Genomic DNA, 169,469 nt, shown 5'->3' with positions numbered 1-169,469 from the left:
CACCTACCCCAACTGGTGGGGGGCCCCGTCTTGGCCCCCACTCCTGCGTGTGTGTGGTTGACGAGTCTCTGGACTCGACAACCACTCACAGGGGAACCCTAATTTCCGCCGGTTCCGGGCAGCGAGGTGTTGATGATCATGTCCGCCGTCATCACACCGTTCTCGAGTTCACTGCCCTGCACCATGACCCGGTCACCCGGCTGCACGTCCGCGACAGTGCCCCCGGTCAGACCGACCACCCGAGTGTCCGGCGTGGTGCGAACAGTGACCGTCGACCCACCGATCCCGTCGAGGGTCAATGTGCCACCGTCGTTGGCGGTGACGGTGCCCATCGTCGCGCCGACCCCACCGAGGGCCTCACCGATGCCACCCGGAACCTGGTCGAGCCCCGGATCGTTCGAATCCGTCGGCTCGTCGGCCTCCGACGACGGCGGCGTCGTCTCCGTCGGTTCATCCTGCTGCGTCGTGGTGGCCGGGCCGGCGGTATTCGTCGAACCGTCACCTCCGGACCCGAACAACATGACACCGAAAAGAATCACAGCGATCAGGAGTAGCCCACCGGCACCGAGCGCCACCCACTTGCCGATTCCGCCCTTGTTGTTCTCGTCATCGGGCGGGGGAACCCCCTCCGGAGCCTGCGGGGGCGCATCGTACGGCGGGGGCCCGTAGGGCGGACCCCCGTAGGTGGGGAAAGCCTGCGTGGCGTTCGGCTGCTGAGGCTGCTGATATTGCTGCCCCTCATACGGCTGGCCCTGATACTGCTCGGTCGGGTACTCGTTCCCGTACGGCTGATTCGGGTACGGCGCGGGTGCATACCCCTGGCCGTACGCCTGAGCCGGATCGGACGTCGAGAATTGCTGAGTCGGCTGATCGGTCTCACGCGGGTCGTATGCGCGTTCTTGCGGTGTGCGCGGATCATCGGGGTTCGTCATGGCTCCCCTCCCTTACTGTCGGTACGCGCGAACAGGCTGTCAGCGTAGACGCACTTCTCGAGAAACCTCTGTGAAGGCGCCCACTCCGGCGGTAGCTCATCCGCCGAGTACGAGGCGATCCCCGTCTTCGGACACGGTCACCTGCACGGTGTCTCCGTCCTTGACTTCACCGGCGAGCAACAGCTTCGCGAGTTGGTCCCCGATCGCCTGCTGAACGAGCCGCCGCAACGGTCGGGCGCCGTACAGTGGGTCGTATCCACGCGCCGCCAGCCACGCCCGCGCCGAATCGGTCACGTCCAACGTCAGTCGCCGCGCCGACAGCCGCTTCGACAGTTGTTGCAGCTGGATATCGACGATCGACTCGAGTTGCTTCTCCGACAGCGGCTCGAACACCACCACGTCGTCGAGGCGGTTGATGAACTCCGGCTTGAACGCGTGCCGCACCGCTTCCATCACCTGCTCACGAGTTCCACCTGCACCGAGGTTCGATGTGAGAATCAAGATGGTGTTCCGGAAGTCGACGGTGCGCCCCTGCCCATCGGTCAGACGGCCCTCGTCCAGCACGGCCAGCAAGATGTCGAACACATCGGGATGCGCCTTCTCCACCTCGTCGAACAGCACCACGGTGTACGGACGACGGCGCACCGCTTCGGTGAGCTGTCCGCCCGCCTCGTACCCGACGTAACCGGGAGGTGCACCGACGAGCCGGGCAACCGAGTGCTTTTCGCTGTACTCGGACATGTCGATGCGGACCATGGCACGTTCGTCGTCGAACATGAAGTCGGCGAGAGATTTCGCCAGCTCCGTCTTACCGACACCGGTCGGCCCGAGGAACAGGAACGATCCCGTCGGACGGTTCGGGTCGGCCACACCGGCGCGGGCACGGCGCACCGCGTCCGACACCGCCTGCACGGCCTCCGACTGCCCGACGACGCGCCTGCCGAGTTCCGATTCCATGCGCAGCAGCTTCGCGGTCTCCCCTTCCATCATCCGGCCGGCGGGGATACCGGTCCACGCAGCGACCACGTCGGCCACGTCGTCCGGGCCCACCTCTTCCTTGAGCATGACGTCGCCGTCCGCCGCGGCGCCGGAATCGTGTGCCGCCTGCTCGAGTTCCTTCTCCAATTGCGGGATGCGCCCGTATCGCAGTTCGGCTGCCTTGCCGAGGTCACCGTCGCGTTCGGCCCGGTCGGACTCGCCGCGCAGGGTCTCGAGCTGCTCCTTGACCTCACGAACCGAGTCGATGGCCTGCTTCTCGTTCTGCCATCGCGTCGTCAGCTGATTGAGCTTCTCGCGCTCGTCCGCCAATTCCTGCCGTAGCTTTTCGAGCCGCTCCTGCGATGCAGCGTCCTGCTCCTTCTGCAGTGCCACTTCCTCGATCTCGAGCCGACGGACGATCCGCTCGACCGAGTCGATCTCCTCTGGCCGCGAATCGATTTCCATGCGCAGGCGTGACGCCGCCTCGTCGACCAGGTCGATGGCTTTGTCGGGAAGGAATCGGGAGGTGATGTAGCGGTCACTGAGCGTGGCGGCGGACACCAACGCCGAGTCGGTGATACGCACACCGTGGTGCACCTCGTACCGGTCCTTGAGGCCACGCAGAATGCCGACGGTATCTTCGACGGACGGTTCGCCGACGAGAACCTGCTGGAATCGTCGCTCGAGCGCGGCGTCCTTCTCGATGTACTTCCGGTACTCCTCGAGGGTGGTGGCGCCGACGAGCCGCAGTTCGCCACGGGCGAGCATCGGTTTGATCATGTTGCCGGCATCCATCGCCGACTCGCCGGTGGCACCGGCGCCGACGATGGTGTGCAACTCGTCGATGAAGGTGATGACCTGACCGGCCGAGTTCTTGATGTCGTCGAGGACGGCCTTGAGCCGCTCCTCGAACTCCCCACGGTATTTCGCACCCGCGACCATCGAGCCCAGGTCGAGTGCGACCACGGTTTTGCCGCGCAACGATTCGGGGACGTCGCCTCCGACGATGCGCTGGGCGAGACCCTCCACGATGGCGGTCTTACCGACGCCGGGCTCACCGATGAGCACCGGGTTGTTCTTGGTTCTGCGGCTGAGCACTTGGACCACTCGACGAATCTCGTTGTCACGGCCGATCACCGGATCCAGTTTCCCGTTGCGCGCCGCCTCCGTGAGGTCGGTGGAGTACTTCTCCAACGCCTGATAAGTACCTTCCGGGTCCGGGCTCGTGACCCGGGCACTGCCACGGACGGCGGTGAAGGCTTCGCGCAGCGTTTCCGGCGTCGCACCGTGCCGGGCGAGCAACGCGGACACATCGGAGTCACCGGATGCCAATCCGACCATCAGGTGTTCGGTGGAGACGTACTCGTCGTCGAGTTCGGTCGCCAGATGCTGCGCGGCGGTGAGCGCCGCAAGCGCCTCACGCCCGAGTTGTGGCGTCGTGGTGGAGCCGGTCGTCTTGGGAAGTTTGTCCACGAGAGTTTGTGCCTCGCGGTGCACCGAAGCCGGATCGACACCGACCGCCTTCAGGAGCGGGGTTGCGATGCCGTCGGTTTGATCGAGCAGGGCCGCCAGCAGATGAGCTGGTCGAATGTCGGGGTTGCCGGTCGACGACGCCGCCTGAAGGGCAGCGGTCATCGCGGCCTGCGTCTTGGTGGTCGGGTTGAACGAATCCACTGGTCACCTCTTCTGGTCGTCGAAAGACGCTGTCGTCGTGCCGCTCTGTCCTCGAATCGCACTGTGGTCGATCAGCGCGGCACGATCGCGCAGTATGAAGTCCGGGCTGTACGGGCCCGGACGATTCTCATACCGGTTCAACGCTCAAAAGGTTGAGTCTGTTCCGCTCAACTTCGATCAGTTCTCGAGGTCGAGCGATTCTGCGAGCACCGGCCAGGAATCGTGCAGGTCCTCTTCCCAGTATGGCCAGGTGTGTGTGCCCGTCGGCCGGATATTCACCGTTGCCGGAATTCCCAGGGTGTCCAGCTTTTCGGCCATGCGAGTGGTGCACTGGTACGTGATCGCCTCGATCAGTCCCCCCACCACCACTCGGGTGGCGAGCATCTTGTGGTCGCCGGCGACGGCCGGCGCATCGATCCGATCGTGCGGTCCCGGCTTGCCTGTCCCGCTCGAGATGTAGAGGGCGGTTCCCCGCAGCTTCTCGGCGTTCACGTAGGGATCGTTCTCCACCCACATGGGGTCGTTGGGTCCGCCCCACATGTTGACGGGGTTGCCGCCGTAATCGGAGACCGTGATCTCCACGAACCGGCGCGCGATCGGGTCGCTGGTCATCGCACATCCGCTGTATGCGCCCACCCCCTCGTACAGGCCGGGTGCGGCGATCGCGAGGTTCAGCACGGACGTGGTCGACATCGACAAACCGATCAGGGCGTTCTTCCCACTCGTGTCGAACGCAGAATCGATGATCGGCGGCAGTTCCTTCGTCATGAAGGTTTCCCACTGGTTGCGTCCCAATTCGGGGTCTTCACGCTGCCAGTCGGTGTAGTAGCTGGATTCGCCACCGAAGGGGATGATGAGATTGACGTTCTTGTCGGCGAAGAACTCGACGACGTCAGTGGTTTGTTCCCAGCCGCGGTCCGCCGAATTTCCTTCCACACCGCCGAGCATGTACACCGATGCCGACGCGCCTTCGGACGCGGTTTCGGCGTTCGGCCGCACCACCCGGACCGTGATGTCCTTGTCCATCGCAGCCGAATGCACTGTCAGGTCCATCTGACGGTCGGTGAGCTTCTCGGCCCCGCGCAGTGAGGAGCCGTTCGGCGCATCTTCGGCCGCCCGCTCCACCTTTGCGACGTTCACTACACCCCCACCCGAAGGGTCGGCACTCGCCACCGGACCGGCGAACGTCATGCACCCCGCCGCGGCCACGGCGATACACACTGCGGACCTCGACGCTTCACGCGCGCTGAACACCATCGATTCCCCTGTCGATTCTTCCCGGCACTCTCGAGCCGTTCACTTGCCGAGACCGCTCCATGTGCGACTTGCCGGGACATCATGGCATGCCTGGCAACCCCCGGTGGATCGAACCTGCCTTCTGGGGACCGAACCATCCTCGGTTCGCACCAGCGGATGCGGGATAGAATGCGGGCGCTCCACACGAAACGCGCACGAGAGCTCCCAGTGGGCTCGCACGGCAGGGGGAACCGATTGACCCAGGTCTTGGACGAGGCAACGATCTCACGACTTCGCGCCACTTTTTCGTCGATTCGGTCGACCGCGCACGGGCCGGGCTTGCTGTCCACGCACTTCTACACCGCACTGTTCTCGGAACAACCGCAGTATCGGTCGCTGTTCCCGGCCTCCATGGATTCGCAGAACGACAAATTCTTCCGCGCACTCGAGTTCGTCGTCGCCAATCTGGACGATCCGGAGCGGATGGAGGGATTCCTCGCCCAGTTGGGTCGAGATCACCGCAAGTTCGGCGTCGAGGGGCATCATTACCGATCTGCCGCCCATCCGCTCCTGATCGCCGTGCAGCGCGCGATGACCGAAGCGATCTGGACGCCCTCCCTCACCACGGCGTGGCAGAAACTGATCGACGTGATCACCGGGACGATGGCAACCGCCGCGGACAACGACGATGCCCCCGCCGCCTGGAGTGCCACGGTCGTCAGTCACGAACGCATCCTCGACGACCTCGCCGTCGTGCGGCTCGAGTGCGAGGCCCCCATCCCCTACGAGGCCGGTCAGTACCTGAGTGTTCAGATTCCGCAGCGACCGCGATTCTGGCGGTATCTGTCCCCTGCGATCCCGAGCAACCCGCACGGGCAACTCGAGTTTCACGTTCGGCGCGTGTCCGGTGGCTGGGTGAGTCCGGGGATGGTCTCGGAAACGCAGGTCGGCGACCGATGGCTACTGAGTTCGCCGCTCGGCGGACTCGAAGTCGACCGAACATCCGGTGAGGACGTGCTGATGATCGGTTCCGGAACAGGCATCGCACCACTGCGGGCACAGGTCATGGACATGGCGATGCGCGCGGAGAACCCGCGAGTCCACTTCTTCGTCGGCGGCAGATACCCGTGCGACCTGTACGACCTCGAGACGTTGTGGCAACTGTCGCTGAGCAACCCGTGGCTGACCATCGTTCCGGTATCCGAAGAGGACGAGAATCCGTGGTGGCACGCAGGGCAGATGCCACCGTGGCCATCAGGCCTGCATCAGCGGCTGCACGGACCGATCGGGCGCGTGGTCGCACAGTTCGGAAGCTGGGCCGATCGTCAGATTCAGGTTTCCGGCTCACCTGCGATGATCAAGACCACCCTCTACGCCTTGCAGAGTGTCGGCACCCCCTCGAGTCGGATCAGCCATGACCCCCTGCTTTGATGTCACGGATTTGATGTCACGGATTTGATGTCACGGATTTGATGTGACCGATTCGATGTCCAGTTCGACCGTCGGGAGACACAGCATGGAGTCCACATGGTCCGCCACCGTCGTGGAGCACCACCGCTTGCGACACGACCTCGCGGTGGTTCGCCTCGTCGGTGACGCTGTGCCGTTCGAGGCGGGTCAATACGTGGACGTGAGCATTCCCCAGAACCCTCGGTTGCTGCGCAGGTTGTCGCCGGCGCTGCCGCCGTCCAAGGACGGCAAGCTCGAATTCCACGTCCGAACCGTGCCCGGAGGATGGGTCAGCGGGGCGATCGTCGCCGACACCCGCCCCGGTGACAGATGGGAAATCCTCGACCCCCGCGGAACCATGGCGGTCGACGACACCGGCCGCGACGTGGTCATGGTGGCAGGAGGGTCCGGATTGGCCCCGTTTCGTTCGATCCTGCTCGACCTCGCCCAGCGCGAGAATCCACCCAAGGTCTTCCTCTTCGTAGGTGACCGCACGCCACGTGACCTGTACGCGTCGGACATGCTGCTGCTTCTCGTGCAGCAGCTACCCTGGCTCACAGTTGTTCCCGTGGTCGAGTCCGTGTACGACCCGGAGTGGCAGGACGACTGGTACGAGCAGATCCGCCAGAATCTCGGGTCCGATAGCATCGGGTTCAGGGAAGAAGACCTCATCGAAGGGAACCTGGCCGAGGTGGTGTCGTCCTACGGCGCCTTTGTCGACAACCAAGTCCTCGTCTGCGGCTCGGCTGCAATGGTCCGGGCGACCATCGATAGTCTGAGAGCTACCGGAACTCCTTCCGGGAACATCACGTTCGACCCCTACTGAAACTGAAACTTGCGTACCGGTCGTGTTACCGATTAACTCTCGGGGCGGCATCGATGGTGCCGCGAGAGCGAAAGGTACAAACGATGTCGCGAGGCCCTCGATGAACACCGCAGCGCTGCAGGCGAGTTGGGGTCAAGTCGTCGAGGTCGGCGACCCCGCCATCCAGTACTTCTACTCGCATCTGTTCCTGTCGCACCCCGAGGTCCGCGACATGTTCCCGGTGTCGATGACGGTTCAGCGAGATCGATTCTTCTCGGCCCTCGGACATATCATCACCAATGTCGAGTCGCTGCCCACCGATCGTGAGTACCTCGAACAGTTGGGGCGCGAACATCGCCGCTTCGGCGTCGTCAAAGCCCATTACCCCGCTGCCGGCGCCTCCCTGCTGGCCACACTCGCCCGTTTCCTCGGTCCCGCATGGACACCCGAACTGCGCCACGAGTGGGAGGCTGCATACGGTGCGGTCGCCGACATCATGGTCTCAGCGGCCGAAGCGTCGAAATCGAGTACTCCAGCCTGGTGGGATGCAGAAATCACCGGGGTGAAGCGCCACAGCCTCGACATCACGCTGATCGAGATTCGCACGTTCGAGCCCTACCCGTACGTCGCCGGCCAATCGATGGCGGTCGAGGTCCCGAATCGTCCCCGCGCGTGGCGCTATTTCAGTCCCGCCAGCGCGCAGCGCGACGACCATACGATGGAACTCCAGGTCGAGATCGTTCCTGGTGGGCAGGTAAGTCCCGAGCTGGCGCGCAACGTGCGCCCGGGTGACATCATCAAACTCGGCGCACCTGTGGGCAACAAGCTCACACTCGATCCCGACCACAGTGGAAACCTGCTCATGGTGGCAGGGGGAACCGGGCTTGCGCCGCTGCGCGCGGTTGTCGAAGAGCTCGACAACCGCTGGGGTACGTCTTCGGCCGCCCCCAACGTGCTGCTGTTTCACGGTGTGCGTTACACCCCGAACCTGTACGACCATGCTTATCTCGAGCACATGAGCAGTCGACCGTGGTTCACCTACATCCCGGTCGTGTCTCACGATCCCACGTTTCCCGGACAGCGCGGCTTGGTCGGCACGGTTGCCGCCGAAATGTACTGGTGGGAGGGCTATACCGCATTGGTGTGCGGCTCCGAGGGCATGGTTCGCCACACGGTGGACGAACTCGTTCGCACGGGCTTGGACCCCAAGGCGATACGCCACGAAGACTTCACTCCCCACGCTCCCACAGCACGTCCGAAACCAGCCGAGGTCCCCGCATGACGATAAGCGCAAAAGAAGTCCGCAACGTCCTGTTCGAACAAACCCCCATGCTCAAGCCGGGGTATGCGATGGACGAGGTCGACGACTTCCTCGACAAGGTCGCGATGACACTCGATTCCATGCAGGCCGCTCATGTGCGCCGTCCACCTCAGACCGACAACCGGGAACTCGTCGAGTTGCGGCGTCGCGTGAGCGAACTCGAGGGACGCAACAGTGCTGCCACCGAGCTGAAGCGCGAGCGGGACGAAGCACTGCGCGAGCGCGACAACGCGTTGCGCGAGCTCGCAGACCAGCAAGGAGCGCAACGGGAAAACGACGAAATCTCGTCCCGCGCCGTGGATTTGTTGAGTCAGGCTCAGGCGTCTGCCGACCGAACGGTCGCCGAAGCGGACCGCTACGCGCAAGAACTCGTCGCGGACGCGCGCAGCCAGTTCGAGGAGATCCTCACGAACGCCCGTGAAGTCGCCGCACGTGCAGGACTCATGGATGCCCGACCCGCCAGCGCGCCAGGACCGGACATCGACCACCTGCGTCGTTGCGCCGAACAAGCGCAGCAGCAATTGCACATCATGCTCACCAAGTTGTCGCCGGAAGCAGTTCCCACAGCCCGGAATTCCGGTGCGCCCGTCCACTGACCAGCCACGACAGAAGCGGAGACACATCATGTTGTCGACCGAATCCAAAGAAGTGATCAGAGCGACGCTGCCTGCAGTCGGCGGCGCCATCGGGGACATCACCCCGCTGTTCTACCGCAAGTTGTTCGCAGCTCACCCCGACCTCGAGCGTGACCTGTTCAACCGTGGCAACCAGAACCAAGGTGAGCAGCAGAAAGCGCTCGCAGGTTCGATTGCTGCCTTCGCGACATTGCAACTCGAACCGGACCAGGCGAAGGTCGACGCCATTCTGTCGCGCATCGCTCACAAGCACGCTTCGCTGGGCGTGGAACCGGACGCTTACTGGATCGTCCACAAGTACCTGTTCGAGGCCATCGTCGAGATCCTCGGTGAGGCAGTCACGCCCGAGGTCGCGTCTGCCTGGGACGAGGTGTACTGGCTGATGGCGAACACCCTGATCGGTATGGAAGCCGGCCTGTACGAGTCGGCAGGCGTGAAGCCGGGCGACGTGTGGCGCACGGTGAGGGTGCGTGATCGCATCTACCAGTCCGCGGACTCCGTATCGTTCGTTCTCACGTCCGTCGACGGTCAGGCTCTACCACAGTTCTCGCCCGGCCAGTACATCTCGGTCGGTGTGACACTCCCGGACGGGGCTCGCCAGATCCGTCAGTACAGCCTGTCGTCGGCGCCGTCGCGCGGTGACTGGCGTATCACCGTCAAGCGCATCCTGGAGAAGACCGAGGCAGACGGTTCCATCTCCCCTGCCGGCGAAGTGTCGAACCACCTGTACAACAACGTGTTCGAAGGCGACGAGCTGACGGTGAGCCTGCCGTTCGGGGACCTCGTGATCGTCGACGACGGCAGCCCCGTGTTGCTCGCGTCGGCAGGCATCGGCTGCACTCCGATGATCGGCATCCTCGATCACCTGGCGCAGACCTCCGACGAGCGGAAGGTGTCGGTGCTGCACGCCGACCGCTCGGCCGCGCACCACGCACACCGACTCGAGTTGGCGCAGCTGGTCGGCCGTCTTCCGAGCGCCGAGGTGCACCAGTGGTACGAGGACCTCGGTGCGCGCGATCACCGCGGGGTGGTCCGCGAAGGTCACGCCGACCTGTCCGAGATCGCTCTCGATCCTGCAACCCGCGCCTACCTGTGCGGACCGCTGCCGTTCATGCTGTCGCTCAAGCAGGCGTTGATCGCACGGAACGTGCCCGAGGAGAACATCCACTACGAGGTGTTCGGCCCGGACACCTGGGCGGGCGCCACTTCCTGAACCTCACCCGACCAGACGACCCTGTGCGCCCTGCCAGTAGCGGGCGCGCAGGGTCTTCTTGTCGAGTTTGCCCAGCGGAGTGAGCGGGAGTTCGTCGACGAAGTCCACCGACTTCGGTGCGTGAACCGAACCTTTCGCGGCCCTCACGTTGTCTACGAGTTCGTCGGCGCCCACCGTCTGCCCCGACCTGAGCACGACGCAGGCCTTGACCGCCTCACCCCACTTCTCGTCCGGGACACCGACAACCGCAACGGACCCGACCGCAGGGTGCGCGGAGATGACGTCCTCTATCTCGCGGGGGAACACGTTGAATCCGCCGGTGACGATCATGTCCTTCTTGCGGTCGACGATGGTCATGAAACCGTCACGGTCCCGGCGTGCGACGTCCCCGGTGTGTAGCCAACCGCCCCGGAACGCCTCGGCCGTCTCCTCCGGTTTGTTCCAGTACCCCTTCATCACGAGCGGTCCGCGCACACAGATTTCGCCGAGCTCACCCTGCGGAACCTCGTTCAGGTCGTCGTCGAGGAGTTTCACGTCGAGCCAGGGGACGGGGCGACCGCACGTGGCGAGGCGGTCCGGGTCGTCGGCGACGTGTTCTTCCTTGCGGAGGACCGCGATGGTCATCCCGCATTCGGTCTGCCCGTAGAACTGGAAGAAGATCTGACCGAACTTGTCGATGCCTTCCTTCAATCGCGCAGGCGACATTGCCGAAGCACCGTAGAAGAGGGTTTCGAGGCTCGATACGTCACGCTTCGCGAGGTCCGGATGATCCATCAGCAGGTAGATCATGGTCGGTACCAGCATCGTGGCGGAGATCTTGTACTTCTCGATCGCTTCGAGGACCGCCGCGGGCTCGAAGGCGGGCAACACGACCAGGGCGCCGCCGCGCAGCAGTGTCGGGATGAAGAATGCGGCGCCGGCATGTGAGAGCGGTGTGCAGATGAGGAATCGGGGCTCATCCGGCCATTGCCATTCGGCCATCTGAATCTGGTTGAGCGCGGCCCCGGACCGATAGGTACCGATCACCCCTTTGGGCTTGCCCGTCGTGCCCCCGGTGTAGACCATGCTGCTCGGATCCTCCGGCCCGACATCTGCCGTCCGGAGGGGCTGCGGCTCGAACTTTGCGGCGAGCGCCAGGATATCGATACCGACCTCGGACGGGCCCAGTGACAACACGTTTTCGATGGTGGGAGATGCGGCCTTCAGTTGCGCTGCCCGCTCCTCGAAGAATCTCGGGTCGAAGATCAGGGTTTCGATCTCGGCGTCGTCGACGATGTAGGTGTGGTCGTCGAAGGATCCCATCGGGTTCAGTGCGCTGGCACGGCAGCCGGAAATCATGGTGGCGCCCATACTGATGAGCACCTCCGGGCGATTTTTCGACAGCATGGCCGTACTCGAACCCTTGCCGATACCCAGCGAGGCCAGTGCCTGCGCAAATCTGCTGATCTGGTCGCGCATCTGCGCACCGGTCAACACCACGTCACCGAGGTAGAGGGCGGGCTTGTCCAGATTTCGGTCCAGTGCGGCGACGAGAAGATCCGCGGTATACGCGGGGCGGTGCAGGTTTGCGTACTCGTCCGTCATCGGTGTCCTCACTCTGCACGAAGGCTGTGTCCTCGGTCACCGACACGATAACGTCGATCCGGAAAAACTGAAACCTGTTACACCTGATTTTTCTCAGGTCTCAGTTGTCGCGCTGGTGCTTCGGCTTCCACACGACGAGCGCCGTGCTCCGCGGCACGGGGACGAGGTCGCCGCGGTATCCCGAGTGCAGTTTGGCGATTTCCTCGGCCATCTCACGCACTCGATGTTGCAGTGCCTCCACCTGATTGGTGAGTTCGATGATGCGTTTGATGCCGGCGAGGTTGACGCCCTCGTCCTGAGAAAGTCGCTGCACTTCGCGGAGCATCGCAACGTCGCGCGGCGAATATCGGCGGCCACCACCGGTGGTGCGGTGCGGAATGACGAGGCCGAGTCGGTCGTAGTTGCGCAGGGTCTGCGCGTGCATACCCGCCAAGTCGGCCGCCACCGAGATCACGAAGATTTGCGCATCGGGGTCAACCGTTGATTCACGGGAGTCGCGTCGGCGGTCGGTCATCAGACACCTGCCCACCCGGCCCTGGGATCGAAGCCGCTGGCCTTCTCGGCGTCCAGATACGCTTCCAGTGCTTCGGTTGCATGGTCGTCGAGCTTCTGCGGGACCGCAACCTTCACGGTCACCAGGAGGTCACCACTGCCGCCGCCACGCTTGGGTACGCCGCGACCGCGGACGCGCAGGATTCGGCCGTCGGCCGTGCCCGCAGGCACTTTGACGCCGACGCGGCCCTCGAGAGTGGGAACCGACACCGTGGTGCCCAGTACGAGTTCGCCGTAGCTGACGGGAACCACGAGCGTCAGGTCGTCTCCGTTGCGGCCGAACACCTTGTCCGCACGCACACGGACGGTGACGAACAGGTCGCCTGACGGTGCGCCGCGCAGTCCGGCTTCGCCCTGCCCGGCAAGACGGATCTTCTGCCCGTCGCTGACGCCTGCCGGGACGCGGACGGTGATGGTGCGGGTCCGGTTGGTGACACCGCTGCCTCTGCAGTCGGCGCACGGCGAATCGATGATCGATCCGGTGCCGCGACAGTCGTCGCACGGCTCGCTGAAGCCGAACGCCCCCTGGTTGCGGCTGATGACACCACTGCCGTTGCAATGCGGGCACACACGTGGGCTGGTGCCGGGTTTGGCGCCGCTTCCGTGACACGTGGTGCACGGAGACGGGCTGGTCAGACGCAGCGGAACGGTGACTCCGAGTGCCGCTTCACGGAATTCGAGTGTCGTCTCGGTTTCGACGTCGCCACCACGGCGCGGCCTGGAGGCGCGGGGACCTCGAGCTGCGCCACCACGGTTGAACAGACCACCGAAGACGTCGCCGAGTCCACCGTCGGCTCCACCTGCACCGCCACCGAACAGGTCGTTGATGTCGAAGCCACCCTGAAATCCGCCGCCGCCGGCACCGCCGCCGGGGCTGAAGCCACCGCCGGATCGTCCGAAGCCGCCACTGGCGAAGAGCCGACGAGCTTCGTCGTATTCCTTGCGTTTGGCCGGATCACCCAGCACGGCTTTTGCTTCGCTGACCGCTTTGAACCGGTCTTCGGCTTTGGTGTCGCCAGGGTTCTTGTCGGGGTGCAGGCTGGACGCGAGCTTTCGGTATGCCCGCGTGATTTCGTCCTGCGAGGCGTCGGAGGAGACGCCCAGCTCCTTGTAGAAGTCCTTCTCGATCCACTCCCGTTGGCTCACCGGGCGTCTCCTCCTCTCGCTTCTTACTGTTGTTCCGGCTCGGCGGCGTCCGCCAGGTCGGTGTCGTTCGTGTCGGCAGGCGCAGCACCTTCGGCACGATCTGTCACGCCTACCATCGCATGCCGCAGAACGCGTTCACCGAATTTGTAGCCTTTTCGCATGACCATGCCGAGGACCGGGTCGTTGCCCTCACCCTCGTGCTGGACTGCTTCGTGCAGTTCCGGGTCGAACGGATCGCCCTCGGCACCGAACTCACTCAATCCGAGCGAGGTGAGAGTACCGGTCAGCTTGTCCGCCACACCCTTCAGCGGTCCCGAGTCGAGATCGCCGTGTGCGCGAGCACGGTCCAGATCGTCGAGTACGCCGAGCAACTCGCTGACCACCGACGCCTTGGCACCGGCGATGTCGGCCTGCTTGTCCCGCTGCACACGTCGACGGTAGTTGGCGTACTCCGCCTGCAAACGCTGCAGATCCGCGGTGCGCTCTGCGAGTTCGTCGGTCTCCGGTGCCGCAGCCTCGACTGTGGGCTCTTCGACCTCCGCAGCGGCACCGTCGGTGGCACTGCCGTCCTGCACGTCCCCTGTCACATCCGAGCCGGCAAGCGGCTGAGCTTCTTCAGCCGCTTCCCGTACTTCACCGGTATCGGGGTCGATCTTTCGCTTGTCGACGAAAGTTACCGGCTCCTGCTCGGAGTTCTCGGACGTCACTTCTTCTCCGAGTCGGACGGTTCGTCGACAACCTCTGCGTCGACGACGTCGTCGTTGCTGCTTGCAGAGTCGCCGTCGGTGTTGGCGGCTTCCTCGGCGGCAGATGCCTCGTAGATGGCCTGACCCAGAGCCTGCGACTCCGCACCCAACTTCTCGACGGCAGCCTTCACAGCCGCGAGGTCGGTGCCGGCAAGTGCGTCCTGCGCCTCCTTGATCGCTGCCTCGACCTTTTCCTTGGTCTCGGCGGGCACCTTTTCCTCGTTGTCCTTGATGAACTTCTCGGTCTGGTGCACGAGCGACTCGGCCTGGTTGCGAGTCTCGGCCTCTTCGCGACGGGCCTTGTCCTCCTCGGCGTGTGCCTCGGCGTCCTTGACCATGCGGTCGATCTCTTCCTTGGACAGACCGGAGCCGTCCTGGATCTTGATCGTGTTTTCCTTGCCCGTGCCCTTGTCCTTGGCGGTCACGTGCACGATGCCGTTGGCGTCGATGTCGAAGGTGACCTCGATCTGCGGTACACCACGCGGGGCGGGCGGCAGATCAGCCAGTTCGAAGGAGCCGAGCAGCTTGTTGTGCGAGGCGATTTCGCGCTCACCCTGGAACACCTGGATCTGCACCGAAGGCTGGTTGTCGTCGGCCGTGGTGAAGGTCTCGGACCGCTTGGTGGGGATGGTGGTGTTGCGCTCGATGAGCTTGGTCATCACACCACCCTTGGTTTCGATACCGAGGGACAGCGGGGTGACGTCGAGGAGCAGAACGTCCTTGACCTCGCCCTTGAGGACACCGGCCTGCAGCGCGGCGCCGACGGCGACGACCTCGTCCGGGTTGACGCCCTTGTTGGGCTCACGTCCGCCGGTGAGCTCCTTCACCAGGTCGGACACTGCGGGCATACGGGTGGAACCACCGACGAGAACGACGTGGTCGATGTCCTTGACGGCGATGCCGCTGTCCTTGACGACAGCCTGGAACGGTGCGCGGGTGCGATCGAGCAGATCTGAGGTGATCTTCTGGAATTCGCTGCGGGTCAGCTGCTCGTCGAGGAACAGCGGGTTCTTGTCCGCGTCCACCGTGATGTACGGCAGGTTGATCGAGGTGCTCTGACCGGAGGACAGTTCGATCTTGGCCTTCTCGGCTGCCTCACGCAGACGCTGGAGCGCCATCTTGTCCTTGGTGAGGTCGATGCCGTTCTGCGACTTGAACTTCTCGACGAGCCAGTCGACGATGCGCTGATCCCAGTCGTCGCCACCGAGGTGGTTGTCACCGGAGGTGGCGCGAACCTCGACGACGCCGTCGCCGATTTCGAGCAGCGAGACGTCGAAGGTGCCGCCACCGAGGTCGAAGACCAGGATGGTCTGCTCGGAATCGCCCTTGTCCAGCCCGTACGCGAGCGCGGCTGCGGTGGGCTCGTTGACGATGCGCAGCACGTTGAGGCCGGCGATCTGACCGGCTTCCTTCGTGGCCTGGCGCTGTGCGTCCTCGAAGTATGCGGGAACCGTGATGACGGCATCCGTGATGTCCTCGCCGAGGTAGGCCTCCGCGTCGCGCTTGAGCTTCATGAGCGTGCGGGCGCTGATCTCCTGCGACGTGTACTTCTTGTCGTCGATTTCGACGTTCCAGTCGGTGCCGATGTGGCGCTTGACGGAACGGATGGTGCGGTCGACGTTGGTGACGGCCTGGTTCTTGGCGGGCTGACCGACCAGAACTTCACCGTTCTTCGCGAATGCGACGACGGAAGGCGTGGTGCGTGAGCCTTCGGCGTTGGCGACCACTACGGGCTCGCCGCCTTCCAGCACAGACACGACAGAGTTTGTAGTACCGAGGTCGATACCGACGGCACGAGCCATAGTGTTTCCTCACTTTCGTAATGCAGCTGGTCAGTTCGTTTGGGCTGCGGGGAGTGGCGCTGCTTGTCAAACACCGCTGAGCGCCTTCCGCTCAAGTTTGCCTCCGGAGCATGTCCGACGTCAACTCGAAGCTGAGCCTGGTGCGCTCAAGTTTGTCGTAATGCTCAACGGAGGGACTTTCGGAATTGTTCCCGCCTCGCAAAAAAGGTCCTCGGACGAATGGAACATCCGTCCGATCTGACGGGACGGATGTTCCATTCGTGCCGGTGCGCACTCGCAGAAGCCAGCCGGTTACCGCTTACGCACTAGAGTCACTGAGTTCGGTCACGGAACCGAGATCGCGATAACCCCTGGGATTAGGTTGATCGGGACTGGTGGCGCCTGGTATGGCGTGCGCATCTCCGTGACCGTGGCCACTACGGGACCCGAGCCGGTGACCGCGGTCGCCGAAGTGGGGAGCTTCTCGCTCGGAGAGTCGTACTCGAAGTCGGGGCGATCCCAGTGCCGAAGCGGCACCTCACCTGTCGCGCCGGTGGCAAGGTTGCGCCACGACACCAGAAGGTGCCGATACGAATACTGATAGTACTGCGGCGCTTCGAGATTCGAGGCCGGATCTTGAACCGAGAAGGTCACCCCCGCCGGCGGTGGCGGATTCTGCAGCGTGGCGGGCGCCAGGTCTGCCGTGACCGTGATCGGCCGGAACGATCCGCCGGGAACTCCACCGGGCCCGATTTCGAGACCACTGATCGCAGGAAGGCTGAAGGTCAGCGCGTCGGCCGCCACTGGATGCGGGGCGGGCGAAGGTGATGCCGCGGCAGTTGCGGCAGGTGCTGCCCCCACGGCAAGCGCAGTGGCGGCGACGATGATCGTCCGGCGTACTCGTGACATCTGCTACTCCTCCTCTGTCGGTGCTACAGGTGCACAACCTTTGATGTCCACACCGACAGTGTCGCAGGCAAACACCAGATCGTTAACGATGCGAGCGAGATGAGGAACAACCCTCCGCCTCCGCCGGTCGCAGCGTTACGCTCCGATCGTGACGAGCCCCTCCGAACATTCACCGCGCTCCAGCACTCCTGGACCGCCTCCACCCCGGCCGGAGGTCGCGATCACACCTCTGCGTACGACGCCGAGCGACCGGATACCGAAAGCGGTGAGTGTCTCGTTGGCAGCGTGGGCCGCGTCCGTCGCGCTGCTGGCCGGGATCGCCGGCGCGACCCTACTCGACCTCGCGGACGTCCGGGATTCGCTCGAGCGCGCCGTATCCGCAAACAACTCCGGAGACGACCCGGCAGACATCGCCGACACGATCGGACTCACCCTGATCGGCAGTGCGGGGATGGCACTGGTTCTCGCGCTGGTGACGTCGCTGGGCGCCCTGTTGTTGCGGCGCCGCAAAGCGTCGGGACGGGTGGTTCTGGCCGTAACAGGCGTGGCCGCCGTGGCGGGCGGTATCGGTTTCTGGATGTTGATGTCCGACGCCGGTGAGGCAACTGCAGGCGTTCTGCAGTGGGCACCCCTCGTTTATTGCGCGATGGTCGCGGCGGCGGTATGCGCGTCGTTCACGCCCGCCGCAAGGTCCTGGTTGCACTGACCTCTCCGCCCGCACCGGGTTTTAGAGCGTTTGCTCTGTTACGCTCACTGGTGTTCCGTCACCACTCGGTCCGGAACATCTGTCGACGGAAGGAATGACCCTCATGCCATCGATCGAGCAGGACGGCGCCATCTGGACACTCGACCTCGGAGACGACGAGAATCGTTTCAGCCTGGAATGGCTCGCGTCCGTCAACGGATTCCTGGACGAACTCGAGGCCGGCACGGATGCAGCGGCTCTCGTGACCATCGGAACCGGAAAGTTCTTCTCCAACGGGCTGGACATCGAATGGGTGGCCCAGCACCTGGACGAGCACGCCGAGTACGTCGAGCGAGTGCACACCCTGTTCGCCCGGTTCCTCACTCTTCCCGTCCCGACCGTCGCCGCGGTGAACGGTCATGCTTTCGGTGCGGGCGCCATGCTGGCTCTCGCACACGACTACCGGATCATGCGGGAAGACCGTGGCTTCTTCTGCTTCCCCGAGGCCGACATCAAGGTGCCGTTCGCACCGGGAATGTCTGCTCTCATCACCAGCAAGCTGACGCCCAGCGCTGCGGTCAAGGCGATGACCACCGGACATCGTTATGCCGGCCCGCAGGCATGCGAAGACGGTCTCGTCGACGCCACCGCCCAACTCGGCGTACTCCAGTCCGAAGCCGCCGACTACGTTCGTCCCTTCATCGGCAAAGACCGCAACACCGTCGGCACGATCAAGAAGATGATGTTCGCTTCGACCGTCGACACGTTGAGTCAGGATGTCAGCTGACTCGTACCCCACCGATTGTCGACTGTTAGGAACACCCTTGGGACGGCCTCGCCGACACGATCTCGACGACCTGCTCGACCACACGCGCGAGCTGTGGGTGCGGCGGGGCACTTCCGGTGTCACGATACGAGCACTCAGCGACGCATCCGGAGCCTCGAACGGCGCCATTTACAACGCATTCGGTTCACGGGACGGACTACTGGCGGCGGCGTGGGCACGTGAGGCGACCAAGTTCGTCGAATTCCAGCGCGCCGCCGTCGACGACGCACTCGCCACGAACGGATCCGGCTCGGATGCGGTCGTTGCGGCGGCGCTCGCCCCCGCGGCCTATGCGGCGCAGGCCGATCTGGGCGCACAGTTGCTGCTCTTCGTGAAAGCTGACGACCTCGCCACCCCGGATCTGACGGAGGCGCAGCGCCGCGAGTTGACGGGGCTGCGACGCTCGCTGAGTACCTTGATCGCGCTGCTTGCGGACGAAGTGTGGCACCGCCGGGACGCAGCCGCACTGACTTTCATCAAGTACTGCGTCGTCGACCTGCCGTCCGCGTTGCTTCTCGAGGCCGCGAACGTGACCGATCCGCTCGCCGCGCGTGCGCTCGAACAGGCCGTGCGTGGGGTGGTCTCGGTGCCTCCACCGGCACCGGCCGCATGACGAGTACCTATCGGTGGACGACGCCCCGGGACACCAGTTCGATCGTCACGGCGACCGAGCAGGTCTGAGCGAGCAGCAGCCCCACGAGAACCAGAATCTGCACCGCCCCGGCCTGGACGGCGGAACCGGTGGCCAGCAGCACGCCGACGAACGCTCCGGGCAGGGTGACCAGCCCGACGGTCCTGGTTTGATCGAGCCCGGGCAGCAGTGCATCGGCCGCGGCCGGCCGGGCGACCTCGATCCGGGCATCGCGGTCTTCCAGCCCCAGGCTCAGGGCGGCCTCCACCTCGCCCCAACGCTCCGTGATCGAGTCGAGCGCCTTGCGGGCGGCAAGGGAGGTGGCGACCATCGCGTTCCCGAGCACAATTCCGCCGATCGGCACGAGTGCCACACCCTCGAGCGGAACTACCCCGCTGATCAGCATCGGGGGAAGCACCATGCCGATGCCGGTAACGAGTGCGAGCGCCAGCCACCAGCCGGAACGTCCGGCCTCGGACCTGTGCACCGACGTCCATACGGCGGCGGCGAGCATCACGACCAACACGAGAATCGACGACCAGAGGTGTGTGAGCGCCGCTGCGAGAACGAGTGACACCAGCGCCAATTGCGCTGCGCCGCGAACTGCGGCTGCGGGAGCGACGAACACGCTGCCGAGCCCGGTGAAGCGATACACCAGGGCGGTGCACAGGGCCATCACCACGCACAACGTGGTGAGTGCGAGACCCGGATCCGAAAGCGATGCACCCACCCGCTCAGTCTTTCCAAAATGTCCGTGGCGGATACCGGGAACGCGCACACTCGGTTCGATGATCTCGGCCCGCCTGCGATCATTCAGGACCGTTTCTGTCCGCGATACGAAATAGCGTTGTCATCACCACCGAACGAATGGGAGCAACGACATGACCACGAACAACTCCGCACTCACCGGCGAGCGTGCCGACCTCCTCGCGATCCTCGAGGATCAGCGCCACAACTTCCAGATCACCCTGCGCGGACTGACCGAGGAACAGGCTCTCGAGCGGTCCACCGTCAGCGAATTGACGCTCGGTGGTCTCGTGAAGCACCTGGCCCAGGTCGAAGACCACTGGATCACCACCATTCTGGAGCCGGACGAGACCGCCGAGTTCGACATGGACAACGCAACGGACACCTACCGGCTCGCAGAGGGAGAACTGTTCGCCGACCAGGTCGAGAAGTACGAGACGACGGCGCAGCGGACACGAGACGTGATTGCCGGCCTCGAGGATCTCGACGTACTCGTGCCACTGCCGATTGCTCCGTGGACACCCGAGCGTGAATGGTGGACCGCTCGAAAGATCCTGCTGCACATCATTCGCGAGACTGCCCACCACTCAGGTCACGCCGACATCATTCGAGAATCCCTCGACGGCGCGAACACCACGATGCAGATGGGCGCGGACGCCGGAATGGAATTCTGATCCCTGTTCACCGATGCCCGCCGTGCGACGCGTGACCGGCGTGATCTGCGGCGGGCATCTCGCCCGGCTCCTGCCCCGGCGCCACGACGACGAACTGACCCATCATCCCGTTGTCCTCGTGTTTCAGCATGTGACAGTGGTACATGTACGGAAACGACGGGTCCGCGTAGTCGGTGAAGCGTACGAGTAGCCGAACGGTCTCACCACGCGGTACGTACACGGTGTCCTTCGGGCCGGACAGTGCCGGGTCGTCGGTGCCCAGCACCTGAAACTGCACGTCGTGGACGTGGAAATTATGGATCTGCCCGCTGGCATTGCGGACTTCCCACACCTCGGTGGTTCCCAGGGTCACCACCTCGTCGATCCGGGACATGTCCATTTCTTTCCCGTTGATCTCCCGGGACCCATTGAGCTCGAACGTCCTCGTTCGTTCCGGTTCGCCGAGGTCCTTCTGCTCCGCCAATCGATCCGGAACTTCGGTGTTCGGTTCGAGGGTCTCGGCCGCGCGAAGTTCGAGGATGTCCAGGGTGTCGTCGCCACCTCCGAATCGTTCGGCCCAGAAGTCGGCGCCCAAATCCGGTGGTGTGCTTCGTAACACGGCGTCGGTGCCGGGTGGAATCTCCACGACGATCTCCGCCCGCTCCCCCGGCGACAACATGATCGACTCGAGTTGCTGCGGCGCTTCGAGCAGGCCACCGTCGGTCCCGACGAGCCGGAACGGCAGGCCGGTATCGAAGCCGAAGTCGTAGACGCGGGCATTGGAGGCGTTGAGGAGTCGAAGGCGCACCCGCTCGGTCGTGACGTCCAGGTAGGGCGCAGACGTGCCGTTGACCAGGATCTCGTCGCCCAGGATTCCGGTGTCGGCGAACATGGACGGATTCACGTCCAGCTGATCCCCGTCGAACTTCTTGTCCTGGACTATCACCGGGATGTCGTCCACACCGTACCGACCGGGAAGGTCGGCCCCTGCCGGATCGTCGACGATCATCATTCCCGCCAGACCCCGGTACACGTGTTCGGCGGTGGATCCGTGCAGGTGGGGGTGGTACCAGAGAGTTGCCGCTGGCTGATCGACCACCCAGTTGGGCGACCAGGTCGTATCCGGTTCGACCATCTGGTGCGGTCCGCCGTCCATCACCGCAGGCAGATGCATGCCGTGCCAATGCAGAGTGCTTGCCACTCCCAGCTCGTTGGATACGTTCATCCGTACCGACTCGCCACGAGTCATGCGGATGGTCGGACCGAGATGGTCACCGTTCACGCCCCAGGTGCGGGTCTCGGGGCCGTGCCCCAGGTCGGTCGATCCTTGTCGCATCTCGAGGTCGAAGACGCGTGTGCCGTCCGGCTCCACGGTGGACTCCGCGACGGGAGGAATGTGAAGTGCCCGGGAGAACTCGACTTTGCCGACGGTATCCACGTCGGCGGTCGAATACGCATACGTAACGACGCCGGCGAACAAGGAGATCACGAGCAGAACGGCGGCCACGAGGCCACCGAGGATCCTTGGCCACACACGGCGCCGGCTTCGCGGCGGGTCACTTTTCGGCATGCGCCGCATGTTTCCGAAAATCGAATCGGTGGACATCCAGGAAGTCCCGGAGATGCGCCCGGACTCCGACCCTGATTCGGCGTCGATCTTCTCGCCGAAACCGTCCGAACCACAGCAGCTCTGAGTAGCATCGAGGTCATCTGCTGAACATCATTTTCCCAGGCCCTTGGAGGTCACGGTGGGTGGACTCGGTATCGATTTCGGAACTGCCAACACTGTCGTCGGCACCCCCGAAGAAGGCATAGTCCTGAACGAGCCTTCGTTCATGTTGGTGCGAACGACAGAGCCGAGTCGCGCCTTGGCGATCGGTAAGGACGCGCGTGATCTCGTCGGCCGTACTCCGGTCGGAGTCACGTCGGTGCGCCCGATGAAGGACGGGGTCGTCGTGGATCTCGAGTCTGCGAGGGCGTACCTGTCTGCGGTGGTCAAACGGGTGGGCCCGCACCGCCGCTTCGGGATCCGGCCGAAAGGTGTCATCTCGGTCCCGGCAGGCGCCACTCCGCTCGAGCGGCGGGCCTTGCTCGAGGTCGGCCACGAGGCGGGCATGCGGAAAGTCGGATTGATTCCGGAGCCGGTTGCCGGGGCGTTCGGTTGCGGAATCAATCCGCTCGAGGCCCGTGCTCATCTCATCGTCGACATCGGGGGCGGCACTTCGGAAATCACCGCGTTCTGTTTCGGTGGAATGCTCTCGCACCGCAGTTGTCGGCAGGCAGGCGACGAACTCACCCACGCGCTCTATCAGTACCTGAGATCGGAGCACAAGATCATCGTCGGCCAACTCACTGCCGAGCGAGCAAAGGTCGGTTCACCGGACGTCTCGGAAGGACAATCACTGGTCCTGGAAGGTCGCGATGCCGTGACCGGCCGTGCACGCCTGGTCACGCTCGAGACCGACGAGATCGTGGAGGCGCTGAAGCCGACCACTGCGGGAATCGTGCAGGCCCTCACCGCGTGCCTGGAGGACCTGCCCGCCCAGGCGGTCGGCGACGTGATGTCCGAGGGGCTGCTCGTCATCGGTGGCGGGTCGATGCTGCGTGGTCTGGCACCGCTGCTCGAATCGTCCTTCGGGTTCCCGGTGAAGACGGCCGAGCGCCCCCTCACCTGTGTGGCCGAAGGGGCTACTGCATGTTTGGAGCACCCAGAGGTCATCGCCGCCTACAGCAACTGATCGCCTGCTCTGCGTGGACTGATCACCTGGTCGGCGTGACGGGAGGCCGCTCCGCGAGGTAACGCTCGAGGATCGGCTTGACCACCGGTCCTGCCGTCGCCGACCCGAAGCCACCACCTCTTACCAACACCGACACCACGATTTCGGGACGGTCGAAGGGCGCCACCGCAGAGAACCACGCGTTGAGCCCCTCCCCTGGCGCCGACGGATCCTCGGCGGTGCCGGTCTTGGTACCGACTGGGACCGGCAACGACGCCAATTGTGCGCCGGTACCGGCGGTACCCGACGCCAGCATTCCCGCTCGCACGGGACCGAGCCGATCCGCGAACGGCAACGGAATCGGTACGTCCGTCGGAATCGGCGTGGCCTCGGCCCCGTAACCGGCCGCGAGCTGGGGGGTGACCATGGCTCCGGTGGCGATGCCCGATGTCCAGCGCGCCAATTGGATCGGGGTCGCGGTCACAGGGCCTTGGCCGATCCCCATCAGCAGGGTCGACCCCGGGTACCAGGTTCCTCCGATCTCGGTGACCGTTTCCGGTGTCCCCAGAAAGCCGTCGGCCTCGCCCGGCAGGTCGATCCCCGACGGCTGACCCACGCCGAGTTGTGTGGCGGTAGCGGCGATCCGCTCGGGCCCGATGCGTTCGGCAAGCTGGTAGAAGTACACGTTGTCCGACCACTGGAGCGCACCCACCAGATTGTTCGGCCCCATCGGCTTCCAGTTCCCGAACGTATGCCCACCGTAGGTGTACGAGGCTCCACCCGCGAGCTTCACGTCCGGTGACAGCACGTCGAATTCCGCGTTCGCCGCAGCGGTGACGATCTTGAAGGTCGAGCCCGGTGGTGCCGCCGTCTGGGTGACGTGATTGAGCAGCGGGCCCGGTCCCGGTGCATCGAGCTCTGCCGCAAGCGCGACCACGTCGACGGGTGGACCGTAGATGTTGTTGTCGAACCCCGGCACGCTGGCCATCGTCAGTACAGCGCCCGTCCGGACGTCCATCACGATTGCGGCGCCCACGTCGCCGCCGCTGGTGCGGACCGCATCGGTCAGTGCGTTGTTCGCCAATTCCTGCAGTCCGAAGTCGAGGTGCAGCCGAAGATCGTGTCCGGGTATCGGGTCCACGCGCTCACCGGGCGCGACGGGGCGTCCGCCCGAATCGACGTATACGCATTGCTTTCCGTCGCTGCCCCGCAACAGCGCGTCGTACTGCTTCTCGAGGCCCGACTTACCCACCCTGGACCCGAGCGCGAGGTGCGGCCAGCGTTGCATGTCGTCCGGGTCGGCGACACCGACATGTCCGAGCACGGTGCCGACCACTGCACGGTGCGGGTAGTGCCTTTTACCGGACGGATAGATCAGTACCCCGGGGATGTCGGCAGCCATGATGTGGCGAACCTGGTCGGGCGTTGCCTTGCCGACGACGACTTGCAGCTCCTCGCCGGAGTCGTGCAGAAGGTTTGCCATCTCGTCCGGGGAGATGCCGAGCAGTCCGGCGAGTTCGTTGCGATTGCCGGCACTGTCACCGTCGAACAGCAGAGACACCACGGCAACGGTGTACTCGGCCACGTTGACCGCGAGCGGCACACCGTGACGGTCGAGGATTTTTCCCCGCTCGGCGGGCAGGCGAATGCAGCGCGTCATCTGCTGGTCACTCAACGCGCGCAACTCGTCGCCACGATCCTTCTGAAGTTGCCACGTGAACACCGACATCGCGACGAGTGACGCGGTGACGATGAGTGCCCCGGCCGATATGCCTCGTGGTTGGCGACGGCGTCTGCCCGGCGGCGCCCAGAGCGGCCGGGCGACACCGTCTCTGCGGATTGCAAGCACCAATCCGATCTCGACGAAGCCGATGAGGGCGGCCGTGCCCCCGTAACTGAACAGTGGGATCGGCATCCCCCCGTGTGGCAGCACGGAAAGGCTCGCACCCACCGCGACCACGCCATGAACTCCGAACAGGGCGGCTATCCCGACGGCGACCAGGGCGGCTTCCTTGGTTCGCGCGGTCCGGGCGGCGATGGCCGCCCTCCACACGATCACCAATACCGCCAGCACGACTGCCAAGCCGGCGAACAAACCCCAGCCGTAGACGATGCTCGCGAAGGCCAGGTCGTGCTCGGATTCGGGCAGGTACTCGGCTCTGATGTCGTACAGGGGGTCGCCCGCCATACCCCACAACCCACCGCTGCCGATCGCGATGTCGGCTTGCAGTTCCGCCCAGCCCGACCCTTGCTCGTCGGTGTCGCTGGACAGGAATACGTGTATCCGTTCGAGCTGATAGGGCTGAAGGAACAGAACTGCCAGGGGAAGCGAGGCGAGTCCTGCCGCGAACAAGGGCAGCAGCGGCAACAAGGGCACCCTGGCGAGGATCAGCATGAGCACTGCGATCGCGGCGAGCACGGCGGCGGTCGACAAGTCGGGTTGCATGGCAACGAGCACAACGGGCACGGTCGTGACCGTCAGCACCGCCACCAACCGGCCGATGGTGTACCCGGCGGCCAGCAGACTCGCCGGGACCAAGACGAGGCCGAGCTTGGCGAGTTCGGATGGCTGAACGGTGAACAGGCCCAAGTCCAGCCAGCGCTGAGCACCCTTGACTGCGACACCGGTGACCAGCACGGCCGCCAACATGACCGTCGACACCACGAGCACCCCCCACCCGAACCTCCGCAGGTCGCCGAGCCGAATACGAGACACTGCGTACATGACGCCGAGACCGGCAACACCGAACAGGGCGTGACGGACCGCGTTCGACGTCATCCCTGTGGACATCAGGTTGAGCAGTCCGAGGAGGACGAGGACTATCGCGGCCCCGACGAGCCAGGGGTCGGATTCTCGCTTTCGCGCCTGCATGGTCGCCGGCGTCTCAGCACGTTGCGTTCTGGTCGGGTACGAGCACCGGCTGCGAGGCGGCGACCGCCGGGGCGCTGGTGATCGCGGCAAGCGCGAGCGCCGAACCGGGCGGCAACACGGTCCTGCTGATGCCGTACACCTGCTGCCGGCCTGGCTCCGGGCTCATCGTCACCTGCCCGGCCGGGTCGACTTGCCCCGAGCAACGGTCGTAGATGCGCAGTTCCCACGTCACCTCGCCGACGTCCGCTGCGGGATCGAGGTGAACGTCGACCCGCATCGCGCACGGCCCACCCGGGGCGCACGTTCCGTCGGCGAGTGTTGCGGTGACCTCGGTTATCGGACCTGCCTTGGGTGGGGCCCCGGTATCGACCGGCATCGGCATGGCCGTTACCTGCTCGGCGCCCGGATTCCCGTCACCTTCCGGCGGTAGCGGCGGAGGCGGCGACACCGGACGAATCTGATTCACCTCCGACGAATCGACCGGATCGAGAACGGCTTGCCACCCCCGGCGCAACTCCGACCACACGTCCGGGGCGAACCACACTGCACCGACGAGAACAGGAAGGACCGACAGCAACACCAGGAGCGTGCGCCGCGACGGCCGTCTCTTCCGGCGATGCCACACCTTCCGGACCGGCAGATACCGGCCCTCCGGTGCAAGGGATTGCCCCTCCGCTGGAGTCTGTCCGTGTACGTGATCCGCCGGGACGTGATAGTCCGCCGACGTGCGCTCGGTTGTCGCCGACACGAGTGAGGCAACCTGGCGCCGTATCCTCGGTTCGTCGGCGGGTTCGGATGCGGTCTCGGCTTCGCGGCGAACCAGTTGCGTCAGGCTCGCCGGATCCGACGCTTCGGCGATCGAGCGGTCCATTCGGTCTGCGAACTCGTAATCGCTGCAGTTCGCCGTGATGCTTCGCAGCACACTCACCGCCGCGTCGTGCACATCGGACCAGGAAGGGGTGCTTTCGGTGCGGTCGATGCCGAGACGCCCGGTATCGGACACCGTCACCGCATGCTCTGCGAGGCAGAGCGGATAACAGCGCTCCTGGTGCGCCCGTTCGAGCTGATCGATCACATCGGTGAGCAGCAGCGAGGCTTGAGCGGGTGTCAGTGCCGCGACGAGTAGCAGTTTGTGCAACTCGACGCCGTGACGCTCGGCGGTATCGGTGTGCCCCACCGGGTCGGTGCGTTCGCCGGGAGCGGTGCGTTCGTCGAGATCGGCGCGTTCAGGCGTCGCGGATCGGCTCTGCACCGGCGCGAGGTGCCCCGTATGTCGCCTCAGCACTGTTTCGATCATTGCGCCATCCCGGAACTCCGTTGCCCCGCGCGGGCGTGCGACTGTGCCGGAGCGGATGCCCGCCCCGAACCTGGATTGAGACTTGCTGGTTGCCGAAATCCGTTACGCCTATTTATATTCCATTCGCCGATACCGCCGCTTCGGGTGGACCATCCCGTAACGCAACCGAGACCCGAAACCCGCCGACTTCCATTGTGTACCCGTCCGGTCATGCGTGAATCGGTTATGCGCGAGGGAGACGAGATCCGATGTCGCCGCCCGGAGCACCGACCTCGGGGAGGTCGAGAACTGCGCCTCTACCGGCTGTGATCTACCAAGAGTGGTACCATATCTTGTACCACTAACAAGGAGGAGTGTATGGCGATCACGGCTTCCGAAGCACGCAAAACCTTGTTCCCGCTCATCCGGCAGGTCAACGAGGATCACAACCCCATCGAGATTGTTTCCAATGGTGGAAGCGCGGTCCTCATGTCCAAGGAGGATTACGACTCCCTCGAAGAGACGGCCTACCTGCTCAGGTCGCCGGCCAACGCACGGCACCTCATGAAGAGCCTCGATGAAGCGCGAACCGGTCACACCGCCGAACGCGAACTGATCGAGTGAAGCGAATATTCACATTCACCCCCACCGCATGGGATTCCTACGTGCAGTGGCAAACCGACAACAGGGCCGTTATCAGGTCGATCAACAAACTGATCACAGCAATCCTGCGTGACCCCTTCGATGGACCAGGCAAACCGGAGCCTCTCAAACATCAACTCGCCGGTGCCTGGTCTCGGCGCATCACCGACGAGCACAGACTCGTCTATCTCGTCGACGACCAACAGATCACCGTCATCTCGGTGAGGTACCACTACTGAGGGCAGGGTCAGCGATGCGGGCCGGGGCGGCCGGGGGCGTGAACCGACTCGACGCCGATGCGGTCGATCCGTCGCCCGTCCAAACGGGTGACGGTGAGCCGGTGGTTGCCGACGACAAGACTGTCTCCGACGCGCGGCATTCTGCGCAGTTGGTACATCACGTATCCGGCAATGGTTTCGTACGGACCCTCGGGGACGACGATTCCGGTGCGTTCGGCGAAGTCCTCGATGATCAGCATCCCGTCTACATGGTTTCCGTCGACGTGCTTGCCGTAACTGTCGCCGACGTCACCGATCTCGCCGATCAGTTCTTCCACGATGTCCTCGAAGGTGACGATGCCCGCCGTACCGCCGTACTCGTCGACCACGACCGCCATGCGCAGGTTGTCCTTCCGCATCACCGACAGCGCGGGCAGTGCGGGCTTCGTGCCCGGTAGATGCAGGATCTCCGTCATCACGTCGCGTGCCGTCCGTACGGCGGGTCCGGCTAGGAGGAGTTCGCGGACGTGGACGACGCCGATCACGTCGTCGAGCGAATCCCCGGTCACCGGGTAACGGGTGTGTCCACCGTGAACGGCCTGATTACGTGCGTCCTCGATGCGAGTGGAAGCGTCGACGAACTCGACGTCGGTACGTGGGCTCATCACTTCGGCGAGTGATCGTTGTTCGGTGTCGAAGACATCCGCGAGTATGCGGCGTTCGTCGTCGCCGAGCGCCGTGTGTCCTGCGACCAGCTCTCGCAGTTCGGCGTGAGTAATGTTCTCGCTCTTCTGATGTGGGTCTCCACCCAACAGACGCACGATGACATTGGTCGACGCGGACAGCAGTGCGATCACCGGACGCATCACGGTGGCAAAGCGGTCGATGAACGGCCCGGCGAACAAGGCGACCGAGGTAGCACGTTGCAGCCCTATGCGTTTGGGTACGAGTTCGCCGAAAATGAGGGAGAGGTAGGAGATGACGAGAGTGATCCCGACCAGTGCCAGCACGTCCGCAAGGCCCGTCGACAGACCCCAGGACTCGAGCACGGGCACAAGATTCGGGGCCAGTGCGGACGCGCCGTAGGCTGCGGAGAAGAACCCGGCGACGGTCACACCCACCTGCACGGCGGACAGAAACCGATTGGGATCGCGGGCCAGTGCGGCGGCACGTGCACCGCGTGCACCGCGGCTCTCGAGGCGGTCGACCTGACTGTCACGCAGCGTGACCAGAGCCATCTCGGTGCCGGCGAAAAGCCCGCCTATCAGGATGAACACCAGAACCAACGCGAGATTGCCTGCAAAATCTCCAGTCATCGCCATCCGTCCTCGGGTAAGTGGTCCCAGTGTATTGAAAAGACCAGGTTCCGCACCTCGCATCGGCTCGAGCATGGAAGTAATGGGCGGTGCAGGATCGACCCAACGATCGCTCGGCGAGTCCGCACCCCCGGCGAATGTCACACACGTTCAGCTCACGAGAACCGCTGTGACATTCGCCGGGGAGCGCTTGAAGGCCGCACCCGATGCAAGCATAATGTAAGCATGAAGAACGTCCTGGTACGCGACCTCCCGGATGACGTCCATGCCGCGCTTGCGCGCAAGGCAGAGCAGCGCCATCAGTCCCTGCAGCAGTTCTTGACTTCGGAATTGCGTCAGCTGGCAGAGCGACGCCAGGTGAGCGAGGTGCTGGACGACATCGAGGGGCGTGAAGGCGGGCAAGTCGGCCTGCAGCAAGCCGTCGAGGATCTCGGCACAGAGCGCGCCCGCGAATGATCGTGGTGGACGCGTCGGTCCTCGCCAACGCACTCGGCGATGACGAGGAGGCCGGACGCATCTCCCGCAGCGCACTGCGGGAGGCCGGCGAGTTCGCTGCACCCGACCTCATCGACGTCGAGACGGTAGCGGTCCTACGTAAGCGCTGGCTGACTCGAACTATGTCCGAACACCGTTTCGAGGTTGCCGTCGGCGACCTCGAGCAATTGCACTTCGAACGAGTTCCCACGTTGCGTCTGATGCGTCGCGCGTACGAGCTCCGTGCCAACGTGACCGCATACGACGCAACCTACGTGGCCCTGGCCGAAGCCCTCGGCTGCGAGTTGCTCACCGCAGACCGTCGCCTTGCCGCCGCGGCTGGACCTGAATGCGCCATCCGCGTCTTGTCGTGACCGCCCCGACGAACGTCGCACCGGTTCGCCCGAGCTGAACCGCTGTGACATTCGTCGGGGCAGGGAAGGGGGAATGCGGGAGAAAGCAGCAACCGTCAGCCGAGTTCCAGCAGGATGCCTTCGGCGCTGCGGGCGGCGGTGACGCAGGCACGGGAGGCGAACTGGTCCAGTAGTGGGTGTTCGGCGCGGGCCCGCCACTTCCGGACAGCGGCGAGCGCTCTCATCCGTTGCAGATCTCGTGTGTCTGTGTCGTCGGTGCCGAGCCGTTGGCTGATGTCGGTGCCGAATCCGCCTACCAGCCGTTGCAGTTCCAGCACATCCTCGGCGGACAGGCCGGTGTCGACGGACCGGAGTCGGCCGAGCAGCCGCAGTTCCCGGAATCCGTGCGAGTCCGCCAGCAGTCGCTCGGCGTCGGCCAGGATCTCGTCCGACCGGGCTACCGGGTACCTCACCAGCACCCGTTTGAGGGCCACCAGCGCCGAATGTGTCTTCAGCTGCTCGGCGCGTTGCCCGAACTGAACGTCGATCACCCGGCGCAACTCGTCGAGGCCGCTGCGCTGCAGCAATTCGGCTGCCAGCGTCGGGGAATCGCTCGTCCCCATACGGATGAGCGTCACAGCCAACCGGATTCCGAACAGGCCGAACCGGTCGACGAGGCCGGCGCGCATCGCCGGGTCGACCGGCAGCACTACATCGGCCCTCGCGAACCTGTCGGCCGACAGCATGGCGAGTTGGAGCTCCTCGGCCGGTACGTCGGCGAGTTGCCGCAGCGCCGTGAACTCCGTCTGACGCATGGTGCGGGCAGCGAGCGCGAGCAGACCGGCCACCGGAACGACCGACTGGCACAACCCTGTTCGCTCCAGCTCTCCCGCGAATCGCGTCGCCACCTCCTGGGCCGATATCATCGCGTCCAACCGCCCGGCGCCCACCTCGTCGGCACGTGCGACCACACCTACCACCCCGAGCGGACCGGATTCGGCGCCCACGTGATCGCCTATTCGGCTCAGAAGTCGGACATCGGTCGCGTCGAGAGTCCGCAGGAGGTAGACGACAGCATCCGCACCGGACGCGCCGTCTTCCGGAACCAGCATGTCGAACGTACGTGCCGAGACGTCGCGCGACAGCGAGGAAGTGCCCGGGGTGTCGACGATGGTCGTCCGAGTCAACGCCGAGGAGGGCCATTCCACGTCCAGTCGGTCGACCTGCGCCGCAGTGAGATCCCCCAATTCGAAGGTGAGTCGCCCCTCCCTGCGCAGCACCGGAACGTTCGCCCGACGCGGTTTCCCTGCATCGTCGTAGCAGGCCGTGACGGTGGGAGTCGCACCATTGCGGTACCAGGTCACCACCTTGGTGCACTCGGTTGCGTCGGTTGGCGCGATGTCCTGTCCGACGAGCGCGTTCAGGAGGGTCGATTTGCCCGCCTTCAACGAGCCGGCCAGGGCCACTCGCAACGGTTGACCGAGGCGTGCCTTGCATTCGCGCAGTTGCGCGCTCGCGTCCGGATGGTTGGCGTAGGTTCGCTGTGCTGCGGCAATCAGGGCGTGCGCGTCTGCGAGCTGGCGGGTGGTCATCGGTCCACCCGATCCGCGACACGGGCCCGCAAATCCGATGCCAGAAGTAGGTCCTTCTCCAGTTGCGTGACGCGTCGTGTGCGCTCGGCGGCCTCGATGTTCGCGGTCTCCTGCGCCGCCTTCAGCGACTCGTTGATCGAACGCAGCGACTGGTCGGCGACGGTCGTGAAGTGATCGCGCAGCAGGCGTTGGATATGGCGAAGCCGGTCCTTGGATTCCTTGCCTACCTGGAAGCTGACCTCGTCCGCGAAACGCCTGATGGCGGCCTTGGCCTCCGATCGACGCTTGACCACCCGACCTTCTCGGTCCTCACGGTATGCCTTGGTGCCCAACAGCACTCCGGCACCGACCGAGATCGGGTTGACCAGCGCCATCCCCATCATGGTGGTGATCAGCCCGAACATCAGCACACCGCCGTAGGAGCCGCGCATACCGACGAGCACCTTCTGGGTGATCCCGATCCTCCCCGACTCCAGGTCGGCAAGTGAGCCCACCGGTTCGAGGACGCCGTTCAGGTCGGCCACGTCGAGATGCGGCAGGGTCACTGCGCTCCCCTCGGTGAAGTGCTGGGCCACCACTTCGGCGAGCCACACCGCGCGGTCGTGCGCCCACACGAAGTTGTCGCCGATCGCCGTCGCGATTTCCTGCTCGAGCCACTGTCCGACGACGTCCCAATCGTTGCCGGGATCGCCTTCGTCGACGGTGGCCTCCGCCTCACGGGTGACGCGCCGTAATCGGTCGCGCAGGTCGTGATCGATGTCGGCGGCGAGGTCGGCGATGCCATCACCCAGGGTCTGCTGCCACAGCGATGTCTTCTTGTGCAGTTCTTCGGCGGTCACGCGAGCTTTCTGCAGTTCGGTCACGGCGGCGGCACCGGTGGCCGGGTCGCGCAGCGCCGCCAGTTCGCTGCCGATCCCCAACGTCAGATGCTCGGTGACCGACTGCACTTCCAACGCCACTGCCGCGCGAATATCGTCGGCGGCGCGAGCCATCACCCGCTCCCGAAGGAACGAGTAGAGGTCGTCGAAGCCGGATTCGCTGTTCAGCGACTCGTCCTGCAGTCGCAGCGCGTGGCTTCGCAGCATCGACGAGATGGGGAGCAGCGGCACGTCGAGTCCGGCGCGGCCCAGGTGGCCACGATTCGCGTCGACGATCGCCCGCCAGTGCGGGTACAGGTCGGTCTTGCTGACCAGGCAGGCCACCGCCGGGCACAGCGCCTGCACCTGACGGATGAACGCCACCTCCGGCTCCGTCAGCTCTCGACCGGCATCGGAAAGCACGAGCACCGCGTCCGCCGCCGGAATCAGGCCCAGGGTTCCGGCTGCGTGCGGGTTCCCGGCACCGCCGACGCCCGGAGTGTCGACGAGCACGACCCCGTCCGCCAGGAGCGGACTGGGCACGTTCACCTCGAGGCGCATCACCTCTCGTCCGGCCGCGAGCGTTGTGGACGGGGTGATGGAGTGCAAGTCGTCGAGGGGAACGGGCACCCGTGCAGGCTCCGTACCGGGCACCGCCAGCACCAGCTCGGCACTCGCCTCCGATGCGTTCTGCACAACGGTCGGAACGGCGGTTGTTTCGTCGTCACCCACGGTGCACACGTTCAGGTTGAGCAGCGAGTTCACGAACTGGCTTTTGCCCTGCGCGAGTGGGCCCACAACGACGACACGAATCCGTGGATCGGTCGCCCGCTGCTTGGTTCCCTCCGCCCGTTCGACCAGATCGGTGCGGCCGAATCTTCGGGCGACGGCTGCGGCCTCGTCGAGCACCGCGATCATCTCGGGCAGCGACGCCTCGCGCTGCCCGGTGGGACTGTTCTGCGTAGGACTCTCGCCAAGCATTGCCATCCTGCATTTCTCCGACCTCGTGCAGGCACCCGCTTCGATGCACTCACACCCGACTTGTGAATCCAGCCCCCGCTACGCATAAGCGCACAGGGGGCTGGATTCGTTACAGCTGCGATCAGTTCTCGAGCGAATCGACCGTGGTGACGGCGTCATCGGCCGCAGTGGTGGTGGCTGGGTCGTCCGGGAACAGGCCGCCTTGTCCGGCGCCGAAGGAGTCGGCACTGATCGACGACCACACGTTCTGTTGGCCGCCGATCGAGCCGGTGAGCCCGGTAGCGACATCGCCGACCAGCTGACCGCTGGTCTCTACGGCGCCGCCGACCTCGGCGGCCGCACCGGTCGTGGACTCTGCAGATCCGCCGACATTGGTTTCGGCAGCCCCGCCAGCTTCGAAGCTGCCACCGGCTTCGGCAGTGCCACCCGCTTCGGCGCCGCCGATCACGCCTCCACCGAACACGCCACCGAGCGAACCCAGAGCGCCGGCGCCACCGGAAAGTCCTGCGCCCAGCCCGGCAACGGCGTCCGTGGTGGCTCCGAGCGTCCCCGTCACATCGGTGGTCACATCAGTGGCCGCGGTGGCCGCGCCCTCCAGTGTCCCGCCAATGTTCCCTGCTGCGTCAGCGGCGCCGTCCAGTGCTCCGCCGATCGAGCCGGCAGCGTCCGCGGCACCGTCGATCGAGCCCGCTACATCGGCAGCACCACCGAGTGTGGTTCCGAGGTCGGCCCCTGTGTTCAGGTCGGCGTCGATACCGCCGCCTGCCTGGAGGGTGGATTCGAGCGTCGAGCCGAGAGTAGTTCCGAGGTCTGTGTCCACCCCGAGCGCGCCACCGAGCGCCGTGCCGAGTCCGGCCCCGATACCGCCGTCGGCTCCGAGCACCGTTCCCAGGTCGAGCGCACCATTGCCCTGGGCGGCTCCGCCGAGTACCCCGCCCAGTGCGGTGCCGAGTGCGGCGCCCGCCTCGCCGCCTGCTCCGAATGCTCCGCCGAGGACCGCACCCAGATCGCCCCCTGCCTCGGCGTCACCGGACACACCACCCGCTGCTTCCAACGCTGTGCCGAGGGCTGCGGTCAGGCCTGTAGTCGCGGCGCTATCCACGCCGAGGGCGGACCCGAGTGCCGTGCTCACTGTGCCTGCGAGGTCGGTGACGCCGTCGAGACCGAGACCGGATTCCAGGGCAGTGCCGAGGGCGGTACCCAACCCGATTCCGGCCGCGCCGTCGCCGCCGAGAGCAGCGCCCAACGCTCCACTCAACGCTGTGGTCAGGTCCGTGCCGGCTTCGATTCCGCCGCCTGCGCCGAGGATGCCACCGAGGTCGATTTCGGTGATTCCTCCGGCACCGAGCGCACCGCCGAGCGCAGTTCCGAGTCCGGCGCCCAGTCCTCCGTCGAGGTCGAGGGTCGTGTCCAACGCGGTGGCGAGTGCGGCGTCGAGTCCGAGGCCACTGCCGAGCGCCGCATTCAAGGCGCCGCCCAGCCCGCCACCGACGCCGAGTGCGCCTTCGAGCACACCACCGAGAGCCGCCCCCAGGTCCACACTCGCCGAACCACCCGCACCCAACGCTCCGCCGAGTGCGGTGCTCAGTGCGCCGCCGAGGCCCGCTTCCCCGCCGACGATCGCCCCGAGATCGAGACCGCCACCGGCCGCAAGGGCCGCATCCAACGCGCCGCCCAATGTGGAGTTCAACCCGCCGTCGACGCCGAGCGCACCGCCGAGGAGCCCGCCGAGGGACGCTCCCAGACCGCCGTCTGCGTCGAGGATTGCTCCGAGGTCGAGGCCACCGCCGATGTCGGCGAGCCCACCGAGTGTCCCGCCGAGCGCCGCGCCGAGGTCCGCCGCGATGTCACCGCCCCCGCCGAGCACGCCGCCCAGCGCCAGCCCGAGGTCGGCTCCGAGGTCGCCGCTGACGGCAACGGCGGATTCGATGGCACCGCTGATCGCACCGCTGACATCCAGTGCGGGAGCAACCGACTGCGCACTGCCGAGGGCTATTGCCAAATCGGTCGAAACGACTCCCCCGAGAGAGGTGAAGGCGTCGAGTGCGGCAGTGATCGACGCGCCGATGTCTGCGATCACGTCCACGTCCGTGCCGCCGCCGATCCCGGCCACCCCACCGAGAGCAGCGTCGAGGGCCGTGCTCAGGTCGAGGCCGAGTCCACCTCCGATCTGCCCTGCTGCGTCGATCGCCGTGCCCAAGGCGGCTTCGAGGCCGGTGGCTACATCCAGGTTCGCGCCCAGTCCCAGACCGAGTCCGGCCCCTGCGCCGACGCCGACCGCGCCGCCCACGCCACCGCCCAGTCCGAGGCCGCCGCCCAAACCGGCGCCCAGGCCACCTGCAGCCCCGCCGACCACGCCGCCTCCAGCTTCGAGGATGGTCGCAAGTTCCGTGCCGGCACCGGCGAAGAGACCGGACTCGGCAATCAGGGGTGCCACGTCGACGATGTCGGCCGGGGTCACGTCGTGAAGTCCGGCGGCTTCGAGGGCCGCAGCGGGGTTGTTGCAGTAGGCGGCCGCCGCCTGTTCGTCGCGAAGCAAGCTGAGGATGAATTCGAGGATTGCGTTGGTGGCCATGACGGGCTCCTTCGGGTTCGTAGCTGTTGGAATTCACGCTATGAACCCGGCGAGGCCACGCCAACGGGGAGCAACCCCCTATTCCGGCGAGGCTGTTAGGGGATCACGGATAGGGGGATCGTGCGGGATTAGGGGATTGTCCCCTCATGGGCGCCGACCTGCGGTTCGACGTAACGAAATCACTGTGACGCGCGACATCGACGGTGACTGTGGCGGTACTGTCCGCCCGCGGACCACAGGAGTCGCACATGCCCGCAGGGCTCGGAATCGGGATCGGATCGGTCAATACCGTGGCGGCGACGCACGGCACCGCCGACGTCCTCACACGCCGCGCCGTCGTGCACCTCGGCGGTCCCGACCACCCGGTGTTGTTGGGTGAGCGCCCGCACGATCCGGCGTACGTCAGCGTGTCCGGATTCGTCGACCGCGTCGGTGATCCCGTGGGCATCCTCGCCGACGACGGCGCCACTTACTCGGGTGAAGATCTGGTGGCCACTGCCGCCGGCTGCCTGATCCGCGACGCCGGACTCGTGAGCGCCGCCCCGGTTGTGATCGTTCACCCCACGACGTGGCAGCGGTACACGGTTGCCGCCCTCGCGTCTGCGCTCGAATCCGCGGGCATCGACGCCGTCGAGCTCGTGACCGACGCGGAAGCGGTGACGGCCTGGCTCGAGGGCACTCAGGGTCCGCTGACCGACGGGTTGTCGGTGATCTACGACCTCGGCGGAAACTCCCTGGACATCACGCTGGTGGGCCACGGGGACCAGCCCGGCCTGCTCGGCAAGCCGATCCACACCGAGGACTTCGGCGGCGGACTATTCGATCACGCCGTCACCACGTACGTGCTCGAGAATGTCACCGAGGAATTCGGCGACATCGACATGCACTCTCCGGCAGCGGTGCAGGCCCTGACTGAGCTTCGAGCCCGCTGCCGCGACGCCAAGGAAGCACTGTCCACCGACACGGAGACGACGGTGTCGGTGGACCTGCCCGGCGTCTCGTCGGAGGTCCGGCTGGTCCGCTCCGAACTGGAAGAGATGATGCGTGACCCGATCCTGCAGTCGGTCGCTCTCGTGCGCGATTCCCTGGCCGCAGCACACATCGACCTGAGCGATGTGCGGCAGGTGGTTCTCACGGGCGGGGGTTCGGCGATTCCGCTGGTTGCCGAACTGATGTCGGCGGAGTTTCGGGTTCCCGTGGTTGCGTCGGAGTATCCGGCTCACACGGCAGCTCTCGGTGGCGCACTGCTCGCCGCCCGGCGAGCCGCGACGCCCGCGCCGGACGCCGCGACGGTCACAACTACCGCTCCGAGTACCCGACCGACGTTCACGACGCCTCCCCCTGTTGTGTCGGTACCCGCATCCGAGATCTCGTCGAGTCGGGCGAAGAAGGCCGGATTCGTCACCGCCGCTGCGGCAGCCGTCGTGATCCTCGCCGGCGGCGGTCTCGCCTTGGGAACAGCGGGCGATTCACCGACTCGCGGCACCACAGCGGTCACGGAAGCCGACGCGGCCACCACCACAACCCGCGCCGGAGCCACAACCGCTGCGAACGGAACACCCACCACTGCGTCCGCAGCCACGCGGCAGGGCTCGACCGGCATCGACGCGCTCACCGGACAACCGGTAGCCGACGGCGGCACCACCGCCGCGCCGGGTTCCCCCGCAACCGAGGCCAGAAATGTGGCACCCACGCGCGAAGCACCGCGTGCGCCCGCGCCTGCCGGATCACCGCAGGAACCGGCACCTGCGCCGGATTCCCCCGTGAATCCAGCTCCCGCGCCCGCCCCGGCTCCCGCACCGAACGATCCTCCTCCCAATCATCCGCCGCCGCCTTCGATCGACGTCGACAGAGGCAGTGGTAGCGGGATGGGCGACACGATCGAAGACGTCGGGAACGGCGTCGGCGATGTGGTGGACGGCGTGGGCGGCGCTGTGGAAGGCGTGGGCAATGGCGTGGGAGGTGTCCTCGGCGGTGTGACCGATGGTCTCGGCGGAATCGTCGGCGGCGTGACGGGTGGATAACCGGTGCCCCCAGTGAACCCGGTGACCGTACCCGCCGACACGGATGCCCGCGAGGCGATGTCCGTTCTCGCCGTGGTTGCACTCGTCGGCGAAACCGACATCGACGCGATCGCGGCGGTACTCGGCCGCACACCCGCCGACGTCGATGTGGCCCTGTCCGCGTTGCGGGCTCGGGGCGACATCGATGCGCACGGATTTCCCGGTGACAGTGCGCGAGAATCGTTGACGCTCTGCGGCGAGAACCGTTTGGCGGCCATAGGTTCTGAAGTGCTCGAGTATTTCCTCGGGCGAGATGCGCTGACCGACGCCACGGCCCGCAATCTCGCAGCGTTCGGAACCCGAGACCCACGCCTCGTCGACTTCCTTTGTGCTCGAGGAGAACTCGTGGATCCGGCGGAGGCAGCCGACCTGTATGCGAGTGTGGCGGTGGCGGGTGCGTGCGGCACCGCGGTCACCCTGCGGCGTGCGGAGGCTTGTGCGCTCAGTGGCGATTTCGACACGGCAACATCGCTGGCGGATTCGGTGATCGAGAGCAGCGCCGCCAGAGGCTCTGCCAACAGCGTCAGCCCGGACGAACTCGCTGACGCGGTGCGCATTTCGGCCAGCGCCGCGGCGTTTTGCGGCAACTCCGATCGCAGCGCGCAACTGTACGAGTGGCTCGGCCCGGGGCACACAGCTGCGGACTCGCAAGTGGCGGCGACGGTGTTCGTCACGGTCGGAAATCTCGACGCCGCCGAGCAGTTGACGGCTGCCGCATCGGCGGCGGCGCCCACCGCCGCCAATGCCGGGATGGCACTGCTCGCGCGGGGTCTGGTTCAGTCCGTCATCTCCCCCGGTCCTGCCGCTCTCAACACGCTGACGCGCTCGCTGACGGTGCGCGGCGCACGTTCGCGCATTCTTCCCGATTCCGCTGCTGCGATCACCGCCCTCGCTGCACTCCACAGCGGCGATACCGCGCATGCCGAGACGGTTCTGGAACGGGCTTTGCAGCAGGGTGATCCGCTCGACCCGTATCGGCCGCGGCATTCGCTGTTGACGGCATGGACGGCGATGTCCCGCGGTGATCTGGTGCGCGCCAGAGCATTGGTCGACACGGTCGCCGACTCGAGCTCCGGGCAGAGGGACCTACTGTTCCTACACGCCCTGCGTGTGGAACTGGCGCGGCGCGGTGGCGAGCAGCCGGAATTGTTGCAGGCGTGGGCGAATGCCCGGAGTGTGATTGCCGAGTACTCGGTGGATCTGCTCAGTTTGCTGCCACTGGGTGAACTGTGGCTGGCGGCAGTTCGGATCGGCGACGCACCGTTGATTGCTCATCTCGTCGACCAGGCCGCCGATCTGCTTCGCGCGCTGGGTGAGCCGGCGTTGTGGGGGTCGGCATTCCATTGGTACGGGGTGCAGGCGGCGATCTTGGCCGAGACTCCGGCCGATCTGGTGCCCCATGCGCGAGCGTTGGGCGAGGCCGCCTCGTCGAGCCGGTACGCGGCCGCTCTCGCGGGGGCGGGCCGGGCCTGGTTGCGGGTGCTGCAAGGTGACGCTCCGGACCGCTCGCAGGTGGCCGAGGCGGCACAGGATCTGAGCCGGATCGGGCTTTCCTGGGACGGGGCGCGTCTGGCGGGCGAGGCCGCTCTGCGCGCAGCAGACACGAGGACGGCAACGAGTCTGCTTCAGGTGGCGCGGGAGCTGCGTCAACCCGTTCGCGCCGCGGCCACCGACGAGACACCGACTCCGGCCACCTCCGCAGGCGACGTACTCACCGGTCGCGAACGCGAGGTCGCCGAACTGTTGACGCTGGGATTGACCTACCGCGAAATGGGCTCCCGCCTGTACATTTCTGCGAAAACGGTGGAGCACCACGTTGCACGTATCCGTCGCCGCTTGGGCGCCGAGTCGCGGTCGGAGCTGCTCGCCATGTTGCGTGCCACGGGCTACGGACCCGCGCCTGTCGAGCGACCCCTGTAACCATTCCGGATCGCCACACGACACACTGGTCGACATCGCGTGGCCGAAACATCTGCCTCGCGCCACGGAGCAAACGGTAAGGGAATGCGATGAACACCGGAGTCGGGCTCTACGTCGGCGAGACGCAAAGCGTTGCTGTGGTGACCACGCCCGGCAACACCATTCGAACCATAGAGCGCGACACGGTGCTGTCTCCGCAGGAAGACGGCAGTGTCGAGCTCGGCACTCGAAGCGAGAATTCTGTCGAAGGATTCGTCACCCGTGTCGGCGAGACGGGTGGCATTTCCTACCGCGGTGCGAACACCACTGCCGAGGATCTGATCGCGACGGCCATGTTCTGCCTCTTCCGTGACCTCGCCCCGGAGTTGCACGGTGACGTCGACGTCGTGGCCGCGCACCCCTCGGGCTGGCCGAAGGAAGCAGTGAACGCGCTCCGTGAATCCCTCGATTACATGGGCCTGAAGCATGCGCGGTTGATCTCGGCGGAGGTGGCCGTCGCAACGTCGACGGAGTCGTTCACCACCGACAAGTCCCATACGGACGAGGAAGTCGATTCGCCCGTCTCCGAGAGCCGCCCCGGGTGGGCGGCCGCCCACGGCGGCGCGTTGATCGCCTCCGGGGTGGCGCTGTCGCCACTCGACTCCGGTCTCGAAACGGAGTCGATTCCTGTAGTGCCGCACGATCCGCCGACGGCATACTCACAGGCCGTCATCGCCCCGACGACCGGAGGCGTCTCCGGCGCCGACGACAACGTTTCGGCTGCGGCAGCCTCGACTGCATCCACTGCTGCGCCGGTCGCAGCGTCCCCGGCCTCTTCGTCCGGCGTTGCCGCAAGCACCACCGCCGCCACCGTCGAGTCGGCGGACGACAAACGGCGGCCCCTCGTGCTCGCGGGTGCCGCCGCCACCATGCTCATGCTCGCCGGTGTGGCGGTTGCGCTGGCATTCAACAACACCGGCACCACCGATGTCCCCGAAGTCCGCGACGCGAAGGTGGAAGCGAGCACCGCACCGTCGTCGACGCGTTCTACGACGATCGACTTCCCGACGGTCGCCGCGGAGGAAGTCGCGGCGACGACGCCGCAGAGCTGGGAGACGCCGAATGGCCGGCCGATGGAACGATCCGTTTCGGTGATCGTGCCGCCGCCGGTCGCGCCTCCTGTCGAAACGACACCTGTCGCGCCCCCGCCGGTGGACACCGCCACACCGCCGCCGACCACGACAGACTCGACCGCGCCCACGCCGACCGAAACGTCCGAGACGACGCCATCGGAGCCGGAGAGCACCGAGCCGTCGGAGACGACCGAGACGACTACGACATCACCCGAAACCGAGCCGAACCCCGAAGACGGAGCGGGCGGTGATACCGACGAAACGGACAGCACGGAGACCGAAGCCGGGGGCGCCACCGACGACCCCGGATCGAGTGACACGGCGTAAATTCGGCCGATTCTTCGGCGTGTTCGAGGCGAAGATCACACCCGGCGGAGGTCTGTCGGACCCGTGGCCTATTGTGGGGCGCTGATACTTCGAACCGAAGGGATTCCATGCGTAACAAGCTGGCGCTCCGCGCCGCCGCTGTGGGCGCCTCCGCGATGCTCCTCTCCTTCTCCCTCTCGGGCACTGCCCAGGCGGATCCTGTTACGCATACCGGTGTCGATCAGCTCAGTGCAGAGGAGTTGCCCGACGAGTTGGTCGAGGCGATCACTCGCGACCTGAACATCAGCCCCGAGGAGTACCTCGATCGCGCAGCGAAGGCACAGAAGCTCGGTTCGTATGCGGACGAGTTCCGTCAGCAGCACCCGCACGAGTTCGCCGGTGCGTGGCTCGGGCTCGACGGCAAGCCGTTCGTCGCGGTCACGTCCAGCGCGGCGGCCCAGCGTGCGGCCGCCGACGGCTACCACACCCGTCTCGCCCCGGTTTCGGAGAAGGGTCTGGAGCAGACGCTCGCGCAGCTCAACGACTGGATCGGCCTTCTCCCGAAGGATGTTGCGAGCCAAGTCAATTCGACCTCGATCGACGTACTCGACAACCGTGTGGTGATCGACATCGTCAACAGCCCCATAGGACGGGCCCTCAATCTCCCCACACTGCTGGCGAACGTCAAGGTGATGCTCAGCCCGGGCCACGGCGGAAAGACGGAGCGCGGCCCGCTCGGCGGAGACACCTACATCAGCACCCCCGGCGAGCTTTCCGACGCCGAACTGCGTGAGATCTCGGTGTGTTCGCTCGGGTTCAACGCCGTGGACGGTAGCGGCGACCCCGTGAACATCAGTGCGGGTCACTGCAACCCGGCACTGGGCCAGCCGTCGCCGGTGTTCCTCCCCAACCAGGAGAACATCGACGACAGCACCCGCATCGGCACGTTCTCGCAGTCTTCGGTCGGCAATCCCGCCGACGGACTCGACTACTCGGTCATCGCGATCAACGAGACGGGTGTCGAGGCCGGACTCGACCGTCCGGTCATTCGCGGCGCCGGCGGTACCACCCTCGAGATCACCGGTGTCGCCGACCCGGTCGTCGGTGCGCCGATCTGCAAGTCGGGACAGAACTCGGCGTTCACGTGCGGTGTGGTTGCGGCCGATCACGTCGAGACGCAGTTGTTCACGCACGACGGCTCGAGCCGCACCGTCCGCGGCTTCGCGGGCACCGCGTGCACGCTTGCCGGTGACAGCGGTGGCGCCATCGTGACGGGCACCCTGGCCCTCGGCATCACCAGTGGCTCCAACTCGAGCGGTGCACCCAACTGCACGGAAGCGAACTTGGTTCTCGCTACGGACGGTGGTACCGCGAATCTGGGCATTCCGGTCTCGGATATCGTGTCGGTCGCCGGTGATGGACTGAAGATCAGAACGAAGTAACACAAGTCACGCCCTCGCCTATATAGTCGAGGCGACTGTGAACGGCTTTCCGAACGGGGGGTCGTCGCCGTGCGCGCTCTCGCCCGGAACGCACGACCTGACCCCATAGAAAGGCCCCCATGCGAAGCTCCATCGCACGTCGCGCCGCTGTTGTCGGCTCCGCCGCACTGCTGGTCTTCGGCACCGGATCGACGATCGTCCAGGCCGAGCCGGTCCCCGTCGAACCGCAGGTTTCAGACCAGGCAGCCAAGCTTCCCGCCGAACTCGTCGATGCTCTCGCGCGTGATCTGCAGCTGAGCCCGGACGAGTATCTGGAGAAGTCGGAGTTGGGGCAGAAGGCCGCCGAGTTCGCGAAGATCGCGCGGGTGCAGTACCCGGACGCTTTCGCCGGCACCTGGCTCGACCAGGCCGGTAATGCCGTGGTCGCCCTTGCAGACGGCGACGACAAGGCTGCAGCGCGTACCGCAGCCGAGGACGCCGGGTTCACGGTCACCGACGTCGCGCAGAGCGAGCGCGATCTCGAGCAGCAGGCCTCCAAGCTCGATCAGTGGCTCGAGGGCCAGCCTCCCGCCCTGGCGAACCTCGTTCGCGGTGTGGCTGTCGACATCGTGCACAACAATCTGGTTCTGCGCGCAGATGCCGCCGCCGGATTGCAGTTGCCCGATTTCCTGGCGGACGCACGGATCATTCCGGCACCTACGCCGCAGCCCCTCGAGCCGTCCACGGACCTGACTCCGATTGCCGACCCCCTGCCTGCGGACGCCATGCTCGGTGGTGACGCCTACGGTGCCATCGGCGGCGGACGCGGCCTGCGGTGCTCGTTGGGCTTCAATGCCATCGGCGCATCCGGTGAAGCAGTCAACATCACGGCCGGGCACTGCGACCCGAACAAGAACGCTGCCGGCACCCCCGCCGCGTCCAAGGCCTTCAACCTGACTCCGACCGGCCCCGGACCGCTCCTGGGCACGTTCGCCAAGACCAGCCTGCAGAACCACGACTACTCGCTACTCGACATCGCAGACGGCGCGGATCACCGATTCGACAACAACGGTGTTCGCGTTCCCGGTGCGGGTCCTGTGCACATCACCGGCACCGCAGACCCGGTCGTCGGCGCACCGGTGTGCAAGTCGGGTCTGAACACCGGCTTCAGCTGTGGTGTGGTCACCGCCGTCGACCAGACCGTGTCGGTCGGTAACCGCACGCTCACCAACGGTTTCGCCACGAACATCTGCGCGTTGCAGGGCGACAGCGGTGGCGCCATCGTCACCGGCACCCTGGCGCTGGGCATCTCGAGTGCATCCAACGTCGGCCAGTACCCGCACTGCCTGATTGCGCAGGCCGTCACCTTCGTCATGGGTGAAGGGCCGGAACTGTTCGCGACGCCGATCAACAGCATCCTGAGGGAGAACCCCGGACTGCGACTTCGTACCTCGTAGTCGACACAATCGACAAGAGTGGCCCGGCAGCTTCGGCTGCCGGGTCACTTCTTCTTTGGTGGGGCGCTGGCTTCTGCTGGTCGGCGACGCGGCGTTCACGAACGACGAGTTCGACCAAGGAGGAGGTGTCGAGATAGATCATCGCTATTCGCGGAGCTCGTCGAGCACCTGGCGACAGGTTGCGACGAAGCGAGCGACGGTCCTGCCTCGGTTTCTGTGGCACGGTGGATGTATGAAACGAGTCACTGGGCGCTCACCCGCTGCTGTGCCCAGCATCTGGGGGTGGATATCGACGTCACCGTCCACGGCCAGAGCCGACGCAGTCCGATAACTCCGCGGCCAGTCAGGAGCTCCGATTTCGCATGACCGTTACGCTTGGCTCCCACTTCGTCACCGTGGGCGATCGACAGTTGCACTACCGCACGGCCGGAGACGGCCCGGTCTCCGTGTTCTTCGAGGCCGGGATGGGCAAAAGCAGGTCCACGTGGGCCCTGGTGCAACCGAAGGTCGCCGAGTTTGCTCGCACGGTCGTCTACGACCGCGCCGGCCACGGTCGTAGCGACACCGACGGCGGCGGACGCGACTTCGATCGAATGTTGTCGGATCAGCTCGCCGTGCTCGATGCCGCGGTGGACCGCCCTTGTGTGGTCGTGGGGCACAGCTACGGCGGCCCGCTCGTGCGCCTGGGTTCGCTGCACCGCGAGTCCGTCAGCAAGGGCGCGGTACTGGTCGACGAGGTGTCCGAGATCTGCGATCCTCGTTGGATGATGGCCGCAATGCGAGGCGCTTCGGTCATGTACGGAGGGCAGGTTCTGCTGGCGAAGCTTGGGGTGCTGCGCCCGTTCCTGGCCAGGCTGGCGTACCGGCGACTCTCCGGCGAGGTGTTGCAGGTGGCGCTCGACGAGGGAACCAGCCTGAAGTCGGTGCGGGCAGCACGGGCCGAATGGCAGAGCTTCCAGTCGAGCTTCGAAGCCTTGCACGCTCACGGCCCGCACGTCCCGCAGATCCCGTTGACCACCATTTCGTCGAACAGAATCCCGGCGGACAAGGATCGCAGTCGCGACGTGATCGGCGACGCTCACACGCGCACGGCCGACCTGTCCCCCTACGGCCGCCAGGTCTACGCACAGCGACGCGCCCACTACATTCAGATGACCGAACCCGATCTGGTGGTTCAGGAGATCAGACGGATGGTCGAGCAGGTTCGGTAGCAGTGAGCGCCGTCGTTGCTTCATTTCGTCGAGCTCGATGTGTTGTGGTTCGGTTGTGATTGATGTGATTTTGAATGGTGGATACGGGTAGGTGGAGGTGGTTGTGATGGCGCCTCGGACGGCAGCCCGCCCGAACCCGTGGAGGTGGACTCCCCGGGGATACGCACCGTTCACCGGCCGCTGAGTCGACCCGCATGGCGTATACCGCGTGCTCTACACACCGTGACGGCATCGACGGTGGCGACAGCCTGCCGAACTTCGGGTGTCACGCATCTTGGGTCATGGTGGGCTCGGATGATGACAGGCATGGGGAACCGGATAGGGTGCTTCGGCGAGAGATCGAGTCGGGTTGGTCGACGTTGGAGTCGTTGATCGTCCATGATCTACGCACTCAGCTGACCGAACAGTCCTGGTAGAAGGAAGAGCCGATGAGCGACAACGAGCAGACCACGCCACCAGGAGCACCGCAGGGTGGTTCCTGGAAATCGGTCACCGACCTCGCCCTCGGCTCTGGGCACCTCGACCTCGACCCCGAGGCGATCAAACGGTGCATCACGCTCTGCAATGACCACGCCGACGCGATGGCAGAGCTGGCCGAACGTGCCAGCCGCGAACTCGACGTCGATTCACTCGGGATCGGCGAAGAGTACTTGGAGTCAGCGCGGCAGTTGACGCAGAAGTTCAAGGACAAAGCCGTCGGCGGTGGGCAGATCGAGCCGTGGAACTCGGCGGTGGGACTGTTCCGTTCGCACCAAAATCATGCCCTGGATATGAAGGCGACGTTCGAGGCTGTTCTCCAAGCGTACGAAGAGCAGGAAGGCATCACCACCGCAGCCCTCACCGCGCAAGGAGACACCATCTCATGAGAGCCACGTATCGGCTCGGCGCCAGCGCGGTGGCTGCGGCGCTGATGACCTCGCTGGCGTCCTGCGCTGCCGACGAGCAGGCGGCGCCTCCGGAACTGCCGGCGTTGACGTTCCACCCATGCGACGGCTTCGGACCCGACGCCCGCGTCGCTGCCGGTATCGACGGGAAAGTCCCCAAGCGCTACCCAGATCGGGAGGAGCCCTTCCAAGCGCGGGAGTGCTCCTTCCGTTCCGACGACCCGTACACGTCGGTGCTGATTTCGTCCAACCGCATCCGGTTGTCGAAAGCTGAGAACGACGATCGGTATACCCTCGTGCAGGACACTACGGTCGCCGGTCACCGCACCCTTGTCACCGACTTCCCGGGCGGATTGCAATGCAAAGCCTCAGTCGATTTCGATCCCAACGTGCTCGAAGTGATGGTCGGATACCCACCGCCCAGTTACCCACCGGTTACTGCCGGTGCCATCGAAAGCCCGGAGCAAGCGTGCACGTTCGCACTTCAGGTCGTCGAGGATCTGGCGCCGTATTTTCCTGACCACCTGTGATCACTGACGTATCGGGGGTGCGGATCCGCCTTCAACACACAAGGAGACACCCTCTCATGAGAGCCACGTATCGGCCCGCCACCGGCGCGGTTGCTGCGGCACTGATGGTGTCACTGACAGCCTGCGCGTCCGGTGAGCAGGAGGCTGCGCCGCCGAAGTTGCCGGCGTTGACCTTTCACCCATGCGACGGATTCGGGTCCGACGCCCGTGCCGCTGCCGGTATCGACGGTGCGGACATCGTGCGCTACGAGGATCGGGAGGAGCCATACCAGAGATGGTCGTGTTCCTATCGTTCCGATGATCCGTATTCGTCGGTGCTGATTTCCTCCAACCGCGTCCCTTGGTCCAAAGCCGAGAATGACGAACGGCTCACGCTGGTGCAGGAGACTACTGTCGCCGGTCACCGCGCCCGGGTTCATGACTTTCCTGGTGGGTTGCAATGCATCGCATCAGTGGATTTCGATCCGAATGTGTTGGAAGTGATGGTCGGTTACAAGCAGGGCGATATCGAAACCCCTGAACAGGCTTGCCCCCTTGCTCTTCAGGTCGTCGAGGATCTGGCGCCATATTTCCCTGACCACCTGTGATACCGGGGTATCGGAAGGGGCACGAGTCTGCTCTCAACGCGCAAGGAGACACCCTCTGATGAGAGCCACGTATCGGCTGGCCACCGGCGCGGTTGCTGCGGCCCTGATGGTGTCACTGACTGCCTGCACATCTGATGAGCAGGAGGCTGCACCGCCGGAGTTGCCGGCGTTGACCTTTCACCCATGCGACGGATTCGGACCCGATGCCCGCGCTGCCGCCGGTATCGACGGTGCGAACATTGAGCGCTATCCGGACCGTGAGCAGCCCTTCCAGGCTCGGGAGTGCTCCTATTACTCCGATGATCCGTACACGTCGGTACTGATTTCTTCCAACCGCGTCCCGTGGTCCAAAGCCGAGGATGACGAACGGCTCACCCTCGTGCAGGACACCACCATTGCCGGTCACCGTGCCCGGGTCCATGACTTCCCCGGCGGGTTGCAATGCATCGCATCAGTGGATTTCGATCCCAACGTGCTCGAAGTGATGGTCGGGTACCCACCGACCAGTTACCCACCGGTTACTGCCGGTGCCATCGAAAGCCCGGAGCAAGCGTGCACGTTTGCTCTTCAAGTCGTCGAGGATCTGGCGCCGTATTTCCCTGACCACCTGTGATCCCTGACGTATCGGGGGTGCGGGTCTACGATCACCGCACAAGGAGACGACCTCGCATGATATTTCCGAGACGGGTCGCGTCGTGCGTAGTCGCTGTCGCTGACGGCCTGCACATCCGGTGAGCAGGAGGCGACGATCGCGGGAGCGGTAATCCTCAGTACACCCCGATGTCGAGCGCGGAGTTGAACACAACCACGTCGACGTCCAGATCGTCTGCGTGACTGTGCATGACGGTCACCGTCAGTTGCGTGAGGAACTGCGAACTCCCGCTCGAGGTGACCACGTAACGATTCGTTGCGGCGAACGCGGTGTCGTTCACGACGTAGCTTCCCTGGACGAATGCCGAGGGGTGACCTCGGTGCGGTGCTCTCGACATCGCGTACTCCTGCCAGTCGGGCAGTGCCCGAGAGTCGACTGGGCCACAATCCAGCAGGTGATCGGCATCGACAGGGCTGCTGAGCCGCCCGTGAAGAAGCACAGCGTTCGGCGTCCAACCGTTCTCACTTTGGGACTGATTGACCAGAACTTGGTAGGCGTTCGGAATCAGATCGGACGCAATCGCCTCCCAGCCCGGTACTTCCGGGATGGACACCAGTGGATGGTCGCCCGCATCGGGTCTGCACGGTTCGCAGGTGATCCCGGCGGATTGCAGATATTCGGCCACGGTGGGTGAACCCGTCTCAGATTCAGCCATTCGCACGCTTCTTCGCTTTCTCGGCCTTCTTCGCTTCGCGGGCCGCCCGGAACCGCTCACGCAGCGGCGGCGGCGTCAGCAGTTGCACGGCATCGTCCCGGGCAAGTAGGTCGCGATCCTCTGGATGCTCGTGCATGTGCTTCATCAACGAGTACAGGGTGTTCGGTTCGGCAACCATCAGGTGGGCCTGGATCAGGAGGTCACGCTCGGCGGTCGCGTCCGTCCGAGATGGGTTGTCGTCGCGAAATTTCACGCGCACCTGCGGATTGTGTACGTCAGGCCCTCGGGTCCGAACGATAAGCGTTTCAGGTTCGATCGCGATGATGTCCGCCCATGCGGCGACGTCGTCAACGGTGGTGATGCGAATCCCCCTGTAGCGGCGCTCATGATGTTCCACCCCGGAGGGTGTCAGTCGCAGCACGGCGGGAGAACGGAACGTGAGGAGGAAGATCGCACACAACAATGCGACCACACCGAAGCCTCCCATTATGTTGGCCCCCGCCTGGCTGTCGCGACTAGCGGGCAGCAGCGATTCGCCGATCTCGAGATGCCAACTGACGGAGGTCAGGATGCCGGCGACCGCCACGCAGCCGAGGACTGCCACCAAAAGAAGCACTGACAGTCCGGTCGCGACCGAGAGGCCCGTCCCGCGAGTGGTTGTTGTCGTCGAGATGCGGAGCGAGCGGCGTACCCGGCGAAATCCCGCCAGACGGATGCCGACAGGCAACAGAAGTGCCATCATCAGGGTGAACGCTGCGAACCCCACCGTCACCACTGTCTCGTGTTCGTTGGCACCTTCCGCGATGGTGCAGACCCCGAGGACGACGCAGGCTATGGCCACCACCGATAGCGCCAACCCCATATAGCTCAGGGATTGCGGCCATTGATATGCGGGTGCAAGACGCATATCGGCCAGGGTGGAATCGTGACGGATTCGAGTTTCGCTACGCATTCGATCGCATTCCCGGTCGCGCCGCACGCTTCTTCGCTTTCTCGGCCTTCTTCGCTTCGCGGGCTGCCCGGAACCGCTCACGCAGCGGCGGCGGCGTCAGCAGTCCCACGGCATCGTCCCGGGCAAGAAGGTCGCGATCCTCTGGATGTTCGTGCATGTGTTTCATCAACGAGTGCAACGTATTTGGCTCGACGGTCAGCATAAAGGCGCGGATCAAGAATTCTTGCTCCCCTGTGGGGTCCGCCGAGGACGAGTCGGTTCCACGGTGTGTGACGCGAACGAGGGGGTTGTGAATCTCGGATTGGCCAGTGGACACGACGTGAGTTTCCGGGGTGACCGAGGTGATGTCCGACCAGTCGGCGGCACAGTCGACATTGGTTACGCGAAAGCCGCGGTGACAACGACGGAGATAGGCAACGCCAGACGGGGTCAGATGAAGAACTGATGGAGTACGGAAGAGGAGGAAGAAGATCGCAAACACCAACCCCACGGCACCGCAGATGCCCATGAAATTGGCTCCAGCGCTGTTGTCTCGACTGGCCGGGAGCAAGGTCTCGCCGATGCCGAGATGCCAGGCAATAGAAGCGGTCAGCCCGGCGACTGCGACACATGCAAGGCAGGTCACGAGGAACGGGACCAATCGTCCCGTGGGTATGGCTATGCCTGGGCCGTGAGCCGTCTGCTGTGCCGAAACTCGTCGAGACAATTTGATCCAACGAAACCCTGCGTTCCGGACCATTCCTCCCGCGCCCAAACCCATCATGAGAGTGAGCGCGGCAGATCCTACTACGACCACGCCGTCGCCTGATTGGATTCCTCGCGCAACGTTGATTACGCCGACGATGGCAATTGCGACTATCACCGCGCAGACCGCAAGCCAGCCGTATCGCACTTTTTGAGGCCACTCGAGCGTGAGTGTGACGCGAGCGGGTGTTCGGGATTGTTGATTCGGTTCAGTGGTGTTCATCGGGCTCGTTGAGATCAACTTCCAATGCATCCAGACCGTCGGACGTGGTGATGAGCGCTTGTGGCTGCCACGCGGTGACGTCGGGAACGTTGGCCGTCACTGGGGCACGTCCATCGCGTTCAGCATGCCGACGAAGTCGTCTTCCGTCACCCGGTACTTCTTGGCACTCCCGGTGGCGATCTCAGACACCTCGATCACGCGCTTGCACAGATTCTGGAGGTGCTCACATCCATGTCGCTGATGTCTTCCGCGACGGCGGTCACGGATCCTGCGAACCGCTCCAGCATCTCCGGATCAACCATCATCGCCATAGCCGCCCCAACATCTCAGTTCATCTGGCTCGTGCACGGTACCAGCGGGTCCTTCCTCCGTGCGCGGTGAGAGAGTCCCTGGACTCCTTAACCGCTCACAGGGGGGGGACGGGGAGATCACGGAATAGTACAATTCGGCTGTCTCGACAGCCACTTACGGCCTGATGTGACACCCCGGCTGGAACGCCAGTCGGGCAGCGCCGGAATCCGGCAACGAGAACAGGGGAAGCTACATGGAAATTTTCGGAGTTCTGTTCGACATCTTCGGCTACATCGCCACGATCGCCACGAACGCTCCCATGGTGTTCAGCTGATCGATTCCATCTATCGCGAAAGCGGCCCGCCACCTCCGAAGAGGGGCGGGCCGCTTTCGTATGGCTGAGTGTTACTCGGTCTCGGCGTACGCCGTGGTGCCGGGAGCAGCCATCAGGGTCTGTGCCAAGCCGATACCGGCGACGACCAGCGTCGGGCCACCGGCCACGATCGTGCCGATGATGCCGCCGACCGGAGCCCCGGCCAAGCAGCCGCCGAGGAATCCGGGAAGTACACCTACCGGCGTCAGCATCAGTCCGCCGGCAACGCAACCAATGATCGTTCCGACGAGTCCACCGCTAGCAGTCGCAATCGCAAGCTGCGCACCGAAGGTCTCCTGCGCGATGAGGTTCTCTTCAGGCGAGGCGACGTCCTGCAGGGCGATGCCCTCGACACGGTCCTCAGGTGCGACCGGCGTGACCTCATCGATCTGCGGGGTGAGGGTGATCTCGCGGCCGTCCTCGCTGACCTCTTCGGCGAGCGGGATCTCGAAGCCGTTCAGCTGAACCGCGAGGGGCATGGAGATAACGGTGTTGCCTGCGTTGTCCTTGATCTCGACGGTCTCGCCGTCGCCGGAAACCTTGAACGCGCCGGCGTCCAGGGTGGTGACAACCGACTGGTCCTCGATCTGGGACTCGAAGTTGATCTCGTCCTGCTCAGGCGCAGGTGCGGGAGCGGCGTACGCGGTGCCTGTGGCAACGCCCATCGCAGCCGCCGTCATGGCCGCGACGGCGGCGAACTTACGGAGCTTCATATTCCCTCTGATTCCGTTCTGTGATCGTGGCGCGCCCCCCAACCGACGGCACCCCCGAAACTGACATTTTTCGTGCAAACGGGCGCCCAACTCTGTGACCTGCATACGGAGGACAAGAAGGAGGACATTCGGTACATTCGCACCCCGTTCCGGGGAGCAGCATAACCCACGGCAGGCGATTGGGTCACCGAAGCCTTGACCCTCTTGTGATAAAGCCGCCCCATTTGTTTCGTTCGGGCTACGACGAGTTAGTTAGGTCTGCCTGTGCGCCCATTACCACAACATCACCGACTACCGTGCTGCACGATATGTCTACCCGGCCTGCGGCCCAGCCCGCCGCACGGCCAACATGCCTGGTAGGTCACCCCCTACCCACCGGTAACTATTGCCAAGTTACCGGTGAGTAACTTAAGTTGGGGTTACGATTTGCTGGCTACACCCAGACGTGGGCTGCAGAACCAGGCGACACAGCCCGTCGCCGCGAACGAAAGGCCGCGACATGAATGCCCTGACGATCACGTTGGGCACCATCGGCGTGCTGCTGAGCATTCCCGCTTGGGGGTCGTTCTTCAACGGTGTGTGGAGGATCGTCAGCGCCATCCGGATCGGTCAGCCCGCCCCGGACAGATGGCGCCCCTTCTTCCCCCGCCTCAAGCAGATGATTGTGGAGTTCCTCGCGCACACGCGCATGAACAAGTTCCGCACCGTCGGCTGGGCGCACTGGCTCGTGATGATCGGCTTCCTCCTCGGTTCCATCGTGGCGATGGAGGCCTACATCCAGACCTTCAACCCCGAAGGTCACTGGCCGATCATCGGCGGCACCGCCGTCTACCACTTCATCGACGAACTCCTGGGCATCGGCACCGTGATCGGCATCGTGGTGCTCGTGACGATCCGCCAGCTCAACCACCCGCGGGTTCCTGAGCGCATGTCGCGCTTCGGCGGCTCCGATTTCAAGGCCGCCTACTTCGTCGAGGCAGTCGTCCTCATCGAGGGCCTGGGCATGATCATGGTCAAGGCCGGCAAGATCGCCACCTACGGCCACGCCAACCCGTGGACCGACTTCTTCACCATGAACGTGGCGAAACTGCTGCCCGAAAGCCCCGAAATGGTCTCGGCATTCGCGTTCATCAAGCTGATGTCCGCCATGGTCTGGGTGTACGTCGTCGGCCGCAACATCAACTGGGGTGTCGCCTGGCACCGGTTCTCCGCCTTCTTCAACATCTACTTCAAGCGTGAGGACGACGGCGGCGTCGCCCTCGGTGCGGCGAAGCCCATGATGTCCGGCGGCAAGCCGATCGACATGGAAGAAGCCGACCCCGACAACGACACGTTCGGTGCCGGAAACATCGAGGACTTCTCCTGGAAGGGCTGGCTGGACTTCACCACCTGCACCGAATGCGGCCGTTGCCAGTCGCAGTGCCCCGCCTGGAACACCGGCAAGCCGCTGTCCCCCAAACTCCTCGTCATGTCACTGCGTGACCACGGTTACGCCAAGGCCCCGTACCTGCTGGCCGGTGGCCGCAAGGACATGGGCGGCGACGAGGTCGGACTGGTCGATGCCGACGGCAACGTCGACGAAGCCAAGCTGAACAAGATCCCCGAGGCAGCACGCCAGGAAGCCGAGCGTAAGCTCGTCGGCGAAAGCGCCGGGATGGTCGAGGCAGGCGAACCCACCCCGGTCATCGACGCCGAAACCCTGTGGAGCTGCACCAACTGCGGTGCCTGCGTGGAGCAGTGCCCGGTGGACATCGAGCACGTCGACCACATCATCGACATGCGCCGCTACCAGGTGCTCATCGAATCGGAGTTCCCCTCCGAGTTGGCCGGTCTGTTCAAGAACCTCGAGAACAAGGGCAACCCCTGGGGTCAGAACGCCAAGGACCGCCTCAACTGGATCAACGAGCTCGACTTCGACATCCCGGTCTACGGCCAGGACGCCGACACCTTCGAGGATTACGAGTACCTGTTCTGGGTCGGCTGTGCCGGCGCCTACGAGGACCGTGCCAAGAAGACCACCAAGGCCGTTGCCGAACTTCTCGCCACCGCCGGAACCAAGTTCATGGTCCTGGGCGCCGACGAGACCTGCACCGGTGACTCCGCTCGCCGCGCGGGCAACGAGTTCCTGTTCCAGCAGCTCGCGATGCAGAACATCGAAACGTTCAACACACTGTTCGAGGGCACGGAACAGCGCAAACGCAAGATCGTCGTCACCTGCGCGCACTGCTTCAACGCCCTGGGCAACGAATACCCGGAGATGGGCGGCCAATACGAGGTCGTGCACCACACCCAGCTGCTCAACCGTCTCGTGCGGCAGAAGAAGCTGATTCCGGTGGCCTCCGTCGGCGAAGACGTCACCTACCACGACCCGTGCTTCCTCGGCCGCCACAACAAGGTCTACGACGCACCCCGTGAGCTGATGGCCGCGTCCGGCAGCACCCTGAAGGAGATGCCGCGTCACGGTGAGCGGTCCATGTGCTGTGGTGCCGGTGGTGCCCGCATGTGGATGGAAGAGAACATCGGTAAGCGCATCAACGTCGACCGTGTCGACGAGGCGCTCACCACCGACACCAAGAAGATCGCCACCGGCTGCCCGTTCTGCCGTGTGATGCTCAACGACGGTGTCACCGCACGTCAGGAATCGGGCCAGGGTGAAGGCGTCGAGGTCGTGGACGTCGCGCAGCTCATGCTGTCGTCCATCACCCGCCTCGAGCCGGAGCAGTTGACCGAGAACATCAAGGTCATCCCCCGCGAGAAGCCTGCCGAAGCCGCCGAGGCCAAGGCCGAAACTGTCGAACAGGATCGGGTCGAAAGAGTCGAGGAAGCAGCCGAGGCCCCCGCCAAGGCTGCACCCGCCGGTGGCGGGCTCGCCATGAAGGGCGGCGGCAAGACACCCGGAGCCAAGGCACCCGGCGGCGGTGGCCTGGCGATGAAGGGCGGCGGCAAGACACCCGGAGCGAAGGCACCCGGCGGCGGTGGCGGACTCGCCATGAAGGGCGGCGGCAAAGCACCGGGAGCGAAGGCTTCCGCGCCTGCCGACACTGCTTCGACCGATGACGCCGCTGACAAGCCGAAGGGACCACCCGCCGCCAAGGGCGGACTCGCCATGAAGGGCGGCGGCAAGGCACCGGGCGGCAAGGGTCTCCAGATGAAGGGCGCCGGAAAGGCACCCGGAGCGAAGGCCCCTGCTGCGCCGACACCTGCCTCGGAGGCCACCGCGTCGGAGGCCCCGGCCGCAGAGAAGCCGAAGGGACCGCCCGCAGCCAAGGGCGGGCTCTCCATGAAGGGCGCAGCCAAGGCACCGGGCGCACGCAAGTCCGCACCCGCCGCCGCTGCACCCGAGGCGCCTGAGACAGCCGAGACCGAGGCACCGAAAGCGGAGGCCCCCAAGGCCGAAGCGCCGAAGGCACCTCCGGCGGCCAAGAACGGACTCGGCTTCAAGGGCGGCGCAAAGGCACCGGGTGCAGGCAAGTCTGCACCCGCAGCAAAGTCGGCCGCCGAGCCGAAGGCCGAAGAGCCGAAGGCAGAGCCCGAGGCCCCCAAGGAAACCGAAGCCCCCGCGGCGAAGAAGGAGGCCCCCAAGCCTCCCCCAGCAGCCAAGGGTGGGCTCGGCTTCAAGTCCGGAGCCAAGCCGCCAGGCAAGAAGTAAGGCATAGAACAACTGCGCCCCACCGGAATTCCGGTGGGGCGCAGTTCGTTATGGGCGGGTCATGACGCAAGATGCTTGTGTGGACGGTGCGACGACAGTCAGGATTCCTGCAACGGAGGGGACTCTGCGGTATCGCCACTTGGCACGGCCCGCTCCTGCGGTATGCAGTGCTCATGGACTTCCGGAGGTTCGCCGGATGGATATGGTTGCCAAGTCCCGCTTCGAGGCGTCGAAGCGATTCGACACGGGTTCAAACGTTTTGACTACGCTGGGCAACCTATCCGAAGACGCCGAGCACGCAGCCCTCATCCGGTCTCAGTGGCCGTTGTGCCGCAGATGCGCACGACTTCGGCGGCTGCTTTTCAGCCTCTTTCTCGTCATGCTGTGCACCGGCACGTCACTGATCGTTGGCGCAATTACCCTGCGGGTCACCGAAGGTGTCTCCACGAGTCTCGGGTTCCCTCTCTACGGAGGCCTCGGGTTGATCGCGGGATCGCTCGCCCCGTTCGTGTTGGGCTCAATTCCGCGATTGACGAAAACCTCTGCAGCCAAAGACGGTACGGCTCTCATCGTGACGGACCCACACCCTGCATTCACGAGGGCAGTTCAACACCTGCAGGACTGATACTCCAATTCGGCCTCACCGACGCAATGGACGCTTGTTTCGCTCCACTTGCTGCATCACGAATGCGTGGACGAGTGTGGCGTCGTCCCCGATCTTGCGATAGTCGATATTCATCATCGCAGTCGGAGGCACACGATCGATTCTCCACAGAAGAGCGGTGTACCGCATGCGCCAACCGTCGTCGTTATACGCATAGATGAGAGTCATCGGGAACCCGTGATAGCCGGCGTTGACTCCCATCACAGACTCCCACGGCAGAAACGACTCAAACGCCCAGCCGCGCTGGTGGATACCTTCCGAGGTGAAGGCGATGTAGCCTCGCCTTACGCGTCCCAGAAGGTAGCTGAGGGGAAAGCTGCCAAAGAAGAGCGCGACGAGCGCGAAAACGATTGTGGAACCAAGGCCTTCGGTCTCGGCATCCAATGAGAACTCGTATGCCACGAGGCCCATCATGAGACCAATTAGACCTGTGAGCAGCGACATCACGATGAGGGGGCCTGACGAATACTCGATGGCGGTAGCCGGGCTGCCCCCCAGCATCCGATCGGTGACGAGAATTCGACCATTTGACTTCGGCTTGTACACGATCGGGAATGCCAGAATTGCAACCCATATCAGGCCGAACAGTATGAAGTACTTGACCGACTCTGGCTTTCCTTCGCCTGGCATTACCGACACACCCACGACGCACACGAAGATGACAAGGGCACCGAACACGTACGAAAATGCCAGTCGTATCCGCTCTTTGCGAGTTCTCCAGTTTCCGGACGGCCATTCGGGTGGCCGGTCCACCTCAGAAGATTGCATTCCAGGCACCGCTTACTATTCCTCCTACTGCCGTGGTCGTGTCACTGAGCGCGTCAGTTCCGCTGTCCCACGCCTGACTGACGTCGACACCATTCTCGAACACCGAATCGACTGCGCCGGAAGTGAAGATCCCTACAGGCTCTTCGACGTCAACGATGCTCAATTCGGTGTAGCCGGCCTCGCCGAGTTGTTGAAGCAGTTGTTCACCGAGACCTGCCCATCAGAAGGCGCCTTCGATGACGATGTTCTCCCCCGCTTCCATTTTACCCGGCGCCGACGAAACTGCCGTATCCGCCGCGGAAAAACAGCAACGGATCTGCGACACGCTCGACATCGAGGGCAGTGACGCGACCGATCGCGATCGTGTGATCGCCCGCCGGATGCTCGGCCTCGAGCTCCACCTCGATCCGCGCAATCACCCCGTGCAGGGCCGGCGCTCCGTTTTGCGCGCGGGACCATTCGACTCCCGCGAACTTGTCGCCGCCGCGCACGGCGAAACGTCCGCACAGGTCACGCTGATCGACGGCCAATACGTTGATGCACAGGCACCGGGATCCGCGCATGGCGGGCCAACTCGACGAGGTCCGCGCCGGACAGAACGACACGTACGGCGGATCCAAGGACAACGACGTCACCGACTGACACGCGAAACCGAGCGGTCGCGCCCCGTCGTGGGCAGTGATCACCGCGACCCCTGTACAGAAATTACCCAACACGCTGCGCAGATCCTCGGGTACTGCCGGACTGGCGCGCGCCGTCCGTGTGCCTGCCACCGAGTTCATCGTCACTTCGCTACCCCTAGTCATCGCAGAACCCACCTCATCGCAGAAGCCCCGGAACCGGCTCACTACGCAACGACAACGGCAGGACCCCTTCGCGGGCGGCCCGGTCGATCGTCGCGTACAGCGCCGGGCATATTTCCCCGACCACCCGGCCCCGAAACTCTTCCGCACCCTCGGGCTCACCCCGTCGTCCCATCAGAGGGCAGGCCCCGGGGACGGGGTCGAGCCACTGGACGCTGGTGTGCTGCACGCTGTACTTCTCCGCCAGCACGCGGGTGCCGCACTGCGCACAAGCAATCTCCCGCATGGTCACGCCGTCGCCCGTTCGGCGCGTTTGCGTTCCACATTCTGCGCCACCTCGCGGTCCCAGTACTCGTTCGCCTTCGTCACGTCCACGTCGAACTCGAAACGGCGCACCATGTCCTCGGACACGTCGGCCCGGTCCACATAGAACTGGCTGTACCAGCGGCGTAGCTGATAGACCGGGCCGTCGTCCTCGCACAGGAGTGGATTGTCGATGCGGGACTTGTTCTTCCAGATCGTCACGTCCTGCTCGAAGGTCTTCATGGTGCCGTGCCCGAACTGGGTGGCCAGCTCACGCGCCTGCTCGTCCGGCATTCCCGGGATCTTCTTCACGATCACGCCGTACTGCAGCTCGAACGCGTCCGGGCGGATCGGGTAATGGCAGTTGATCAGAATCACTTCGAGCCCACCGTCGGCCACCAACCGGTTGATCATGTAGGACGGTCCGTAATACGAGGCGTACGACTGCGTCACGCTTTCGTCGCCGAAATCGACGAATTCCTCGCCCGCCATGTCCGCCCGCGGTTTGAACGACATCTCCTGCGTGGCGATGTGGTTCTCGAACACATTGCGGAAGTGCAGCGGCTGGTTCAGATGGATGTAGTAGAAATGCGCCATGTCGACGACGTTGTCGACGATCTCCCGGCAGTGCGAACCCTCGATCACCACCGAGTCCCACGCCCAGTCGGTCCAGTCGTCGGTGCCATAGCCGGCGATCTCCGGGATCACCTCGTCCTCGGTCGGCTTGCCGTTCTCGGGGTCGTGCCAGACGAACAGTTGACCGTTGCGTTCCAACGACCGCCAGGCCTGGGTGCGAGCCAACGGCGGCACCCGCCTGGCGTACGGGATCTGCTTGCACTTGCCGTCGCCACCCCAGCGCCAGTCGTGGAACGGGCAAGCGATCTCGTCACCCTTGACCGTGCCTTGCGAAAGGTCGCCGCCCATGTGCCGGCAATACGCGTCGAGCACCTTCAGGTCCCCGTTCGAGTCCTGCCAGACGACCAGCTTCCCGCCGAACGCATACACCTCATGCGCCTCACCGTCGCGGAACGCCTGCGCCAGCCCCAGGCAATGCCAGCCGCGGGCAAACCGTGTCGGATTGTTGCCCGCATCGATCCGGCGCACCTTCTCGTCACTCACTTCGCCCGCGGGACGATCCTCGACCTGTGTCATCACAACCTCCGAATACGATCGACAGCTACCGCCATGCGGCAACCACCTCACAGTGGTGCAGCTCACATTGCCGCCCCGAAGTGACTACGACAGATCGTTCCCGCTGGGAGGGAAATCCCCCGCCTGACGATCCGCCGCCGGGCGGGTAAGAAACGCTGTCACCGCAGACAGCCACGCCTCCCTCGCCTCGATCATCGTCCAGTGCCCACAGTCCGGGAACACATGCAATTCCGCGCCGGGAATGTCGCGCATCGGCAGCATCGCCATGTCGACCGGGCTCACCCGATCGTCTCGACCCCAGGTGAGCAACGTGGGCGCCGTAATCTTGTCGAGTTGCGCCCAGTACGGGGTCGCGGCACTGAGCTTCGTCGCCTCCGCATTCGACGCGAACGCCGCGGAACCGTACATCCGGCGCGCGATCGCCAACGTCTCCGGGTCGGTGGCCAAACGCCAACGCTCCTCGATGAGCTGTTCGGTGACCGTCGCCGGGTCGTAGACCATCGCATGCAGCCACCGGAGCAGACGCTCACGCGTCGGATCGTCCGTGAACTCGATCAGCGTCTTGATACCCTCGCTGGGATTGCTACCGAACACCGGTTTGCCGATCCCACCGATCGTCACCAATCGCCTGATGCGCCACGGCTCGGCGATGGCCACACGGGCGCCGACGATCCCGCCCATCGAGTTGCCGATCACATCCACCGGACCCAGCCCCAGCGCGTCGAGGAACCGACCCACCGATGCACCGGCCATCGTGAACGGATGCTCGTCTCCAGGGTCACTCACCCCGAAACCGGGGAACTCCAAAATCAGGCATCGGAAACGCTCCCCCAGGTCACCGACCACGCCACGGAAGTTCTGCCACCCCGTCACCCCGGGCCCGGAACCGTGCAGCAGCAGCAACGGGGGCCCGTCGCCCACCTCGTGGTACCGCAGCACCCCCGCCTCGGTCGTCACTTCCCGACGTGAGGACGCATAGTCGACATGTACGGTCACTGGAACTTCTCCTTCGTATTGCTCGTCGTTCGGTCGATCCCGACCGAGTCGTCCATCGGGTTCACCCGAGTGCTCTGAACGATCCGTTCCCTCGCCGCCTCCAGCGGAGCGAACAGACGCGAATCCAGCCGGTCGATCGGGACGCAAACCGAGATCGCGGCGGTGGTGCGGTAGGCATCCTTCACCGATCCACCGGCGTGGACCGTGGTAGCGACGCAGCCGATGCCCGGCACCCATTCGCCCTCGTCGGTCGCGCACCCGCGCTTGCGGATGGCCTCCAACTCGCGGTGCAGGGCCGACCGTGAAACGATCGTCCGGTCGGTGACCTGCGTAAATGCTCCGATTCCCTCGACCAGCCCCGGCGGCTGCGCCGCGAGCAACGCCTTCCCCGACGCCGTCGAGTTCGCCGGCATATGGGAACCGACCCGGCTCGGCACCGACATGCCGAACTTTCCGTCCCCAAGCTTGTCCCAGACGACCGCTTCCCCACCGTCGAGATACGTCAAATGCACGACATGCCCCGTGTACGCGTGCAGCCAATGCAGAGTCGGGAGCGCCCGGCCATAGAACCAGTGATTGCGCACACTCTTGGTCCCGAGGTCGAACAGCCGCACACCCAACTCGTAATTCGTGCCGACGCGAAACAGCCACCGCTTGCGTTCCATCTGCATCAACAGGCGATGAGTAGTCGAACGCGCCAGCCCCGTACGCTCCATCACACCCGACAACGTCAGATGCCCCTCCTCCTCGACGGCATCGAGAATGAGGTCGACCTTGTCCAGCATCGACAGGAACTCTCCGGAGTCGGAAATACCGCTCATCGCCTGCCTCCTCTCCCTCACGGGTGGCCACCGCCTCATCATGGCGAAGACCGTCGCGGCCTCCCCGAATCGGTCTCGCTCGGTGGGATGCGGGGAGCGTGCCAGCGCTAACTCACCGCATGCGACCGATCATCGCCGGCACCGTTCCCGTTCCGTCCTCACGCAATCACCCCCAGCGGTTCCGAGCCGGACCAGTCGTGACCCCAGTAGCTGTCGGCGGTGATTTCCTCGGCCGTGTAATGCGTCTCGTCGACGAGCATCCCGTCACAGCCGAACTCGATGTCCCAGCCGCCCGGAGCACGCACATAGAAGGAGACCATCTTGTCGTTGGTGTGCCGCCCCAGCGTGGACGACAGGGAGATTCCCTCGGCCACCACGCGGTCCTGCGCCTGACCGACCGCGTCCAGAGAGTCCACCTCGACCATGATGTGAATCAAACCCGGCCCCTGCTTGGGGGACGGCATCATCGCCAGGCTGTGATGGCGCTCGTTGACCCCGAAGAACCGGATCCGCATGATCCCGGCCTCCGGCGGCACGTCCATCCGAAACGCCCCACGCGGCAGGAATCCGAGCGTCTTGACATAGAAGTCGTACGCCGCGTCCTGGTCGGGCACCGGGACGACGACGTGGCCGAGTCCCTGCTTGCCGGTGACGAACGTGGCACCGTGCGGAGTCACCACCGGACTATGGTCCAGCAACGCGCTGTGGAACACCTCGATCTGCGTACCCGCGGGGTCGTCGAACGCGATCGCCGCCTCCACCCGGCGCGCGTCGGCCTCCTCGGCTGTCAGGTCCCGCACGGTCGTCCCCGATTCCTCGACGGACGCACGCACTCGACCGAGTGCCTCCTGATCACGCACTTCCCAGCCGACGACACTCACCTTGTCCTCCTCCCCGGGCTTGACGATGATGCGTGCCGCACGCTCGTCCATCCGTAGGTACAGGGCGTCCGCGTCCGGGCCCGAGCCCTTCGCGAAGCCGAGCACGTCGAACGCGAGTGTGCGCCAGCGCTCCATGTCGTTCGTCTGCACCTCGACATATCCCAGCGCCTTGATCTCGCGTGGGTTGCTTACCTCGATCATCTGTGTGTCCTCGTTTCGTTCGGTGAATGGTCCGGTGGGATCGGCGGGCGACTTCAGATCATCTTGCGCAGCGGCCCCTGCGGTTCGGCGCCGAGCGAGCTGAGCGTCGCCGCGTGGTAGACGGTGTTCGGCGAATGGATCGCGTGGTGGATGCCGGCCTGGGCGTCACGCCAGAACCTCTGCATCGGCTGATCCATGCGCAGAGCATTGCCCCCGCAGCGGGCGTAGATCTCGTTTGCCGCGGTGACGGCACGCCACGCCGCGCGCACCTGCGTCGCCCGCCCCTGAGCACGCTGCGCGAACGTGGCGACCTCGCCCCGCTCGGTCAGATCCCAGAAGAAGTCGGCGTTGTCGAGCAACTCCGTGCGCGCCGCACGCAGATCCGCCACGAGCCCACCGAAGTCGTACATCGTGTACGGGTCGTCCTTGACCTTGACGCCGTTCGCATCGATACGGTCCGCTTGGTATTCCTGGGCCAGCCGCAACAACCCCTCACAGATGCCGACGGTGGCCGACGAGATACCCAGCGGAAACATGTTGGACCACGGCATCTTGTACAGCGTCTCCGTGCGGCCCGACCGCGCCTGACCCGTTCCGTCGGACACGTCCTCCCACGTCATCACCCGGTAATCCGGAACTGTGCAGCCTTCGATGACGAGGTCCTTGCTGCCCGTGCCCCGCAGGCCCACCACATCCCACGAATCTTCGACGATCCGATAGTCCCCGCGCGGCACGATCACATGCACCATCTGCGGCGGCTGGACCATCTTCCCGTCCTCGCCGGCGAGCATTCCGCCGAGAAACGCCCAGCGGCAATGATCCGTGCCCGAAGAGAACTGCCAGTTTCCGCTGAAGTGGTACGTGCCGTCACCCTGTGGCACCAGCAGGCCACCGGGCAGGTACGGCGAGGCCATCCAGATGCTCGAGTCCGGCCCCCACACCTCCTCTCGCACCCGCGTGTCGTTGTAGGCCAGCTGCCACGGATGGACGCCGCACACACCCAGCACCCAGCCCGCCGCCGGGTCGAGGGAAGCGAGGCGCATCACCGTCTCGGCGAACTCACGGGGCCGGTACTCGAGCCCGCCGTACTCGGCCGGCTGCAACATGCGCATCGCGTCGGCTTCGGTGAGCAGCTGCACCGTTTTGTCGGTCAGCGAACCGATCCGTTCGGCCTCGGCACCCTGCGCGAACAATTCGTCCGCATGCTCGTTGATGTACTCGAGAACCCTGTTCGTCATGCCCGTCTCCGATCGCCGCGTTACGTCTGTTTGTTTGCGCTTATGAGACGAGGCTCACAGCACGGGGCGATCTTGTGAGCACCTTTCCCGTCAGGCGGGAAACCCGGAGGTCTCCGCCTCCCCCCCTGCCGATGTCACACACGTTCTACTCGCGCGAACCGGTGTGACATTCGCCGGACGGCGCTGTGTGCCTCGCTGGTAACAGGGCCCCGAAATCGAACGATTAATCACGTAACAGCGGAGTTCGTGCCGCTGACCGGCACGACCGCTGCCCCGTTCGAGAAGGGCAGGACCACATCATGAACATCGCACGCAGAAGCGGGAGATTGGTAGCGGCCGTCGTCCTTGCCGGAGGCGCGCTGGTGGGCGGGGGCGTGGCCAGCGGAGCGCCACAAGGCGGATGCCTCACGCAGGCCGAATACGACCAGCTCACCGCGAATCGCAGCGTGGCAGCCGACCAAGCGCAACAGGTGAAGACCGATGCCAGGACGCCGGAATCTCCTGGCGGAGCCGACGTCACAGAGCAAGAGCAGGCCACCATCAGCGACGCCAACGCCGCACATACCGCAGCCGCCGAAGCGGTGAACAACGCGACAGTGTGCGAGGACAACCCGCCCACGCAGCCGCCTGACGACACCGACAGCGACGGCGACGGCGTGCCCGACAGCGTGGACGAATTCCCCGACGAGCCAACGCTCCTGGCCCCGATCGTCGAGGTCGGCGGAAACGGATCGGCGGTGCAGTTGACGGTGCACAACCCCAACGACCCCAAACAGATCATTTCCACCTGCGGACCGACCGTCGTGCGGGACGGCAATTTCGTCCCCAACCAATGGACCTCGGGCGGTGCGTCGATCACCTACTACGACGTGATGCTCCCCGACGGCAACTACACCGTGACGGTGCAATGCACCAGCAAGGGCGGTCAGTCGACGAGCACACCGGTCAACTTCACCGTCGCCACCGACGCCGGAATGCCCGTCCCGACAACACCTCCCGCAGACACCCCCGATGTGAACGTGCAACAGAACGACATCGACGTGACGGTGCCGAGTCACGATCGCACCCCGATCAAGTCGGTGCCGTCCGGACCGCTCCACGTGTAGGGATTAAGTCGTGAAGCGTTCACTCGCGGTGGGGATCTCGGCAGTGGTGCTGGCAGTCGGCGCATGCGGCACCGATGCGCAGCAAGCCTCCGGCCGGTCGTCGCCGTCCGCGAACGTGCCCGTCACCGCGGAGCCTGTGCAACCTGCTCCGGCCGAGTGGGCGCCGACGACCATCACGTTGTCCGGTGACGACTCCACTCGGATCGTCACGATCAGCACCGACAAGGACGGCGTGCTACTACCGCCTGAGCGGCTGGACCGCATCGGCTGGTGGGAGGATTCCGACATGCCCGGCGACAGGGTGGGCGGCACCATCGTGATGACCGGCCACATCAACGGCAACGGTCAGGTCGGGTTCGCGAAGAAATTCATCGGACTACAACCGGGCGATGTGGTCACCCTCAGCTCCGCCGACGGCGCCGAATACCGTTATGCGGTGCAGGAAGTCGAACACTACGACAAGGCCTCCGGTGCACTGCCGACCGCTCGCCTCAACCGCCTCGACGGTCCAGAACTGCTGGCACTGATCACCTGTGGTGGCGAGTTCGTCGGCGCACCATTGGGTTACGCGGACAACATCATCGCCTGGGCGACCCCCACCTGACCCCGCTCCGGCGAATGTCACACTGGTTCTCCTGAGTCGAACGTGTGTGACATCGGCCGGGGTGGGAGGGGAAGGAAGACACGAAAAGTGGTGCCGACCCCCTTCGTGGAGTCGACTTCGACGCGGCCGCCGTGTGCGGCAACCAACGCCGCAACGATCGACAAGCCCAAACCGCTGCCGCCGGACGCCCGGGTACGCGAGGAGTCCGCCCGATAGAAGCGTTCGAACACCCGCTCCTGTTCTTCGGGGCCCAGTCCCTGGCCTGTGTCGAGGACTTCGAGGACCGCGTCGTCCTCCGTGGTGCCCACCCGCACCGTCACTTTCGCCTCCTCGGATGTGTGGGTGAGCGCATTCGTGACCAGGTTTCCGAGCACCTGCCGCAGACGAGCATCGTCACCGAGAACCTCTGGGGCACTGGAGCAGTCCATCACTTCGAGTTCGATGGCACGGGCGGGTGCCACGGCCCGGGCTCCGTGCACCGCGTCCGTCGCCACGGCAAGCAGGTCGACCGGGGCACGGTCCAAGGGCCGCTGAGCATCGAGCCGCGCCAGCATCAACAAGTCCTCGACCAGCAGCCCCATCCGCTGGGCCTCACTCTCGATACGGCCCATCAGCCGGTCGGTGTCGGTGCTGGCACCCTGCCGGTACAACTCGGCGAACCCACGAATGGTGGTGAGCGGGGTACGCAACTCGTGGCTGGCGTCGGCGACGAACCGGCGCATCTTCTCCTCCGAGCGGCGCGCCGCCTCTTCCGACTGCTCCGTGGCCGCGAAAGCCGATTGGATCTGGCTGAGCATCCCGTTCAGTGCCACCGACAACCGGCCGATCTCGGTGCGCGGATCGCGCTCGGGCACACGCTCGTGAAGATCGCCACCCGCAATGGCGACAGCGGTGCGTTCCACCTCCCGCAGCGGGCGCAGACTCCGACGCACCACGAATCCGCCCGCCGCCGCGAGCACAACGAGAACCACGCCACCGATGCTCGCCTGCAACACCACGAGCCGCTGCGCGGTCGCCTCCGCCTCGGACAAACTCACCGCGACCGTGGTGACCACCCCATCAGGACCTTCGGTAGCCACCACACGCCAACGCACATCATCGCCGCCGACGGAGTCAACGGTCACCGGACCACCCGTCGGCCCCGACGGCACCTCCGGTGCGGCCGATTCGTCGTTCACCACCAACAGAACCTCGCCGTCAGAGGCGGTGACCTGAACGTAGAACGGACTCGGCGGACGCTGCGAACTCGGAACACTCGGAGGTGGAGGTGGCGGCAGTCCCCGGGGTCGCGCCCACGTGTGCGCCGCGTCGCTGAGGTCTCGGTCGATGCGGGTGAGCAGAGAATTCTGCAACGCCGAGGTGACCGCAACACCGGAGGCCAGCAACCCGAGACCGGACAACACCAGCAGGGCCGCGATCAGCGTCCACCGCAACGGCAGCCTCCGAAGCGCAGTCACGTACGTGGCTTCCGCATCACATAGCCGACGCCGCGAACGGTGTGAATCAGCGGCACCTCGCCCGTGTCGATCTTGCGTCGCAGGTACGAAACATACGACTCGACGACACCGACCTCACCGTTGAAGTCGTAGTTCCATACATGCTCGAGGATCCGGGGTTTGCTCAGCACCGTGCCCGCGTTCACCATGAAGTACCGCAGCAGCGTGAACTCGGTGGGCGACAGCGACACCGGCTCGTCCGCCTTGAACACCTCGCGCGAGTCGTCGTCTAGTTCGACATCCGCAAATCGGATCCGCGAACTGCGCTCGGCCTCCGTCCCCCTGCCGGCACGCCGCAGAATCGTCCGCAGCCGGGCGATCACCTCTTCGAGACTGAACGGTTTGGTGACGTAATCGTCGGCGCCGAGAGTCAGGCCCGCAACCTTGTCCTCGACGGCGTCCTTTGCCGTCAGAAACAGCACCGGAGCGTCGCTGCCGTCGGCTCGCAGCCTGCGCAGCATGCCCATGCCATCCATGCCGGGCATCATCACGTCGAGAATCACCGCGTCGGGCTGAAACCGTCGGGCGCGGTCGAGCCCCTCGGCACCGTTGGTCGCGGTTTCTACCTCGAAGCCCTGAAACTTCAGGCTCACGGACAGCAGCTCGACGATGCTCGGTTCGTCGTCGACGACCAGCACGCGGGCCTCGGGGGTGGAGTCGCTCACGCTGTGAATTCTCGCAGGAGACACTGACCGCCGACTCGAGGTTGCCTGTGAATTTCCTGGCAACCACAACCCACAGCCGGTTGCCAGCGACAGCCCACGAATCCTCGAGGTAGCCGGGGTGTGCTGTACCGATGAGTTATCAACAGACCGCGAGCAGGCTGCACGCGTTCAACCGGTACGAGATCAAGTACTTCGTCGACGAGCTACAGGTACCGGAGCTTCGCGACGAACTCGCCGCCCGGATGGACACCGACCCGTACTCCCCACACGGGGGTTACCCGGTGACGTCGCTGTATTACGACACGGCCGATCTGCGCTTCTACTGGGAGAAGATCGAGGGCCTGAAGTTCCGGCGCAAGCTGCGGCTACGCCTGTACGGCAACCCGGACGAGTGCACGAACGACACTCCTGTTCAGGTGGAGATCAAACAGCGAGTCAATCGGGTAACCCAGAAGCGTCGCACCGCAATGCCTTACGGCCTTACGCAACGTTGGCTCAATGGACGCGAACAGATCGAATGCTCACGGTCCCAGCGTCCCTTCGTCAACGAAGTCTCCACCTTGCTCGGCCATCTCGACCTGCGGCCAATCGTCACCACCGGGTATCGGCGCGAGGCATTCGTGGGCCGCGATGCGGATCTCGGTTTGCGAGTGACCATCGACCACAAGGTGCACGGACGCGACCGTGACTTCCACTTCGCCTCCGGTGCGCAGAACCGGTTCATCGTGCCGCCGAAACTGGCCATCGTCGAACTCAAAGCCAACGAGCGGGTCCCCTACTGGGCTACGGACCTCACCGCCCGACTCGGCATGTCCGTGATCCGCATCTCGAAGTACTGCCAATCGGTCCAAGCATTCGAACTCGCTCCTCGATCCCGGATCGGCGCACCCGAACTGGTTCTCCCCGACGGATTCGACGCCCGAGTACCCGCCCCCATCTTCTGAAACAGGAACCTCATGAACTTCGACTTCCAAGACCTGAGCGGAACCTTCACGACATTCGACATCATCGTGTCGCTGTCCCTGTCGTTCGTGCTCTCCGCCATCATCGGCTGGGTCTACCGCTACACCCACAAGAACGTCTCGTACAGCCAGTCCTACGTGCAGACCCTCGTCATGGTGGGCATGGTCATCGCCCTGATCATGCTGGTGGTGGGATCCAACATCGCCCGCGCCTTCGCACTCGTCGGCGCACTGTCGGTCGTGCGATTCCGCAACGCCATCAAAGAAACCCGTGACGTCGGCTTCATCTTCCTGGTGATGGCCATCGGCATGACGACCGGCACCCGCTTCTACGTGCTGGCAATCGCCGCGACCATCGCCATCTGCCTGGTGCTGGTGCTGATGAACAAGTTCAACTGGTTCAAGCTCGACGTCCAACGGCAGGTCGTCAAGGTACAGGTGCCGCCCGAGCCGGAGTACACGTCGATCGTCGAGGACGTGCTGCTCCAGTACTGCACCGACTTCGAACTGGTCTCCACCGAGGCGGTCCGATCCGGTGCGCTGACCGAGCTGTACTACACGGCCCGATTGAAGAAGGGGAAGAAGCCGAACGAGCTGATCTCCGCGTTGAGCGACGTCAACACCGGGCAGCGGGTCACCGTTTTGACCGGATACGACCAGACCGACATCTGATGGGCGATAGTTCCATACAGCAACCGCCGCGGCGCAGGCTGCGGCACCGGATCCCCACGTCGCTGCGTCGGCACTGGAAGTTGCCCGTCGCGTTGGCGGTATTCGTGGTGGTGCTGGCGACGGTGTTCGGATCGAGCCGAATCCACCCGTACATCACCGGCGACGTGACGGTCATCGCCTCGGAGATCACCGACAACATCACCGGAACGGTGGACCTGTTCGACACGTCCGTCACGCACGAGTTGTCGATCGAGATCACCGACGTCGAGTACGACGACATGATCGCCACCTTCCAGGACACCGGCAACAAGAAGTGGGTGACCGCCGACGTCGTCATCGACGGCACCCGGATCGAGGACGTAGCGGTGCGCCTGAAGGGCAACTCCACCCTCGCGGGAGTGCGGGGCACCGACATGGCACCGCCCGATGGCATCGACCGGCCCGAAGGCTTCGCGCCGCCCGAAGGGTTCGATCCCGCGCAGGGTCCACCTGCAATGGGTGGCCCGATGATGACGCAGGCCTCGGCCGACGATCCGACCTCTCTGCCGTTGCTCATCAGCTTCGACGAGAACGCCGGCGGACGGGCCTACCAGGGCATGACCGAACTCGCGGTTCGTCCCGGCTCGCCGGTGCTCAACGAAGCGATGGCGCTCTCGCTCACCGCCGACACCGGCCAGCCATCTCAGCGGTACGCGTACACGGTGTATTCGGTGAACGACGGCGCCACCACCACCAGGCTGGTGCTCGAACACCCCGACGACACGTATGCCAACACGCTGTTCGACACCGACACTCTCGACAGGGACGGCTACCTCTACAAGGCGGACGCGTCGTCACGATTCGAATACGTCGGAGACGATCAATCGTCCTACACCGATCAGTTCAAACAGATCAATGCGGTCGACAGCGGAAACCTTGCCCCGATCATCGACTTCCTTGCCTGGATGGACTCGGCAAGCGACGAAGAATTCGCCGCGCATCTGGCCGACTGGGTCGACGTGGAGTCGTTCGCCCGCTATGTCGCAACACAGAATCTGCTCACCAACGGTGACGACATGAGCGGTCCCGGACAGAACTACTACCTGTGGTACGACCTGGAAACACAGAAGCTGTCGGTCATCTCGTGGGATCTGAACCTGGCGATGCAAGGTGACGTCACCGCGGGTCCGCACGACACGGTGTCCATGGGGCCGGGCGGTGGTCCGGGTGGCGCTGGTTCCTCCGGGACCGAGCCCGGTGGACACGAGCCGGGCGGAGGCGCGCCACCGATGCAGGCCGGCAACCCCTTGAAGACCCGATTCCTCGAGTCTGCCGCGTTCACCAAGCTGTACGAGGACGCCTACTGGGACCTGTTCGAACAGATATACGGAAGCGGCCGGGCAATCGCGATCCTCGGTACCCTCGCCGAGACGGTGCCCGTCTCCGACGACCTCACCGACGAGGCGCTGCAGACGGAGATCGACTCCATGAGGTCGTGGATCGGCGAGCGCACCACCAACCTGAACGGGCTACGCGGTTGACGCTGTGCGTGCAGCCTGCTGTGCAACCTGTTCGGCTGCACCGGACACGTCCGGCAGCGGGTATTTCGCCAACAGCTCGTCGCGCTTGGGTTCGTAGATGTTGACCCGCGAGATGTCGTTGTCGTAATGCGCCAGCAACCGCGGGTCCATCACCTTGCGCCACAGCGGCGGAACGATCGACAGCCACATCAACACCGCATAGCCGGCCGGCAATTGCGGGGCCTCGGGCATGGTGCGCAGCGTCTGATAACGGCGGAGTGGATTGGCGTGATGATCACTGTGTCGCTGCAAATGGTAGAGAAACAGGTTGCTGCACAGGTGATCGCTGTTCCAGCTGTGCCGGGGTGAGCACTTCTCGTACCGGCCGTTCTTGCGCCGCTCACGCAGCAGTCCGTAGTGCTCGAGGTAGTTGGCGGCCTCGAGCATCGCCACCGCGAAAGCTGCCTGGAAGACCAGCCACGGAGCCACGGACCAGCCGAACACTGCGATCAGTGTGGCAAAGAGCACCACGCTCATCGCCCAGGCGTTGAGCACGTTGTTCTGCGGGCTCCACACCCGCTTGCCGCGACGCTTCAACCGCTTGCTCTCGTACTGCCATGCGGACCGGACGCCGCCGATCACCGAGCGTGGCAGGAACTGCCAGAACGATTCCCCCATGCGGGCCGACGCCGCGTCCTCCGGCGTCGCCACCCGCAAGTGGTGGCCGTGGTTGTGCTCGACATAGAAATGGCCGTACACCGACTGGGCGAGGGCGATCTTCGCGAGCCAGGGCTCGTGTTTGGTGCGCTTGTGGCCGAGTTCGTGAGCGGCGTTGATGCCGATGCCCGCGACCACACCGACGGTGGATGCCAGCGCCAACCGTTCCGGCCAGCCCATCGGGGCATTCACCCACAGATAGCAGGCCGTCACCAGGCCTGCGTACTGGGCGGGCAGGTAAAGATAGGTGCACCACCGGAAGAACCGGTCGTTTTCGAGAGACTTGGATTCTTCGTCTGTCGGGTTGCTCAGATCCGGTCCGGTGGCCAGATCGACGAGCGGGATCACGATAGCCATCAGCAGCACACCGAACGCCCAGAAAAGTCCCGGACCAAGCGTCTCGACGAGCGCCCATCCCAGGAACGGGCTGAGTGGTACGACCGCGCCACACAACCACAGGTAGCGCTTGGCCTTGCCCTGCGCGCGCCTGCCCAGCGTGGAACTACCTGGCAGAGAACTCTCCTGCGCATCGGTGTTCGGCTTCGAAGCCCCCACGTTGTCTCGTCCTGTCCTTGTGCCCCGACGGCCAAATTACCGGTCGGTACCATAGCACCTGGGCAGGCGATGGTGGTAGATGAAGAATCAACCCAGTTCGGCCGTCAGGCACCACTGGGCCACCACGAGTGACATGAGTCATAGACAGCGATCACACCGGGTTCATTCCCCACCCACAACCCGCGGCTCCCAGGATCAGCAAACCTCCAGCTATCTGACACGTACACCGGCCTCCCGTTGGTTGGGTGCGCACAAAGACCCGCTCCCGCCTAGCTCCTGGTACGCAATTCTGCGATCCTGAGAACAGCCGCTGGGAAGGGGCTCGTCATGGAGCGTCCGAAACCGAAGGTGTCCGTGATGCCGGGCAGCGAAGGCGTGGTCGCCAGGTGCGCGGATGCAGTTGTCGTGACCGCACTCCTCGAGCCGTTCACCGGCGAATTGTTATCGCTGCTGAGTGCCACGCGTGCGAGCAACACCCTTCCCTGGCGGATCGCAGGCCTGCTGGCCGAACACAGTGACGGACCGATCGGGGCGTTCGGCCTCTACGCGCCACTGTCCCGCGGCGGCGTGGTGCTGCTGCACGCAAATACGCGGGCCGAGATCACCGACCCCCATGGTTCACACAGCGCTGCCGGTACCGATGCCTACACCTGGGTGGACAGGTTGGTGCCCGAGTCCGCCACCACGGTCTCGATGTATCTGACCGAGACTGCGACGGAGGTCGATCCACACTCGGATCTGCGTACAGGCGTGGTTCCAGGCGCAGGCTTCATCGTGCACTCGCCGACCGCCGCGCGGGAACCCGGTCGAAGCCCGCCGACTCCTGAGGAACCCGAACCGACCCAGTACGCGACCCCACCACCCGCGATGCACACCGCCCCGGTCCCCCATCACTCCACCGCCGAACGGACGGCACCGTCACCTCGTCCGTCACCTCCCCCGGCCGAGACAATGGCAGTGCAAGCAGTTGTCGCGACACTCGTCGCGGACGACGGCAAAAGCGTCCCCTTGGACCGCAACTACGTCATGGGCCGCGAACCCTGGCACCACGAATCCGTCCGACAGGGTAGGGCTGTACCTCTCGTCGTCGACGACGAAGAGGGCCTCGTCTCGCGGGTGCAGGCGCACATTGCGGTATCCGACGGACGGGTGACCATCCAGGACGGGCCTTCGGCGAACGGCACCTTCGCCGCCGCACCAGGAAACACAGACTGGACACGAGTCGGGTCCGAACCGACGCCACTACGGCCTGACTGGAGCATTCGTGTGGGCAAGCGCGTGTACACCTACCGGACGAGCGCGGAAACCGAGTAACAGCCGTTCGTGGATCGTGCCGAGGCACGCTCAGCAGCCAATTCAGGAGTCAACACGGACGCTCGCCCCACAACTCAGCATGTGTGATAATTATCACATTCTCATGGTTTCGACCTGTCTCACGGTACGGCACCCAGGAACAGCGTCCACCACCGCTTTTGAGGGAGAAGCCCATGAAACACACACCCACGCGCGCCTTCGCCCGGGTCGGCATCCTCACCACAGCCAGCGCCCTCACCCTGACCGCTGGCACTGGCATCGGCGCCGCCGTCGTCACCGACGACGGGACCAACATCACCGCCAGCGGAAACACCATTACCGTCCAAATCGGCGCCATCACTGACTTGGACGTCCGTCCGTTCGCATGTGGCGTGTACGTTTCCCCCAGCGGTTTCGGGCCTGTCTTCGTGGACAGTGTCGAGGATCAACAAATACGTGAAGATGAGGATCCGACGGTGTCCAGGATCGAAGCCACCTTCACAACGCCCGCCCTGCCGGACGGCACCTACACCGTTGAGGTGCATTGCTTCGACGATCTTACGAATGGGGTCATTGCAACCGAGACCGTGACGCTGCCAGCAAACCCGCTTTGCACGAGTCCGTTCGGCTCAGTCTGCGACGTGTTCCCATTCCTCTAGACCCGTCACCACACACAGTGCCAGGCGGGTAGCAAGAACTGCGTAGCGCACCGCCGGATTCTGCCCCACCCGATGCGCACCACTCCCTCACCTAGGGACGCACGCGCGGACTTCCGAGGAGTTGGTGCCCCCACTGCCGGGAGGTGGGCTGCGCGCCGACGTCGTTCGCTACATCGCGACTTCAGGAGGCAAGGGACGTTACGGCTCACGACACGCGGACCACCTTCCGGCTTGGCACGTCCCAGTCACGAACGAAACGCCTTTAGCGCGAAAAACCCCCATTCTCCTGCACGCAGTGCCGGCATCGACGCTTCGTCGATCGGGCTGTGACTCTTGACCGCCGCGGTCACTGTCGCGAGTTCCTCGGGGTGGTGACCGAGCATCAGGGCACCGACGATGATTCCGTCGGCGATCACCAGGCGGCGGTACGACGGCACGAACGGATCATCGATGGTGATCACCTCATCGCCGCGCATACGGTGAACGCGGCCGATCGAAAACAACTCCAGCCCCACTCCTTTCAGAATGGTGGCCGGGATCTCCGAACACAGCCGTACATCACCTCCCAACGCGTTGACCGCAGCGATCTCCCCTTGCTTGGCGGCTATCGGCCACAATCCCAGTACGCGTCCATCGTGCTCGGCAACATCGCCGGCCGCGAAAATGTCCGCGACACTGGACTGCATTCGGTCGTCGACCAGGACGCCACGATTCACAGCGATACCCGCTTCTCTCGCCAGATCCACCTCCGGTTCGATCCCTACACAAGCCAACAAGACGTCACACTGCAACGCCCTTCCGTCGACCAGCGTCACCTCGTGGACACAATGCTTTCCGGTCGCCACCGCCGCCTCTGCACGATGAATCACACGGATTCCTGCTCGCGCGAAATGGTGTTCCACGAGCTGGCTGCACCGGCCGTCCACCTGTTTGTCCATCAGCCGATTCCCGCGATCGAGAACAGTCACCTTCATGCGGAGCTCGTTCAACGCGTAGGCCGCCTCCAACCCCAGCAGGCCACCACCTGCCACAACAGCCGTGCGGCAACGGTGTTCTTGCGCATACGCTCGAATCTGCATGGCATCACCTGCTTCTCGAAGCACGAAACTACCCGGTATGCCGAATCCGTCGATCGCGGGTACAGCACTGCGAGCTCCCATCGCAAGGATCAACCGGTCGAAGCACAAGGTGTCTCCCGTCCCCAGCGTCACCCGCCGTCCGTCCGGGTCGATCCGTACCGCGATCGTGTTCAGCCATGCGGTGACATCGTGGTCCGCGTACCACTGATCGGTGAGCAAATGCAGACCTTCCATGGCGGAGCGCCCATACACAAGACGTGAGATGCCCATCCGGTTGTACAGCGGAAGTGGTTCCCGCCCAACCACATGAATTTCACAGTCCGGGTGACCGCGCCGGACGAAATCGGCCGCAGTGACCCCCGCGATCCCGTTACCCAGCACGACCACGCTCAGAATCGATCGATCGAAATTGCCTGGCCTACTACCGCGAGTCGGGCTGCCGGAGCCTGGACTGGTGGAGACCGTGACGGTGCCCTCCCTCAGCCGGGCGCAACACGCCATTCGAGTGTTCTCCGCCAGGCCCAATCGTCGGAGTGTGTCGAGCTCCTCCTCGTCCGGCGACGACAGGCACTCTTCCCCTTCGAGGACGGCAAACGGATCGGCACCGCACACCCCCATTCGGCACCCCGCCTCGACCGGAATCCTATGAAGCTCCGCAGCCTCCAGCAAGCTGATGCCGGCCTCTGCCGACACCACAGGACCGTCTGGGAGGAACCGGACCTCCGCCTTTTCGGTAGGGGTCTCCGCCCGCAGGGCCGAATCGGAAGCGCGGTCCTCCTTCTGCGGCGCGGGCGCATCGTCACCTGCGGGCACTGCGCGCGTGTTCCAGTAGGTGCGAGATATCCACACCACGGTCAAGAGTGCAACAACGATCCGGATCGGCCACCGCACCCAGGGAATGTCCACGCCGGTGATCACGGCGAACGAATTGACCAGGACGACGCTGCAATACCAGTAGAAGACATTGATAGCGGCCGCCGCGTAGCACGCGGCAACCAGCACCGTCGCGGCGTTCGACAGCGCGTCGAGAACGAAGAACGACCCGACGCTCACCAGGAGATACAGCACCAGACGTTGATAGAGCGCCCAATCGGACGCCCCGATCTGGCCCGCGAGCGTGAAGTACCCAAGGACGAGCCCCGGCAGCGCAGCGACGAACAGCTTCCGCGGCGCACTCCACGCTGTATCGGCATCCACCAGATCCGCCTGATATGCCGTGTGTGGCTTGAAGTCGTAGCAATTCTTCGTGCAGGACACGCACGGCCGGCAATGACTGTTCGGCACGGTCACAAACGGCGTCTGCCCATAAACGCGCTGCAAAGGCAGCAGCGGACAGATACTGCTACACCAACCGCTCTTTCCCTTGAACACGATGCCGCCCACGAAGGCCGAGGCGATCACCACCGACAGCAACACCCCGGTCGCCCCGGCACTGTGGTCGAACAGCGCCAGCCGAGCAGAAACGATCCCGACGAACAGCGCCGCCGCAATCACGTACACGCGCCGACGCAACCATTCGGGTACCGTCGCCGCCCGGGTGAAACCGAACAGGCGTGGGGCCTGGTTCGACGCCGCCAGCGGGCATATGTTGCGCCACAGTCCGGGCGCAACGAAGAACACGATGGGCAGCAATGGCACGATGACACCGAAGAAGGTGAACATCGCGCCGGCAGGGCGGACGAACATCGCCACACACAGCGCAAGGTACGCGACGACGGCGATCACCTGAGCGATGTGCCACACCGGCCGCGGGACGCGTGTGGGCAACTCCAGATAGTTCCGCACTGCCGGATGATTCGAATCCGGTCCACCTCCGACGAAGATGAGACGCCACGCTTTCCGCACACCCCACCGTGGCGTCACGCGCACCGGTGATGGCAGTGACGCGGGTGGAGGGCGAGGTATGGCAAAGCCGGTACGGACCGTCGCCCGGCTTTCCGGCACCTGGCGAACGGGCATAGCCCTGACGACGATGTCCGTGCTCCCCACCCGCAGGACATCGCCGGACCGGAGCTCTGCACGGCCGTCGGCCAAAACGCCGTTGATGTAGGTCCCGTTCCGGCTGTCGAGGTCGACAACCGACAAGCCGAGCGGACTGGGCAAGAGCTTGAGATGTCGTCTCGATACACCTTCGTCCGCCACAGTCTCGCCGGCGCAGTCCCGGCCGATCACGAGGGCACGGTCGACGTCCACACAGCGGACCTTCCGGCCCTGCTCCCTGATCTCGATCTGTGCGGATTCAGACATCGGATTCCTCGATAGACCCGCGCTACGCCCCGAACATGCCCTGGGAGTCGTTGTTTGGCATTTTTCGTAGTCCTCCCATAAACCGGCGACAGACCTGCGTAAGCGCAACCGAAACGATCTACGTGCGTCCGTGGTCGGGCTCCGTGATTCTCGACTACACGAGCGAAGACACCCCGGTTCCCCAGATCGAGCCTGCGGCGCTACGACCCGAACAAGTACGTCGGCGGCATGGCAGCTGGAAGGGGGTCGTGCCTCGACAATGTCCGGACGGCTGGACCCGGTGCCGCAACCGTGCCCACCAGCTCTCGCAGCATGCTTCAGCGAACGTCCCCACCGCGGAGATGCGTACGTCTCGCGCCATATCAACTCTCGTTTCGAATCAGGGCGTTCCGTGTGTGGGTGGAAAAACCGGAAGGATCAGTTCCGGTACCTGCACTCCCTCGTCGTTCACGATGAGGAAAGTCAGGTAAAAGCACGTCGGACCGCCATAGGGTGTATCGACGCCGTAGATAATCACCAAGTTTCGCCCGGCAAAGAACTCGAATCCTCCGGACACCCGTGACTGTTGCCACGTCCCCGGATCCTCTGGAGGCAACCCATAATTGGTGTGAATCCAGGGAGCAGACCCAGCGCGGAGCGTCTCGAGATTGATCCAGAAGAACTGCACTCCGGTTTCGAGTGGTATCAGCTCGGCGCCGCGAGGAGTCCGGTACATCATGTTCACCCAATCCTGCGCCCCAGAATTGGTATATATGGTGAACCTGGATACGGGTCGTTCGCACCCCACCGGCGGTGGAGGGTGGACCATCACAAACCCTGGATATGGTTTCTGTGCGTCTGCGGTGGATATGAGCCCATCCGATATGTCCCGGTGAGAGGTGATGTGGCGCAGCACTTCCAGCGCCTGGTCGGCCTGAGGACTCTCTTGTGCTTCCAGAAGTTCCACGACCTCGCCGATACCCAACGGTGCGGCGCCAAATGTAGGCGCCGGGACGGTGATTGCGGCAGCTGCAACGAGGGCCAGTAGGGCGGACCCCCGTAGCGGGATCGAACGCGCTGGCATCAGGCATCCCCGATCGTAAGTCGTCGGGTGACGACGGGCATCGGTTGTCCGCATTCAGGGGATGGCAGCATTCGAACAACGTGCTGAGATCGAGTGAACGGTGTCACCCTGTGGATATAAGTAAACGCCACAGCATTCGGAATGCACAAGGTTGATGGGCGCTCACTGCCCGGAGACCGTACCGGCCTTCCACGTCGCCGACCGAGTGCCGGGCAACACGGGCGCCACCGGGTGAGGATTCTCCACCCATTTGAGGACGATTTTGCCGACCGGCAGCGGACAGAATCGTTCTCAGAGCCCGACGACGTGGGATCTCCGCAATCGGTGTGATCGCTGAAATTCAGGGCTTGTCATTCGATCGCCAGACCGAGCGATCGACGACCCAATCAATGGAGAATCCAATGTCTGACACCGCAATTTTCGACTTCATCCTGGACCTGCTCTTCGATCGCGAAGCAGCCGAGGAGTTCAATGCCGATCCAACAGGAAGCTTGGCGGATGCCGGGCTCGCTGACATCAACGTCGCCGAGATCAATGAAGTCCTGCCCACACTGGCCGACTCCGTTCCCGGCGGCGGATCGAGTTTCGTGGGCGGCGGGTCCGGATCCTCGGGGTCGGGCGTCGGCTCGGGATTCTCCGGCGGCGTATCGAACTTCTCGGGATCCAGCTTCTCGGGCAACGGATCCGGCTTCTCCCCCCACGGGTCCAACTTTTCGGGATCGGGGCTCTCGGGCAGCCCCTCTGTCCTGTCAGGTGCAGGGTCAGCTGTTCAGATTCTGCCGGCAGCGGCGCCGGCCCAGGCACTTCAGCAGATCGTCAACAACCATTACTCGTACACCGACCAGAGTGTGCATCAGGACATCGACACCGACGGCGGCGACCTCACGCAGGAGTTCAACCAGAAGGCCGCGAATGCCAACGGCGACGGTGCGGTTGCGACCACCGACGATGCCACTGGAGTCAATACCGGTGAAAACGGCGTTGCAGTCGGCGGTGACAACCGAGGCCCAGTCGTGACGGGCGATGACAACCAAGTCGGCGACGACAACGTCGAAGGCGATGACAACCAGGTCGGTGACGGCAACGCTGAGGGCGAGGGCAACGTGACCGGCGATCGCAGTGGCAACACCGACAACTCCAGCACGGTCGACGGCAACGGAAACAGTGTCGGTAACACCTCCAATGTCACCGATAGCCGGAACCAGGAGGTGAACATCGACTCCGCGGCCGGCAGCACCAACGGTGACACCACCGGCGGCGGTGACACGGGCGGCGGTCTCCTCGGTGGTGGCGGGGTCTTCGGCGGCGACACCAACGGCGGCGGGGACACCGAATCCACCAGTGTCGCAGGAGACTCGGAGGTCGAAGACATCAACGTCGACTTCGGAGACACCGCGTCGTCAACCGGCAACGTCGACTACATGGAAGACAACTCGATCAACGATTCGTTCGACGACGAGTCCACCAACGATTCATTCAACGTCGAATCGGTCGACCGATCGACGACCGACAACTCCGAGCACGATACCAATGAGATCGATACGTCCGCCGAGATCAGCCTCATTGGGTGATGCTCGCCTGACGCCAGCACGACAACTGGTCGCGCCAACTGAAACGTTGGCGCGACCAGTCCTATATATCCAAGTTGCGCGTCGTCGGCAGCTGCCTGCGCAGACTTCATGACGGGAGTAGCCTCATTGACAGAGTTTCCGCCTACAGAGGTCTCCGTTGTGGGAAGTGGCGAGTACGCGATGAGTCAATCGGCCGCGATACCGCACAGCAATGAGACAGCGTCGGCGCCATTCCACGGCCCGCCGATAGACCCCGCACTGTTGGACGATGTCCGATCCATTCTGCACACAACCGATCGCAGCGACCTCGAGGGACGCCTGCAAATAGCCTTCGACCGACTCAGAGATGCATCGGTGCAGGTGGCGGTAGTCGGCGGAGTGCAACAAGGGAAGAGCGAGCTGATCAACTCGCTGCTCAATCTACCTGCGTGCAGGGTGAACGGTGGCACCACAGTCCCCACAACGGTGCGGCACGCCGAGACGGCCTCGGCGATCCTGGTGGTTGCCGACCGGAGTCGGCCGCAACCATTCGAGGTTCCGATACCCCTTACAGACATCGTTTCAGACCTGTCGACCAACGCGCACGCGCGGGGCAATCTGGTGATCAGAGCAGAGATCGGCGTCAGCAGTACCCTCCTCGCGGAGGGAATGACGATAACGGACACACCCGGCATGGGGCGCAGTGGGCAGCTCCACACTCCACAAATTCTGGATATTCTCGCCGCATCCGATGCTGCGGTAGTCGTATCGGAATCCAGTCGAGAATTCACCGAACCCGAGATCGCCTTCATCCGTCAGGTCGTCGGACTGTGCCCGGCGGCGGTGATCGCACTGACGAAGACGGACATGTTCCCGGACTGGCGGCGGATCCTCGACGCCGATCGACAGCACCTGATGTCGGCAGGATTATCGGTACCAGTGATCGCGGTGTCATCGGTGCTGCGCGCCCATGCGCTGCGATTGAAAGACCACGAACTCAATTCCGAATCGGGCTTCACCGAACTGGTCACCTTCCTGCGGAACAGGGCGTTGGGCGAGGCATCGATTCATCGGAGCACGAACTTCGCAGACGAACTCGAGTCCATTACCGAACATCTTTCCATCGAACTCGAGTCCGAACTTACGGCGCTGCGAGATCCGGACGTGCGTGAACGCTTGATCGAGGAATTGCATGAGAAGAAGACCGCGGCCGAGTCGCGAGCCAAGATGGCTGCCCAGTGGCAGCAAGTCCTCAATGACGGGGTGTCGGACTTGAATGCCGAGATAGATCATGATCTCCGCAACCGGATGCGTCTGATAGTGCAGGCAGCTGAGACAACGATCGACGAAAACGACCCAGGTCGTATCTGGGCGGAACTGACCGAGTGGCTGCAAGATCAGGTGGCATCCGCCGTCGGAGACAACTTCTCATGGGCCTACGACTCGTCAGAGGCGTTGGCGCGTGATGTCGCGGCGAGCTTCGCAGCGGACGACGACGGTGTGGAACTGCCCCGCATCAGCGGTATCGGCGGCACTGCCATCATCGATCCCTCACTCGAGGTCGGAACCATAGGCGCCAACAAGGCTGGGATCACCGAGAAGCTGCTCGTGGGTATGCGTGGCGGATTCGGCGGTGCCATGATGTTCGGGATGGGCGCCACGATGTTGGGCCTGGCGATGATGAATCCCATCACCCTCGGTGCAGGCGTTTTACTGGGGGCTCGGGCGTACAAAGAGGACCGTACGCAACGACTCGCGCGGCGCCGAAGCGAAGCCAAGTCCGCCGTTCGGCAGTACCTCGACACCGTTTCCTTCCATGTGCACAAGGAATCACGAGACCGGCTACGACTCACGCAGAGATTGCTCCGTGACCATTTCAAGGGTATTGCCGAGCAATCGATCCGATCACTGAAGGAGTCGATGAAGGCGGCCAACGAATCCGCGAATCTTCAAGTGACGGAGCGTGAGGAACGGGCACGGTCGGTTGAGAAGCAATTGGCGGTGATCGCTGACCTGCGTCATCGTGTGGCGGAGATCAGGCCGGAGGGCCTCGTAAGATGACCGCCACCTCGACAACCGACCGCACGCGCGATCTCATCGCTACGACACGACGACTATACGACGGGAACGGGCAAGTGCTCGACCAGTTGTCCGTCGGGGCCGAACGGTTGGATCAACCTCTTCGAATCGCCTTGGCCGGTTCCCTCAAGGCAGGGAAGTCGACACTACTGAATGCGATTGTCGGCCAAAGTATTGCACCAACCGACGCAACCGAATGCACTCGAATCGTCACGTGGTTTCGCCACAGCTCGACCCCATCGGTTACCGCACGTTGCCATGACGGGGCGTCGATGAACGTGCCGGTACGTCGCGTCGACGGGCATCTCACCTTCGATCTCGGAACACTGACATCAGCGGCAGTGGACCGAATCGATGTGGGTTGGCCTGCGAGCACGCTCTCTCGTACCACCCTGATCGACACTCCTGGAACTTCCTCGCTGTCACGCGACGTATCCGCAAGAACCCTGCGGCTTCTCACGCCGGAATCCGGTGCTGCGGAAGCAGACGCGGTCGTGTACCTGTTTCGCACGTTGACTGATACGGACGTCGCATTCCTGCGGCAGATCGCTGGGCACGTCGGCGGGCAAGCCGGACCACTCGGGGTTATCGGCGTCATCGGCCGAGCGGACGAGCTCGGATCAGGAAGGCTCGACGCGATGCACTCGGCACGAGATGTGGCGAAAGAAGTAACGCGGGACCTCGAGTTGACTGGCCTGTGCCAAACCGCGGTGCCCGTAGCGGGCCTCTTGGCACTCTCGGCGCGGACACTTCGTCAGAGCGATTTCGTGGCATTGCGGAAACTGACGACGGTAGCGCCGCAGGACATGGAGTTGGCGCTGCTGTCCTCAGATCGATTCGAGCGCGAAGAAAGCCCGTTGCCGGTCGACGCCGGGGTGCGAGGGGAACTGATTCGTCGATTCGGACTGTTCGGAATCCGAATGGCATTGACCCAACTACGGCTCGGCGTCGCCGACTCCCCCACTCTCGCGGACAGGCTCCTGGCCCGGAGCGGATTGAGTGAACTCGAGAGCGTTATCGACATCCAATTCGGGCAACGGTCCGAGGACCTCAAAGTCCACACCGCGCTGGAAATGCTACGACGAATCTACGCCGAGCACCCGAATCCACGGGCCTACGAAGCCAATCGCGAGGTCACCAGGCTGTTGAAGAACGTTCATGGCTTCCAGGAGCTTCGGATGCTCGGAAAACTCCGATCGGTCAAGGCGCGACTGTCCAGGGACGAACTCGACGATCTGCAACGCGTACTGGGCGCATTCGGCACGGGACACGCGGAACGGCTCGGACTCGAACCGTTCGCCGTCGCCGGAGTGGGCCGTGAAGTGGCGTTGGCTCAGGTACAGCGGTGGCGGGAACGTGCCGAGCATCCACTCGCCGATCAGTTCACTGCCGCTGCATGCCTCGCTGCGGCCCGGAGCGCGGAGGGCGTGCTGAGCGAGCTGCACGAATCCTGATCTACTCATCGCCGGCACCGCTCGTGTCGGCAGCTGGTGCAGATTCGTCACCGCCAGGTGACGTATTGGCATCTTCACCGGCAGGCGAGGCACCGGCATCTTCACCACCAGGCGAGACAGCAGCCTCCTCCTCGGCAGGCGGCGAAGCAGCAGCCTCCTCCTCGGCAGGCGGCGAGGCAGCGTCCTCCCCGGCAGGCGACGTGCCGGAGTCCACCTCCGGCTGGGTGCTGTCCGACGGGATCGTAGGCGATTCGAGCTGCGGTACCGCAGGACCGTCGGCAGGCGGAAGCGCGGGCGCGGCAGCGGGGGGCTGCGCGGGCACACCGGCCGGAGCAGGGGCAGGCACATCGGCCGGCGCAGGGGCGTTATCAGTGTTGGTACTGCCGGACTGCGCACCGTGGTCGCGTGGCGGTCGGGCCTCCTGCGCCGCGGCCTCGGGAGGTCGGGCGGCGGGCCTTGCGCGTCGCGGTTCGGACGCCCGCACCGGGGCCGGCTCGAGGCGGGCCGGAGTGGGCGCGGAGCGGGGACCTGGAGCAGGCGCTACCTCGAGCGGCGGGGAGATCTGAGTCTCGGGCATGACGACGGGCACAGGGTTCACGGGTTCAGTGGTCTGAGCTTCGCCTCCCAAGACGACAGCGCCGACGGTGGCAGCGGCACCAACTATCGTTGCTGTCGAAGCCAGTGCCAGCGCCGCACGACGGCCCCACAGATGCGCAACGCGGCGGCCCAAAGCAGAATCGACGAGTGGGGTGGAAAGCACTGGCACCGGCGGAACTCGACGCGGAGACTTCTGGGAGAACGGTGGGACTGAACTACCTTTCAATCCTCTTGGCCGCTCCGCCGGCTCGAGGGTCCGGGCCGACGATGCGGTGACGGTGGCCGAACGCCCATTCGTTTGGGTTGCTGCGCTCCGTGCGAACAGAGCGGCACCGCGAGCCGAGAGCACCGCCGGGTTGTCGACGCTCACCACGGGAATCCGAAAATCGGAGGAGATCATCTCTGCGACAAGGGGAATCGAGCAGGTTCCTCCGGCAAGGACCACACAGTCGACATCGTCGATACGGAGGTCGTTCGCGTGCAGGTACTGCCGGGTCAGTTCGATGGTGCGCATGAGGGGCTCTCGGATCAATTCTTCGAGCTCGGCACGGGTGTAGCGAACGTCGCTGCGGAAGCCGGGAAGATCGACTTCCACGATGGTGGCTGTCTCTGCGGACAATACCTCTTTGGCAGCACTGCAGCGGCCACGCAATTCGGTCAGTGCCTCCCGGGCTGCGGGGTCCGTGTCGTCGATCTTCCCGATCTCGTCCCCGACACCGTCCAGGACGTGCCGCAGCGAGAGGAAGTCGATCTGCGAACCACCGAAATCTGTACTGTGCAGAGGTGTTCCGATGGTGTCGATGCCGTGGTCCCCTTTGCGTACCACCGAGACGTCGAGCGAGTTTCCGCCGAGGTCGTAGACCAGGACCACACCTTGTTCAGGAATATCGTTCGTCGTCTCCAGCGCATGCAGAATCGCCGTGCTCTCGGATACGAGCGTGACATGCGATAACTCGGCTTCGTCCAATGCGGCGCGAACCAGGCCAACCGCGTCCGAGTCCCAGTGGGCGGGGTGCCCGGCTGCGATGGTCGGCGCAGTGGGAAGCGCCCCGGCGGTGTACTTGATCAGGTAGCTGATAGCCGACGCAACAAGCGCTTCCGGCCTGTGTGCGGACCCGTCAGGGGCAAGAAGATCGACCGGATCGCCGACCCGACCGACGAATCCACTGATTTCGGCGTCTGATCCCTGCCCGCGAGAGAAGCTGCCTGCATTCTTGAGGGCCGATGCTCCTCCTCCCGTCATCGACAAGATCGAACTGTGTCGGGTCTCGATCACCTTCGCGCCGGGATCCACGTGGGCCACGTCCGATGGGTCCGCCGTCGTAGCGAAATCCACGCTTCCGATCTTGATTCCAAGTGCTGGGGACATCGCGCGTAGCTTCCTCTCGATGGTGAGACCACATCAGTTCCATTACGAAAGAACCAAGTGGTGATACCTCAAGGCTAGGGACGCTGCAGAGCTAAATCGTCACCATAAGGATGGAAAGCACTCACCCCACGGATCATCCCCGAGCGATCCAACCAGGGCCGGGATCATCAGCCCCGTGGGTCCAGAGCGTCCGAGGCAGCGGCTGAATTGCCTCAGGTGTTGTCACGCTGTCGAGAGCGGAGAAGAATGATCTCACGAGCATCACCAAGGGGGTGAGGCTAATGTGGCGCACTGCCCGATCGGCCTGGGCAGGGGTTACCGTCGGCCTCCTTCCGGCCACCGCTGCCGCACTGGTGTGCCTCTCTTCGGTGGTCATCCCGCAGCCTGTCGCCGCAGCACCTCCCTGGTGCGACCCGCAACCGACCAACAACTACTGCAATTCCCCGGGTGTCATCCCCGGCGATCCAGGCATCATTCCTTACGACCGGTCCGACCCTGGCTACATGCCCCAGGGAGTCATCACCGCGCCCAACATCCCCACAGACCCACCCGACGACTCAACTGACGGCGGCGTCCTCCAACAGGTCATCCCCGCAGACCCACCCGGCGTTGTCATCCCTGACGACGACACACCCGAGATCGTCATCCCCGACGACGACACACCCGAGATCGTCATCCCCGACGACGACACACCCGAGATCGTCATCCCCGAGGACATACCGGACGTTGTCATCCCCGAGGACACCCCCAAAGGCCCCGCGAACGATCCCACGCCCAAAGGCCCCGCGAACGATCCCACGCCCAAAGGCCCCGCGAACGATCCCACGCCCAAAGGCCCACCGGATGGGTCCGTTCACAAAGACGACACCCACACAGTCGACAGCCCTCCACCTGAGCGCACACCCGGTTCCGCACCCAACCCCGACGCACCGAAGCTTCCTGCATCCGCTGATATCACCCGCGCACCTGTCGCGACTCAACGAGTCATCCCTGGGCCCCCGTCGCAACTTCCTCCACCCGGCGCGGCGCCACCCTCAGCATCGGCGGCCCTGCAACTCAGCACTCCGGCCGTGGTGCCTGGCGAACCTGTTTCCGGTCAGGGCTACGGCTGCCCGCCCGATTCGCCGGTCGCCCTGGCGGTCGGCGGAACGCCTGCCGGGGAGACTGTCGCCGATTCCAACGGCGCGTTCGAATCCACCTTCCACATGCAAACGTTGACCGAAGGCCGCTACCAGGTCACAGCCGATTGCGGGCCGGTACTGTTGGCCGCGCCTCTCGACGTGGTGCTGGTCAGCAACATCAATGCCGCAACGTCGACCCTCACCGTGATCGTGTTCTTCCTCCTGATCGGCGTGTTCGTGTACCTGCGTCGGCTGCTGAACCCACCGACCCGAAAAGTGGAGCGGACATGAGACTGGTGTGGATACTCGCGGCGATTGCCGTGGTCGGGTTCCTCCTCCCCATCCCGGCCACAGCAGCGGTCGGCACCGTCAGCCTTGCGGCGAGCGTCAACGGCAGGGACGTCACGACAGCCACCGAGACCGACCCGATCATCCTGGACCCGGACGGCTCCGCAACGATCGAGGTAATGGTGACCAATGAGGGTCCCGACCCCGTCACTATCAGTCGCATCGACCTCGACGGGCAGGTCGTCGGCCTGAGCTTCTTCGCATTCGGCACGTCGGTGGGCCTCACCGCAGAACCGAACACGACCGAGACCCTGGTCTATTCGGTGGATCTTGCTGGTCTCGCCGAGCAGGCAACCGGGCTGATCCGGGGGACGGTGACCGCATTCGACGAGGCCGGCGAGAAAATTGCGTCCGTTTCCACCATCACCGATGTGCAGGGTTCGTTGCGCTCGGTCTACGGTCTGTTCGGCCTCGCATTGTTGATCCTCACCGTCCTCGCGATCGTCGACGCAGCGTTTGGAATCGCCCGCCAACGGCTATCCGACAACCGCTGGAAGCGTGGTCTGCGACTGCTGGCGCCAGGTATCGGCATCGGGTTGGTGCTCGTATTCACGCTCTCCGCATTCCGGGTCTGGGTGCCGTCCGGCGAACGGTGGTTGCTGGTCATCCTCGCCTTCGGAGGTGGATTCTTCGCCCTCGGATACCTCTCCCCGACACCGGATTCGGACGAGGAGGATGAATACGACGAGGAAGATATGCGGGAGACCGAGCCGATGAACATCGAAAGTCTCGACCGATGACCACCGATCTCGAGCTGGTCAGCGATTCGCTACCCGCATACGAGATCACTGGACAGCTCGGTCAGGGCGGCTGGGGGGTGGTGCTTGCGGGCCGTCACCGCAGGCTCGAACGTCCGGTGGCGATCAAACAGTTGCCGTCGGCCCTGGCATCCGACCCGGTGGTACAACGTCGTTTCGTCTCCGAGGCCCGGTTGCTCGCCTCGTTGGACCATCCGCATGTGGTTCCGATCTACGACTACGTCGAAAGCGACGGACTCTGCCTTCTTGTCATGGAATTGCTCCCCGGCGGAACGGTGTGGAGCCGCTTCACCGATGCCGGGTTCGACGCGCCGTCGGCAGTTGCCGTTGCGCTGTCCTGTGCGGCCGGGCTCAAGGCTGCACACGACCACGGAATTCTGCACCGCGACGTCAAACCCGAGAACCTGCTGTTCGCGGCGTCCGGCACTTTGAAGGTCGCCGACTTCGGCATCGCGAAAGTTGTCGGCGGCGACGAGACGCTCATGACCCATGCCGGTGAAGTGATCGGAACGCCGTCCTACATAGCCCCCGAACAAGCACGCGGTGGTGAGTTGTCACCGGCCACAGACGTGTACGCGCTGGCAACCATGCTGTACGAACTACTCTCCGGGTCCCTCCCGTTTCCGCCGGACAAGGACCCGATGGCGACGCTGTTCATGCACGCCTTCGACGACCCGACACCACTCCACGAGGTTGCGCCGGACCTTCCCGAACACCTCGCGGCCGTCGTCATGGGCGGTCTGGCCCGCAACCCAGCCGAACGGTACTCGACGGCGGAGACCTTCGGGATTGCCCTGGCCGAAGCGTCCGCCGAACCGTGGGGTCCGGGCTGGATTGCAACACAAGGTATTCCGTTGATCGGCGCAGACACGATCTCAGCGGCGGCGGGACGAACCTCTGCACCCGCGCTTCCTACCGTCATCGACGGTGTCGTCGCACCGACTCCCCCGACACAGCAGCAACCGGCACCGCCAACTGTGCGCCCCGCGCAGGCCGAGCGCGCCCAGGGAACACGGCTGGTCGATATCAGTAAATCCGCGCTCGTCCCCGTCAAGGAAGTCGTCACCGTCCCGTCGCCGAAGACGCCGTTTCTGATTGCCGCGTTACTCGCCCTCGTCACCGTCGGAGTCGCCTTCCTCGGGCTGGGGTCACCGAGCACAGGAGGGGATATCCAGCCCGGCACAGTCACGGTGAATGGCGTCGACGTCACCGGGGATGCCCCGGTCAGTATCGATCTGACGCAGCCTGTGGTCGTGAGCACCGCGGGCGAGCCGATCACCGGCACCGCAGAACTGACGCTGTCGGTGCTGGGCGTGACGGTAGCCGAAGAGTCCGCGCCAATGGTCCCGGACGCTGGTCGAAATGTTGCGACGATACCCGCGTTGAGCGGCGGCTATCTGGTCGCAGGCTCTCTCACCGGCGAGCTGTCGCTGACCGGGCCGGGCGGGCCGCCAGCCAACTCGAGCTTTCCGGTGCAAACGGTCCAACCCGCGATCACCACGGCTGCCGCGGTCGGCGTTGCCGCGCTGATATTGTTCGCCGCCGCGTACCTGGAATCGTTCCTCCGTTCCCTGCGCCGCGGCCACCGCCGAGTGTCCGCCGGAATCGGCGTACCGGCATTCGGTGGGGTACTCGCCATCGGTGTGGTGGGAGCGGCGTGGATTCTCATCGGGCGTGATCCGACTTTCGCCGCCCTGGCGATCTCGGTGATCCTCGGCGTCTTGGCAGGCGCTGCCGGTGCCGTAGGCGCGTGGCGAATCGGATGCCGACGGCGCTACCGCCGGAAGGCAAGAGTCAAAGATCGTGATCGGTGACGATCCCACCGTGCATCGCCCGCTCGACGAGCCTGGCCCGCTTCTGATTCTGCGGAAGGTCTTCGACACCGAACTTGGCGAACAGTGCGCGCAGATGCGTTTTCACCGTCTCCGCGCTGAGAAAGAGCTCCTCCGCGATCTGCTTGTTCGACGCGGGACTGGCGTACGTGGCGTGATGCCCGTACGGGCGACACAGCGCGACCAGCACCGCCAACTGCGCGTCGGTCATGCAACCACGTGTGGGTAGCTTTCCGGAAACAGACGTTTTCGCGCCCGTCGCGCGCTCGTAGTCGACGTACTTCAGTTGCGTTGATCCGATTCGAATACTGTCACCGGGCCGCAGTCGGTGTCTCCCCACGAGCCGTTCACCGTTGACGAAGGTGCCGTTGCGCGACAGTCCGTCGTCGACGATGGTCCACTGCACGCCGATCCGCTCGACGACAGCATGCACCCGTGAAGCTTCGTCGTCGTCTGTCAGCGGGAGATCGGCTCGGGACGAGCGTCCGATGGTGATCCGCGGCTTCTCGGTAGACAGCGCCAGCAGCCGCCGACAGCCCGTCCGGTCGGAATAGGACAAGCTCGGACCAGCGTCTGACATCGTCATCACGAACCACCTACCAACGTTGTCGTTCTAGTGCGGCACAGTCTTTCTGCTCGATCAGAGGGAGATTTTCGTCGAAACATCCACTTCCCCATCAGGGGTGGGAGGTGTGGATTCCATTTGCACACGGAACGTGTAGTCGCCTTCGGCCGGCTCGTCTATGACGAAGACCAGCCATTCCCGGTCGACCGAGAACTGCTCGTCCACCAATTCGCTGACCCACGGGCTGCGAGAATCCGCCTTGACCGACTTACCGTTCGGTGCAGTCACCGTGAAATTCACAGGCAGCACGTTGTAGCCGTGGCAGTCCGGGGTGCAAGCCATCGAGGCCTCGACCCACAGTTCGTACTTGCCCTTGTCGCCGGCCTGGTAGCTCGGCCACAAGTACGCCTTCGACAGGTCGATGGTCACGACGTCGGTCATCGTTTGTCCGACCGGGATTCCCCGGGGCTCGATGCTCTCGACCTTGTCGTCCTCGGCGAACGGAATCTTGGTCATGTTGCCGTCCGCCTCGCCGTAGACCAGAACCAGGTTGTCGAGCACCTCATCGAGCTCGGTGGAGTCGTCTGCACTGCCCAGAGATGCTGTGGCCGTGCCGTCACCCTTCCCGAACCCGGCGACCTTCGGGTTGTCGAAGCTGATGTCGATGACCTCGCCACCATCCATCTCGAGGTACGCCTCGTCCGGCGGACGGGTCGTCTCACCAACCATGTTTTCGTAACTCAGCTTGGCATCCAACGTCGTCGCCGTCCCATCGGATGTGGCCGTCACCTCGTCCACAGTGATCGCGAATCCGCCGAACCAACCGGTCTTGTCGACTTCCCGTGCCGTCGACTCCGCGTCACCGGCATCCGTGCCGGTGGCCTCATTCTCTGTCTGCGTCGATTCGACGGGTGCAGGTTCCGGCGCGGGCGTACCGGAATCGCCGCCCGCGCATCCAGCCGCCACAACTGCGCCGACAGCGACCGCGGACGCGATCTTGATCAACGAATTCATTGCCTTACCTCCGCAAGTGAAATCAGCCTCGAAAGGGCATCGATCGCGGAAGACAAGGATCCGCAAAGTCGCTCTACTGGAAAGTCTTGTCCGCTCGAACTGGGTGCGTCAACGCCCACATCACACCGGAAATGCTGCACGACGAACGACGCCCAGCACCTCCCCAAAGGGTGTGCGTCCCCTCACCCCACAAGGAGGGTGCCGCCTGGGTTGGAATTTCCACACGGAGGTGGTGGAACCCTCCCCTCTATGGGGGACGATTCCAACGGCCCCGACGACGAAGAATTGTTTCCATCCACAGCAGCCGTTTCCAGCTTGCACAGGTCGTCGGCTCACAGCTTCTTCACCCCGAAGGAAGATCCCATGACGGACAACGACGGCGTTATCGCCCTCCACACGGAAGCGCGACCGACCAGCCCGTCGGGCGTCTGTGTTCCCGGCACCAGGTCCCCCGAGTACGTCAAGGAGGACTACGCACGTTGGTACGACAACGCGAAGGCCAACGAGTGGGATGCCGAACAAGCCCTGTGCGCAACTCGGCGAGATGCCGACTACTGCCAGAGGGAATACCGAGAGCGGCTGTGCGAATCCAAGGATGCCTATTGGACGAAGAACGGGCGGCACGGCAACTCTGCTGAAGCCGAACGCGCTGTGCGGAAAGCTACGCAAGAACCGCGGAGACGGGTCGTTGAAGCTCGACGGCGAGAGACCGAAGCGGCGAACAGGTACCGCGGCGCGAAGGAGGATCGCGAACGCGCTCAATTCGAGTACGAAAACTACGACGGGAATCAGCGAGTCAAGAAGTGTGCCAATTGGCTGGCCTTGGCGCTCATGATCGCGGCAATAGCGGCCGTGGGATACACCGTCACCAAGAACGAACCCGCTGCACCTGTGCCGGGGGTAGAGAAGGCCGAGCCCGCATACATGACGCACGACGACTCGCTCGGCCCCGGATCAGGCCGGTAGCCACGCCCCGTGCAATCCGGCGGGAACGCGAATCGGCAATCGCACCTTCGCGAGGGGCCCGGACGCCGGATCCTCGGCCGGCAACACGAAGAACCATGATTCGCCCGCAGCGAGGTCGGTGCCGATGGTGCCCCAGTACTCGTGATCGGTGCCCGGCATGAAGATCGGCTCCCCCACCGAGCAGCCGTCAGGTTTCCAGTGAGCCTCGGAGCCGGACTCGGTGTCGAAGAGCCACAGCGAATCCATGTCACCTTCCCGGCCACCGGACTTACCCACCGTCGCCACCGCGCGATGCCCGCGGGTGATCTGCCGGTCGTCGACTCTCGGGAACTCCATGTCCCGATCGCTGACGACTTCTCGTGCCACGCGCCCCGAAGCGGGGTCGATGACGGCACGCACCAGGGCCGCCTCGCACGGGCGCGGATCGCCCGCGAGGAGCGCGGGGTACGGCCATTCGACGTAGTCGACGCTGACGCGGCCGTCCGGAAGATCGAAGGCATTGGCGAAATGCCACACCCAGTACGCCTCGTGATCCACCCAGCGCACCGCGCCGCCATCTCGCGGGATCAGGGCGATACGTGTCCCGTCGTCCGGACGCCAATCGAGGATCGCCCCGCCCGTCATCGCCGCCTCGATGTCGAACACGAGGGGACACACCATCAGCACGATGTAGCGCTCGGTGAGAGCCATGTCGTGAATCATGATCGACTTGTCCACCCCGGCAACAGGTGTGGGCTTCCGAACCACGGATCCGTCGGCGCCCACTACCGACCACGTGAGGTACGGCGCCTCCAGCAGATAATTGAACAACACCATCTCCCCGTTCACCGGGTCGACCTTCGGGTGCGCGGTACTGCCGACGGCCAGCGCGCCGTCACAACTCTCACGTCCGAGCGTCCGGAGGTCCACCGGATCCAAGCCGAAGGGCAGGGTGGTCTCGGCCATCGCCAGCAACCGTCGGCCGTGCCGGACGACGTTGATGTCGGGCAGTTCGCGCTGCGTCCCGGCGAGTTCGGGACCCACCTCGTCTTCGCCGGGCGTGTACAGATCGGTCACACCGGGCCAGATCGCATGCCCGGCAGCCTCTTCCACCATCACCATCGGAGTGCGAACGAAGCGATTGGTATAGCGCGCCGACCCCTCGTCCAACTCGATCCGGTGCACCATCGCATCACCGTCGAGGGGATATACGTATGTCCCGATCGGGTCGAATCGCGGGTTGGGGCCGTTGCGCAGATAGGCGCCGTGAAGGTCGACCGGAAGCTCACCGACCACTTCGAGACCGCGCACGTCCACTTCCTCGCGCTGCGGCTCGAACAGGCCCGTCAGATGGGCGTGATGGGCAACATCGACGGGCGCGGGACGGGCGGAAGGACCGGAATCCGTGACACTCATCGGAACACCTGTCAGGTCGATGAACAGTGCCAATTCACGGTAACACCGGGCTTGGCCACCGCGGATCGAAAGCTACGGCCTCATGAGCTGCGCCGCACCCGTGCACGCCGCACCGAGTGCGATCACGCCGATGGGCACCTCCGGGAACCGCTTTGCGGCAATCGTCAACATCGCACCCGTCGTCACAGTCGATGCAGCCGAGAACAGCGACCGTCGGCCGACGAGTGTCGGATCACGGCGAACGGCCGCGATCGAGGTGGCGGCAAATCCGGCAGCCAGGACGCCCATCGCAACGCTGTACCCCGTGTCCAAATCGTGCACACTGCGCGTCAATCCGCCCTCGAACATACGAACCGGGGTGGCGGCAGCCAAGTCGTGCACGGCCCGCTCGCCGTCACTCGGCTTCCCGAAGACGTGCACGACAGCAATGTGAGCCAGGCCGACGAACCCAAGAAGGCCTGCTCCGAGCACGTACAACCACTGCGCCGCGCCGTCGTTCCTGTTGAACATGATCGACTCCCGTCGTCGAGGTGATATATACGAAACTCTAGTATCGGAACTGCGGTTCCGTATAGTGGTCGGCGTGAATTCGACTACGCCCGGCAGACCCCGCGACGATCGCATCGACCGCGCCGTGCCCGCCGCAGTGCGAGATCTGCTGTCCGAAGTGGGATACGGACGCTTCACGGTCGACCAAGTGGCGTCACGGGCCGGGGTCGGCAAGGCTGCCATATACCGGCGCTTCGGGTCCAAAGCAGAGATGGTGTTCGCTGCCGCCGTCCACGACGTCGACACCGGCCCCACCACGGACACCGGCGGACTCGAACCCGACCTGCGCACGCTGCTCGGCCAGATCCGCGACATCCTCACCGACCCTGCTGCGCAGGTCGCGCTACCCGCCCTGATCGAAGCCCTCGCAGCAGACGAAACCCTGCGTGAGACGTTGACAGACACCTTCCTCGCCAGTGAACTCGCTGATGTCCGCGAGATCTGCGATCGCGCCCAGGCGCGAGGCGAGATCACCGAACCCGTCGATATCGGTCTCACCCATCTGCTGATCGTCGGCCCCCTGATCACGGCACTGTTCGTCTTTCATGTGCCGATCACGGACGATCACCTCGACCGCATCACTCGGTCGATTTGCCTGACCCTGACTGCAACCTAGAGTGCGGTCGCACGAAATCATGGTCGACAAGGTGACGACGATGCCGCGAGAGAACGTGCGGGCCCGCCTCGGTCGACTGGCCGTCACCGAGGCGGTCGCGTCGAACCGATCGTCCTGAACGATGGCGACAGGCCTCGGCTTGCCGGTATCGACGCCACGGGCCGCAGCGACATGGATTTCGCCCCGCCTCACTCGCCGGGCTCCGCCTCGTCCCAATTGGCCGTGATGGCATCGACAAACGCCTGATCATCGGACTCGTGCTCGCTCGCCGTAATCGCAGCCGACTGACGGTGGGCTTCGGCGACGAACTCCGCAGCCCGCACGTCGGGAACCCAGATTTGAACAGGCCGCAGGCCCTGCTCGCGCAAACGCCGACGATGCCCGCGCACCCGGTCTCGTGTGCTTGCCATACCCCAATGTTGCATGTAACAAGCCTCCGGTGCGTGGCCTGCGAGTCTCTGGACTCGCTAACCGCGCACGGGGGAGGCCCGACGTGGGACCATGAAGCTATGGACGGCCAGTGGGTCGTGGTCGAGACCGAGCAAGGCCGTGCCAGGTTCGGTCCCGGCACATCCGTGCGCATGGGCCGAGACCCGCACGTGGAAATCACCGTCGACGACCCCGTGGTGTCGCGTGAACATGCCCGGCTCGTCTGGGACGACGGCTGGCTGATCGTCGACGCCGACAGCAAGAACGGCATCTACGTCAATGGTGAGCGCCGAAAGAAGATCCCCGTCCGAGGTCCGGTCCGGATGCGCCTCGGTGACGCGACCGAGGGTCCGATCCTGCACATATCAGTTGAGGATCCGGACGCGACCCGCCAGGACGTGGGCGGCCGATGGGACGAGTCGACGATCAGCGTCGATGCCCCGGCACCGACCCCGCACGAGTCGGTCCCGGCCGGTTCCCTCACGATCGGGCGGTCGCCCGACAACGACATCGTCGTCAAGGACGTGCTGGCCTCACGGCATCATGCGATCGTTCACAGCGTTGCGGCCGGCCTCGAGATCGACGATCTGGGGAGCGCCAACGGAACGTTCGTCGGCGACACGCGGGTGTCGCGCGCGCAGTTGAGCGAAGGCGACGTCGTCACCATCGGCAACACGGATCTGATCGCGGAGGACGGCCGGCTCGTTCCGCGGCGAGTCGCGACTCGCACAGCGGGCGGTCTGCGCGTGGAGGGCATCGGACTCACCATCGACGCTGGGCGCCGACTACTCGAGGACGTCACGTTCGACGCCGGGCCCGGCAGTCTCACCGCCGTCATCGGACCGTCAGGCGCCGGAAAAACCACCGTGGCCACCATCATCTCCGGCTCGGGAAGCCCCACGGACGGTGTAGTCGAATTCGAGGGACGCAGCGTGCACGCCGATTATTCGGTACTGCGCTCCCGCATCGGCATGGTCCCGCAAGACGACGTCGTCCACCGGCAGCTGACCATCCGGCAGGCACTCGGCTATGCCGCGGAGCTGAGGCTGCCGCCGGACACCACCCGGGCCGACCGCGAAGAAGTGATCGCGGGGGTACTCGACGAACTACAACTGACCGAACGCGCCGACACCCGCGTCGACCGGCTCTCCGGCGGACAACGCAAACGCGCATCGGTCGCGCTGGAATTGCTCACGGGTCCGTCCCTGCTCATCCTCGACGAACCGACGTCAGGGCTCGACCCTGCACTCGACCGACAGATCATGGCAACGTTGCGCCGACTCGCCGACTCGGGCCGCGTCGTCGTCATCGTCACGCATTCGCTTTCCTACCTCGAGATGTGCGACCAGGTCCTACTCCTCGCTCCCGGCGGAAAGACCGCGTATGTCGGCCCGCCCGACCGAGTCGGCGCCGCGCTCGGCAGCACCGACTGGGCGGACATCTTCGCCCGTGTAGCAGCCGACCCGGATGGGGTGTTCGCCGAATACCGCGCCACCCGCCCCGAGACAGCGGCGCCACCATCAACCCCGCCCGGACCACTCGGCCGACCCGCGCACACATCCCGACGCAGGCAGCTGAGCACCGTCGCCCGCCGCCAGGTTCGACTGATCCGCGCGGACCGTGGGTATCTGATTTTCCTGTCGCTTCTTCCGTTCGTGCTCGGCGGCTTGGCCCTGCTCGTGCCGGGCGACACCGGCTTCGGGCCCTCCGGCGACGACGTCTCCGGTGAGCTCACGCAGATCCTGGTGGTCCTGATTCTCGGCGCCGCCTTCATGGGTTGCTCACTGACCATCCGCGACCTGGTCGGAGAGCGCATGGTCTACCAGCGCGAACGTGCCGCCGGGCTGCTGGCGTCCGCCTATCTGACGGCGAAGATCGTCGTCTTCTGCGCCGCAGCCATCGTGCAGTCGGTGATCATGGTGCTGATCGTCTTCGCGGGCAAAGGTTTCCCGGGCCGAGGCAGCTTGATCCCCTCCGGTTCCGTCGAATTGATCGTGGACATCTCCGTCACCACCTGCTCCTGCGTGCTGGTCGGATTGGCGTTGTCGTCGGTGGCACGCTCGAACGAGCAGGTGCTGCCGATGCTGGTGGTCACGATCATGGCGCAGCTGGTGATGTGCGGCGGACTGATCACGATCACCGGACGCGCCGTGCTCGAACAGGTCGCGTGGCTCATTCCGTCGCGCTGGGGGTTCGCGGCCACCGCCTCGACCGTGGACCTGGTCACAAATGCCACCGGAACCGAACCGGACACATTGTGGCAGCACACCGCAGCGTGGTGGCTGCTCAGCATCGCCATGCTTGTGCTCATCAGCCTCGTGCTCGCGGTCTTCACCTACACCAGGCTTCGACTTCGGACGCTCCGCGCCCTGTGAGCGGTTAGCGAGTCCCACGACTCGCTAACCGCTCACAGGCGCGGAGCGCCTCTTCACAATCGGGTTGCGCACAAGTGGGATGATGAACGCCGTGAGTACACCGGAGCACTTTCACCGTCGTCAGCCGCAGCGCACGTTGGAGCAGTCGAGCAAGCTCCAGAACGTCGTGTACGAAATCCGCGGACCGGTGCACAAGCACGCCGCCCGCCTCGAGTCCGAGGGGCACCGCATCCTCAAACTCAACATCGGCAACCCCGCACCGTTCGGGTTCGACGCACCCGACGTGATCATGCGCGACATGATCGCCGCACTGCCGGTTGCGCAGGGATACTCCGATTCCAAGGGCATCCTCCCGGCACGTCGCGCAATCGCCACTCGATACGAGCTGGTCCCCGGTTTCCCGGAACTCGACGTCGACGACATCTATCTCGGCAACGGGGTCTCCGAGCTCATCACCATCACGATGCAGGCACTCCTCGACAACGGGGACGAAGTGCTGATCCCGGCGCCCGACTACCCGCTGTGGACCGCGATGACCAGCCTTGCCGGGGGCACGCCCGTCCATTACCTGTGCGACGAGGGCAACGACTGGAACCCCGACATCGCCGACATCGAATCGAAGATCACCGACAAGACCAAAGCACTGCTGGTCATCAACCCGAACAATCCGACGGGAGCGGTGTACTCGACCGAGGTGCTGCAACAGTTGGTGGACCTGGCCCGCAAGCACCAGTTGCTGCTGCTGGCCGACGAGATCTACGACAAGATCCTCTACGACGACGCCAAGCACACCTCGTTGGCGACGCTGGCACCCGACCTGCTGTGTTTGACGTTCAACGGCCTGTCGAAGTCCTACCGTGTGGCGGGCTACCGTGCCGGCTGGCTGGCGATCACCGGCCCGAAGGACCACGCCAAGGGCTTCCTCGAAGGCGTCGACCTGCTGGCGTCGTCCCGATTGTGCCCGAACGTTCCGGGCCAGCACGCGATCCAGGTGGCGCTCGGCGGGCACCAGAGCATCGAGGAACTGATCCTCCCCGGCGGACGCCTGCTCGAGCAGCGTGATGTCGCCTGGGAGCGACTCAACATGATCCCCGGCGTCTCCTGCGTGAAACCGAGGGGTGCACTGTATGCCTTCCCACGCCTCGACCCCGAGGTGTACGAAATCCACGACGACGAGAAACTGGTCCAGGATCTCCTGCTTCAGGAGAAGATTCTGGTGGTGCAGGGCACCGGCTTCAACTGGCCCGATCACGACCACATCCGGATCGTCACTTTGCCCTGGGCACGGGACCTTGCGGTTGCCATCGAGAGGTTCGGTAACTTCCTCACTAGCTACAAGCAGTAGGATAGGGCCCGGAAAGCGACACGTATGTCGCTCGAGTGTCACTTTTGGGGGATGGGAAATGGCCACCGACCGCGCCAGGTTCGGACACTTCGTCTACAAGCGTCGACGATTGTTGAACCTGACACAGGACGAGGTGAGCGCAGCGGGCGGGCCGTCGGATGCCGCCCAGACACGCGCCGAGAACGGAACCGGGCCCGACCCGAGTATCGAGACGCTACGCAAGCTCGATACCGCTCTGCGTTGGGTACCAGGTAGCGCAGCCCGCGCGCTCGAGGGCGGCGAGCCGAAGCCGTTGGAGGACCAAGTACCCGCTCCCGAGCCGAGTGGCGCCCAGCGGACCGAACCGCGTCGGCACCGAGTGCAACACCGCCCACTCGCCCTCGGGCCCGCGCAGATTCCGCTCGACCTCGACACCATCATCGAAATTCTGGGGCCGCACGCAAAGCTCAACCGGCTCGCCGAATCGCGCACGGACGTGCCCGAACTTGCCGATCTCGCTGCTGACCTGAACCGTGTGGTCTCCAAGATCACCGGTGCCTACGTGACGCGACTGCTCGAGGTCAACGGCGGTCCGACCGGGCCACGGCAACCCCTCGTCGAGTTCGCGTTCGGCGAACTGCTCGAGGTGCCACCGGAGTTCGCCGACCCGCACGAACACGAAGAGGCCCTCTACCGCCGCTTCCTGTCGGGGCGCCATCACGACCTCGACGCGGACACCCGTGAGCGGTTCCGCTGCCGCTGGGAGGAAGCCGTCGCGAACGCCGCTGATTGCGACCCGCACACCGGCTCGGCCCTGGACACGGAGGTCAGCGCATGATCACCACCCCGCTGTCCGTGCGGGTCAATCGCCTGTTCGCACTGTCGCACGCCGACAACGCACCGGAACCGACCACCACCCAGGTGGCTTCCGATCTCGCCTCGATTCTGGGGCGTCCTGTCGACCCGGACGCCGTGCAAGCGATCCGTGACGGCATCGACCCGGACGGTGAGCCTGCCGTCCTGTCCGCGTTGGCCGCATATTTTCATGCACCGGCTCAGTACCTGTCGGACGAGGACTACCACGAATACGACGTGTTGATCCGGTTCAAGCTCGCCGTACGCGATGCCGGTGTGAATCATCTGTCGATGCGTGGGGGTTCGGTCAGGCAACCGAGCCTTTCCGTGAGCGACATGGAACGGATGATCCCGCTGCTGCGGAACCTCCCGGATCAGGCGAGCACCGACTCCCGGTAGTCGACCCAATCGCGAGCAATGCGGCCTGCTCGTTCCCACACATGAGCCAGCCGAGACAGCTCTCGGGCTTCACTTCGCAGGTCCACCGACGTCGACATTATGTGATCGTGTCCCGTGACGGTCGGCACGACCGAATCGCGCCCGCCGTCCGGTTCCGCTCCCGCTGCTCGGGCACGGCACGACAGGTGCAGGCCGACGGCAATGCTCAGATCACGATCTTCACCCGCAGGAGGGAAGCGTCCGAACTGGGGATACTCGGCTACGACGAGCATCGCGTCCCGAATCTCGACACACATCCGGTGCAGCGCCATCGCAGGCGGGAGGGTGTTGCGGTCGGCAGGGTGCAGTTCGAGCACCACTTCGGGGACCGCAGCGGAGAGAGTCCGCCACAGCGGTCTCAGGCGCCGCCGCATACGCGAGTCCGCGTCGAGGCCGAACGCGATCATGGCTTCGCGCAGCGCCGGTCGCACAGCGAAAATGCACACTCCGATGAGGAGGAACATCGTCGGGCCCCCGTTCACGGCCACCCTGAACTCTGTGAAACCGTTCGTGACACCGAGCGCACTCATCACCGCTGCCACCACCATCGAGATGGTGTCGACTACAGCCACGCACGCCAGTGCGAGCAACGCACCGAACATCCGACGGTCGGCCCGGTCGGCAGTGCGACGCAATCCGCGCACCGAAATGCCCACGATCGAACTGGAGAAGGCCAGCGACGGAATTGCGTAGATCCCGAAGTACGCGGCGTACTGCCAACCACCGAACACCTCGATACGTTCTCCGGCCGAACTTGCAGGTGCCCCCAGGGCAAGCAGTGCCATTCCGAGTACTGCAGCGCCGAGCATCGACACCACGTGCACACCCGGCCAACGCTCCGGGCCCAGCACCCACGCCACCACCAGGCTGAGCAGCGACGCGAACGCCAGCATGATGACGGCATTCCCGATGTGCCGTGACATGTCGAGACCGAACGCCGTGTCGAGAGGTTCGTGCACCCATGATTTCGACAGCAACATCGTGATCGACGCCAGCACCAGAAACGCGTTCTGCCGGGTGTTCACCACTCCGTGGCGCGTCCAGATCAGGCGGACAGCCGTCGTCCCCCACACCACGAACAGCAGCACACCCGTGACGATCGGGGGCAGGCCGTCCAACGTCAGAGGCTTCCGAGGATGCGGACGGTCCGCTCATCGGCGCTCGCCGTACGCCGGCTCACCCGCGACATGATGTGGGTGGCGAGGAGTTCTGCGTCGTACTCCTGCTCGCTCGAGTAGTTGGAACGCCCGAAGGCGCCGAGAATTGTGGACGAGCCGACGACCGGTTCGAGATCGTGTAGACGGTCGGGGCTCAGCGTGGTGTCACCGATCGCATCATGTTCGTGGCCGAGTTCCATGTGGGCTATCTCGTGACACACGATATGCGTGGCGTGTACGTCCGATGTGTCATCGGTGTAGACGATGACGTCGTCTGAGACGCGAGCGAGCCACATGCCGTAATGGTTGCTCGGGATGAGTCGGTGCGAGACGGGAGCGAGTCGGATCGGGCGGCCACGACGCCAGGCGACACTCGCCACGAGGGAATCGCGGTCCACGACGGAAGGCAGATTCATTCGCGCGAGCACTGCGCCGATCCGGTCCTTGCCGCTGGACTGCTTCACCGTTCACACCTCCTGAACGGTGAATCCTATGCCTTTACAACTCGAGAACGGACGTCACGCCGGCCCTCGAGTGGACATGCGATCTCTGCCTCTACGGCGACACGATTGCGATTTAGGCCACCTGCTTGACGTTTACACCGGATATGTATGTAAGGTTGACGTCAGGCACTTCGGTGCCCGCGAGCACCTGACGCCCCTCCCCCCCCCTGTGGTCGTCAGGTTGGTGGCGGGGTCAACCCCCCCTGTACCCCGCCACCCAGCTCGATTACCTCGGAGCGCGAAATTCACCCCTCGTTCGGGAACTTCGCGGCGGCTCCGTACAGAGAGAACCCTGTGCGGAGATCGATCCCCCTCCAGACCGACCTTCCGGAGCGAAACACGAGCCCCGTAATGCCACTGCGCATACGGGGCTCGAACGCGTGGACGCACACCTGGACGCGCGCCCTGCCGTTGCCCAGACATTTAAGCACATTGGCGACACGTAAGCCACACAGGAGCAATACCTGCGGAACGTGCAGTTGCACATCCGAATCGGACGTTGCCCCACAAGGGCCTGCGCCGGTGCGGCCCCGGGCCACCACTACCCTGTCCTGGTGCCGACACTCACCGCTGCCCGGACCACACTCCGATGACCGGACATGGACATGGACATGGACACAGCGGGCCTGCCCCGCTCGGGAGGGCCGCGGCCACGGTTGTGGTCACCCTCCTCGGACTGATCGCACTGACGGTCACCATCGGTGCTGTTCTGCTGTGGCCGAGCACCGAACAGATCCAGACCGACCTTCCGCTGGGCGGCGAGATCGTCACCGAATCCGGCACAGTCACGTCCCATGACGTCGGCATCTGCGGAAGCCCCTCTGCCAGCCGCGCGTTCACCGGCGAGCCGATACCGCCGGAGACCGACGCCTACACGTGTCAGCGCAACATCGTCGACATCAATTCCGGTCCGGACAAGGGGTCACGCACACTCCTCGAGATCGTCTCGACCCCAGGCCAACCCACCCTTACGACGGGCGACGAGATCCGAATGCTCCGAGCTCTGGACACCAATGGTGATGTCCGCTATTCGTTCGAGGACTACGCCCGCGGCTTGCCCCTCACTTTGATCACCGTAATTTTCGCCGCAGTCGTCATTGCCATCGCGCGCTGGCGAGGCCTGCGGGCACTGGTGGGAATCGGTGTCGCGTTCGGCGTCCTGGTCGTTTTCATGCTGCCGGCCCTCCTCGACGGAAAGCCTGCCATTCCCGTTGCCCTGGTGGGCGGTTCGATCATTCTCTACGCGGTGCTGTATTTGGCCCACGGCGTTTCGCTGCGCACCAGTTCCGCCCTGTTGGGGACACTCGTCTCGATGATGCTGGCGGCGATTCTGTCGTACGCCGCAATCGATCTGACGCGATTGACCGGGCTGTCCGAGGAACAGAACACCAATGTTCAGGCCTACATCGGGACGGTGAGCATCACGGGCTTGCTGCTGGCCGGGTTCATCATCGGCTCGTTGGGTGTTCTCAACGATGTGACGATCACGCAGGCATCGTCTGCGTTCGAACTCGCCGAACTCGACCCCGACGCGAATCGGCGCCACATCTTCGCATCCGCCATGCGCGTGGGTCGGGACCATATCGCCAGCACGGTGTACACACTCGTCCTCGCGTACGCCGGTGGTGCACTGCCGTTGTTGCTGTTGTTCAGCGTGTCCGGACGTTCGATCCAGGACGTGTTGACCAGCGACGCGGTCGCGACCGAAATCACCCGATCGGCGGTCGGCGGCATCGCATTGGCGCTGTCGGTGCCCTTGACCACGGGAATTGCTGTACTCCTCGCCCGCCCGTTCGGAGACACCCCTGCGACCGTCAGGAAGTCCGGTCGCCACGCACGTTGACCGGTCGGGTCAGCGCGGGAAACGCGGAATTTCGGGCAGCTGGATAGGCGGAGGCAGCTGGATAGGCGGCAACCCCGGAATGGTCAGCTCGGCAGGCGGAGGGGGCGGAGGAGGCGCGACGGGCTCCGGGTTCTCGACGATTTGCGGCTGCGTCGTCTGCACCGGGGCGGGTTCGGCAGACGGCGGTGGCGGTGGTGGCGGCGGCGGTGCGGTCGTGGTCGTGGTCGTCACCGGCGGACCGGTCGGATCAGCCGGAACCGCCTCACCTGTCATCGTTTTCGGAGTCATGACCATGCCGACCGCGACACCGATGCCCAGGACACCGAGAACGGCGACACTGCCGATAGCTGCCACAGTTTTGCGCTTGCGCGAGTCGGAGTCGTGTTCGGGTTCGGTCTCCGCGAGCGCCGCGCCCCAGTCGAGTTCCGAATCGGGTCCCCGCGTGGCAGGCACTCCTGTGGGCGCTTGCGTTGCCCCCTGTGCATCGACGAGCAACGCCGCCCCCTGAGCCGCCACCAGTTCGGGTGACTCCGGTACGACGACAGGAAGCGCGATCCACGACTCGACCACCGAGCGAACCACGGGCACATGCGCCCCGCCACCCACCAGGACGACCACGTCGGGCTGCCGCGATGACCGCGCAATCACCTCCCGAACCAAACGGGCGGAGGATTCGACGGAAACCGTGACGAGCGATTCGAAGACGTCCCGGGTCAGGAGCAACAGGCCGCTGTCACCCGGAACGCAGACCGCGCCACTGCTCGACAACTGCTCTTTGGCACCCCGGCACTGCGCGTCGAGCGCCCGTGACTGCGCTTCGGTGGCCGGTGCCCGCAACCGCCCGGCGGAGACCTGCTTGTCTCGCACCATGCGATCGAACAGGTCACCACCGACGATGTCCGTGCGCAGAGTCTCGAGAACATCCCCACTCGCGCGATCGACGACACTGACGGTGAGACCGGAACTGCCGAGGTCGTAGATCAGAGGGGTCGACGCCGCTGCGAGGACCCCGGCGTGTTCGAGGGCCCGCACGGTCGCCCGGATCTCCGGAACCAACTGATAGTTGCTCAAGCTTTGGCGGGCCATCGCCGCGTGGACGGCCCCGGCCTGCACGTCGTCACGGTAGGCGACCCCCGTCCGATGCACCTGTCCTGGATCGGCATCACCGGTGAGCACGACGCCGATCGACTCGGCGGCCAGTTCTTCGGGCCTGCCGCTCTTGTCGACGGATTGCGACATCGTGCGCGGACCTTGGCGGTCACCCGAGCCGGGGTGAACCAAGTGCACAGCGCTAGCACCCACCGACACTCCGAGAACCGAACTCATGGACCGCCCCGCTCGACTGCGCAGGGTTCGATTTCTGGATGTCCCCGCTACCTGATCCGGCACACTACCGAAAAACGCGACCGGATTTCGACCCCGTTACCAGCATGAACACAAGACGTTCGGTGTCGTTCATCACCCGCGACCGAGGCCTCGGTATTCCCATCCCGCCGCACGCCAGGCCGCACCACTCAGGCAGTTCCGGCCGTCGACCATCGCTCGGTGCCGCACCACGTCGGCGAGGTCGGCCGGTTGCAGCTTCACGAACTCGGGCCATTCGGTGAGCAGGAGAATCGCATCGGCGTTGTCGCACGCCTCGGTGGCGGAGGTCGCGTAGTCCAGCGTCGGGAACAACCGACGTGCGTTGTCCAGGGCTTTGGGGTCGTACACGCTGACCACCGCACCATGCAGTTGCAGCATCCCCGCGACGTTGAGTGCAGGTGAATCGCGGACGTCGTCGGATTCGGGCTTGAAGGCGGCGCCCAGCACCGCGATGTTGGCTCCCAGGACCGAACCCCCACAAGCCTGGGCTGCCAGTTCGACCATACGGGTGCGGCGGCGCATGTTGATGCTGTCCACCTCGCGAAGGAAATGCAGAGCCTGATTGGCGCCGAGTTCCCCGGCACGGGCCATGAACGCACGGATGTCCTTGGGAAGACACCCACCCCCGAACCCGAGGCCCGCATTGAGGAAGCGTCGGCCGATACGTGCGTCGTAGCCGAGTGCGTCGGCAAGTTCGGTCACGTCTGCCCCGGTGGCCTCGCACACTTCGGATATTGCGTTGATGAACGAGATCTTGGTGGCAAGGAAGGCGTTCGCCGATACCTTGACGAGTTCGGCGGTCGCAAGGTCGGTGACGAGCAATGGCACCTGGTTGTCGAGGAGGTCCGAATACAGCTCACGGAGCTGGGGCTCGGCACGGCCGGGCCGGTCACGGTCGACACCGAGAACGAGACGATCCGGACGCAGCGTGTCTTCGACGGCGAAACCCTCACGCAGGAATTCCGGGTTCCACACCACCTCGACGTCGTCCCCTGCCGGGGCCAGTCTGCGGGCCCGAACACCGAGATCAGCGGCGGTCCCCACCGGAACGGTGGACTTGCCGACGATCACCGACGGCCGGTCCAGCCGCGGCGCCAAGGTGTCGACCACCGAGTGAACGTGACGCAGATCGGCGGCGTACTCGCCCTTCTTCTGCGGGGTTCCGACACCGACGAAGTGCAGGTCGGCGAATTCTGCGGCTTCGTCGTACGAGGTGGTGAACCGCAGCCGGCCAGCATCGATGTTGCGGCGAAGCACGTCCGTGAGCCCGGGTTCGAAGAAGGGAACCTCCCCGGACGAGAGTTTCGCCACTTTCCCGGGATCGATATCGACACCGAGGACATCGTGCCCGAGTTCGGCCATGCAGGCGGCGTGGGTTGCCCCCAAATATCCGGTTCCAAAGACGGTGCAGTGCATGCCACTTTGATATGCCGGTCAGGTGATCAACACGGATACCTGACCAGAGGGCACACCCAACAGCACGTGTACATCCGGTGCGGTGCGTATTCGGCGCCCGGGACCTGAGACCTTATGCTTTCGGTCATGCATGTTCTCTTCGTCTGCAACGAAAACGTCTGCCGGTCCGCGACGGCGGAACGGATCACCGCAGCCTTCGCCGAGGAGTCCGGTGCCACCGATCTCGTCGCGTCGAGCGCAGGAACGCAGGCCACTGCAGGTAAGCCCATGGAGGAGACGGCGGCGGCCGTCTTGGAGGGATTGGGCGGAGACCCGACCGGCTTCACCGCCCGTGCGATCACCGAGCAGATCGCCGGCGACGCCGACCTCGTATTGACGATGACCGAGGACAACCGGGACGACGTGCTGAAGCTGGCGCCCGCGCAGTCGAAGAAGACGTTCACCCTGAAGGAAGCCGCACGGCTCGCGGAAGCCTCCGGCGCGACCACGGTCGCCGACCTGGATGCGGCACGTACGAGGCACAAGGGCTCGAACAGTCCTGAGAATGTCGCCGATCCGGTCGGAGCGGACGAAGACACCTACTTGGCCGTCGGCTCGGAGATCGCGGAGCTGGTGGGAGCGTTGACGCGGTCCGTGCGCTCCTGACCTCGATTTTCAGAGCAGATCGCTGATCTACCACCAAATTGAAGTGGCCCCGCCAAACCGGGGGGGTGGGTTGGCGGGGCCGGCGCAACCAGCCGGGGGGGTTGGCTGGACTTGCCTGACCTACAGTAGACGCAACATCACGGAGATGCACGCATTTCACTTGATACGTTTTCGTAACGGCCCAACTCGATCGCATGATCGACCCGCGCAGGGTCGAGTACTTCGTGAGTTGCGACCACCACCGTCGCGCCGCGAGCAGCCTCTTCGGCAATGATATCGCCGATCACGCGGGTCGCGTGATCGTCGAGTCCCGCGGTCGGCTCGTCGAGAAGAACCAACTCTCCGCGCTGGACGAGCGCCTGCGCCAAGAGAACACGTTGAAACTGTCCGCCGGACAACGACGTCAGTCTTCGATGCGCGACACCCGACATCCCCAGTAGACGAAGAGCCTCGTCGACTGCCCGCCGGTCCTCTCGGCCGGGTCGCCGCAGTAGACCGAGACCCTCCCACCTACCCATTGCGACCACCTCACGGACGGTCAGGGGCAGTCGGGCTCCGACAGCACTGCGTTGTGGGACGTAGGCGACCGTTTCAGGAATCCCCGTCACCGTCCCCGATTGCGGTGCGAGGACGCCGGCAAGAACCTGCAAAAGGGTCGATTTCCCCGAACCGTTGGGCCCTACCAGGGCGGTTACCGTCCCAGGCGCGAACCGTGCGTGGATCCCGTCGAGTGCAACGTCACGGCCGTAACGCACAACCAGTTCGCTTATGACAATCATTATCAATTACTTTAGCACCATGCAGTGGCTACTCGATCCACTCTCGGTCTCGTTCGTCCAGCGCGCACTCCTGTCAGGCATGCTCGTGTCGATCCTGTGCGCACTGGTCGGAACCTGGGTGGTACTTCGCGGCATGGCGTTCATGAGTGACGCCGTCGCGCACGGCATGCTGCCGGGCATCGCCGTCTCGTACCTCATCGGCGCCAACCTGCTCATGGGTGCCGCCATCAGCGCACTCGCGATGATCCTCGGAATTGCATGGGTGTCAAAAGATTCCGAACTCTCCGAAGACACGGGAATCGGACTGCTGTTCGCCGGAATGCTTGCCCTCGGCGTGGTGATCGTGTCGCGGTCGAGTTCGTTCGCGGTGGATCTCGCCGGGTTCCTCTTCGGAGACGTACTGTCAGCGACACGGACGGACGTCTGGTGGCTCCTCACGGCCACTGCACTCGCTGCCGTCGTGTCGGCGATCTGCTACCGACCGTTCGTAGCGCTCGTCTTCGATCGACGGAAGGCGCACACGCTGGGCCTGGGTCCGCGCTGCGCACACGTGGCGATGCTCGCCCTTGTCGTCCTTGCCGTGGTTGCCTCGTTCCGAGTCGTCGGCACGCTGCTGGTATTCGGCTTACTGATCGCACCCTCGGCCACGGCGTATCTGTTCGGTCGGTCCATCGCGGGCACCATCGGGATCGCAGTCCTGCTCGGATGGTCGGCATGCATCATCGGCCTTCTCGTGTCATGGCACGGCGATACCGCCGCAGGGGCGACGATCGCCGGTATCGCCGTCCTGCAGTTCTTTCTGGTCAGCGCCTGCCGGGGCACGATACGCGGGCTACGTTTACGATAATGATTCTCATTATCGACAAATGGAGAAGACTGTGCGCCACTCCCCCATCCTTCGCCTTGCCGCCACCGCGGCGGCCTCGTCGATGCTCGTCGCCTGCGGGGCCACCGACAACCCCGAGAGTTCGAGCCGGGCACCTGCACCCGGAAGCGATCTCGCAGCAGAGTCCGGTTCGACCGAAGTCGACGGTCCCCGACCCCGCCTCGTCGTGTCCGACGCGAACTCGGGACGCATCGACGTCCTCGACCTCGTCACAACAGAGACCCTCGAAACCTTCGACACCGAGCACTCCAGCGCGTTGACCACCGTGAACGAGCGTTACGTCTACGCCGTAACCGCCAACGACGCAGTTCACGTCCTCGACCCGGGATCGTGGACCATCGATCACGGCGATCACACACACTCGTACACGGCACCCCCCGCACTACTCGGCCGACTCGAGGGGATCGGCCCCGCCCGAGTCATCGAGGGCGACCGCAAGGTGGCAACCTTCTTCGACGGGCCGGGACGAGCGAACGTCACCAGCTTCGAGGCGCTGTCGGACGGCACCGCGGATACCGAGTTTTCGATCACTGCCGACGCGCCCCATCACGGAGTCGTCATTCCAGTCGACGACCACTTTCTCGTCTCCCACTCCACCGAAGACCCCGGGCAATCGCTACCCGATGCGTTCGAACTACGCGACGACAGCGGACAATTCGTCAGCACGTTCGACACCGCCTGCCCACAGACACAGGGCACTGCGGTGTTCGACAAGCATGTGGTCGCCGGTTGTAGCGACGGACTTTTCGTCGCAACGACCGACGGTTCGAAGTGGACGTCCGCGAAGATCCCCTACCCCGATGGAATCACCGCACCGACGCGTCCGGCAGCCTTCCGCCGACAAGAGTCGATCCCCGTGATCGCGGCCGTCGCCGGACCTCCTGCCACCAATGACGGCGTCCTGACGTTCGACACCGCCACGAAACACTGGACGCACATCGCCACCCCCGATCGCGCCCTCGCCACCCATCTTTCCGGCGACGGCAAGGCCGTGTTCGCCGTACTCGCGGACGGCACGTTCCGCGTCTACGACATCGCGACAGGGGCCGAGACAGCCTCCCGGCGGGTACTGACCGGACCGTTCGAGACGGCCGACACTTCCCAGCCGCGACCGCAGATAGCAGTGTCCGGAAAGCGCGCCTACGTCACCGATCCCGAAGGTGAGCGGATACAGGAAGTCGACTACCGGGACGGAGCACGCATTGCCCGCACCCTGAACGTCGACTTCCCGATCGCATCGGTAAGCGTGGTGGGCGGATGAAGCGCGCAGCAACGCTCCTGACCACCCTCCTCGGGGCCGTCGCCATGCTGACCGGCTGCTCGGGAACCTCCGAAACCGACCTGCCCACAGTGGTAGTCACCACCAACATTCTGGGCGACATCACACACAACATCGTCGGCGATGACATCGATGTACGGGTCCTGATGCCCCCGGGCGCAGACCCACACTCGTTCGAGATCTCCGCCGCGCAGGCAGCACGGATCGAATCGGCTGACCTGATCATCTCCAACGGGTTGGGCCTCGAGGAGGGAATCGCACACACCGTCCAGGCCGCTCGATCCGAGGGCGTTCCGATTCTCGAAGTGGCACCGGAGGTGGACCCGATCCCGTTCGACACCGACAGCGATTCCGCCGCACTCGACCCGCACTTCTGGACCGATCCGGAACGGGTGGCCGCCGCAACCGAATTGATCCATGACGCGGTGGTTCGACACGTTTCGGGTGTCGATCGAGCCGCCGTCGACGATCGAGCCGACGCTTACCGGGACCGCATCGCCGAACTGAACAGATCGATGACGGCACGTCTGGATTCCATCCCCGTCGAGAGCCGCAAGCTGGTGACCGATCACCACGTGTTCGGCTATTTCGCAGAGCGGTTCGGGTTCGAGGTGATCGGTGCCGTGGTTCCGAGCGGGACCACTCTGGCATCACCGAGTTCCGCCGATCTCGCCGAGTTGGCGGAAGCAGTACGTGTGTCGGGTGTCGGCGCGATATTCGTCGACTCGTCGCAGCCGTCGAAGTTGGCGGATGTCCTCGCGAAGGAATCGGGCAATCGCGTCGAGGTGATCGAACTCTTCAGCGAATCGCTCGGAGTCGCCGGCTCGGGCGCATCGTCCTATATCGACATGATGAAAACCAACGCGGCCAGGATCGCAGAAGGACTGAAATAGGGCGGTCCACATGCCGAAATGCGCATCAATAACTTTGACAATCATTTCCATTAAGGTTTGACTCTTCGCTCATGACAACCAGTAAACGAACCCGCATCCCCACCGCCGTGCTGGCCCTGGGAACGTCGGCAGCACTGCTGGCGGGCTGCTCGACCGGCGACGCCGTCGACGAATCCACCACCGTCGGGCCACGGCTCACCGCAAGCTACGAGGGCGGAATCATGGTCCTCGACGCAGACAGCCTCGAGGTGGTGGAGACCGTCGAGAACGTCGACGGATTCCTTCGACTCAACCCCGCCGGCGACGGGCGACACGTACTCGTCAGCACAGGAAATTCGTTCACCGCCCTCGACACGGCCGAAGCAGAACTGACCGATGTGAGCTTCGCTGCCGAAAAGCCGGGTCACGTGGTGCGCCACCACGGCAAGACGGTGCTGTTCGACGACGGAACCGGATCGATCCGGATCTTCGACCCCACGACGCTCTCGGAAGGAAAACCCGAAACGGAGGAACACACCACCGAAGAGGCGCATCACGGCGTGGCGGTGGAACTGTCCGACGGGACGCTGCTGACCACTCTCGGCAACGAAGAAGAGCGACAGGGAGTCGTCGTACTCGACGAACACGGCCACGAAAACGCCCGGAGCGAGGAATGCCCCGGCGTGCACGGTGAGGCGACGGCCGCGCACGAAGCAGTGGTGTTCGGCTGCGAGAACGGCGTACTCGTCGTCGCGGACGGCGTCATCACGAAGATTCCGGCATCGGACCCGTACGGTCGCATCGGTAATCTGGCCGGCGACGAGGAATCCGCGATCGTCCTCGGCGACTACAAGACCGACCCGGACGCTGAACTCGAACGTCCTGTGCGGGTGTCACTCATCGACACGCAGACCCATCAGATCTCGTTGGTGGACCTCGGTACCAGCTACAGCTTTCGGTCATTGGGTCGCGGTCCCGCCGGGGAGGCAATCGTGCTCGGCACGGACGGCGAACTGCATGTGATCGACCCCGGGACGAAGACGGTGACACAGACCATCCCTGTCATCGCTCCCTGGTCCGAGCCGGACAGGTGGCAATCCCCCCGCCCCACGCTCTTCGTGCAGGGCGCTACCGCTTACGTCACCGACCCCGAAACCAAGATGATCTACGCAGTGGATCTCGATGCAGGGAGGGTCACGGCGGAGGCGACACTTCCGAAGACACCCAACGAACTGACCGGCGTCACGGGTTGATTCGACCCACTGCCCCATCCGGTGGGAGTGCAGGCCGCCCGCCCTCATTCTCACCGGATTGGGAACGATCACAACACGCAACTGCACAACCCCCACGAACAGGAGGTGTGCGGCGGTACGGTCAGAAAGGTGATTGGACTACCGGGCAACATCTCAGCCTGTCTGTTCGACCTCGACGGTGTGTTGACGGGTACTGCCGTTCTTCACAAGAAGGCCTGGAAACAGACGTTCGACGATCTTCTGGCGAAGCGCGACGGTGAGGATTTCGACCCCTTCACCGACAGCGACTATCAGAACTACGTCGATGGCCGTCCCCGCGCGGACGGGGTTCGAACCTTCCTCGAGTCGCGCCGGATAGCACTCCCCGACGGCTCGCCGGACGATCCGCCCACCGCCGAGACGATCAACGGTGTCGGCAACCGCAAGAACGAGCTGTTGCTGAAGGTGATCGGGCAGGAAGGCGTCGACCCGTATCCGGGCTCTGTCCATTACATCCGGACCGCATACGACCAAGGATTCAAAATTGCGGTCGTCACCTCCTCCGCGAACGGCAAGGCCGTGCTCGAGGCTGCCGACCTCACCCGGTACGTCCACATCCGCATCGACGGCGTCGTCATCACCGACCGTGGGTTGCGGGGCAAACCGGCACCGGATTCGTTCCTCGCAGCAGCCGAAGCTCTCGCCGTGAGGCCAGAGGATGCGGCGGTTTTCGAGGACGCCCTCTCCGGCGTGGAAGCCGGACGCGCCGGAAAGTTCGGATATGTGGTCGGCGTGGACCGCGTCGGCCAAGCCGAGGCCCTGCACGAACACGGCGCGACCGTAGTCGTCACCGACCTCGAGGATCTGATGACAGGACCCGTCTCCGATGGACGCTAAGGGTTACGAGATCTCACCGTGGGAACTGCGGTGGCGCGGCCTCGACCTCGAGGCGCTTCATCGCACCGAGTCGACGTTCGCCGTGTCCAACGGCCACATCGGCATCCGCGGCAGCTTCGAGGAAGGCGAACCTCGCGGACTTGCCGGAACGTACCTCAACGGCTTCTTCGAACAGCGTGAACTCCCCTACGCCGAGGCCGGGTACGGCTACCCGGAGGACGGTCAAACCGTCGTCAGTGTCACCGACGGCAACATCATCCGGCTGCTGATCGAAGACGAACCCCTCGACATGCGATACGGCGACGCCCCACATCACGAACGGGTGCTGGATTTTCGGTCGGGCACCCTGCGCCGCACCACGGAATGGGTGTCCCCCACCGGTCGTCGCGTGCGCATCCGGTCCGAGCGGCTCGTGTCCTTCTCCTCACGCGCTGTCGCGGCGATCCGTTACGAGGTCGAGCCCCTCGACGGGGAACTCGAGGTCGTGTTGCAATCGGATCTGTTGGCCAACGAACCGCTACCGACGAAATCCGACGATCCCCGTGTCGCGGCGGCCCTCGACCGGCCGCTCGTCGCGGACTTCGCGGCGGCGAGTGGTTACCGGGCGGTGCTCGCCCACCACACCCGCGCCTCGAACCTGTACGTCGCTGCGGGCATGGACCACGAGATCGAACTGCCTGCCGACGCACGCTGCAGCATCGAGACGGAGGAAGACCTGGCCCGACTGACGGTGGCCGTCGACATTCCGGCAGGGAAATGCCTGCGTCTGACCAAGTACCTGGCATACGGTTGGTCCGCCCGACGCTCCGTCCCCGCCCTTCGCGCCCAGGTCGACGGCGCACTCGCGGGCGCAAAAGAGACTGGATGGAAGACCCTGCTCGAGCGGCAGCGTGCGTACTTGGACAAGTTCTGGGCAGTAGCCGACGTCGAGATCGAAGGCGACGCCGAACTCCAGCAGGCCGTGCGGTTCGGGCTGTTCCACGTCCTGCAGGCCGGTGCCCGTGGTGAATCGCGGGCCATCCCGGCCAAGGGCCTGACCGGGCCGGGCTATGACGGGCACGCCTTCTGGGATACCGAGACATACGTATTGCCCGTGCTCACCTACACGTTGCCCGACTCGGCTCGCGACGCCCTGCGCTGGCGTCATTCGACGCTGGACAAGGCAAAGGCTCGCGCGCAACAACTCGGCCAGAAGGGCGCCGCGTTCCCGTGGCGGTCCATCAACGGGCAGGAATGTTCCGGGTATTGGCCGGCCGGAACCGCCGCTTTCCACGTGGGGGCGGACGTCGCGGCCGCGACGTCTCGTTATCTGGCGGCAACCGAGGACACCGAGTTCGAGACGGAATGCGGGCTCGAAGTGCTCGTGGAGACGGCCCGACTGTGGGGCTCGCTCGGTCATCACAATTCGGAGGGCGAGTTCCGCATCGACGGCGTGACCGGACCGGACGAGTACACGGCGGTCGCCGACAACAACGTCTTCACCAATCTGATGGCCCAGCAGAACCTGATCGACGCAGCCACATTGTGCACCAAGCATCCCGATCTTGCCCGCGATCTCGGGGTGGACGACGAGGAAACAGCACGATGGCGTGATGCCGCCGAGCACATGCGCATCCCCTACGACGATGCCCTGGGCGTTCATCAACAGTCGGACGCCTTCACCCATCACGCCGACTGGGACTTCGACGCCACTGCACTCGAGACATATCCGCTGCTGCTCAACTACCCGTACTTCGACCTGTACCGCAAGCGCGTGGTCAAGCAGGCCGACCTCGTCATGGCCCTGTATCTGCGCGGGGATGCGTTCACCGACGAACAGAAACTGGCGAACTTCCTGTATTACGAGTCCATCACCGTGCGCGATTCCTCATTGTCTGCGTGTATTCAGTCGGTGGTCGCGGCCGAGGTGGGGGATCTCCAACTCGCCTACGACTACCTCGCCGAAGCCGCTCTCACCGACCTCCACGATCTGCACTCGAACGTCTCGAACGGGCTGCACATTGCTTCGCTGGCCGGTACGTGGCTGGGGTGCGTCGCCGGATTCGGCGGAATGCGTGACTACAACGGCAACATCACCTTCGCCCCCAGAATCCCGGAACAACTGAATCGCTTGGCATTCCACATGCGCATCCGCGGCAGTTGCGTCTCGGTGGAGATCCGGCAGCATTCCGCCACCTACACCCTGACGTCCGGAAACCCGATCCTGTTGTCACATCACGGTGAACCGTTCACCCTCGACGACACACCGGTCACGCACGACATTCCGGAACCGCCACAGATCCCGAGAATCCGACAGCCCCGCGGGCGCGCACCCATACGCCGCGGTTGACGTTTCACCGGAAGGCTTCGATCAGCGGCTTCTCATCCGAAAGATCCCGTCTGTACGGGTCGACGTCACACACCCTCAGCAGCGCGCCTGGGACCGCGATCACCTGTGGGTCGACGCACCACACCGGGGAAGATTCGATGAGTCCGTCGGCCTGCTCGGTGACCGACACACTTCCTTCTGGCAGGTCAGCGGTGACCTCCCCGCCGACCACATCGCCCGGTTCGCGTATCACCAGGGTCGATCGAACTCGCCCGGCGGTTCCGGGATCAGGCAGCGACCATGACAGAACCACGGCGGTGCCGGATCGCGATACATCCACGCCGTCGCCAAGATTCTCCAGAGAGTCCGCATGCATGTTCACAAGCTCGCGCGTCGCAAGCGGATCACCAGTCGACGGTTCCAAGGCCGTCAGCCTGAATCGGCGATCCAACCCGCCGAATCCACAATCGTCGACAACGTACACCGCAGACGCCGTCGTGACGGTTTCCCGGATTCGGCAGTCCGATCGATAGTGCCATTCCTGGTTGCCCGTCCGCGGATCGAACGCGCGCAGCCGCCCCTCTTCGATCCGAACCATGACGTCGCGATCAGCGTTCGACGACTGCAGTTCGGCATGGACATCTGAACCCGACCATTCCAGTGGGGCAATATCCCCGCCACGCCAGAGCACTTCTCCCGTCATGGCATCGAATCCGACCGGCACGTCCCATGTAGCCACCACGATGGCACCGCCGTCGTACGACGCGAGCGAGCCCACCGAGTACCCGATGTCCGGGCCGCGATCCGGTTTCCGTTCGAAGTGCCATCGCTCGGATCCCGACCTTCCGTCGTATGCAGTGATGCCTTCCGGGGTTTCCATCACGAATCCGGCACCGGCCGCCACCACGCCGCCCACCTCGCCGCGAATCACGGCAGCGCCTTCGATCGCGTAAGCCGATCCCGTCACCGTGCCGGGGACAGGTGCAATAGTGGTGGCGGCCGCGGTGGTGCGATCGACGTTGACCCGGTCGTCTCCTGCACGGACCGCGACGGCCGAAACCGCGACACTTCCGAGCACAGCCACACCGGACACGACCGCGACGAAGGTACGACCCACTGGCGCGATCGGTTTCGCGGGAGTGGCCACCAGTAGAAGAACAGACCCTGTGAACACAAGAATCATTGCCGCGAACACTGTCGGCAACTGCTCGAAATAGGCTAGTGCGCCCCGCAATTCGCGATATGCGACGTATAGGTCCTCGGAAAGAGCAAAGGCCGCCAAGGTGAAACCACCACAGGCCCAGATCATTCGGGCGGAGAATCGGAACTCGTCACGGAAGGACGACCGGCGCGAGGACCACACGGCCAGGCCGACAAGGGATGACAGGACACCGGTCACCAGCGCGAACGTTCCGGCGGCCTCGGGTACATCCGCCAGCGACAGACCGAAAGTCCCACGGCTCTCGCCGTTCGTCACGTCATGCGCAGGCCTGGACGCGAACAAGATCCCGTAAACAGCGAGGCCAGCGCCCATCGACACAAAGACGAATCCGGTAGATACGAGCAACACTCGGATTCGATCCAACACCACTGATCCTTCGTCCGGTAGGCATTCACACGTGTCGCGTCAGAGTAGTCGCGCACCTGCTTGGACGACCGAACCGGTAACGCCAGCGTTACACATCGTGAAGATCCGTCCACCACAGTCTATTTCACGTTCAACAACTCACACCGTTTCGGTCCCGGAAAGTTCACCCAAGTGGACATTCGTCTAGTAGCAGAGACCTCTCGAGCGTAGTAGTAATGGAGAACCACGGCTTCAGAACGTTATGGCGCCGACCCCGCGCACGACGAATTCCCGATCGCCGCGCACACCACCGACCGTCCACGCCGAAGGATGCGCACATGCTGACGCCGATGTCTCCGCTCGACTCACTGTTTCTCGTCGGCGAGGCACCGGAGCATCCACTGCACGTCGGCGGTCTCCAGATCTTTCAACCGCCGGAGGGTGCGGACGCACGCGACATCCGAGACCTCCTCGAGTCAGCGACCGAAGTCGACTTCGCCGACATCGACCAACGGATGGCAAAGCGGCCACGGCGAACGTTGACCACACTCGGTCAGTGGGCATGGGAGCCCGATTCGCGCATCGACCTCGAGCACCACTTCCAGAAGGAAGCGCTGCCTGGCCCTGGCGGAGACCGCGAGCTCATGCAACTGTGCTCACGGCTGCACAGCACTCCGCTCGACCGCAGTCGCCCGCTGTGGGAAATGCACTTCATCGAGGGCCTGCGCGGTGGCCGATTCGCGATCTACACCAAGATGCACCACGCAGTGGCGGACGGCGTGACGGCGATGAAGATGATGCGACAGTCCATGAGCGAGGACGCCGACGAACGCGGGATGCGCGCGCCGTGGCAGCGCCGCCTGCCCGAGGATGGCGCGACACCGGACGGCCCAAGGCGTGGCATTCGTCTCGTCGACCTCCCCGGCACCGCCGCCCGAACCGGTCTCAACCTGCTCGGCGAGGTCGCCGGAACCGTCCCCGCCTTCGCCGACACCGTGTCCCGCGCGGTCCGTGATCTCGGCGGGGCAATGTCGGTATCGGCACCTGCCACGATGCTCAACGTTCCCATCTCCCAGGCACGGAATTTCTCGGCGCGTGCGTGGCCGCTGGAACGCCTCCGTCTCGTCGCGAAGTACGCAGACGCCACGATCAACGACGTCGTCCTCGCCATGTCCTCCGGCGCATTGCGCTCCTATCTCACGGATTTCTCGGCGCTCCCGGATGAATCTCTCGTCGCCATGGTGCCCATATCGCTGCACGGCCGGTTCGAGTCGGGGGGGGACAATGCGGTGGGAACCGTGATGTGCCATCTGGGCACCAACCTGCCCGATCCGATCGATCGACTGGGGACGATCCGTGACTGCATGCGCCAGGGCAAGGATTCACTACGGTCGATGACGCCGGTTCAGGTCCTCGCGATGAGCGCCCTCGGCGCTGCGCCCGCCGGCGCGGCCATGTACTTCGGCCGCAACCCCCTTCCACGTCCACCGTTCAATGTCGTCATTTCCAATGTCGCCGGTCCGGCCGCACCGCTGTTCTGGAACGGTTCCCGACTGGACGCGATGCATCCCTTGTCCGTACCGATACACGGACAGGCGCTGAACATCACGTGCACGAGCATCGACGACTTGGTGTCGTTCGGTGTCACCGCCTGCCGCAGGTCGGTGCCGAATGTCGAGTCCTTCCCAGCACGGTTGAGCACCGAACTCGCAGCACTCGAGAACGCCTTCGGCATCTGACGTGCGGTAACACGCATACCAAATCGACGTGATGTTCGACACACCCCTTACGCGGCACCTCACCGTTTCGGTGGACCTACACCCCTCCGCCAACCCGAACACCACTGGTAGGCGACCGATTTCCCAAGACTGCTATCTTGTGGCTAATTGAAGCGCCAAATGAACTCCACCTCAGTGGATTTCGCGCCCTGGCGCGCACCCGCCCGACGTGCGAGATTGCGATTGTCATGTCGTACGTCACACACAAGGGGTAGTAACCATGTCCGACACCGCGCTCGACAAGTCACTTCGCGAAGCCATCGACCTCACCAACGAGAAGTTCCTCGCCGTCAAGAACTTCTTCCTGGCAATCCTGGGCCTCGAGAAGGCGGCGACAAAGGCCTGATCACCGCTCCACCCCTCCGAGAAGTCCCTGGCCACGGCCGGGGACTTCTTGCACTTCCGGTTCAATGCATACGAGACGTCACCGAATAACTACTCACAAGTAGCAATAAATTCTACCGACGAGTAACCGTTTAGCGGTACTGACGTGCACATACACTTTCACGAATCCATTTGTGTAAGTGCACAATTGAGCGGTCCTTTATTGTCACGTGATCAACGTGACAATGCGGAAAAAATACTGCATCCTTGCATAGGAACGACGGTTCTCGAGGAGCCGAACATCGGGGTGAGGCGTCGACCTCCGATCCGGTGCACACCTACGGTCGGTAACTTTCCTCGGAGCCCGCGCGACATACGTCGCGATGCAGTGCACGCGCCCGCAGGGACAACGTGTGCGACGCATGTGATCAACTACCTGGTTGTGGTCGGGAGTACGCCCGCGCGCACCTCCGACCAGCAGAATTACGAGAACGGTGGCAGTGGATGTTCAAGCGGATTGCAGTGGTCAATCGTGGGGAGTCGGCAGTACGACTCATTCGTGCGGTGCGTGAGCTCAATGCGGAGCACGACCACGACATCACGACGATCGCGCTGCACACGGAAGCAGAACGTCGCGCCATGTTCGTCCGTCAGGCCGACGACACCGTCTGCCTGCGCGAAACCGCCGGCAACCCCTACATCGATCATGACGAGTTGAAGCGGGCACTGATCGAGTCGCGGGCCGACGCCGTGTGGGTGGGCTGGGGCTTCGTCGCCGAGGATCCGGCGTTCGCCGAGCTGGTGACCGGCCTCGGCATCACGTTCATCGGCCCGTCCGCAGACGCGATGCGCCTGCTCGGCGACAAGGTCGAGGCGAAACTGCTCGCCGAGAAGGTGTCCGTTCCGGTCGCACCCTGGAGCGGCGGCCCGGTCGAAACCCGCGCGGACGCCCGCCGGCATGCACACGCCATCGGGTACCCCCTGATCATCAAGGCCCGCAGCGGTGGCGGTGGCCGCGGCATCCGCAAGGTGTGGGTCGAGGACGAACTCGAACTCGCCCTCGAGCGCACCCAGGGTGAGGCCCTGCGCTCCTTCGGTGACCCCGTCGTTTTCCTCGAACGCCTGGTCACCGATGCCCGGCACGTCGAGGTGCAGGTGATCGCGGACGCGCACGGCAACGTGTGGGCTCCCGGTGTGCGGGACTGCTCGATCCAGCGCAAGAACCAGAAAGTCATCGAGGAGTCCAGCTCACCACTGCTCGACAAGGAGCAAGCCGATCACCTGCGCACGGTCTCTGCAGACCTGGTGCGGGCCGCCGGATACTGCGGCGCCGCCACCGTCGAGTACCTGTACCAGCCCGAGCAGAAGATCTTCACGTTCCTCGAGGTCAACACCCGACTGCAGGTCGAACATCCGATCACCGAGGCCACCACCGGCCTCGATCTGGTGAAACTCCAGATTCAGGTGGCCGGCGGCGACCCGCTGGTCGGCGACTGCCCACCGGAGTTCGGGCACGCCGTCGAGGCACGGCTGAACGCCGAGGACGCCGACAACGGGTTCGCACCCGCCCCCGGCACCGTGCAGCTGCTCAAGTTCCCGCTCGGTTCCGGTATCCGCGTCGACACCGGCATCGCATCCGGTGACGTCATCCCACCCGACTACGACTCGATGGTCGCCAAGATCATCGCCTGGGGCCGTGACCGCGCCGAGGCCCTCGCCCGTCTGCGCAATGCGCTGCGCGAGACCACCGTGGTCCTCGACGGTGGCACCACCACCAAGTCGTTCCTCCTCGATCTGCTCGATCGCGACGAGGTGATCAGCGCCAGCGCCGACACCGGGTGGTTGGACCGCAGCGGTGCCGGGGAGCCCACCGAGCCGAGCAAGGTCGCCGACGTGGCACTGGTCAGTGCCGCCCTTTCCGTCTACGACGCCGAGGAAGCCCTCGAGCGCACCTCGTTCCTCGCCTCCGCCCGCGGCGGACGCCCCCGCGCCAGCCACGCCATCGGCCGTGACGTGGAGCTGACCTATCAGGGGCAGGCGTACAAACTCCGTGTCGGGCAGATCGGTCCGCACCACTACCTCGTCGACGGAGACAGCGGCCCGGTCGAAGCCGAAGTCGACAAGCTCGGTGAGTTCGAGGCACGCCTGAGCATCGGTGGACGTCGTCATCAGATCGTCACCGTGGCCGGACCGACCGGGTACCTCGTCGAGGTCGACGGCATCAGTCATCAGATCACCCAGGACGAGGCCGGCGTCGTCCGTGCTTCCGCCCCGGCGGTCGTGGTCGCGGTGCCCGTCGCGGTCGGCGACGAGGTCGAGGCGGGTGCCACCCTCGTAGTGCTCGAGTCCATGAAGATGGAGACCGCGATCCGCGCCCCCTACGCCGGCACGGTCCGCGAGATCCTCGGCACCGTCAACGCCCAGGTCGATGCCGGCGCACCTCTGGTTCGGGTCGACCAGATCGCCGAGGACACCACCACCTCGCACATCCCTCGCGTGGAGTTCGACCTGCCCGCACCCGTCGCCGGAACCGATCTCCACGACGACGCACGCGCACGACTGCGTTCCCTCGGCGCGATGATGACCGGCTACGACGTCAGCGCCGACCGAGCCCACACCCTGCTCGGCGAGTACGACAGCCTGTCCGAGCAGCTTCCGGCCAACGACTGCTCTCTCGTGCAGGCCGAACTGGCGCTGCTCACCACGTTCGCCGACGTGTGCGAACTCTCTCGCAACCGGCCCGCCCCGGGCGAGGAACGCTCCCAGGACAGCGTGCACAGCCCACGCGAGCACTTCCACTCCTACCTGCACTCCCTCGACGCCGAACGTGAAGGACTGCCGGAAACATTCCGCACCAAGCTTTCTCAGGCGCTCACGCACTACGACGTCACCGACCTCGAGCGCACCGCAGAGGTCGAAGAAGCGGTGTACCGGTTGTTCCTGGCTCAGCAGCGCATGGACAACCAGATCCCCGTGGTCGCGGCCCTTCTCGAGCGTTGGCTCACCAAGAGCACTGCGCCCGACGGCTCACACGAACTCTCGGAGGTTCTGGACCGGCTGATCCTGGCCACGCAAGTCCGCTACCCCGTGATCGGCGACGTCGCCCGCAATCTTCGCTACCGATTCTTCGAGCAACCGCACATCCAGAGCGCACGCGAAGAGGTCTACGACCGTGTCCGCGGCAGCCTGGCCTACCTGGCCGAGCAACCGCACGCAGCCGACTACGCGCAGCGGGTCGAAGCCTTGGCAGCCGTCCCCGAACCGCTGAACGGCATTCTCGCGCAACGGATTGCATCACGAGACGCCGACCTGTGTGCACTCCTCGAGGCAACCACCCGCCGCTACTACAACATTCGCGACCTCCTCGACGTCAAAACGTTCGAAGAAGGCGGCCGTCCTTATGTCATCGGCAATTTCGATCTTCGCGGCGAGCAACTCCACCTTGTGTCGACCATCTCGGACTTCGGTTCGCTCGAATCGACGTTGCCGGCCATCGCCGGTCTCACTCCCGATACCGCGGCTCCACTGACACTGGTCGCCGACCTGTACATCTCCTGGGCGGATGCACCAGACGACGCCGACGAGATGTCCGCCGCATTGCTCACAAAATTCGAAGCCGGTCCCACCATTGCATCACATCGCCGGTTCACCGTGACCGTACTGGATGCAGCCAATGGCAGCGAGCATCAGTTCACCTTCCGCCCAACGGAATCCGGCCTCGCAGAGGATCTGACGATCCGTGACATGCATCCGCTCACCGGCCAACGTCTCGACCTGTGGCGGTTCAAGAACTTCACCGGAACCCGCCTTCCGGCCGCAGCCGATACGTACCTCTACCGTCTCGTCGGCAACGAACATCCGGACGATGAACGGCTCATCGCCCTCGCCGAGATCCGTGACCTCACCCTGCAATACGACGAATCGGGTGACATCGTGGCGATGCCGGTGATCGAGCGGACCCTTGCGTCGTGCCTCGACGGCATTCGCCGTGAACAGGCTCGCCGCGGAAACCAGCGCCGCCTCGACGCGAACCGCGTCGTGTTGTACGCGTGGCCGGTGCTCGACATCCCGGCCGACCGCATCTCCGTCGTCGCCAACAACGTCGCACGCCTCACCGTGGGCGCGGGGCTCGAACAGATCATGATCATGGGCCGGATTCGTGAAACATCAGGGGCGGAGCCGCGCGAGGTCGCCATGCGCTTCACCTACCGCTCCGGCGCCGGTGTTGTCATCGACATCACCGACCCACCGACCGAACCGCTACAGCCGCTGGACGAGTACACGCAGAAGGTGAAGCGGTCCCGTGCCCGGGGAACGGTGTACCCGTACGAGTTGATTCCTCAGCTCGAGGGTCGCGGCGGCACGTTCGAGGAATACGACTTCGATGCTCTAGGAACTCTTGTCCCTGTCGAACGTCCGTATGGAAAGAACAAGGCGGGCATCGTCGTCGGCGTGGTCACCACCCCGACCAAGCGGTACCCCGAGGGCATGACTCGTGTCGCACTGTTCGGTGATCCGACGAAGGCGCTGGGCACGGTCGCAGAAGCCGAGTGCTCCCGCGTCGTCGCCGCCATCGACATGGCCGAGAAGATCGGTGCACCCGTCGAATGGTTCACACTCTCGTCGGGTGCCACCATCTCGATGGACAGCGGCACCGAGAACATGGACTGGGTCTCGCGTGCGCTGCGCCGGATCGTCACATTCACGCAGAACGGCGGCGAGATCAACGTGATCGTCGCGGGTATCAACGTCGGGGCCCAGCCGTACTGGAATGCCGAAGCGACCATGCTCACGCACACCAAGGGCATTCTCGTGATGACCCCGGACAGTGCAATGGTGCTCACCGGCAAGCAGTCCCTCGACTACTCCGGCGGCGTCTCGGCCGAGGACAACTTCGGCATCGGCGGCTACGACCGTGTGATGGGCCCGAACGGCCAGGCGCAGTACTGGGCCCCGAACCTCGCCGCAGCGTGTGAGGTTCTGTTCGCCCACTACGAGCACTCCTACCTGGCCCCTGGCGAGCGTTTCCCCCGCAAGGCGGAGACCACCGACCCGATCGAGCGCGACGTCCGGAGCTATCCGCACGTGCACCCGTCGAGTGACTTCACCACCGTCGGTGAGATCTTCTCGTCGGAGACCAACCCGGAACGCAAGAAGCCGTTCGACATTCGAACCGTCATGCGTTCGGTCGTCGACCAGGACCACTCGGTGCTCGAGCGCTGGGCCGACATGGCCGGTGCGGATACCTCCGTGGTGTTCGACGCGCACCTGGACGGCAACCCGATCAGCGTGATCGGCATCGAATCGCGGGCGATCCCCCGTAAGGGTCGCTTCCCCGCGGACGGGCCGGACCAGTGGACATCGGGCACGCTGTTCCCGCACTCGTCGAAGAAGACGGCTCGGGCCATCAACGCGGCCAGCGGAAACCGGCCCGTCGTGGTGCTCGCCAACCTGTCCGGTTTCGACGGGTCACCGGAATCATTGCGCAACATCCAACTCGAGTACGGCGCCGAAATCGGTAGGGCCATCGTCAACTTCGACGGACCCATCGTGTTCTGCGTGGTGTCCCGGTATCACGGCGGTGCGTTCGTGGTGTTCTCCGGAGCCCTCAACGACAACATGGAAGTTCTTGCCGTGGAAGGCTCTTTCGCTTCCGTGCTCGGCGGCGCCCCCGCCGCCGCGGTCGTGTTCACCCGCGAAGTCAACGCCCGCACCAAGGCCGACCCGACCGTCAAGGAACTCGAAGCGGCCCTGGCCGCTACCACCGACGAGTCCGAGCAGGCACGGATCGGCGTCGAACTGCAAGAGCAGAGGGTTGCTGCCCGCAACACCAAGCTCGGTGAGGTAGCCAAGGAGTTCGAGGCCATCCACAACATCGAGCGTGCCCGCGAGGTGGGTTCGGTGCACCACATCGTCCCCGCGGCGGAACTGCGACCCAGCATCGCCGCTGCAGTCACGCGTGGTATGGCTCGCACCCTCGACGCGAACTGATTCAGAACGAGCCGAAGAAGGCGACCACGTCGTTCGGACGGTAATGATCGTCCGACACGTGGTCGCCGGACACCTTCACGAGCCGCACTCGGGCGCCTGCTTCTCGAGCGGCGTCGACCCACGGCCCCGTCACAGCAGCAATGTTCGCGATGGGGTCGTCCGGTGAGGCGTACACCACAGCATGCATGCCCACGTACGCAATGGGATCGTGTCGAACCGCATCCCACTCGGCGGTTTTCGCTTCCAGGTCCGCCCCCGTGGGGTGAACGCCGAACGCACTGATCAGCGAATCGCGACCACCCTCGTCGTCGCGCTCCCACACCGCTGGCATCGACAACGACGGCGCAATGAACACGGCTGCGTCCACGGACAACTCCCGCAACCGGACCATGTTGGCCGCTGCAGTGGCGCCCATCGATTCGCCGATCACGAACCGTTTGTCGACCGACCACTTGGTTGCGATGTCCGAGTCCAGGACTACGAGATCGTCCTGGGCAATGCGGTTTCCCCATTGATCTCCGTGCAGGTGTGGACTCGCCACCACATACCCTGCAGCGATCAGGCCGTCGCGCAACGGGGCGCAGTCATCGATGGCCGTGTTCGTACCGGTTCGGCCGTGCAGGTAGTAGACCACCGCGACCGGCTGACCAGGGCGTATGGAATCTGGAACGTACAACAACGCCGCGTCGCCCGACTTGGGCTTCATCACGATCCGTTCGACCACGTCGCCAGCCTAGACGTGTCGGGGGCGGGACTCAGTGCACACCAATCGCCTTCTCCGACCGAATTCAGGCCCCGAAGTAGGTTTGTGTGCACTGACTCCCGTTCCATCCACATTTGGCGGCACCGGGCTTCCATCGCCTCGCCTCTTGCCGCAAGGTCGGTGTGTGGGGGAATTCGGGATATTTACGCGGGCTGAGCTTTTGTCGTCCGGGCTGACGCGCAGTGCCATATCTCGCCGTACGAAGAACGGCACCCTGAACAGGGTGTTGCCTTCGGTCTACTCGTTCGACGAGCCGACCTACCTCACGCGATGCAGAGCGGTGGTCGTGTGGAAGCCTGCCGCGGTACTGAGCCATCGCACCGCGGCCTGGTTGTGGGGCATTCTTCCCGACGAGCCGCCCATAGTCGAAGCGACGGTCCCGATGTCCACACAGGTGAGAAGTCCAGCGTGGCTGGTCCTCCATCGCAGGGCTGACGTCGGGCCTGCCGACCACCTGTACGGCCTGCCCGTCGTTTCCGCCGAACAGACCTGCATCGACATCGCGACGGTTCTTCCGGGCGCCGACCTCGAGCGTTCCCTCGACGGTGCGCTGTCGGGAAAAGTGACCTCTCGTGCATTACGCAGGAGATGCGAGGAGGCCACCGGCATGCGCGGAGTCACCGAGATTCGCCGACAGCTACGCACCGCGTGCCCGTTCACCGCTTCGGAGCCGGAGCGCATGGTGGCAAGAGGGTTGACCGCACGCGGATTCTTCATGGAAATCAATGCGCCGGTCGGACCGTACTATGGCGACTTGGTGGACTATCGGTCGCGGGTGATCGTGGAGATCGACGGCCGCGAGTTCCACAGCGATCCGCACACGTTCACCAATGATCGGCGTAGGCAGAACGAGCTCGTACTCGGGGGCTGGCTGGTTCTGCGGTACTCGGCGGCAACCGTGAACGGACGGTTGGACCAGGTGGTCGACGAGATCATGTACGTGGTCCGCCGGCGTAGAAAGTCGGTGGCGGCGATTCAGTCGCGGACGAAGTTCAGGTAGGCCCGGGACGGGGTCGGTCCGCGTTGGCCTTGGTACTTCGAGCCCGCCGCAGAGCTTCCGTACGGGTGCTCAGCGGCGCTCGACAGGCGCAGCAGGCAGAGCTGCCCGATCTTCATGCCCGGCCACAGCGTGATCGGCAAGTTCGCGACGTTCGACAGTTCCAGAGTGATGTGCCCGTTGAAGCCGGGGTCGATGAAGCCGGCGGTCGAGTGGGTCAACAGGCCGAGTCGACCCAGCGAGGACTTGCCTTCGAGTCGGCCGGCCAGGTCGTCGGGCAAGGAGCACACCTCGAGTGTCGACCCGAGAACGAACTCCCCAGGATGCAGGACGAACGGCTCCCCCTCGCCGGGTTCGACCAGACTCGTGAGCTCATCCTGTCGCTGAGCAGGGTCGATGTGCGTGTACTTGGTGTTGTTGAAGACCCGGAACAGGCTGTCCAAACGCACGTCGACCGAGGACGGCTGCACCATCGCCGGGTCGTACGGTTCAATGCCCAGACGTCCGGAATCGATTTCGGCGCGGAGGTCACGATCGGAGAGCAGCACGGGTAGAGGTTAGCGGGTCGACGACGGTAGCGTTCGGACATGGGTCTGCGATGGGAAGCACTGATCGTCAATTCTCTCGACCCGAGTCGGCTCGGGCGCTGGTGGGCGGAAGCGCTCGGCTGGGATGCCACCGAGGACGAAGAGGGCGACGTGCTTCTCACCCCACCCGGCGGCAGCATGCCCGAAGTGCAGTTTCTCGCCGTTCCGGACGGGAAGAAGACGATCAATCGACTCCATCTCGACTTCCGACCGGACGATCAGATCATCGAAGTGAGCCGTCTGCTCGAGCTGGGCGCGGTGCACGCCGACGTCGGTCAAGGCGCATCGTCGTGGGTGGTTCTCGCCGACCCCGAAGGCAACGAATTCTGTGTACTGGAAAGTCGCGCGCCCACGCGCTGATACGCCGCCGACGTCTGCTAATGTTGCCGCCGCAGGGTGTTGGGCCTTGCCTACGGGCGCCCAATATCATGCACGCCGATGTAGTTCAATGGTAGAACATCAGCTTCCCAAGCTGAATACGCGGGTTCGATTCCCGTCATCGGCTCTCCGCAGGTCACAGTGAGTTTTCACTCAGCGCGGGAGCGGGTTCGCGGCGAAGAACCACGAGACCTCCTCGAGGAACCGCCGAGTCACCTCCGATGGAATGCCGGTCGGCATCGGCAACCACGCGTCACGCTCTGGATGTCCGACGCCGCAAACATAGACCGTACGTCGACTGACCGGTGGGGCGAGACACCCGTTCAGCCTGATTACCAACCCATCAGTTCGCGAACCCGAGCCAGCGGCACATAAAGTTTCAGCACAGGAGAACGCCCATGTATCTCCACTCTCGTTCGACACCTGAAGGAGCTCCATGCGTCTGCGTGATACCCCAACCGTCGAAGTCTCCGAGCATCTGAAGTGCAGCCCTGAACACGCCTGGTCGTTGATCACCGACATCGAATTGCCGACCCGCACCGACGGCGAACTGCAGCGGGTGGAGTGGCTGGACGGAGCAACTGGCGTCGCTGTGGGTGCCCGGTTCCGGGGCCACAACGCCAACTCGCAGCTGGGTGAGTGGGAAACCGAGTCCGAGATCGTCGAGGTCGAGGACGGCCGCCGCTGGGTGTGGCGCGTTGGTTCGGAGAGTTCACCATTCGCCTTCTGGGGCTTCGAAGTCGACCCGAACAAGGACGGTGCCGTCGTTCGCCAGTGGGCCAAGCTGGGCACAGGCCGGTCACCGTTCTCCGATTTCATCGACCAGCATCCGGACAAGGAGGGCACGATCGTGGCCCACCGGATGTCGGTGTGGCGCGACGGGATGGCAGCCAACCTGGCAGAACTCGAGCAGCTCACCCGCTGATCGAGGGGGCACATCACCCATTCTCCTCGAGGATCTACTCCTCGTATTCATCACTGCAGTCTCGGTTTCGGCGTTCTTCCTTGCGGCGGGCATCGGCGGGGTTAGGCTACGCCATCTCGCCTACCGATTCATCGTGATGAGGAAGTGTGAATGGAAGCCTCGAGAGACTGGAGCAACGAGCTCGTCGAGAGCCTGAAATGGCTTCTCATCACGTTTGGGATCACTTCCGTCTGTTTCGTGGCCATCATCGCCGTGCTGTTCCGGACGACGAAGTGGGGGCGTCAGTTCTGGCGGATCAGCGGCCAGTACTACGTCGGCCCGGGTGGTTGGAAGGCCTGCCTGTTCTACGCGTTGCTGCTGTTGGTAACGCTCGCCGCGGTCCGCCTGAACGTCTTGTTCACCTTCATGGGCAACGACGTGTTCACTGCCCTCCAAGGCGGAGTGGCCGGACTGGCACAAGGAGACGCGGCCGCGATCGAAGCGGCCGAAGGGGCGTTCTGGGATGCGATCGTCGTATTCGTCGTTCTCGCAATACTTCACGTCGCGCGCGGAATGCTCCATATCTACCTGAGCCTCGCCTTCGATATCCGCTGGCGCGTGTGGCTGACCGACCGGTTCACCAACGACTGGCTCGGCAAGAGCGCGTTCTACCGCGGTCGGTTCATCGACAACACCATCGACAACCCGGATCAGCGTATCGAGCAGGACATCGAGTCGTTCGTCGTGACGTCTCGACAACTGTCGGTCGGTGGCGGCACGGCGATCGGCGCCATCGGATCTGTTGTCTCGGTCTTCTCCTTCACTCAGATCCTGTGGGATCTGTCCGGTCCGCTGAATATATTCGGCGTCGAGATCCCTCGCGGAATGATGTTCTTCCTGTTGATGTTCGTCCTGATGACCACGGTGGTCGCGTTCTGGATCGGGCACCCGTTGATCAAACTGAACTTCATTCGAGAGTTCACTACCGCTAGCTTCAGATACGCGTTGGTTCGGCTGCGCGACACCGCCGAGAACGTGGCGTTCTATCGAGGCGAGCGCGCTGAGCACTCCACGCTGATGACGCGCTTCGCGGCAGTGATCCGTAACGCGTGGCAGATCGTCTACCGGACGGTGAAGTTCACGGGATGGAACTTCGGCGTGAACCAAAGTGCGGTCTTGTTCCCGTATGCGATCCAGGGGCCGAGAGTGTTCGCCGGTGACATCAGTCTCGGTGACTTCCAGCAAACAGGCGGAGCGTTCTCCAATATCCACGATTCGTTGTCGTTCTTCCGCGAGGCGTACGACGATTTCGCAAACTATCGTGCCTCACTGATACGTCTCGACGGATTGATGACGGCCAGCCGGCAATCGCGTGAGCTCCCCACGATCTCGATGACCGATCTCGACGATGCGCTCGAGTTGGACTCCATAGATGTCCGCAAACCCGATGGTGAGGTCCTGATCGACGACCTGTCGCTGCGCTTGACGCCGGGCGACGCGCTGGTCGTCAAGGGCCGCTCCGGCAGTGGTAAAACGACCCTCCTGCGCACCCTTGCGCAGATGTGGCCGTACGGCGATGGCGAGATCAGGTGTCCGGCCGGACTGGAGACCCTTTTCCTGTCACAGACCCCGTATCTCCCACTCGGCGACTTGCGCACCGCCGTCGAATATCCGGCCGAACCGAGCGAAATCGACGATGCCGCGCTGCGACGGGTTCTGCAGAAGGTACAGCTCGGCCACCTCGTCGACCGTCTTGACGAAGAAGCCGATTGGACGGCGATCCTCTCGCCCGGCGAACAACAACGGGTGGCGTTCGCGCGGATACTGATGATCACACCGAAGTTGGTCTTCCTCGACGAGGCCACCTCAGCACTGGACGAGGGACTGGAATACTCGTTGTACAAGCTGATCCGTGACGAAGCACCGGAGACGATGTTGGTCAGTGTCGCGCACCGAAGCACCGTCGACCAGCACCACACTCAGCGTTTGGAGTTGGATGGCGACGGCCCGTGGCAGCTTTCTCCAGTCGGCTGACACCGGCAGCGGGTAGACCCAAGGATCGGTCAGGTGCTTCGTGCGGACGGGCGATCCTTGCCGGAGTTGTGGGCCGCAGCGGGCTGGCCGATCAGGTCGACTGGTGACGTTCCCCTGTCGGTCAGTGACATTCCGAGTTCTGCGCGCGAACGCAGCCAGCCACTCGCTCGGTAGCGCGGGTCGCCCGTGTACTGTTTCAGGCCGTCGAGGATGGACACGATCGTGTCCGGCGACGACGTGTCCCCGAGTTCGAGCGGGCCGGCCGGGTAACCGAGCCCGAGCCGAGCACCGAGGTCGATGTCGCCGGGGCTCCCGATCGACTGTTCTGCAAGCGCGCAGCCGAGATTCACCACCGATGCGAGGATGCGCTGTGCCACCGGCGCAGGTCCGTCCGAGGTGACGGTCAGATGATCGTTCACGGCCGCGATCGCCTGGACGGCGGCGCGACCGGCATTCGGTTCGAGAGAAGGCGGGATCACCACTACGAGCCGACCGGTCCCCACACTCAGGGGATCGACACCGATCGTGCGTGCGGTGTCCAGCCCGGCCGCCAGCGCTGCCCGATGAACGGGCTCACCCCACGGCGTGACAAGCGATACCGCTGTAGGAGAGGAGTTTTCGACTACCTCGACCCCAGCTTCGAGAAGTGCGGCGGCCAGAGCGGAGTTCTCGTGGACATGAACGGACGTCGCGCCGGGATCCGCCGCGATTGCCGACTCTGCTGACACCTGAGGACGCCCGTCGACGTAGACGTAGAAGCCCGCACCGCTCTTACGCCCCAGGAGATTCGCCACGACACGGGCCTCGGCCAGCGGCGACGGCCGCAATCGTGGATCGCCGTAGAAGCCCTTCGAGATGTTGATCATCACCGGATGGGACACGTCGAGTCCCGTCAGATCCATCAGCTCGAACGGGCCCATCTTGAATCCCAGTACGTCTCGTACGATCCGGTCGATATCGGCAACCGACGCAGCCTGTTCCGACAGCAGTGCCAGCGCCTCGGTCACCAGTGCGCGACCGAGATGGTTGACGAGAAATCCAGGTGTGTCCTGCGCGAGCACCGGGGTGTGTCCCAGACGTGCGGCGAATCCACGTCCTGCCTCGACGGTCGTCGGGGAAGTGTGCATGCCGGGAATGACCTCGACCAGCTTCATCAGCGGGACCGGGTTGAAGAAGTGCAGGCCGAGCATGTTCTCCGGATGCTCGAGAACGGAGGCGATCGCGGAGATGGGGATCGAGCTCGTATTGGAGGCGAGCAACGCTCGTGGCGCTGCCTTTTCGAGCTCGGCGAACAGTTGCTGCTTCACGTCGAGCCGTTCCACGACAGCTTCGACGACGAGATCGACCGAATCGGTTGCCTCGGTGGGCGCGACTCCTGTCCGCAGGAGATCCAAGGCGGCGGCCGCTTCCTCGGAGGTGCGCACGCCCTTCTCGACCGACCGACGCATCATGGCGGAGACGAACTCGACCGCATCGGTGACCGCCTGTGCCGACACATCGGTCAACTCCACCCTCACTCCTGCGGCGATGGCGGTCTGCGCGATACCCCGCCCCATCGCACCTGCGCCGATCACACGAATGGTTCGGATCATGTGCTGCCCCTTGCGGTTCGCTGGCCTGGGTAAGTCGGAAAATCACCTGTCACATCGCGTCGATTCCGGTCAGCGAACGTCCGATGATGAGCTTCTGAACCTGGCTGGTGCCCTCGTACAAGGTCAACACCCGCGCATCGCGGAGGTACTTGCCCATCGGGTACTCGTCGATGAAACCGTAGCCGCCGAACACCTGCAGACAGTTGTTGCTGACCCGCACCGCCGTTTCGCTGGCGGCGAGTTTGGCCATCGACGACGGCACAGCGATCTCCTTGGAGGAGGCACCTGTGTCGACGAGCGATGCGGCGCGCCACGTCAACAGCCTTGCCGATTCGATGTCCAGAGCCGAGTCCGCAAGCAACTCCTGAACCAACTGCTTCGATGCGATCGGTACTCCGAACTGGGTTCGCTCCGTCGAGTACTGCACCGCCGCGTTCAGCGCCGCCTGCGCGACTCCCACACCACCGGCCGCAACGGAGATGCGGCCTTTTGCCAACGCCGACAATGCGATCGAGAAGCCTCTTCCGACCTCGCCGAGACGTGCGGAATCCGGTACGCGTACGTCCTGGAAGGACAGAGAAGCAGTGGCCTGCCCCCGCAACCCGAGTTTGCCGTGGATGGGGGTCGCAGTGAAGCCGTCGCTGCCAGTGGGGACGAGGAACGCGGTGATCCCCTTGCCGCCGTCGTCGGAGGTCCGGGCGAAAACCAATGCCACCTTGGCCCACGTACCGTTGGTGATGAACATCTTCTCGCCGTTGAGTATCCAATCGTCTCCGTCACACCTCGCGCGCGTACGCAGGGATCCGGCATCGGAGCCACTGTCCGGTTCGGTGAGCGCGAAGCACCCCAGAGCATCGCCGCTGGTCAATTGCGGCAACCACTGTTGCTTCTGCGTTTCGGTGCCGTAGGCGGCGATGGTCTTGGTGACCAGACCGAGCGATACCGACACGATGCCGCGAACCGACGAGTCGCCACGGCCCAGTTCCTCGCACACCAGGGCGTAACCGAGCATGTCCACCGGGGTGCCACCGTATTGTTCGTCGATGGTGAGCCCCAGGAAGCCGAGTTCTCCGAGCCGTTCGACGATCCCGATGTCGACCGACTCGTTACGGTCCCAATCCCGAATGTTCGGAATGATCTCCGCGTCGACGAAATCGGCGGCCATCTGACGCACACTCTGCGCGGTGCCGTCCAAGGTGAAATCCATGGTGGTGTCCTCGAAGGAAGGGTTATGCATGACCCGCACCACACGTTAACAGGTCATATCGACCGGACGGACGAGTAGCTCTCGAGACTGAACATTCAGGGAGCGGTGTCGACCACGTCCTCCCGAAGTGCCACCTTCCTCGGTCCGGGTAACGACAGCCGAATTCACAGCGAGGACTGATTCAGCACCCGTGCAGACACAGCAGTTCCGTTGCGGTGCGAACAATCTCGGCCTTGCGACGATCCCGACGACGCACGACGCGGCTCGCCCCTTTCGCGGCGGCGGCCTTCGACTGCGCGGAGGACACGGTGGTTGCGGAGTCAGTCACGAGAATGTCGCTTCCGTCGTGGGCAGGTCCGGATCTTTTCGAACTTCTCGATACGCGGCCGATCTCCTTGCGGTCGCACCCGAATGTCGGCATCGCATTCATTGTGCCCACCCGAACAGCAGTCCAGGTTGTATACCTGATGACGCTGATCGCGGTGGGCACGATGCTGCTTCTGGCTCCAGTATCGCGACGCACCGTAGGCACCCCGGCCGATCGGTCACGTGAGATCACGGAACCTTGCGGAAACCAGGAACTACGCCTGCCCCGGGATCTGAATACCTTCCGACGGCTGCACGATGACGAAACCTTGGCCGGCGAATCCCACCTGCATGGCTTCGCCGGAACCGCGGCCGATGAGGGCACCCGCCTTGAAGCTGGTCTTGAGTTCCGTTTGCAAGTGCGCCGACCACGCGACGACGGCGTTGGTGTCGACGAAGGTTGGCGCCTCGGCGGCGTTCAGCACGACGGGAGGACCGTCGGTGGTGATCGCGGCCCATCCGGTACCGCGCAGCGTGGTGTTGAACAACCCGCCCGTCACCATGCCGCCGCCCTTCACCCGCTCAATGTTCCATTGCAGGCTCTCCGAGAACGCAAGCACATTCTTGCCGCTGATCGACAGGCCCGAATCCCGCAGTTCGAGGATGTGAACGTCGCGGGCCGTGTCGGCGAGGAAGACATCGCCTTGACCTTGGCACCGCATCAGCGGCAGGCCTTCACCACTGATGGCGGACTTGAAGAATCGAGTCGCGCCCCCGCCTTGATAAGCGAAGTCGACGTTGCCCTGGTAAGCCACCATCGAACCCTGACGGGCCATGAACGGCTCCCCGAGGCGCACGCGCAGAAGCTTGGAATTCTGCGTCGCGATCGGCTTGTCTTCCTTCTCGCTGAAGCGCCCATCGACCAGTTCGCCCGAGATGCCCGCAAATCCGTCGACGGACCCCTGCTGCGGCTGCTGCTGCGGCTGCAGAGGCGGCTGCTGAACCTGCTGAACCTGCTGCTGGGGCTGCTGGGGCTGCTGGGGCTGCACCGGCGCGTTCAATGGTGCTTTGAAGGTCTGCCCCTGCGACGCGACGTTGTCGGTCCAGTTCTGCCCATCCCACCAACGGAACTCGAACTGACGGCCGGGGTCGGGGCGCCATTCGCCGGTCATGTGAAGCCTCCTCGTTCGTCATCGGTCGTGACCACCCTACTTGCGGCCGGTCTCGTTGCCGACACACCTGATTTTCGGCATCGTATGTGCTGTGCCCACCCGAACAGCAGTGCAGGTTGCATGCCTGGTGACGCTGATCGCGGTGGGCACGATGCTGCTTCTGGTCGGCGCAGTCGGCTCGGGTGGAGTGTGTCTGGCCGGTGGCACATTCTGGTTCTGGCGCCTGTACCGCGACGTCGCGTAAAGGCACCTCATCGGGTTCATCGCCGCGGAAGCCTGCCCGCTCAGGTCGGCGAATGAGGCGATATGCCAGGCCCGGGCTTCGGGTCTATATCGCGTGCCGATATCTCGGTGCGGCACTCACCGCATTCGAGCCGAACGTGCGCTTCGCCCGAGCATTCATGGTGTTGGTAGATGACTGGAGGCCCGTCCGGAGCCATGTAGGTGTCGCCCCAGTCCTTGATCGCCATGAGAATCGGGTAGATGGCATGCCCTTTAGTGGTGAGCCGATACTCCGAGTGGCGGCTACCGGAGGGGCGCTGCTTGGTCAGGATGTCGTGCTCGACAAGTCTGTCCAGCCGGTCTTGTAGTCGGCTGCGTGAAATCCCCAACGTTTCCTGGAACGTGTTGAAGCGCCGCACCCCGGAGAAGGCGAACTTGAGAACCAACAGCGTCCATCGGTCGCCGAACACCACCAACGGGCGCGTGATGGAGCACGGCAGGTCGGCCAGTTCTTCGTAGCGCACACCACCACACTACCCGCGAGGGTTTCAAAACGAGACTCACACTGCTAGCTTGGAGTCTCAAAATGAGACCGCAAAGGGGCGAGGCAATGAAGGCGATATATTTCGAACGACACGGCGGTCCCGGAGTGCTTCGCTACGGGGAGCGGCCGACACCCACACCGTCGGCCCATCAGGTCCTGATCGAAGTACATGCAGCTGGGGTCAACCCTCGGGACTGGCAATTCCGCGACGGGAAATACGTGTTCCGGCACTTCTCCGGAAGACCGCCGCTCATCCCAGGCAGCGACGTATCCGGAGTCGTCGTAGGCCGTGGTGAATCCGTCGCCGACTTCGAGATCGGCGACGACGTGCTCGCCATGCAGACAACCTTCGGCCGAATGGGCGGCTACGCGGAGTACATCGCGGTCGACTCACGTGTCGTGGCCCGCAAACCCCGATCGATCAGCCATCTCGAGGCAGCCGTGCTACCGGTCGCGGGTTTGACAGCCTGGCAAGCGCTGCACGGACTCACAAAGATCCAAGCAGGTGCGCCCATCGTCATTGTCGGTGCAGCAGGCGGTGTCGGCCACTACGCGATCCAGATCGCCCGTCACGCAGGCGCAACCGTGACCGGAGTGTGCGGACCAAACAACATCGACGCGGTGCGAGACCTCGGTGCCGATCATGTCGTCGACTACACCGAGGCACCGTTCACCGAAACGGTCCGTGACCAGAAGATCGTATTCGACACGATCGGCCGCGAAAGTGCGCGCACCTGCGCGCCGGTACTGGCCCATGACGGGGTCTATATGACGACCAACCCGACCGTGCAGACTGCCGTCGACTCCGTCACGTCCATGCTGAAGTCACGCGTGATCGGCGGATACCGAACACATCTGGTTCTGGTGCGCCCCAACGCAGCGCACCTCAGCGCAATCGCTGAACTGGTTGCAGCAGAAGCGATTCATTCGGTGATCGAGAACGTATACCCACTCGAAGACGCCGGTGACGCCCTCGTTCACAGCCGTGGCCGCCACACCCGCGGCAAACTCGTGCTCCAGGTTCGAGAACCCTGATTCAAGCCTGGGATCTGTTGTACCCTTCCGACCGTTACGTACAATTAGTACATGTCGGAATCGGTCGCTCTGAGCATCTCAGATGCGCGCTCTCAACTTGCGACGATCATCGATCGCGCTCGCACCGAGCATCAGCCCGTATATGTCACTCGCCGTGGTCGCCGGATCGCGGCGGTGATCGATGCAGACGACCTCGATCGCCTTATCGAACTGGCCGAGGACATGGCCGATATACGCGCTGCCGAGGAGGCTCGCGCCGAGATGCAATCGAACGGTGTGGCGCCGATACCGTGGGACGAGGTCAAGGCCGATCTGGGCCTTGCATGACGTACACAGTCGAGCTGACCCCCGCAGCGAGCCGACAGTTGCGCAAGTTCGATCCACCGGTGCGCCGGCGCTTGCAGGCGGCCATTGAACTGCTGGCCACCGAACCGCGCCCGCCCGCAGCGACACGGCTGGTAGGGGGCCGCGGGGAATGGCGAGTACGAACCGGCGACTACCGGATCGTCTACGAAATCGAGGACAATCAACTCCTGGTACTCGTCCTGAGCGTGGGGCATCGTCGCGAGATCTACCAGCGACTCTGACGCCTGGTTTTCAAGAGCGCGAAGCTCAGCTGGTGGTCAGGGTGCGTTCGAGGAGTGGCAGCAGCCGATCCCCACGGTGTTGTAGGGCGAATCGAAGCTCACCAAGCCCTTGATCCGTCGCCTTTCGACAGCAACGAGACGCAGTATGGAGTCGACCCTCACCCGGCTGGACGGGCTCGTATCCGACCGGTGACAGCCATCGGAGTATTGGGAGTTTCGAATGCAGAAGCAGGCACATTTCACCTATGCAGAAGTTGGTGCCACCGCACGTCACATGCCTGACGGCTTTCACCATATTCATCGCTCACGAACCGTAGGCGAGGGCGACCGAGCATTCACGATCGCGGCGGATCGGCTGTTGCGGTGGGAAATGCATCGAGCTGCGGGGTTGACCGTTGATTCCGAGAACAGCAGCGCAACAGCGGGGTCACGAGTCGACCTGATACTCGGCTACGGGCCGGTTCGTGTAACTGCACCCTGTCGGGTGGTCTACGTCATCGACGAGCCGGGGCGACGAGGCTTCGCCTACGGCACAGTGACAGGACACCCCGAACAGGGCGAGGAACGGTTCTGCGTCGAAAGAAATGCCGACGACACCGTGACATTCACGATCACGGCGTTCTCACGGCCCGGACGATGGTGGACACGACTCGGTGCCCCCTTTACCCGAGCAGTTCAAAGACACATCACCGAGCGCTACCTCGCCGTAATGGCATCCGAGGAGCAAACCTGAGTGCGCGCATCCGCTCAGCAGCCAAGAGCCTCGCGAAGCACCGCATTCAGTTCGCCGCTCGGCTCCATCGGGAGAGTGTGGTGGGTGCCGGAGGACAAGACGGTGACATGGGCCGTACTCGACGAGGTTCGAACAGATCGCTCGACTTTGCCGGTGTCGTGAACCTTGGTTCGTGGGGCCAGGACGACCGTGGTGTCGACGGACAGCGTCGACAGTGCCGCCGCGCTGGGTCTTTTGGGAACGATGGTTCTCGAGTTCGGAAAGTCTGCGGCCCCTCGCGCCAGGAGAGTCATCCAATCCGGATCGAGTTGTGCACCTTCGGTTTCCCAGTCGATGAATGCCCGCTCTCGCTTCTGGGTCGGCCGCACGAGGATCGGCAAGGCGTGCAGTAGGTAGCTCGGCCTCATACCGGCGAAGCATGAATTCGGATCGAGCAGCACAAGCCGGTCGACGCGCCCGGGTGTGCGGATTGCATAGGCCAGTGCGATCATCGCCCCGTACGAGTGGGCAACGATGCTCGGTCGGGCCAACCCCAACGAGTCGACGACACTGCCGAGCCAATCCAGCAGGTCGGCGACGTTCCGGATGGCATCTCCGGTATGCACACTACGTCCGGCATCACCCATCAGATCCACCGCGTGGACGCGGTGTGCGCGGCTCAACGTTGCAACGTTGTCGAACCACACCGTGGAGGTGGCACCGGCACCGGGCAGTAGTAGAAGGGGCGGCGCGCCCTCGGGCCCACAGGAATTCACTCGGGTCGATCCGAATCGTGATTCGATGCTCGATCCCCTCGTGTCCTCGGGCCACTTCGACAGAACTGCGTCGTACGCGCGGTAGAAGGCGCCCCCTTCAGCAGTGTCGGCAAACTGGGTAATCGTGGAGAGAGCCATTAGTACCTCCATGATCTAATATTTTGACAATCGAGATACTACGCAGGTTGCTCGAGTACGCACGTGAAAGTCGCAGGAGATGACATGACCGACCATGACAACCTCGATAGCGGACACGACATAGTGCACCGGTTGCGGACACTGACCATGCAGTTGGACCTGCTCGGCTCACGCTTCGCGCAGCGGCACGATCTGCATGCGACCGACCTTCGCGCCCTGATCGGACTACTCGACAACGAACGGGCAGGCACACCCTCGACACCCGGCTGGCTCGCCACCCATCTGCGCCTGAACGTCGCTTCCGTCACCGCCCTGCTGGACCGAATGACCGAGGCCGGCTATGTGCAACGTGAGCGTGACACCGCGGACCGTCGGCGAGTAATCCTCACGGTCACACCCGAAGCCAAGGCCCTCGGACTGGAGTTCTTCGGCCCGCTGATCTCCCAGGCAGTCTCGGCGATGGACACCTTCTCGTCGGATCAGGTCGAGACCATCCGGGACTTCCTCGTCACGATGACCGACGCGGTGGACACTGTCCACACCGAGCAGGGGAGCTAGCGAGCCGAGGCCGGTCGGCTACGGTGTCCACGTGGAGTCGAATCGATTGCGACCGCGCCGCCTTCTTCGAGTTCTGGGACGAATCCTCACCGCGATCGTGATGGCGATCGTTCTGGCGGTTGCGTTGTCCGCGGCGTTCCACCACTGGCAAACTCCGCGCGACAAGCAGGCCATCGAGCAGGAAATCGGTTCCGTTCACCGGTATGTCGACGTCGACGGCCACCGGATGAGTGTCGCGATCCAGGGCTCGGGTCCCCGAACGATCGTCCTCATGCCCGGATTGGGAACACCGGTGCCGATCCTCGACTTCGCACCCCTTGCGCGGCGACTGGCGGAGCACAACACGGTCGTCACCATCGAGAACTTCGGCCTCGGCCTCAGCGACTGGACCGATGCTCCACGCACCAGCGAGAACATCGTCGACGAGATTCGTGCGGCACTCCAAGAACTTGGCGAGGACGGCCCGTACGTCCTTATGCCGCATTCCATTTCCGGTTTGTATGCAATGTGGTGGGCCGATCACCACCCGGACGAAATTGCCGCAATCGTGGGAATCGACGACGAACGATTCACCGCTGAACTTGCCCAATCCGACCCGGCGTGGCCGATGTGGATGTCCGGAGTCACCGCCGTCGGCGGGGTTCGCGATCTGATCGCGCTCGACAAGAGCACCGACTACCTCGGACTGGTCGCCGACTACGAGGACAGTCTCGGTCGCTCCGGCGAGTACACACCGGAACAACAAGACCTGTATCTGCGCGGGTACTCGTGGGTGCTGAATCCCACGATGCTCGACGAGGCAGCACGTGAATCGGAGAACGTGCGGGCGATCGAAGGCACACAACTCCCACCGGACATGCCCGCACTGTCGATACTCGCGTCATCGTCGCTCGACGCCGACCCCGAATGGGAGTCGTCCCACCACGCGGCCATCAGCAATCCGTCGATTCAGCAGGTGACGATCCTCGACGGCCACCACTACCTCTTCCACGAGCACGCAGCTGAGATCGCCGATCTGACACAGAAATTTCTCGACACCCATACCCAACCGCCACGATGACGACCACCGCACCGGCAGTGCTCCGGTCAGACCGGCGGTTCGGGGTCGTATTGGATATGCCGACGCACCTCGCGCGCCCGTTCGGTGCCTGCGAACCGGTCCACCAGGTGCAACGCCATGTCGATGCCGGCGGAAATGCCAGCACCGGTCACGATGTCGCCATCGTCGACCCACCGCTCGTCGACGCGAAGATCGATCGAGCTGTCGACGGCGCGGAGTTCGTCGAAGGCAGCGAAATACGTCGTAGCGGGACGATCGCGAAGCAAACCCGCGCCGGCAAGAACGAGCGCACCGGTACACACACTGACGACAACCGCACCCGACTCCTTCGAGTTCCGTAGCCAGTCGAGCACCTGCGGGTCGTGCATGACGACCCGAGACCCATCCCCTCCGGGAACGACGACCACGTCCAGATCTGCGCCTCGAACCTCTTGCGGGGCAATCACCGAGCCCTTCGCAGCCCGCACCGGGGACATCGTGTCGGCGACAAGTCGAACGCGCCAGCCATCAGTCGGATGCCGCTGGGTCCAGCTCGCGAGAACCTCCCACGGCCCCAATGCGTCCAGCTCTTCGAAGCCGTCGAACAGGTAGATCCCGATCGTCTTCTCGGCCACGGTTCTACTTCGCCTCCTGCCGACGCACCATTTCGGCAATCCAGGTGGGAGCGAACGGCGATGTGCAGCCCGGTGATGTCGGGTAGTCCTTCAGCACGCCCAGGCGTTCACCGATATCGATTGCCCTGGCCCGATACTCGGTGTGTTCGATTCCGATCTGAGCCAGGCAGGTGTTCATCGCCCACTGCAGGCGGTCCGGGGCGTCGCGCATCTCCGCTTCGATGACACCGAGCAGCCCCGCAAGATCGAGTCCGTCGGGCCTCTTCGCCACGCGGTCGGCTGTCAGCGCCCAGCCTGCGCTCGCGGCCACCGGATCCGTGTCCGCGATCCAAGCCTGGCGCAGCTCCTCGGCGTGCAAGTTCTTCTTCACGACGTAATTGACGAGCCAGTCCTGCACCTTGGGTGTGCGCGCAGTGCGCACCATGCCGTCCAATTCGTCAGCGTCGAACGTCTTCGGACGGCAGATCAGTAGCGCCAGTAGTTTCGCCGCGGTGTCATCGGTCTTCCAGAGCTGACGTGCAAGTTCGTGCTGCGCCTTCAGCCGCTTCGCGAGCGCGCGCAGCTTGGTGAGATTCACGCCGTGATCATCACCGTGCCGCTCGTTCACCGCGCGTACCTTCGGGTTCTCGAGCTCGGCCAGCTCGGCCATCACCTCGGCCGGATCGATCACCTCAGCCCTCCTGCTTCGTCACGTCCAAGACCAGCCTACTGGCCACCGCTACGCAGACGTGCCGTGAGAAGCCCCACCTGATCGGCCACCACCACCTCGACAGGCTCAACCCGTGTCCGCACGGCAGTGCTGGGGTAGACCTGTCTCATGCCATCGAGTCGTCTGGTCATCGGGCCTCTGCTCCGTCACACCGACACCACTTCGGCGGTGATCTGGGTCGAGGTGAGCACACGGTCCACGGTCACGGTCCATGTCGGCGATCGCTCGTGGAGCGCAGCCTCGTTCTGCGCACACGGGCACCACTACGCCTTGGTGGACGTGGACCGACTCCAACCCGGCTCCTCGTACGAATACACCGTGTCGATCGGGGGCCAACAGGTTTGGCCCCCGATCTCCGGTGCAGGCTCGGACCTGCCGGCCACCGTCATCCGCACCCTCGACCCGTCCCGCCCGCTCCGCTTCGCCTTCGGCTCCTGTCGTACGACCGTCCCGCACGACGAGAAGGCCATCCGCGACCACGGGATCGACGTCCTGCGAGCGTTCGGCCTGCGGATGATGAGCGACGACCAGCTGGGACGCCCCGATTTCATGCTCTTTCTGGGAGACCAGGTCTACGCCGACGAGACTTCCGAGGCGATGCACGAGTTCATCGCCACCCGCCGCAGCCTGGACGAGCCGCCGGGGAAGGAGCTCCAAGGCTTCGAGGAGTACGCCCACCTGTATCTGCTGGCGTGGAGCGAACCCGCGAACCGCTGGCTCCTGGCGACGTTGCCGAGCGCGATGATCTTCGACGACCACGACGTCCGCGACGACTGGAACACCTCACACACCTGGCGTACGCAGATGGAGGCGACCAGTTGGTGGAAGAAGCGCATCGTCGGTGCGCTCGGGTCGTACTGGATCTATCAGCACCTGGGCAACCTCTCACCCGCCGACAGGGCCGACGACGAAATGTGGCAGTACGTGCTCGAACTGCGTGAACGCGGCGAGGACGACATCACCGACCGACTGGATGCCTTCGCCGACCGCACCGACGAGCACCCCGACACGTACCGGTGGAGTTTCGCCCGCGACCTCGGCAATTCCCGGCTGATCGTGATCGACTCCCGTGCGGCGCGCGTCCTCGAACCCGGCACCCGCCGAATGCTGGACGAGCACGAGACCGACTGGTTGGACGCCCGCATGTGCGGCGACGTCGACCACCTGTTCATCGGCACCTCCCTCCCCTACCTGCTGTCGCCGGGCCTGCACGAGTTCGAGGCGTGGAACGAGGCGGTCGCCGCCGGGGCATGGGGTGCACGGGCTGCACGATGGGGGGAGCAGATCCGGCAGGGTGTGGATCTCGAGCACTGGGCGGCATTCCAGGATTCGTTTCGCCGGCTCGCGGAAGTCGTCCTCGAAATAGCCGACGGAAAGCGGGGGCGTCCACCGAGGTCGGTGACGTTCCTGTCCGGCGATGTGCACCATTCCTATCTGGCACAGGTCGATCACCATAGCGACGAATGCTCGATACTGCAGGCGGTGTGCTCACCTCTGCGCAATCCTCTCCCCTGGTGGATTCGCGCGGGACAGTCGCTGACCTGGAAGAACCTGTCCACCAAAGTCGGCAGAACCCTGGCCCGAAGATCCGGCGTCCAGGAACCCCCGTTCAGTTGGGACCTGACCGCAGGACCGTGGTTCGACAACATGCTCGCCACGGTCGAGGTCGACGGGCCAAGTCTCGACATCTCGTGGTGGATGGGCCACAACGGTGGTAGGGCCCCCACCGTGAGCGTCCAGCACCGGTACAGCCACGGAAACGACTGATGTTCGAACGCTGCTCGCCTCGGTTCGTCAGCGTCTTCCGACCGGCGCGACGCGGTCCGGGAAAAACGAGGTGTAAGAACGCCCCCTGCGTATGCGCTAACGAACAACGGCGTGTGTGCGATGACCCCTGTGAACTACCCCCGATTCCAACGAGGTCCCGCAATGAACGTCAGCACGGTCGGCCGAGGACTACGACGAGCGGCACTGAGCCTGGCCCTTGCGGGCGGGCTCGCAGTGGTACCGGCAGGCCTGGCGGAGGCCGATACCGGTCCGCTGTACTTCAGTAACGGAGACACCGACTGCGTCCTTCACGCGGACGGCGGATTCATGTGTCAGTTCGGATACACGTACGGTCCCCCGCAGACGTGGATCACCGTCGTCGGTGTCCGGGTGCCGGTGCCGTTCCCGGTGGAACAAGTCAGCTACGAGGGCAATCCCGTCTTTCCTGCACATCCGAGTTTCGCGCCACCGAGCGCGGTGCGCAGCCCCGACGGGTCCAATCCCGACATGACCGATGTAGCGACCAGCCACGGAACCTGGGGTCCGATCGTCGAATACGGCGGAACCACATGCGCGGTCGGCTTCCGCGCAAGTTTCGACTGCACGTCCGACGATCACGGATTTGCCACTTGGTGGAGCAATCTGGAGATGAGCTGATCCGTGCGTGGTCACCTGCCGCTACGTCGACGCACGCTCATCCGAAACCCATCTGGACGTAAAGTCAACTGCTCCTTGACTTTCAATTCATAGCCCGGATCGACATCGAACTCGTAGCGATGCACCAGCAGTGCCAGCGCCATCACCATCTCGTGGATCGCGAACTGGCGGCCGATACACGAACGTGCCCCAGTACCGAACGGCTTGTACGCCTGGGCTGGTCGAGCTTTCACATTCTCCGGCAGGAACCGGTCGGGATCGAACTCGTCCGCGTTCTCTCCCCACACCGCCGGATCGCGGTGCATCGCCAGCACCACCACCAACGCCCACTCCCCGGCCTTGAACTCGTACTTGCCCCCGATCGTGGTGTCGGTGCGAGCGCGCCGGAAGTACCCCGGCGAGGTGGGCCATATCCGCATCGACTCGTCCAGCACGCGACGCAGGTACCGCAGCTTCGCCACCTGCTCGAACTTCACGTCCGGAATTTCGCCACCAGGCCACATCTCGTCGACTTCCGCCCGGGCTCGCCGCGCCACATCCGGGTTGGTGGCCAGAAACCACAACGCGAACGACAGAACAGCCGCGGTCGTCTCGTGACCGGCGATCATGAACGTGATGACCTGCCGGATCATGTTCAGCTCGTCGAGACTCTCACCGGAGTCCTCGTCGACACCCGACAACATGCGATCGAGTAGGTCCGTGGGACCGCGGCTACCGTGTGTGCGGCGGCGGGCGATCGCCTCCCGCACCACCGAATTCAGGTACTCCAGGTCTTCCCTTTGCTGCCGGGCAGCCTTCCTGCCCACCAGTGCGCCTATTCCCGGGATCGGCATTCCGGTGCTTTGTGCATGGTCGAGAACACGCACCATCGAAGTGACGAACGGGTCGGTTTCGTCCTTCGTGAATGCGTTGAACGCGTATCCGAATCCGGTTCGTCCGATCGTTTCGAGAGTCAGCTTGCTCATCTCGTCCGCCACGTCGAACCGGTCACTCTTGGTGTCCCAGCTCGCGGTCAGTTCGCGGGCCGTCTCGAGCATGACGTCGTGGTAGCTGCGCATCGCCGACTGCGTGAAGGCCGGTGCGAGAATGTTGTGCGCCTTCTGCCAATTCGGTTCATCGTTGTACGCAGTGAACAGCGCGTCGCCGGCAACCGAGCGCAGGGCTTCGATGGGGCGTCCGACGTGCTTCTCCCACACCTTTTCGTTGTTGATCTCGGCAACGAGATCGTGTCCGGATACGAACACGATGGGCTGGCCGAAGATGATGCGCTGATAGATCGGACCGAGTTCGCGATGCCGACGCATGGTGTTCTGCATCGGGCATTCCCGGTCCATCCCAAGAATGTCGCCGACCAGCGGCAAGCGCTTCGGTGGGTGCGGAATCAGCTTCGAAGTCACGGTGTCAGGTCCTGACGTTGTCGGTGGTCGGGTGGTGAGGCCGGCGATTCAACTGGGACTCCACCATGACGGCGTCGGGCCAGTTGTCTGCAAGGCGGCCGAGTAGCTGCAGTTCGTCGTCCAATCCGACGACCTGGTCGTCCCCCGCCCTGCCCCCACCTTCCACGACACGTGGCACGATATCGGCGCGCCGTGCCGCAGCAGCCCGAATCAGTTCGACACCGGCGAGGACCGAGTCACGATCTTCGGTAGGGATATTGCAGTACGTGAGCGCTGCGTCGACCGAATCCGGATCGAGCGCGGGGGTGTACGGGTCCAGAATCAGCTGGGCGTCCCGAATTTCGATGGCCATCCGGTACAGGCGTCGCCGCGCCGGAACCACCGATCTGTGGAGACGGCGATCGACAACGACCTCCGGTGCCGCACTGGTCACCAACGCCCACACCGGTTCCAGTTTGCCTACGGCGACCGAATCCGCGTCCGGCTCGAACCGCCTGCGAACTGCCGTGACAACTGGAATGAGAGTGACCAACGCCAGGGCAGTCACCGTCGGAAGAAACATCGCATCGTTCGACGACGACCTCAGGTCCTGCACCGGGTCGGAGGCACCCACCACAGAAAGAATGGCATAGAAGATTCTGAACGCGTTGTCGAGGACGGAGACCGTGGCCAGCGCAATCAGGATTGCAGTGACAATCCGCATTCCGTTATCACGCAATGTTTTCCAGTCTCCGAGGAACATGACAGCCACGGAGCCGAACATCAGTGCCACAGGAAGGGAATAGCAGAGCTGATAGAACACCGCTCGCCACGTACCGAACTCCTCGATCGACATGTGGTGTGCGCGAGAAGGTTCGCTGACAATCAGCATCAGTGCGCCCAGCACCAGCACCGTCACGTAACTGGTCAGCTGCGTGTGCGCCCGCTCGTCACGACCCGACCAGCTACGCACCAATCCCATCACAGCGGCAGCTGCCAACATCGCGAACACGTGGCTCACCGGACGAATCACGCCGATGTCGTCAACGTGCGGCGCGATGAGCGCCTGCACTTCCGGGGCACGAAGAATCGCCGTCACGGTCTCGAAGAACAACGCCAGATTGATGCGGTTGTTCGTCGGAGTCGGCGGCAGCATGTGGTGCCTGACCACAACGACCAGCAACCAGATTCCCACTATCGGCCACATGAGGAACGCCGGGGTCGTCGAGGTCACCGGTCAGCGCCCCCGCAAAGCTTCGCCCAGGCCGGCCCCGACGCCTGCAGACCGCGAAACCAAGCCCTCGCATGCGTCACGCATGATCAACGTTGCCAACTGCTCGGCTTCGTACTCGCGGGCCGTGGAGAACTGGCTCCGACCGAGAATCGATTCCAGCGACCGAATGTCCAGGTCAGGAAACAAGGGAGCCAGCGATGCCGCATCGTCGCCGGCATCCGCCTGCGCTGACCTGTGGCGCATCAACATGTGCCCGAGTTCGTGACACACGATGTGGTTCTGATGAAAGAGCGTCGTATCCGTTGTGTACGCGATGATGTCCTCGTCCGCGAGAGCGAGCCACATGCCGAAGATGCCGCTGCGGGGCAGACTTGCGTCGTCGAGTGGCAACAAGGTGATACGCCGGTGAAGCATCTCTTCGACCTCGGCGACGAACTCCATCATGTCCCACGGCTGCGGTATCGCCAGTCGGCGGTACACACGCTGAACATGCCGGTCGGACCGAGCCCTACTGAGAGCCGTTCCCACTTTCCGAAGGGGTGACACAGCTTCGGATATCGACACCATCTTCTCGCACTCCGCATCACCGATGCTCTCGTCGGCGCGGCGCACCCGCCCGATTCTCAGACCGATCGTAACGGCCTGCCCCGGTGGTGTTCGCGCCCTGCACACCGATGAGACGTGCATCACTGTGGTACAGCTTTGGCCCCGCAGCTGCGGACTGCAGGGCCAAAGATCCCCCCGCCGCAAGCTCGGCATTTCGCTATGGCGGGTGGCACCGACCCCCTGTGGCGGTGCCAATCATCAGGCGAGCGACGAACGCGACACCTGACGGTAAGCAATCACAACCCCAAGCGCAAGCAAATTCAATTCCAATTTTTCTGCACTTGGACCTACCCACGAATCCGGAATTCCGTTATCCAAGCCCTTCTACCAGCGACATTCGTCGATGTAGCGCAGAGCCGGGCAGTGGCCCGGAAATTGGTACGAAATGGCAATTGGGCTACCCTTCTGATCATGGAGACACCTCCCGGCAGGCTCGGCGACTACGTGCTGTCCCGTCGTCGTGGGCTCGGGATGACACGCGACGCGGTACGTGCCGCCGGTGGGCCGTCCGACACTCGCCTCGCCTCGATCGAAGAGGGCACCGGCCCCGCACCCACACCGTCGACGCTCCGCAAACTCGACACGGCACTGCAATGGACACCGGGCTCGTCTGCTGCGGTCCAGCGCGGCGGCACACCGACCGAACTCGTATCGGGCTCCGAGCCGGCGGCGTTCACAGGGGTATCGCAGGTCGCGGTTGCCGCCGACGAACTCGCGAATCTGATCGGCGCGACCGACCGACTCGAGGCAGAGATGCGATCACAGAACCGGACCACAGGGGTGGACGGGGCGCTCGCGAATCTGCGCGGCGCAGTGTCCGCCCTCGCGGGACGGTGGGCGACCGACCTTCTGGAACGGAACGCCGGAGCAACCGGGTTCGTATCACCCGTGATCGACTTGGCGATGGGTCATCTGCTCGACGCCCCGGTCGACGGCACCCCGGAACCCGAACGAACCGAACGCCTTTACCGTCGCTGGCTGGCCCAGCGAGACGTCACACTCACAGGCGAACAGCGAGAGCAGTTCGAGAACCGCCTCGCCCGGCGTCGGATCTCATGAAAGCGAAGGGTCGTCCGATGACATCCCCACTGCCTCTGTCGACGCGACTCGAGCACCTGTTCCAGACGATGCACAAGAAGGCCGATCAGCCGCAGAACAACGAGTCGGTCGCCGCGTCGGCATCGGCGATATCCGGCGAATCGATCACGGCGGGTCACCTTCACGACCTCCGTGCAGGGACTGTCACCGAAACGAACACCTCCGTATTGGTGGCGATCGCAGCGCATTTCAAGGTGCCGACGGCGTACCTGACCGAACCCGAATGCCACGACATCGATCGACAACTCGCGCTCGTGCGAGCCATGCGCGACGCTGGGGTCAACTGGATGGCGCTGCGAGGCGCTGCCACGGGATTACGGGCCGAATCCACCGACAGCATCACCTCGATCTTGGCCCACGTACGCCGAGAACACTGACGGTCTCGTCAAGCCCCTTCGAGGACGACCAGTTGCTGTGTGGCCCTGGTCATTGCGACATACCGGTCGACCGCACCCTCGATACCGGTACCGAACTCACCGGGGTTCACGAGGACGACGACATCGAACTCGAGCCCCTTCGCCAAGTCCGGCGTCAGTGATCGCACGCGGGCCGTCGACGCGAACTGATCCCCTTCGACGCCGTCGGCACTGATGACGCAGACGATGCCCTCGGTGTGCTCGGTGAGCCAGGCGTCGACAATCGAACCGAGATCGGATACTCGCCCACGGACGACGGGCAGTCCGTTGCTGCGAATGGATGTCGGCACGTTCGCGTCCGGAAGTTCGGCGCGGATCACCGGTTCCGCTTCCGTCATCACCTCTTCCGGAGTGCGGTAGTTGATGCTCAACGCCGCCGTCTCGATCCGGGCGAACCCAACGCGTTCGAGCCTCTCGTGCCAGGACTCGGTGAATCCGTGCCTCGCCTGGGCACGGTCACCCACGATCGTGAAGCTGCGAGACGGGCAGCGCAGCAACAACATCTGCCACTGTGCGTCGGTCAGTTCCTGCGCCTCGTCCACCACGACGTGCGCGAACGTGCCGGACAGCAGGTCCATGCTGTCGGCCGACCCCGGCAGCGCATCTTCATCCACAAGCATCTCTTGCATATCCGTCTGCCGGAGCTGCGTCATCAGCCCCTCGCCGTCGTCGTAGTCCTTCGAGGCGATCAGATCGTCGATGACGGTGGACCTGCGCTCACGTTCGGCGGCAACGGCAATACGGTGGCGACGGCGCCGACGAGCAGCCTCCGGGTCTCCGAGCCGCTGCCGCGCCGCGTCGAGCAGCGGCAGGTCGGAGACCGTCCAGGCCTTGGCGTCGGTGCGTTGCAGCTTCCGCACCTCGTCTGCGGCGAGCCACGGGGCACACGCGCGCAGGTATGCGGGCACCGACCACAGGTCCGCGACAAGATCGGACGCTTCGACCATCGTCCACGCGTTGTCGAGTGTGCTGCGCAGTTCGTCGTTGTGCCGTAGGGACTTTTGCAGCTCACGATCCGGGGCGTCACCATCGTATTTGTCCATCAGGATCGTCAGCAACAGCTCCCAGACCTCCTCGCGCGCTTCGTTGTGCGGCATTGCTGGGTCAGGTGCTGCGAATGCCTCGGCCCAGTCGTCGGGACCCAACCAGATATCGGACCAGTCGGTCGTGACCGTCATGCCCGTGGTGGGAGGTTCCTCGTAGAACGTCACGGCCGCCTCGATTGCCTTCACCAGTTCCGCCGACGCCTTGAGTCGAGCCACCTCCGGGTCGGATTCGACTGTCGCGGTCGTTCCCTCGGCGACGAGGTCCCGCAGAGTGCACAGTTGCACACCCTCCTCACCCAGACTGGGCAGAACATCGGCGACGTAGGCCAGGTACGGCTCGTGCGGACCGACGAACAGTACGCCGTGACGCAGACGGGGGTCGGAGTAGAGCAGATACGCGGCACGGTGCAGCGCGACGACGGTCTTGCCCGTCCCCGGCCCGCCGTCGACGACGAGCGAACCGTGCGACCCTGCCCGAACGATGGCATCCTGGTCGGCTGCGATGGTGCCGAGCACGTCCCGCATTCGAGGTGACCGGTTGCTGCCCAGGCTCGCAATGAACGCGGACTGGTCGTCGAGTGCGGCCTCGTTCGTCAACCCGTCCGCCGTGAACGCCTCGTCCCAATAGTCGTTGATCCGGCCACCCTTCCAGCGATACCTACGGCGACGCAGCAGGCCCATCGGGTTGCCGTGCGTCGCACCGAAGAACGGTTCGGCCGCGGGGGAACGCCAGTCGACCAGCAACTGCTGACCCGCCCCATCCATGAGTCCGAGCCGACCGATATACACAGTTCTGCTCGGCTCACCCCCATGGGCGGCATCGGCAGTAACGATGTGACCGAGACACAGATCCAGGCCGTATCGGCGCAGCGCACGCAACTCGGCGCCCATCCGATGAATGTCCATGTCCCGCTCCACCAGCGCTTGGCCTGGGTCGCTCCTTTCCCTGCGCCTGGAATCGATACGGGCGCACAGGTCGGCGATGGACTTCTCGAGACTTTCCGCGATGGCCGCGAAATGCCGCTCGTCGTCTTCGATCAGAGCCGGTTCGGCCTTGTGTGCCAGTTCGTCCGGCAAATCGAAGACACCGGTAGAACCCTGACGGGTGGTTGCGCTACGACGCATTCTCACACACCTCGAACCTCATGGATTTCGGATTGGATCAGCGATTCTGCGGCATAACCGGGGCCTTGCCGCAAGCCCCGGGGTGCGCTATAAATTGAGGGTGGAAGGGAGTCGATTCCCCTCCGATCGACATATTCCGTGCGCTCCGTTGCGTCGATTCCGCACCACCACATCTTGCGATTCACACTCCTGGTAATCGGCCGCCCTGATGGCGATACCACCCTGACGTGCATCGCTTCCCCACCCCTCGTCATGAGAGGGATCGGTGAGTAATGTCCCCTCGGAACAGAGGAGCAACGAATGCCCGGAATCACCACTGCAGTGGGTGCGGACCACACCCGCATCCTCGGCCTCGGCGTGTACCGACCTGAACGCGTCGTTCCGAACTCCGAGATCATCGGACCTATCGACTCGAGCGACGAATGGATTCAGACCCGCTCGGGAATCAAAGAACGCCGGTTCGCCGGCGACCACGAGACGATCGTCAGTATGAGCGTCGAGGCGAGCAAGCAGGCTCTCGCTGCTGCCGGCATCACCGCAGACCAGATCGACTGTGTGGTGCTTGCGACGTCGTCGATGATGGTTCTCGGCCCCTCGGCCGGAGCTGTGGTCGCATCAGAACTCGGCATGTCCGATTGCCCGGCGTTCGACGTGTCCGCTGGGTGCGCCGGATTCTGCCACGCCCTTGCCACAGGTTCGGACATGGTCCGCGCCGGCACTGCCGGGTACGTCTTGGTCATCGGCGTCGAACGGCTGACCGACCTGCTCGACCCCACCGACCGGTCCACCGCCTTCATCTTCGCCGACGGTGCGGGAGCCGCGGTGGTCGGCCCGTCCGAGGTGGAGGGGATCGGCCGGGTGGCTTGGGGATCGGACGGAAGCCAAACGGCGGCCATCCAGCAGGACAAAGACTTCAAGTCCTACTTCGCGGAAGTTGCCGAGGCCGAAGCCTCGGGCGGAACGTCGGAGCGCCCCTATATCCGGATGCAGGGCACCGCCGTCTTCCGCTGGGCGGCAACGTTCATCGAGAAAGCGTGCCGCGCCGCGGTGGAGAAGTCGGGCGTCGCAATGGACGACCTCGACGTGTTCGTTCCCCACCAGGCCAACATCCGCATCACCCAAGCGTTGACTCGCGCCCTCCACATGCCTGAACGGATCGTGGTGGCCGAAGACATCGTGGAAACCGGCAATACCTCCGCAGCATCCATTCCCATGGCGATGGAGCAGTTGCTACGCACCGGTCAGGCGAAACCCGGTGACACCGCCCTGCTGATGGGTTTCGGTGCCGGGCTCTCCTACGCCGGCCAGGTGGTCACCATGCCGCCGATTTCCCAGCAGTAAGCGAGCTAACGTTCGCTCTGCTCGTACACCTGGTCGGGCGGCCCGACGATCAACGGATCGGGCGGCCCGACCACGCCGGCGTCCTTCGTCGGATAATCCAAAGTCGACAGCACCCACTGCATCGCGGCAATGCGGCCACGCTCTTTGTCGTTGCTGCGCACCACGGTCCACGGCGCGTACTGGGTGTCGGTCCGGTCGAACATCTTTTCCTTGGCGCGCGTGTAGTCGTCCCACTTGTCCAGCGAAGCCAGGTCTGTCGGGCTGAGCTTCCACTGCCGCACAGGATCGATCACCCGTATCAGGAACCTCGTACGCTGCTCGGCCCTCGACACCGAGAACCACAGCTTCACGAGATGAATCCCCGAATCGGTGAGCAGCTTCTCGAGCGGCGGTGTCTGCTCGATGAACTCCTCGTATTGTTCGTTCGTGCAGAACCCCATCACCCGCTCCACCACAGCACGGTTGTACCAGGACCGGTCGAACAACACGATCTCCCCAGCCGATGGGAGCTGGCTGATATAGCGCTGGAAGTACCACTCGGTGCTCTCACGCTCCGTCGGCTTCGACAGCGCGACGACACGCGCCCCACGGGGATCCAGATGCTGGGTGAACCGCTTGATGGTGCCACCTTTACCCGCGGCGTCGCGCCCCTCGAACAACACCACCACCCGCTGACCGGTGTCCTTGACCCACGACTGCATCTTGAGCATCTCGATCTGCAACGACCGGATCGTGGACTCGTACTCTTCGCGGCTGAGCAAGTCGTCATAGGGATAGTCCTGCTTCCAGGTATCCACTTCTGCGCCGTCCGGGCCGAGGAGGATCACGTCGTCGTTCAACTCTCGGACGCTGAGCCCACCCAGGTCGTCGAGCAGGTCTGCGTCCGCAAGTGCCCTCCGAAGGGTGTCGCGTGTGGCCCGGGAGCGGCCTGCGCCGTGTGGAGTCCGGTGGAAAGCCTTGATCGCGTCCTCCGCGGACATGGTCTTGGGTTCGTTCGTCACCGGCGCGCTCCCTCGTCCGAACCAGCTGGGTTTGCGGGGTCCAATGTACCGAGAACGCGGTGATCAGGGCATGAAGACCTAAGCTGAGATCATGACGGAAGACCCCGTCTCGTCGTTCGCGCGCCGCGTCCTGGACGTGATCGACGAGATTCCACCTGGCCGAGTGATGTCATACGGCGCGATCGCCGACACAGTGGGTGGAAGCCCCCGAGCCGTCGGCCATGTCCTCACCACCTGGGCAGACGAAACCCATTGGCACAGAGTTGTCTATGCCGATGGCACACCCGCATCGTGTCATGGAGGCAGCGCCGTCGATCTACTCGTCGACGAGGGTGTTCCCCTACGTCATGGACGAGTTGACATGCCTCGCGCCCTCTGGTCGGCGAACACGCTGTAGCCGACCTACAGCTTGGTCAACGCACTCCCCTTGTGCATGGCCACATGATCTGTCTTGTCGCTCTTGATCTCGTACTGCGGATCGTCCTCCGAGCAACGGCGAATGTGCCCCTTGTATTCGACGTCCGTCGTGTGCTTCTTGGTGATGATGCCGCGAACGTGACCCGCCTCGGAGTTCCATTCCACGTGGTCACCAACCGAAAACTGGGTCACAGCTGCACTCCCTTCCGGCCGGGCGTGTTCATTGCAGCGCTCCGATCGGCTTGGGGCACAGTTCTTGGCGAGACCTGTTCCAGAACACCAGGAGTTCCCCGGTCGGCGCATCCGGATGGTCCACTCGCGCCGTGTCGAGGAAGTCGAACGAAATCCGGCCCGGGGTTTTGGAGATCGCGCACGCCTGCAAACTCAGTTTCGCGGCGGCCGGAAAGCCGATTTCTCGGGCGAACGACCCGTAGGCGTCCGAGTTCACGAACTGCTCGAGATCTGCGCCCCACGTGTTGTAAGCGGTCTGCAGATCGAAGTCACACGGTGTACCGAACAGCTCCGTGCAGGTAGTGGGCTGCCCTCCGATCGAATACTCGGCGTCGGCGAGAGTGCGCACCGTGGTGTCGTCCTCTTCGGCGTTGAAGTACATCCACACCGCTACCACCGCCACCACGACAACGATCACGATGACGAGCCCGTATACGAACCTTCCGAAACGCTCCACCACGCACCATTCCCTCCGTCAGCGAAAACTCAGGGCTGGTGCCATCCATCCTGCCTGATCAGCGCTTCCGGGTCAGCCGTTTTCGCCCTCCCGACCGTGCGTGCACGAGGAGTCCAGAGACTCGTCAACCACTCACAGGGCATCAGCCCGCAAGGCTTCCAAGGCTCCGTGCTGCACGAGAAGCACGCGACCTACCGGCAGTCCCAGTACTCCCGCCGTGTCGTATTTGGACAGCCCGTCGATCATGCGCAGCACGAGGACTTCACGTTCCACCGGTGCGAGATTCTGGAGGCGGCCGGAGTCGGGGCCGCTGGGCTCGACTCCCGATTTCACCGCGAATGCGCGCAATGTCCGGTACATGTGCCGCAGCGGGTGCTTCATCCGTGCCCGAGTCGCGAGCTCCGACGCGACGACGAAACAGGCTTCTCGAGCGAGTGCCTCGACAGAAGGACCAGTGCCCGACGCATCGGCCACCCGAGCCCGGAAGTACTGCACGATCCGGGGCCACAACACTTCGAGCGCGCGTTCGGACGCCCCCAGGCCACCCGGATCCGCGTCGGCCACAGCCGTACGCAACTCCTCGCCCTGAACGCTCATACCATCCGACCCCGATCGTGCTCACGTGCACTACTACCTGCACCTTCAATCGTGAAGCATGCTCGAATCCCCCACATCGGGCTCAGCACCGAGATTCGACTCAGGGTTTTCACCCTGCAGTCGGAGTCCGTCCGGTACTCAGGTGCCGTACCGGAGGACTACAGTTCCGGCCTCCGCCTCAGGTTCTTGACCTGACCGCGCTTCTTCTTGGAGTCGAGTCGTCGACGGTGCGAGCCCTTGGTGGCGGTGGTCGGACGGCGCTTTCGGGGTTGGGTGAGCAGAGCACAGCGCAGAACAGCGGCCAGCCGCGACCGCGCTGCCCGGCGGTTGCGCAGTTGGGAGCGGGTCTCGGAGGACACGACCGTGAGGACGCCGTCGACCATCCTCGAATGCAATCGATTTTGCAATCGCTCACGTTGAGATGGAGACAACGTCGACAACGTCAGCAGGTTCAGGCCCAGCTCGACGCGCGAATCGGTGGTGTTCACCCCCTGGCCGCCCGGCCCGCCGGAACGAGAGAACCGCCAGATCAGTTCGGCGGCCGGCACAGTCAACGAACGGGTGATCTCGAGATCCGAACTCACCTCGCTACGCGACTCCTTCCTCGCCTCGTTCATGCAGACAGTGTCGCACCGAGTGTCGACACGTCAGCGAGCGCGCACGAGACTCACAACCTCACGCACCGAACCCGCGGACGTCAGACGCGACAGGGTGCCGTCGTGCCGGACCCTACGCGGCAACAGTCCATCCGCGGGATTGATCGGCGCGATTCTGCGCGGCCCCGACCATCGCCGCCGCAGCGTGTCGCAGTCGGGGTCGCCGAAGCGGACGAGTCGCGGAGTGCCCCCGAAGCGACGACGCGCGTAGTCGACCGCAGCCGACAGCGCCTTCGCCGCCGCCGATTCTGGCACGCGCCCCCGCTTGCCGGTGCTGAGTCCGTGCCCAGGCAGATCCACCAACACCGTGTTGACGCCGTTCTCGGCCATCTCCACCGCGACCGACGTCAGATAGCGCGCATGGAGACCGAGTGGAGCCGGGACGACCACGGTGCCGTCTGGGTTCGACGCCGTGTGAGCCTCCACGTGCACAGCGTCGTCGGCAATCGGGATCTGTGCGTGATCGACTCGGAGGCTGTCCACGCCGAGCCCCTTCACACCCAGCCCGTCGACGCCGACGAATTCGGACGCCGGCTCGAGCGCCCGTTCGCAGGCCAGATACCGTTCCAGCGCGTCCCGCCCACGCAGAAGGGGCTTTCCCTGCAGAAGAATCATGATCGCCGCCGCCTCCTTCGCCGTCGACGTCGGCATCCAGCCGGTCTCCTCGCTCAGTCTTGTCGAGTCGACCACGGTTTCCCCCGCGGTGACCCATTGACCCGAGAAGCGTGTGAGGCGCAGGCGAAAAGCGACGTTCGCGCCGACGACGGCGGCGCGCTCGGGGACCGAGAACATGCGCTGGCCCTGCATTGCCGCCAACTCACGAACCCCCACTGCTTCGCGGGGACCGAGGTTGAACGGGCCCACCAGATCCGTCTTCGCTGCTCGATGGAACGCATCGGCCATGTCGCGTTGGTGGAGAAACTGGTAAGCGGCAATATCGGCTCGAGGAAAAGCACCCACCGCGCCGGTCAACTGGTCGATACCGTCGTTCGAAAGGTCGGGGCCGATGATGTAGGTCGGACGAAGCATCGAAATCGCCATTTCACCCGGGTGCCGGCTGGTCCACCAGTCTGCGTAGTGCTCGACTTCCGCCTTGTCGTGGAAGTAGTACCGCACCGGGTCGCCCTCCGGGTAGACGGATTCGTCGACCGGCTCAGCGTAGGGCTCCGGCCCGTATGCGTTGATACTGGAGGCGATGACCACGCGCCGCACGCCGGCGCGTGCAGCCGAGTCGATGACGTTGCGCGAACCTCTCAGGTTGATGTCGTGGGTGACGCGCTTGTCCCGAATCTCCTCGACCACGAACGCCAAGTGGATCACCGCCTCACAGCCGCGGAACACCTCTTCGATCTGTGAGTCGCGGATATCCATACGGACGAACTCGAATTTGGGGTGCCGCAGCGTGAGCGGTCGACGACCCAGCCCCACAACGCAATCGATCTCCGGGTCATCCAGCAGCACCGGAAGTATCGCTGCGGCGAAGTCGCTGGTTGCTCCCGTGACGGCAATCTTCATGCCGCTGCCTCGTCCACCGTCTCGGAAATGATGTCGATCGCGCGGTCGAGTTGCTCGTCGGTGTGCGTCGCCATGACGCAGAGCCGCAGCATGGCACCGGACCTCGGGACCGCCGGATACAGCGCCGCACTGGTGAACACCCCTTTGTCGAACAAGGCTCGCCACAGACTCATTGCCTCGAGATCGTCACCGATGTGTAGCGCGACGATGGGGGTGACCGTGGTACCGCCGCCCGGCAGCGGCGACAGCTCACCGACATCGAGACCGTTCTCCACCAATCCCGCGCGGAGCCGCCCCGCATTGTCCAACGCACGTCGGGCGCGCTGCGCTCCCTCCTCGCCTCGAATCAGACGAATCGCGGCGAGGGAGCCACCGATGGCCGCCGGTACGCCGGAGGTGGTGAACAAGAACGCTTTCGCATTGACCCGCAACGAATCGAGCAGGTCGCCCGAACCCGCGATGAATCCGCCGGTGGAGCCGGGACTTTTGGACATCGACGCCATGCGTACGTCGGTGGCCTCGTCGACGCCGAGAAGCTCGGCGGCACCGGTTCTGTTGTCTCCGAACAAGCCCAGGCTGTGTGCCTCGTCGACCATCAGCGCAGCCCCGAACCGATCACATGTCGCCGAGATCTGCCGTAGCGGCGCGAGATCACCTTCCATCGAATACAGCCCGTCCACGATCACCAGCACAGCACCGTACCGATCACCGGCTTCCTCGAGGATCCCCTGCAGGTCGGAGACGTCGTTGTGCCGAAATTTTGTGGTAATGGCACCGGACAACGCGCAACCGTCGCGTATCGATGCGTGCGCCGCCGAATCGATCACCACAGCGTCACCCGGCCCGACCAACGCGCTGATCGTGCCGAGGTTGGTCTGGTATCCGGTGGTGAACACCATCGCGTCCTCGGTGCCGTGCCACTGCGCGATCTCCGACTCCAATTCCAGGTGGAGATCTATGGTGCCGTTGAGCAGACGACTTCCGGTGACGGCTCCGCCGAACCGATCGAGGGCATCCTGGGCGCCCTTGTGAATGTCTGGATGATCCGCGAGACCGAGATAGTTGTTGGATCCGAGCATGATCTTGTCCTTGCCCTCGACGCGCACGATGTTGCCCGTCGCGGACTCCATGACGCGAAAATAGGGGTTTCCTCCGGCTCCGCGCCCTGCCCTGAGCAGTTCCACTCGGTCGTCACCCGCAAGTCTGCTGACCAACTTGTTCACGGCCATCGATATCAATCTCCTCGCACTCGTGTGTTCGGGATTTCCGTGGTGATTCGGAGCGCGCCCGGTCGCCGGATTGGAGCCCGACCAAACCGCGCCTGTGCGCGGCCCCGAATAACTATCGAGTCGCCGGGTACCCGGGGCTGCCACGAACAATCTCGAGGAGCGCCATGACCGCATTGATGTCCCGCGAACACCAGGCACTACACGCGTACCTCCCCGATCTCGCCGCCTTTCTCGACAGAACTCCGCTGCTGGAACTCGAGTCGCGGGGCGGTGGCGCAATCTCGAAATTTCGGGATTCGGGCGGCACCGCTTTGACGATCCGGAAGGAATCGGGCGGGCTCGGGGCGTCCGCGTTGGATTCGGTGCGGGTCCAGCGCGCCATCGGCAGCCGTTCGCCCTCCCTGGGAGCGGCCACAACCATGCACCATCTGTCGCTGGCCACCCTCAACGAATTCGCGCAAGGAGCCGGGGAAGACGACCGGAAGCTGATCGAGGGCCTGGTGCAGCAGAGGGCGGTGATCGCCTCCGGTTTCTCCGAGGGTGTCACCGGAGGCAGTGTCTTCATCCCCACCATGACCGCGCGAAAGAAGGGGGCGCATTACGTCGTCAACGGCAGCAAGAAGCCGTGCAGTCTCTCCGGGTCGATGAATCTTCTCACCGCCAGCGTCGAAGTGGACACCGGTGAGCGGGCGATTGCGCTCATCCCGGCCGAATCACCGGGGATCACGGTGCGCCCGTTCTGGGAATCGTGGGTACTGGCCGGCGCCGAGAGCGACGAAGTGCTTCTCGAAGACGTCGAGGTTCCCGAAGACCTGGTACTCGTCAACGACGCCGATGATCCGGGCGGCGAACACGAGATGACCGGCTACCTGTGGTTCGGGATGCTCATAACCGCAAACTATGTCGGTGCTGCGAGTTCACTGCTCGAGCGGCTTCTCGCGGCCGGCAAGAACGATCACGAAGGCTACGTCCGGGCCGCCGCCGAACTCGAAAACGCCATGTCGGCGATCGAGAACATCGCACGTGCAGTGGACGAAGGCGAACGCGGCCAGGACATCTCGGTACGACTGCTGTTGTGTCGCATCTCGATACGAGATGCGCTGGTCAGATCGTCGTCGGCAGCGATCGAATCACTGGGCGGCATTGCCTTCATCAAGTCGTCGGACATCGGCTACATCGCCGCCGCAGTGCAGGCGTTCGCGTTCCACCCACCGTCACGTCGAGCGGTGTCCGAATCACTTACCAAGTACCACACAGGCGACGAGTTCGCCTTCGTCTGATCAGGTTCCGGTGGGCGCCTGCCGGAAGCGCCCATCCAGAATGTCGTCGGCTCCGAATTGCTGTCGACAGTGCGCTTCCGCACACCCCTATCGGAGAGAGGCAATCCCTCATGAACGTCACCACCCGTGTTCTCGCACTCGCCGCAAGCTCGTCCCTGGTGTTACTCGGCGCAGCCTGTTCGTCGGACGATTCGTCAACCGGGGACACCGCAGCGACAGCAACAGAATCAGCCGCGATGACGAGCGAATCGGAGTCCGGAGAAACGACGTCCGGCGCCACAGCCGATCCTGCCGCGAACCTGGTCGGCGCCGGCTGCGCCGAATACGCGGAGACCGTTCCGGAAGGCCCCGGATCGGTGGCCGGCATGGCCCAGGACCCGGTCGCCGTGGCAGCGTCCAACAACCCGATGCTGACGACTCTCACCTCCGCCGTTTCCGGCGAACTGAACCCTGACGTCAATCTTGTCGACACGCTGAACGGAGGCGAATTCACCGTGTTCGCGCCGGTCGACGACGCGTTCGCACAAATCGACCCGGCGACTATCGAGACGTTGAAGACCGACGCCGCGATGCTCGAAAGCATCCTCACCTACCACGTGGTGCCCGGCCAGATCCCGCCCAGCGACATCGACGGCGAACATGCCACCGTTCAGGGCGCCACCGTCACCGTCACCGGGTCGGAGGACGAACTGATGGTCAACGAGGCAGGCGTGATCTGCGGTGGCGTCCAGACCGCCAACGCCACGGTCTACCTCATCGATTCGGTTCTCATGCCCCCGCAGTAAGACTGCGCTGAGCACACAGTGGCTGCCGGTATCCACGCGATACCGGCAGCCACTCCTGTCGTGTAGTTTGCACTGCTACCGAACCTGCGGCGTCCCATCCAGATCCTCAGCCGCTACGAATCCCCTGTATGGAGCAGATGCAGCAGAGGAGTGTCGCAGTGATCGGCAGCGGAGTGGCCGGACTGACGGCCGCGTACGTCCTGTCGAACCACGACCGTGTGACCCTCTACGAGGCCGACACCCGACTCGGCGGCCACGCCCACACCCACCGCGTCCAACTCGATACCGGCACGACCGTGAACGTCGACACAGGCTTCATCGTCCACAACGACCGGACGTACCCCACCCTCCTGCGCCTCTTCGCCGAACTCGACGTCGCTACCCAGGACTCCGACATGTCGATGTCCGTCCGCGACGACGAGACCGGCCTCGAGTACGCCGGTGCCAAGGGTGCGAAAGGCTTGTTTCCCGGGCCACGGAACCTCGTGCGCCCGCGTTACTGGCGGATGCTCGGCGAGGTCCTGCGTTTCCACCGACGAGCACGCGCGTTGCTCGACGGTCCCGACAGCGGCGCGACGCTCACCGAGTTCCTCGACCAGAACGGATTCAGCCGGTACTTCGTGAAGCATTTCATGACCCCACTCGTTGCCGCGGTGTGGTCGTGCGCCCCGGACAGCGCCGGCCGATACCCGGCTCGATACCTGTTCACATTCCTCGACCACCACGCCATGCTGTCGGTGTTCGGCTCCCCCACATGGCGAACAGTGACGGGCGGGTCAGCCCGGTACGTCGCACGCGTCGTCGACCACATCGACGAAGTTCTGGTCGGTACCCGTGTGCAGCAAGTTCTCCGCGATGACCAGACCGTATGTGTCGTCGACGACAGCGGAGAAGTCCGATACTTCGATGCCGCGGTGGTCGCGGTGCATCCGCATCAGGCGCTTGCCCTGCTCTCGGAACCCACCGAGCAGGAGTCCGACGTGCTGGGGGCCATGCCCTATTCGGTGAACCGCGCGCAACTGCACACCGACACCTCGGTGCTCCCTCGAGCGAAAAATGCCCGTGCCTCCTGGAACTACCTCACACCTGCCGAGGGCCACAGCCCAGGCGTGGTGGTCACCTACGACATGACTCGCCTGATGCGACTCGAATCCGTCGGCGATCGCAGGTTTCTGGTCACCCTCGGTGGGGCACATCTGGTGGACCCGTCGACGGTGATCGCGGAGATGACCTATGAACACCCGCTCTACACGCCGGAGTCCGTTGCCGCCCAGGCGCGGCTGGCCGAACTCGATTCCGACACTTTCGCGTTCGCCGGTGCTTACCACGGGTGGGGCTTCCACGAGGACGGAGCACGCTCCGGCCTGCGGGCCGCCGAACGGATCGGCGGCGTGTGGGACACCCCAGATCGATTACCCCACTCGCCGGATGCAGTTTCGCCGGAGGTGAGGGTATGAATACCGTCGCCGAAACCCCGTCGATCTACACCACCACGATCCGGCACGCTCGTACCGAACCGGTCCACAACAGCTTCGAGTACACCAGTAACAGCTGGTACATCGATCTCGACCACGTGCCAGTCTTGCCTGCTTGGCTCCGGCCGTTCGCCGCGTTCCGGGCGGAAGACCACTTCGAGCCGACCCCGGACGGCACCCCTGACACGTTGCGCGGACGAGTCGAGAGCTTCCTCACCTCGCAAGGTGTGTTCTTGCGCGGTGGGCGCATTACAGCCCTGCTCAACGCCAGAGTGCTCGGCTATGTGTTCGACCCGCTCAGCCTCTACTGGTGCCACGATGCCGGCGGCGCCCTGCGCTGCGTCGTCGCGGAGGTGCACAACACCTACGGTGGGCGGCACAACTATCTACTCGAACTCGACGAGACCGGCCGTGCGCGGGCCGACAAGGAGTTCTACGTCTCGCCGTTCAACGACGTGAGTGGCCGTTACGAGATGCGGTTACCCGAACCCGGTGACACGCTCACGTCCACCGTGGTGCTCCATCGCGAAGGCCACGCGCCGTTCGCGGCCACCGTGCGCGGAACCCGACACGACGTCACCACGGCAACCGTGCTGAAAACCCAGCTCCGCACCCCGCTGGCACCGCTGGCGGTGTCGGCGCGCATTCGCATACAGGGGATCGCGCTATGGGCTCGCGGACTGCCCGTGGTGCCGCGATCCACAGTTCGCAGACGGGAGACGGTTCGATGACTCATCCGCAACCGCACACGATGCACGCTGCACCCGTTTCCGGCGGCGCAGACCTCGAGGTCGTCGATTCGGCACCCGTTGTCGACGCCGGGACATGGCCGGGGCTTGGCGACGTACCGGCAGGCTTACGTGCCGCGGCGGCGGCGAAGGTCGCAGACCGGCTCTTTCGTCGTGCCGCCGGGCACCTCGACGTCCGAATCGAATATCCCGATGGCACCCTCGTCGGAGCGGATCATCACAGGGCGATTCTGCCCCGCATGATCATTCGCAACCCCGACGCGTTCATGCGCCGCGTCGGTCGCGACGGCCTGATCGGATTCGGTGAGTCGTACATGGCCGGAGAGTGGACATCCCCGGACCTTGCCGGTGTTCTCGGTGTCTTCGCGTCGCGAATGGCGAACCTGATCCCACGCCCCCTACAGACCCTACGTGGATTCTATGTGGCCCGGCATCCTTCTCGGGAAATCGGGTCCGAGCAGAACACTCGCTCCAACATCTCCCGGCACTACGACCTGTCGAACGAATTGTTCGCACTGTTCCTCGACGAGACCATGACCTATTCGAGCGCACTGTTCGCGTCCACTGCCACCAAGGTGAGGCAGACCCGCAATGTGTCCATGCTGCGGGCGCCGCTGCCGCAGACTTCGCCCACCGCACACCAACTACCACAGGCTCAGCGCCGAAAAATCGATCGACTCCTGGACGCGGCCGGTGTTCGACGGGGCACCCGGATGCTCGAGGTCGGAACCGGATGGGGCGAATTGTGCATTCGCGCTGCCGAGCGCGGCGCCGTGGTGCGGTCGGTGACACTGTCGAGTGAGCAGCAGCGTCTTGCCCGCGAGCGCGTGGCGGCGGCAGGGCACTCGGAGTCCGTTCGCATCGATCTTCTCGACTACCGCAAGGTGGACGGCGAGTACGACGCCATCGTGTCCGTGGAGATGATCGAAGCGGTCGGACACCAGTACTGGGAAGCCTACTTCCGCACCCTCGACGAGCTTCTCGCTCCCGGTGGTCGGGTTGCGCTGCAGGCGATCACGATGCCGCACGATCGGATGCTGCGAACCCGCAACACCTACACGTGGGTGCACAAGTACATTTTCCCCGGCGGTTTCCTGCCCTCCACCGAAGCGATCGAATCGGTGACCGAACGCCACACCGAACTGCGTGTGCGTGAGCGACTCAGCATGGGTCAGCACTACGCGGAAACCCTCAGGTTGTGGAAGGAAGAGTTCGGCGCCCACAGCACACACGCGGAGGCACTCGGCTTCGACGAGACTTTTCGTCGGATGTGGCACTTCTATCTGTGCTACTCCGAAGCCGGCTTCCGGTCGGGGTACATCGACGTGCAACAGATCGTCCTGGGGCGTGACTCGAACGCAGCCACGAGGGCGCGATCATGCCCGTGAACGGCTTCTCGTGGAGTCAGCTCGTCGCACTGTCGGCGGCCAGCCTTCTCCTACTCGCGATTCTTCAACTCGGTACCTTCCTCGTCGGCAGACGCATCGGGCGCTACAACGTGGTCGATGTCTCGTGGGGTCTCGGTTTCGTGCTCGTCGCGCTCGCAGCAGCGGTAATCGGAGACGGCGACGGTATACGCAAGTGGTTGTTGTTCGTGCTCGTCTCGGTGTGGGGACTGCGACTGTCCTGGCACATGCACCACAAGTCTGCAGGCAAGGGTGAAGACCCCCGATACGTGGACATGCTCGACCGCGCAGGCGGCGATTCGACGGCGGTGGTACTGCGGAAGATCTTTCTCACGCAGGGACTCGCACAATGGTTCGTTTCACTGCCACTGCAATTGTCGGCGATTCTCGGACCGACGACGGGCATCGGAATGCTGATCGCCGTTCTCGGCGTCCTCGTGTGGACGGTCGGAATAGTCTTCGAAAGCGTCGGTGACCGGCAGCTTGCGCAGTTCAAGTCGAACCCCGCAAACAAGGGCAAGATCATGGACACCGGGCTCTGGGCCTGGACACGGCACCCGAACTATTTCGGCGACGCCTGCGTGTGGTGGGGGCTGTGGCTCGTCGCTGCCAGCGTGTGGCCAGGATCCCTGACCATACTTTCTCCCGCGATCATGACCTGGTTCCTCGTGTTCGCGACCGGTGCGCGGTTGCTCGAGAGGTCGATGTCGCAGCGACCCGGATACCACGACTACCAGCAACGCACCAGCTTCTTCATCCCATTACCGCATACTCGCCCGGAGCCGAGGTGACGACTGTGACGGCCTTGACTGCACTCCCACTCGTGCCGTGTGCATCACGCCTCGGTTGGCGTGCGGCTAGGCTGTGCATCGATGAACGGACATGGTCGATGACAGGAGTTGCCGGAGACACGGACAGCGTGACTCTGACAGCGCTCCTCGCGCGAATCGCGGACGGCGAGAGGGCAGCGTTCACCGAGTTCTACGGACGCACCAGCTCCCGCGTCTACGGCATGGTTCTGCGGGTTCTTCGCGATCCGGGCTACAGCGAGGAGACCACACAGGAGGTCTACCTCCAGGTCTGGAATTCTGCGGGTACGTTCGACCCGAAACAGGGCTCTCCGTTGGCCTGGCTCATCACCTTGGCGCATCGGCGTGCTGTCGACCGGGTGCGCTCGGAACAGTCTGCTTCCGATCGTGAAGCCGTCTACGGAGCTGCCAGCTGGTCCGGCCCGTTCGATTCGGTCTCCGAGGAGGTCGGCCGGCGGGGAGACGGCAAACAGGTCACCGACTGCATGCAGTCACTCAGCGAGGTGCAACAAAAGTCCGTTGGCCTGGCGTACTACGGAGGCCTGACCTACCGCGAAGTGGCGGAACGGCTGTCCGTAGCCTTACCGACTGTCAAGTCACGGATACGAGATGGCCTGATCCGACTCAGGCAGTGTTTGGGGGTGACGTTCCATGAATGAGAGCAACCCCGGACTGATCGATGTCGCTCCCGCTTACGCTCTCGACGCGATCGACGATGCCGAGAGGCGCGAAATCGACAACGCAGTCGAAACTGCGCACCCGGACACCCGGGCCGACTTCAGAGTCGCCGTACGCGAAGCGCAAGAAACGATGGCGGCTCACTCGACAACTACCGCGACGCAACCACCTGCGCATCTCCTCGAACGAATCCTGGATTCGTTACCTGACACTGTTGCGCCTTCGCCCGAGGGTGCCGAAACGACGGCACCGACGTCACTGGACCATGCACGCGCTCGACGCAATCGCATTCTGGCGGCCGTCGGTGCCGCGGCCGCTGTCGTGCTCATCACGATCGGTGGTGCCACAGTGGCGCAGCAATTCCGATCCACTCCGTCCGAACCGATGACCGCACAGATCATGGCGGCGGACGACGTGCGTACGACCACCGCCGACATCGGCGCAAACGGTTCGGCCACCTTCGTGTACTCGGAGGAGATGAATGCGGGCATGCTCGTGATGAACGACGTCACCCCACCGCAATCCGACTCGGTGTACCAGATGTGGCTGATGGGCGCTGGTGAGCCCGAATCGGTCGGGATCATGGACCAGGCCGACGTGGGGCCCTCCACCACCGCCGTCATCGAGAACCTGGACCAGGCAACCACCCTCGGATTCACTGTGGAACCTCGCGGTGGCTCACCACAGCCGACAAGCGACCCGTTCGCGGCGATCAGCTTCGCCTGAGCACCTGGGACCACACCCCATAGTTCGGTACCTGCGTTCCCAGCCGAAACTCATGGAATCGGCGGTACCGTCGAAGGCCACGGCATCCGGTGAACTGCTCGAGCCACAAACGTGATCCGAGGAAACCACGATGGCAGGAAAGAACGCGGCGTCGGCGGTGGAGGTACAGGTTGGTGGGCGGTCCGTGCGCATCTCGCATCCGGACCGCATCGTCTTTCCCGCAACCGGTACGACCAAACTCGATCTGGCCCACTACTACCTGAGTGTCGGCGACGGCATCGTGAACGCACTTCGCGAGCGCCCTTGCATGATGCACCGGTACCCGGACGGGCTCGACGGCGAGAAAGTTCACCAGAAACGCCTGCCCCGCGGTGCTCCCGATTGGGTCCAAACAGCGCACGTCGACTTTCCTCGGTACGGCCGTCATGCCGAGGAACTGTGTGTCACAGAGTTGGCCGCCGTGATCTGGGCGGTCCAGATGTCCACGGTCGAGTTCCACCCGTGGAACTCGCGGCGGGCCGACGTCGAGCGCCCCGACGAGTGGCGGATCGACCTCGATCCCATGCCCGAATGCGGGTTCGACACCGTGGCCAGCGTTGCCGGAGTCGTCCACGAAGTGCTCGGCGAACTCGGCGCCACCGGCTGGCCGAAGACGTCCGGCGGCCACGGTCTTCACATATACGTACGTATTGCACCGGATCATGGATTCGCGGACGTCCGGCGTGCCGCGCTCGCGTTCGCGCGAGAGGTCGAACGCCGCGCCCCTGCAGACGCGACCACCACCTGGTGGCGAAAGGAACGCGATCCGCGTCAGGTTTTCGTGGACTACAACCAGAACGCGCGCGATCACACCATTGCCGCTGCGTACTCGGTACGCGGCGTCCCCGATGCGACTGTGTCGACACCGGTGCTGTGGGACGAGATCGACGCCCTGCACCCACGAGATTTCACGATCGATACCGTCCCAGCCCGGTACGCCGAACTCGGAGACCTGCATGCCGGTATCGACGACGCCGTGTTCGACCTCGAACCGCTCCTCGACTGGGCCGCCCGGTGAAGGTGAAGGGGCCTCCGGCCGGGTTGTAACGATTCGGACACATCGACAGACATACCATCGAACCCCCGACCGACAGGAACGAACGCCGTGACTCACACGCCTATCGCACCCCGTAAGAAATGGCCCTGGATCGCCGGTGGTGTGGTTGTCGTGGTCGCCCTCACGGCATGCACGGATTCGGACGACGAGCCCACGTCTGTAGCCGAATCGGTACCCATCACGGCGGTTGCCACCGCGGCACCCACGTCGAACACTGTCGTTCCCACTCCGGAAACTCCTGAACCGGCTACAGCACTGCAACTGGCGGTCGCACCCGAACCGGAAACCGGGTCGTTCGCCGAAGCCGCCCTTGCGCAGCTCAGCTCCCTGGCGATCAAGGGCCGCGCACCCAAGACCGGATACGACCGGGACCTTTTCGGGCAGTCCTGGACGGACGACGTGGACGTCGCAGGCGGTCACAACGGGTGCGACACCCGAAACGACATTCTGCAGCGCGATCTCGTCGACATCTCCTTCAAACCGGGCTCCAATAATTGCGCAGTGCAGACCGGCACCCTTCACGACCCGTACACCGCGACCGCCATCTCGTTCGTCCGAGGCGCAAACACCTCGAGTGAAGTGCAGATCGATCACGTCGTTGCATTGTCCGACGCATGGCAGAAGGGTGCACAGCAACTCGACACCCGCACCCGCGAGAACTTCGCCAACGACCCCCGCAACCTGCGCGCCGTCGACGGACCCACCAACCAGCAGAAGTCCGACGGCGATGCCGCGACCTGGTTGCCGCCGAACAAGTCCTACCGCTGCGAATACGTTGCCGCGCAGGTCGATGTGAAGGCCGCCTACAACCTGTGGGTCACCCAGGCCGAGCACGATGCCATCGAGCGAGTGCTCACCAACTGCGGCGACGCGCCGGCACCCCCACCACAGGCCACCACCGCCAACACTCCTGCACCCACATCGCTGGCCGAACCGGAGCCGGTGATCGCCGAGGCACCACTCGGTCCGTTCCCGAACTGTGCCGCCGCACGGGCAGCCGGAGCCGCACCCGTGTACGCCGGCACGCCCGGCTACTCCCGGAAGATAGACGGCGACGGCGACGGGGTGGGCTGCGAGTAGCGAAAGTCCTGTCTAACCCAGGCGCAGTGCGTCTTTCGTGATCTCGTCGACGGCTGCCAGCCCACTGAGTCCCATCGTCAGATCGAAGTGAGCGCCCTTGCATGATGCACCGGTACCCGGACGGGCTCGACGGCGAGAAAGTTCACCAGAAACGCCTGCCCCGCGGTGCTCCCGATTGGGTCCAAACAGCGCACGTCGACTTTCCTCGGTACGGCCGTCATGCCGAGGAACTGTGTGTCACAGAGTTGGCCGCCGTGATCTGGGCGGTCCAGATGTCCACGGTCGAGTTCCACCCGTGGAACTCGCGGCGGGCCGACGTCGAGCGCCCCGACGAGTGGCGGATCGACCTCGATCCCATGCCCGAATGCGGGTTCGACACCGTGGCCAGCGTTGCCGGAGTCGTCCACGAAGTGCTCGGCGAACTCGGCGCCACCGGCTGGCCGAAGACGTCCGGCGGCCACGGTCTTCACATATACGTACGTATTGCACCGGATCATGGATTCGCGGACGTCCGGCGTGCCGCGCTCGCGTTCGCGCGAGAGGTCGAACGCCGCGCCCCTGCAGACGCGACCACCACCTGGTGGCGAAAGGAACGCGATCCGCGTCAGGTTTTCGTGGACTACAACCAGAACGCGCGCGATCACACCATTGCCGCTGCGTACTCGGTACGCGGCGTCCCCGA

At 64.3% G+C, this 169,469-nt stretch carries 150 protein-coding genes, 1 tRNA gene and 2 pseudogenes; 85 read left to right on the top strand and 68 right to left on the bottom strand.

Annotation, left to right across the window (positions count from 1 at the left end):
• Positions 1–98: 98 nt before the first annotated feature.
• The 3 genes from ACZI8Q_RS14475 to ACZI8Q_RS14465 all read right to left on the bottom strand — a co-directional run bounded on the left by ACZI8Q_RS14475 (position 99) and on the right by ACZI8Q_RS14465 (position 4,841).
• On the bottom strand, positions 99–932 hold the full coding sequence (locus ACZI8Q_RS14475) for a DUF5666 domain-containing protein (protein ID WP_463374237.1): 834 nt from the start codon (positions 930–932) through the stop codon (positions 99–101).
• Positions 933–1,028: 96 nt separating this feature from the next.
• On the bottom strand, positions 1,029–3,584 hold the full coding sequence (gene clpB / locus ACZI8Q_RS14470) for an ATP-dependent chaperone ClpB (RefSeq protein WP_463374236.1): 2,556 nt from the start codon (positions 3,582–3,584) through the stop codon (positions 1,029–1,031).
• A gap of 177 nt (positions 3,585–3,761) precedes the next feature.
• Positions 3,762–4,841 (bottom strand): alpha/beta hydrolase, encoded by a 1,080-nt coding sequence (locus tag ACZI8Q_RS14465; protein WP_463374235.1) that lies wholly within the window; start codon positions 4,839–4,841, stop codon positions 3,762–3,764.
• Positions 4,842–5,087: 246 nt separating this feature from the next.
• On the opposite strand from ACZI8Q_RS14465, the gene ACZI8Q_RS14460 reads away from it, so the two are divergent.
• The 5 genes from ACZI8Q_RS14460 (at position 5,088) to ACZI8Q_RS14440 (ending at position 10,243) form a co-directional block, all read left to right on the top strand.
• A complete protein-coding gene (locus ACZI8Q_RS14460) occupies positions 5,088–6,251 on the top strand; it encodes a globin domain-containing protein (RefSeq protein WP_463374247.1) in 1,164 nt (387 codons plus the stop codon).
• 85 nt (positions 6,252–6,336) lie between these two features.
• Positions 6,337–7,095, top strand: a complete 759-nt coding sequence (locus ACZI8Q_RS14455) for an FAD-binding oxidoreductase (protein ID WP_463374234.1) — start codon at positions 6,337–6,339, stop codon at positions 7,093–7,095.
• 100 nt (positions 7,096–7,195) lie between these two features.
• Positions 7,196–8,356 carry a globin domain-containing protein gene (locus ACZI8Q_RS14450; RefSeq protein ID WP_463374233.1) on the top strand — a complete coding sequence of 387 codons (1,161 nt, stop codon included), beginning with the start codon at positions 7,196–7,198 and terminating at the stop codon, positions 8,354–8,356.
• A complete protein-coding gene (locus ACZI8Q_RS14445; RefSeq protein WP_463374232.1) occupies positions 8,353–8,991 on the top strand; it encodes a DivIVA domain-containing protein in 639 nt (212 codons plus the stop codon). The genes ACZI8Q_RS14450 and ACZI8Q_RS14445 overlap by 4 nt, the downstream gene beginning before the upstream one ends.
• Before the next feature lie 28 nt (positions 8,992–9,019).
• Positions 9,020–10,243 carry a globin domain-containing protein gene (locus ACZI8Q_RS14440; RefSeq protein WP_463374231.1) on the top strand — a complete coding sequence of 408 codons (1,224 nt, stop codon included), beginning with the start codon at positions 9,020–9,022 and terminating at the stop codon, positions 10,241–10,243.
• A 3-nt stretch (positions 10,244–10,246) separates the two neighbouring features.
• Here ACZI8Q_RS14440 and ACZI8Q_RS14435 read toward each other — a convergent pair whose 3' ends face one another.
• The 6 genes from ACZI8Q_RS14435 to ACZI8Q_RS14410 form a co-directional block, all read right to left on the bottom strand.
• Positions 10,247–11,827: an AMP-binding protein gene (locus ACZI8Q_RS14435; protein WP_463374230.1), complete on the bottom strand. Its 1,581-nt coding sequence runs from the start codon at positions 11,825–11,827 to the stop codon at positions 10,247–10,249.
• 100 nt (positions 11,828–11,927) lie between these two features.
• A complete protein-coding gene (locus tag ACZI8Q_RS14430; RefSeq protein ID WP_463374229.1) occupies positions 11,928–12,341 on the bottom strand; it encodes a heat shock protein transcriptional repressor HspR in 414 nt (137 codons plus the stop codon).
• Positions 12,341–13,525 (bottom strand): molecular chaperone DnaJ, encoded by a 1,185-nt coding sequence (dnaJ, locus tag ACZI8Q_RS14425; RefSeq protein WP_463374228.1) that lies wholly within the window; start codon positions 13,523–13,525, stop codon positions 12,341–12,343. Before dnaJ ends, ACZI8Q_RS14430 begins: the two co-directional genes overlap by 1 nt.
• 23 nt (positions 13,526–13,548) lie before the next feature.
• Positions 13,549–14,232 (bottom strand): nucleotide exchange factor GrpE, encoded by a 684-nt coding sequence (gene grpE / locus ACZI8Q_RS14420; protein ID WP_463374227.1) that lies wholly within the window; start codon positions 14,230–14,232, stop codon positions 13,549–13,551.
• Entirely contained in the window at positions 14,229–16,073 is a 1,845-nt protein-coding gene (dnaK, locus tag ACZI8Q_RS14415) for a molecular chaperone DnaK (RefSeq protein ID WP_463374226.1), read from the bottom strand. Before dnaK ends, grpE begins: the two co-directional genes overlap by 4 nt.
• Before the next feature lie 324 nt (positions 16,074–16,397).
• On the bottom strand, positions 16,398–16,961 hold the full coding sequence (locus ACZI8Q_RS14410) for a hypothetical protein (protein ID WP_463374225.1): 564 nt from the start codon (positions 16,959–16,961) through the stop codon (positions 16,398–16,400).
• Positions 16,962–17,109: 148 nt separating this feature from the next.
• Here ACZI8Q_RS14410 and ACZI8Q_RS14405 point away from each other — a divergent pair, with 148 nt between their 5' ends.
• The 3 genes from ACZI8Q_RS14405 to ACZI8Q_RS14395 all read left to right on the top strand — a co-directional run bounded on the left by ACZI8Q_RS14405 (position 17,110) and on the right by ACZI8Q_RS14395 (position 19,085).
• Positions 17,110–17,667, top strand: coding sequence for a hypothetical protein (locus tag ACZI8Q_RS14405; protein ID WP_463374224.1), 558 nt, complete (start codon positions 17,110–17,112; stop codon positions 17,665–17,667).
• A 94-nt stretch (positions 17,668–17,761) separates the two neighbouring features.
• On the top strand, positions 17,762–18,433 hold the full coding sequence (locus tag ACZI8Q_RS14400) for an enoyl-CoA hydratase/isomerase family protein (protein WP_463374223.1): 672 nt from the start codon (positions 17,762–17,764) through the stop codon (positions 18,431–18,433).
• Positions 18,434–18,470: 37 nt separating this feature from the next.
• Complete coding sequence (locus tag ACZI8Q_RS14395; protein WP_463374222.1) at positions 18,471–19,085, top strand: TetR/AcrR family transcriptional regulator; 615 nt, start codon at positions 18,471–18,473, stop codon at positions 19,083–19,085.
• A gap of 7 nt (positions 19,086–19,092) precedes the next feature.
• Here the strand turns inward: ACZI8Q_RS14395 and ACZI8Q_RS14390 are convergent, their stop codons facing one another.
• Positions 19,093–19,779 (bottom strand): ABC transporter permease, encoded by a 687-nt coding sequence (locus ACZI8Q_RS14390; RefSeq protein WP_463374246.1) that lies wholly within the window; start codon positions 19,777–19,779, stop codon positions 19,093–19,095.
• Positions 19,780–19,984: 205 nt separating this feature from the next.
• Here ACZI8Q_RS14390 and ACZI8Q_RS14385 point away from each other — a divergent pair, with 205 nt between their 5' ends.
• Positions 19,985–20,524 (top strand): DinB family protein, encoded by a 540-nt coding sequence (locus ACZI8Q_RS14385; protein WP_463374221.1) that lies wholly within the window; start codon positions 19,985–19,987, stop codon positions 20,522–20,524.
• Positions 20,525–20,531: 7 nt separating this feature from the next.
• Here the strand turns inward: ACZI8Q_RS14385 and ACZI8Q_RS14380 are convergent, their stop codons facing one another.
• Entirely contained in the window at positions 20,532–22,073 is a 1,542-nt protein-coding gene (locus tag ACZI8Q_RS14380; RefSeq protein ID WP_463374220.1) for a multicopper oxidase family protein, read from the bottom strand.
• Here ACZI8Q_RS14380 and ACZI8Q_RS14375 point away from each other — a divergent pair.
• Both ACZI8Q_RS14375 and ACZI8Q_RS14370 read left to right on the top strand, forming a co-directional pair.
• A complete protein-coding gene (locus ACZI8Q_RS14375) occupies positions 22,072–22,197 on the top strand; it encodes a hypothetical protein (RefSeq protein WP_463374219.1) in 126 nt (41 codons plus the stop codon). The genes ACZI8Q_RS14380 and ACZI8Q_RS14375 overlap by 2 nt on opposite strands.
• A 54-nt stretch (positions 22,198–22,251) precedes the next feature.
• On the top strand, positions 22,252–23,241 hold the full coding sequence (locus tag ACZI8Q_RS14370) for a rod shape-determining protein (RefSeq protein WP_463374218.1): 990 nt from the start codon (positions 22,252–22,254) through the stop codon (positions 23,239–23,241).
• Between the two features lie 22 nt (positions 23,242–23,263).
• On the opposite strand, the gene ACZI8Q_RS14365 is transcribed toward ACZI8Q_RS14370, so the two are convergent.
• On the bottom strand, positions 23,264–26,092 hold the full coding sequence (locus ACZI8Q_RS14365) for an FtsW/RodA/SpoVE family cell cycle protein (protein ID WP_463374217.1): 2,829 nt from the start codon (positions 26,090–26,092) through the stop codon (positions 23,264–23,266).
• Between the two features lie 13 nt (positions 26,093–26,105).
• Entirely contained in the window at positions 26,106–27,389 is a 1,284-nt protein-coding gene (locus ACZI8Q_RS14360; RefSeq protein WP_463374216.1) for a hypothetical protein, read from the bottom strand.
• Between the two features lie 357 nt (positions 27,390–27,746).
• Here ACZI8Q_RS14360 and ACZI8Q_RS14355 point away from each other — a divergent pair, with 357 nt between their 5' ends.
• Both ACZI8Q_RS14355 and ACZI8Q_RS14350 read left to right on the top strand, forming a co-directional pair.
• Positions 27,747–27,992: a type II toxin-antitoxin system Phd/YefM family antitoxin gene (locus ACZI8Q_RS14355; protein ID WP_463374215.1), complete on the top strand. Its 246-nt coding sequence runs from the start codon at positions 27,747–27,749 to the stop codon at positions 27,990–27,992.
• Positions 27,989–28,249 carry a Txe/YoeB family addiction module toxin gene (locus ACZI8Q_RS14350; RefSeq protein ID WP_463374214.1) on the top strand — a complete coding sequence of 87 codons (261 nt, stop codon included), beginning with the start codon at positions 27,989–27,991 and terminating at the stop codon, positions 28,247–28,249. The genes ACZI8Q_RS14355 and ACZI8Q_RS14350 overlap by 4 nt, the downstream gene beginning before the upstream one ends.
• A gap of 8 nt (positions 28,250–28,257) precedes the next feature.
• Here the strand turns inward: ACZI8Q_RS14350 and ACZI8Q_RS14345 are convergent, their stop codons facing one another.
• Positions 28,258–29,544: a hemolysin family protein gene (locus ACZI8Q_RS14345; RefSeq protein ID WP_463374213.1), complete on the bottom strand. Its 1,287-nt coding sequence runs from the start codon at positions 29,542–29,544 to the stop codon at positions 28,258–28,260.
• 225 nt (positions 29,545–29,769) lie between these two features.
• Between ACZI8Q_RS14345 and ACZI8Q_RS14340 the strand changes: the two genes are divergently transcribed.
• The gene (locus tag ACZI8Q_RS14340) at positions 29,770–30,000 is read left to right on the top strand and encodes a FitA-like ribbon-helix-helix domain-containing protein (protein WP_463374212.1); all 231 of its coding nucleotides are present in this window, start codon (positions 29,770–29,772) and stop codon (positions 29,998–30,000) included.
• Entirely contained in the window at positions 29,997–30,392 is a 396-nt protein-coding gene (locus ACZI8Q_RS14335) for a type II toxin-antitoxin system VapC family toxin (RefSeq protein ID WP_463374211.1), read from the top strand. The genes ACZI8Q_RS14340 and ACZI8Q_RS14335 overlap by 4 nt, the downstream gene beginning before the upstream one ends.
• A gap of 95 nt (positions 30,393–30,487) precedes the next feature.
• On the opposite strand, the gene ACZI8Q_RS14330 is transcribed toward ACZI8Q_RS14335, so the two are convergent.
• The 3 genes from ACZI8Q_RS14330 to ACZI8Q_RS14320 all read right to left on the bottom strand — a co-directional run bounded on the left by ACZI8Q_RS14330 (position 30,488) and on the right by ACZI8Q_RS14320 (position 36,376).
• Positions 30,488–31,963 (bottom strand): dynamin family protein, encoded by a 1,476-nt coding sequence (locus ACZI8Q_RS14330; protein WP_463374210.1) that lies wholly within the window; start codon positions 31,961–31,963, stop codon positions 30,488–30,490.
• Positions 31,960–33,738: a dynamin family protein gene (locus ACZI8Q_RS14325; RefSeq protein WP_463374245.1), complete on the bottom strand. Its 1,779-nt coding sequence runs from the start codon at positions 33,736–33,738 to the stop codon at positions 31,960–31,962. Before ACZI8Q_RS14325 ends, ACZI8Q_RS14330 begins: the two co-directional genes overlap by 4 nt.
• A 184-nt stretch (positions 33,739–33,922) precedes the next feature.
• The gene (locus ACZI8Q_RS14320; RefSeq protein WP_463374209.1) at positions 33,923–36,376 is read right to left on the bottom strand and encodes an IniB N-terminal domain-containing protein; all 2,454 of its coding nucleotides are present in this window, start codon (positions 36,374–36,376) and stop codon (positions 33,923–33,925) included.
• 248 nt (positions 36,377–36,624) lie between these two features.
• On the opposite strand from ACZI8Q_RS14320, the gene ACZI8Q_RS14315 reads away from it, so the two are divergent.
• The 10 genes from ACZI8Q_RS14315 (at position 36,625) to ACZI8Q_RS14270 (ending at position 48,480) form a co-directional block, all read left to right on the top strand.
• Complete coding sequence (locus ACZI8Q_RS14315) at positions 36,625–38,400, top strand: Hsp70 family protein (protein WP_463374208.1); 1,776 nt, start codon at positions 36,625–36,627, stop codon at positions 38,398–38,400.
• A 3-nt stretch (positions 38,401–38,403) separates the two neighbouring features.
• On the top strand, positions 38,404–40,359 hold the full coding sequence (locus ACZI8Q_RS14310; protein ID WP_463374207.1) for a helix-turn-helix transcriptional regulator: 1,956 nt from the start codon (positions 38,404–38,406) through the stop codon (positions 40,357–40,359).
• Positions 40,360–40,448: 89 nt separating this feature from the next.
• A complete protein-coding gene (locus tag ACZI8Q_RS14305; RefSeq protein WP_463374206.1) occupies positions 40,449–41,798 on the top strand; it encodes a hypothetical protein in 1,350 nt (449 codons plus the stop codon).
• A 107-nt stretch (positions 41,799–41,905) separates the two neighbouring features.
• Positions 41,906–43,219: a S1 family peptidase gene (locus ACZI8Q_RS14300; RefSeq protein WP_463374205.1), complete on the top strand. Its 1,314-nt coding sequence runs from the start codon at positions 41,906–41,908 to the stop codon at positions 43,217–43,219.
• A 119-nt stretch (positions 43,220–43,338) separates the two neighbouring features.
• Positions 43,339–44,655, top strand: coding sequence for a S1 family peptidase (locus tag ACZI8Q_RS14295; protein WP_463374204.1), 1,317 nt, complete (start codon positions 43,339–43,341; stop codon positions 44,653–44,655).
• A gap of 362 nt (positions 44,656–45,017) precedes the next feature.
• Positions 45,018–45,866 carry an alpha/beta fold hydrolase gene (locus ACZI8Q_RS14290; RefSeq protein ID WP_463374203.1) on the top strand — a complete coding sequence of 283 codons (849 nt, stop codon included), beginning with the start codon at positions 45,018–45,020 and terminating at the stop codon, positions 45,864–45,866.
• 428 nt (positions 45,867–46,294) lie between these two features.
• The gene (locus ACZI8Q_RS14285; RefSeq protein WP_463374202.1) at positions 46,295–46,732 is read left to right on the top strand and encodes a hypothetical protein; all 438 of its coding nucleotides are present in this window, start codon (positions 46,295–46,297) and stop codon (positions 46,730–46,732) included.
• Complete coding sequence (locus ACZI8Q_RS14280; protein ID WP_463374201.1) at positions 46,729–47,280, top strand: DUF3558 domain-containing protein; 552 nt, start codon at positions 46,729–46,731, stop codon at positions 47,278–47,280. The genes ACZI8Q_RS14285 and ACZI8Q_RS14280 overlap by 4 nt, the downstream gene beginning before the upstream one ends.
• A 56-nt stretch (positions 47,281–47,336) precedes the next feature.
• Positions 47,337–47,867 carry a DUF3558 family protein gene (locus tag ACZI8Q_RS14275; RefSeq protein WP_463374200.1) on the top strand — a complete coding sequence of 177 codons (531 nt, stop codon included), beginning with the start codon at positions 47,337–47,339 and terminating at the stop codon, positions 47,865–47,867.
• A gap of 58 nt (positions 47,868–47,925) precedes the next feature.
• A complete protein-coding gene (locus ACZI8Q_RS14270) occupies positions 47,926–48,480 on the top strand; it encodes a DUF3558 family protein (protein ID WP_463374199.1) in 555 nt (184 codons plus the stop codon).
• Between the two features lie 154 nt (positions 48,481–48,634).
• Here the strand turns inward: ACZI8Q_RS14270 and ACZI8Q_RS14265 are convergent, their stop codons facing one another.
• From ACZI8Q_RS14265 to ACZI8Q_RS14250, 4 genes are all read right to left on the bottom strand, one after another.
• Positions 48,635–49,174 (bottom strand): LpqN/LpqT family lipoprotein, encoded by a 540-nt coding sequence (locus tag ACZI8Q_RS14265; protein ID WP_463374198.1) that lies wholly within the window; start codon positions 49,172–49,174, stop codon positions 48,635–48,637.
• On the bottom strand, positions 49,167–50,081 hold the full coding sequence (locus tag ACZI8Q_RS14260; RefSeq protein ID WP_463374197.1) for a hypothetical protein: 915 nt from the start codon (positions 50,079–50,081) through the stop codon (positions 49,167–49,169). The genes ACZI8Q_RS14265 and ACZI8Q_RS14260 overlap by 8 nt, the downstream gene beginning before the upstream one ends.
• Positions 50,082–50,118: 37 nt before the next feature.
• Entirely contained in the window at positions 50,119–50,751 is a 633-nt protein-coding gene (locus tag ACZI8Q_RS14255; protein WP_463374196.1) for a hypothetical protein, read from the bottom strand.
• Positions 50,752–51,789: 1,038 nt separating this feature from the next.
• Positions 51,790–52,470 carry an ammonium transporter gene (locus ACZI8Q_RS14250; RefSeq protein WP_463374195.1) on the bottom strand — a complete coding sequence of 227 codons (681 nt, stop codon included), beginning with the start codon at positions 52,468–52,470 and terminating at the stop codon, positions 51,790–51,792.
• Positions 52,471–52,969: 499 nt separating this feature from the next.
• Between ACZI8Q_RS14250 and ACZI8Q_RS14245 the strand changes: the two genes are divergently transcribed.
• The gene (locus tag ACZI8Q_RS14245) at positions 52,970–56,119 is read left to right on the top strand and encodes a (Fe-S)-binding protein (RefSeq protein ID WP_463374194.1); all 3,150 of its coding nucleotides are present in this window, start codon (positions 52,970–52,972) and stop codon (positions 56,117–56,119) included.
• 640 nt (positions 56,120–56,759) lie between these two features.
• On the opposite strand, the gene ACZI8Q_RS14240 is transcribed toward ACZI8Q_RS14245, so the two are convergent.
• From ACZI8Q_RS14240 to ACZI8Q_RS14205, 8 genes are all read right to left on the bottom strand, one after another.
• Positions 56,760–57,560 (bottom strand): hypothetical protein, encoded by an 801-nt coding sequence (locus ACZI8Q_RS14240; RefSeq protein WP_463374193.1) that lies wholly within the window; start codon positions 57,558–57,560, stop codon positions 56,760–56,762.
• A 254-nt stretch (positions 57,561–57,814) separates the two neighbouring features.
• Complete coding sequence (locus ACZI8Q_RS14235; RefSeq protein ID WP_463374244.1) at positions 57,815–58,333, bottom strand: flavin reductase family protein; 519 nt, start codon at positions 58,331–58,333, stop codon at positions 57,815–57,817.
• A gap of 37 nt (positions 58,334–58,370) precedes the next feature.
• Positions 58,371–58,640 carry a hypothetical protein gene (locus tag ACZI8Q_RS14230; RefSeq protein ID WP_463374192.1) on the bottom strand — a complete coding sequence of 90 codons (270 nt, stop codon included), beginning with the start codon at positions 58,638–58,640 and terminating at the stop codon, positions 58,371–58,373.
• Positions 58,641–58,642: 2 nt separating this feature from the next.
• Positions 58,643–59,809: a Rieske 2Fe-2S domain-containing protein gene (locus ACZI8Q_RS14225; protein WP_463374191.1), complete on the bottom strand. Its 1,167-nt coding sequence runs from the start codon at positions 59,807–59,809 to the stop codon at positions 58,643–58,645.
• A gap of 84 nt (positions 59,810–59,893) precedes the next feature.
• Positions 59,894–60,805: an alpha/beta fold hydrolase gene (locus ACZI8Q_RS14220; RefSeq protein ID WP_463374190.1), complete on the bottom strand. Its 912-nt coding sequence runs from the start codon at positions 60,803–60,805 to the stop codon at positions 59,894–59,896.
• Positions 60,802–61,626 carry an IclR family transcriptional regulator gene (locus ACZI8Q_RS14215; RefSeq protein WP_463374189.1) on the bottom strand — a complete coding sequence of 275 codons (825 nt, stop codon included), beginning with the start codon at positions 61,624–61,626 and terminating at the stop codon, positions 60,802–60,804. Before ACZI8Q_RS14215 ends, ACZI8Q_RS14220 begins: the two co-directional genes overlap by 4 nt.
• 158 nt (positions 61,627–61,784) lie before the next feature.
• The gene (bphC, locus tag ACZI8Q_RS14210; protein WP_463374188.1) at positions 61,785–62,708 is read right to left on the bottom strand and encodes a biphenyl-2,3-diol 1,2-dioxygenase; all 924 of its coding nucleotides are present in this window, start codon (positions 62,706–62,708) and stop codon (positions 61,785–61,787) included.
• 53 nt (positions 62,709–62,761) lie between these two features.
• On the bottom strand, positions 62,762–63,946 hold the full coding sequence (locus tag ACZI8Q_RS14205; protein ID WP_463374187.1) for an acyl-CoA dehydrogenase family protein: 1,185 nt from the start codon (positions 63,944–63,946) through the stop codon (positions 62,762–62,764).
• Between the two features lie 299 nt (positions 63,947–64,245).
• On the opposite strand from ACZI8Q_RS14205, the gene ACZI8Q_RS14200 reads away from it, so the two are divergent.
• Both ACZI8Q_RS14200 and ACZI8Q_RS14195 read left to right on the top strand, forming a co-directional pair.
• Entirely contained in the window at positions 64,246–65,052 is an 807-nt protein-coding gene (locus tag ACZI8Q_RS14200; RefSeq protein ID WP_463374186.1) for a hypothetical protein, read from the top strand.
• A 10-nt stretch (positions 65,053–65,062) separates the two neighbouring features.
• Complete coding sequence (locus ACZI8Q_RS14195; protein WP_463374185.1) at positions 65,063–65,656, top strand: class F sortase; 594 nt, start codon at positions 65,063–65,065, stop codon at positions 65,654–65,656.
• A gap of 17 nt (positions 65,657–65,673) precedes the next feature.
• Here ACZI8Q_RS14195 and ACZI8Q_RS14190 read toward each other — a convergent pair whose 3' ends face one another.
• Both ACZI8Q_RS14190 and ACZI8Q_RS14185 read right to left on the bottom strand, forming a co-directional pair.
• Positions 65,674–67,113: a sensor histidine kinase gene (locus tag ACZI8Q_RS14190; RefSeq protein ID WP_463374184.1), complete on the bottom strand. Its 1,440-nt coding sequence runs from the start codon at positions 67,111–67,113 to the stop codon at positions 65,674–65,676.
• Positions 67,110–67,817, bottom strand: coding sequence for a response regulator transcription factor (locus tag ACZI8Q_RS14185; RefSeq protein ID WP_463374182.1), 708 nt, complete (start codon positions 67,815–67,817; stop codon positions 67,110–67,112). Before ACZI8Q_RS14185 ends, ACZI8Q_RS14190 begins: the two co-directional genes overlap by 4 nt.
• A 131-nt stretch (positions 67,818–67,948) precedes the next feature.
• Here ACZI8Q_RS14185 and ACZI8Q_RS14180 point away from each other — a divergent pair, with 131 nt between their 5' ends.
• From ACZI8Q_RS14180 to ACZI8Q_RS14170, 3 genes are read left to right on the top strand one after another with little or no spacing between them, the layout of a single operon-like run.
• Positions 67,949–68,761, top strand: a complete 813-nt coding sequence (locus ACZI8Q_RS14180; protein WP_463374181.1) for a VTC domain-containing protein — start codon at positions 67,949–67,951, stop codon at positions 68,759–68,761.
• A 12-nt stretch (positions 68,762–68,773) separates the two neighbouring features.
• Positions 68,774–69,451, top strand: coding sequence for a DUF4956 domain-containing protein (locus ACZI8Q_RS14175; protein WP_463374180.1), 678 nt, complete (start codon positions 68,774–68,776; stop codon positions 69,449–69,451).
• Positions 69,451–70,971, top strand: coding sequence for a CotH kinase family protein (locus tag ACZI8Q_RS14170; RefSeq protein ID WP_463374179.1), 1,521 nt, complete (start codon positions 69,451–69,453; stop codon positions 70,969–70,971). Before ACZI8Q_RS14175 ends, ACZI8Q_RS14170 begins: the two co-directional genes overlap by 1 nt.
• On the opposite strand, the gene ACZI8Q_RS14165 is transcribed toward ACZI8Q_RS14170, so the two are convergent.
• Positions 70,960–72,180 (bottom strand): alkane 1-monooxygenase, encoded by a 1,221-nt coding sequence (locus ACZI8Q_RS14165; protein ID WP_463374243.1) that lies wholly within the window; start codon positions 72,178–72,180, stop codon positions 70,960–70,962. The genes ACZI8Q_RS14170 and ACZI8Q_RS14165 overlap by 12 nt on opposite strands.
• Before the next feature lie 369 nt (positions 72,181–72,549).
• Here ACZI8Q_RS14165 and ACZI8Q_RS14160 point away from each other — a divergent pair, with 369 nt between their 5' ends.
• Together ACZI8Q_RS14160 and ACZI8Q_RS14155 are read left to right on the top strand one after the other, a co-directional pair.
• A complete protein-coding gene (locus ACZI8Q_RS14160; protein ID WP_463374178.1) occupies positions 72,550–73,536 on the top strand; it encodes an FHA domain-containing protein in 987 nt (328 codons plus the stop codon).
• A gap of 173 nt (positions 73,537–73,709) precedes the next feature.
• Positions 73,710–74,174: a hypothetical protein gene (locus ACZI8Q_RS14155; RefSeq protein WP_463374177.1), complete on the top strand. Its 465-nt coding sequence runs from the start codon at positions 73,710–73,712 to the stop codon at positions 74,172–74,174.
• A 245-nt stretch (positions 74,175–74,419) separates the two neighbouring features.
• Here ACZI8Q_RS14155 and ACZI8Q_RS14150 read toward each other — a convergent pair whose 3' ends face one another.
• Together ACZI8Q_RS14150 and ACZI8Q_RS14145 are read right to left on the bottom strand one after the other, a co-directional pair.
• On the bottom strand, positions 74,420–77,500 hold the full coding sequence (locus ACZI8Q_RS14150) for an FAD-dependent oxidoreductase (RefSeq protein WP_463374176.1): 3,081 nt from the start codon (positions 77,498–77,500) through the stop codon (positions 74,420–74,422).
• Positions 77,501–77,879: 379 nt separating this feature from the next.
• On the bottom strand, positions 77,880–78,446 hold the full coding sequence (locus ACZI8Q_RS14145) for a hypothetical protein (protein ID WP_463374175.1): 567 nt from the start codon (positions 78,444–78,446) through the stop codon (positions 77,880–77,882).
• A 518-nt stretch (positions 78,447–78,964) separates the two neighbouring features.
• Here ACZI8Q_RS14145 and ACZI8Q_RS14140 point away from each other — a divergent pair.
• The 3 genes from ACZI8Q_RS14140 (at position 78,965) to ACZI8Q_RS14130 (ending at position 83,646) form a co-directional block, all read left to right on the top strand.
• A complete protein-coding gene (locus tag ACZI8Q_RS14140) occupies positions 78,965–80,134 on the top strand; it encodes an IniB N-terminal domain-containing protein (RefSeq protein ID WP_463374174.1) in 1,170 nt (389 codons plus the stop codon).
• 180 nt (positions 80,135–80,314) lie between these two features.
• Entirely contained in the window at positions 80,315–82,174 is a 1,860-nt protein-coding gene (locus ACZI8Q_RS14135; protein WP_463374173.1) for a dynamin family protein, read from the top strand.
• A complete protein-coding gene (locus tag ACZI8Q_RS14130) occupies positions 82,171–83,646 on the top strand; it encodes a dynamin family protein (protein WP_463374172.1) in 1,476 nt (491 codons plus the stop codon). The genes ACZI8Q_RS14135 and ACZI8Q_RS14130 overlap by 4 nt, the downstream gene beginning before the upstream one ends.
• A 1-nt stretch (position 83,647) precedes the next feature.
• Here the strand turns inward: ACZI8Q_RS14130 and ACZI8Q_RS14125 are convergent, their stop codons facing one another.
• Positions 83,648–85,612: an Hsp70 family protein gene (locus tag ACZI8Q_RS14125; RefSeq protein ID WP_463374171.1), complete on the bottom strand. Its 1,965-nt coding sequence runs from the start codon at positions 85,610–85,612 to the stop codon at positions 83,648–83,650.
• 281 nt (positions 85,613–85,893) lie between these two features.
• Here ACZI8Q_RS14125 and ACZI8Q_RS14120 point away from each other — a divergent pair, with 281 nt between their 5' ends.
• The 3 genes from ACZI8Q_RS14120 to ACZI8Q_RS14110 are packed head-to-tail and all read left to right on the top strand — an operon-like array spanning position 85,894 to position 89,653.
• A complete protein-coding gene (locus tag ACZI8Q_RS14120; RefSeq protein ID WP_463374170.1) occupies positions 85,894–87,024 on the top strand; it encodes a hypothetical protein in 1,131 nt (376 codons plus the stop codon).
• Positions 87,021–87,821, top strand: coding sequence for a COG1361 family protein (locus ACZI8Q_RS14115; protein WP_463374169.1), 801 nt, complete (start codon positions 87,021–87,023; stop codon positions 87,819–87,821). Before ACZI8Q_RS14120 ends, ACZI8Q_RS14115 begins: the two co-directional genes overlap by 4 nt.
• Positions 87,818–89,653, top strand: coding sequence for a serine/threonine-protein kinase (locus tag ACZI8Q_RS14110; RefSeq protein WP_463374168.1), 1,836 nt, complete (start codon positions 87,818–87,820; stop codon positions 89,651–89,653). The genes ACZI8Q_RS14115 and ACZI8Q_RS14110 overlap by 4 nt, the downstream gene beginning before the upstream one ends.
• Here ACZI8Q_RS14110 and ACZI8Q_RS14105 read toward each other — a convergent pair.
• Both ACZI8Q_RS14105 and ACZI8Q_RS14100 read right to left on the bottom strand, forming a co-directional pair.
• A complete protein-coding gene (locus ACZI8Q_RS14105) occupies positions 89,634–90,257 on the bottom strand; it encodes an FHA domain-containing protein (protein ID WP_463374167.1) in 624 nt (207 codons plus the stop codon). The two genes, ACZI8Q_RS14110 and ACZI8Q_RS14105, sit on opposite strands and share 20 nt — an antisense overlap.
• A gap of 54 nt (positions 90,258–90,311) precedes the next feature.
• A complete protein-coding gene (locus ACZI8Q_RS14100) occupies positions 90,312–91,250 on the bottom strand; it encodes a hypothetical protein (protein WP_463374166.1) in 939 nt (312 codons plus the stop codon).
• Between the two features lie 249 nt (positions 91,251–91,499).
• On the opposite strand from ACZI8Q_RS14100, the gene ACZI8Q_RS14095 reads away from it, so the two are divergent.
• Entirely contained in the window at positions 91,500–92,216 is a 717-nt protein-coding gene (locus ACZI8Q_RS14095) for a hypothetical protein (RefSeq protein WP_463374165.1), read from the top strand.
• Here the strand turns inward: ACZI8Q_RS14095 and ACZI8Q_RS14090 are convergent.
• Entirely contained in the window at positions 92,205–93,611 is a 1,407-nt protein-coding gene (locus ACZI8Q_RS14090) for a carotenoid oxygenase family protein (protein ID WP_463374164.1), read from the bottom strand. The genes ACZI8Q_RS14095 and ACZI8Q_RS14090 overlap by 12 nt on opposite strands.
• 72 nt (positions 93,612–93,683) lie before the next feature.
• Positions 93,684–94,121 (bottom strand): LIC_13387 family protein, encoded by a 438-nt coding sequence (locus tag ACZI8Q_RS14085; RefSeq protein WP_463374163.1) that lies wholly within the window; start codon positions 94,119–94,121, stop codon positions 93,684–93,686.
• A gap of 73 nt (positions 94,122–94,194) precedes the next feature.
• Here ACZI8Q_RS14085 and ACZI8Q_RS14080 point away from each other — a divergent pair, with 73 nt between their 5' ends.
• Positions 94,195–94,776: a TetR/AcrR family transcriptional regulator gene (locus tag ACZI8Q_RS14080; RefSeq protein WP_463374162.1), complete on the top strand. Its 582-nt coding sequence runs from the start codon at positions 94,195–94,197 to the stop codon at positions 94,774–94,776.
• A gap of 81 nt (positions 94,777–94,857) precedes the next feature.
• On the opposite strand, the pseudogene ACZI8Q_RS14075 reads toward ACZI8Q_RS14080, so the two are convergent.
• A pseudogene (locus tag ACZI8Q_RS14075) lies at positions 94,858–94,968 on the bottom strand (type II toxin-antitoxin system PemK/MazF family toxin); the annotation flags it as partial.
• On the bottom strand, positions 94,965–95,186 hold the full coding sequence (locus ACZI8Q_RS14070) for an antitoxin MazE family protein (protein WP_463374161.1): 222 nt from the start codon (positions 95,184–95,186) through the stop codon (positions 94,965–94,967). The pseudogene ACZI8Q_RS14075 and the gene ACZI8Q_RS14070, both read right to left, overlap by 4 nt.
• Before the next feature lie 99 nt (positions 95,187–95,285).
• Here ACZI8Q_RS14070 and ACZI8Q_RS14065 point away from each other — a divergent pair, with 99 nt between their 5' ends.
• The 4 genes from ACZI8Q_RS14065 to ACZI8Q_RS14050 all read left to right on the top strand — a co-directional run bounded on the left by ACZI8Q_RS14065 (position 95,286) and on the right by ACZI8Q_RS14050 (position 100,158).
• Positions 95,286–97,580: an FHA domain-containing protein gene (locus ACZI8Q_RS14065; RefSeq protein ID WP_463374160.1), complete on the top strand. Its 2,295-nt coding sequence runs from the start codon at positions 95,286–95,288 to the stop codon at positions 97,578–97,580.
• An 82-nt stretch (positions 97,581–97,662) separates the two neighbouring features.
• Positions 97,663–98,925 (top strand): pyridoxal phosphate-dependent aminotransferase, encoded by a 1,263-nt coding sequence (locus ACZI8Q_RS14060; RefSeq protein ID WP_463374242.1) that lies wholly within the window; start codon positions 97,663–97,665, stop codon positions 98,923–98,925.
• A 58-nt stretch (positions 98,926–98,983) separates the two neighbouring features.
• Complete coding sequence (locus ACZI8Q_RS14055) at positions 98,984–99,742, top strand: helix-turn-helix domain-containing protein (protein ID WP_463374159.1); 759 nt, start codon at positions 98,984–98,986, stop codon at positions 99,740–99,742.
• Complete coding sequence (locus tag ACZI8Q_RS14050) at positions 99,739–100,158, top strand: hypothetical protein (RefSeq protein WP_463374158.1); 420 nt, start codon at positions 99,739–99,741, stop codon at positions 100,156–100,158. The genes ACZI8Q_RS14055 and ACZI8Q_RS14050 overlap by 4 nt, the downstream gene beginning before the upstream one ends.
• Here the strand turns inward: ACZI8Q_RS14050 and ACZI8Q_RS14045 are convergent.
• Positions 100,134–101,315 carry an MAB_1171c family putative transporter gene (locus ACZI8Q_RS14045; protein WP_463374157.1) on the bottom strand — a complete coding sequence of 394 codons (1,182 nt, stop codon included), beginning with the start codon at positions 101,313–101,315 and terminating at the stop codon, positions 100,134–100,136. The genes ACZI8Q_RS14050 and ACZI8Q_RS14045 overlap by 25 nt on opposite strands.
• Positions 101,316–101,317: 2 nt before the next feature.
• Positions 101,318–101,818, bottom strand: coding sequence for a hypothetical protein (locus tag ACZI8Q_RS14040; protein WP_463374156.1), 501 nt, complete (start codon positions 101,816–101,818; stop codon positions 101,318–101,320).
• Between the two features lie 628 nt (positions 101,819–102,446).
• Here ACZI8Q_RS14040 and ACZI8Q_RS14035 point away from each other — a divergent pair.
• Positions 102,447–103,700 carry a YibE/F family protein gene (locus ACZI8Q_RS14035; protein ID WP_463374155.1) on the top strand — a complete coding sequence of 418 codons (1,254 nt, stop codon included), beginning with the start codon at positions 102,447–102,449 and terminating at the stop codon, positions 103,698–103,700.
• Positions 103,701–103,709: 9 nt separating this feature from the next.
• Here ACZI8Q_RS14035 and ACZI8Q_RS14030 read toward each other — a convergent pair whose 3' ends face one another.
• Both ACZI8Q_RS14030 and ACZI8Q_RS14025 read right to left on the bottom strand, forming a co-directional pair.
• Positions 103,710–104,939 carry an Hsp70 family protein gene (locus ACZI8Q_RS14030; RefSeq protein WP_463374154.1) on the bottom strand — a complete coding sequence of 410 codons (1,230 nt, stop codon included), beginning with the start codon at positions 104,937–104,939 and terminating at the stop codon, positions 103,710–103,712.
• Positions 104,940–105,158: 219 nt separating this feature from the next.
• Positions 105,159–106,481: a UDP-glucose dehydrogenase family protein gene (locus ACZI8Q_RS14025; protein ID WP_463374153.1), complete on the bottom strand. Its 1,323-nt coding sequence runs from the start codon at positions 106,479–106,481 to the stop codon at positions 105,159–105,161.
• 126 nt (positions 106,482–106,607) lie between these two features.
• Here ACZI8Q_RS14025 and ACZI8Q_RS14020 point away from each other — a divergent pair, with 126 nt between their 5' ends.
• Positions 106,608–107,126: an arsenate reductase/protein-tyrosine-phosphatase family protein gene (locus ACZI8Q_RS14020; RefSeq protein WP_463374152.1), complete on the top strand. Its 519-nt coding sequence runs from the start codon at positions 106,608–106,610 to the stop codon at positions 107,124–107,126.
• A 137-nt stretch (positions 107,127–107,263) separates the two neighbouring features.
• Here the strand turns inward: ACZI8Q_RS14020 and aztA are convergent, their stop codons facing one another.
• The gene (aztA, locus tag ACZI8Q_RS14015) at positions 107,264–107,905 is read right to left on the bottom strand and encodes a zinc ABC transporter ATP-binding protein AztA (RefSeq protein WP_463374151.1); all 642 of its coding nucleotides are present in this window, start codon (positions 107,903–107,905) and stop codon (positions 107,264–107,266) included.
• 19 nt (positions 107,906–107,924) lie between these two features.
• Between aztA and aztB the strand changes: the two genes are divergently transcribed.
• From aztB to ACZI8Q_RS13985, 6 genes are all read left to right on the top strand, one after another.
• Positions 107,925–108,752, top strand: coding sequence for a zinc ABC transporter permease AztB (aztB, locus tag ACZI8Q_RS14010; protein WP_463374150.1), 828 nt, complete (start codon positions 107,925–107,927; stop codon positions 108,750–108,752).
• 19 nt (positions 108,753–108,771) lie between these two features.
• Positions 108,772–110,052 (top strand): ABC transporter, encoded by a 1,281-nt coding sequence (locus ACZI8Q_RS14005; protein ID WP_463374149.1) that lies wholly within the window; start codon positions 108,772–108,774, stop codon positions 110,050–110,052.
• Positions 110,049–110,963 carry a zinc ABC transporter substrate-binding protein AztC gene (aztC, locus tag ACZI8Q_RS14000; RefSeq protein WP_463374148.1) on the top strand — a complete coding sequence of 305 codons (915 nt, stop codon included), beginning with the start codon at positions 110,049–110,051 and terminating at the stop codon, positions 110,961–110,963. The genes ACZI8Q_RS14005 and aztC overlap by 4 nt, the downstream gene beginning before the upstream one ends.
• A gap of 71 nt (positions 110,964–111,034) precedes the next feature.
• Positions 111,035–112,195 (top strand): zinc metallochaperone AztD, encoded by a 1,161-nt coding sequence (aztD, locus tag ACZI8Q_RS13995; protein ID WP_463374147.1) that lies wholly within the window; start codon positions 111,035–111,037, stop codon positions 112,193–112,195.
• Between the two features lie 132 nt (positions 112,196–112,327).
• Positions 112,328–113,071, top strand: coding sequence for an HAD family hydrolase (locus tag ACZI8Q_RS13990; RefSeq protein ID WP_463374241.1), 744 nt, complete (start codon positions 112,328–112,330; stop codon positions 113,069–113,071).
• Entirely contained in the window at positions 113,061–115,400 is a 2,340-nt protein-coding gene (locus tag ACZI8Q_RS13985) for a glycoside hydrolase family 65 protein (protein WP_463374146.1), read from the top strand. Before ACZI8Q_RS13990 ends, ACZI8Q_RS13985 begins: the two co-directional genes overlap by 11 nt.
• Positions 115,401–115,404: 4 nt before the next feature.
• On the opposite strand, the gene ACZI8Q_RS13980 is transcribed toward ACZI8Q_RS13985, so the two are convergent.
• On the bottom strand, positions 115,405–116,967 hold the full coding sequence (locus ACZI8Q_RS13980) for an outer membrane protein assembly factor BamB family protein (protein WP_463374145.1): 1,563 nt from the start codon (positions 116,965–116,967) through the stop codon (positions 115,405–115,407).
• A 317-nt stretch (positions 116,968–117,284) separates the two neighbouring features.
• Between ACZI8Q_RS13980 and ACZI8Q_RS13975 the strand changes: the two genes are divergently transcribed.
• The 3 genes from ACZI8Q_RS13975 (at position 117,285) to ACZI8Q_RS13965 (ending at position 125,039) form a co-directional block, all read left to right on the top strand.
• Positions 117,285–118,685, top strand: coding sequence for a WS/DGAT/MGAT family O-acyltransferase (locus tag ACZI8Q_RS13975; protein WP_463374144.1), 1,401 nt, complete (start codon positions 117,285–117,287; stop codon positions 118,683–118,685).
• A 259-nt stretch (positions 118,686–118,944) separates the two neighbouring features.
• On the top strand, positions 118,945–119,070 hold the full coding sequence (locus ACZI8Q_RS13970; protein ID WP_463374143.1) for a hypothetical protein: 126 nt from the start codon (positions 118,945–118,947) through the stop codon (positions 119,068–119,070).
• Positions 119,071–119,552: 482 nt separating this feature from the next.
• Positions 119,553–125,039 (top strand): ATP-binding protein, encoded by a 5,487-nt coding sequence (locus tag ACZI8Q_RS13965; RefSeq protein WP_463374142.1) that lies wholly within the window; start codon positions 119,553–119,555, stop codon positions 125,037–125,039.
• Between the two features lies 1 nt (position 125,040).
• Here ACZI8Q_RS13965 and ACZI8Q_RS13960 read toward each other — a convergent pair whose 3' ends face one another.
• On the bottom strand, positions 125,041–125,763 hold the full coding sequence (locus ACZI8Q_RS13960) for an alpha/beta hydrolase (protein WP_463374141.1): 723 nt from the start codon (positions 125,761–125,763) through the stop codon (positions 125,041–125,043).
• 163 nt (positions 125,764–125,926) lie between these two features.
• On the opposite strand from ACZI8Q_RS13960, the gene ACZI8Q_RS13955 reads away from it, so the two are divergent.
• Positions 125,927–126,802: a DUF559 domain-containing protein gene (locus tag ACZI8Q_RS13955; protein WP_463374140.1), complete on the top strand. Its 876-nt coding sequence runs from the start codon at positions 125,927–125,929 to the stop codon at positions 126,800–126,802.
• Here ACZI8Q_RS13955 and dcd read toward each other — a convergent pair.
• Positions 126,778–127,347 (bottom strand): dCTP deaminase, encoded by a 570-nt coding sequence (gene dcd / locus ACZI8Q_RS13950; protein ID WP_463374139.1) that lies wholly within the window; start codon positions 127,345–127,347, stop codon positions 126,778–126,780. The two genes, ACZI8Q_RS13955 and dcd, sit on opposite strands and share 25 nt — an antisense overlap.
• Positions 127,348–127,386: 39 nt before the next feature.
• Here dcd and ACZI8Q_RS13945 point away from each other — a divergent pair, with 39 nt between their 5' ends.
• The 4 genes from ACZI8Q_RS13945 to ACZI8Q_RS13930 all read left to right on the top strand — a co-directional run bounded on the left by ACZI8Q_RS13945 (position 127,387) and on the right by ACZI8Q_RS13930 (position 130,702).
• Positions 127,387–127,746: a VOC family protein gene (locus tag ACZI8Q_RS13945; RefSeq protein WP_463374138.1), complete on the top strand. Its 360-nt coding sequence runs from the start codon at positions 127,387–127,389 to the stop codon at positions 127,744–127,746.
• Between the two features lie 74 nt (positions 127,747–127,820).
• Positions 127,821–127,891: transfer RNA gene (locus tag ACZI8Q_RS13940), tRNA-Gly, on the top strand.
• A 309-nt stretch (positions 127,892–128,200) separates the two neighbouring features.
• On the top strand, positions 128,201–128,689 hold the full coding sequence (locus ACZI8Q_RS13935) for an SRPBCC family protein (protein ID WP_463374137.1): 489 nt from the start codon (positions 128,201–128,203) through the stop codon (positions 128,687–128,689).
• Positions 128,690–128,839: 150 nt separating this feature from the next.
• The gene (locus ACZI8Q_RS13930; protein ID WP_463374136.1) at positions 128,840–130,702 is read left to right on the top strand and encodes an ABC transporter ATP-binding protein/permease; all 1,863 of its coding nucleotides are present in this window, start codon (positions 128,840–128,842) and stop codon (positions 130,700–130,702) included.
• A gap of 29 nt (positions 130,703–130,731) precedes the next feature.
• Here the strand turns inward: ACZI8Q_RS13930 and ACZI8Q_RS13925 are convergent, their stop codons facing one another.
• The 4 genes from ACZI8Q_RS13925 to ACZI8Q_RS13910 all read right to left on the bottom strand — a co-directional run bounded on the left by ACZI8Q_RS13925 (position 130,732) and on the right by ACZI8Q_RS13910 (position 134,979).
• Entirely contained in the window at positions 130,732–132,294 is a 1,563-nt protein-coding gene (locus ACZI8Q_RS13925; protein ID WP_463374135.1) for a 3-hydroxyacyl-CoA dehydrogenase, read from the bottom strand.
• A gap of 49 nt (positions 132,295–132,343) precedes the next feature.
• On the bottom strand, positions 132,344–133,531 hold the full coding sequence (locus tag ACZI8Q_RS13920) for an acyl-CoA dehydrogenase family protein (protein ID WP_463374134.1): 1,188 nt from the start codon (positions 133,529–133,531) through the stop codon (positions 132,344–132,346).
• Between the two features lie 151 nt (positions 133,532–133,682).
• Positions 133,683–133,829: a hypothetical protein gene (locus ACZI8Q_RS13915; RefSeq protein WP_463374133.1), complete on the bottom strand. Its 147-nt coding sequence runs from the start codon at positions 133,827–133,829 to the stop codon at positions 133,683–133,685.
• 253 nt (positions 133,830–134,082) lie between these two features.
• Positions 134,083–134,979: an AIM24 family protein gene (locus ACZI8Q_RS13910; protein ID WP_463374132.1), complete on the bottom strand. Its 897-nt coding sequence runs from the start codon at positions 134,977–134,979 to the stop codon at positions 134,083–134,085.
• A gap of 91 nt (positions 134,980–135,070) precedes the next feature.
• Here ACZI8Q_RS13910 and ACZI8Q_RS13905 point away from each other — a divergent pair, with 91 nt between their 5' ends.
• A complete protein-coding gene (locus ACZI8Q_RS13905; protein WP_463374131.1) occupies positions 135,071–135,223 on the top strand; it encodes a hypothetical protein in 153 nt (50 codons plus the stop codon).
• A 40-nt stretch (positions 135,224–135,263) separates the two neighbouring features.
• Here ACZI8Q_RS13905 and ACZI8Q_RS13900 read toward each other — a convergent pair whose 3' ends face one another.
• Positions 135,264–135,725: a winged helix-turn-helix transcriptional regulator gene (locus ACZI8Q_RS13900; protein WP_463374130.1), complete on the bottom strand. Its 462-nt coding sequence runs from the start codon at positions 135,723–135,725 to the stop codon at positions 135,264–135,266.
• Between the two features lie 86 nt (positions 135,726–135,811).
• Here ACZI8Q_RS13900 and ACZI8Q_RS13895 point away from each other — a divergent pair, with 86 nt between their 5' ends.
• The 4 genes from ACZI8Q_RS13895 (at position 135,812) to ACZI8Q_RS13880 (ending at position 138,100) form a co-directional block, all read left to right on the top strand.
• A complete protein-coding gene (locus ACZI8Q_RS13895; RefSeq protein WP_463374129.1) occupies positions 135,812–136,780 on the top strand; it encodes an NADP-dependent oxidoreductase in 969 nt (322 codons plus the stop codon).
• 51 nt (positions 136,781–136,831) lie between these two features.
• Complete coding sequence (locus ACZI8Q_RS13890; RefSeq protein WP_463374128.1) at positions 136,832–137,107, top strand: type II toxin-antitoxin system Phd/YefM family antitoxin; 276 nt, start codon at positions 136,832–136,834, stop codon at positions 137,105–137,107.
• Entirely contained in the window at positions 137,104–137,367 is a 264-nt protein-coding gene (locus ACZI8Q_RS13885) for a type II toxin-antitoxin system RelE family toxin (protein ID WP_463374127.1), read from the top strand. Before ACZI8Q_RS13890 ends, ACZI8Q_RS13885 begins: the two co-directional genes overlap by 4 nt.
• Positions 137,368–137,587: 220 nt before the next feature.
• Entirely contained in the window at positions 137,588–138,100 is a 513-nt protein-coding gene (locus ACZI8Q_RS13880; RefSeq protein WP_463374126.1) for a DUF1990 family protein, read from the top strand.
• A 14-nt stretch (positions 138,101–138,114) separates the two neighbouring features.
• Here ACZI8Q_RS13880 and ACZI8Q_RS13875 read toward each other — a convergent pair whose 3' ends face one another.
• A complete protein-coding gene (locus tag ACZI8Q_RS13875; RefSeq protein ID WP_463374125.1) occupies positions 138,115–139,005 on the bottom strand; it encodes an alpha/beta hydrolase in 891 nt (296 codons plus the stop codon).
• Between the two features lie 72 nt (positions 139,006–139,077).
• Here ACZI8Q_RS13875 and ACZI8Q_RS13870 point away from each other — a divergent pair, with 72 nt between their 5' ends.
• A complete protein-coding gene (locus ACZI8Q_RS13870) occupies positions 139,078–139,551 on the top strand; it encodes a MarR family winged helix-turn-helix transcriptional regulator (RefSeq protein WP_463374124.1) in 474 nt (157 codons plus the stop codon).
• Between the two features lie 31 nt (positions 139,552–139,582).
• Complete coding sequence (locus ACZI8Q_RS13865) at positions 139,583–140,611, top strand: alpha/beta hydrolase (RefSeq protein WP_463374123.1); 1,029 nt, start codon at positions 139,583–139,585, stop codon at positions 140,609–140,611.
• A 26-nt stretch (positions 140,612–140,637) separates the two neighbouring features.
• Here ACZI8Q_RS13865 and ACZI8Q_RS13860 read toward each other — a convergent pair whose 3' ends face one another.
• Both ACZI8Q_RS13860 and ACZI8Q_RS13855 read right to left on the bottom strand, forming a co-directional pair.
• The gene (locus ACZI8Q_RS13860; protein ID WP_463374122.1) at positions 140,638–141,225 is read right to left on the bottom strand and encodes a DJ-1/PfpI family protein; all 588 of its coding nucleotides are present in this window, start codon (positions 141,223–141,225) and stop codon (positions 140,638–140,640) included.
• Between the two features lie 4 nt (positions 141,226–141,229).
• The gene (locus ACZI8Q_RS13855; protein ID WP_463374240.1) at positions 141,230–141,874 is read right to left on the bottom strand and encodes a DNA alkylation repair protein; all 645 of its coding nucleotides are present in this window, start codon (positions 141,872–141,874) and stop codon (positions 141,230–141,232) included.
• A gap of 168 nt (positions 141,875–142,042) precedes the next feature.
• Here ACZI8Q_RS13855 and ACZI8Q_RS13850 point away from each other — a divergent pair, with 168 nt between their 5' ends.
• Positions 142,043–143,701: an alkaline phosphatase D family protein gene (locus ACZI8Q_RS13850; RefSeq protein WP_463374121.1), complete on the top strand. Its 1,659-nt coding sequence runs from the start codon at positions 142,043–142,045 to the stop codon at positions 143,699–143,701.
• Between the two features lie 162 nt (positions 143,702–143,863).
• The gene (locus ACZI8Q_RS13845; protein WP_463374120.1) at positions 143,864–144,358 is read left to right on the top strand and encodes a hypothetical protein; all 495 of its coding nucleotides are present in this window, start codon (positions 143,864–143,866) and stop codon (positions 144,356–144,358) included.
• 11 nt (positions 144,359–144,369) lie between these two features.
• Here the strand turns inward: ACZI8Q_RS13845 and ACZI8Q_RS13840 are convergent, their stop codons facing one another.
• Genes ACZI8Q_RS13840 through ACZI8Q_RS13830 form a run of 3 tightly spaced genes read right to left on the bottom strand, consistent with a single transcriptional unit; the run spans position 144,370 to position 147,580 of the window.
• The gene (locus ACZI8Q_RS13840) at positions 144,370–145,755 is read right to left on the bottom strand and encodes a cytochrome P450 (protein WP_463374119.1); all 1,386 of its coding nucleotides are present in this window, start codon (positions 145,753–145,755) and stop codon (positions 144,370–144,372) included.
• A gap of 4 nt (positions 145,756–145,759) precedes the next feature.
• A complete protein-coding gene (locus ACZI8Q_RS13835; RefSeq protein WP_463374118.1) occupies positions 145,760–146,968 on the bottom strand; it encodes an MAB_1171c family putative transporter in 1,209 nt (402 codons plus the stop codon).
• 3 nt (positions 146,969–146,971) lie between these two features.
• Positions 146,972–147,580, bottom strand: coding sequence for a hypothetical protein (locus ACZI8Q_RS13830; protein WP_463374117.1), 609 nt, complete (start codon positions 147,578–147,580; stop codon positions 146,972–146,974).
• A gap of 405 nt (positions 147,581–147,985) precedes the next feature.
• On the opposite strand from ACZI8Q_RS13830, the gene ACZI8Q_RS13825 reads away from it, so the two are divergent.
• Both ACZI8Q_RS13825 and ACZI8Q_RS13820 read left to right on the top strand, forming a co-directional pair.
• Positions 147,986–148,633, top strand: a complete 648-nt coding sequence (locus ACZI8Q_RS13825) for a hypothetical protein (RefSeq protein ID WP_463374116.1) — start codon at positions 147,986–147,988, stop codon at positions 148,631–148,633.
• A gap of 17 nt (positions 148,634–148,650) precedes the next feature.
• Positions 148,651–149,049 (top strand): hypothetical protein, encoded by a 399-nt coding sequence (locus tag ACZI8Q_RS13820; RefSeq protein ID WP_463374115.1) that lies wholly within the window; start codon positions 148,651–148,653, stop codon positions 149,047–149,049.
• Positions 149,050–149,057: 8 nt separating this feature from the next.
• On the opposite strand, the gene helR is transcribed toward ACZI8Q_RS13820, so the two are convergent.
• Positions 149,058–151,259, bottom strand: a complete 2,202-nt coding sequence (helR, locus tag ACZI8Q_RS13815; protein ID WP_463374114.1) for an RNA polymerase recycling motor ATPase HelR — start codon at positions 151,257–151,259, stop codon at positions 149,058–149,060.
• 300 nt (positions 151,260–151,559) lie between these two features.
• Between helR and ACZI8Q_RS13810 the strand changes: the two genes are divergently transcribed.
• Positions 151,560–152,600, top strand: coding sequence for a beta-ketoacyl-ACP synthase III (locus tag ACZI8Q_RS13810; RefSeq protein WP_463374113.1), 1,041 nt, complete (start codon positions 151,560–151,562; stop codon positions 152,598–152,600).
• Between the two features lie 5 nt (positions 152,601–152,605).
• Here the strand turns inward: ACZI8Q_RS13810 and ppk2 are convergent, their stop codons facing one another.
• Positions 152,606–153,601: a polyphosphate kinase 2 gene (gene ppk2 / locus ACZI8Q_RS13805; protein ID WP_463374112.1), complete on the bottom strand. Its 996-nt coding sequence runs from the start codon at positions 153,599–153,601 to the stop codon at positions 152,606–152,608.
• Positions 153,602–153,692: 91 nt separating this feature from the next.
• On the opposite strand from ppk2, the gene ACZI8Q_RS13800 reads away from it, so the two are divergent.
• Entirely contained in the window at positions 153,693–153,998 is a 306-nt protein-coding gene (locus ACZI8Q_RS13800; protein WP_463374111.1) for an MGMT family protein, read from the top strand.
• Between the two features lie 5 nt (positions 153,999–154,003).
• On the opposite strand, the gene ACZI8Q_RS13795 is transcribed toward ACZI8Q_RS13800, so the two are convergent.
• The 6 genes from ACZI8Q_RS13795 to ACZI8Q_RS13770 all read right to left on the bottom strand — a co-directional run bounded on the left by ACZI8Q_RS13795 (position 154,004) and on the right by ACZI8Q_RS13770 (position 158,703).
• A complete protein-coding gene (locus tag ACZI8Q_RS13795; RefSeq protein WP_463374110.1) occupies positions 154,004–154,210 on the bottom strand; it encodes a hypervirulence associated TUDOR domain-containing protein in 207 nt (68 codons plus the stop codon).
• Positions 154,211–154,238: 28 nt separating this feature from the next.
• Positions 154,239–154,709: a hypothetical protein gene (locus ACZI8Q_RS13790; RefSeq protein WP_463374109.1), complete on the bottom strand. Its 471-nt coding sequence runs from the start codon at positions 154,707–154,709 to the stop codon at positions 154,239–154,241.
• Between the two features lie 129 nt (positions 154,710–154,838).
• Positions 154,839–155,303 (bottom strand): sigma factor-like helix-turn-helix DNA-binding protein, encoded by a 465-nt coding sequence (locus ACZI8Q_RS13785; protein WP_463374108.1) that lies wholly within the window; start codon positions 155,301–155,303, stop codon positions 154,839–154,841.
• A 158-nt stretch (positions 155,304–155,461) separates the two neighbouring features.
• Entirely contained in the window at positions 155,462–155,920 is a 459-nt protein-coding gene (gene arfB / locus ACZI8Q_RS13780; protein ID WP_463374107.1) for an alternative ribosome rescue aminoacyl-tRNA hydrolase ArfB, read from the bottom strand.
• Positions 155,921–155,950: 30 nt separating this feature from the next.
• Positions 155,951–157,474 (bottom strand): NAD-dependent epimerase/dehydratase family protein, encoded by a 1,524-nt coding sequence (locus tag ACZI8Q_RS13775; RefSeq protein ID WP_463374106.1) that lies wholly within the window; start codon positions 157,472–157,474, stop codon positions 155,951–155,953.
• Positions 157,471–158,703, bottom strand: a complete 1,233-nt coding sequence (locus ACZI8Q_RS13770) for an aminotransferase class I/II-fold pyridoxal phosphate-dependent enzyme (RefSeq protein WP_463374105.1) — start codon at positions 158,701–158,703, stop codon at positions 157,471–157,473. The genes ACZI8Q_RS13775 and ACZI8Q_RS13770 overlap by 4 nt, the downstream gene beginning before the upstream one ends.
• Positions 158,704–158,867: 164 nt before the next feature.
• Here ACZI8Q_RS13770 and ACZI8Q_RS13765 point away from each other — a divergent pair, with 164 nt between their 5' ends.
• The 11 genes and pseudogenes from ACZI8Q_RS13765 to ACZI8Q_RS13715 all read left to right on the top strand — a co-directional run.
• Positions 158,868–159,983 (top strand): acyl-CoA dehydrogenase family protein, encoded by a 1,116-nt coding sequence (locus ACZI8Q_RS13765; protein WP_463374104.1) that lies wholly within the window; start codon positions 158,868–158,870, stop codon positions 159,981–159,983.
• A gap of 110 nt (positions 159,984–160,093) precedes the next feature.
• Positions 160,094–160,768 carry a fasciclin domain-containing protein gene (locus ACZI8Q_RS13760; protein WP_463374103.1) on the top strand — a complete coding sequence of 225 codons (675 nt, stop codon included), beginning with the start codon at positions 160,094–160,096 and terminating at the stop codon, positions 160,766–160,768.
• A gap of 137 nt (positions 160,769–160,905) precedes the next feature.
• Positions 160,906–162,225, top strand: coding sequence for an NAD(P)/FAD-dependent oxidoreductase (locus tag ACZI8Q_RS13755; RefSeq protein WP_463374102.1), 1,320 nt, complete (start codon positions 160,906–160,908; stop codon positions 162,223–162,225).
• Positions 162,222–162,974, top strand: coding sequence for a DUF1365 domain-containing protein (locus ACZI8Q_RS13750; protein ID WP_463374101.1), 753 nt, complete (start codon positions 162,222–162,224; stop codon positions 162,972–162,974). Before ACZI8Q_RS13755 ends, ACZI8Q_RS13750 begins: the two co-directional genes overlap by 4 nt.
• Positions 162,975–162,994: 20 nt before the next feature.
• Positions 162,995–164,380, top strand: a complete 1,386-nt coding sequence (locus tag ACZI8Q_RS13745; protein WP_463374239.1) for a class I SAM-dependent methyltransferase — start codon at positions 162,995–162,997, stop codon at positions 164,378–164,380.
• Complete coding sequence (locus ACZI8Q_RS13740; protein ID WP_463374238.1) at positions 164,377–165,189, top strand: DUF1295 domain-containing protein; 813 nt, start codon at positions 164,377–164,379, stop codon at positions 165,187–165,189. Before ACZI8Q_RS13745 ends, ACZI8Q_RS13740 begins: the two co-directional genes overlap by 4 nt.
• A 98-nt stretch (positions 165,190–165,287) precedes the next feature.
• Positions 165,288–165,866, top strand: a complete 579-nt coding sequence (locus ACZI8Q_RS13735) for a sigma-70 family RNA polymerase sigma factor (protein ID WP_463374100.1) — start codon at positions 165,288–165,290, stop codon at positions 165,864–165,866.
• Positions 165,859–166,611: an anti-sigma factor gene (locus ACZI8Q_RS13730; protein WP_463374099.1), complete on the top strand. Its 753-nt coding sequence runs from the start codon at positions 165,859–165,861 to the stop codon at positions 166,609–166,611. Before ACZI8Q_RS13735 ends, ACZI8Q_RS13730 begins: the two co-directional genes overlap by 8 nt.
• Positions 166,612–166,741: 130 nt before the next feature.
• Complete coding sequence (gene ligD, locus ACZI8Q_RS13725; RefSeq protein ID WP_463374098.1) at positions 166,742–167,668, top strand: non-homologous end-joining DNA ligase; 927 nt, start codon at positions 166,742–166,744, stop codon at positions 167,666–167,668.
• Between the two features lie 87 nt (positions 167,669–167,755).
• A complete protein-coding gene (locus ACZI8Q_RS13720) occupies positions 167,756–168,787 on the top strand; it encodes a GmrSD restriction endonuclease domain-containing protein (protein WP_463374097.1) in 1,032 nt (343 codons plus the stop codon).
• 89 nt (positions 168,788–168,876) lie between these two features.
• Positions 168,877–169,469: pseudogene (locus ACZI8Q_RS13715) on the top strand (DNA polymerase domain-containing protein); the annotation flags it as partial.

Source organism: Rhodococcus quanlei (genome assembly GCF_055231015.1).
The sequence above is the reverse complement of the archived record's forward strand: the minus strand, read 5'-3'. Positions and strand labels throughout refer to the sequence as shown.

Excerpts from the sequence above, each read along its gene's own strand:
- ACZI8Q_RS14475 (WP_463374237.1), bottom strand. The coding sequence starts at position 932 with ATGACGAACCCCGATGATCCGCGCACACCGCAAGAACGCGCATACGAC.
- ACZI8Q_RS14465 (WP_463374235.1), bottom strand. The coding sequence starts at position 4,841 with ATGGTGTTCAGCGCGCGTGAAGCGTCGAGGTCCGCAGTGTGTATCGCC.
- ACZI8Q_RS14455 (WP_463374234.1), top strand. The coding sequence starts at position 6,337 with ATGGAGTCCACATGGTCCGCCACCGTCGTGGAGCACCACCGCTTGCGA.
- ACZI8Q_RS14450 (WP_463374233.1), top strand. The coding sequence starts at position 7,196 with ATGAACACCGCAGCGCTGCAGGCGAGTTGGGGTCAAGTCGTCGAGGTC.
- ACZI8Q_RS14445 (WP_463374232.1), top strand. The coding sequence starts at position 8,353 with ATGACGATAAGCGCAAAAGAAGTCCGCAACGTCCTGTTCGAACAAACC.
- ACZI8Q_RS14440 (WP_463374231.1), top strand. The coding sequence starts at position 9,020 with ATGTTGTCGACCGAATCCAAAGAAGTGATCAGAGCGACGCTGCCTGCA.
- ACZI8Q_RS14435 (WP_463374230.1), bottom strand. The coding sequence starts at position 11,827 with ATGACGGACGAGTACGCAAACCTGCACCGCCCCGCGTATACCGCGGAT.
- ACZI8Q_RS14430 (WP_463374229.1), bottom strand. The coding sequence starts at position 12,341 with ATGACCGACCGCCGACGCGACTCCCGTGAATCAACGGTTGACCCCGAT.
- dnaK (WP_463374226.1), bottom strand. The coding sequence starts at position 16,073 with ATGGCTCGTGCCGTCGGTATCGACCTCGGTACTACAAACTCTGTCGTG.
- ACZI8Q_RS14410 (WP_463374225.1), bottom strand. The coding sequence starts at position 16,961 with ATGTCACGAGTACGCCGGACGATCATCGTCGCCGCCACTGCGCTTGCC.
- ACZI8Q_RS14400 (WP_463374223.1), top strand. The coding sequence starts at position 17,762 with ATGACCCTCATGCCATCGATCGAGCAGGACGGCGCCATCTGGACACTC.
- ACZI8Q_RS14390 (WP_463374246.1), bottom strand. The coding sequence starts at position 19,779 with ATGGCCCTGTGCACCGCCCTGGTGTATCGCTTCACCGGGCTCGGCAGC.
- ACZI8Q_RS14385 (WP_463374221.1), top strand. The coding sequence starts at position 19,985 with ATGACCACGAACAACTCCGCACTCACCGGCGAGCGTGCCGACCTCCTC.
- ACZI8Q_RS14375 (WP_463374219.1), top strand. The coding sequence starts at position 22,072 with ATGCGCCGCATGTTTCCGAAAATCGAATCGGTGGACATCCAGGAAGTC.
- ACZI8Q_RS14380 (WP_463374220.1), bottom strand. The coding sequence starts at position 22,073 with ATGCCGAAAAGTGACCCGCCGCGAAGCCGGCGCCGTGTGTGGCCAAGG.
- ACZI8Q_RS14365 (WP_463374217.1), bottom strand. The coding sequence starts at position 26,092 with ATGCAGGCGCGAAAGCGAGAATCCGACCCCTGGCTCGTCGGGGCCGCG.
- ACZI8Q_RS14360 (WP_463374216.1), bottom strand. The coding sequence starts at position 27,389 with ATGATCGAAACAGTGCTGAGGCGACATACGGGGCACCTCGCGCCGGTG.
- ACZI8Q_RS14355 (WP_463374215.1), top strand. The coding sequence starts at position 27,747 with ATGGCGATCACGGCTTCCGAAGCACGCAAAACCTTGTTCCCGCTCATC.
- ACZI8Q_RS14345 (WP_463374213.1), bottom strand. The coding sequence starts at position 29,544 with ATGACTGGAGATTTTGCAGGCAATCTCGCGTTGGTTCTGGTGTTCATC.
- ACZI8Q_RS14340 (WP_463374212.1), top strand. The coding sequence starts at position 29,770 with ATGAAGAACGTCCTGGTACGCGACCTCCCGGATGACGTCCATGCCGCG.
- ACZI8Q_RS14335 (WP_463374211.1), top strand. The coding sequence starts at position 29,997 with ATGATCGTGGTGGACGCGTCGGTCCTCGCCAACGCACTCGGCGATGAC.
- ACZI8Q_RS14330 (WP_463374210.1), bottom strand. The coding sequence starts at position 31,963 with ATGACCACCCGCCAGCTCGCAGACGCGCACGCCCTGATTGCCGCAGCA.
- ACZI8Q_RS14325 (WP_463374245.1), bottom strand. The coding sequence starts at position 33,738 with ATGATCGCGGTGCTCGACGAGGCCGCAGCCGTCGCCCGAAGATTCGGC.
- ACZI8Q_RS14320 (WP_463374209.1), bottom strand. The coding sequence starts at position 36,376 with ATGGCCACCAACGCAATCCTCGAATTCATCCTCAGCTTGCTTCGCGAC.
- ACZI8Q_RS14315 (WP_463374208.1), top strand. The coding sequence starts at position 36,625 with ATGCCCGCAGGGCTCGGAATCGGGATCGGATCGGTCAATACCGTGGCG.
- ACZI8Q_RS14305 (WP_463374206.1), top strand. The coding sequence starts at position 40,449 with ATGAACACCGGAGTCGGGCTCTACGTCGGCGAGACGCAAAGCGTTGCT.
- ACZI8Q_RS14300 (WP_463374205.1), top strand. The coding sequence starts at position 41,906 with ATGCGTAACAAGCTGGCGCTCCGCGCCGCCGCTGTGGGCGCCTCCGCG.
- ACZI8Q_RS14295 (WP_463374204.1), top strand. The coding sequence starts at position 43,339 with ATGCGAAGCTCCATCGCACGTCGCGCCGCTGTTGTCGGCTCCGCCGCA.
- ACZI8Q_RS14290 (WP_463374203.1), top strand. The coding sequence starts at position 45,018 with ATGACCGTTACGCTTGGCTCCCACTTCGTCACCGTGGGCGATCGACAG.
- ACZI8Q_RS14285 (WP_463374202.1), top strand. The coding sequence starts at position 46,295 with ATGAGCGACAACGAGCAGACCACGCCACCAGGAGCACCGCAGGGTGGT.
- ACZI8Q_RS14280 (WP_463374201.1), top strand. The coding sequence starts at position 46,729 with ATGAGAGCCACGTATCGGCTCGGCGCCAGCGCGGTGGCTGCGGCGCTG.
- ACZI8Q_RS14275 (WP_463374200.1), top strand. The coding sequence starts at position 47,337 with ATGAGAGCCACGTATCGGCCCGCCACCGGCGCGGTTGCTGCGGCACTG.
- ACZI8Q_RS14270 (WP_463374199.1), top strand. The coding sequence starts at position 47,926 with ATGAGAGCCACGTATCGGCTGGCCACCGGCGCGGTTGCTGCGGCCCTG.
- ACZI8Q_RS14265 (WP_463374198.1), bottom strand. The coding sequence starts at position 49,174 with ATGGCTGAATCTGAGACGGGTTCACCCACCGTGGCCGAATATCTGCAA.
- ACZI8Q_RS14260 (WP_463374197.1), bottom strand. The coding sequence starts at position 50,081 with ATGCGTCTTGCACCCGCATATCAATGGCCGCAATCCCTGAGCTATATG.
- ACZI8Q_RS14250 (WP_463374195.1), bottom strand. The coding sequence starts at position 52,470 with ATGAAGCTCCGTAAGTTCGCCGCCGTCGCGGCCATGACGGCGGCTGCG.
- ACZI8Q_RS14245 (WP_463374194.1), top strand. The coding sequence starts at position 52,970 with ATGAATGCCCTGACGATCACGTTGGGCACCATCGGCGTGCTGCTGAGC.
- ACZI8Q_RS14235 (WP_463374244.1), bottom strand. The coding sequence starts at position 58,333 with ATGAACTCGGTGGCAGGCACACGGACGGCGCGCGCCAGTCCGGCAGTA.
- ACZI8Q_RS14230 (WP_463374192.1), bottom strand. The coding sequence starts at position 58,640 with ATGCGGGAGATTGCTTGTGCGCAGTGCGGCACCCGCGTGCTGGCGGAG.
- ACZI8Q_RS14225 (WP_463374191.1), bottom strand. The coding sequence starts at position 59,809 with ATGACACAGGTCGAGGATCGTCCCGCGGGCGAAGTGAGTGACGAGAAG.
- ACZI8Q_RS14215 (WP_463374189.1), bottom strand. The coding sequence starts at position 61,626 with ATGAGCGGTATTTCCGACTCCGGAGAGTTCCTGTCGATGCTGGACAAG.
- bphC (WP_463374188.1), bottom strand. The coding sequence starts at position 62,708 with ATGATCGAGGTAAGCAACCCACGCGAGATCAAGGCGCTGGGATATGTC.
- ACZI8Q_RS14205 (WP_463374187.1), bottom strand. The coding sequence starts at position 63,946 with ATGACGAACAGGGTTCTCGAGTACATCAACGAGCATGCGGACGAATTG.
- ACZI8Q_RS14200 (WP_463374186.1), top strand. The coding sequence starts at position 64,246 with ATGAACATCGCACGCAGAAGCGGGAGATTGGTAGCGGCCGTCGTCCTT.
- ACZI8Q_RS14180 (WP_463374181.1), top strand. The coding sequence starts at position 67,949 with ATGAGTTATCAACAGACCGCGAGCAGGCTGCACGCGTTCAACCGGTAC.
- ACZI8Q_RS14175 (WP_463374180.1), top strand. The coding sequence starts at position 68,774 with ATGAACTTCGACTTCCAAGACCTGAGCGGAACCTTCACGACATTCGAC.
- ACZI8Q_RS14170 (WP_463374179.1), top strand. The coding sequence starts at position 69,451 with ATGGGCGATAGTTCCATACAGCAACCGCCGCGGCGCAGGCTGCGGCAC.
- ACZI8Q_RS14160 (WP_463374178.1), top strand. The coding sequence starts at position 72,550 with ATGGAGCGTCCGAAACCGAAGGTGTCCGTGATGCCGGGCAGCGAAGGC.
- ACZI8Q_RS14155 (WP_463374177.1), top strand. The coding sequence starts at position 73,710 with ATGAAACACACACCCACGCGCGCCTTCGCCCGGGTCGGCATCCTCACC.
- ACZI8Q_RS14150 (WP_463374176.1), bottom strand. The coding sequence starts at position 77,500 with ATGTCTGAATCCGCACAGATCGAGATCAGGGAGCAGGGCCGGAAGGTC.
- ACZI8Q_RS14140 (WP_463374174.1), top strand. The coding sequence starts at position 78,965 with ATGTCTGACACCGCAATTTTCGACTTCATCCTGGACCTGCTCTTCGAT.
- ACZI8Q_RS14135 (WP_463374173.1), top strand. The coding sequence starts at position 80,315 with ATGAGTCAATCGGCCGCGATACCGCACAGCAATGAGACAGCGTCGGCG.
- ACZI8Q_RS14130 (WP_463374172.1), top strand. The coding sequence starts at position 82,171 with ATGACCGCCACCTCGACAACCGACCGCACGCGCGATCTCATCGCTACG.
- ACZI8Q_RS14125 (WP_463374171.1), bottom strand. The coding sequence starts at position 85,612 with ATGTCCCCAGCACTTGGAATCAAGATCGGAAGCGTGGATTTCGCTACG.
- ACZI8Q_RS14120 (WP_463374170.1), top strand. The coding sequence starts at position 85,894 with ATGTGGCGCACTGCCCGATCGGCCTGGGCAGGGGTTACCGTCGGCCTC.
- ACZI8Q_RS14115 (WP_463374169.1), top strand. The coding sequence starts at position 87,021 with ATGAGACTGGTGTGGATACTCGCGGCGATTGCCGTGGTCGGGTTCCTC.
- ACZI8Q_RS14110 (WP_463374168.1), top strand. The coding sequence starts at position 87,818 with ATGACCACCGATCTCGAGCTGGTCAGCGATTCGCTACCCGCATACGAG.
- ACZI8Q_RS14105 (WP_463374167.1), bottom strand. The coding sequence starts at position 90,257 with ATGACGATGTCAGACGCTGGTCCGAGCTTGTCCTATTCCGACCGGACG.
- ACZI8Q_RS14100 (WP_463374166.1), bottom strand. The coding sequence starts at position 91,250 with ATGAATTCGTTGATCAAGATCGCGTCCGCGGTCGCTGTCGGCGCAGTT.
- ACZI8Q_RS14095 (WP_463374165.1), top strand. The coding sequence starts at position 91,500 with ATGGGGGACGATTCCAACGGCCCCGACGACGAAGAATTGTTTCCATCC.
- ACZI8Q_RS14090 (WP_463374164.1), bottom strand. The coding sequence starts at position 93,611 with ATGAGTGTCACGGATTCCGGTCCTTCCGCCCGTCCCGCGCCCGTCGAT.
- ACZI8Q_RS14085 (WP_463374163.1), bottom strand. The coding sequence starts at position 94,121 with ATGTTCAACAGGAACGACGGCGCGGCGCAGTGGTTGTACGTGCTCGGA.
- ACZI8Q_RS14070 (WP_463374161.1), bottom strand. The coding sequence starts at position 95,186 with ATGGCAAGCACACGAGACCGGGTGCGCGGGCATCGTCGGCGTTTGCGC.
- ACZI8Q_RS14065 (WP_463374160.1), top strand. The coding sequence starts at position 95,286 with ATGGACGGCCAGTGGGTCGTGGTCGAGACCGAGCAAGGCCGTGCCAGG.
- ACZI8Q_RS14060 (WP_463374242.1), top strand. The coding sequence starts at position 97,663 with ATGAACGCCGTGAGTACACCGGAGCACTTTCACCGTCGTCAGCCGCAG.
- ACZI8Q_RS14055 (WP_463374159.1), top strand. The coding sequence starts at position 98,984 with ATGGCCACCGACCGCGCCAGGTTCGGACACTTCGTCTACAAGCGTCGA.
- ACZI8Q_RS14050 (WP_463374158.1), top strand. The coding sequence starts at position 99,739 with ATGATCACCACCCCGCTGTCCGTGCGGGTCAATCGCCTGTTCGCACTG.
- ACZI8Q_RS14035 (WP_463374155.1), top strand. The coding sequence starts at position 102,447 with ATGACCGGACATGGACATGGACATGGACACAGCGGGCCTGCCCCGCTC.
- ACZI8Q_RS14030 (WP_463374154.1), bottom strand. The coding sequence starts at position 104,939 with ATGTCGCAATCCGTCGACAAGAGCGGCAGGCCCGAAGAACTGGCCGCC.
- ACZI8Q_RS14025 (WP_463374153.1), bottom strand. The coding sequence starts at position 106,481 with ATGCACTGCACCGTCTTTGGAACCGGATATTTGGGGGCAACCCACGCC.
- ACZI8Q_RS14020 (WP_463374152.1), top strand. The coding sequence starts at position 106,608 with ATGCATGTTCTCTTCGTCTGCAACGAAAACGTCTGCCGGTCCGCGACG.
- aztA (WP_463374151.1), bottom strand. The coding sequence starts at position 107,905 with ATGATTGTCATAAGCGAACTGGTTGTGCGTTACGGCCGTGACGTTGCA.
- aztB (WP_463374150.1), top strand. The coding sequence starts at position 107,925 with ATGCAGTGGCTACTCGATCCACTCTCGGTCTCGTTCGTCCAGCGCGCA.
- ACZI8Q_RS14005 (WP_463374149.1), top strand. The coding sequence starts at position 108,772 with ATGGAGAAGACTGTGCGCCACTCCCCCATCCTTCGCCTTGCCGCCACC.
- aztC (WP_463374148.1), top strand. The coding sequence starts at position 110,049 with ATGAAGCGCGCAGCAACGCTCCTGACCACCCTCCTCGGGGCCGTCGCC.
- aztD (WP_463374147.1), top strand. The coding sequence starts at position 111,035 with ATGACAACCAGTAAACGAACCCGCATCCCCACCGCCGTGCTGGCCCTG.
- ACZI8Q_RS13985 (WP_463374146.1), top strand. The coding sequence starts at position 113,061 with ATGGACGCTAAGGGTTACGAGATCTCACCGTGGGAACTGCGGTGGCGC.
- ACZI8Q_RS13975 (WP_463374144.1), top strand. The coding sequence starts at position 117,285 with ATGCTGACGCCGATGTCTCCGCTCGACTCACTGTTTCTCGTCGGCGAG.
- ACZI8Q_RS13970 (WP_463374143.1), top strand. The coding sequence starts at position 118,945 with ATGTCCGACACCGCGCTCGACAAGTCACTTCGCGAAGCCATCGACCTC.
- ACZI8Q_RS13965 (WP_463374142.1), top strand. The coding sequence starts at position 119,553 with ATGTTCAAGCGGATTGCAGTGGTCAATCGTGGGGAGTCGGCAGTACGA.
- ACZI8Q_RS13945 (WP_463374138.1), top strand. The coding sequence starts at position 127,387 with ATGGGTCTGCGATGGGAAGCACTGATCGTCAATTCTCTCGACCCGAGT.
- ACZI8Q_RS13935 (WP_463374137.1), top strand. The coding sequence starts at position 128,201 with ATGCGTCTGCGTGATACCCCAACCGTCGAAGTCTCCGAGCATCTGAAG.
- ACZI8Q_RS13930 (WP_463374136.1), top strand. The coding sequence starts at position 128,840 with ATGGAAGCCTCGAGAGACTGGAGCAACGAGCTCGTCGAGAGCCTGAAA.
- ACZI8Q_RS13925 (WP_463374135.1), bottom strand. The coding sequence starts at position 132,294 with ATGATCCGAACCATTCGTGTGATCGGCGCAGGTGCGATGGGGCGGGGT.
- ACZI8Q_RS13920 (WP_463374134.1), bottom strand. The coding sequence starts at position 133,531 with ATGCATAACCCTTCCTTCGAGGACACCACCATGGATTTCACCTTGGAC.
- ACZI8Q_RS13910 (WP_463374132.1), bottom strand. The coding sequence starts at position 134,979 with ATGACCGGCGAATGGCGCCCCGACCCCGGCCGTCAGTTCGAGTTCCGT.
- ACZI8Q_RS13895 (WP_463374129.1), top strand. The coding sequence starts at position 135,812 with ATGAAGGCGATATATTTCGAACGACACGGCGGTCCCGGAGTGCTTCGC.
- ACZI8Q_RS13890 (WP_463374128.1), top strand. The coding sequence starts at position 136,832 with ATGTCGGAATCGGTCGCTCTGAGCATCTCAGATGCGCGCTCTCAACTT.
- ACZI8Q_RS13885 (WP_463374127.1), top strand. The coding sequence starts at position 137,104 with ATGACGTACACAGTCGAGCTGACCCCCGCAGCGAGCCGACAGTTGCGC.
- ACZI8Q_RS13880 (WP_463374126.1), top strand. The coding sequence starts at position 137,588 with ATGCAGAAGCAGGCACATTTCACCTATGCAGAAGTTGGTGCCACCGCA.
- ACZI8Q_RS13875 (WP_463374125.1), bottom strand. The coding sequence starts at position 139,005 with ATGGAGGTACTAATGGCTCTCTCCACGATTACCCAGTTTGCCGACACT.
- ACZI8Q_RS13870 (WP_463374124.1), top strand. The coding sequence starts at position 139,078 with ATGACCGACCATGACAACCTCGATAGCGGACACGACATAGTGCACCGG.
- ACZI8Q_RS13855 (WP_463374240.1), bottom strand. The coding sequence starts at position 141,874 with ATGGCCGAGCTGGCCGAGCTCGAGAACCCGAAGGTACGCGCGGTGAAC.
- ACZI8Q_RS13850 (WP_463374121.1), top strand. The coding sequence starts at position 142,043 with ATGCCATCGAGTCGTCTGGTCATCGGGCCTCTGCTCCGTCACACCGAC.
- ACZI8Q_RS13845 (WP_463374120.1), top strand. The coding sequence starts at position 143,864 with ATGAACGTCAGCACGGTCGGCCGAGGACTACGACGAGCGGCACTGAGC.
- ACZI8Q_RS13825 (WP_463374116.1), top strand. The coding sequence starts at position 147,986 with ATGGAGACACCTCCCGGCAGGCTCGGCGACTACGTGCTGTCCCGTCGT.
- ACZI8Q_RS13820 (WP_463374115.1), top strand. The coding sequence starts at position 148,651 with ATGACATCCCCACTGCCTCTGTCGACGCGACTCGAGCACCTGTTCCAG.
- helR (WP_463374114.1), bottom strand. The coding sequence starts at position 151,259 with ATGCGTCGTAGCGCAACCACCCGTCAGGGTTCTACCGGTGTCTTCGAT.
- ACZI8Q_RS13810 (WP_463374113.1), top strand. The coding sequence starts at position 151,560 with ATGCCCGGAATCACCACTGCAGTGGGTGCGGACCACACCCGCATCCTC.
- ACZI8Q_RS13800 (WP_463374111.1), top strand. The coding sequence starts at position 153,693 with ATGACGGAAGACCCCGTCTCGTCGTTCGCGCGCCGCGTCCTGGACGTG.
- ACZI8Q_RS13785 (WP_463374108.1), bottom strand. The coding sequence starts at position 155,303 with ATGAGCGTTCAGGGCGAGGAGTTGCGTACGGCTGTGGCCGACGCGGAT.
- arfB (WP_463374107.1), bottom strand. The coding sequence starts at position 155,920 with ATGAACGAGGCGAGGAAGGAGTCGCGTAGCGAGGTGAGTTCGGATCTC.
- ACZI8Q_RS13775 (WP_463374106.1), bottom strand. The coding sequence starts at position 157,474 with ATGAAGATTGCCGTCACGGGAGCAACCAGCGACTTCGCCGCAGCGATA.
- ACZI8Q_RS13770 (WP_463374105.1), bottom strand. The coding sequence starts at position 158,703 with ATGGCCGTGAACAAGTTGGTCAGCAGACTTGCGGGTGACGACCGAGTG.
- ACZI8Q_RS13765 (WP_463374104.1), top strand. The coding sequence starts at position 158,868 with ATGACCGCATTGATGTCCCGCGAACACCAGGCACTACACGCGTACCTC.
- ACZI8Q_RS13760 (WP_463374103.1), top strand. The coding sequence starts at position 160,094 with ATGAACGTCACCACCCGTGTTCTCGCACTCGCCGCAAGCTCGTCCCTG.
- ACZI8Q_RS13755 (WP_463374102.1), top strand. The coding sequence starts at position 160,906 with ATGCAGCAGAGGAGTGTCGCAGTGATCGGCAGCGGAGTGGCCGGACTG.
- ACZI8Q_RS13750 (WP_463374101.1), top strand. The coding sequence starts at position 162,222 with ATGAATACCGTCGCCGAAACCCCGTCGATCTACACCACCACGATCCGG.
- ACZI8Q_RS13745 (WP_463374239.1), top strand. The coding sequence starts at position 162,995 with ATGCACGCTGCACCCGTTTCCGGCGGCGCAGACCTCGAGGTCGTCGAT.
- ACZI8Q_RS13735 (WP_463374100.1), top strand. The coding sequence starts at position 165,288 with ATGACAGGAGTTGCCGGAGACACGGACAGCGTGACTCTGACAGCGCTC.
- ACZI8Q_RS13730 (WP_463374099.1), top strand. The coding sequence starts at position 165,859 with ATGAATGAGAGCAACCCCGGACTGATCGATGTCGCTCCCGCTTACGCT.
- ligD (WP_463374098.1), top strand. The coding sequence starts at position 166,742 with ATGGCAGGAAAGAACGCGGCGTCGGCGGTGGAGGTACAGGTTGGTGGG.